The sequence below is a fragment of the Pantoea sp. BRR-3P genome, assembly GCF_039621635.1.
In the GTDB taxonomy this organism is placed as follows: Bacteria; Pseudomonadota; Gammaproteobacteria; order Enterobacterales; family Enterobacteriaceae; genus Pantoea; species Pantoea floridensis.
Genome location: NZ_CP155066.1, coordinates 3,566,201 through 3,796,886 on the forward strand (window position 1 = coordinate 3,566,201; position 230,686 = coordinate 3,796,886).

Here is a 230,686-nt window from a genome sequence, read left to right on the forward strand (position 1 = left end):
GCAGCGTAGCATGCAGTATGAGCTGGAAAAATCGAAGGCTGAGCTGGCGGATTACCGCGAGGAGCTCACCAACCACTTTGCACGCAGCGCTGAGCTGCTGGACAACATGGCGCATGATTACCGCCAGCTGTATCAGCACATGGCGAAGGGATCTAACGATCTGCTGCCAAATCTGCCGGGCGAGAAAAATCCGTTTGCCTACCAGCTAACGGAAGCCGAAGCGGATAACGATCAGGCGCCGGTACAAATGCCGCGCGATTACTCTGAAGGTGCTTCCGGCCTGTTACGGGGTAGCGATCGCACACCGCGTAAATAATCCTTTTGGGGCACAGCTTGGCTGTGCCCTTTTTGTTTGTCGAACCCTTGCCCCAAACAACTGTCACACTTTTTCATCCCCTTTTCTTTTCGCAGCGAGAGCGTTGTAGCAATGAAAAAACAAGCACGACTGTTGAGCGCATTAGCCTTGAGCATTGGAATGGGTCTGGCCGCCGCCCCTGGCGCGTTGGCAACCCTGCCGGCCCAGATTCAAGGACAAGCATTGCCAAGCCTGGCACCGATGCTGGAGAAAGTTCTGCCTGCGGTAGTCAGCGTGCATGTAGAAGGCACAGATTCCGGCCAGCAGGCGCAGGATATTCCGGAGCCGCTGAAACGCTTCTTCGGCCAGGCACCCGGACAATCTCAGCCTCAGCCTTTTGAAGGGTTGGGCTCTGGCGTGATCATCGATGCCGCGAAAGGCTACGTCCTGACCAACAATCACGTGGTGAACGGTGCAGATAAAATCAGCGTGCAGTTGAGTGATGGCAACGAATACGACGCTAAGCTTATTGGTCACGATGAGCAAACCGACATCGCGTTGATTCAAATTGAGGGCGCGAAAAACCTGACCCAGGTAAAAATTGCCGATTCCGATTCGCTAAAAGTGGGTGATTTCGCCGTTGCTATCGGTAATCCCTTCGGCCTCGGCCAAACGGCCACTTCCGGCATCATCTCTGCGCTGGGACGTAGCGGCCTGAACCTGGAAGGGCTGGAAAACTTTATACAGACCGATGCGGCGATTAACCGCGGCAACTCCGGCGGTGCGCTGGTCAACCTGAATGGTGAGCTGATCGGTATCAACACGGCGATTCTGGCATCCAGCGGCGGCAATATCGGTATCGGCTTCGCGATCCCCGCCAATATGGCGATGAATCTCGCGCAGCAGTTGATTCAGTTTGGTGAAGTGAAGCGCGGTCAGTTGGGCATTAAAGGCACTGAGATGACCGCCGATATTGCTAAAGCTTTTAATGTCGATGCGCAGCGTGGAGCCTTTGTCTCTGAAGTTCTGCCGAAATCGGCCGCCGAGAAAGCGGGCATCAAAGCCGGCGATATCATCACCTCCATCAATGACAAAGCCATTACCAGCTTTGCCGAACTGCGCGTGAAAGTGGGTACCACACCGCCGGGACAGAGTGTGAAAATCGGCCTGTTACGTGAAGGCAAACCGATTACCGTTAACGTCACGCTGGAGCAGAGCGCGCAAACCACCGCCAGCGCACAGCTCATGTCGCCTGCGCTGCAGGGCGCCACACTGAGCGACGGTGCGACCAAAGCCGGTGATAAGGGCGTGAAAGTCGATGCGATTGAAAAAGGAACGCCGGCCGAGCAGGTTGGTTTGCAGAAGGACGATGTGATTGTCGGCGTAAACCGCAATCACGTCACCTCGCTGGCCGAAATGCGCAAAGTGCTGGAAGGGAAACCGCCGGTGCTGGCACTGAACATAGTGCGCGGCGACGAGAGTATTTACCTGCTTCTGCGATAATCCTCGCATCAGGCGGACAAGCAGGTGTTTGTCCGCCTTTCTCATGCTATTCTGCCCTGCGATTAACCCTTGCCTGAAATAACACCATGTTTCTTAAACTTTTGCGTTCTGTGGTGATGGGCCTGATCGTGGCTGGCTTACTGCTTGTCGCGATCCCTGCGCTACGTATCGGCAGCGATATCACCTTTGATCATGACAATAGCAATGATGAAGCACCCGTCAGTTTCAATCAGGGTGTGCGCCGTGCCGTGCCCGCGGTCGTGAATGTCTATAACCGCAGTGCTCACGGCAACAACAATCGCGGCATCACCACGCTCGGTTCCGGCGTCATCATGAACGGCAAAGGTTACATTCTTACTAACAAACACGTTATCAATAATGCCGACCAAATCATCGTGGCGCTGCAGGATGGACGCTTCTTCGAAGCTAACCTGGTGGGTTCCGATGCGATGACCGATTTGGCGGTACTGAAAATCAGCGCCGCGAACCTGCCCGTCATTCCCATCAATGCCAGACGCATAGCGCACATTGGCGACGTAGTGATGGCCATCGGTAATCCCTACAACCTGGGCCAAACCGTTACGCAGGGCATTATAAGCGCCACCGGGCGCGTTGGCCTGAGCTCTTCCGGACGGCAAAACTTCCTGCAAACCGATGCTTCGATCAACCAGGGCAATTCAGGCGGCGCGCTGATTAACTCCCTCGGCGAGTTGATGGGCATCAACACCCTAACCTTTGATAAAAGCAGCGATGGCGAAACGCCGGAAGGGATTGGTTTCGCCATTCCAACTGCGCTGGCGAGCAAAATCATGGATAAGCTGATTCGTGATGGCCGGGTGATTCGCGGGTATATCGGCATTACCGGGCGTGAATTGCCGCCGCTGCACGGCCAGGGCAGTAACCTTGACCGCGTACAAGGCATTATTGTCAGTAACGTCACGCCTGGCGGGCCGGCCGATAGCGCCGGTATTCAGGCTAATGATGTATTGCTTCAGGTGAATGGCAAAACCGCGATTTCAGCGCAGGAAACGATGGATCAGGTGGCTGAAATTCGCCCGGGTTCAGTCATTGACGTGCAGATCTTACGCAATGAAAAGAAGATGACGCTGCCGGTTACCATTCAGGAATTCCCGGAAGTCACCGCCCCAGTCACCACCCAATAAGGGCGCTTTCGCGCCCCCATGGATTAGCTGCGGTCAACCGGGAAGGCGATCACTTCGCTCAATGCGCTGGCTTTCAGCGCCAGCATAATCAAACGATCAACACCTAGCGCCACGCCAGAGCAGGCAGGCATGCCATGTGCCAACGCGTCCAGCAGGTTGGTATCGATAGGATGCTGCGGCAGGCCACGCGCGGCACGGCGACGATTGTCCTGCTCAAAGCGTTGACGCTGTTCACGGCTATCGGTCAGCTCACGGAAACCATTCGCCAGCTCAATACCTTTGTAATAGACCTCAAAGCGTTCGGCGACGCGATGATCTTCGGTGCTGATTTCCGCTAATGCCGCCTGCGTTGCCGGAAAGTGATAAACAAAGCAAGGCTTATCATTACCAATCTTCGGCTCAACGCCCAGCATAAACAGCAGCTGCAGCAGCGTATCGCGGTCTTCTTCACGGTTCGCTAACTCGCCCTCGCCCAGCTTCTGCGCCACTTCACGCAGCTGCGCTTTATCGGCTGACAGCGGGTCGATCTCCAGATGACGAATAAACGCCTGCTGATATGACAATGACTCGGCGCTATCGCACTCCAGCACCTGCTGCATCAGATCGTCCACCTCATTCATCAGGCGGTACATATCGTAGTGCGGGCGATACCACTCCAGCATGGTAAATTCAGGATTATGGTGACGTCCCGCTTCCTCGTTACGGAAGCTGCGGCCCATTTGATAAATCGGTCCGCTACCCGCTGCCAGCAGGCGCTTCATATGATATTCCGGACTGGTCATCAGCCACAGATCGCGCCCTTCAGCGGCGCCCGGCCCAACAAAACGCGTCTGGAACGGGACCAAATGAATGTCCGTGATAGTCGCCTGGCTCATCGCCGGAGTATCCACCTCCAGCACGCCGCGATCGGCAAAGAAACGACGAATTTCCGCCATAATGGCGGCGCGTTTCAACAAATTGGCAATGGGTGCGCTTGGCTGCCAGCTTGCCGTTTCGCTCATGTTGATGACTCCTCATACAAATAAGGGGTGGAAGTCTACCCGCATTGGCGATGGCAAACAACGACGCCGCAGCGCCAGCGGATGCCAGCAGCAATTTAGTAACGGGCAGCTATACTTAACTCATTAAAATTGTGAAGGAATCCCCTAATGTCTCCATGGAAAACTCTCGTCGCCAGCCTCAGCGCGTTCCTCTCAGTTGCATGCTCAACCACGCCGCCAAAAGGCGTTACGGTGGTCGAGGGATTCGACAGTCAGCGCTATCTCGGCCAATGGTATGAAATCGCTCGTCTTAATCACCGCTTTGAACGTGGTTTACAGCAGGTCACGGCCAATTATAGCCCGCGCGATGATGGTGGCCTGAAAGTGGTTAATCGTGGTTTCAACCAGCAGAAGCAACGCTGGCAAGAGAGCGTTGGCAAAGCCTATTTCACCGGCGATAAACAGCGCGCTGCGCTGAAAGTCTCGTTCTTTGGTCCGTTCTATGGTGGCTACAACGTGATAGCGCTGGATCCGGACTATCGCTATGCGCTGGTATGCGGCCCGAATCGTAGCTACTTATGGATTCTCTCACGCACGCCACAATTAGATGAAGGTGTTAAAAAGCGCCTGGTCGAACAGGCCAGAAGTGCCGGATTCCCGGTAGATGAGCTGATTTGGGTTGAACAGAAATAGAGATCCGGTGTGAAAGCAGCTTTCACACCGGGGTATCTTACTGTGCGCTGCGCTGAATTGCCTTACCGCCCGCCGAAACATCTTCGCCGACACCACGCGTGGTGTTACAGGCGGTCAGAACGGAAGAGAGCACCAGCACGGAAAAAATCGCGACAATACTTTTCTTTAACATAGCCATATCCTTTTTGGTTGCAGTAAAAGTACAGCTCTTAAAGCATAGTCTTGATTTGGAAAAATGCGGATTCAACGGCAGGAAAAGAGTGAAGCAGAGGCACAGCGAAGAAAAAAGGCGCATCACCGATGCGCCTGATTTGACGATTATTTTACGCGAGAAACGTATTCGCCAGAGCGGGTATCAACTTTTACCACTTCGCCAATCTGCACGAACAGTGGCACTTTGATCACTGCGCCCGTTGAAAGGGTTGCTGGCTTGCCGCCGGTACCTGCGGTATCACCTTTCAAGCCTGGATCGGTTTCGATCACTTCCGCTTCGATGAAGTTCGGTGGCTGAACAGCGATCGCTTTATCGTTCCACAGGGTAACGATACAATCCGCATTGTCCTGCAACCACTTGGTCACGTCATCCAGCACTTTAGATTCGATCTGATACTGCTCGAAAGATTCCGGGTGCATGAAGTAGTAGAAGTCGCCGTCGTTGTAAGAATATTGCAGCGTCATATCACGAACATCTGCGCCTTCGGCAGAGTCAGTGGATTTGAAGGTCTTCTCAACGCGAGAACCGGTCAGCAGACGACGCATTTTAACGCGTGCGAATGCCTGGCCTTTACCCGGCTTAACAAACTCACTGGCTTCGATGGCATATGGCTCGCCTTCGAACATGATTTTAAGACCGGGACGGAAATCGTTGCTAAGATAAGTCGCCATAAAGGCCCTCTGTAAATATTGAACTGGTAAATAGCCAAAAAAATGGCACACATTGTAACCCTAAATCCCCCTGTCAGAGAAGATTGGTTACAGCAACTCGCTGATGTTGTCACCGAACCTGCTGAATTACTGCAACTTTTATCTCTGGATCAGCATGCAAATCTGGCCGCAGGCGCTGATGCGCGCAAGCTTTTCGCCTTACGCGTACCTCGGGCCTTCATCGCACGCATGAAACCAGGCGATGCCACCGACCCGCTGCTGCTGCAAGTATTGACCAGCCGTCAGGAATTTATTGATGCGCCGGGTTATAGCACCGATCCACTGGACGAACAAAGCAGTGTTGTGCCCGGTTTACTGCATAAATACCGAAATCGTGCGCTACTGCTGGTAAAAGGCGGTTGTGCGGTCAATTGTCGCTACTGTTTCCGCCGTCATTTCCCCTATCAGGATAACCAGGGCAACAAGCGCAACTGGCAAGCGGCCATTGATTACATCGCCGCGCATCCCGAGTTGGACGAGATCATTTTTTCGGGCGGCGATCCGCTGATGGCCAAAGATCACGAGCTGGCATGGCTGGTTACGGCGCTGGAAAAAATTCCCCACCTGAAGCGCCTGCGCATTCACAGCCGCCTGCCGGTGGTGATCCCCGCACGTATTACCGAAGGTTTGTGTCAGATTCTGGCGGAAACGCGTCTGCAAGTATTGATGGTAAGCCATATCAATCATGCGCAGGAGATTGACGATGAGCTACGTCACGGCATGCAGATGCTGAAGCGGGCGGGCGTTATGCTGCTCAATCAGAGCGTGCTACTGCGCGGAGTGAATGACAACGCCCAGATTCTGGCAAATCTCAGCAACGCACTGTTTGACGCCGGCATTCTGCCCTACTACCTGCACGTGCTGGATAAGGTACAGGGCGCGGCACATTTCTTTGTTTCTGATGAGGAAGCACGCACCCTGGTTCGTCAGCTGCTGGCGAAAGTCTCTGGCTATATGGTACCGAAACTGGCACGAGAAATTGGTGGCGAGCCAAGCAAAACGCCGCTGGATTTACAGCTGCGCCAGGAATAAAAAAAGCCGCATTCGCGGCTTTTTTTACGACGGCACATTACGGACACTTATACACCTGGCCGGACATTTTGCTGTCGAGGGGAGCGAAAGCTGACAGCAGATTTTGCGTCGGGCTGGTGGCGCCATAAATCACGTTGCCGCCCATTTCCGCCGCGCGATTGCGCAGGTCGTTTGCCGCGCCGCGCAGTGAACTGCCTTCCCCGCCAGAACCGCTCAGCCAGTTGCTCTGTGAGCCGGTGAGCGTTCCCAGCAGCTGACATTGGCTGGCTGGCTGTTGGTCGACGAAGGTCACGCGTTCGCCGCCGGCACTCAGTTGATTGGAGCTGCTGCAACCCGCCAGCAGTAAAGTTCCCACTGCCAGTCCGAGCAAGAGGTTAATCCGCATTGTAATCCCCATTTATTATCATCAGTGTCGGGCGGCAGCGTAGCAGAAAAGCGCACTTTTTTTCTGAACATTCATTGCCCTAAACCCGTAAAGCCGAAGTATTGCGCCCTTACTTATACCTTGTTCGCCCGCAAAAGAAAAACCCCCGACCGTTTCCGATCGAGGGTTTTTCAGATGGCTTAAGCCGTCAGGGGCAATTACATCATGCCGCCCATTCCGCCCATGCCACCCATACCGCCAGCGCCACCTAAATCAGGTGCGTCGCTTTTCGGCAGATCAGTCACCATCGCTTCGGTGGTGATCATCAGGCCCGCAACCGATGAAGCGTACTGCAGCGCAGAACGGGTCACTTTAGTTGGATCCAGGATACCGAAGTCGATCATGTTGCCGTACTCTTCAGTCTGCGCGTTGTAACCGTAGTTACCGTCGCCTGCTTTCACGTTGTTAGCCACAACTGAAGGCTCTTCACCGGCGTTAGAGACGATCTGACGCAGAGGTGCTTCCATTGCGCGCAGCGCAACTTTAATACCTACGTTCTGATCTTCGTTATCACCTTTCAGGCCAGATGCGGCGATTTTCGCAGCAACGCGAACCAGCGCCACACCACCACCCGCAACCACACCTTCTTCAACCGCAGCACGGGTCGCGTGCAGGGCATCTTCAACGCGCGCTTTCTTCTCTTTCATTTCAACTTCAGTCGCTGCGCCCACTTTCAGCACGGCAACGCCGCCTGCCAGTTTCGCTACGCGCTCCTGCAGTTTTTCTTTGTCGTAATCAGAAGTCGCTTCTTCGATCTGCTGACGAATCTGCGTTACGCGGCCAGAGATCGCGCCTTGATCGCCCACGCCATCGATGATGGTGGTGGTGTCTTTGTTGATGACAACACGTTTTGCCTGACCCAGATCTTCCAGGGTCGCTTTCTCCAGCTCCATACCGATCTCTTCAGAGATAACGGTACCGCCGGTCAGGATAGCGATATCCTGCAGCATCGCTTTACGACGGTCGCCGAAGCCAGGTGCTTTAACCGCAGCCACTTTAACGATACCGCGCATGGTGTTAACCACCAGCGTTGCCAGTGCTTCACCTTCCACGTCTTCTGCAATGATCAGCAGTGGCTTACCGGCTTTCGCAACGGCTTCCAGCACTGGCAGCATTTCGCGGATGTTAGAGATTTTCTTATCAGCCAGCAGGATGAACGGGCTTTCCAGCTCAACGGCACCCGTTTCTGGCTTGTTGATGAAGTACGGCGACAGGTAGCCACGGTCAAACTGCATACCTTCAACCACGTCCAGCTCGTCTTGCAGGCCGGTACCTTCTTCAACGGTGATAACGCCTTCTTTGCCCACTTTATCCATTGCGTCAGCAATCAGCGTGCCCACGGTTTCATCGGAGTTAGCAGAGATGGTACCTACCTGAGCAATGGCGCGTGAATCCTGGCAAGGCACAGACAGGGTTTTCAGTTCTTCAACCGCAGCGATAACCGCTTTATCGATACCGCGCTTCAGATCCATCGGGTTCATGCCCGCAGCCACGGCTTTCAGGCCTTCAGTGATGATCGCCTGAGCCAATACGGTTGCGGTGGTGGTGCCGTCGCCTGCTGCGTCGTTCGCTTTAGAGGCCACTTCTTTCACCATCTGCGCGCCCATGTTCTCGAACTTGTCTTCCAGCTCGATTTCACGCGCCACAGAAACACCATCTTTAGTGATGGTCGGTGCACCAAAAGATTTATCCAGAACCACGTTACGGCCTTTCGGGCCCAGGGTAACTTTTACTGCATCTGCCAGTACGTTTACGCCACGCAGCATTTTTACGCGTGCGTCATTACCGAATTTTACGTCTTTAGCTGCCATTTCAAATATCCCTTAAATTCGTTTCGTTCAGTGAATTACGCGTAAATTACGCTTCAACAACCGCAAGGATGTCGCTTTCGGAGATGATCAGAACTTCTTCGTTGTCGATTTTCTCGGTCTTAGCACCGTAGCCTTCGCTGAAAATCACCAGATCACCCACTTTCACGTCCAAAGGCTTAACTTCACCGTTTTCCAGGATGCGGCCTTTGCCAACAGCCAGGACTTCACCGCGGGTAGATTTACCGGCAGCTGAACCGGTCAGCACGATGCCGCCCGCTGATTTAGCTTCAACTTCTTTACGCTTGACGATGACGCGATCGTGCAATGGACGAATTTTCATTTGATAGCTCTCCTTTGAGAAGTCCAATCATTCATTTTTTGGGTTAGAACCGGACTGCTTGGCTTCCGGCCTCGTGCTGGAAGAGATAGGGGCAATAAGTGGGCTTTCAAGGGCAAAAAATATAAATATTTTCGTTTCTGCAACAGATGGCGAAAAATGCAGCAAAAAGGCGGCTTGCGCCGCCTTCTTTCGCTTATTGGTCTTTATCGTGACCAATCCGATCTTGATCCTTACGCTCGTATTCACCGTCCACAGTGAATCCCGCATCGGGACCGGCGCCCGGGCCGCGCCATACGCGCAGATGCGGCATCAGCTTCAGCGTCAGATGCTTCTGCACCGGTGGTAGCAGCAGCAATAATCCGAGGAAGTCGGTGAAGAAACCAGGCAACAGCAGCAGGAAGCCGGAGATGATTAACGAAACGCTCTTGGTCATCTCTGCCGCCGGGCTTTCATTGCGCGCCAGCTTCTCCTGCATCAGCCGGAAGTTCTTCATGCCCTGATTCTTCACCAGCGAAACGCCAATCGCCGAGGTAAAAATCACCAGCAGCATGGTGAGCAGCACGCCCAGCGCATGCGCGACCTGAATGAAGATTGAGATTTCAATCCAGGCTAATACGAAAAAAATCAATAACGGTAACCAGCGCACCGAATTCTCCTGTGAGTTGGAGCTGCCCCGCAAATCGCCAGGCAGCAGAAAGGGTTGGTCTGCAAGACCGTATGGATAGAGATGGGCATCTGAACGGGCAATTTCAACCGAACCTGCCATTTTTTTCCCACTGACTTAAAATTGCGAAGTACATCACATATCGTTATTACCGCTGGGCCTGCAAATGCCCGTAAAGTGATCTGTGCACAAACAATTCTGTAACATCAGAATATGATCGTGCCCGTCAGCGCGAAGATGGATAATATGTCGGCGCTGACATTCCACGACAATATAATCGCTTCACCTGCACGTTATTTGCCGCCCGTCCAACCGGACGCCCGGTAGTAACAAGGCAGCAATAATAAGAAGGTAATCATGGCGAACAACATTCGTATCGAAGAAGACCTGTTAGGCATGCGCGAAGTTCCAGCAGATGCTTACTACGGTGTTCATACTCTGCGTGCGATTGAAAACTTCTATATTAGTAATAATAAAATCAGTGACATACCGGAATTTGTTCGCGGTATGGTCATGGTGAAGAAAGCAGCCGCGCTCGCCAACAAAGAGCTGCAAACCATTCCCCGCAACATCGCAAACACCATTATCCAGGCGTGTGATGAGGTGCTGAATAACGGCAAATGCATGGATCAGTTCCCGGTTGACGTCTATCAGGGCGGCGCGGGCACCTCGGTTAACATGAACACCAATGAAGTGCTGGCCAACATCGGTCTGGAGCTGATGGGCCACCAGAAGGGTGAATATCAGTATCTTAATCCCAACGATCACGTGAATAAGTGTCAATCGACCAATGATGCTTATCCAACCGGTTTCCGCATCGCGGTTTATGCTTCGATCCTAAAACTGCTCGATGGCATCAACCAGCTGAGCGAAGGCTTCCAGCGTAAGGCCGTCGAATTCGAAAACATCCTGAAAATGGGCCGCACCCAGTTGCAGGATGCGGTGCCGATGACGCTGGGCCAGGAGTTCCACGCGTTTAACGTGCTGCTGAATGAAGAGACGCGCAGTATTCTGCGTACCGCCGAACTGTTGCTGGAAGTGAACCTTGGCGCAACGGCAATCGGTACTCGCCTGAACACACCGGATGGCTATCAGCAGCTGGCGGTACAGCGTCTGGCGGAAGTGAGCAATCTGCCGGTGGTGCCGGCAGAAGATCTGATTGAAGCCACCTCCGACTGCGGTGCCTATGTGATGGTCCACTCTGCGCTGAAACGTCTGGCGGTGAAACTGTCGAAAATCTGTAACGACCTGCGCCTGCTCTCCTCCGGTCCACGCGCTGGCCTGAATGAAATCAACCTGCCCGAACTGCAGGCCGGTTCTTCCATCATGCCCGCCAAAGTGAACCCGGTCGTACCAGAAGTAGTGAATCAGGTGTGCTTTAAAGTGATTGGTAACGACATCACCGTCACCATGGCATCTGAAGCCGGTCAGCTGCAGCTGAACGTGATGGAGCCGGTCATTGGCCAGGCCTTGTTCGAATCGATCAGCATTCTGACCAACGCCTGCTTCAACCTGCTGGAAAAATGCGTTAACGGCATCACCGCGAACAAAGCGGTATGTGAAGCCTACGTGTTTAACTCAATCGGTATTGTTACTTACCTCAACCCGTATATTGGCCACCATAACGGCGATATCGTGGGTAAGATTTGTGCCGAAACCGGTAAAAGCGTGCGGGAAGTGGTGCTGGAGCGCGGCCTGCTGACCGAAGCGGAGCTGGACGATATTTTCTCTATCCAGAACCTGATGTATCCGGTTTATAAAGCGAAACGTTACACCGACGAAAACGAACAGTAATCCGCTCCAGATCACGTTGCCAAAAGCACGCCCGTATACAATGCGGCGTGCTTTTTTCATTTTGGCGGCAACAATATTAAGAGCTTCGGTGTGTCCGCGGCTCAGGGAGCGGAACGAATGGTAATAGTAGAGTTGATGATTGTGCTGCTGGCGATCTGGCTCGGTGCGCGACTGGGCGGCATCGGCATTGGTTTCGCGGGCGGCTTGGGTGTGCTGGCGCTGACGCTGTTTTGCGGCCTTAAACCCGGTGCCATCCCGTTTGATGTGATCGAAATAATCATGGCAGTCATTGCGGCGATCGCGGCGATGCAGATCGCCGGCGGCCTGGATTATCTGGTGGGATTAGCAGAACGCCTGCTGCGTCGCCATCCCCGCTACGTTACCTTCCTTGCGCCGCTGGTGACCTATGTCATGACGCTGCTGGCTGGCACCGGCCACACCGCTTTCTCCACCTTGCCGGTGATTGCCGAAGTAGCAAAAGAGCAAGGCGTGCGCCCTTCTCGTCCGCTGTCGATTGCCGTCGTTGCTTCGCAAATCGCCATCACCGCCTCGCCGCTTTCGGCTGCGGTGGTGTTTTTCGCTTCCGTCCTCGAGCCACACGGCGTGAGTTATCTGGCGCTGCTCGGCGTAGCGCTGCCGTCAACCATGGCGGCAATCTTCTGTGCTGCCGTCATCACCAGCTTCCTTGGCAAAGAGCTCAAAGAGGATGAGGTGTATCAGGCGCGTTTAGCAAAGGGCGAGGTGAAGCTACGCGGTGAGCAGGTTTACCACCTCAAACCCGGGGCGAAACGCGCAGTGCTATTGTTCCTGATCGGTATCGCCGCGGTGGTACTGTATGCCACGGCGATCAGCGACAGCGTTGGGCTGATCAGCAATCCCGTGCTGCCGCGCAACGAAGCTATCGTGGTATTTATGCTCACCGTTGCCACGCTGATTTGCCTGACCTGCAAAGTCGATACCGGTGAAATTCTCAGCGCCAGCACCTTTAAATCCGGCATGAGCGCCTGTATCTGCGTGATGGGTGTGGCCTGGCTGGGCGATACCTTTGTTAAAGCGCATTTGGCCGATATCCAAACCCTGGCCGGCGATATGTTGCAAAGTTATCCGTGGATGCTGGCGCTGGTGCTGTTCTTTGCCGCCACGCTGCTCTATTCGCAAGCCGCGACCACCAAAGCCTTAATGCCCGCCGCGCTGATGCTTGGTGTGTCGCCGCTGGCGGCGGTGGCTTCGTTTGCTGCGGTATCCGCGCTGTTCGTGCTGCCAACCTACCCGACGCTGCTGGCGGCGGTGGAAATGGATGACACGGGCTCAACCCGTATCGGCAAGTTTGTGTTCAATCACTCCTTTATTATCCCCGGCGTGTTGGCGATTGCCTTCTCGGTGGCGTTTGGCTTCCTGTTCGGCAGCCTGATCCTGTAGCGCCGTTACATCCTGAAAACCTCGTGGCGAGGCGGCCGTGCTATCATCGCGGCTTATTCGCCACCGGAGCTGATTCATTCGTTATGGCTGCACGACTCTTTCGCCTTGCCGGCTTTTGCCTGGCGCTGGTCTTCTGCCTTCCGGCACAAGCCTCACTCTTCCCATCCAACAACAACAGCCGCTTTGTACCGGTCGATCAGGCCTTTGCCTTTGATTTCAGCCAGCAGGGAAATCAGTTGACGCTAAGCTGGAAGGTGAAGGATGGCTACTATCTTTATCGCCAGCAAATCCACGTCACGCCGCACAAGGCGCAGATTTCTCCCCTTAGCTTGCCGCCGGGCCAGCCGCACGAAGATGAGTTCTACGGCAAAAGTGAAATCTATCCGCAGGATCTGCAGCTGCCGATCACCCTGCGCCAGGCCGATGCAGGTGCGACCGTCACCGTGACGTATCAAGGCTGCGCTGCCGCTGGATTTTGTTATCCCCCCGAAACCCGCAGTGTGCCGCTAAGTGCAGTGGCCGCCAATCAGGATGCGCCCGCAGCCAGCGCGCAGCCAACGAATCACAGCACGCCGCTGCCGTTCTCCCCGCTGTGGGCGCTGTTGATTGGTGTTGGCGTGGCCTTCACGCCGTGCGTGCTGCCGATGTATCCGCTGATCTCCAGCATCATTTTGGGTGGCCCGCGCCGTTATTCCATGGGACGGCTGTTTGCGCTGGCGATGGTCTACGTGCAGGGCATGGCGCTGACGTACACCGTGCTCGGCATGGTGGTCGCGGCAGCGGGGTTACGCTTCCAGGCGGCGCTACAGCATCCTTACGTCTTGATTGGCTTATCGGCGCTGTTCATCGTGCTGGCGCTGTCGATGTTTGGCTTGTTCTCGCTGCAGTTGCCTTCCAGCCTGCAAACCCGCCTCACCCTGTGGAGCAATCGTCAGCAAGGCGGGTCGCTGCCGGGCGTGTTTATGATGGGGGCTTTGGCAGGTTTGATCTGTTCGCCCTGCACCACCGCGCCGCTTAGCGCCATTCTGCTGTATATCGCACAGAGCGGAAATCTGTGGGCCGGTGCCGGCACGCTGTGGCTTTACGCCTTCGGCATGGGCCTGCCGCTGATTGCCGTGACGATGTTTGGCAACAAGCTGCTGCCGAAAAGTGGGCCGTGGATGCAAACGGTGAAAGAGGGCTTTGGCTTTGTGATTCTGGCGCTGCCGGTTTTTCTGCTGGAACGAGTCATTGGCGATATGTGGGGCTTACGTCTGTGGAGCCTGCTCGGCGTGGCGTTTTTCGCCTGGGCATTCAGCCTCAGCCTGCGGGCGACCGGCAAATGGCGGGTGCTGCAGATCATCATGCTGGCCGCTGCGCTCGTCAGCGCTCGCCCCTTACAGGATTGGGCATTTGGCAGCGGCAGTAGCGCGCAAGCCGTGGCGCATCTGCCGTTCCACACCATCAGCAGCAGCGATCAGCTCGAGAGCGCGCTACAGCAGGCGCAGGGCCGCATCACCATGGTCGATTTGTATGCCGACTGGTGCGTCGCCTGCAAGGAGTTCGAGAAATACACCTTTAGCGACGATGGCGTGCGTAGCGCGCTGAGCCAGGTGCAGCTGCTGCAGGCCAATGTCACCGCCAACAACGCGCAGGACAATGCGCTGCTTCAGCATCTGCAGGTGTTAGGCTTGCCGACCATTCTGTTCTTCGATGCGCAAGGCAACGAGATTCCCGATTCGCGTGTTACCGGCTTCCTTAACGCCGCCGATTTCCGTGCGCATTTGCACAATGTGTCGCGTTAAACGACACTGTCTGCAGGACACTGCCCGTTCGTCCTCGAGCGGGCCCGCATTCCAGAGGAGAGTCACTTGCAACGTGAACAAATACTCGAGCATGCGCTGAATGTGCTCGAACAGAGCGGCCTGGCCGCCACCACGTCCTTAGCGCAGCTGGCGGGCGAAAGCGGCCTTGAAGCGGAGCAGCTCACGCGCTTCTGGCCCGATAGTGACGCCCTGCTCTACGACGCATTGCGCTATCACGGCCAGCAAATTGATAGCTGGCGCCGCCAGGTTCAACTCAATGACCATCTCAGCGCCGAACAAAAGCTGTTGGCGCGCTACGAAGTGCTAAGCGAATACGTTAGCAAAGGCCGCTTTCCGGGCTGTTTGTTTATCGCCGCCTGTAGTTTCTACCCGCAGCCCGATCAGCCCGTCCATCAGTTAGCCGAACAGCAAAAACGCAGCTCCTGGCAGTTTACCCATGAAATTCTGGTCGATTTAGCGCTGGATAATCCCACCATGGTGGCCGATCAGATGGAGTTGATTCTGGAAGGTTGCCTGAGCAAACTGCTGGTGAAACGCAACGTACAGGATGTGGAAACGGCGCGCCGCTTAGCGGAAGATGTGCTCGGCATTGCGCTGTGTCGTCAGAATGGCGCACTGGCGTAGCCTTTTTATCCATCTTGTCTGAAAAGCCAGCAATCAATCACGATTGCTACGTTTTTTTGACGAAAGCCGTTGACGGCTGTGAGCCATTAGGGTTTAATGCGCCCCGTTGCCCGGATAGCTCAGTCGGTAGAGCAGGGGATTGAAAATCCCCGTGTCCGTGGTTCGATTCCGCGTCCGGGCACCAACATTTAGAAAACCCAGCTTATGGCTGGGTTTTTGCTTTTCTGCGCCTGCCAGTTTTTCTCGACAACTCTTCCCCTCTCTCTTAAAACATTCCATCATTCGGCATTAATTATTTCTATATTTTCACTCTGCCAATATTTTTAATCTATCTGACCATAATAAAATCCAATAAAATTAATTATCAGCAGGTTAAATAACACTAAAATATTAATTCGTGATCCTGATTTTGTTAGCCGTAACATGCGATAGCCATCTCTCACCCAATCACATAAGCTTTTCATTAACCCGCTGATTCAGCGTGTTAGCGCCCGACATGTCCTCTAAAAAATAAAATAATAAGCAATTTTATTTTCCATTTAAATTACCCGTTAAATATCGCCAAACACGTTTCTAACAGGAGAATAAATATGAGCGCAGGAAACCGAATCTATTTACGTCGTCCCACCGATGCCGAACCGCTGCTGGAAGCATTCCGTTGTTTACCGGCTGCGGTGGTAGCCGATTGCATGAGCCGCTTACCCGCACTCTCGGCCGAGATCAGTCTGAAAACCGCGCCGCGCCAGCCAGTGATGTGCGGCCTGGCCGTTACGGTCAAAGCCCGCTCTGGCGACAACCTGATGCTGCACAAAGCGTTAGACATGGCGGGCCGTAACGATGTGATCATCCTGTCGAATGAAGGCGATCGCAGCCAGTCATTGATGGGTGAAGTAATGGCGACCTACGCCAAACAACGCGGCATGGAAGGCATTGTCTTGGATGGTCCGGTACGCGATATCGAAGGGTTATCCCGCATGGATTTCCCGATCTACGCCGCAGGCCACACGCCGGGCGGTCCGTTCAAGGATGGCCCGGGGGAAATCAACGTGCCAATTGCCTGCGGCAAAATCCACGTCTCCCCAGGCGATATTGTGCTGGGCGACGCAGATGGCGTGATTGTCATTCCACGCCAGGATGCGGCGCGCATTCTCGAAGCCGCGCAGGCTTATCTCATTGTTGATGAACAGAACTTTGAACTGGCGAAAACCGGCGCGCTGGAGCGCAGCTGGCTGGCGGAAACGCTGCGCAGCAAGCAGGTTGAAATCATTGATGATGTGTTTCGTTAACGCAATGCCAATGTTTCCCCCTTGTAGGGTGCGCATTCCTGCGCACCCTGCCGCAATACGCACCTTGCTAAGGCGTACTGCTCACCATCGCCAATTTACGCTGGCGATTCTCACGCCACACCGCGAAAATGCCGGCCAGCGCCACCACTGACGCCCCCAACAAGGTCGTGCTGCCCGGTAAACTATGCAGAAAAAGATAGCCAATCAGCATCGACCACACCAGCGTGGTGTAATCGAACGGCGCCAGCAGCGAGGCATCAGCGTAGCGCAGGCTCAGCGTGACCAGGATCTGCGCCAGGCCACCAAACAAGCCGCAGCCCACCAGCAATAACAGCTGCAACGCATTGGGTGTGGTCCAGCCGAACAGCGCCGTTGCCAGGCCGATAAGGGTGGTCATCAGCGAGAAATAGAACACAATCGCACCGGGCTTCTCAATGCCGTTGAGAAAACGGATCTGCACGTTAGAGGTGGCCGAACAGAGGGCCGCAAGCAATGCAAACGCCACGCCGAGGCTGGCTGTTGCGTCGCGGGTGCCGCCAGAGAAGAGTGCCCCGCTGGCACTCAAACTTGATGAGAGCATGATCACAATGCCTGATAACCCCACCACCACCGCTACCCAGCGCGACATCCGCACCCGCTCTTTAAGCAGCATCGCCGCCAAAATGACCGTAAACAGCGGTGCTGCGTAGCTCAGCGCCGTCGCATCGGCCAGCGAGATATACACCAGCGCCAGATAGTTAAAATACATGCCGCCGGTGCCGGAGAAACCGCGAATAAAGTGGCCAAACAGGTTACGCGTTTTGAGATTTTCCAGCACCTTACCCTGCGCTTTTAGCCATATCAACAGCGGAAACAGGGCGATAAAACTGCGGAAAAAAATCACTTCACCGGTAGGGATCGCGCCGTTCAATCCTTTTACACACGCCAGCATCAATGTGGCGCACAGCGCAGCCAAAATCTTCAGTAACACGCCTAATCGGGCATTCATGCTTCTCTATTCTCTCTACCACGTGCAATCGGCGGGACTGCCGAGAGGACATGCGTGCAGCGTGGCGAGAAAAGTGTGCGCTGGATAACACTTTTTCGCTCTGCCTGAATAGAAAGAACTTATGTCCCCGTGGTCATATTTTTTCGCTATCGCATAACAGGGTTTCCCTCTTTTTCGTCTGAAAACAAAGCCGATATAGTCCAGAACAGCGAGAACGCAGGCGCTCCGTCCCGGTGACGCCGTGGTATTCATCATTGAGGAAGTTCACATGACCATGAAAAGACCTACCACCATCGGGCTGGCACTGCTGCCGCTGCTGGCTATTTCGGCTGCGCATGCAGACATGATGGCGAACATCAAATCCAGCGGCGAGCTGAAGTGCGCCGTCTATTCAGACGTCCCGCCCTTCTCTTCTCCGGACCCGAAAACGCGTCAGCTGGCGGGGATGGATATCGATCTGTGTAACGCGCTGGCGAAGCAGATGAACGTCAAGCTGACGCTGGTGCCCACCTCAGTTGAAGCGCGCATTGCGGTAATCGCCACTGGCCGCGCCGATGTGCTGATCGCCAACCTTGCCTACACCAAAACGCGCGGCAACCAGATTCAGTTCAGCGATCCCTATTACGTCGCCAAAGAGATGCTGCTGGTCAAAGCGCCTTTGGCCGATAAGCCGCTGAGCTACTTCCAGGGCAAACGTATCAGCGCCACCAAAGGCACCACCTCTGAGCAGTCGATCCATATCAAAGGCGGCAAAGCCGTCACCTTCCAGGATTCGGCGTCTGCCTTCCTCGCGCTCGAGCAGAATAAATCAGTGGGCTTCGTCACCAACACCATGACCGGTATCAAAACCATTGCGCAGGCGAAAAAGGACGGTATCAATCTGGCGATGATCAAGGAACCGATGGCGCTGGAGCCGATTGGTATCGGCATGAAGCGTGACGAACCGGCGTTGCTGGCCAGCGTCAACAGCAGCCTGAAGGCGATGGACGATGATGGCACCATCGACAAGATTTGGGACACCTGGATCGGTCCGAATACGGAGTACAAAATGGTGCGCGAAGAGCGCGTGCAGCCGCTCGCCAGTCTGAAATTTGAACCGCTGGAATAACCATGCCCGTGATGTCGCACTCTGCGGTCCCGTCCGCCAGCGCCCCTGCGTTGGCTTGCTCCTCTGACATTAAGCTCTCGACCATTGGCGCACGCGCCTGGCTGGTGGAAGCGCCGGGTGGATTCGATCTTCCGGCACAGCGCCGCATCTGGTCACTGGCGCGTCTGCTGCACGCCGATGAAGCGATTGAAGCGCTGATCCCCGGCGTCACCAATCTGCTGGTGCTGTTCCGCCATATTCCCCTTGATGAAAACGCTGTGCGCAAGCAATTGCATGCTGCCTGGGATCAGGCGCAGGCCATTAGCCCGCAGGGAAAACTGATTGAAATTCCGGTGCATTACGGCGGTGAACACGCCACCGATCTTGCTGCCGTGTGTCATCACACCGGATTATCCCCCCGTGAGGTTGTGCGCCTGCATCACCAGAGCGAATATACGGTGTTTGCACTGGGCAGCGCACCGGGCTTTGGCTATCTGCATGGCTTAGATCCGCAACTGGCGACGCCGCGCAAGAAAGTACCGTCGCTGAGCATGTTGAAAGGCACCGTCACCATCGGCGGCGCGCAGGCGGGCGTCTCGGCGTTGACCGGCCCAAACGGCTGGAACGCCATTGGGTTTGCCGAGTTAACGGTATTTGATCCACTGGCGGATTCCCCTGCGCTGATGGCGCCGGGCGATCGTATCCGTTTTCTGCCGCAGAGGATTGAGCTGTGATTGAGATCGAACAGAGCGGTGCGCTGAATACAGTCCAGGATCTTGGACGCTTCAACTTCCGCCACATGGGCGTATCGGTGAGCGGCGCCATGGATGCGCTGGCGCTGCGCGCTGGCAATCTGTTACTGGGCAACGATGAGAACGCAGCGGCGCTTGAAGTGCAGCTGTTCCCCTTTCGCATGCGTTTTCTGCAGGACAGCAGCATCACGGTGACCGGTGCCGATTGCCGCGCCACGCTGGATGGTACGCCGCTGCCGCCATGGTGGGGCTGCGGCGTGCGCGCCGGACAGGTACTGGAGCTGCGCTATCCACGCAGCGGCGCGCGTGGCTATGTGTGTGTCGCCGGCGGGATTGATGTGCCGCTGGTGCTCGGCTCGCGCAGTACCGCGCTGCGCGGCGGTTTCGGGGGTGTTGATGGACGCCCGCTGCAGCGTGGCGATCGGCTGGCGCTGGGCGAAAGCCGCGTCCCGCCGCTGCCGGTAAGCGGCATCGGAATTGAGCCGCCGGACAGCGCGCTGCATGCGCATTTTCCGCGTAACAGCGCCGGTGACATTCAGCTGCGCGCCATTCCGTCCGGCGAATATGCGCTGTTCGCCGCCGATGCCGCACGTTTCTGGCAGCAGTCGTGGCAAGTCTCCAATCAAAGCAATCGCACCGGCTATCGGCTGGCGGGCGCGCCCATTTTCCCCTCTGAAACCATTGAGATGCGATCCTATGGGCTGATCCCCGGCATTGTGCAGGTGCCGCCGGGGGGAGAACCGATTATCCAGCTGAGCGATGCCAACACCGCTGGCGGTTATCCGAAGATCGCCGGAGTGATCGAGCAGGATCTGTGGCGACTGGGCCAGGTGCTGCCGGGTCAATCGATCCAGCTGATCCAGAGCGATGCGCGCGAAGCGATCGCCATCGAACAGGAAGTGGCACGCTGGCTGAATCGGCTGCGCCTCAGCTGCCAGCCACTGCGTAGAGCGCTAACCGTTTAATCCGCACAAGGAACCCTAAGCATGAAGATTGATGTCAATTCCGATATGGGTGAAGGCTTCGGCGTTTATCAGCTGTGCGATGACGCCGCGCTGATGCAAGTGGTGTCATCGGCCAATATTGCCTGCGGCTTCCACGCAGGCGATCCGGCGATCATGACCAACATGGTGCGGCTGGCGAAAGAGCATGGCGTCGGCATTGGCGCACATCCAGGGCTGCCCGATCGTCAGGGTTTTGGCCGCCGCGAGCTGCCATTTAGCAGCGAAGAGATTTGCCAGCAGGTGGCGTATCAGCTCGGTGCACTTACGGCGATTGCCCGCGCGGAAGGCACGCACGTGTCGCACCTAAGCTTCCACGCCGCGATGGGCAACCTCGTCAACCGCGACGCCGCGCTGGCGCAACAGGTGATGGAATTAGTGGCGCGCATCAATAGCGATCTGATCGTCTTTGCTCAACCTGATACGCTCATCGAAGCCGCCGCGCAGGCCGCAGGCCTGAAAACGCTCACGCTATTTCTGGCGGACCGCGCTTATGACGCGCAAGGTCTTCTGGTGCCACGCGGCATTGCCGGTGCGGTGATCAAAGAGGAAGCCGCGCTGCGCGCCCGCGTGCGTCAGTTTTTGCAGCACGGCACGGTCACGACGATAGAAGGCGAGGAGGTTGCCATACGCGCGCGTTCGATTCTGGTTCACAGCGACACGCCCGGTTCACTGACGCTCGCCACCATTGTGCGCAGCGAAATTGAAGCCAGCGGCCATCAGGTCGCCCCGGCCGCACAAGTGTTAGCGCAATAACCCGAAATTTGTACATGGTATTTCGTAGGGTGCGCATTTATGCGCACCTGGTCGCCATGAATGGCGACCCTACGAGGTGATAGGTAGTGTCGTCATGCATGACGACCAGGACATTAAACGCAGCCTTCGCAAAACGCCGCTATGCGATCGCATCCCGTCTCTAATCGTTCCATGCTCGTTGCATACGACAACCGAATAAACGGGCTCATACCGTACGCCGCGCCCTGCACTGTCACCACGTGCTGCTCCTCAATTAACGCCAGCACAAAATCCGCGTCATTCGCGATCAGCCGACCACCGGCGCTGGTTTTGCCAAGGTATCCGGCGATATTGACGAACAGATAAAACGCCCCCTGCGGCCTGTGGCAGCGCAGACCATCAATCGAGGTCAGACGCTCCAGCACGTAGTCACGGCGCTCACGATAGATATGTGCACGCTCCTGCAACAGATCCTGTGGACCTGCCAGCACCGCCACCGCTGCCGCCTGCGTTAAGGTACAGACGCCGCCGCTGTTCTGTGTATTAACGTTGCTCATCGCGTTAATCAACGGCGCCGGACCGCCACAGAAGCCCAGGCGCCAGCCGGTCATCGAATAGGCTTTCGACACACCATTCACCGTCAGCACGCGGTCAAACAGGCGCGGCTCAACCTGCGCCAGCGTGTAGAAGCGCACCTCGTCATAAATCAGGTGCTCATAGATATCGTCGGTCATGATCCACACCTGCGGATGGCGCAGCAGCACCTCGCCCAGCGCTTGCAGCTCCGCTTTGGTCGCCACCGAACCGGTTGGGTTACTCGGATAGTTGAGCAGCAGCCATTTGGTCTTGTCGGTGATGGCGGCATCGAGATCGGCAGGCAGCGGTTTAAAGCCGTTCTCCTGCGCACACGGCAGCGCCACCGGAATGCCACCAGCGAATTTGACGATATCGGCATAGCTGATCCATGACGGCGTGGGGATCACCACTTCGTCGCCCGGATTGATGGTCGCCATGATGGCGTTAAAGATGATCTGCTTGGCGCCACCGGCGGTGAGGATCTGGCTGACGTCATAATCCAGCTGATTATCGCGTTTGAATTTCAGCTGGATCGCCTTGCGCAGCGCAGGGGTGCCATCCGTGGGCGGATAGCGCGTATCGCCGCCGCGCGCAGCGGCGTAAGCCGCGTCAATCGCATGCGGCGGCGTGGGGAAATCGGGTTCGCCAGTGGAAAGCGCCACCACATCAATCCCCTGCGCGGCGAGATCGCGCGCTTTTTGGGTCATGGCAACGGAGGCAGAAACGGTGACATTCTTTAATCTATCGGCTATCTCGGGCATGAGTTAATCCTGGCTCAGTGTCAGCATGAACGGTCCGCAGCAAGCCGCAGACACGACGTTTAACAGAGAATAGGTTTTTGCCCGAAGCGGCGGTTAATAGTGCTTTGTTGTGGTGATATAACACAAAGCGATGACTGAACCGACCGCACACTTTTGCCATAAAGGTCGCGCGCCTGATAGGAAAATGGGCGGCAGGTCACGCGCCAGCGCCTGACGCAATGTTAATAGAGTGTTACTTTTAGGGGCTGATTACCGTGCGCACCGGCAGGTTGATACCGCCCATCATCGACAAATCTAATGGGTAACTCGCACCATACCAGTGCACAGGTGGCTGTTCAGCACGCGCCGTCACGGCGACTCGTCAACTCAGCACCAGCCTTAGGAGGCACTGTGGCTCTACCCTCCTGTCTGAGTTCTATCGCGAAAGCTTATTTTGGCATCAACTTTGCTTAATAACCGATATGCGTTCTGTTGGAGGAAGTGTCCATGAATCTTCGTCGCCTCAAGTACTTTGTTAAAATTGTTGATGTAGGCAGCCTGACTCAGGCCGCCGATATTTTGCATATTGCCCAACCTGCGCTCAGCCAGCAGCTGGCTACGCTGGAAGGGGAAGTGAATCAGCAACTGCTCATTCGTACCAAGCGCGGCGTGACGCCGACCGAAGCGGGTAAAACGCTCTATTCCCACGCGCAGGCCATTTTGCGCCAGTGCGAGCAGGCACAAAGCGCCATTGAGCTGGTGGGCGCGTCGCTGAGCGGCAGCGTTTCGGTCGGCTTAGCGCCGGGCACCGCTGCGCAAAATCTTGCCCTGCCGCTGATGATGGAAGTGCAGCAGCAGCATCCCGGCATTGTGCTCTATTTCAATGAGAACTTCGGCACCACGCTGAGCGAGCTGATCATGAACGGCCGCATGGACATGGCGGTGATTTATGATCATCGCACCATCCACGGGCTGCGCTTTATGCCGCTGATGAAAGAGGATCTCTACTTCGTCTGTCCGTTCAGCCTCGCGCAGCCGGTAAAAGAGATCCCGCTGGCGCAGGTAGCGCAGTACGATCTGTTCCTGCCGCGCGTCTACAACATCATGCGCAAAGTGCTCGACGATGCCTTTGTGCATAACAATCTGCAGTATCGCGTGAAATGCGAGATCGAATCACAAACGACGCTGAATGCCGCGCTCAGCGCCGGTCTCGGTACCACCATCATGCCGGAATCCGCCGCCCGGGCGATGCTGAAAAGCGGCGATGCGTGGATGGCGAAGATCGTCGATCCGGATGTGCAGGTTTCGCTGTCGTTCTGCATGTCGGATCACCTGCCGCTGTCGCAGCCGGCTGAAGCGGTGAAATCAATCCTGCTGTCGCTGATGTCACGCCGCAACGTCGAGAATTATCCGCTGACGCTGGTGGGATAAGACCCGCTTATTGCCGTAAAGCGAAACCCTCTTACTGCCCGTTGAACGAACGCGCTAGATTACGATTTTGCCCGCAGCGGCGGGCATGTTCGCTTTGACGGGACGTTTATGGATAAAACCGCAATACCGCTTCCAACGCTGCGCGCCCTGGCGCGCAAGATGCAAACCGCCGGGTTGAGCAGCCTGGCGCTCGATGGTAAGCACTGCTCGGTGCGGTTAACCTTTGCCGCCACGCCGTCCGCGCCGTTGCCCGTACCCGCGATGGTTCCCTCCCCGGAAACTTCCCTCATAACACAACGTATCGGCGCACCGATGCCCGGCACGCTGCTGCGCCGTCATCCGCAGAGCCAGCAGGATTTTGTGGCGGTCGACCAATGGGTGCAGGCCGGTGACATCGTGGCGCTGGTACAGGTTGGGCCGCTGTATGTGCCGGTACGCAGCCCCGCCAACGGCACGATCCGGTCGCTCACGGCTGAACATCTTTCTGCGGTGGAATATGACGAGGGAATTCTGACGCTTGAGCCGCATCGGTCGCCATGAATGGCAACCCTACGACGTAGGGTGCGCATTCATGCGCACCTGGGCCAGCAGCACAGCGTTATAAGGGGCGCTTATCGCCTCAAAATTTTTATGTCTTATGCCCTTGCGGCATAACTGCATACAGTCAAAAGACGACAATACGAGGAGAAGCTGATGCCATTTTCAGATTACAAAACCGCACTGGTGACCGGTGCATCTGCCGGAATGGGCGAAGCGATTGTTGAGCGTTTGTGCCAGGAGGGTATTACCGTGCACGCGGTGGCGCGCCGTAAAGAGCAGCTGGCGGCCCTGGCCGATCGTACCGGTTGCATCCCACACGCCATCGACGTCAGCGACGTCAGCGCGCTCACCGCACTCTGCAACGATCTCGAAATCGACATTTTGGTCAACAACGCGGGCTTATCGCACCCGGGTTCCATCCTCGAGGCGGACGAAAACGTGATTGAAACCCAGGTCGACGTCAATTTGCGCGCGGTACTGCATCTGTGCCGTCTGCTGGTGCCGGGCATGGTAGCGCGCGATCGTGGCCACGTCTTCAACATCACCTCGATTGCCGCCATCTACAACTTCAACGGCAACTCGGTCTATCACGCCACCAAAGCCGGTGTGCACGCCCTTTCGCGCCAGCTGCGCGTGGATTGCTACGGCAAACGCGTGCGCATCACCGAAATCTGTCCGGGCCGCGTCGCCACTGATATTTTCGGCAATGTATCCGGCGATCATGAAGAGGCGCGTCGCCGCTTTATTGATGGCTTTGAGCTGCCGCAGGCAAAAGATATCGCCGATTGCGTCGCTTTCGCGCTCGCCGCACCGCTGGCGGTGAATATCGGCAATATCGAAATCACCCCCACGCTGCAGGTGCCGGGCGGCCTTTCCACTATGCGACCGGGCGACCACAGCGCCTAGCCTGCGATGAGGAGGTAACAGTATGGCTCTCGATTTCAGCAGTGTGATAACCGGCCAATACGGCCAGATGATCGTTGACGGAACGGTGATCACCCTTGAACTGGCGTTGGGTGCCTGGCTACTGGCAATGGTACTGGCGCTGCTGCTGGTGGTGATCCGCCTGACTGAAAACCGTATCGCCGTCGGCCTGGTAAAAGCTTACGTCTCTTACCACCGAAACGTACCGACGCTGATTCAACTAATGATGTGGTACTTCGCGATCCCCACCTTGCTGCCAGAGACGTTGCAGATGTGGATCAATAACTTCAACGCCGAGTTTCTGTTTTCCCTCACTGCGCTTGGCCTGTGCCAGGCCGCCTACTTCTCTGAAGATATCCGCAGCGGCCTGCGCGCCATTCCCGATGGGCAAAATGAAGCGGCGCGCGCGCTGGGGATGAGTTATGTGCGCGCCATGCAGGCGGTGATTCTGCCGCAGGGCGTTCGCAATGCGCTGCCGGCGATGATCAACCACACGGTGCTGCTGTTTAAAAATACCAGTCTGGCGATGGTGATCGGCGTGGCGGATCTCACCTATGTCACGCGTGATATTGAGAACCAGACATTCCGCACCTTCGAATCCTACATCGTGGCGACCGTGGGCTATCTGTTCTTCTCCCTGCTGCTGATGGGTCTTGGCGCGCTGCTGGCCCGCCGCTTCCACCGCGTCTATGCGAGGTAATGGCGATGTTTGAGATTTTCACCATTTTGCATGACAACGGCATGCTGCTGTTAATGGGGCAATATCCCAACGGGCCGATTGGCGGCGTGCTCTGTACGCTGCTGATCTCGGTGCTGGCCGTGCTGCTGGCGTTTCCGATTGGTGTGCTGCTGGGCCTGGCGCGTCTGTCGCCGTGGCGCTGGCTGAGCTGGCCCGCTACCGGCTGGGTTTACCTGCTGCGCGGCATTCCGCTGATGATGGTGGTGTTCTGGACTTACTTCTGTGTGCCATTGCTGATTGGCCACAACATCAGCGGATTCGCCACCATGCTGTGTACGCTGGTGATTTATGAGAGCGCCTATATCGCCGAGATCGTACGCGGCGGCATTCAGGCGCTGCCGCACGGACAGTATGAAGCGTCACGCGCGCTGGGCATGAGCCATCTCAAAACCCTGCGCCTGGTGATTCTGCCGCAAGCGCTGTTCAACACGCTGCCCAGCCTGGTGAGCCAGCTGGTGTCGATCATCAAGGACAGCACGCTGGGCTACGTGATTAACGTACCGGAACTGACGTTTGCCGCCAATCAGGTGAGCAATCAGCTGCTGACCAAACCGTTTCAGGTGTTCGCGATTGTGGCGCTGAGCTACTACCTCATCTGCTTCAGCCTCACCTGGCTCGCCAATAAACTTGAAGCGCACATTGCGCAGAAACGCCGTCAGGCTCCACCGCAGCCCGCCAGCGTAGCGCCGGCGGTGATGCTGACTAAACCCTCTTCGCAATAAGGAAACACCATGGGACCGATGATCATGTTTAATCAGGTCAACAAATGGTACGGCGCCTATCAGGCGCTCACCAACCTGAGCGCCGAGATCAATACCGGCGAAGTCGTGGTAGTGTGCGGCCCTTCTGGCTCCGGCAAATCCACGCTGATTCGTACCGTTAATCGCCTTGAGCCAATCGATGACGGCCAGATCGTGTTTGACGGCATCGATATTCACGGCAGCAGCACGCGCCTCAATCAACTGCGCACGCGCATCGGCTTTGTGTTTCAGAGCTTCAACCTGTTCCCGCATGTTTCCGTGGCCGAGAACATCATGATGTCGCCGATGAAAGTACTCGGCGTGAAGCGCACGGAGGCGCGGCGCCAGGCGGGCGAATTGCTGGAGCGCGTAGGATTATCGCATAAAGCCGATGCCTATCCGGCGCAGCTTTCCGGCGGTCAGCAGCAGCGCGTAGCCATTGCGCGGGCGCTGGCGATGAAACCACCGGTGATGCTGTTTGATGAACCCACCTCAGCGCTCGATCCGGAAATGGTCGGCGAAGTGTTGTCGGTGATGCGCGGTCTGGCGCAGGAAGGGATGACGATGATGTGCGTCACCCACGAGATGAATTTTGCACGTGACGTGGCAGACACCATCTGGTTTATGGATCAGGGGCAGATTCTGGAGAAATCGCAACCGGAGCAGTTTTTCACCCAGCCGCAGCATCCGCGCGCGCAGCGGTTCTTAAGTGATTTGCGATCGCATTGAGTTGCTGGTCGGCATTCATGCCGACCTGGTCCATCACTGCACTGGATTCAACAATCCACCCACACCGCGCCCGCATCGGCGGATTTCACGCACTGCTCCACCCAGCGCACGCCCATCAAGCCAGCATGCGCGCCGGGATACCAGAAGTCCTGCAGGAAAGCCGCATCGCCGCGATCGCTGGCATCCATCGCCAGCGCGAAGCGGCGATAGAGATTTGACCAGGCCTCAAACAAGCCTTCCGGATGTCCCGCACCGATACGGTCGTCAGCCAGCGCGCTTTGATGCAGATAACCCATGCCGCGCTCCAGAATCTGCACCGGCTCGCCCTGCACTTCATAACGCAGCTGATTCGGCTGTTCGTCCCACCATTCGATACTGGCTTTCTCACCAATCACGCGGACTTTCTGGCCGTGCATCGAACCGCTATTCACCGCCGACGCCCACATGGTGCCGACCGAGCCGTTATCATACTCCATCATCACGAAGGCATTATCTTCCAGCGGCGCACGGGTTTTGACAAAGCTCTGGCGACTGCACAGCAGGCGCTTCACCTGCAAATGCGGCACCATCGTTTCAGCAATAAATAGCGGATGCGTTGCCAAATCGCCCAGCACGTAGCTTGGCCCGACGAAGCGCGGATCGACGCGCCATTTGGTGCTTTCATTCTGCAGCTCCACCGCTTCGTTATGGAAACCGTGCGCGAACTGCATATTGATGATGCGAATCTCACCGAGCAAACCTGCGGCGATCATCTCGCGCGCCTGATGAATTAGCTGATGCCCGGCGTAACCGTAAGTCACACCGATAATTTTCTTCTTCTCGATGCACAGCTTTTCCAGTTCATCGGCTTCGGCGGCGGTAAAACACAACGGCTTCTCACACACCACATGCAAACCCGCATTTAGCGCCGCACGGCAGATGCTGAAATGCGTGTTGTTCGGCGTGGCGATCGATACCGCTTCGATGCCGTCCGCGCGCGCCGCCTCAGCCACAAACATCGTTTCATAATCCGCGTAGCAGCGCATGGCGTCGATGCCCAGCGAGGTGCCAAAGGCGCGGCCGCGTTCGGCGTTGATATCGAAGGCCCCCGCCAGCAGCGTAAAGTTGTTGTCGCGCGTCGCCGCCGAACGGTGGATGTAACCAATCTGGCTGGTACCGCCGCCGCCCACCATGCCCCAGCGTAGCGAGCGATTCAGAACGTTAATACCGTTGATCATGCTGATCTCCTCAGAATCCAATCGATTGCAAATAGTGCAGGCTGGCGGTGACGTCGCGCAGGCTGGTCTCGGCATCTCGCGGATCGCGCTCCTGTTCAATGGTGATCCAGCCCTGATAATGGCGCGCTGCGAGGAAAGCGCGCACCGCTGGATAATCAATTGCCCCTTTGCCGATCGGGCACATGACGCCTTCCGCGCAGGCGGCAAAGAAATCCACGCCGCGCGCAATCACGTCGCGCCATACCGCGTCGTTGACGTCTTTAAAGTGCAGGTAATCAATGCGATGCCAGTAGCGGCTGAGGTAGGGAATGGGATCCATGCCGGAGTAGTACAAATGACCGGTGTCGAGGCACAAACCGGCCACGTCGTGCGGGATGTCCTCCACCAGCTGCTGCAGCTCGTCGGCAAACTCAATGCAACCACCGGCATGCGGGTGGATGACCGCGCGCACACCATATTCGTTCCAGGCGATCTGGCTCAGCGAAGTGATGTGCTGCATCATGCGCTGCCAGTCAGCGTTTGACAGGCGCGGCGCTTTATCAGACTGACCGGCGTATTTAGCGCGTTCTGGATTGCCGAAGTCGATAATCACCAGATAAGGCGCAGGTATGTTGTCGGCGTGAATTTTGCTGGCGGTGGGCACCAGCGACAGGTTACGGCAAATGTTGTGCGTCAGTTCAACCATCGCCGGGAAATTGGCTTCACTCACCAAATCATCAAAAAGGGTGCCCGCCACCAGCGACAGATCGTGCGCTTCCAGCTGCTGACGCAGCTCGGCAGGATCCACCGGCAGATAGCTCCACGGTCCCAGCTCAATGCTTTTATAACCGGCCTGCGACGCTTCACTCAGCACTTTCTGCCACGGCGGCAGGAAAGGGTTGTTCGGATCATCAACGCCCCAGCTACAGGGCGCGTTAGCAATATGAATAGACATGATCGTTCCTTGCGGTAGTGGATGGCGCAAGTATCAAATAAATATTTCATCACCAACAACCGTGAAACATTCATTTTTTGATAGCGATCATACTATTTCGCATCATTAAAATGATAGAAAAAATATCAAAGTCAGCAATGGCGCGGTTTACAGGTTTTCACGCGTGATAATATCGAACGGCAGGGTGATTTGTGTGAAATGCTCGCCAGGTGCAGCATGATGCTGCTGCACCATTTGCGTCAGGCGCGCCACCATCTCATCGATACGATTGCGGATCATTACCGTGATGGTCCCGTCAATCAGCGCCAGCTCGCCCTCCTGCACCGGACCATGGCAGATCAACGCCACCTTGCGCTGTGGCTGCTGACGCAGCGCGTGAATGACGCCTTCAATGCCACCACAGGGTGCAAAAATCAGCGCTAAATCAGGGTTGTCATCGAGTAACTGACGCGTTGCCTGGTAGCCACCATCAATGGTTTCATTGGTTTTCAGCGGCTCCAGCACGCGTCGGGTGCTGTCCTGCTCACGCAGATAGGATCGGAAGCCGATTTCATTGGTTTCCTGGCAGATAAAGCGATGGTCGCCCACCAGCACGCCCACCGAGCCAGGCTGGTGCAACAGATGCGATGCCACCCAGCCGGCAGTGCGGCCAGCTTTCTGATTATCCAAGCCGATATAACCGGCGTGGCCGCACGGCGAGAAGTTGGAAAACAGCGCATAAACGCGCACTCCCTGGCGCGACACGGTTTCAATCGCGTGGCGAATCAGCGGGTGGTCCAGCGCCACGACACCAATGGCATCCACCTGCTCAGCCAGCGCGTACAGCGACGCCACGACAGCCTCAACATCATGAATATCATGCCAGGCAAACAGCGGTTCGCTGCCGGCCGGATGGAAGGGTTGTGTCTGCCGCCGCAGCGCATCGGTGAGCGAATGATAGAACGAGTAGGATTTTGCTAGCAGGATGAACCCCATGCGCAGCGTCACGCTGGATGTGGGCAGTGCCCCCTGCAGCAGCGGCGCGTGGCCGATGCGGTAACCAAGGCGACTGGCCGCTTCCAGTACTTTCTGCTCGGTGGCAGCACGCACCGGCGCGCGCCGGTTTAATACGCGATCAACCGTTGCCACCCCCACGCCTGCGGCGGCGGCGATGACGTTCAGAGTGATTTTACTCATTCAGCGATTCCCATAGAAAAATGATAATAAACTATCAAAAATAATGCCCTTATTTCTCGAAAATCACCAATACCTTGCTCATCTCATCAGTGAAAAATTTCATTACTTGATAATTTTTCTCTCATTATTTTGATCGTTCTCGCAAATATAAAACTGATAATTTCATTTCAATATAATTAAGAATGAATTTTTGGTATCAGTTTTCTTAAGAACCACCACCCAGCGTATGCGGTGCGCTTTTAACGCTCAGGAGAAGAGAATGAAAATCGCTTTTGATGTGGATGTAATCCGAGATCTTGGCATCACGCGCATGGTGCATCAGGTGGCTGAATGGGGCTACAAGTACATCGAGCAGTCGCCGCATCCACAGATCAATCCGTTCTATAAACATCCGAAAGCCAGCCGTGAAATCATGCGCGAATACAAAAATGCGCTAAACGCCACCGGGCTGGAAATCTCCTCGTTCATTACCGTTTATCGCTGGTCTGGTCCGGATGAACTGCGGCGTCAGGCTGCGGTGAAGAACTGGAAACGCATGATCGAGATTGCCGTGGAAATGAACGTGCAGGTCATCAACACCGAGCTTTCCGGTAATCCGAACGAGCCCGAAATATGTGAAGAGATGTTTTATCGCTCGATGGAAGAACTATTACCGATCTTCGAACGTGAGGGTATCCGCGTCGAAATTCAGGCACATCCGTGGGATTTCTGCGAGCAAAGTAACGAAACCGCCGACATCGTGAAGTCGTTCCGCAGCGAGAACGTGAAGTATATCTACAGCGCACCGCACACCTTCTATTACGACAAAGGCGTCGGCGATGTGAAAAATATGCTGCATTACGCCGGAGACGATCTGTCGCATATGCTGATTGCCGATACCATGAACCACACCAAACACTGCCGCTACATTGTTAACCCGCCGGGCGTAGATGCCACTATCCACCAGCACGTGGCAGTTGGGGAAGGTGAAGTGAATTTCGATGCGCTGTTTGAAGCACTGCGCGAGATGAATTTTGCCCATCGCACGTTCAAGGTTGGCGGCGAATCGATTATCTCTGCGGCGCTGTTCGGTTATCCGGAAAAGATGAAGTATCAGGCAGTTGAAACGCGCGAGCTGATCGAGCGTGAGCTGCTGGGAAATGAAGGAGCTTAAGGTCGGCAATGTCGAGCTTATGCTGTTTATGCAAGAGAACTTTACATAATCCGACTTTGCGTCTTACCGCCAGCGCGGTTAAATCGCCTGTATTACTGGCTGCTACACTCAGTAGCAGCAAAAATACAAACACAACAAGGCGAAACCATTATGTCGGAACATCAGTATCAGCCCGCGAAAGTCTGGACCTGGGACCCGGAAGCCAAAGGTAACGGCGCGAAAACCAACCGTCCAACCGCCGGGCCGACGCATGAGAAAACCCTGCCAGTTGGCAAACATCCGCTGCAGCTTTACTCGCTCGGCACGCCAAACGGCCAGAAAATTACCATCCTGCTGGAAGAGCTGCTGGCGGTTGGGGCGAAAGACGCGGAGTACGATGCCTGGCTGATCCGTATCGGCGATGGCGATCAGTTCTCCAGCGGTTTTGTTGATGTGAACCCGAACTCAAAAATTCCGGCGCTCAGCGATCACTCGGTTACCCCGCCGCAACGCGTGTTTGAATCGGGCAACATTCTGCTCTATCTGGCAGAGAAATTTGGCCACTTCCTGCCGACCTCGCTGGCAGGACGCACGGAAACGCTCAACTGGCTGTTCTGGCTGCAAGGTTCTGCCCCTTACCTTGGCGGCGGCTTCGGTCACTTCTATCACTACGCGCCGGAAAAAATCGAATACGCCATTAACCGCTTCACGCTGGAAGCCAAGCGTCAGCTTGACGTACTGGATCGCCAGCTGGCGGATAATCGCTTCCTCGCCGGTGACGAATACACCATCGCCGACATCGCCACCTGGCCGTGGTACGGCAATCTGGTACTGAATAATCAGTATGGCGGCAGCGAATTCCTGGATGCGCAGTCGTATAAAAACGTGGTGCGTTGGGCGAAAGAGATTGCCGAGCGTCCGGCGGTGATTCGGGGTCGTAAAGTAAATCGTGCGTTTGGTGCCGAGCCGCAGGATCAGCTGCTGGAACGTCACGATGCCGCTGATTTTGATAACAACACGGAAGACAAACGTCAGGCGAGAGGTGAGAAATAATGGCGGCTTATGTGGTGTTTATTAAGGATGAAACCTTAGACAAAGACGAGCTGGCAACTTACGCAGAAAAAGCAGGCCAGGCGCGTGGCGACCACCCCATTACCCCACTGGCTTTTTACGGTGCGCTGGAAACGCTGGAAGGGCCACAAGCCGAAGGCGTGGTCGTGCTGCAGTTCCCGGACGCTGAGGCGGCGAAGGGCTGGTATTACAGCCCGGCGTATCAGGAAGCCAAAGCGCATCGTCTCAAAGGCGCGAAGTACCGCGTATTGCTGGTTAACGGCGTGGAATAACGCGCAATGGTGCGGTGATTGGCCTGGTCGGCATGAATGCCGACCCTACAAGCCCGTAAGGTCGCCATTCATGGCGACCTCGCTTCTAACTTATCCCAACCTGAACAACGCAATCGCCTGCTTAAGCGCATTCGCCTGCTGCTGTTGCTGCTGCGCCACCTGCAGTGTTTCAGCCACGTGCTGCACGTTATGATGCACACTGTGATCGATACTATTAATGCTCTGCTGAATCTGCTCAATACTCAGATTCTGCTGCTCACTCATCTCCGACAGCTCCGTCACCAGCTGCGATAATCCGCTAATACTGCTATGAATCTCGCGCATGGTTTGCGCCGCGTGTTCCACCTGCACGCTGCCATGCTCGGTGCTGATAGCACTGGCATCCATCAGCTGACGAATTTCCCGCGCCGCACTCTCGCTGCGCATCGCCAGATTGCGCACTTCACTGGCGACCACGGCAAAACCGCGCCCCTGATTACCGGCACGCGCCGCTTCCACCGAGGCATTTAGCGACAGGATATTGGTTTGAAATGCGATACCGTCGATCAGCTCCAGAATGATTTTCACTCGCCTCGACTCTTCGCTAATTTTTTCCATCGAGCGCATCGCCGACTGAATATTCTCCTCGCCGCGCGTGGCAACGGCGCGGGTCTCACCTGCCAGTTGGCGTGCGCTCTGCGCTTTGTCACGGGTTAAGCTGGCGGCGATGCTGATTTCGATCATCGCGCTGGCTGCCACCTCCAGCGCCTGCGCCTGTTCATCCGTACGCGTAGAGAGCGCGGCGTTACGCGCAAGAATGCTATCGGACTCGGTTAGCAGCAGAGCAACGCCATCGCTAACCTGATGTAACGTGCCGTGCATGGTGCCGAGTGTGGTGCTGAAGGTGCGGGCAAAGGGCGTCGCGCTCTGCTGAGTATCGGCGCGCAATGTAAGATAACCGGCTTGCTGATTGATCTGTGCCGCCAGCTCAGCCACTTCGCTGGCAGAGCGCGCATCGGCCGCCATCTGGCGCGCAATCACCAGCAGCATGGCCGTTTGCGCCACCACAAACAGCGCGTGGAATAGCACCATATCCCAGCCAGGATGATGGAACACCACCACGCCAAACAGGTCATTTTCTTGCAGATAATTGAACAAGATGTGATGCGTCGCCGCCGCGGCCGCGCCCATCAGTATCGGACGAATATCGCGCCATGCTAACAGCGCCGACATCAGCACAAACACCGAAAAATGGTATTCAGTCTCGCCAGCGCCGAGTTGAATCAGCAAACCCGCCCAGCCAATTAACAGCGTGGACAAAACCAAACGCGAAAACAGCGTGCCGCGCAGTGCGGTACCAATAAAGGTTGCCAACAGCGCCAGCACCACACCGCCAATCAGCGCCACCAGAAGGTTGTCATTGAGCCAGCCAACGCCGATCGCCATTGGCCACAGTGCCCAGCTGAGGATTACCGCCAGACGATCAGCCCGCTGTGCGATACGCTTGAGCGAAACCATTTCTACCGGCACGGCGTCCGGGCCTGACAAGGGCGTTGCGATCATGGCAATTTTCCACACCAGAAGTTGATCAAAGAGCCCCAAACGCACGGGGCAAAGCGCACGGATTCAGTGAAAAATTATCGGCGTGGGAAAATGAAAGTTTAGCTTTTGTAATAGCTTATATGTGGCGATGTGATGATTATCACAGTGGCCGAGGGAAACGAATTCATTCGCAGCGCGGAAGAAAGCTAGTGTACTATTTGTAATGGATGCACCTCGATATGGTAACGGAAAGAGACTTATTATGGATTCACCTTACACGCTTAGCGTTCTGGTTACGGCGCATAACTGCGAAAAATTTATTACCGAGACGTTAAACAGTTTAAAAAATGCCTGTACTGGCGTTGAAGAGCAGATTGAAATTGTTTTGGTGAATGACTCTTCTTCGGATAATACCAGCGAGATGCTGCATGCATTTGCCGCTTCATGTAGCCATGTAAAAATCGTTGACGTGATATTCCGTAATATTGGCAAAGTCAGGAATTTCGCTGTCAGCCAAGCCAGCGGTCAATATATCACCATGCTCGATGGTGACGACCAGCTATTGCAAAATTCGTTTTCTGATATTGTGCATTTTTTGCAGGCAGAGCAACCGGATATTCTTCTCACTCCCCTTAATGAGGTATATGCGGGTAAATCAACACCTCAACAGTGGCAGGGGTTGAAAACCACCGCGCTGACGCAACATCAGGTGATTGAAAAATTCCTCATCCACCGAGAAATTCAAGCCCACTTTATTGGGCAATACATAAAAAAATCGCTGTTTGCGGACCATCATTTCCCCGATTTCACCTGCTATGAGGATGCGTATTTATTCCCATCCATCCTCAAAGCCAGCCATAAAATATTTTTTGCTGCACAAGGCCCCTACCTTTACTTTAAAAGAGGACAGAGCCTGTCCAGCGCGCTTGATGCGCATAAAATATCCATGCTCATTAAAGCGACTCAGCAAATGGATGCTGTACTGGGGGAGCGCTATCGCAATCTGCTCTCATGCCACTGGATTAATCTGGCACATAAGTTTTATCCATTGATTAGCGATGAACATGAGCAAGGCGTGGTGAAAAAGGCGATAGACCAAATACCTGTCGTTTCATTTATGGCTGATGTAAAAGTGAGATTTAGCCTCAAGAAAAAGTTTCTTAAAATGAAGCTCAGGGGTTTTCAATAGATGCGTCATAAAAAAGGCTCCTCATCGGAGCCTTTTTTTCATGGTTCACTTCTCTTTTCAATCAGAGACAAGAGAACCACCAGAATGCTGAATATTGCAATAAACTCAATTGATGTTAGTACAACATCAGTCATGCCATACAGCAGCGTTGCAATACCGGCTGCAGCAAGCGGCGTTAATCTTCGCGCCGCCCTAAACTCGGCAATGATAAAGATATAGAAGAAATAGAGCAGAACCACTATACCGAGCACCCCAAACAAAGAAGCATACTGAATAAATTCATTATGCAGATGAACATTAATGTAAATTAACGCCCATGAGTCCTTCTGATTGTGCGCATCAAGATAGGTGGTTATAAAATTGTTGCGCTCGACTTGCGTCTGCCCGAAAGGAGCCTTCTCAAAGGACAATATTCCGGTTTTCCACATGGTAAAACGCGATCCCAGCGACGTTCTGTCGTTGCCATGCTCATAATCACGATACTCTTGCACTGTCGTATCGAAACGCGTTTCAATAACTTTATAACTGAGCCCGGCTGCCACCAACATTAACACCGCGACAAAGCTGATAAACTTAACATTGCGCGTCACGGCAAACAGGCGAAATGTCATATAAGCTAAAAACAATGTATGTATTACCATTGCAGAACGAGTTTGCGTCAGCATAATCACATATAGTGAGATAATAGAAACCGCTAAGAAATATAACTTCTTAAACTTATTTTCTTTCGAGTAAAGAATAAAGGCGATTAATGCTAACGTCACGGCGGAGTAAGCATAGGCAGTGAGCGTAGCGCGATTTATACCCAATACCACGCGATCCGCAGAGGTGAACGTCTGTAAGAAAGCGAACGAACTTGCTGTAACAAAAGCTAAGGCGAGTGACAGTATGCAATATCTTATCACTAAAGATTGATTAATATACTTCTCACGATAGACATGAAAAATATAGGTCATAATCAAGAAGGCAAGAAGGCACCTTTTACCTGCCGTAAAGTAAAGCTCACCTTGCTCGCCATGCATATATTTTGCATATAATGACCAACCAATAAAGACTAAGCCAAGCATTAACATGGCAAGTGATTTTCTTTCGGTGAAGTGAATGGCTCTTTTTTTAAACACTTCCAAAGCCAAGCCCGTCAATGAAAAGTAGGCGCAATAATAGAAGAGATAACGCCCGCCTTTTTCATAAAGAAAGGCGATAGGAAGGATTGCGATCAGCGAGGCAAATGCCAACCAAGGCAGCAACATGCTGATATTTTTCATTTTAGAAACTGACATTAATATCCTTTAGTCCCGTTTGATTTCAAAAAATGGTCGCATGAAGATTCGCCACATCGAATTTTTAACTTTGATCAGCAAAGGTCTTTTTTTCCTGATCTTATTCACTGTTACTTTTCGTAATTCCCTTATAACTTTTTTACGCTCTAATTCTGCTTCACAATGCCAGATTGTCGATTCATAGCTTAATTCTGATAAATGACCGACTGCAGGCACTACCGCTTTAATATCGACAACGCCACATTCAATCAGGTAAGTCCAGCGATCGGCTTCGAGCCACACTGGATTCATAAAATCATATAATTTTTTTGCTGCAGAAAGATTAATGATATAAGCATGAGCAAGGGCAGCCTGACTGACCGTCACTAATTTGTGTTCACTGTCAGAGATTTTTTTACCACCACGTAAATATTTTCTCACGTCACTTAAAAGATACAGTGTTGGATGGTTAGGTATGTTTGCTACTAGATAACTAATAATATCACATGAGTTATCATCAAACTGAACGTCATCTTCTAACACTAATGCGACATCGATATTCTCGCTTAGCATTTTTTGGTATACACCTTGATGACTTAATGCACATCCGATCTCACTTTCCGTTAATCCAGCAGATAATTCTGGATGTGTCTGATCCTTAATATCCTGAAGAGAGAGTAAGCGGCCATCAATTGCATTGAATACTTCTGCCTGCAGACCGATATTCTGGCACTGATTCAAAGCATGGTTCTTTCTTGCTGCATATTTTTCTAAATTGATGATAAAAACTTTCATCTAATCCTCAGAAACATGATGATAAATTACAAGTACATACATTGATTTATTTTTTTAAGAAGGGAATTTTACACGAAACACAACGATTTTCAGCTCATTTTGCTAAAACCATTCGCTAAATGATGTAAGAAAAAAGCGAATTTTCGTAGAAGTTTACGGAGGCGGGTTGGCTTTTTAGCGAAAGCCAGACATGTGGCCCCTCTCCCTGACGAGAGAGGGGTAAAGAGAAGGATTATTTCGTCGCGAACTGCGCGTAGTTATCAGGCGTAATGGTTTGATAGGGCACCCAATTAAACGTCTGCACCTTTTGCTTCTCCAGCAGCGCCTTGGTCACCTGCACCGCGCCCGTTGCCTGTCCTTTGGCATCCTGGAAAATGGTCAGCGCCATTTTGCCGCTCTTCACAAACTGCTGTCCATCTGGCGTGCCATCGATGCCGGCGACCAATATCTTCTCATTCTTCGCCTGATTGAGGGCCATGATCGCGCCAATCGCCATCTCATCGTTATTCGCCGCGATGGCGTCAATCGGCCGCTGGTTCAGTAGCCAACTCGACACCACATCCACCGCTTCGTTGCGCTGCCATTTGGCGCTCTGCTTCTCAATCACTTTCATATCTTTGTATTTGGCGATCACCGCTTCCACCGCGCGGGTACGCTCACGCGCTTCTTCATTTGACAGCGCGCCCATTAGAATCGCCACGTTGCCTTTGTAATTCATCTTCTTCGCCAGCGCTTCCATCTGCATTTCACCGCCCAGCGCCGAGTCAGAACCCACATACGCCATATCAGCCGGCAGCTTCACTTCCGGCTTACGGTTGACAAATATCAGCGGGATACCGGCATTTTTCGCGGCGGTGATCATCGGCAGCACGCCCTGCGTATCCACCGGATTGAGAATAATGGCGTCGACGCCCTGGTTAATAAAATCATCCACTTGCTGCACTTGTAGCGCCACATCGCCTTTGGCATCCACAAATTGGCTATTAAGCTGGTTAACTTTCAGTTCCGCCTCCATCTGGGTACGCAGAATCGAGACAAAGTTGAGATCGAAGTTGGCCAGCGCCACGCCAACGGTAAAGGTTTTGGCGCTAACGCTCATACTGAGCAACAGCGAGCACACACAAAGAATCACATTTCTGATGTTCATGGGATAGTCCTGTAGGGTTGAGATATTATTTTTGCTTTCAACGGCTTGCTTCACGCCGGGTAACAGGCAAATACCCGGCGCTGGAACACTTAAAGGGAAAAATGGTCGCGGAACTGCTGTAGCGCGGCGGTGCTGTCGCCGCTCGCCCACCCTTCCAGCGCCACGGTGCCTTCATAGCCTTCAGCGCGCAGCGCTTGGGCGATGGCGCGGTAGTTAATCTCACCGGTGCCCGGCTGCTGGCGTCCTGGCACATCCGCCACCTGAATCTCGCCAATCGCCGCGCCACAACGGCGAATCAACGCAATCAAATTCCCCTCGCCGATCTGCGCGTGATACAGGTCGAGATTCATCTTCAGCGCCGGACTGTTAACGGCCTCCACCAGCGCCAGCGTATCGGCTGCCAGCGCGAACGGCGTGCCGGGATGATCAAGCGCTAAATTGAGGTTCTCCAGCGTGAAAACGCGTCCGGCACGTTCGCCCAATTGCGCCACCTGGCGCAGCGTATCCGCCGCTTTCAGCCACATGGCGCCGGTGACCACGTCGACCGGTTTAACCGGCAATCCTTTATCATCCAGCCCGGTACCGTGCAGGTTCAGCACCGGACAATTCAGACGCTCGGCCACCGCCAGCGATGCTTCAGCGCTTTGCAGCAGCTGCTGGATTTCATCGTCATCGGTCAGGTTGCCGCTGAGATAGCCGGTCATTGAGGTGAAACGTGCGCCAGTCGCCGCCAGCGCATCAATGTCTTTATTGGCCCAGCCCCAGATTTCAACGCCAAAGCCCAGTTCATGAATACGCTGCACGCGCGCAATGAACGGCAGATCGAGAAACACCATTTCGGCACACACCGACAATTGATAACCTGCCATTAGCGACCTCCCAGCATGATCGGCTGCTGCTGTTGCACTGACTCGATACAGGCCAGCGCAATAATCAGCGCGTTACGCGCATCTTCACCGGTGGCACGTGGTGTTTCACCATGGCGAATGCAGCGGGCAAACTCCGTCATCTCTGCAACATAGGCTTCGCGCAACAGGTCTGAATCCATGCGAGACGTTTCGATGGCGATGCCATCCTGGTGATAACGTACACAGTGATTGGCGTTGATATGCCCAGCCTGCAACATGCCTTTGCTGCCAAACACTTCGCCGCGCACGTCGTAGCCGTACACCGCCTGGAAGTTGGCTTCGGCGGTGGCAATTGCGCCGTTATCGAAGCGGATGGTGACCACCGAAGTATCCAGCAAGCCTTTCTCTTTAAAATCCGGACGCACCAACGCATCGGCCAGCGCATACACTTCCACCGGTTTCGCCCCCGGATTAAAGTGCAGCAGCGTGTCAAAATCATGGATCAACGTTTCAAGGAAGATCGTCCACTGCGGGATGCGAGAAGGATCGTGCAGACCCGGATCGCGCGTTAGCGATCGGCTCAGCTGCGTGGTGCCATTCTCACCCGCTTTCACGGCCGCGATCGCTGCGGCAAAGCCCGAATCAAAGCGACGGTTGAAACCGACTTGCAGCACCACGCCAGCACTTTTCGCGGCAGCAATGGCGCGGTCGGCCTCATCCAGCGTTACCGCCATCGGCTTCTCACAAAAGACATGCTTGCCCGCTTCAGCTGCCGCGATCACCCATTCAGCGTGGGTGCGCGCCGGGGCAGCAATAGCGACCGCATCAATCTCCGGGTCCTGTAATAGCGCATGGAGATCGCTATACGCTTTCGCTACGCCGAGTTTGTGAGTCAGGGCTTCAGCCGCGCCAGGTTGCGGATCGCCTACCGCTGCCAGAATCGCCCCCGGCACGCGCCAGGCAAGGTTTTCTGCGTGGAAGCTGCCCATGCGTCCGGCGCCAATCAGGCCTACGCGCACGGGTTTAAGATGAAATGTCATAACCTATTCCTTTTTATTTTGGAGGAGCTCATTCGAGCGCAGGGATGTGCGTTATGTACTGCAAAGGCAATGCCAACTGGAACAGGGCTGATTATGTGAGACGTAACACAGATAGAGCTCACAAACTGGCAACAAAATTTACATGTCAACTTCACATGTCAATAAAATGGACATTCCGAAATAGAGGAGGATGCCGCATGCGTGCTAGTGAGCGTTTACCTTTCAAAGATGAAAGCGACCCGATCTTCAGCTTGCCGGACAGCGCGGAGGTTGGGGAGTGGGATACCTTGCTATGGCAGGGCTGGCACAGCTTTGAGCGCGGTGAACAGCCGGGTTGGATGCGGCATAGTATTTTGCAGTCGTGGCAACGATCGCGTCAGCGCGCCATCGATCCTGCCACGTTTAGCTACACCTCTCCGCCTGCTGACGAGCTGGCGGCAATCCTTGAGCAGAACGCCGAGTTGATCCTCGCAGCACGCAGCATTATGGAGAACCTGCTGGCATATAACCCAGACGGGCACATTAACCTAACCGATGCGCAAGGCGTGACGCTGCATTTTTGCGGCGCAGATCTTACGCCGGTCGGCAGCATCCTGCGCGAAGAGGTGCTCGGCACCAACTGTACCGCGCGCTGCCTGATCGAACAGCGTCTGGTGTATGTACTGGGCGGTGAAAACTGGAAGCTCGACCTGCGCAAACGTCATCGCCAATGTGCTGCCGCACCGGTGCGCGATGCCAGCGGCCAGCTGCTGGGCGTATTAACGCTCACCGCCACGCCCGACAATTTCAACGCGCACACGCTGGGTACCGTGCAGGCCGCAGCGGAGGCGGTAGGTCAGCAATTGATACTGCGGCGCTTGCTGGCTGAACAGCAGTCGATCCTCGAAACGCTGAATGAAGGCGTGATCGTCTGCGATCGTCATGGCCGCATTAAAACCCTCAATCGCTATGCGCGGCAGATCTTCAGCGGCCTCGATCCGCAAGCGGGCACCATCGATGCGCTTTTACAGCCGCAGGGGGGATCGCTGCTTACCATGCCCTTCTGCAATGACCGCGAGCTACAATTTATCCCGGACGGCGCAAACCCGATTTCCTGCCTGATTTCGCTGATGCCGGCCCCCGATGGCGGCCGCGTGCTGTCGCTGCGCGAAAATCAACGTATTCGCGCCATTACGCGCCGCGTGATGGGCGTGAGCGCCAGCTACACATTTGAAATGATTCGCGGCCATGCGCCGCGCGTGCAGCAAGCGATTCACAAAGCGCGCGCCAGCAGCCGCACCGACAGCACCGTGCTGCTAACCGGCGAAAGCGGCACCGGCAAAGAGCTGTTTGCCCAGGCGATCCATAACGCCAGCCCGCGCCAGCAGGAACCGTTTATCGCGCTGAACTGCGGCGCACTGCCGCGAGATTTGGTGCAGAGTGAACTGTTCGGCTATGTCGATGGGGCGTTTACCGGCTCGCGACGCGGGGGATCCGCAGGCAAGTTTGAGCTGGCGGATGGCGGCACTTTGTTCCTCGATGAGATTGGCGAGATGCCGCTGGAGGCGCAAACCAGCCTGCTGCGCGTATTGCAGGAGGGTGAAGTGGTGCGCATCGGTGCGGCGCACCCGCTCAAAGTCAACGTGCGCATAATCGCCGCCACCCACTGCAATCTGCTGGATGCGGTGGAGAAAGGCGCCTTTCGCCGCGATCTCTACTATCGCCTGAACGTGATCTCTCTGGAGATCCCGCCGCTGCGTGAGCGTCAGGAGGACATTCCCGGGCTGGTGAATACCTTTATTCAGGCGCTTTGTACCCGCATGAAACGTATTGCGCCGCAGCTTTCTACGGAAGCCATGGCCTGCTTACAGGCATGGCATTGGCCCGGCAACGTGCGCGAGCTGGAGAATCTGGTGGAACGCATGGTGAACTTGTGCGAGGGCCTGGAGATTGATCGCCGCGATCTGCCGGAAGAGATGATGCAGCACGGCGTGCCTCCGATAAGTGAATTGAGCTCGCTACAGGAGAATGAGCGCCAGCATGTGTTGCAGGTGGTGCGCGAGCAGAAGGGCAACCTGCGCCAGTCGGCCCAGCTGCTGGGGATTTCGCGTACCGCGCTGTATAACAAACTGCATCACTGGCAGGTAGATGTCGCTGGGTTGCGGCGCGGGTAAGGCGCTGAGGTGAGGGAAAAGCAATAACTGTTACAGCGGCGACCAACGTTTTTCCGGGGCGCATCAATGCGCCCCTGACAAAAACCGATCCGTTTTGCGTAGGGTGCACATTACTGCGCACCCTTTGACAGGCCGCACACATCCCATTAAATCGCAGTTTCGTTTTCCAGCTTCTGCCGTTTGCGCAGGTGCGGGAAAATCGTCATCCATACGCCCACCACCACCAGCGTGCCGATGCCGCCAATCGCGGCAGCAGGCACCGCGCCAAAAAAGGCCGCCAGCAAACCCGATTCAAACTCGCCGAGTTGGTTTGAGGTATTAATGAAAATGGCATTGACCGCGTTAACGCGACCGCGCATCTCATCTGGCGTATCCAGCTGCACCAGCGCACCGCGAATCACCATGCTCACCATATCGAAGCCGCCCAGCGCCGCCAGTGCGATCACTGATAGCCACAGCTGCGTCGAGAGCGCAAATACCAGCGTGGCTACGCCAAAACCGGCCACCGAGCCGAACATAATCATGCCGACATGCTTTTCCAGCTTGTGACGACTGAGCCATATGCCCACCAGCAGCGCGCCGACTGACGGCGCACCGCGCAGGATGCCCAATCCCCACGGCCCGGTGTGCAGAATGTCCTGCGCGAAAATCGGCAACAGCGCGGTGGCACCGCCCAGCAACACAGCAAACAGATCGAGTGAAATCACGCCGAGCACATCTTTGCGATCGCGGATAAAGCGCACGCCGGCAAACAGATTTGGCAGGTTCATCGGTAAACGCGCCTGAGGTGGACGTTCATAGCGCAGTCGGCTCACCAGCACAATCGAGAAGAGATAGAACAGCGCCGAGACGCCATAGACCACTTCCGGTCCAGCTACATAAAGGAAGCCTCCGAGCGTTGGGCCGATAATCACCGCGGCCTGGCCACCCACCGAACTGGCGGCCATTGCGCGCGCCAGGATCGGCGGCGGCACCAGCGCGGGCAGCATTGAGGTGATGGCCGGCCACTCCAGTGCCTTCGCCACTGAGATCAGGAACACCAATCCCCAAATCTCAAACTTCCCTGCCCAGTTAATGAGGGTTAACGCAACAAGCCCAAGCAGGGCCAGCCACTCAATGAATTGTCCGAGCAACACAATTCGGCGGCGATCGTGCTGATCGGCCAGATGACCCGCGGGCAACGCCAGTAGCACAGAGGGAAGAAACTGCATCAGGCCGATCATCCCCAGCGCCATTGCACTGTGGGTTAAGGCATAGATTTGCCAGCTGACCGCCACCGAGAACATTTGAAAACCGAAAGATGAACAGGTGCGTGCCAGCCAAAAGGCGACAAAAGACCTGTGCCGCAGCAACGAATCCTCTGCTGAACTCATAGATATTATCCCATCCTAAATAATGACGTCGGTTAGCGTCGTTGCACCAACCTGGTGAAAAGCCACAGAATGGCTTCCGCTTTATTTTTCAGGGCACAGAGTGCGGCATCTTCCTCAGCCAGGCAATGGCTAGCCGTGCTGTTTAAAAACAGAAGGTTACCGCTAAATTAACTAAGTATAGAGGCCACAATATTAGCACACTGATGGTTTTCAATTGAAAATATCCAAAAAATTCCAGATATTCCAATAACGCTATTATTAGCGCTATCACGACCTATATATCTCTCTATCAGTGACAGTTAAAAAAGCTGAACTTTATAAACTAAACGGTTTATATTGTCAGCGCTATGATTTCTACCGACTCCCGTCCTTATAATAGATAAGACGTTCCAGCTAATTAATTTATTCACAGAGATAAATGGAAAACAGTTCTTATAATCCTTATGTTACTGAGCGTATCCGTCGTTTTGACGGCGCGCTGACTGGCGTGTGTTATTCAGCACCCTTTATGCATTGCGAACAGGAAAGCACAGCATCACTTAACGGACATAACATAATTTCGCTGCATAATCAGTTGCCGGATACACCCGAATTAATAATTATCCCGCTAACCGGAAATAACCTGCAGAGTTTTTTACAATCGCCACAAAATGATTCCAGCCTGCACGCTAAAAATGTACGACTGGCAATCAATTACGCTGATTTAGTTCAAAGAGATAGTGAACTGCGGCAAGTAAGTGAACGTTTCTCTTTCTGGCTTTATGATTTGGCGCTACCCGGCACCTGCTGGAAGAATATCGCCGCCTTTCCTTTTAGCGGCGTTGTACTCACTGAGGAATTTTTTAACGATAATTATCTCAAGTTCAGCTTCCCATTCCTGCTGGAATCGTTTCGTGAAAGAGAAGCAGAAGTGATATTACGCGCGCCGCAACTCATGCTGCCTGCGGTGCGCTATAGAGAGCTGAATGTGAGCGGCTGGCAGGAACAACGTACCAGCAGCACACTGTTTGAAGGGTAAACGTTTACACAAAATTTTGCCCTGAGGCGTTATGGCCCTACTTCCCCGGACATAGCGTCTCAATTCCCTCATAAAATGTCGTACTACTTGCCCTCTACGAGTGCAAAGCACTAAAAATATCAAACCCATTAACGTTTTTAAGATAAAATTTAACGCAAAGGGATCATATCGCCGCACGGAAAGCGCCGATCGAACAGGTTTCGTTATTTCGTACTCTATGTCGGGAAGCAGCCCAACGCGTTGTTTCCTTTTTAGTTTTTTATGGCAAAGAAAGAGGTCAATATTATGGGGAAAGCTTCCTCATCTTTTGGCGTAATCCGTTTTCTCACAGTGCTTTTTGCACTGCTGACAGGCGCGTTTATGCTGGTTGGTGGCGTTTGGTTAGCCGCCATTGGAGGTTCCTGGTACTACGTTATTGGCGGTGTGATCATGTTGATCACCGCTGTTCTGCTGTGGCGCCGTAGCGGCTCAGCACTTCTGCTGTACGCATTGCTGCTGTTGGCAACGCTGGTGTGGGGCGTATGGGAAGTCGGCTTCGACTTCTGGGCGCTGGCGCCGCGTACCGATGTGCTGGTGATCTTCGGCATCTGGCTGATTCTGCCGTTTGTTTATCGCGGTTTGAACCAGCCGAGCAAAGGTGCATTGGGTCTGATGGCCGTCGCACTGATTGCCAGCGCACTGGTGCTGGCGTGGGCGGTATTCCACGATCCGCAAGAGCTGAATGGTGAAATCCCAGCAGCGGCAGCCAATGCCCCGCAGGCGCAGCCGTTAAGCAACATCGATGATGCTGACTGGCCTGCTTATGCACGCGATCAGCAAGGCACGCGTTTCTCACCGCTGAAGCAGATTAATAGCGGCAACGTGAAAGAACTGCAGGTTGCCTGGCAGTTCCAGACCGGCGATATGAAAACCCCGAACGACCCGGGTGAGATTACCGACGAAGTCACGCCAATTAAAATCCGCGACACGCTTTACCTGTGCTCGCCACACCAGATTCTGTTTGCGCTGGATGCGAAAAGCGGTAAGCAGAAGTGGAAATTTGATCCGGGCCTGAAGCCAAACCCAACCTTCCAGCACGTTACCTGCCGTGGCGTTTCTTACCACGAAGTGCCTGCTGCGGCCGATGCGTCTAACACCCAACCTGCGCTGTGCTCACGCCGCATTTACCTGCCGGTAAACGACGGTCGTATGTTTGCGCTGGATGCGGAAACCGGTGAACGTTGTGCCGCCTTTGGCAACAACGGTGAACTGGATCTGCAGCACAAGCAGCCGGTATTGACCCCAGGTCAATATGAGCCGACCTCTCCGCCAGTGATTACCGATACCACCATCGTGGTGGCCGGTGCGGTGACCGATAACTACTCAACCCGTGAGCCGTCTGGCGCCATTCGTGGTTTTGACGTTAACACCGGTAAACTGCTGTGGGTATTCGATCCGGGCGCGAAAGATCCTAACGCGATTCCAGGTGATGAACACACCTTCACCATGAACTCACCGAACTCGTGGGCGCCGGCGGTATACGATCCGAAACTGGATATCGTTTACCTGCCAATGGGTGTGTCAACGCCAGATATCTGGGGCGGCAACCGTACTCCAGAGCAGGAGCGTTATGCGAGCAGCGTGCTGGCACTGAATGCTACTACCGGTAAGCTGGTGTGGTCGTATCAGACCGTGCATCACGATCTGTGGGATATGGACCTGCCGTCTCAACCGACGCTGGCCGATATCACCGATAAAGATGGCAAAACCGTCCCGGTCATTTATGCGCCGGCGAAAACCGGTAACATCTTTGTGCTGGATCGCCGTACCGGTGAGCCGGTTGTCCCTGCACCGGAAACCCCGGTTCCACAGGGCGCCGCTAAAGGCGACCACGTAGCGCCTACGCAGCCGTACTCCGAACTGACCTTCCGTCCGAAAAATAATCTGACGGACAAGGACATGTGGGGCGCGACGATGTATGACCAGCTGGTGTGCCGCGTGATCTTCAAGCGTCTGCGCTATGAAGGTCCGTTCACTCCGCCGTCTGAGCAGGGTACGCTGGTGTTCCCGGGTAACCTGGGCATGTTCGAATGGGGCGGTATCGCGGTTGATCCACATCGTCAGATTGCGATTGCTAACCCAATGGCGCTGCCGTTTGTCTCTAAGCTGGTTCCGCGCGGTCCGGGCAACCCGATCGAGCCGCCGGCTGACGACAAAGGCGGTTCAGGTACTGAAACCGGTATCCAGCCACAGTACGGCGTTCCGTACGGCGTGGAGCTGAATCCGTTCCTGTCACCGTTTGGCCTGCCGTGTAAGCAACCGGCGTGGGGCTATGTCTCAGCGGTTGACCTGAAAACTAACGAAACCGTGTGGAAAAAACGCATTGGTACGGTACGCGATAGCGCGCCAGTGCCAGTACCGTTCAAAATGGGTATGCCAATGCTGGGCGGCCCAATCACCACAGCCGGTAACGTGTTCTTCATTGGTGCTACCGCAGATAACTACCTGCGTGCGTTCGATACCAACACCGGTGAAATGCTGTGGCAGGCGCGTCTGCCAGCGGGCGGCCAGGCAACGCCGATGACCTATGAAGTAGATGGCAAGCAGTACGTTGTTATCGCTGCCGGCGGTCACGGTTCGTTTGGCACCAAGCTGGGTGATTATGTGATTGCCTATGCACTGCCAGATGCGAAGTAAGTTTTCGCATTGAAGTAATGAGAAAGGCGGACTGTGAAGTCCGCCTTTTTTGTAGGGTCGCCATGAATGGCGACCGTACGGTTAACGTTTACGCAGCACCCGTGCGTTTAACAGCGCACACAGCGCCATGATTACGCAGGTCGCCAGGAACACCGGGCGCATGCCAAATGCACCACCGATAAAACCGCCGAACAGCGGACCTGAAACCTGGCCGACATACTGCGCCGAGGTGGCATAGCCCAGCATCTTCCCTACCTGCGACTGCGGTACGCTGTGACGAATCAACGCCGTGACGCACGGCATCAAGCCACCCAGCGCCATGCCCATCAGAAAACGCAGCACCACCAGTTGCCAGGCTTCACTGATAAATGCCTGCGGGATCAGCAACAGCGCGCACGCTATTAATCCATACACCAGCACGCGACCATGTCCAACCCGGTCGGCCAGCTTTCCTAAACGTGGCGCGGAAAGAATGCTGCCGAGCGCCGCTGCCGCCATCACCAATCCGGCAGTGACCGTTACCGCGTGATCGCCGCTGACAAACTGGCCGATGTACAGCGTGATAATCGGTTCAATCGACATATTGGCGAAAATCAGCAACATACCCGACAGCCACATCAAGCGCACTACGGGCAGATTCAGCGACTTTTCATCGTCGGCTGCGCTCTGCTGTGTTTTTTTGCCAGCAGCACGTGGCACCTCTTTCAGCAAAAAGGTGGTCGCCAGGAAGGCGAGGAAAATCACCGCGCCCGTCAACCAGAAAGTATGGCGAATGCCAATCAGCGGCGGCAATAACCCGCCCAGCAGCGGCCCCACCACGTTACCGGCCATAATGCCGGACGATAAAATACCGAGCGCCCAGCCGGTTTGCTCTTTCGGCGTTTGCGCCGCCACCAGAATGGTCGATCCTGAGGCGTAGCCGCCAAGTAACCCCGCCAGCAAACGCAGCGCCACCAGCTGCCACGGCGCGGTGGCCATGCCAATCAGCGACATGGCAATCGCCATGCCAAGGCTGGCGCGGATTAACATCAGTTTGCGACCATAGCGATCGGCCAGCTTGCCCCACAGCGGCGCGGTCAACGCGGCGCTGAGGAAGGTGGCGCCATAGGCCGCTCCTGACCAGCGCGCAATCGCCGCCGGCTCCTGCACGCCGAGCTGTTGCACGTAGAGCGGCAGAAACGGCAACAGCAGCGTCATCGCCACGATGGTGCTGAATGAACCCAGCACGCAGACCACTAAATTTCGCTTCCAGTGTTGCTGTTCGGGCGCTAACGCGATTGGAGGTTGTTGCATGGTGATATCCCTGTTTTTTGCTTTTTTAGCAGGCTAACAGTGACTTCTGGCAGAGAACAGCGTTGCAGTGATAATTGCCAGGCAGCGCAATATTGTTGCCAGCAAACAACAATCAGCGACTGCCGAGGGCATTAATTAGCGCCTCGCATAATAACGTTACCGGTGAGGAGGGCTGCGGCTGCTCTTTCAGCAGTAGATAACTGTGCAGGCGATCCATCTGCCACTCCGGCAGCACCTGCTGAATTTCACCGCGCGCCAATGCTTCCTGCGTCATATAGGCCGGTAGATAAGCGATGCCCGTGCCCGCCAGCGCGGCATTCAGCAGCGCCATGCTGTTATTGGCGCGGAAGCGACTGCGCACATCCAGCGCTAACCGCTGCTTATCACGCCGAAACGGCAGCGCTGCGGTATGCGCCGGTCCGTGAAACAGCAACAGATCGTGGCGCATCAGACGTTCGGGATGGTCGATAGCTGCGTGCGCCGCCAGATAATCCGGCGTGGCGTACAAGCCCCAATCGATGCTGCTGAGTTCTCGAAAATTGGCCGCATCAGGCGCGCGCGCGCGAATCACGATCGCCACATCGGCACTGGGTTGCGGATCATCAAGGGTGGTGAGGTCAAGATCGACATTGATATGAATATGACGACGAATAAAGTCATTGAGCGTCGGCACCACGCATTGGCAGCCATAGGTGATCGGTGCTTGCAAGCGCACGTTGCCCGCCGGTAATTGATGCACCTGCTGCACAAACGCATCGGCGCGATGCATTTCTGCCAGCATACGCGTACAAAACGGATAGTAAGCCTGGCCGAGCTCCGTCAGCACCACTTTACGCGTGGTGCGCTGCAGCAGCTTGATACCGAGCCGCACTTCCAGCCGGGCCACTTCACGGCTGACGTGAGATTTGGAGACGCCTAAAGTACGAGCGGCTTCACTAAAGCTTTGCCGTTCCACTACGCGTGCAAACAGCATCATGGCGGTGAGATTGTCGCTGTTATCCATGTTCTCTGGTGGGCTAGATAAGTGAGAACCGTAGATTAAAAGCTAAACCAATAATAAGTCCATCGCCGCACATTTCGTAGCGGCGCGATTTATCGCACGTATCAATGGCGCCTGATTGCCCATCCAGATATTGCGCAATGAATTGCGCCGCTACGAAGCGTGCTCTGAGAAATATCGGAATAAGTATTTCAACTCGCCATCGCCAGTGGGAACAGCAGCCGATCCGGCTCAACGCGGCGCTGACGGCGCAGCTGGCCTGGCGTCACAAGGAAATAATTTTTAAATGTACGGGTATAAGCCTGCTGCGTATCAAAACCGTAGCTCATCGCCACCTGCAAAATTGCTTCGTCACTGTTGATAAGCGTGAGTGCTGACTCAGTCAGCCGGCGCTGGCGAATGTACTCTGCCAGAGAAAACCCGGTGTGCTGACGAAACAGACGTTGCAGATGCCAGCGGGAGTATCCCGAGCGGCGTGCTACTTCATCCAGATGCAAATCGTGTCCTAAATTATTTTCTATCCAGTCCAGCAAACTACGGATAAATTCGCGCTGATTCATGGGATTCTCCTGCTTTGACGATATGTCCAGTGCAGCTACTGTAGCGCGTTAAATTTATCCCTTAATTAGCGGAAAATTAGCGCAGAATTAGCAAGGCAAAAAACAGGGTAATTCTGCGCTAAGAAAACAACGGTAAACTGCGCTCAGTTAAGTTGGAGAACATCATGCGTGTGCTGCTGGTAGAAGATGACGAAATGATTGGCGCCAACCTGCAGCAAGCGCTGGAAGCGGCAGGTTGGTCGGTGGATTGGGTGCGTGATGGCGTGTTTGCCAGCAATGCCTGGGCCGAAGGCGGCTATACCTGCGTGTTATTGGATTTGGGCTTGCCGCGTGAAGATGGCCTGCAGGTGCTGCGCCGTGCGCGCACGCGCGGTGACATGACGCCCGTGCTGGTGCTTACCGCACGCGATACCGTGCAGCAACGTATTCAGGGGCTGGATAGCGGTGCGGATGACTATTTGCTGAAACCCTTTGATCTGCAAGAAGTGCTGGCGCGCATGCGCGCCATTACCCGACGTCGCCACGGTGCGGCGGATTCCCTGCTGGGCAGCGGCGACGTGCAGATTGATATCATGACGCGTGAAGTCCTCTACAAAGGCCAGCGCGAGCAGCTTACCGCGCGCGAATATGCCCTGCTCTACGCGCTTCTGGAGCGCCCGGGCGCCATCCTGTCGCGCGAGCAGTTAGAGAACCGTATTTATGGCTGGGGCGAAGAAGTGAGCAGCAACGCCGTTGATGTATTAATTCACGGCATGCGCCGTAAGCTGGATAACGAAGTGATCCGCAACGTGCGCGGACTCGGCTGGCGAGTACCGGCAATATGAAACCTTTCACCTTTATGCGCTCACTGCGTAACAAACTGCTCGCCACGCTGGTGATTCTGCACCTGGCGATGATCGGCGGCGTCACCTGGTATTTCTATCACTGCTACGGCGACATGATGGGCACCATGAAGGACGATCAGCTTGCTAAGATCGCCGATGCCTGGTCCAGCAGCCAGCGTATGCCCGCCTTGATGCCGATGGTGATGAATACCGAAAAGCTGAAAAGCACCTACATTGTCCAGCTGTGGGACACCAATAACCGGCTGCGTGCCAGCTCGTGGCCCGATCTGCATGCCCCCTTGCAAAGCAAAAATGGCTGGCACGACCTGAAAGTGGGTGATTGTGGCGATGACTGCGAATGGCGCGTCTATACGCGTCCCGGCGAATTGGGCAGCGAAATTGGCAATATCCAGGTGCTGCACAACATCGGCTACATGAAAAGCATCATGCTGAAGCGGGCGCTCTCCGCCATCATTCCGTTGGTATTAATGATGCCGCTTTCGCTGCTCGTCATCTGGCTGGTGGTACGCGCCATCACGCGTGATTTACGCGTTGCATCGCGTCAAATCGCCGCCCAGGAAACGCTGCATCCGCATACGCTATCTCCTGATGGCTTGCCGGATGAAGTGCTGCCGCTGGTGGCGGCTTACAACTCGTTGCTGGATAAGCTGCGCACGGCATGGTCGTCTCAGCGCCAGTTCCTTGAGGATGCCGCCCACGAGCTGCGCACGCCGGTGACCGCCGTGACCTTGCAGCTGGAAAATCTGCGACAACACATTCAGCCGGGAGAAGCCAGTCGCCAGTTCGATCAGCTGGAAGCGGGCGTCACCCGGACGCGTCATTTGGTCACGCAGCTGCTGAACATTTCGCGCCAGGAAGATCAATCGGTGGTTGCCACGGTGGAAGCCATCGAGTTGGACAGTCTGCTGAAAGAGAGCATTGAGCAGCTGATGGTGGTGGCCGACAAACGCGGTATTGATATCGGCTTCAACGGCACAGCGCACTATCGCCTGCACGCCAGTCGCTCTGATTTACGTAGCCTGTTCGATAACCTGATCGGTAACGCGATGCTGCATACGCCGGAAGGCAGTTTGGTGGATGTGCTGCTGCATCGGGTGGGGAATCATACCGTGGTGGATATTGTGGACAACGGGCCAGGTATGGCGGAATCCTTTATCGAACGCGCTTTTGACCGCTTTACCCGTTCGCCTGATGCGCAGGCGCAAGGCAGCGGGCTGGGCCTGTCGATCGTGCGCAGCGTGGCGCAGAAACATCAGATGCAGGTTGCGCTGTCGAATCGACGTGATGCGCAGGGCCAGATTGCCGGGCTGCAGGTGCGCGTTACCCTCCCCTGATTCCCCTGGTGCGCATGAATGCGCACCCTACAAAATCCATTTCTCAGACGAACGCGACAACGTAAACGGTTGCGGGGTTCCGTTCGCCGCACGGCTTATTTGTGATAATGATCACATTTTCAGTGAATCGAAATGCAACACTTTTTGACAAACGTGATCAAAATCTATTTTCTATGCCTCTGTTACAGGCACATTACGCGGGCTTGAAAATCTGGCGCTTGAGACCGGATCCAACAACACACTGCCCATCCCTGGGATCGACTTCACCCGATCGCGGCACAAGACCGGCGATCACAAGCATGTGGTTAAAATAATGAAATATAACTCGTTGATAGCAGGCGCCTTATTGGCCACTAGCTTGACTGGCGCAGCACAAGCGGCAGAAAGCGATCCGCAGTATCTTTCCGATTGGTGGCATCAAAGCGTTAACGTGGTGGGCAGCACGCATACCCGTTTTGGACCCCAGTTTAATAATGACGTGTACCTCGAATACGAAGCCTTCACCAAAAAGGATTGGTTCGATTTCTACGGTTACCTCGATCTGACCAACTTCTTCGGCGTGGGCAATAGCAACGCCAATGGCGTGTTTGACCACGGTTCACCGATGTTCATGGAAATTGAGCCCCGTTTTTCGATTGATAAACTGACCGGCACCGATCTCTCATTTGGTCCGTTCAAAGAGTGGTATTTCGCCAACAACTATATCTATGACATGGGTCGCAATAGCGATAACCGCCAGAACACCTGGTACATGGGTCTTGGCACCGACATCGATACGCACAGCGATATCGGCCTGTCGCTCAACGTCTACGCCAAATACCAGTGGGAAAACTACGGTGCGGCAAACGAGAACAGCTGGGATGGTTATCGCTTCAAGGTGAAATACTTTGTGCCGATTACCGATCTGTGGGGCGGCAAGCTGAGCTACATCGGCTTTACCAACTTTGACTGGGGTTCCGATCTGCGTGATGAGTCCGATCGTTCACGCACCAGCAACTCCATCGCTTCCAGCCACATTCTGTCGCTGAACTACGATCACTGGCACGTTTCTACCGTGGCGCGTTACTTCCACAACGGCGGCCAGTGGGCTGACGGCCAGGAGCTGAACTTCGGCAACGGCCCGTTTGAAGTGAAATCAACCGGCTGGGGTTACTACCTGGTGGTGGGTTACAACTTCTAAGGTGTTGAGGGTTTCCCCTCACCCCAGCCCTCTCCCGCTCGCGGGAGAGGGAGTAATTAGGCTCGATCGGTTCCCTCGCCCACTTGTGGGAGAGGGTTAGGGTGAGGGCCAGCGCGCACCATCCCACTCAAACCTGTGGCTTATACGCATTCACCATCCACGGCACGCCGAATTTATCGGTAAACATCCCAAAACCGTTGGCCCAGAACGTTGGAGCCCAGCTTTTGGTGACGTTACCGCCCGCCGACAGCGCATCAAACCAACGCTTCCCTTGCGCTTCATCCGGCGTGGATAAACTCACCGAGAAACCGGCATATTCCGCCTGCGGTGCGCCATCACTCATCATTATTTCGCCCTGCCCGATACGCACATGCGCATGCATAATCTGCTCGGGTGAAAAGCTCACGCCTGAAGTGCAACCTTCATCCTCCACCGGCGTTTCATCTGGCATATCGCCATAGGTCATCTTAAACAGCAGCTCGCCGTCGGTAGCCGCAAGGTAGAAGGCAATCGCCTCTTCGCAGCGGCCGTTGTAGAACACATACGGGGTAACTTGCATGGTCTGTACTCCATTAAGGGAACGCCAGATGCAAGTGTAGTGCGCATTATTTATACCGTTGCGAGCCAGGACGCACTCTTACCTTTGCTGACAATGGCGGCGGAACAGCTGCGCCATATAGGCACTCATCGGCGTCAGGGCAGCATCTTTGCGCTGGATCAGATAGAACGTGGCTTTCGGCAAGGGATCGTCGAGCTCCAGCGAAATCAGCTGACCGCCGTGCGTCGGATCTTCAATCACATCGCGCGAGATAATACTGACGAAGTCGCTCTGCGCCACCAGACTGGTGCAAGCCATAAAGGTTTCGCAGGTCACTACAATTTGCGGTGCCATGCCGCGCTCGCCAAACAGATCGTGCAGCAGCCGATAGTAGCTGCCCTGTGGCGTTGGCATGGTCCAGTCGCAGTGTTGTAACTCGGCCAGCGAGCGCGCGTGCGCCATCGGATGGCCTTTACGCATCACTACCTGATAGTCGCGCTCCATCAAGCGTTCAAAAATTAATTCCTGATCGAGATGATTTTTTTCGTAGGTATTGATGGTGAAATCCAGCTCGCCCTGGCGCAGTTCCTGCACCATCGATACCAGTTGGCCTTCAACAATGCGTACCTTTACCAGCGGATACTCGCGATGAAACTGCGTGATGACATGCGGCATGATGGTGCGCGCAATACTGCCGCCCACGCCAATATTCACGCGCCCGCCCGCCAATCCCAGCCGCTGCTGAATATCCTCCTGCGCCACCCGCAACTCTTCCAGCACCAGGCTGGCATGCTGGAAAAAGTTATCACCGATGTCGGTCAACGTGACGCCCTGCTGGCGCCGTTCAAACAGCCGTGCACCCAGCGTGAGCTCCAGTTCCTGAATCGCTTTGGTGAGCGCGGGCTGCGAGAGCCCGGATAAACGGCTGGCGGCACGAATACTGCCCTGCCGCGCCACGTCAACAAAGGCGCGCAGCTGATGAAGTTTGAGGTTCGCAGACATGTTTGAAGTGATAACCGTTGTTTATCAGTAGCAAGATATTCGCATCTTATGCGCTCCAAAACCATTGTGTAGATTCGAGTGAATGCATAAAAAATCAACACAAAGGAAATGCCGATGAAAACCCTGTCCGAACGTGTCAACGCCCGCGTGCCGCAGATGCAGGCCTGGCGGCGCGATCTGCACCATTTTGCCGAATCAGGCTGGCTGGAGTTTCGCACCGCCACCTTAGTGGCGGAGGAGCTGCATCGTCTTGGTTATCAACTCAAGCTCGGCCGCGAGGTGATCGATGCCGACGCGCGCATGGGATTGCCCTCCGATGAGGTGCTGGCGCAACAGGAAGCGCGCGCGCTGGAGCAAGGTGCGCTGCCGCAGTGGATCACACACTTCTCCGGCGGATTTTGTGGCGTGGTGGCGACGCTGGAAACCGGTCGTCCGGGCCCGGTAATGGGTTTTCGCGTGGATATGGATGCACTCGATCAAAACGAAAGCCGCGCAAGCGATCATCTGCCGACGCGCGAAGGTTTTGCCTCCTGCAATCCCGGCATGATGCACGCGTGCGGTCACGATGGCCACACCACCATCGGCCTGGCGCTGGCGGGCGTATTAATGGAGATGAAAGATCAGCTGAGCGGCACGCTTAAAATCATCTTTCAGCCAGCTGAAGAAGGCGTGCGCGGCGCCAAAGCGATGGTCGCCGCGGGCGTGGTGGATGATGTCGATTTGTTTACCGCCATTCACCTCGGCACCGGCGTGCCTGCCGGTGAAATCGTGTGTGGTAGCGACAGCTTCCTCGCTACCACCAAACTCGATGTCACGTTCACCGGCGTGGGCGCGCATGCCGGCGGCAAACCGGAAGAAGGCCGCAACGCCTTGCTGGCGGCGGCGCAGGCCACACTGGCGCTGCACAATTTGCCGCAGCACAGCGGCGGCGTGGCGCGCGTTAACGTCGGCGTATTACAGGCAGGCTCCGGACGCAACGTGGTGCCCGACTACGCGCTCATGAAGGTGGAGACGCGCGGCGCGAGCAACGAGGTCAACGACGATATCTATCAGCAGGCGCTGCGCGTGATCGCCGGTGCGGCCGCAATGTACGGCGTTGAATACGATGTGAAGCTGATGGGCGGCGCACGTAGCTGCACGCCAAGTCAGCCGTGGGTGGCATTCATCCACCAGCAGGCCGAGGCGCTGGGCATTTTCACTTCGGTGGTCGATACCAAACAGCAGGCGGCCGGATCCGAAGATGCCACCTACATGCTGGAGCGCGTGCAGCAGCGCGGCGGCCAATCCTCCTATGTGATTTTCGGCTGCGCACTGGCGGCGGGTCATCACAACGCCAGATTCGATTTCGACGAAGCAATCATGGCTACCGCAGTACAGACGCTAGCAACGCTGGCACTTAATCAAGCCCAGTTTGGAGGTCAACGATGAGCCACAGCGAATTTATTGATCACTATATCAACCACCATCAGCCGCGTTTTACTGCCCTGAGCGATGCCATTTGGGACGTGCCGGAAACCCGCTTTGAAGAGACGCAATCCGCCGCGCTGCTGGCCGATGCGCTGGAACAGGAGGGCTTTGCCGTGGAGCGTGGCGTCGGCAACATCGACACCGCGTTTGTTGCCAGCATCGGCAGCGGTAAACCGGTGATCGCCATTCTCGGCGAGTTTGATGCGCTAGCCGGTTTGAGCCAGCAATCGGGCTGCGCCACGCCGCAGCCGCTGGTGGAGAACGGTAACGGTCACGGCTGCGGCCACAATCTGCTCGGCACCGCCGGTTTAGCCGCCGCCTTCGCCATCAAAGCCTGGTGGGCAGAACACGGCCAGCGCGGCACGCTGCGCTTTTACGGCTGTCCGGGCGAAGAAGGCGGTTCCGGCAAAACCTTTATGGTGCGGGAAGGCTTGTTTGACGATGTGGACGCGGCAGTCACCTGGCATCCCGAAGGCTTCAGCGGCATGTTTAACCTCAGCACGCTGGCCAATATTCAGGCGGCTTTCCGCTTTAAAGGCGTGGCGGCGCATGCGGCTAACTCGCCGCATTTAGGGCGCAGCGCGCTGGATGCGGTGACGCTGATGAACACCGGCGCTAACTTCCTGCGCGAGCACATTGTTCAAGAAGCGCGGCTGCACTATGCGGTGACCAACACCGGCGGTGTCTCCCCCAATGTGGTGCAAGCCGATGCCGAAGTGCTGTACCTGATTCGCGCGCCGCAGCTCGATCAGGCGCAGGATATCTATCAGCGCGTGATTAACATCGCTAAAGGCGCGGCGCTGATGACCGACACGCAGATGACGGTGCGCTTTGATAAAGCCTGTTCCAATTACGTGCCGAATCGCGCGCTGGAAAGCGTGATGGAGCGCTATTTGCATCAGTTTGGTTTGCCTGACTACAGCGAAGCGGAGCAGGCGTTCGCCGCTGAGATTCGTGCCACGCTGAGCAAAGACGATCTGCGCAACGCGCGTCTCAATGCGGCACGCACCGGCGGTGAAGCGGGCGTCGCCTGGACCGACGCGCTGGGCGATAAGATTCTGATGGATGAGGTGGCGCCTTATGCGGTCACGCGTGAGCTGCTTTACGGCTCAACCGACGTTGGCGATGTGAGTTGGGTGACGCCCACCGCGCAGTGCTTTGCGCCCTGCTTTGCTTTCGGCACGCCGCTGCACACCTGGCAGCTGGTCGCGCAGGGCCGTACGTCTATTGCGCACAAAGGCATGTGCCTGGCGGCCAAAGTGATGGCCGCCACCGCGTTAACCTTGTTGCAGGATGACGAGGCGCTGGCGCGCTGCCGCGAAGAGTTCCTACGCGTGCGCCGCGAGCAGCCTTACGTCTGCCCGATTCCAGCAGATGTCACACCGTCGAAGTTGAAGTAACAATGCGATATCCCGGTGCGCATATATGCGTCATCAAAGTTCGTGCGATTCGTAACACGGTGCGCATAAATGCGCACCCTACGAATCCCGTAGGGTCGCCATTAATGGCGACCTGAGCACTACCAAAAAAATACAAAAAATATAGCCCCCAAGCGGGCATGCAAACATAACAAGACGACTGACGAGGATTGATCTATGGAAGCCACCACGGAGAACCGCAGCCCCGGAAAACTGTTTAGCTGGATTGAACGCGTTGGTAATAAAGTGCCGAACCCGTTCTTACTGTTTGTCTATTTGATTGTAGTGCTGATGGTTGCCACCGCCATTCTCAGCAGCCTTGATGTGGCGGTGAAGAATCCCACTAATGGCGAGCTGGTGCGGGTCAACAACCTACTGAGCGTCGCCGGAATTCAGTGGATCCTGCCCAACATCATCAAAAACTTCAGCGGCTTTACGCCGTTGGGATCGATTCTGGCGCTGGTGATTGGCGCTGGATTAGCGGAAAAAGTCGGCCTGCTGCAGTCGCTGATGGTGAAAATGGCCTCACGCGTCAGCCGCCGCTACGCCAGCTACATGGTGCTGTTTATCGCCTTCTTCAGCCACATCTCATCCGATGCGGCGCTGGTGGTGATGCCACCGCTCGGCGCGCTGATTTTCCTCGCGGTGGGACGCCATCCGGTGGCGGGCCTGCTGGCGGCGATTGCCGGGGTAGCGTCCGGCTTTACCGCCAACTTGTTGATTGTGACCACCGATGTCCTGCTCTCCGGCATCAGCACCGAAGCCGCCAAAGCGGTGAGCGATACCGTGCACGTCAGCGTTATCGACAACTGGTTCTTTATGGCCAGTTCGGTGATTGTGCTGACCATCGCCGGCGCGCTGTTGACGGATAAATTCGTCGAACCGCGTCTGCCAGCGTGGAACGGCGGCAATAATCATCGCCTGCCACCGCTTACCGCGCTGGAGAATCGCGGCCTGAAAGCCGCTGGTATCGCCGCGCTGGTGTTTATTGCCCTAATGGCGCTGCTGGTGGTGCCGGAACACGCGCCGCTGCGCAACCCGAAAACCGGCGGCATCATCCCCTCGCCATTTATTCAGGGCATTGTACCGATCATCATCCTGTTCTTCTTCGTGGTGGCCATTGCCTACGGTGCGGTGACGAAGCAGATCCGCCGTCCGGATGATATTCCGCAGCTGCTGGTCGATCCGATGAAGAGCATGGCGGGCTTTATTGTGATGGTGTTTCCGCTGTCGCAGTTTGTTGCCTTCTTTAACTGGAGCAACATGGGCAAGTTTATGGCGATAGGCCTGACCGATGTGCTGGAGAGCGCCGGCATCAGCGGTGCACCGGCGTTTATGGGATTGATGTTCCTGTCGGCGTTCCTGTGCATGTTTATCGCCAGCGGATCGGCGATCTGGTCAATCCTCGCGCCGGTATTTGTACCGATGTTTATGCTGCTGGGCTTCCATCCGGCATTTGCCCAGATGATTTTCCGCATCGCCGATTCTGCCGTGCTGCCGCTGGCGCCGATGTCACCGTTCCTGCCGCTGTTCCTCGGCTTCCTGCAGCGCTATCAAAAAGATGCACAGCTAGGCACCTATTACGTGCTGATCTTCCCTTATCCGCTGGTGTTCTTTACCACCTGGATCGTGCTGCTGCTGGCGTGGTACGCGTTAGGTTTACCGATTGGACCAGGCGTTTATCCCAGCCTGCACTAAGCCTGCGCCATGGATGGCGATCACACTTCTGTGAACTGCAACGCATGTTGCCAAAATGTCACCGTAGCGCCTCTCGGCAACCTGTCACGAATTTATTATTCTGCTATTCCTTCGCTTGCTAACGGTTAATTATTTTAAAACCTCTCTCAGCCGTCAGCGGGTTCTGCAAACACCGAGGTCTATAGAACAATGACAACCATCACATCGACAGGGATGGCGAACGATCGCATGAGCGCGGATCGCCGCACCTTAGCCGGGCGCATTGATGCGCTGCCCTCTTCCGCGGGTTTGTGGCGCTTTATCACGCTACTGGCGCTCGGCGGCTTTTTTGAACTCTACGATCTGTTTGAAACCGGCTATATCAGCTCGGGCCTGATTGCCGCCGGCGTGTTTCATACCGGCTCTGCAGGCGTGTTCGGCATCGCCGATCAGGCGGCGTTTGCCTCCGCCACCTTCCTTGGCCTGTTTGTCGGTGCCAGCCTGCTCGCGCCCTATGCCGATCGCTTCGGCCGCCGCCTCACCTTTATGTGCGCGCTGGCGTGGTACGGCGCGTTTTCTCTGCTGATGGCGTTCCAGCAGAGCGCGGAGATGATTATCCTGTTCCGCTTTTTGGTCGGCATTGGTCTCGGCGTGGAGCTGGTGACCATTGATACCTATCTCTCCGAATGGGTGCCGGCGCATCTGCGCAGCCGCGCGTTCGCCTTCTCGTTCTTTATCCAGTTTCTGTCGGTACCGGCGGTGGCGCTGATGTCGTGGTGGCTGGTGCCGCAAACCATCCTTAGCCTGGAGGGCTGGCGCTGGGTGGTGATTGCTGGCGCAGTGTGTTCGCTGGTGATCTGGCTGATCCGTAAAAACCTGCCCGAATCCGCGCGCTGGCTGGCGCAACAAGGGCGCCATCAGGAAGCGCATCAGGTGCTGAGCGCGATGGAAAAACGCTGTGGCATCTCGCCAGGCGAAGACTTTTCCCACAGCGATGCCGCGGCACAGCTGCCGAAAAAAGGTCGCTTCAGTGAGATTTGGGCACCGGCCTATCGCAAGCGTACGCTGATGCTGGTGGTGATGAACTTCTTTCAGGCGATTGGTTTCTTTGGCTTCGGTAACTGGTTGCCCGCGCTGCTGTCGGGCAAAGGCGCCACCGTCACGCACAGCCTGCTGTATGCCTTTTTCATTACGCTGGCCTACCCGCTCGGTTCGCTGATTTGCAGCCGCTACGCCGATAAGATTGAGAACAAATGGCAGATCGTTCTGTCATCGCTGATGACGGTGGTATTCGGCACGCTGTTCGCCTTTATGACGAATCCGGTGCTGATGATCATCTGCGGTTTCCTGATCACCTACAGCAACGCCTGGCTGACCTTCAGCTATCACGCTTATCAAACCGAGATTTTCCCGACGCACATTCGCGCCCGCGCGGTGGGTTTCTGCTATTCGTTTAGCCGATTGTCGACGGTGTTCAGCAGCATTTTGATTGGCATTATTTTGCAGTATGCCGGCAGCCAGGGCGTGATCGCCTTTATCGTGCTGAGCATGTTGATGGTGATGCTATCGGTAGGAATTTACGGGCCGAAAACCCGTGGCATGGATTTGGAGAATATTTGAGTTGATGCCCTCACCCTAGCCCTCTCCCACAAGTGGGAGAGGGAATAATTAGGGGAGAAATATGCTCGATCGGTTCCCTCTCCCGCCTGCGGGAGAGGGTTAGGGTGAGGGAAAGCTACTGCCCTTCCAGCACCTTAATATCCGCGCTGCCCTGCTTCGGCTGCACGGTTTCGTCTTTACGTAGCGCCGCCACATCCTTCGCCGCTACGCTCGACTTCACGCCATTGCCCCAGCTGCCACGGATAAAGTTCACCACATCCGCCACCTGCTGGTCGTTCATGCGCCAGCCGAACGCCGGCATGGTGATCGCCGTTGGTGCACCCTGCACGCCAGGCAAAGTACCGCCCACCAGCACAATGTGAATCAGCGAGGTTGGATCGTCAGCCATCACCACCGGATTACCGCGCAGCGCCGGATAGAAGCGCTGATAGCCGCTGCCGTCGGTTTTGTGGCACGCCGCACAACTATCGACGTAGGTTGCTGCGCCTGGCTGGCTGTCGTCACCTTTCCACAACGCTTTGGCGACGGCGTCATCCTGCTTAAACACCGCCTGATTCGGATCTTTTGCGCCGAGTGATTTCAGATATTTTGCAATCGCGCTGATATCGTCATCGCTCAGATATTGCAGGCTGTGCTGCACCACGTCGGTCATACCACCAAACACCGCGGTGTGATCGTTGCGGCCAAAGCGCAGGAACTGCTTGAGATCCTCTTCGCTCCAGCGGCCTAAACCATCGCGGTTGTCGCCACGCAGGTTGCTGGCGGTCCAGCCGTCAATCGGCGCGCTGCTGCCGGCGAGATAGTTGTTGCCTTCGTCGTTATTAAGCGCTTTTTCCTGCATGGTGATGCTGCGCGGCGTGTGGCAAGCGCCACAGTGACCGAGACCTTCCACCAGATAGCGACCGCGAGCAAGCACAGGATCTTCCTGCGCCGCCGGCTGAAACGCCTTCACGTCCGGCGCAAAGATGCCGCGCCAGATCGAGAGTGGCCAGCGCATCGACAGCGGCCACGGAATATCGCTCTCTTTATTGGCCTGCGCCACCGGCTGCACGCCGTGCATGAAGTAGGCATACAGCGCCTTCATGTCGTCATCGCTGACCACCGCGTACGACGGATACGGCATCGCCGGATAGAGCGTATCGCCGTTTTTCGCTACGCCGTGACGCACCGCTTTCTGGAAATCATCGTAGCTGTAGTCACCAATACCGGTGGCTTTATCCGGCGTGATGTTGGTGGAATAAATGGTGCCGATTGGCGTCGCCATGGGCAGTCCACCGGCAAACGGCTGACCGCCCTGCGCGCTGTGACACGCCACGCAATCCCCCGCGCGCGCCAGATACTCGCCGCGTTTCACCAACGCGTCCGCAGCGCTATCGTCCGCCACTGCGGCGAACGTCATCGTGCCCAGAAACAGGGCTAAAATGCTTTTGATCATCGCCGTGTTCCTTATGCCTGTACCAGCGGGCCGGGGTTTTTCAGATATTGTTCACGAATGGCTTTGGCTGACCAGTAGGTCAACGCCGCTACCATGCCGGTTGGGTTGTAGCCGAGTCCTTGCGGGAACGCTGAGGCGCCTGGCACAAACACGTTTGGCACATCCCAGCTCTGCAGATAACGGTTAACCGCGCTGGTTTTCGGATCTTCACCCATAATCGCCCCACCGCTCATGTGCGTGGTTTGATACACGGTGGTATCGAAGTGGCTGCCCGGCCCTTTCGCGCCGCCGATGATCATTTTCGGGTTCATCGCTTCGGTGATTTTGCGCATCTTCTCAATCATGAACTGCGCCATCTTGATGTCGTTGTCCTGCCAGTCAAAGGTCATACGCAGCAGCGGCTGGCCGTAGGCATCTTTGTAGTTGGGATCGAGATCGAGATAGTTGGCGCGATACGACTGGTGCGCGCCGTGCGCATCCATCGAGATGTGATGGTTGTAAGTATCCGCTACCGCCGCTTTCCACTGGCTGCCCCAGTTCGGCGTGCCTTTTGGCGTCGGCAAACCGGAGATCGGCTTGGTGCCGGCCTGGTTGACCCAGAACGGCGAACCGCCGACGAAGCCGTGCGGCCCGTGATCGAAGTTGTCGGCGTTGAAATCATCCACCGCCACACCCGCGCCACCGGCACCGATAAACGGGTTGGTGGTGGTGTTTTTGTCGAACAGCGCTTTCAGCGTCGAGATGTTCTGATAGGCAAAGTTACGGCCCACCACCCCTTCGTTGGAGATCGGGTTATAGGGTTTGCCGATGCCGGAAAGCAGCATCAAATGCACGTTGTGGAACTGAAACGCTGACAGGATCACCAGATCCGCCGGCTGCACCACTTCGCGGCCCTGGCCATCGAGATAGGTCACGCCGGTGGCGCGCTTTTTATCGTCAGTCAGATTCACGCGCAGCACGTAGGCGTTATTGCGCAGCTCAAACTTCGGCTCCTGGCGCAGTGCCGGCAGGATGTTCACATTTGGCGACGCTTTGGAATACATGTAGCAGGCGTAACCGCTGCAGAAACCGCAGAAGTTGCACGGGCCCATCTGTGCGCCGTAGGTGTTGGTGTACGGGCCAGAGGTGTTGGCCGACGGCATATCATACGGATGATAACCGACGGATTCTGCCGCCTGCGCGAACAGCTGTGCCGAGTAGGTGCGCTTCTGCGCCGGCAGCGGGAAGTCGCTGGAACGATCGGGCGCATACGGGTTGCCGCCTTTCTCTTTGCCCAGCAGCTTGCCTTTGATCGACCAGGCGCTGCCCGAGGTGCCGAACACTTTTTCAGCCTGATCGAAGAACGGTTCCAGCTCGTCGTAATTGACGCCGAAATCCTGAATCGTCATGCCTTCCGGGATGAAATTTTTACCGTAGCGCTGCTCGTAGTGGCTGCGCAGGTTGAGCTCGACCGGATCGACGCGGAAATGGACGCCCGACCAGTGCAGACCTGCACCGCCGGTGCCGGTGCCCGGCAAAAACGCCGCCAGCTGGCGATACGGCACCGCCGTTTGTGACGCATCGTGACGGATGGTCACGGTACTTTTCGACAGATCCTGGAACAGTTTTTTACGGATGTTATAGGTCAGTTCATCGATCGACTGTGGATAGGAGCCATCCGGGTAGGTATCGCGATGCGGACCGCGCTCCAGCGCCACCACATTCAGGCCCGCTTCGGTCAGCTCTTTCGCCATAATCGCGCCCGCCCAGCCGAAACCGACCACCACCGCATCCACTTTTTTCAATTCATTTGCCACGCTTACGTCCTCTCCCCGCGAATATCCACCGACGGGAACGGATACCGTTCGCCGCGTTCCACCCAATCCATAAAGTCAGCGCGTGCGCCTGGGAAGCCAATCAGCTTCCAGCCCACCATGCCTTGATTGCCGCCGTGGATCGGATCGCTGAAGTAACCCTCGCGGGTGTTTTGCAGCAGGAAGGAGAAGAAGATTTTGGCCGGCAGCTGCGGAAACGCCGCGTTGCCGCTTTCAAACGCGGTTAGCAGTGCATCTTGCTGTTCAGCAGTTAACTCAGCGAACACTTTGCCGTGCTGCTTTTTGCTCCAGCCATCGGCATCGGCGAGACCGAGACGATAGATTTGTTGCGGCACCAGCGGCAGCTGATAGCCCAACTCTTTAGGCAGGTCCGGATTGAACGGGCCTTGCATGTACCAGTTGTTACCGATGGCGTACGGCGTGTTCATTTGACGATCGATAAACTCCGGTACGCCGGCTTCGAGTGCGCCAGGACCGCGTTCATCGCTGGGGATCAGGCGCGCCACGGCCGCGGTAATGAAGGCAAACTCTTCGGCGGTGAACCAGGTTGGCTGGTAGCTCCGCGCCTGTTGTGATGACGATTGTTGCTCTGCTGCCCCGGCGGCCATCGGCGCCACCAGCGCGCCCATCGCCGTACTGCCCACCGCCATTGCCGGCGCCAGGGTGATGGTTCTCAGCAGAAAATCCCTGCGACTGTGACCATTTTTTTGTTCTGACATGACATTGCCTCAGTACCACATATAATGCGATACGAAAGTTAAGTAGTTGCGTAGTATTGTTTTTTTATTGATAGCTTAAGGGATACAGCGTCACTGTTACCGGTAACAGCGCACAAAGTGTAACACCATTGCTGTTAATAATTTAGTTCGTAGAAACAAATCCGCACAAATTACTTAACATTTGCCGCTGTCGCTTTACATCGCAGCGGCGAAGCTGTCATCGTCAGATACAACCCACAACAGACAGATAACCGTATAAAGCGGTATAAAAGCGTACACACAACAGCGGAGTGCCTATGTTTAAGTCCTTTTTTCCGCGGCCATCGCTGTTTTTCAGCTCAGCTGCGATTTGGAGTTTGATAGCAATTTTTGCCTGGTTTGGCTTTTTCAATGACTTTCCCGCGCGCTGGCCGGCATTACAGGCGGCGATGCAACAGCCATTACCCACCAATGCCAGCCGATTTATTCACGTCAGCCAGCTGTGGTTTTATGCTTATTACTGGATTGTGGCTGGGATCTTTGGCCTTGCATGGCGCGTGATTGATAACCATCCGTGGCAGCGCTGGTCGGTGTGGGGGTCAATGCTGATCATCTTCGTCACCTGGTTTGGCGTGCAGGTTGGCGTGGGCGTGAATGCCTGGTACGGCCCGTTCTATGACATGATCCAGCAGGCGTTAACCAAAGCCGGTTCCGTCGCTATCCATCAATTCTATGTGCAAGTATTGGCGTTTCTCGGCATCGCGCTGATTGCGGTGGTGATTGGCGTGATGAACTCGTTCTTCGTCAGTCACTGGGTGTTCCGCTGGCGTACCGCGATGAACAATTACTACATGCACAACTGGCAGCGTCTGCGTCTGGTTGAGGGTGCAGCGCAGCGTGTGCAGGAAGACACCATGCGTTTCGCCGGTACGCTGCAGGACTGGGGCATTAACTTTATTCAGGCGATTATGACGCTGGTGGCGTTCTTGCCGGTGCTGGTGACGCTGTCGCACCATGTGAAAGAGGTGCCGATTCTCGGCAGCATTCCGTATGCATTAGTGATTGCCGCGCTGCTGTGGTCGCTGTTTGGTACTGCGCTGCTGGCGATGGTGGGGATAAAACTGCCGGGGCTGGAGTTCCGCAATCAGCGTGTGGAAGCGGCCTATCGTAAAGAGCTGGTGTACGGCGAAGACGATCCGGAGCGCGCCGCCCCGCCAACGGTGCATGAGTTATTTACTCGCGTGCGTCAGAACTACTTCCGCCTCTACTTCCACTATTTGTACTTTAACATCACGCGCATTATGTATTTGCAGGTGGATAACGTGTTCGGGCTGTTTGTGCTGTTCCCGTCGATTGTGGCGGGCACCATCACCTTGGGTCTGCTGAACCAGATCACCAACGTGTTTGATCAGGTGCGATCGTCGTTCCAGTATTTGATCACCTCGTGGTCAACGCTGATTACGCTGATGTCGATCTACAAACGTCTGCGCAGTTTCGAACAGATTCTGGATGATATTCCACACGATGAGATGATGCGCGAAGCGGCGGAGTAAGGTGCAGGCTGTGAAACGGTGCGCATGAATGCGCACCCTACGTTGTAAGGTCGCCATTAATGGCGACCTGGCTACGCTAGCGCGCCAACACCGCAAACACCCGCTCAATCGCGTACGCGCCCGGGTCTTTCACCCCATCCAGACTTTGTTGATTCAGATAAGCGGAGCGTCCGGCTTTGGCGCTCTGCATCTGCGCGGTCGCATCTGCGCCTTGCTGTGCGGCCTTAGCGGCCGCCGCCAGCGACTCGCCTGCGACTAACGCTTCCAGCGCCGGTTGCAGCGCATCCACCAACGTACGATGACCCGGCTGCGCACCACCGTAATGCTTCATGCGTTCCAGGCCGTGCATCAACGCCTGCGGCAGCGCGCTGCCCTCTTCCAGCTGCTGGCCGGCACTGGTGAACAGAATCGACATCAATACGCCGCTCGATCCACCCATCACCGTTGCCAGCTGCTCACCAATCAGCGCCAGCAACGTTGGCAGCTCATCCAGCGGCAGCTGCTTTTCATTGAGGCCGCGCTGAATCTTCTTCGCTCCGGCGGCAAAGGTCGAACCGGTATCACCGTCGCCAACTTTGGCATCCAGCGCGTTCAGTTCACTTTCCAAATCGATCAACGTCTGCGTGACGCCTGCAACAATCTTCGCTACTTCGGCATTCTCAGATGCATCAAAATCCAGCACGCTGCCGATTTTCTCTGCACGTTGCAGGCTGATCGGTGCAAAGTCATACATTGGCACCCAGCCCAGCACCTGAACCGGCGCGCTTAATGCTGCCAGAAACGCCTCTTCCAGCGCCAGCAGCGACAGTGAGAAGCCTTTCATATCCAGCGCACTCACCAACGTCGCCGGGCCAATCAGATGGGTAATGCGCGCCGCCAGCGGCGACTGCAGCACTTCACGCGTCAGCAACGCCAGCTCCAGCTGTGAAAAGCCACCGAGGTTGTTAATCAGCAGCAGCGCCTGCTTGCCATCGGGCAGCGCCTGCGCCAGTTTATCTGACATGATGCTGCTGATTTTACGGCTGTTTTGCGTGTCGAGCGTCACCACGCCCGGCTCGCCGTGAATGCCCATGCCGAGCTCGCTGTGGCCTGGCTCAACGCGTTCATCGCGCTTTTCGCCTGGCACATGGCAGGTGGCAAAGGCCAGACCAATCGACGAGGTGGCATCAATCGCGCGCTGCGCCAGCGCTTTGACCTCATCCAGCGATTGCCCCTGCTCTGCGGCAAAACCGGCGATTTTGTGCACCAGCACCGTGCCGGCAATGCCGCGCGGCTGCGGGTTTTCCGGCAGCGCGATATCATCCTGCACCATCACCAGCTCAACCTTGTAGCCGAGGTTTTTCGCTTTCTCGGCCGCCAGACCAAAGTTGAGACGGTCGCCGGTATAGTTCTTCACAATCAGCAGACAACCGGCGTCGCCGGTGACGTTCACGATGGCGTTTAGCACCGCATCGACGCTCGGCGAGGCAAAAATGTCGCCACACACCGCCGCCGTCAGCATGCCTTTACCGACGAATCCGGCATGCGCCGGTTCATGACCGGAACCGCCACCCGAAATCAGCGCCACTTTGCTCTTATCCCAGTCCGAACGCACCACCACGCGGATCTCATCGCCAAGATCGAGGCGACTGAGGTTATGCCACGGCGTACTGAGTAAAACTCCTTCGATGGCTTCGTTGACCAGATCGTTTTTCTCATGCATAAAAAACTGGCTCATAGCGTCCTCTCTTATGGTGTTGTCGTCCTACAAGGTAGCGTATCTGTGGCGATAAAAACGCAGCGAATGACAGAAATGCAAAGGGCGGCACAAGCCGCCCAGTAAAACCAGATATCCCCTAAATAATTCAAGTTGCAGGAAGGCGGCAAGGGTGTGAGTCCCCGGGAGCTTACTAAAGTAAGTGACCGGGGCGAGCACACGCAGCCAACGCACCTGCGGCTTGAAGTATGACGGGGATTAAAGGGCGATGCGTAACACGCTGTCCGGATCCTTCGGTGGCTCTTTGCGTGAACCCGGCTGTTTGATGCTGACGAACAGGGTTTTGCCATCGGCAGACAGCGCCAGGCTGTTTGGCAGGCCCGGTGCTTTCACCGTGCGTTTCACCTTGTAGCTGCTGGCGTCGATGATGCTGATTTCACCCGCTTTACGGTGGGTGACGTACAGCTCATCACGATCGGCATTGAACAACACCGCCAGCGATTCTGGCACAGCGATCTTGTGAATCACTTCCTGCGTACGCGTGTCCAGCACCAGCACCTGCGGCTGCTTTGAATCGCTGAGGAAGGCGCGATGGCCTTGAGTGTCCAGCGAGATGTTGAGGAAGAAGTGATCTTTGTCGCCCTCAATTTTCTGACGTTTTTCAATCGCGTTCAGACGCGTATTGATGGTGACCAGCTCGTTATCCGCATTGGTCACATACAGCTTCTGCGCCGCAGAATCGATCGCCAAACCGGTGCCCATTTTGCCGGTGTTCGGCACGGTGCTAATCAGTTTCAGGGTTTTGCCATCCACCACCCACACCACGCTCTGCTCACCCAGGCCGGTGATGTAAACGCGATCGGTAGCCGCATCGACCGCCAGCTGACGCGGCTGCAGCGGACGCACGGTTTCGCTGCGCTTACGCCCATCCAGCACCAGCGTATTGATCACTTTGCCGCTGGTGGCATCCACTGCGGTCAGTGCAGCATCGCGCGTGTTACCCAAATAGAGAATATTGGTTTTCTGATTGAGCGCCGCGCCAAAGGTCGGCAGATCGGTGTTGATGGTTTGCTTCACCGCCAGATCCTGCGGATCAAGACGATAAACGGTGCCGCCTTTTTTGTCGGTTGTGCTTTGCGCGGTCGCCAGGAACAGCGCGTTATCGCTATTGCTAAACGCCAGCTCATAAGCGCCTTTTGCAATCACCTGATTCAACGGCTGAGTTTCCGCCGCAATCGCCGCAGAGGTAGAGAACAGCGCCGTTGCCAGCAACAGAGGACGCAGCGCCCACGATTTTTTATTCGCCTTCATAACTTCTCCATAGCAAAAACACCGCCTGATGGCAGTGAAGTGAAAGCTCGACATTACAACCAATGTAAAAAAGACAGCCCGAGGCGAGCTGACAAAAGAGGTTATTATTTGAGAATAGTAATCATTTCGGAGGGAAAGTGACAGGATTTTATCAGGTTAGCAACGCCGCTAGGGCGCCCGGAGGCACCCTGTCAGCACAGAACGTTAACGCAACTTATTTGGTCAGTTCGGCCGTCATGTGCACGCCGTTGTTGAAGTTTGCTTCGGTCACTTTATAGGAAGCACCAGCTTCGTGCGCCTGAGCAGCGATTTGCGCTTCTGCGCCATCCAGCGTTGAAGCGGTTGCAGTGATACTTTGTGCAAAGCTTGCGAATGGCAGAACGGTAAGAGCAATAACAGCAGCAAAAGTTTTGATAGATTTCATGGTCAATTCCTTAATGTACGTTTGATTGAGTAAGGCGTTATCGCCTTGTTGAGAGACATAATAGGCGCAGAATTGATCAGTAAAAAGCGGAGAGATTTGCCGTAGTTGTTCGATTATTTTGAACATATAAAGCACGTTTAGATTAACCTTGCTGCAAACGGTTAAAAATCTGACATTTAGTTAAAAGGCAGGATAAATGGCTGTGATAGGTATTTGTAAGAATCCATGCGGTTATCAACCAGGTCGCCATAAATGGCGCCCCTACGCTGTTGTAGGGTCGCCATTTATGGCGACCTGGTAGTGATTAACCGTGATGACGAACGCGGGTGAAAATGGTGATAGCGGCTAACAGCATGAGCACGCCGCTGGCGAGAAACACGCCGCCTGCGCCCTGCAGATCAAACATCCAGCCACCCGCTGCCGCACCGGCGGTGATCGCCAGTTGAATGGTTGCCACCAGCAAACCACCGCCCGATTCGGCATCATCCGGCACCGCACGTGAAAGCCACGTTGACCAGCCGGTTGGCATTGAACCAAACGCCAACCCCCACAGCGCCACGCCCGCGCCCACCAGCCACGACACATTGCCAAAACTCACCAACACCAGCGCCGTCACGCTCATGACCAGCGCCATTCCCGTTAGCGTCAGCGAAACGCTGCGCGTCACCAGATAACCGGCCAGCGAGGTACCAAAGAAGTTGGCCACGCCAAACGCCAGCAGCACCAGCGACAGCTGATTCACATTAAGCTGCGCGCTACCTTCGAGGAACGGACGCAGGTAGGTAAAGAAGGCAAAGTGGCCAGTGAACATCATGATTACTGCCAGCATGCCCCAGCGCATCACACTTTTACGCAGCAGATCCAGTACGCCACCGCTGCGCGCTTTGTTAACGGGCGGCATCGCAGGCAAGGTGAAAAACTGCCATAACAGCGCCAGCACGCCCAGCGCCGCGGTCAGCATGAAGATATTACGCCAGCCGATAATCGCCCCCAGATAGCTGCCGAGCGGCGCGGCAATGATGGTTGCCAGTGAAATACCGCTGAACACGATTGAGAGCGCACGCGGCACCTGATCGCTCGGCACCAGTCGCATGGTAATGGCGGTAGACAGCGTCCAGAAACCGCCAATCGCCACGCCCAGCAGCACGCGGGCCAGCAGAATCATCGGCAGATTCTCAGCAAAGGCCACCAGCAGCGCGGAAGCGATCAGCAGTAGCGTAAAGCCCAGCATCACCAGACGGCGATCGATCTGACTCGTTACGTTACCGATCACCAGACTGGTGAGCAGTGCCACCAGCGCGGTGACGGTCACCGTTTGTCCCGCCTGTCCTTCGCTGATATGCAGCGTGTCGGCGATCGGCGTTAGCAAGCTCACCGGTAAAAATTCCGCGGTAATCAGGCCGAACACGCCAAACGCCATGGCAAACACCGCGCCCCACTCCGGTTTCGTCACCTCTAAAGGTGATTCGACTATTTCAGTTTCCAGGCTCATCTGTGATCCCCATCACAAAATATTAGGCTTTAAGCATAGAGACTCCCAGCAAGACGATCTATGATGCAGAAACTTTGTTTTTTGATTATTCGTCTGGATTCGTATGAGCCGCTATGAAGATCTGACCAGTGAACTGTTGATGGGCATGCGCCTGTACGGCGTCAAATATCAGCGTATCGCGCTGCATACGCCGTTCGGTTTGCAATATGACGACGCGCCAGGCCGCGCGCAGCTGCATTTTGTTGGGCGCGGATCCTTGCTGATCCGCTCCGCGTCGGGCGTGATCTATCCGCTGCAAGCCGGCGATGCGCTGCTGATTCCCCACGGCAAACCGCACGCGTTAATCTCCTCTGAAGACGCTATCTGCGAACCCATTTCCACGTTTAACAGCCGACCGATTTGCGCCAGCGTTTGCGCCATCGACGACAGCAGCGAGCTATGCCCGGATAACAGCGATGTGATTCTGTTCAGCGCCTGCATGGCGTTCGAACTCGGCGGCATGCAGCCGCTGGTGCACACCATGCCGGATGTGATGCTGGTGAGTACGCTGCTGGCGCAATATCCCGAGATCCAGCCGATTCTCGATGCAATGGAGCGTGAAACCCGCCAGCGCAAAGCGGGTTTTGCCGGGATCCTGTCGCGGCTGGCGGACGTCGTGGCGGCGCAGATTGTGCGCGGCTGGGTGGAAAACGGCTGTGGCAAAGGCAGCGGACTGGTGCAGGCGCTACGCGATCCGCGTCTCAGCCAGGCAATGGCGGCGATGCACCGCGCGCCCGGAGAGAACTGGACGGTGGAACGACTGGCGCGTGAATCCGGCAGTTCTCGTTCGGTGTTTGCCGCGCGCTTTCAGACGGCAACCGGCATGACGCCGCTGCGCTATCTCACCGAGCTGCGCATGCGGCTGGCGGTAGAACGCATTGTGAATGAGGGGGAAGCGGTGGAAAGCGTCGCCTTCCACCTCGGATATGGTTCGCTGGCGGCGTTTAGCCGCGCGTTTAAACGCATTGTCGGCACCCCACCCGGTGCGCTGCGTGCCGGACGGGAGCTCATCTGAAGATCAACGGAACACGCTGATCGCTTCCACCAGACGGTTGGCCTGATGCTTCATGCGGCCCGACGCCTCTGCGCTTTCGGCTACCCGCGCGGCGTTTTGGTGGGTGATATCGTCGAGATCTTCCACCGCCGTGCTGACCTGCGTTAAGGCAGCGGCCTGCTCGGCGGTGGCACCGCTGATTTGTGCAATCAGCGCGGTGACGTTCTGCACCTGGCCGACAATATCCTGCATGGTCTGTCCTGCCGCATCAGCGTGATCGCTACCCGACTGCACCCGGCTGGCGCTGGTTTCCACCAGATGTTTAATTTCGCTGGCCGCCTTGGCGCTACGCTGTGCGAGGTTACGGACCTCACCGGCCACCACCGCAAATCCTTTGCCCTGTTCACCGGCGCGTGCCGCCTCAACCGCCGCGTTCAATGCCAGAATGTTGGTCTGGAAGGCGATGCCGTCAATCACGCTGGTGATACTGGCAATACGCTGCGAGCTGTCGGCGATCTCCGCCATCATGCCAACCATCTCCTGCATGACTTCGCCGCCCTTGATTGCCGCAGAACTGGTGGATTCTGACAGGCCATTCACTTCACTGGCGGTTTCGGTGTTGCTCTTCACCGTCGCCGTCATTTCATTCATGGTTGCCGCCGTTTGTTGGACGTTGGCGGCCGCCTGTTCCGTGCGACGGCTCAGTTCGTCGTTGCTCCGCGCAATGGCATCGCTGGCGCTCAACACATTGATCGCCTGGCCGCTGACATCATCCACCAACCAGCGAAACATCAGGCCAAGCTGACCGATGGCGCGCAGCGTTACCCCAATCTCGTCAACGCGATCAATCTGTTCAACTTTGTGGCTGGCACCGGTCGCCACACTTAACGCCTGCCGACACATACGCTCCATCGGACGCGAAATTTGCTGCTCCAGCCACAGGCTCGCCAGCAGCAACATCGCCGCCATGCCGCCAGCGAAGCCGCCAATTGCTAAAGGAGCCATGCCCAGCAACCAAACGCCCAGCACTGAAAGTGGCAGCAGCGTGAGTAAGGTCGAGCGAATACGCCAGCGCAGCGGCAGCGTTTTCAGCAGCGAGCCGAGGCGGCGCCAGCCGGTACCCACGATCAATCCTTTATAGAAGCGGCGCCCGCCAGCCCGACCTTCACGGAATGCGCGATACAGCGTTTCGGCTTGACGAACCTCCTCTTTCGATGGCTTGGTCCGCACCGACATAAAGCCCTGCACTTTGCCTGCGCGTACTACCGGCACCGCGTTGGCGCGTACCCAATAGTGATCGCCGTTCTTACGACGGTTTTTCACCAGCGCGGTCCACGGCTCTCCCTTTTTCAGGGTCGACCACATATCTGCAAACGCTTCTGGTGGCATATCGGGATGGCGCACCAGATTATGCGGCTGTCCATTCACCTCTTCAGGGGAGAATCCGCTGACGTTGATGAACGCATCGTTGGCGTAGGTGATGTGGCTATTAAGATCGGTGGTCGACATCAAAGTCGCGTCATCGTCAAACGCAAATTCGCGCTGAGTGACGGGCTGATTGTTGCGCATGTGTGTGTCCTTGCAAAACGCAGGCTAAAAGAAAAAAATCTATTACTCTTTTTTACCTTTTCGGCACAAGAACGGTCTGGCTTTAGCATCAGTTCAAAATTAGCGGCAACAAAAAAGCCGCTTTGCAGCGGCTTTCACAGTTTTGTCACTGACCTCATCGATTAACCGGGTTTTACAGTAAACCAGATCAATGTTTTGCTTTTAGCACCCAGATCAGAACTGCCACCTCACGCCAACGTTATACCGCCACCCTTTGGCGCCATTGCCATCAATCTCTTTGCGATAATCCGCCTCGGCGTAAAGTGAAACGTCTTTCTGCACGGTTGCGGTACCACCGGCACCCACTTCCCACATCTGGCCGAAGTGACCGCTGCTGAAGGTGGCGCCCAGTGCTGGATTATCCACTGACGAAACCGATGTATCCGCCGTGCCGCCCCAGCCTTTGTAGTAGTTGGCGCGCAGATAAGGCGTGTACTGGCGGTTACTGTCGTCAGTCCAGGTGCGATCAAGGCGCGCGCCGAGGCGGCCAATGGTTTGGTTGTAGTCACCGTAACGCACTTTGTTGCCGTCTTCATCGGTGAAGTCATTCATGTTCAGCTGCATGTACATCAGCTGCGCCTGCGGCTCCAGCTTGTAACCCTCGCCTAACTCAAACGGATATCCGCTCTCCAGCGACGCTGTCCAACCGTGGCCTTTCAGCTTTGCCACTTCCTGGGTACGGGCAATATCGGTTTCACCACGATGCCAGTCGAAGGACAATACGCCATCCAGATAGAAGCCGCTCTGGCGCTGCCAGGTACCATAAAACGCCAGGCTGTCGCTGTCGAAGGTGGTGCTGCTGTAGCCATCTGCCGCATCAGGACGGATCCGTGTGTTGCCACGCGTATAGGCGATACCGCCGCGCAGACTATCTTTGTCGCCGTCGAGGCGCAGCAGGTTACCGCCGACCTGCACCGCGCTGTAATCCAGGTCGAAGTCATAGCCGTAGTCACGGAAGCTTTGATCGCTTTTGTACTTCATGTTCGAGCCGATATAGCGCAGGAACATCTCGCCGCCATCGCCTTCTGGTCGCGTCTGCTCGTGGCGCAGTTCGCCCAGACGCTTATGCAGGTCGTCAATAATCGCCGCCGTGTAATAGGCCAGGCCCACCGGCGCAGAAACATAGGATGGAACCTGCGGTACCACCGCCGGACGAGAATCGTAGCTGTGTGGGGTACCAAACCCATCAGTGACAAAGGTAGGCTGGCAGCTCGCGCTGTCCTCACAGACGTAGTAATTGGCCAGACGATAATCCCAGTAATTGTTACCACTGCCGCCAACCAGCCGTTGGTTAGCATCGCTGCTGCCCGGCGCGAAGGTGTAGAGCCGATATTGCCACGGCCCTGCGGCCAGATAGCCCCCTTTCAACGCAAAGCTGTCAGGACTGGCATTACCGCCCACCTGCGCCAGCGAAATACCTTCGTTGCCTTCCACACCGCCATTACGATTGAGATCGGTCAACGCGCCGGTACTGGCATCCGTCAGTTTCACATTGATAAGCGTGGTGCCCGTGGCATTGCCGGTCACGTTCAGATGGTCGGTGTACTGGTTGCTTAACGCCCCGCCCTCATTGATAGTGGTGATGAGATTAAGCTGCCCGCCACTCGAGGCCAGCGAACCGGCGATATCGAGCGTGTTGCCCGGCGAACCCGCACCGTTAGTGAGATCCAACGTACCGGCATTATTCACCACCAGCGAATCGGCAGTGCCGCCAGCCAGCGTAGGATGCACGTTATCGCCCGCGTACAGGGTTGAATCCGCATCCACATTGATGATGCTGTGCGCTAACTTGAGGTTGTCGGTTAACGTCCAGCGGGTGTTGGCAAAGTTGATGGTGCTCCAGCCGCTGCCAAGGTTAACCCCTTTGCTGAGATCGTCGGCGCTGAAGCTGCCGCCGCGCGCGTCGATCTGGCTGAAAGTTAACGTATTGCCGGTGCCAGTGCCGCTGGTGAGATGGTAGGTCGTGCCGAGATCGACATTGCTCACCTCAGCGCTGTTGTTATTGTCATTGCCCATCGTCAGGCTGCCGTTAAGCGTGCCGCCCGTCCAGCGGAACACGTCTGAGCCTCCGCCAGGGTTGATATCACCGCGGACATCCCCTTCCGTGAGCAGAATGACGTCATCGGCGTTACTGCCCGCCACCGCCACGGTTTGTGGATTAGCGGTGATGATGTTGCCGAGGTTCTCAAACACCGTTTTCCCCCCACGCAGATCCACCACCGGTGCCGTCAGGCTATTCGAACTGAGATTACCGGTATTAACGATGGTGCCTGCGGTACTGGAAACCAGCGCCGAGCCACCTGCGGCATTATCGATATTGACGTTTGCCGCAGTAGTGATATTGCCGGTGGTATTGGCCAGGATGCCCGTGCCGCCAGCACCGGTAACATTGAACTGATAGCCGGAACCGAGGATTAAATCACCGCTGCTGGTTGAGCCATCGGCATTAGAGATTTTCAGGCCGTTGCCGCTGCCGGACACATTGGTGGTCACCGTGGAGGCGGGATCAAACCCTACGGCGGTACGAATACCGTTACCGTTGCCAACGTTGATGGTGAGATTGCTCAGGCCGACATTGCTCAGTTCAGCACGGTTCTCAATACCGTTGCCGCTCCCTAACACATTCACCGTGGCGTCGCTGGCGCTAAGCGCTGTTGCGCCGCTATCCAGTAAAATACCGTGTGCATTACCGCGCGTGGTGATCACCGTATCGCTGCCGGTTAACGCCAGCTGGGCGCCGTCGCTGATGCGCACACCTGCGGTGCCATTATCGACGTTGATGGTGCCACCCTTCGCCAGCGTGGTGCCGTTACCGGAGACATCCAACCCGGTGCCATTTGCCACGTTAACCACGCCATTGTTGGTGATCGTGCTGCCCGCACGAGAGCGGATGCCGATGTTGTTGCTGCCGGTGAAATTCACGTTGCCGTTGTTGAGCAATTCAGCGCCGTTCGTCACATCAATGCCCACCGCATTAGTGCCAGCGCCGCTCACGGCACCGTTATTGGTGACTAACGTGGGCGCTGCGCTGCCGTTTAATGCGTTGCTGAGATCGGTACGCAGGTTATTGACCAGCACGCCAACGCTATTGGTGCCGCTGGCATTTATCGTGCTACCGGCTGCCAGCGTTGCCTGCGCGCCACCCTCGGCACGTACGCCCGTACTGCCATCGCCGCTGGCAATAAATTGGCCGTTACCGCTGTTTAGCGTACTGCCGCTTCCTGAGACAATCACACCGGTGCTGTTTGCCGCGCTGCTGGTAATAGCGCTGCCGTTGCTCAGTGCCAGCGTGGCGCCGTCATCAATGCGGTAACCGGTTGAACCGGTGGTGTTGGCATTGAGTGCATTCGCCGCGCTGTTAATGAGCGATCCTGCCCCCGCCGCGTGATAGGCAATCTGGTCACTATTATTGAACACTGGCGTGGACGCCGCAGAGACGTTAACCCGAGCACCGCTCAAGGCTTCAGCGCCAATGGCACCCACGCCGTTAAGATTCAGTGCGCCGCTGTTAAGATTGGCCACCGCGCCACTGCCGCTGGCACTGACGCCACGCGTCCGCGCCCCCGTGCTGCCGCCGTTAACGTTGATGATGCCGCTGTTATTCGCCGTGGTGGTGGTACCGCTGCTGTTAACAGAAATACCGGTGCCGCCATCGTTAATGTTGATATTGCCACTGTTGGTGCCGGTGGCACCGCTTTCCACCCGAATGCCGGTCGCGTTGGCGCCCGTAAAGTTAATATCCCCGGTGTTGGTTAACTGCGCACGATTACGCGCCAGGTAGCCGGTTAATCCACTCGCATTAGAATTGAGTGTCGCAGCAGAATTGAGACTGGTGCTGGCAACCGGAGAACCGCTGTTTTTACCAAAAATATCGTGCTTCTGGCCGTCGACAATTGCCCCAATGGCATTGCTTCCGGTGAGGTTCATGGTGGTGGTGTTAGCAATGACGCCGGTTGCTCCTCCTTCAACGGTGATGCCATTTGCACCGGTGCCACTGACGTTAATTTGCGCCGCATCCGTGTTCACATTAGTGCCGGGGCCGCTGCCAACAACGGCGGTGGAACCCGCACCTGAAGCCGTCAGCAGCAAATTATTACCTTCGAAAAGTGCCCCCTGTTCGACCCGGAACAGCGTTGAGTTCTGTGTCGTTACGTCAAAAGGATTACTGCCCAGCACGTTAATCAGCGCTTTCGGGCCGTATGCGAAGAAGGCAATCTGATTAGTACCGCTGGAGAAGGTTGGCACAGCGGCAGGATCGACGGTAACCGTTGCATCACCGCGCGCGTGTACGCCAATCGCCCCGTTCCCGCTAAGGTTGATGGGACCGCCTATCGTCGCCTGCGCGCTACCGGTCGCTCCCTGGCCCTCAACCCACACACCGTAGTTGCGCGTACCGCTGGCGGGATCGGCACCGCCCGCGACGTTGATGACGCCGGTTGAGGTGGCGCTAGCCGTATTACCATTGGTTGCAAGCACCTTCAGCCCGGTGCCATTCACGCCGTTGAGATTAATCACGCCGGTGTTACTGTTAGTGATCGTGCCTGAACTGTTAGTCACCAACATACCGACATTTTCACGCGGTATGGCCGCTGCGGCACCGTTTACGTTGATGATGCCATTGTTGACCATCGTGACATTATTGGCACCGGTTGCCGACATCCCCGCCGCATTTTGCGTTTTGCTACCAATGGTGATGGTGCCGTCATTGGTGGCGCTACCGTTAGCCACCAGCGCAATACCGCTGGTCAATCCGCTCTGGTTCATCGCCGTATCGGCAGCCGCATCACCCGGGCTATTTTGTGGTCCACGACCAATATAAATAGTGCCGCTGCTGGTATTGGTAAACGTGGAGGTGGCATCGGTGAGCAATACGCCCGAGGTGATGCCACGTGCGCTGGAGCCATTGACACCAACGTTAATGTTACCGCTGTTTGTGGCGGTGGAGGTGGCCCCCAGGTTGATACCGGCCACGCCATACGTGGAGTTACTGCCGGTAGTGGCGAGGTTGAGAATACCGTTATTATCGAAAGTACTACCGTTTTGTACATTCACACCGTTGGCACCGTAACCGGTCGATCCTATACCGGTGCCATCCTGACGATTAAGAAAACCGCCGTTAATGACGCCGTTATTGGTGCCCTTACCGTTATCGGTTAATACCAGCGCGGTGCCGTTATTGGTATTGCTTCCACGACTCGCCAGCTTGCCATTAATCACGGCTTCAGCGCCGTTCGAGACTTTTATCGCTCCGCCCGCAGAAGCGCCAATAACTTCAAGCGTTTTGCCCGCCGCCAGATTAACTTTCGTTCCGGCACCCTCGGCATTAATCACAATGCGATCGCCGATCGGTTGCGTGACTTCGTCCGGCGGCGTAGCGCTGACGTCATACACGATATTGGCATTGGTGAAGGTAACGGCTTTATTGAATTCAGTCAGGTAGCGGGTTTTATCGAGATTGCCGGCCTGAAGCTGGCTGATTAACCAGTTGTTATAGCTCTGCAGCTGCCCAGCATTGGTGACGGTGAAATTGGTGCTCTTGCCATCCAGCGTCTGTACGCTGAATGCCCCGCCATAGGTGGCAAGATTTTGTACCTGATAGCTGCTGGTGGCCGATCCCGATCCATCCGGTGTCGCGGTCGAACCGAAAAAATTAATGCGGTTATTGCTGTTCCAGTTGACGGTACTGCCCGCATCGACGTTAAACAATTGCGTCTGCTTTGCCGCCATTGTCCAGCTATTGGTGGCTGCGCTGCTGGCCGCATTGGCCTGGCCGATATTGACATCCAGCGTGCCGCCGCCCGTGACATCCGCAATCCGCGCATTAATGTATTGCCCGTTATTTACGTTTTGGATATCAGGTACGCTGGTGGCGCTGGTGACGGGCGCCAGTGCCACCAGGCTGGCAGGGTTATACACCTGGAAGGTGGTGTTAGTGCCGGTAGTCGGATCGGGGGTGGTGATAGCAAAGTTTTGCGGGCCAGGATCGAGGCGATCCTGATTAAGATATTGCGAACCGGAGGTGATCGCCACTTGCCCGAGGGTGGTGGTTACCGCCCCGTCCGTGCCTGGAGTAAACGCCTGGTTACCCGTCAGGGTTTCGCTATTACCATCGACGACAACTTTACCCACCTGGTTATCATTAGCTTGCGGCGTATACGCGCCTAATGTAACAGCCTGACTCTGAATCGCTGGATAGAACAGCAGCTGCGCCGCCATCATCCCTATCGCGATCGGATTTAATTTAAACCTCATACTTCCTCCAGTGGGCGTGCAGCGTCCACGCTGTTATTGCAACAGCGTTAAATTCATCTTGATGGGGATAAAACGGCAGGTTAATACCAATCCCGTGTCGTCATTTAATTCGAGAACAACTGTGTGAAGAAAGTAAGGCGTAGCGCTAAAAGGATGGATCGGTTGTTATAGATTTATTGGCTGTAGGTATAGACTTTTTTATTAACTGATGCAAAAGGGAATTTTGACTAACTTATTGTCATATGGGAGAAATAATTGCGAGCAGGGTTATAAATTGCAAATAATTTAAGACCAATATTAATTGAGAGACTAGCTTTCCAACTCATTAATAATTCTTTTATTTTTTCATAACACTTTACTTACACTCGGTCCGATAACGGCAAAAATAACCTAAACGAGTAAGCGATACGAGAAAATGCAAAAATGTGACTCAAATCACTATTTTTTCGGTCGCCATAAATGGCGACCCTACGCCGTAGGGTGCGCATTGATGCGCACCGAACCAACATCCGCACTGCATTTAGCTCAAATCCACATTTCGCATTCCGCCCCACCACGTAAATGCGAAGCCTCCAATCCACGCCACTATTAGCCCGGCTAAATACACCGCCATACCGGCAAAAATTCCCTGGGATGAGGTCATTAACGGTAGCGTCACCAGCCCCGATGGACCAAACACCGTGTTCATCCCGACGGGCAGGCCCAGCCACGCCACCAGTCCAATAAAGAAGCCGCCCAGCGCACCGCCCAGACAGGCAGTAATAAAGGGTTTGAGGCGCGGCAGCGTCACGCCATAAATCAGCGGCTCGCCCACACCCAATAAGCCCGGCACAATCGCGCCCTTAATTTGCTTACGCAGCAGCGAATGCTTATCGGCTTTGCACCACAGCGCTAGCGAAGCACCCACCTGCCCGGCTCCGGCCATCGCCAGTATCGGAAAAAGTGAATTAAACCCCTGGGTTTCCATTAGAGCAAAATAGACCGGAATAAAGCCTTGATGGATACCGAACATCACCGCAATTAAAAACAGCCCGGCGAGGAGAGCACAGCCAAACGGATTACTGTTTAAATTGATGAAAAGCCATGACATCCCTTTAAATAATTCACCGCCAATCGGCATAATGACCATGAAGGTGACGGCGCCAGTAATAAGTAATGTCAGCAGTGACGTCAAAATCATATCGAGATTATCGGGAACCACTTTTCGCAGCTGTTTCTCAACCCAGGCACCAAATATAGCCGCCAGCAGCACGCCAATAATGTTGCCGCGCGGATCGATCGCCATACCAAAGAAATCTTCCATGCCGCTGTAATAGCCGACCGTGGCTTTGGGCACATAGCCGAGGATAAACAGCGAAGCGACGATCGCGCCGTTCACGCCGGTGCCACCAAAGGCTTTCTGCGCGTTATAACCAATCAAAATACTCAGGAACGTGAACAACCCTTTGCCGAACACCTTCATGTACGCCACGGTCGCAAGCAGCCAGCGCGCGTGTTCGCCGGGCTGATTAAGGTGGAATACCTGCTCAATCAGCGTGGCAAAGCCCAGGAGCAAACCGGCACCGATGAAACCAGGGATCAGCGGCGTAAAAATGGTGGCAAAGCGGGAGAGGAAACGGTGCAATGCGCTGGTTTGCTTCGCCTTCATCTGCTGCTTTTGCGCGGAGGCAATACCTTGCAGCTCCTGTGATGCAGCGGCTTCACTGCCATCATTGAGTAACGCCTGCATCTTCTCTGCCGCGGTTTGCGCCTTACCGGGGCCAAGCACGATTTGTAACTGCGCATCGCTCTCAATGACACCCAATACGCCCGGGAGCGTTTTAAGCTTTGCGCTATCAACACCTGCAGCATCTGCCAGCGTCAGGCGCAGGCGTGTCATACAGTTGCCGCACTGCACCACATTGGTTGCGCCACCCACCGCCTGCAAAATGTCGCGCACTACACCTTCGATAGCGGCCATTAATTAGCTCCTGCGCCACGCAAAGCGTTACGGATAAAGCCCTGATTCTGGCTCAGCAGGGCTTGCGCCTCTTCAGCATTGAGTTCGGCCAGCACCATCACAATCGCGGTTTTACAGTGTCCGTGACAGGCTGCCAGCGCCTGCTGCGCGGTGGCATCGTCACACTCGGTGGCTTGCTTAACAATATTCACCTGGCGCTGTACCAGCTTCTGATTGGTGGCTTCAACATCGACCATAAGATTGCCATACACCTTGCCGCTGCGAATCATCGCCCCGGTAGTGAGCATATTCAGCACCAGCTTCTGCGCGGTGCCGGCTTTCATGCGCGAAGAACCGGTCACCACTTCGGGGCCAACCACCGGCGTCAGCGCCACATCAGCGACCTGTGACATCGGGCTGTTAGGGTTACAGGTCAACGCGGCGGTAAAAGCCCCTTGCTGGCGGGCATACGCCAGAGCGCCAAGCACATAAGGTGTCCGGCCGCTGGCAGCAATGCCCACCAGCACATCGTTGGCGCTAAAAGCAATATCACGCAGATCCTGTGCACCCTGCTCAACGTTGTCTTCGGCGTTTTCTACCGCCTGCAGAATTGCAGCGTGGCCACCCGCAATCAATCCCACCACCTGGCTGCGCGGCGTGCCAAAAGTAGGCGGACATTCACTGGCATCAAGGATGCCCAAACGCCCCGACGTGCCCGCGCCACAGTAGATGAGACGGCCGCCTTTACTGAAAGCCGCAGTAATAGCATCCACCACCTGCGCAATCTGCGGCACGATGGCTTCTACCGCCAGCGCCACTTTTTTGTCTTCATCATTAATCACGCGCAGCATGGCTTCAGTCTCCAGCTCATCAATGTTTTGGCTGGCGGGATTACGGCCTTCGGTAATCATCTGGCTGAGATCGATCTGCATGACAGGCTCCTGTGAGAGAATAATTTATTCAACAAACTATATATCACAAAGAATTGTTAATTCGTCAGGTATATGTCATTTTTGCTCGCTACTGGGGATGGCAGACGTCCACAAAAAAGCCTGCATAAGCAGGCTATTACCCATGATTAAACGTCTTACGGGAATTTCTTATGTTTTAGCCAACTCTCTGCGGGCTAACTCCGCTAAGAATCCACTTCTTGACCCATATTCACGATGTTCCTCGACGTAACGATCAATGCGCGCTAACAAGTTTTGTGCAATCGTGATGTTTAACTTGATTGCCTTTCCATCATACTTGCTTACATCGACATCGACATAAGCCCAGGTGCCGCCCTGGCAGTCTTCATTATCAAGATGCGCATCAAAAGTTTTAGCTTCTGGAATTGCACCGCCTTCATCAACCGTAAACTCTACGTGCGCGTCTATCGCTTCCGCTGCATCTTTGATTGTGTTCTCGAAGGTATCGCCTGCGAAATAGCATCCGGTTACATCTGGTACAAACCCTGAGTAAGTGCCAGTTTCTGTCTTATGGATGTAAATTGGATATCTCATTTGCAACCCCCTACCCGCTCAAGCTGGATTTCTATTACGTACAAGGCACTTAAAATTATTACCGAAATTTGGGCGCGCTGTGTGCGCCTGTTTTCATATCTGTTTAAGTATTTTGTTTAGCGTCCCCGTTGAAATATCTTTTGTGGGATGAGGGACGGCAATGGCATAACTCACGCCATCCTTTTTGAAGATGTGGTGACTTCCTTTCACCCTTTTCTGTACCCAGCCATTTTGCTCTAAAAGCTTTATGAGTTCGCCACTGGTCAATCCAGCCTCCTTGAGTCCCTGGCACACAGTCATTATACCCACTATAACTACGCTATGCAGCACTTGTGGTTATAGTGGGTATGGATTTAAGCAAGGTTTGAGACAAAGGGTTATAAGACTTGTCTGCAGCGGGCATAAAAAAACCCGCCGAAGCGGGTTTCTGTGGATACCGATCGTCATGAATGGCGACCCTATGACGTAGGGTGCGCATTCATGCGCACCGGCAAATTAACTGGCGCTTTGCGTACGCAGCTGCTGCTCGTAGGCAGCGGCCTGTTTGGCGTCGAACTGGTCTTCCCAGCGTGCAATTACCAGTACCGCCAACGCGTTACCGATGACGTTCAGCGCAGTTCGTGCCATATCCATGATGCGATCAACACCGGCGATAAACGCCAATCCTTCCAGCGGAATACCCACGCTGCCCAGCGTCGCCAGCAGCACCACAAAGGAGACACCCGGCACACCAGCAATCCCTTTTGAGGTCACCATCAGCGTCAGCACCAGAATGATCTCGTCGGTGAGCGACAGATCAATGCCATACAGCTGGGCGATAAAGATCGCCGCAATGCTTTGGTACAGTGTTGAACCATCGAGATTAAACGAGTAACCGGTTGGCACCACGAAGCTGGTGATGGCTTTCGGCGCACCATAGGCTTCCATCTTCTGCATAATGCGCGGCAGAACGGTTTCGGAACTTGAGGTGGAATAGGCAAGAATCAGCTCGTCTTTCAGAATGCGCATCAGCGTAGTAATGCGCAGCTTACACAAGCGTGCCACGGTGCCGAGCACCACGAAAGCAAAGAACAGAATTGCCACGTACACCAGCAGCACCAGCTTGGCGAGTGGATAAAGCGAAGCAAATCCAAAGTTGGCGATAGTGACCGCAATCAGCGCAAATACACCCACCGGCGCATAACGCATGATCATGTGCGTCACTTTAAACATGGTTTCGGAAATAGAACGGAATACCGTAACCAGCGGATCGCGATGCTCCGATGGCAGCGCCGACAGGCCCATACCAAACAGTACCGAGAAGAAGATAATCGGCAGCATGTCACCCTTCACCAGCGAGGCGAAGATGTTCTGCGGGATCAGCGAAAGGATGGTGGTCACCAGGCCGTGCGGTGCGTCCTGCACGGCGGCCGTTGTCGCTTCGTATTTAGAGATGTCCACCGTTACCAGCGTTGACATATCAATGCCGCTACCGGGTTGGAATACGTTGGCCAGCGTAATGCCGACCACAATGGCAATGGTGGTAATCACTTCAAAATAGATGATAGTTTTGACACCAATACGTCCGAGCTTTTTCGCATCTCCAACGCCGGCAATGCCGACAATCAGCGAGGAAATAACAATCGGCACCACGATCATTTTGATCAGATGGATAAAGATATCACCGGCTGGCGTCAGAATGTTGGTGATTAACCATTCACGTTCGCCGGGCTGATTATGCAGCACGGTTCCTACAATCACGCCCAAAATCAGCGCAACTAAAATCTGCCATGCAAGGGTGAATTTAAAACCTTTCATAACGCTTTATTTCCTCAAGTCAAAAACCCCTTTGCTCTGCTGCGAAGGTGCAGGAGAAATGTCACACAGGGAAGTGAGCAAAAGCCCGATAAAAATAGAAGGTTATTGTGGACTGCGCCGTTTACCGCTTTGCAGGCATTTTGCGCCTGCGAAATGATGCAGCCTGAGTAGATACCTGCTGAACAGGGCCGAGATAAGTACCATTTTCACTACGGTAAATGCAACCCCCGGCGCGATAGCGCAAATCTTACTCAGGTTAGTAGCATAAAATGCTGAGGCTTGTTAATGACCATAACTCGCTGTTATGAAAAGTGTTAATTCGATAAGTTTCCGCATAGCTATGCATAACTGGGCAAAAAGCACGCCGGTGCGTTTGCTGATTATTTGCACAACAGTGGCAGAGATCTCGTAGGCTTAGAGCAGCACAAGCTGCAATTTACGCAGCGTTTTAAACAAGTGATTCAAGGGCATTTTGCCGGGTGGAAAGGTCGTGATCCAGACTACAAAACAGAAACAAAGCCCTATTGCGCTCTTCCCTTAACCTTTGATTGACATATGATTAACATCTTCAAGGAGGTCAGCCATGAGCCAAATACACAAGCATCCCGTACCTGCTGCCATTGCAGCGAATGCCCTGATAAATGCCGATCAGTATGCGGCGCTGTACCAACAATCGGTTGACGATCCCGACGCTTTTTGGGGCGAACAAGGTAAAATCCTCGACTGGATTAAGCCCTACAGCAAAGTGAAAAACACCTCCTTTGCCCCCGGCAATATTTCGATTCGCTGGTATGAAGACGGCGCGCTGAACCTCGCCGCCAACTGCCTCGATCGCCATCTGCAAACGCGTGGCGATCATCCCGCGATTATTTGGGAAGGCGATGACGCCAGCGAAAGCAAAACCCTGACCTTCCGCGAACTGCATGGCGACGTCTGCCGCTTTGCCAATGTGCTCGTGAGCCTTGGTGTGAAAAAAGGCGACGTGGTGGCGATTTACATGCCGATGGTGCCAGAAGCCGCCGTCGCGATGCTGGCTTGCGCCCGCATTGGCGCGGTGCACTCGGTAATTTTTGGCGGCTTCTCACCGGAAGCGGTTGCCGGACGCGTGGTTGATTCCAATGCCAAACTGATTATTACCGCCGACGAAGGCGTTCGCGCCGGCCGCAGCATTCCGCTGAAGCGAAACGTTGATGACGCGCTGAACAATCCAAATGTCACCACGGTGAAAAATGTGGTGGTGTTCAAGCGCACCGGTAAAGAGACCGGCTGGCGCGAAGGCCGCGATCTGTGGTGGCACGATTTAGTGGCAAAGGCCAGCGATCGGCATGAACCGGTTGCCGTGGATGCCGAACATCCGCTGTTTATCCTCTATACCTCCGGCTCCACCGGCAAGCCGAAAGGCGTGCTGCATACCACCGGCGGTTATCTGGTGTATGCCGCCAGCACTTTCAAGTATGTGTTTGATTATCATCCTGATGATGTCTACTGGTGTACCGCTGATGTCGGCTGGATCACCGGTCACAGCTACCTGATTTACGGCCCGCTGGCGTGCGGGGCGACCACGCTGATGTTTGAAGGCGTGCCGAACTGGCCAAAGCCGAGCCGCATGGCTGAAGTGGTGGATAAACACAAGGTTACCTTGCTGTATACCGCGCCGACCGCGATCCGCGCCCTGATGGCCGAAGGCGATAAGGCGATTGAAGGCACCGATCGTAGCAGCTTGCGCATTATGGGTTCTGTGGGTGAACCGATCAATCCAGAAGCCTGGGAGTGGTATTACAAGAAGATTGGCGACAGCCGTTGCCCGATCGTCGATACTTGGTGGCAGACCGAAACCGGCGGTTTTATGATCACGCCGCTGCCGGGCGCCACCGAATTGAAAGCCGGTTCCGCCACCAAACCTTTCTTTGGCGTGCAGCCGGCGCTGGTCGATAACGATGGCAATCAGCTGGATGGCGCCACCGAAGGTAACCTGGTGATCGTCGACTCCTGGCCAGGCCAGGCGCGTACGCTGTATGGCGATCACGATCGTTTCGAGCAGACCTACTTCTCCACCTTCAAAAATCGCTACTTCAGCGGTGACGGCGCGCGCCGTGATGAAGATGGCTATTACTGGATCACCGGCCGCGTGGATGATGTGCTCAACGTCTCCGGTCACCGCTTAGGTACCGCCGAGATCGAATCAGCGCTGGTGTCGCATCCAAAAATTGCCGAAGCCGCGGTGGTGGGTATTCCGCACAGCATTAAGGGCCAGGCGATCTACGCTTACATCACGCTAAACCACGGTGAAGAGCCTTCGCCAGAGCTGTATACCGAAGTGCGTAACTGGGTACGAAAAGAGATTGGCCCGATTGCCACGCCGGATGTGCTGCACTGGACCGACTCGCTGCCAAAAACCCGCTCCGGCAAGATTATGCGTCGCATTCTACGCAAAATCGCTGCCGGTGATACCAGCAATCTCGGCGATACCTCTACGCTGGCCGATCCGGGCGTGGTAGAGAAATTGCTGGAGGAGAAACAGTCCATCACTATGCCGTAATCGGCATCGTCCCGACGGAGAGTGTCAGCCTGTCCACGGCAGGTTACTCTCCGTCACCTTTACCTTACGCCGTATGCCTTTCAACATCGCACAACCCATACCCAAAATAATTCGAGCTGCAGGAAGGCGGCAAGGATGAGAATTCCAGGAGCTTACTGAAGTCAGTGACTGGGATGAGCATACGCAGCCAACGCACCTGTAGCTTGAAGTATGAAGGGTATATATAACTAGAATATTCAGCCAGTTAAATCACTTTATTGTGAGATTTCTGTCTGCCTTGCCTCTGGAGAAAATGTGATGAACGAAACCCTGGAACAACAGGAAGCAATCTGGCTACAAATCGAAAATAACCCGCGCTATCACGAACTGGTGCACAAACGTCAGGCCTTCGCGTTGCTACTTAGCATTATCATGCTGGTGCTGTACGTCGGCTTTATTCTGCTCATTGCCTTTGCGCCCGGCTGGCTGGGCACGCCATTGCATGCAGGTACCAACGTGACGCGGGGTATTCCCATTGGCGTCGGCCTCATCGTGATGTCTTTCGTGCTGACCGGCGTCTACGTATGGCGTGCCAACGGCGAGTTTGACCGTCTGACTAAACAGATCCTGAGCGAGGTGAAATCATGAAGCGCTTGCTCTCGATGTTTTTGGCTATTGTGCCCGCCAGCGTGTTTGCCGCCGATGCGATAACCGGCGCCGTACAGCGTCAGGCCACCAACTATGAAGCCATTATTATGTTCGTGGTGTTTGTGGCAGCGACGCTCGGCATTACTTATTGGGCATCCAAGCGCACCCGTTCGCGCAGCGATTACTACACCGCCGGTGGTAATATCACCGGTTTCCAGAACGGGCTGGCCATTGCCGGTGACTTTATGTCCGCCGCCTCGTTCCTCGGTATTTCCGCCCTGGTTTATTCCTCGGGTTACGACGGGCTGATCTACTCGCTCGGCTTCCTTGTCGGCTGGCCGATGATCCTGTTTTTGATTGCCGAACGCCTGCGCAATCTCGGTCGTTACACCTTTGCTGATGTTGCCTCCTATCGCCTCGCACAGAAACCCATCCGTACATTGTCGGCCTGCGGCTCGCTGGTCGTGGTGGCGCTGTATCTGATTGCGCAGATGGTCGGTGCCGGTAAGCTTATCCAGCTGCTGTTTGGTTTGGATTACCACATCGCGGTGGTGATGGTGGGTATTTTGATGGTGCTGTACGTGCTGTTCGGCGGCATGCTGGCCACCACCTGGGTGCAGATCATCAAAGCGGTGCTGCTGCTGTTTGGCGCCAGCTTTATGGCGATTATGGTGATGAAAGCCACCGGCTTCAGCTTCAATACGTTGTTCACCGAAGCCATGGCGGTGCATCCGAAAGGTGCAGCGATTATGCAGCCAGGCGGGCTGGTGAAAGATCCGATATCGGCGCTGTCACTCGGGCTGGGCTTGATGTTCGGTACCGCCGGTTTGCCGCATATTCTGATGCGCTTCTTTACCGTGGCCGATGCGCGTGAAGCGCGTAAAAGTGTGTTCTGGGCCACCGGCTTTATGGGCTACTTCTACTTCCTGACCTTTATTATCGGCTTCGGCGCGATATTACTGGTGGGATCGAATCCGGCCTTCAAAGATGCCAGCGGCGCCCTGCTCGGCGGCACCAACATGGCGGCGGTCCATCTGGCGAATGCGGTTGGCGGCAGCTTGTTCCTCGGCTTTATCTCGGCCGTGGCTTTCGCCACCATTCTGGCGGTCGTTGCGGGTCTGACATTGGCGGGCGCTTCTGCGGTGTCACACGATCTCTATGCCAGCGTAATCCGCGAAGGTAAAGCGACAGAACGCGATGAGTTGCGCATCTCGAAGATCACCGTGTTGGTATTAGGCGTGGTGGCGATTGCGCTGGGGATTCTGTTTGAAAAACAGAACATTGCCTTTATGGTCGGTCTGGCGTTCTCGATTGCTGCCAGCTGTAACTTCCCCATTATTTTGCTTTCGATGTACTGGTCAAAACTGACCACGCGCGGCGCGATGATTGGCGGCTGGCTGGGATTGATTACGGCAGTGCTATTGATGATCCTTGGCCCAACCATTTGGGTGCAGGTGCTGGGGCATGAGAAGCCGATTTATCCGTATGAGTATCCAGCGCTGTTCTCGATGCTGGCGGCGTTTATCGGCATTTGGCTGTTTTCTATCACCGACCACTCGGCGCGCGGTGCCGAGGAACGTGCTCGCTTCCGCGGACAGTTTATTCGTTCGCAGACGGGAATAGGAATTTCGCAGGGTAAATCCCACTAGGAGCGGTAATTGACCAGGTCGCCATAAATGGCGACCCTACGGCGTAGGGTGCGCATTAATGCGCACCTGGTTATATCATCATTAGAAACGCAGTGACGCGCCAATGTACGGCCCATCAACCAGCACGTTATCTTTACGGCTGCCCTTATTGTTCAGCTCAATATACTGATAACCCACACGCAGGTTCAGCAGCGAAATTGGCGTGAAGCTCAGGCCACCAGACGCTTCCTGATAGCTATCCAGACGATCGGAGAACGCTTCCGGTGCATAGTAATATTCGCCATACAGTCCCCACATGCTGTTGAAGCTGTACTGCGCGCCGCCGCCCACTGCTACGGTAAAGCCATCACGACCATCTTCCGGATGGGTGAATAGCGCTTTCGCCGTTGGCGCAATGCGGAAATCGCCCACGTCGATGTTATAGCCCAGGCCGGCACCATAGGTGCTGCCATCGTGATCGCTGCGCAGCCAGTTGCCTTTCAGGAACAGGCCTGGCGAGGTAGTACCGAGACCAAGGTTCAGGTTGGTGCTGTGCTCACCCACGTCAACACTGCCCTCAATCGCCTGTGCGCCGCTGCTCAGCAGTGCCAGACCCAATACGCTTCCAGTAACAAGTTGCTTTAACATGTGATTCCACTCCATGAAGGACCAATAATTCGGCGGCAAGGGTAACAGCCTGGCAGCGGGAGACAACATTATTTGGAAAGCTTTACGTAAAAATGGGTTACGACGGGCAAAAGAGCCGCTTCTTAAGCGGCCCAAAGCAGATGACTGAGCAGGGGCGCGAGAATGACCGTCACCACGCCGGAGAGCATCATTACCAGGCTCGAGACCACCCCTTCTTGCTGACCCAGTTGATAAGCGCGCGCGGTCCCTGCACCGTGCGATGCCGCACCGAAGCCCGCGCCTTTCGCCACGCCCTGCTTAATGGCAATACGCAGGAACAGAACATCGCCCACCGCCATACCGAACACGCCGGTGATCACCACAAACAGCGCCACCAGATCCGGCTGACCGCCAATCGGCTGTGCTGCCGCCAGCGCAAACGGTGTGGTAATCGAACGTACTGCCAGGCTGCGCTGGATGGATTCCGGCAGCGCCAGTAAACGCGCCAGCCATACCGAGCTGCACACCGCCACCAGCGTAGCGGTGACGACGCCCACGCTCAGCGATAGCCAGTGGCGCTTGATGATCTCGAGGTTCTCATACACCGGTACGGCAAATGCCAGCGTTGCCGGGCCGAGCAGCCAAATCAGCCAGTGACTTTCTGCGATATAGTTTTTCCAGCTCACGTGGGTAAGCAGCAGCAGCGCGACCAGCACCAGCGGCGTGAGTACCAGCGGCATGAGCAGCAGCGTACGCCAGCGACGATACAGGACTTTGTTGATGTAATAGACCAGCAGCGTGAATCCCAGACACAGCAGGCTAATCAGTAGATCATTCATGATGGGCCTGCTTGCGTGCAGCGCGCGCCAGTTCAAAACGGTATAAATGGTCGACCACCAGTGAGGTCGACGCCAGCACCAGCAAGGTGCTCACGCCAATCACCACGCAGATACGCCAGCCTTCACTGCGCAATAAATCGCTGTAATTCACCACCGCCACCACCGCCGGGATAAAGAACAGCAGCATTTCGGCCAGCAGCCAGTTGGCGCCGGCTTTCACCCAGCGCAGCGGCACAATGTGCGTCATGATAAGTCCCAGCAGCAACACCATACCAACCACATTGGCAGGCAGCGGTAGATGCAGCCAGCTCACCAGCTCGCCGCTAAACATAAACAATCCGACATACAGCACCAGCTGCAGCGGTACGAAAGCGCGTTGCAGGAGATCCGTTCTGCGCGGACTTAATGCCATCATTTCCTTTCACCCCGATGAATAATTCAGGGCTTTAGTATAAATCCGCCGCAAACTGTGAAAGAAATGAATTAAAATCATTCAAACTATGCCAAAAAGGAATGTGTATGGACGTGCGAGCCTTGCGCTACTTCACTGAAGTGGTCCGTCAGCAGAGCTTCACCCGCGCCGCTGAGAAGCTGTACGTGACGCAACCCACCATCAGCAAAATGCTGCGACAGCTGGAGGAGGAGCTGGGCTGCACCTTGCTGCTGCGTGAAGGGCGCAAGCTGCATCTGACCGACAGTGGCCAGGCGGTTTATCAGCGCGGGCTGGCGATTTTGCAGGAGTTTCATCAGCTGGAGGCGGAGTTAGGCGATATCAACCAGCTAAAAACCGGTGAGCTGCGGCTGGGCATTCCGCCAATGGTCGGCATGCAGATTGCGGGTTCTATCTCCGCCTTTCGTCGCCGTTATCCTGGCGTGCAGCTAAAAATTTCTGAGTTTGGCGGGCTGACCGCGCAACAAGCGGTGCTGAGCGGCGCGCTGGATATCGCCCTCACCGCGCTGCCGCTTGATGCAGCGCTGCCGCTCAATACGCTGGCGTTGATGCACCATCCGATGTGCGTATTGCTGCCGCGCAGTGAAAGCTGGCTACAGCATCGCAAAGTAGGTTTGGCTGAATTAGCCCGGCATCCGCTGCTGATCCTCAATGAAGAGTTCGCACTTAATCGCCAAATCATGAAAGCGTTTCAACGTCTGGGCGTAACACCGAACATTGCGCTACGCAGCGCGCAGTGGGATTTTCTGGCATCAATGGTGCAAGCGGGGATGGGATTGGCGATTTTGCCGGAACCGATCTGTCAGCGGCTGGATAAGCAGTCGCTGCTGTGGCTGCCGCTGGATTCGGAGCTGCAGTGGAGCCTGGGCTTGATTTGGCGAGAAGGCAGTTACTTATCACGCAGTGCGCAGGCATGGATTGAGTGCTGCCGTGAACACTGGCCGGATAAGGCACCGCGGCTTTCGGTGTGAAAACAACAGCAGCACAGTAACGTTCTGAACCGGTCGCCATGAATGGCGACCCTACGTTTATCTGACTGGGTTTACGTAGGGTGCGCATTCATGCGCACCGGGATTGCGCCGCTACAGGTGAAAAACAGGCTTGCCGCTATTCCTCTTTCTCTATCAGCAGCGCTTCGAGCAGATCAAGATCGTGCAGCAGTTTCTGCATCGTCTCGTTAGAGATTTCCTGCGTCGCGCGCAGGTGATACACCTCTGCACGTTCGGCTCGCAGCGCATTGAGGCGGAAACGACGCTCAAGGTTTTCGGCAAACTGCGCCTGCTCAATATCATTTTTGCCTTCCGCCCGGCGACGTAGATTACCAATTACCCGCAAACTGACTTCTTTCAGCAGTTCGGGATCGATGTTCTCTTCCGCGTCACTCTCGAGGCGTTGCTCCATTTTGTGCAGGCTCTCTATCGCCACACCCGCCATGGCGGCACGCGCGAACTGAATCTCACGACGATGACCGACCTTATCGATACTTTCCACATCGCGCAGCAGAATCGGCAGCAGTACAACGCCGACCAGCAGCGAAACCAGAATCACACCGGTGGCGATAAACACCAATTCATAGCGCGCCGGGAAGGGATCGCCATTGCTGAGGAACAGCGGAATCGACAGCACACCGGCCAGCGTGATGGCACCGCGCACCCCGGCAAAAGAGGCAATCAGCAATTCGCGCAGCGAATAGTTGGTAAACTCCAGCGGCTTTTTCTTCAGCAGGCGCTGACTGGTGCGCTTCATGATCCACAGCCAGCCGAATCGCACCACCATCAGGGCGGCGTACACCAACAAGACGTCAGTGAGCAACATCCACAGTTCCACATTGGGATCGGCTTGTGCCTGGGCAATCGACGTGGAAAGGATGTCTGGCAACTGCAGGCCGAGCATCAGGAACACCATGCCGTTAAAGACAAACTCCAGCATCTGCCACACGCTGTTCGCACGCAGACGCATGGCGAGCGGTGCCTGACGGATAATGCCGGAACGCGTGATGGTCATCCCTGCGGCCACGGCGGCCAGGATGCCGGACACGCCAAGGTGTTCGGCAATCAGATAAGAGGCGAACGGTAACAGCAGCAGCAGCACGGTTTGGGTGGCCGGATCATCTCCGCTCCAGCGGCTCAGCAGGCGCAGCGAGCGACCATACAGCCAGCATATTGCGACGCCGGCAACCAAACCGCCCACGGCCACTTTAAGAAACTCAACGCTGGCACCGCCCCACGTAAACACCATGGTGCCCATGGCGACCGCCACCGCAAACTTGAGTGATACCAGGCCCGATGCGTCGTTCATCAGGGCCTCGCCCTGCACAATCGACATGATCTTTTTCGGGATACGCCCTTCACCGACAATGCCGGACAGCGCCACGGCATCGGTGGGCGACAGCACCGCCGCCAGCGCAAAGGCGGGAATCAACGGAATGCCCGGCACCAGCCAGTAAATCAGGTAACCAATCCCGACCACGGTGATCAGCACCAGAACCAGCGCCAGCCCCATGATTTCACGACCGTGATGGAGAAATTCGTTAATCGGCGTTTTCCAACCATCTGCGAACAGCAGCGGCGGAATGAACAGCACGAGGAACAGTTCCGGGTCAAAATCGACATGCAGGCCGAAGACGGGAAAAGCGAGTAGCGCACCGGCGGCAATCTGCACCAGCGGAAGAGGAATTTGAAACGGCAGAATACGTGCCGCCACGCTGGAGAGTGAAACCACCAGCGTCATGATGAGAATAGTAAAGAAGATTTCCATGCTTTCCTTAGGCGAATCAATTTCATTAAAGCGATGTTGTTGCGTGGGAAAGTGTAAAACAAAACGCCGCACAGCGGGCAACCCGATGTGCGGCGAGGAGCAGAAAGAGAAAAATCTTGGTTTTTTAGATAGCCCAACCACCGGCGTAGAACACCACCAGCGCGACAGCAATCACCACTGTGCCAACGTTCAGCTTGCGCCATTCACCCGCGAACAGGCGACCAATCACCAGCGAAGCGAAGCCGAGCATGATGCCGGTTACGATGTTGCACGTCAGCACGATGAAGACTGCGGTCAGCAACCCAGACATCGCATCCACGAAATCATTGAAGTCGATTTTTGCCACGTTGCTGAGCATCAGCAGGCCAACATACATCAGCGCGGGGGCGGTGGCGTAAGCGGGAACCAGATACGCCAGCGGCGACATAAATAGAATCACCAGGAACAACAAACCGACCACGATCGCCGTCAGACCGGTTTTGCCCCCTGCCGCCGTACCTGCGGCCGATTCAATATAAACCGCAGCGGGTGATGCGCCCACCAGACCGGCGAACAGGCTGCTGACAGAATCCGTGGTCAGCGCGCGGCCACCGTTCATGATCTGGCCCTCTTTATCCAGTAGATTCGCCTGCCCCGCTACCGCGCGAATGGTGCCGGTGGCATCGAATACCGCAGTCATTACCAGCGCCAGCACGCTTGGCAGCACGACCGGTTGCAGCGCACCCATGATATCCAGGCTAAACATCGCCGATTGACCGTTGGCATCCTTCAGGCTCGGCATGGCGAACAGACCTTGGTAGGTCACCGCCGGATCGAAAATCAAACCGATAATGGAGATCGCAATAATGGTCAGCAGGATGCCGCCCGGTACGCGACGTTTCTCCAGACCGAAAATGGCCGCCAGTCCCACCAGCGCCATGATCACCGGAAACGAAGCAAAATGGCCGAGCGCCACCGGCAAGCCCGCCGCCGGGTTCTTCACCACCAAACCAATGCCGTCTGCGGCAATCAACATCAGGAACAGGCCGATACCCACGCCGGTGCCGTGCGCCACCCCCATCGGTAAGTTACGCAGAATCCACGTGCGAATACCGGTCACTGAAATCAGCGTGAACAGTAAGCCCATCAGGAACACCGCGCCGAGCGCCACCGGTACGCTAATGTGCTGGCCGAGCACCAGGCTAAAGGCAGTGAAAGCGGTCAGTGAGATAGCACAGCCAATCGCCATGGGCAGATTTGCCCACAAGCCCATGATGATTGAGCCAAAGCTTGCGACCAGACAGGTAGCAACGAACACCGCCGTCGGCGAGAAGCCCGCTTTGCCCAACATGCTGGGGACCACGATAACCGAGTAGACCATCGCCAGAAACGTCGTCAGACCCGCTAATATTTCCTGACGCACGCTGCTGCCGCGTGCAGAGATGTTGAACCAGGCGTCCAGTTTTCCACTGGCCGGGCGCGATTCACCAGACATAATCATTCCTCAATATTTTTTGTGATGTGAGTTGCCGCACGGCGCGCGTTTGCTGCTCCCTGATGCGAGATTTTCATGGTGAAAATCCAGGCAAACGTTTACGTCGCCGCGTATTCCTGTTGGTAAAAAGAGACAGGGAAAAAAGGCAAACGATTATCTGGCGTTTGGCATGGTGTTTTCAACTACTAATCGCGGGGATTGCAGGATAAATCCAGCCGATGGGGTTCCCAGGTCGTCATGAATGGCGACCCTACGATCATGGGCTTTGTAGGGGCGTCATTCGTGACGACCTGGCCTCAATCAACTCTGCAGTTGAATCGGGCCGCCCTGCTCAATGGCGCGTTGCCAGGCGGCGCGCTGCTGCATGGTTTCCAGCCAGCGTGCGGTGGCGGGCATCTCACGCAGTGAACCGCGCATCTGCAGCGCCAGCAGCGGGAAGCTCATCTGCACATCGGCGATACTAAAACGTGAACCGGCAAAATAAGCGTGCTGGCTAAGATGCTGTTCGATGACGCTGCCGTGCAACGCCAGCTGTTTGTTCAGCCAGGCCTTTTGAATGCCCTTACTCAGCGCGATGCCCGCTGGACGCAGCAGCCACGGCACCGGCTTCTTGCCCAGCTGAGCAAACACCAGTTTCATCACTAACAGCGGCATGAGCGATCCTTCGGCGTAATGGAGCCAATAACGCGACTGAATCTGTTCATCCTCATCACTCAAGGCCAGCTGATGTTCACTGTCATAGCGCATTTGCAGATATTCGAGAATAGCGCCCGATTCGGCAATAACCCGATTGCCATCGGTGATCACCGGGGATTTACCCAGCGGATGGACTTTCTTTAAGGAATCAGGCGCCAGCAGGCTGTTTTCACGCTGATAACGTTTAATTTGGTAAGGCACCGAGAGCTCTTCCAGCAGCCATAACACGCGGTGCGAGCGGGAATTTTCCAGATGGTGAACGGTGATCATACGGTTTTCCTTGCCGGTAAAAGTGTCCCGGCAAGTATAGTCGATTACCGTTTCTGCTCGTCTTGTTCAGGATCGAGCAGTACCGCACCCGAACCTTGTTCGCCCAGGCGGTCACCGGGATTGCGTAGCGGGCAGTCACGCATCGATAAACAGCCGCAGCCGATGCAGCCATCAAGATCGTTACGTAAACGCGTAAGGGTTTCGATGCGCTTATCCAGTTCTTCACGCCAGTGCTGCGTTAGCGCATCCCACTCCTGCGTCGACATACGCTTATTGGCCGGCACGTGCGTCAGGCTATCGCTCACCGTTGCCAGCGGAATGCCAATGCGCTGCGCAATTTTAATGATCGCCACGCGGCGCAACACATCTCGGCTGTAGCGGCGCTGATTACCGCCGTTGCGTGAGCTAAAAATCAATCCCTTGGTTTCATAGAAGTGCAGCGCCGAGACCGCCACACCGCTGCGTTTCGCCACTTCACCCGGCGTCAGCACCGGCTTCGGGTAATTGCGTTCTTTTTTCATTTTGGGCCTTTACCTCAAGTTAACTTGAGGAATTATACTCGCACCCCAGCAAAACTACGAATTTCTAACCAGGTATTAACCATCAGAAGGATGAGGCTATGATGCAACAGGAAATCATTCATTCGCTGACCCACTGGATCGATCAGAATCTGGATAAAGCGCTGTCAATTGATGAAGTCGCAGCAAAATCAGGTTACTCAAAATGGCATCTGCAGCGTATGTTCCGTGCCGTCACGAAACAGACGCTGGGTGGCTATATTCGCGAACGTCGTCTGACGCTGGCCGCAGAAGCGCTGCGTCAAACCCAGCGCCCGGTATTCGATATCGCCATGCAGTACGGCTACGATTCGCAGCAGACGTTCTCACGCGTGTTCCGCCGTCAGTTCTCGCAAACGCCGACCGCTTATCGTCATACCATGCGTCGTCAGGCGATGATGCAGCGTCCACGTTTGCTCAGTTTTGACTGCGTCGAGAGCAGCATGAACAGTTTTGCCCAACGTACAACCGGCGAGTGCTGCCCGGTTAGCTAACCTTTTCTGCGCGCCCCAAGCGGGCGCACCTCTCTTTTTGCCCACCAATTCCTCCCTCTTCGATGAAAAAATTTCTACCATACAAGGTATAAATTTTGTTCAAAATTTAAAATCGAGTGATATAATGTGAGCCAAGTCACACTTTCTTGTTTGCAGTAAGACGGCCAGAAGGGCTCCCCTGACCTTCCTTCTTTGCCGCCAGTGATGTCCATTGAATGTCGGGGATATCACTGATTCTAAGAGGTTTTTTGCAGATGGCCACGTTAACCACCAGTTTGATTGTTATGCGCTGGGAACTCCTGAGTGCAATAATGATGTTCTTCGCCAGCACCATGAAAATTCGACTGCGTCAAAACAGTCATCACGTGATGGCGCTGCTGTGTGGAGGTATTGGTGTGGGCATGTCCTGCTGGTTCGTTACCGGCCTGCTTGGCATTACGTTAAGCATGGAGAATCTGCATAACTTTATGGAAATCTCTAAAAACGCCTTTATCCAGGTGATGAGCCAGGCGCCAGCAGACTGGCCGATGCCTTAATCGTCGCCAATAAAAAACCCCGCCAAGGCGGGGTTTTTTATTTTGCTGTGTGATTCTTAAATTTTCTTCAATACGGCCGGGATGGCGACATCCGCAACCGTGACGCCCGGTATCTTCGTACCGCGACGATCCTGAATCCACATATCACCCATCATTTGATTAAGCCCGCGATCCAGACCGGTCACTAAGCCAGCTCCCGGCGTAAAGGTCAATTCGCCAAAGTAGATCTGGTCGTTATCGATGTACCAATCCACGCGCACGTAATCGAAATCACTGGCCAGCGTTTTGCTCAACGCCAGGGCGTGCTGTAACGACGCCATCTGCGGTGTCACGTCCAGGCCGGTATCACGAATCTTGTGATAGGCCTCTTTCAGATTGTTAACATAAAAGTTCATCGACAACAGCGGATTACAGCGGTTGTAAATCACCTGCAGCACATATTCAAAATTGCCATCGCGCTTATTGAACATGTGGAATTTGTAATCAATCGGTGCCGTTTTACCATCACCGATGTACTGCTCCACCAGAATACGTGGCTTGATGTAGCGATAGTGAATCTCACGCGCCTCATTGGCGAAGTCGGTTTTCAACCAGCGATGACAGTCGTTAATAATCTGCTGCTTCTTCAGCGCGTCCGGCTCTTCCAGCAGGATTTCCACCATGTTGGAGGCATGATTCGGTTTGATCACCGTATTTTTCCAGCTCGGCAAGGTGTGCAGCGAGCTGGGATCGCTGGTTTCATACACCAGCGGGATCAGGTATTCGCTACCCACTTTCTCGGCGATATATTCACGCACTGAATATTTGTCCGACAGGCGTCCGTAGATCTGATAGTCGCCGTGGACGAATTTGCGGTACAGCACCTTCTCATTGAAGACCTTCGGCTCACGCAGGTTGGGTAATCTACGAAACTTATGAAAGTAGTAGATACGATCCTGGGTTGCCCAGGGCATCTTCTTAATGAAGTACTGCACGCTTCTTCTGAGTTCTTCTTTCAACTTGAGCATATCTGACCTCATTTGTAGGTTTTGTAGTTGAGTGAGGAAACCTGGATTTTTTGGATGACGCCATTTTTGAAGAAGTAATTCATTACGGTAAGAGACAGCAATTCTGAGATGAAAACGCTCCAGGCAGCACCCATGATGCCGTAGCCCTGTATCAGCCACCACGACAGCGGCAAGCTGATAACCATCAGGCAAACAATTTTCTTCAACAGATAATTAAACCCGCCTTCTTTGACCATGTAGCGATACGCTACGGTCCCCATCGCCGAAAAGCAGGTTGCTAACGACAACAACGTAATGAGACTTCCTGACTGTGTGTATTCGTGACCATACAAAGCGATGATGATTTTTTCGCCGTACATCGCGATCACCGCTAACAACAACAATGAAACACCCATGACATAACCATTGAGCCGTGCTGTCAGCTTCATGGCGGCTTCTCCACGCTCACGGAAGATTTCCGAGAAGCAGGAAGTGATGATGGCAACCGGAATAAAAATCCATGAAGCCGAAATAGTATTTGCCGCGGCAAACAGGCCGAGGTCGCGCGCTGAGGCGATGCCCGCCAGGAACATCTGGGCCGCTTTCACCTGCACTGAGATGAAAATACTGGAAATGGCCAGCGGCAATCCGGCATAGAGCAGGTAGCGCAAATAGGTGTTGCGCTTCTCCTGTGGCGGTGCCACATCCTCATTTACGCGGTAAAAATTAATGCGCTTAATGGCATACGGCACCAGCGTCACCGCCACAATGGAGACGGTGAGCCACAGCGGATTGAGGTGTAGCCAGGCAATGAGGAAACTCAGCGTGAATCCCAGCAGCAATCCCACTGAGTTAGCGATGGTGTTCAGCCGTGACGCTAAGCGCGCATTGTTATAGACGCTGAAAGTGTCCTGCGTCACAAACACCGAGGAAATAAACGAGGCCAGCGCAAAGGCGAGGAAATTTTCCTGCATGTTGTACCAGACCCAAATCAACACCGGCAGCGATGTGAGCAAAAGCAAAACCAGGCGCATATTGCGCGCTACGGTCATCAGGCGCAGCCCTTTCGGTGCGCTTTTGCTAATCCGCTTAAACAGAATGGTTTCCGTACCGAAAATCGCCACGGTTTGCACCATGGAAAACAGTGAGGTCGAAAACGCCATTTGGCCGAAGATGGTTGGGCCAAAGGATTTTGCCACGTAGGAGGTCACAAATATGACGCCGAACACGGAGACAATCTTTTCAGACATCATCCAGGCGGCATTCGACATTACGCTCAATTTCATTGACTGATCCTTAGTATTACGAACTACAACAACTTTCGGTACAACATCCTTGAAATGAATTAACAAGCGCTCAGTGGGCCTGACTTAATTAATGAACTTCAAACCAAACTGGTCCGAAAAATGAGACTCGCGTCAGGAATTAAGAACTATATTCAGGAAAATTCCGATTATATCCGGTGCGAAACTCCGTGGATGTAAACGATTTCAGCTTAAATTCCGCACAAACGTTTACTGGCACACCCGAGCATTTCAGCGTCTGGGTTATGCCGTTTTTCCAATGAATGTAGTATTTTTTCTGCATTTGGGATGGAGTGAATTTATATCAAAAACCTAACGCCCGGAAGGCGTTCAATGCCATTCAGAATAAAATAAGATTTATCCCATGATGATATTTCTTCTAAATATCTTAATTTAACCCTCGCAATTCAAATCGCGCACTTTAATACTGCATTAATAGTGTTTTTGCAGTGCCAGATATTAATACAGTAATTCTCATCCACTAATTGATAAGAAAGGTAATAGCATTTATGAGAAAGTCACGATATAGCGAAGAGCAAATCACAAATGCCATTAAAGCTTCTGAAACGGGAGTGAAAGTCAGGGAGATTTGTGAGGAGCTAGGCATTTCCGAGGCCACTTTCTATAGCTGGAAGAAGAAATTCTCAGGGTTATCCTCCGAAGAAGGTCGTAAAATCAAGGAGCTGGAAGATCAGCTACTTAACCTTACGCGCGAGCTGCAATCACTGAGTTCGGACAAAGAGATGCTGCAAAGCGTGCTAAAAAACTTCTTCACCACAAATGAAAAGCGCCAGGCCGTTAACTTCCTGCAAACCACGTTCGACATAGGTACACGTCGTAGCTGCCGCTTGCTGGATATTAGCCGTAGCGTTTATCACTATCCATCAGGAACAGATAATCGCTAGCATTATTAAGGCCGATGTTATTTGACTTAATGCTGAGATTTGTTCTTACCAGAAGATATGAAGATCATTTAATTCGGCGTTCACAACATAACAATTCGAACCAATTTTTCCTGATGAATACCATCGCGGAATTGCTTCCTTTTTTGCGGTAAAATAGATTCACATCAGCAAAAGTCTCTCTATTCAAGCCATTTAGACGAAGTCCAATCTCATTAAGGTGAGATTGGCGCTTCGGCTATTACTTTACCAACATTAATCATCAGCCCTGAATGCAGACAATTCTGTTAAGCGTTAATGAACAACGCCGTGTAACCGCTAACACATTGCCTCTGTTTTCAATTGGATCTATTGCCTGACTTTACGATTACCTGTTTCAACGGAACTAGTCTAAATCCGCCAACTTGCTGCCAGGAATTATCCTGATTAGATACGTTATTGCTCCTAAACAATAACGGCTAAAAAGTGGCGGTTAAGGTAAATTCTTTCACCATAATCATCGCCGCGCTTAATGGTTTTTTGTTCACGCCTAATCGAATGTTTCTTAACAACGGCGTATTCCCTTAAGCAAAAAGTGGCTTTTCAACGGCCGACTTCAGTGCCAGGGGGCAATAAAAGGCAGGTAAAATGCACCTTTTTGCGCCTCTTCGCGCCTGTTTTTACCTCGCAGGAACGCACTTTAGCCACGGTGATGTGACTTCAGGGCGCGTTTAGGTGGCCTTAACATCATTGAATTCCCCTTGCTGCTTATCCGGATCGCTTCTTTTATGACAAAAAGGCGCGATAAAAGGGGATGAAATGAGCCGTATTGTTATATCGCGGGCAAAGCGTGCGGTAAAAAGGGCAATACGAAGGGGGGAAAGCGTGGGGGAAATTCTTAAAAACACAGGGAAAAGCGCTCCTGAATAGTTTATCCAGTCGCGCTATCTGAGACCTTAAGCCTTCTGCGGTTTAATACGCATCGCATAGATCACACCCACCAGCAGACAGCCGATACCCATTAGGGTTAATAGCGGCGGCCAGCTTTGTCGCCACAGAAATGCCCACAGCAAACCGGCTAAGGTTTCAAAGACAATCAGCGGCCCCATGATCACCGTTGGCACGCGCTGGCTGGCAGCATTCCAGCACAATGTGCCCAGCCATGAGCAAAACAGTCCCAGTCCCAGCATTAACAGCAGATAGCGCTGCGGCTGTGGCCCAAACGGCAGAGCAAACTCAGGTTGCTGCCAGTGAAGTTGTCCGCAAACTAAGAGAAAGAACACCAGCGCCAGCGGCAGCGTCACTAAACCTTGTGCCGTCGCCCAGCTGCCTGCTTTATGCTGCGGATGAGCACGCAACCATAAACCATTGCGCAGCGGATACCAGGTCCAGCACGCTAAAGCCAGTATCGCAAACAGCAAACCCAGCAGATAACGCGACCAATCAAAATCGGGCCCCTGCGTCTGCATCTCGGCCATATTCACGCAGATCAGCCCAACAGCAATAATGAGTAAAGCCGGCATCAGCTTACGCCACGGCAGGCGTCCCTCCACGTGGCCATAGCAAAGATTAGCCGTCACGGTCATCACCACCGGCAGCGTGCCGATAATCATGGTGGAGATCGGTGCACCGGTTCGTTGAATCGCGCTGGAAAGAAACGTGTAATACAGCAGGTTACCAATCAGTGATAGCTTCAGCGCTTCAACCCAATCTTTGCGCGTTAGCTGACGCAAGCGGCGGCGATCGAACCAGGCCAGCGGCAACACCAATAAACCAAATGCCACATAGCGCCCGGCCGATTGTAAGGTGCCGGGATAATCCGGAATCAGTAGCGGGCCGACGAAGATCAGCCCCCACATTAGCCCCGCGGCCAGCGCAAACAGTACTCCAGCAAACATACATCTCTTCCTTTACAGGTAATTTGCTGCAGTGTGATGGAGCAGATAGTTAAAGGCTTGTAGCAGATTGCGGTTAGCGCGAGTGGAAGACTTGTTTTTGGTAGCGTCCAGGTGTGATGCCGTAGCGATGGGCGAATGCACGCGTGAGATGGGCCTGATCGGTTAGGCCGACAGATGCCGCAACCGTCGCGGCACTTTCACCGCGTGCCAGCTGCTGTTTGGCCGCGAACAAGCGAAATGCCATCAGCATTTGATGCGGGGTGACGTGAAAGTGTTGTTTGAAACTGCGCAGAAAATGCCACGGCGACAGTGACGCCAGCGCTGCGAGATCTTCAAGCCGCACCGGCTCGGCGAGATTTTCGCGCAGATAGTCGCGAACGGCATCAAAGCGATGCGTCGCTTCTGCGGGGCGCGGTTCGCCCTGGCGTGCCAGTGGACGCATCAGTTCCAGCAGTTCGAGCAGCGTGCTTTCACGCTCCAGCGCGGTTTCTGCCTGCCACATCTGTGCCAGCAGTTGAGAAAACGGCTGTGCCAGACGCACATCAGTACGTAGCGCCTCGCTGAACCACCAGTGACGATCGCCGGTTAATCGATCCATTTCCTGCGGATCGATGTAGATCATACGATAACGCCAACCGTCATCGCAGGCTGATTCACCGGTGTGCAGCTCATCGGGATTCATCATTATCAGCGAATGTTGGGGCGCGGTGTAGTTGGCACCACGATAGCGGAAACGCTGGGCTCCAGACTCTATGGTGCCGATGCCAAAGGCTTCATGGGTATGCGGCTCAAAAGCGTAGCGGGAGATGTGCGCCTGATAAAGCTCAATGCCTGGCAGCTCAGCGAAATGCTGAAACTGCGCCCGATCTTGCTCACAAGGAAAAACGTCAGGAACCACCTTCACAACCCACCTCCAGATTAAAAGCGACTATAAGCATGCGCGGGGATGCCGATAAATGCAAAACGGATTTGCTTTACCTCTTCACGTATTCACCTGACACTCAAAGGACTGAAAAGGAGATAACGATGGCTAATCGAGTAGTTATGGTCGTGGACATGCAAAATGGCGTGCTGGCAATGCCGCGCTTTGATCGTTCTGGACGGTGCGAACGCATTAATCAGTTAACTGCCGCCGCCGATCGGGTGATTTTCATCCAGCATGTGGGCCCAGGCTTAGAGGTAGATTCAGAGGGCTGGGCGATTGTCCCCGAACTGCAGCAGCCGGCTAATGCCCTCTTCGTCAACAAAACGGCGTGCGACAGCTTTTGGCAAACCGACCTCGCCGCTCAGCTCGACCAATTTGGTATTAACAGCTTCGTCATTTGCGGCTGCGCGACCGATTACTGTGTCGATACCACCATCAAAGTCGGCGCCAGTCTCGGCTATCACATCACTGTCGCCGCCGATGCGCACACCACCGCCGACCGCACTTATGTTTCCGCGCAACAGCAGATCAATCAGCACAACGAAGTGTGGGCCGATTTGATTATGCCGGGTAATCCGGTGCGGGTGCGTGAGACGGAAGCGTTATTACGGGAATGGCGGCCGCATTAACGGTTCTGCTATTGAAAACTTCTGACAAGTGTCAATAATAGAGTATGACATTTGTCAGATTTGGAGAAATCTATGCGAGCCTACATTCCTGATGGTAAATCACATGACAACGCGCTTTGGCGCTTTGCTGGCTTACCCCCACGGGGACTGGAGCTAACTCGCATGCTCGAGGCAGGCTTACCGGTCGCGGTGATCGACGACATTCGTCATTGGTCGGCGATGAGCAGAGCCGAGATCATGAAGGTCACTGGCATCAATGAGCGTAATATTGCCCGCCGTAAAAGCGCAGGTAAAAGCTTGTCACCCGATGAGAGCGAACGTATCGCCCGCTTTGTCCGTGTCATAGATGCTGCCGTTCAATTGTTTGGTGGCAATAAAGAAGACGCTACCCAATGGTTAAGCCGGCCGGTGAAAGGATTAGGTAACGTTGCACCGATTACCTTGCTGGCAACGGAAAGCGGCGCATTAGATGTGCTTGATTTGATTGGACGACTGGAGCATGGCGTCTTCTCATGATTTTCTTCCGGCTAATCAAAACGCAATATGCTTCTGAAGCCTGGACCGGCAATGGTGCGAAACAGTATGGTGGCCGCTGGAATCATAAAGGCCACCCAACCCTTTATGTCGCGACCTCGGTTTCACTTGCCGCGCTTGAAGTGCTGGTGCATGTCTCGAATGAGTCGATTTTGGATGAGTACACCTTATTCAGCATTGAGATCCCTGACGACGAAGTCTCCTACATTACTGAAGATTTTTTGCCTGCCGATTGGCGCCAGGATCCGGCTCCGGTTTCGACCATGGATTTAGGTACAGGTTGGCTTCAATCGGGGGAAGGTGCAGCGCTGATTATTCCCTCAAGCATTATTCCGATGGAAAACAATGCGGTGTTGAATCCTCAGCATCCGGCATTTAAGGGCTTTCTACCGAGTGTACAAAAGCTCCCCTTTGCATTCGATCATCGACTGATCAAGTAAATCAAAAGCTGACTCTCAAGACAACAAAAAGCCCCGTATGACGGGGCTTTCAAAGCAACGAAACCGATAACGCTCAGCAGAGCGTTTAGAACGGAATGTCGTCGTCAAAATCCATCGGCGGTTCATTGTTCGCCGGTGCGCTCTGCTGCTGTGGACGCTGCTGAGCACCGCCGCTGAACTGGTTGCCGCCTTGCGGCTGCTGTTGTGGCTGCTGTGGCTGGCCCCAACCGTTGTTATTGCCGCCCTGGCCGCCCGCGGGTGCGCCACCGGCGTTCGCGCCCTGCTGACGTCCACCGAGCATCTGCATGGTGCCGCCAACATTTACCACCACTTCAGTGGTGTATTTTTCCTGGCCGCTCTGGTCAGTCCATTTACGGGTACGCAGCTGCCCTTCGATGTAAACCTGAGAACCTTTACGCAGGTATTCTCCGGCTACTTCCGCCAGCTTGCCAAACAGCACCACGCGGTGCCATTCAGTGATCTCTTTGTTTTCACCGGTGGTCTTATCGCGCCAGCTTTCTGACGTGGCCAGCGTAATGTTGGCTACCGCGCCACCATTTGGCATGTAGCGCACTTCCGGATCCTGACCCAGATTCCCGACTAGAATCACTTTGTTTACGCCACGACTGGCCATGTTGCTGTCTCCCGATGAGTTGATGCTAAAAGTCTAAGCGAAAAATTGTATCACGTCACATTGCTGTGTGCCCACTTTAGAGCGGGATTCCAAATTTTCCCTATCCCCAAGATTAGCAAAAACACTGGATATTTATTCAGTTTATTTTTTGTGCCATAATGATGCGTTTCTGCTGGTCATGCTGGCAAGGCATGGCGAGTGTTGTTCAATCCGGGAAAGGTGAATGGATAAGATCGAAGTCCGCGGTGCTCGCACCCATAATTTGAAGAACATCAACCTGATCATTCCTCGCGATAAGCTTATTGTGGTCACCGGTCTATCGGGTTCCGGTAAGTCTTCGCTGGCGTTTGATACGCTGTATGCCGAAGGCCAGCGTCGCTATGTCGAATCGCTGTCGGCCTATGCGCGCCAGTTTCTTTCATTAATGGAGAAACCGGACGTTGACCATATTGAAGGTCTTTCGCCCGCCATTTCCATTGAGCAAAAATCAACGTCACACAACCCGCGTTCTACCGTCGGCACGATTACGGAAATCCACGACTATTTGCGTCTGCTGTTTGCGCGTGTCGGTGAGCCGCGCTGCCCCGATCATGACGTTCCCCTGGCGGCACAAACCGTCAGTCAGATGGTCGATCAGGTGTTGTCGCAGGAAGAAGGTCGCCGCCTGATGCTGCTGGCGCCAGTGGTGAAAGATCGCAAAGGCGAGCACACCAAAACGCTGGAAAACCTTGCTGCACAGGGTTATATCCGCGCACGTATTGATGGTGAAGTGTGCGATCTCTCCGATCCACCCAAGCTTGAGCTGCAAAAGAAACACACCATTGAAGTGGTGATTGACCGCTTCCGCGTGCGCGACGATCTGGCAACGCGTCTGGCTGAATCGTTTGAAACCACGCTGGAATTGAGCGGTGGTACGGCGATCGTTGCGGATATGGACGATACCGATGCTGAAGAGATGTTGTTCTCAGCTAACTTTGCCTGCCCAATCTGTGGCTACAGCATGCGCGAGCTTGAACCGCGTCTGTTCTCGTTCAACAACCCAGCCGGTGCCTGTCCAACCTGTGATGGTTTGGGCGTACAGCAATATTTCGATCCCGATCGCGTGGTGCAAAATCCGGAGCTGTCGTTGGCCGGTGGCGCTATCCGCGGCTGGGATCGCCGTAACTTCTATTACTTCCAGATGCTGCGCTCGCTGGCAGAGCATCTGCAGTTCGATGTCGAAGCCCCGTTCAACAGCCTGAGCGACAACGCGCGCAAGGTGATCCTTTACGGGTCAGGCAAAGAAAATATCGAATTTAAATACATTAACGATCGGGGCGATACCTCGGTACGTCGCCATCCGTTTGAAGGTGTGCTGCACAACATGGAGCGCCGTTATAAAGAGACGGAATCCAATGCGGTGCGTGAAGAACTGGCGAAATTTATCAGCAACCGCGCCTGTGCCAGCTGTGAAGGCACGCGTCTGCGTCGTGAAGCGCGCCATGTATTTGTCGAAGACACCAACCTGCCGACCATATCTGAGATGAGCATTGGTCATGCGATGGATTTCTTCGCGAATATGAAGCTGAGCGGCCAGCGCGCGCAGATCGCGGAAAAAATCCTTAAGGAGATTGGCGATCGCCTGAGCTTCCTGGTAAACGTCGGGTTGAATTACCTGTCGATGTCGCGCTCAGCGGAAACGCTGTCCGGCGGTGAAGCGCAGCGTATTCGTCTGGCGAGCCAGATTGGTGCGGGATTGGTGGGCGTGATGTATGTGCTTGATGAACCCTCTATCGGTTTGCATCAGCGCGACAACGAGCGGCTGCTCGGCACGCTGATTCACCTGCGCGATCTGGGCAATACGGTGATTGTGGTTGAGCACGATGAAGATGCGATTCGCGCGGCTGACCATGTTATTGATATTGGACCAGGCGCAGGCGTGCATGGTGGTCAGGTGGTGGCGGAAGGCGATGTCCATGCGATTATGGCCAATGAACAATCGCTTACCGGTCAGTTCTTGAGCGGCAAACGCGAAATCGCCATTCCTAAAGAGCGCGTAAAAGGCGATCCCACTAAAGTGCTGAAACTCACCGGTGCGCGCGGCAATAACCTTAAAGATGTCACGCTGACGATCCCGGTAGGATTATTCACCTGCATCACTGGCGTATCCGGCTCCGGCAAATCAACGCTGATTAACGATACTTTGTTCCCGATTGCACAGCGCCAGCTTAACGGTGCAACCACCATCGAAGCGGCGCCTTATCGTGAGATCGCCGGTCTGGAACATTTCGATAAAGTGATCGATATCGATCAGAGCCCGATTGGCCGTACGCCGCGTTCGAATCCCGCGACCTATACCGGCATTTTTACACCAGTGCGCGAGCTGTTCGCTGGTGTACCGGAAGCGCGTTCACGCGGTTATAATCCGGGCCGCTTCAGCTTCAACGTACGCGGCGGACGCTGTGAAGCCTGCCAGGGCGACGGCGTGATCAAGGTAGAAATGCACTTCTTGCCTGATATCTACGTACCGTGCGACCAGTGCAAAGGCAAACGCTATAACCGCGAAACGCTGGAGATTAAATACAAAGGCAAGAGCATCCACGAAGTGCTGGACATGACCATTGAAGAAGCACGTGAGTTCTTCGATGCAGTGCCGGCGCTGGCGCGTAAGCTGCAAACGCTGATTGATGTTGGCCTGTCGTATATCCGTCTCGGTCAGTCAGCGACCACGCTCTCTGGCGGTGAAGCCCAGCGCGTTAAGCTGGCGCGTGAGCTGTCAAAACGCGGCACTGGCCAGACGTTGTACATCCTTGATGAGCCAACCACCGGTCTGCACTTTGCCGATATCCAGCAGCTGTTGGAAGTGCTGCATCAGCTGCGCGATCAGGGCAACACCATCGTGGTGATTGAACACAATCTCGACGTGGTCAAAACCGCGGACTGGATTGTCGATCTCGGCCCGGAAGGCGGCAGCGGCGGCGGTGAAATCCTGATTGCGGGCACGCCAGAAACGGTAGCGGAGTGTGAACGCTCGCATACCGCCCGCTTCCTTAAACCTATGTTGAAGAAGTAAATTTCTCTCAGGCCCGCCAGCGCGGGCCTTATTTTTAGTGTCGATTTCCACCGCGAAATGCAGGAACAGGCAAGAATCAGACAACTTCAGGCATATACGCTTTTCATCCTGCTGACTATCCTTACAACGTTCCTTTTGGCGTCCTTACGCCCTTTTATCCCTTCCATGTACTGAACGGGATCCCGCAAAAATATCACGACACATCCTACTGGAGACACCATGAATATTACGCATGCCTATGCCGCACAGGACGCGAAAGCAAAACTCGCTCCGTTCGACTTTAAGCCACGCGAACTGCGCGATCATGATGTGCAGATTGAAGTGTTGTACTGTGGCGTCTGCCACTCTGATCTACATACCGCCCGCAACGAATGGCGCAACACCGTTTTCCCGGTAGTGCCAGGCCATGAAATCGTGGGTCGCGTAACGGCCGTTGGTGCGCACACGCACAACTACAAAGTGGGTGATTTGGTCGGCGTTGGCTGTATGGTCGATTCCTGCCGCAGCTGTCCAAGCTGTCAGGAAGGGCTGGAGCAGTATTGCGAAAACGGCTTCGTTGGCACCTATAACGGTGAAGATCGCCAAACTGGTGCGATTACCTACGGCGGTTACTCCACCAACATGGTGGTAGATGAAAGCTTCGTGCTGCGCGTACCTGAAAATCTCGACCTGGCGGGCGTTGCGCCGCTGCTGTGTGCTGGTATCACCACTTACTCGCCGCTGCGTCACTGGAACGTCGGCCCGGGTAAAAAAGTGGGCATCGTCGGCCTGGGCGGTCTTGGTCACATGGGCGTGAAACTGGCGCACGCGATGGGCGCACACGTGGTGCTGTTCACTACCTCACCGTCTAAAATTGAAGATGGTAAGCGCCTGGGCGCTGATGAAGTAGTGATTTCGAAAGATGCCGATCAGATGGCACAGCACACCAATAGCTTTGACTTCATTCTGAATACCGTGGCGGCACAGCACGACCTTAATCCGTTCATCACCCTGCTGAAGCGTGATGGCAACATGACGCTGGTCGGCGCGCCGGAGCACGATCACCCGGCACCGCAGGTATTTAACCTGATCTTCAAACGTCGCAGCGTCGCCGGCTCACTGATTGGTGGCATCGCTGAAACCCAGGAGATGCTGGATTTCTGCGGCAAGCACGGTATCACTTCCGATATCGAATTGATTGCGATGAACCAAATCAACGAAGCCTACGAACGTATGCTGAAAAGCGACGTGAAATATCGCTTCGTGATTGATATCAACACCCTGCGTGAGGAATCTGCGGCGTAATTCGCCTCAGTTTTCGTCATGGTTGACGCCCGCTTCGCGCGTGGCGTCAGCCTGTTGCCAGGACGCATCCACCAGATAGTAAATTTGCGAATCTTTCAGCGAACCATCCAGCCACAACGTGCTCCAGTGCGACTTGTTCAAATGCTCGCTAGGAAACACATCGCTATGTTCCTCGCGTAATAACTCCGCCAGCGCCGGAGAAGCCTTCAGCGATAACGCTGGGCGCCCCTTCACCTCGTACAGCATGGCGAAAAGCACGCCCTCGCTTTTGATTTGCGTCGCCTGCCACTGCTCTTTGTAGCTCTGCTCTGCGCCCGGCTTGGCCATGCAGTAAGTCAGTAGATCCGAAGTATTCATGTTTTATTCCCCTTGTAAGGTCGCCACGATGCGCCGCGCACCGCCGTGTACGCGATGTTCGCCGAGCCAAATCCCCTGCCACGTTCCCAGCAGCAGGCGACCACGATTAATCGGGATCAGCAGTGAAACACCCAGCAGCGAAGATTTGATATGCGCGGGCATGTCGTCAGCCCCTTCGTAGTCGTGCTGATAAGGCGCGTTTTCTGGAACCTGGCGTAAGAAATGCTGCTCCATATCGCTGCGCACCGTGGGATCGCAATTCTCATTCAGCGTCAAAGAGGCCGATGTATGTTGCAGCAAGAGATGCAATTGGCCGACGCGCACATCGGATAAGACATTAAGCTGGTCGATAATCTCATCAGTGACCAGATGAAAACCACGCGTTTTGGCGTCAAGCGTAAGCGTTTGTTGATACCACATGCCAGAATCCCTAAATGAAATACACCGTTTAAGTGTGCAGCATGTCGGCGAAAGGTAAACCCTGCAGGAAGGAAAAAGCGGCAGAGCGTGATGTCTGCCGCCTGAAGATTAGTCGTTCAGCTTGTCTGCCAGCGCTTTGATGCTGCCAACGTCATCTTTGGTGATCGCCGCCAGGCGCGTGCCGTACTCTTTATCGGCTTTATAGAAAAACGACAGCATAATGGCGCGGCTTTGCACATCAACAGCTTTCAGCGCGCCGCCAAGCGAGTTAACCAGATCGGTTTTCTCTTTATCACTAAACGAACGATACAGCTCGCCAGCCTGCTTGAAGTTCTGGGTTTTCGCGATGATCGCCTGCTGCGTGCTTCCGCTCAGTGGAGTGTGGCTGTAACGTGCGCTTTGCAGCTCTTCGCGAGGATAAATGCGGCTTGGCTGATAGTTAACACCATGATCATCGGCTTGAACGCTGTTCATCGCGCCATCCTGATTGCCGTTGCTGACCGGCACGCGCGGCGCGTTAACCGGCAGGCTCAGGCCATTAGCACCCACACGATACATCTGCGTATCGGCGTAGGAGAACAGACGTCCCTGCAGCAAGCGGTCTTCAGACGCTTCAATGCCCGGAACCAGGTTTGACGGCGCCATCGCCACCTGCTCGGTCTCCTGGAAGAAGTTATCAACGTTGCGATTCAGCTCCATCTGGCCGATCTTCACTTCGGCAATGCCCGGCCAGATTTTAGTCGCGTCCAGCGGGTTGAAATCGTATTTATCGAGATCGCTGGCTTTGATGGTTTGAATGTAGAGATCCCACTTCGGGAAGGCTTTGTTGTTAATCGCCGTGACCAGATCTTCAGTCATATGGCTGTAAGAGGTACTCTGAATGGCGGCAACTTCACCTGGATCGAGGTTTTTCTCGCCCTGCAGCGTCTTCCAGTGGAACTTCACATAATGCACTTCGCCTTTCGCGTTGACGAACTTATAGGCATGGACGCTGTTGCCGTCCATTTGACGATAGTTAGCCGGCGTGCCCATGTTGGAGAACAGCATGGTTAAGGCGTGCGTGGCTTCCGGGACGTGGGAAAAGAAATCAAAGGTGCGCGCATCGTTATCAAGGTTGCTACGCGGATCGGGCTTGAAAGCATGGACCATATCCGGGAATTTAATCGCATCGCGGATGAAGAACACCGGCAGGTTATTGCCAACCAAATCCCAGTTGCCCTGGCTGGTATAAAACTTCGTGGCGAAACCACGCGGATCGCGCAGTGTTTCCGGCGAATGTTTGCTGTGAACCACGGATGAGAAGCGCACAAAGACTGGCGTCACGCTGCCTGGCTTGAACACTTCAGCCATCGTCAAATCGCTGATGTCTTTGCTGGCACGGAACTCACCATGAGCACCCGTGCCGCGTGCGTGGACGACACGCTCGGGAATACGTTCACGGTCAAAGCGCTGCAGCTTCTGGATCAACTGCCCATCCTGAAGCAGCACAGGGCCTTGATCGCCTGCGGTTTGTGAGTTCTGGTTATCACCTACTGGAGCGCCATTGTCGCGCGTTAATTCGGTACTGAAAGCTGGAAGTGAGAAGGCTAAGGCAAGAGCACAAGCCAATGGATTGAGTAAATAAGAACGGGCTGTCCGGGTCATAAGCATGCTTCCTTGTATGTATGCGTTCGCAACAGGTTGTCGCGTACGGCCGCTGTCGGCGCGAGCATCTTTACATTCAAGAAATTAAGATCTAACGAGACCGGTCCCGTTTGTACATAACAAAAAAGTTATAAAAAAACCGCCAACCTCAGGCTGGCGGTTTTTCAACAGCAGAAAAGGCGTTACATCACCGCAGCAAAGGCTTCGGCCACCTGATTGACGTTACGGCTGTTAAGACCCGCAACGCACATGCGGCCGCTGGCAATCAGATACACACCAAACTCATCGCGCAGGCGATCAACCTGCTGGGCGCTCAAGCCGGTATAGCTGAACATACCGCGCTGCTTCAGCAGGTAATCAAAGTTTTGCCCCGGCAGCTTAGCGCGTAATACTTCCACCAGCGCCTGACGCATTTCGATAATGCGCAGACGCATCGCTTCCACTTCAGCCAGCCAGTTGGTCAACAGCGCTTCGTCGTTCAGTACGCATGAAACCACCTGCGCGCCAAAGTTGGGTGGGCTGGAGTAGTTACGGCGTACGGTGGCTTTCAGCTGGCCGAGTACGCGCACAGACTCTTCGGCGCTGTCGCAGACGATAGAAAGTCCGCCAACGCGCTCGCCGTAAAGTGAGAAGATTTTAGAGAACGAGTTGCTGACCAGCGCAGGCAGACCGGCTGCAGCAATCGCGCGAATCGCATAGGCATCCGCTTCCATTCCCGCACCAAAACCCTGGTACGCGATATCGAGGAACGGAATCAACTCCTGCGCTTTAAGTACGTCGGTGGTTTCATCCCACTGCGCGTTAGTCAGATCGGCGCCGGTTGGGTTGTGGCAGCATGGATGCAGCAGCACGATGGACTGCTTCGGCAACGTTTTCAGTTTGGCAATGAACGCCTCAAACTGTACGCCGTTGGTTTCCGCGTCATACCACGGGTAAGTATTCACCTCGAAACCGGCACCGTTAAAGATCGCGATGTGGTTTTCCCACGTTGGATCGCTCACCCACACGTTTGAATGGGGGAAGTAACGTTTCAGGAAATCGGCACCGACTTTCAGCGCGCCTGAACCACCCAGCGTCTGGATTGAGGCAATCCGCCCCGCTTTCAGCACTGGATGTTCTTTGCCAAACAGCAGCGGCGCAATGGCATTACGGTACGCGTTCAAACCTTCCATCGGCAGATACAGCGATGCCTGATGTGGCTGTGCCTGCAAGCGCTCTTCCGCTGCGGCAACCGCCTGCAGCTGAGGAATGATGCCCGCTTCGTTGTAATAAAGACCAATGCTCAGATTGACTTTGTTATCGCGCGGATCTTGTTTGAAGGTTTCCATCAGCGACAGAATCGGATCGCCGGCATAGGCATCAACGTTTTGAAACACGGTGCAGATCTCCATGATTGTTCTTAAGTATGAGGTAATGATGCGTCATCAAACCATGTAACGGCCGGGACGATGATTCATTGCGATGATGAGATTAAGGATCACCGCGCCCGCAATTGAGGCCAACAGCATCGGCATTGATACCACAAACAGCGAGGCCAGCACCACGCAGGTATCCACCGCCATTTGCAATTTCCCGGCTCGCAGCCCGATACGGTCCTGCAACCAGAGCGCCAAAATATTGATGCCGCCAAGGCTGGCTTTGTGACGGAACAACACTATAAACCCAATGCCCATCACCACGTTACCGAACAGTGTCGCATAAAACGGATTTAGCGCAGAAAAATGCACAAAGAGAGGATGCAGATGCGTAAACAGCGACACAAGGCCCACAGCACAGAAAGTTTTTAGCGTGAATTCCCAGCCCATGCGGCGCACGGCCAGCCAGTAAAAAGGCAGATTGATGAGGAAGAACGCGCTGCCGAAGGAGAGCGGTGTCAGGTAGCTAATCAAGAAGGCAATGCCTGCCGAGCTACCGGTCAGCGCGCCCGCCTGTTTCAGCATAATCACGCCAAACGACACCATCAGCGTGCCAAGGACAATAGCCAGCGCATCTTCAATCAGCGAATGGGGAACTTTGGTCGGTTGTACAACGTTATCCATGGGTTAATCTCATTGCAAATGATGCCCGTCAAATGCAAAAAACGCACCACATCGGCGACGTTTTGTCACCACCGATGGGTGCCAGTGATTATCCAATTGATAACTAAGGCGCTTTATTGCAGGTTTTTGTGCATCAATTAAGGATAAACCATCAAATTATGCACAAATCTATTTTCTGATGCGCGTTTTTTGCATTAACTCGGCAATTATTGCACCAGATTAGCACATCATGCACTTTTTTGGCGCGTTTTGTGCTGGGGGATGATCATCAAACCGTTCTCTTTTAAGCGGCTTAAAACCACGGATGTTTTAACGTGCGCGACGCTTTGATGCCCCGCCACTAGCTGGCTAATCAGCGCGCTTAACGACGCTAAATCGGCCACCGCCACTTTCAGTAAATAATCTGCATCGCCGGTGGTTTTGAAAGCATCAACAATAGCGGCTTCTTCTTCCACCATGCGATGGAAACTCTCTTCATAATCCGGCGTATGATTTTTCAGACGAACTTCAATTAATCCCACCATACCAAGGCCAACTGCATCGGGCGAAAGGCGGGCGTGATAGCCGAGAATGAGATTCGCCTGTTCAAGATTGATGCGGCGGCGTGAACATTGCGACGCCGAAAGCCCGACTAAATCACTGAGTTCCTGGTTGGTAAGGCGGCCATTAGATTGTAGTAATGTCAGTATCTTAAGGTCGTGATCGTCTACCTGAGTCATTCTGTTTCCACAGCGTTATAGGGTGCGCTTTGCTACAGATAACCCGATTGAAGGCGGGGTTGTCCAACACTATTTTCTGATGACGTGAAATGCATGCACAAATCGTGCATGCAGGCGCAGAGAAAGGATTATTCGTCGTCGTATTGCGGGCCAGCGTAGTTATCAAAGCGTGACCACTGGCCGTTAAAGGTCAGGCGTACCGTACCGATCGGGCCGTTACGCTGCTTACCAAGGATGATCTCAGCGATGCCTTTCAGATCGCTGTTTTCGTGATAGACCTCATCGCGATAGATAAACATGATCAAGTCGGCGTCCTGCTCGATCGAGCCCGATTCGCGCAGATCCGAGTTCACCGGGCGTTTATCGGCGCGCTGCTCCAGCGAGCGGTTAAGCTGTGAAAGGGCAACGACCGGCACATTTAGCTCTTTCGCCAGCGCTTTTAACGAGCGCGAGATCTCGGCGATCTCCAGCGTACGGTTATCCGACAGCGACGGCACACGCATCAGCTGCAGGTAGTCGATCATGATCAGGCTCAACCCGCCGTTTTCACGGAAGATACGACGCGCGCGCGAACGCACTTCGGTGGGCGTCAGGCCAGAAGAATCATCAATAAACATGTTCTTCTTCTCGAGCAAAATCCCCATCGTCGCGGAGATGCGCGCCCAATCTTCATCTTCCAGCTGACCGGTACGAATGCGTGTCTGATCCACACGCGAGAGCGACGCCAGCATACGCATCATCAACTGCTCGCTGGGCATTTCCAGACTGAAAATCAGCACCGGCTTGTCTTGCAACATCGCGGCGTTTTCGCACAGGTTCATGGCGAAGGTGGTTTTACCCATCGAAGGGCGCGCCGCCACGATAATCAGGTCTGAGCCCTGCAATCCGGCGGTTTTTTTGTTCAAATCCTGATAACCGGTATCAACACCGGTCACGCCGTCATGCGGCGTTGAGACCAGTGATTCAATACGCGATACCGTCGCTTCCAGAATCTGCTCAATGTTCTGCGGGCCCTGATCTTTATTGGCGCGCTGCTCAGCAATTTTGAAGACGTTAGATTCAGCGAAATCGAGCAGATCTTCGCTGCTGCGACCCTGCGGATCGTAACCGGCATCAGCGATCTGGTTCGCCACCGCGATCATTTCTCGTACTACCGCTCGTTCACGCACGATATCGGCATAAGCACCGATGTTGGCAGCACTTGGTGTATTTTTTGCCAGCTCGGCCAGATAGGCGAAGCCGCCCGCCATCTCAAGCTCACCGAGTGTTTCCAGTGATTCTGAGAGCGTAATCAGGTCAATCGGCTGGCCCGCTTCGAGTAAACGCTGCATTTCCGTAAAGATTAAACGGTGCGAGCGGTTAAAGAAGTCGCTGGCGACGACACGTTCTGAGACGTTATCCCAGCGCTGGTTATCCAGCATCAACCCACCGAGCACCGACTGCTCCGCTTCTATGGAATGCGGTGGCATTTTCACGCCTTCCAGCTGCCGATCGCGGGGTTCGTTCGATTTGTTGGTGGGTTTATTTCCTGCCATAGTGAATGCATTACCGATCGTGAAAGGGACGCGCAAGTATACCGTCCCAGGATGAACAATCACAGGAGTCAGAATGGCAAAGCGTATTCAGTTCAACCAACACGGCGGCCCAGAAGTGCTGCAATGGGCCGATTTCGAGTTAGCCGATCCCGCCGAGCATGAAGTGCAGGTGGAAAATAAGGCGATTGGCATTAACTACATTGATACCTACGTACGTAGCGGCCTGTATCCGGTAGCGGAGTTGCCATCGGGCCTGGGCACCGAGGCCGCGGGTGTGGTGAAGCGAGTGGGATCAAAAGTGACGCGATTCAAAGCAGGCGACCGCGTGGTGTATTGCCAGGCGACGTTGGGTGCCTACAGTGAAGCGCACAATGTGGCAGAAGACCGCCTGGTGATCCTGCCAGACAGCATCAGCTTTGAACAAGGCGCGGCCTCTTTCCTCAAAGGTTTAACCGTGCAGTATCTGCTGCGCCAAACCTACAAAGTGAAAGCCGACGAAATCTTCCTGTTCCACGCCGCGGCCGGTGGCGTCGGTTTGATTGCCTGTCAGTGGGCGAAAGCGCTGGGCGCACACCTGATAGGTACCGTGGGTTCGGCCGAGAAAGCGCAGATTGCAAAAGATGCGGGTGCGTGGGCCACCATTAACTATCGTGAAGAGGATATTGCGAAACGCGTAAGCGAATTAACCAAGGGCGAGAAGGTCGCGGTGGTGTATGACTCAGTAGGGAAAGATACCTGGGAACCTTCGCTGGATAGTCTGCGCCGCCACGGATTGATGGTGAGCTTTGGTAATGCCTCGGGTCCGGTGACCGGTATCGATCTCGGCATACTGAATAAGAAAGGCTCGCTATTCGTTACCCGACCTTCCCTGTTTGGCTATATCACCAACCGGGAAGAGCTCGACGCCGCCAGTAATGAGTTGTTCTCACTGATCGCCAGCCGGGCAATTCAGCTTAACGTACCTGAGCAGCAGAAATTTGCCTTAAGCGATGCGGTACGTGCGCATCAGGTGCTGGAAAGCCGTGCAACACAGGGTTCAAGTCTGCTAATTCCCTGATCGCTAAAAGCAAACGGGGCTTCCCGTAGGAAGCCCCTTTTTCTTTCTTTTTTATAGTTCGCGCTGGTGTAGGGACAGCGGCGATGAATTCGTGTTGAAACAACGCCAATCATCCTGGCAGAAAACATAAGTAAAAAATATGTTTAATTGCGAAATTGGTCTAAGCAATGTCTGAGTCTGTGATCTTTCCCGCAATTAGCGCCAACCATTTCTCTCTAACTTACTGATTTTTCTTTTCAGCCTGTTTAATTTCGCCTCACCCGAGGGCGTGTTAAATGCGCGATAGAGCCATACGGTGATAACCGCCAGCACCAGCCATGGTAACAATTTAATAACAACTGCCAGCAGGCCGCCGAGGAACATAAAGACGGTGGCAACAATCAATGCGGCGATAACACCAAGCAATGAAACGCCGGTGAGTAACAGCATTAGAAAAAAGCCGAGAACAAAGAGAATTTCCACGAAGGTGCTCCTGTGTGAGTAACTTCAGGAGTATTACAAGATGCGTGCCAACTCGTAAATGCGCTAACGCTTTGAAAGTATTGAAGTGAAGATCCATGGGCGAATGAGCACGTGCTGAAAATAGCCAACTTGTGGTGTGGAAAAAACCATATCTCAAGAATTGTCGTGCTATTTGTCTGGTGCGCATTAATGCGCACCCTACGAAAACCCAGCTATATCCACGCAGGGGTACCCTTCATGGTGTAATCCCGATCCCGTACCAAATCACCGCACCTTCCGTAGCGGCGCGATTTATCGCGCAATGAATTGCGCCGCTACAAGGTGTGCTCTCGGTGATTAGGTTTTTTCATGTCTTAACTGACAATCATTACACCCTTCATGGTGACCTTACCCAACAAGGGTTACAGCGCTTCCTGCGGGATTTTATCCGCAACTAAGGCTAGCGCCGCTTCCAGCACCCGCACATCGGCACCGGTTTTGTGGGCGTTTTCACTCAGATAGCGACGCCACTGGCGAGCGCCTGGGATGCCCTGGAACAGGCCGAGCATATGGCGCGTGACGTGTCCCAAGTACGTACCTTTCGACAATTCCGCTTCAATATAGGGGTACATCGAACGCACCACCGCTACCGGATCGACCTGCGGTACATCACGACCAAACAGCTCGCGGTCGACCTGCGCCAGAATGCCCGGATTCTGATAGGCTTCGCGGCCCATCATCACGCCATCCATGTGCTGCAGATGAAGTTTGGCTTCTTCCAGCGTTTTTATGCCGCCGTTGATTGCCATGGTTAGCGTTGGAAAATCACGTTTCAGCTGATAGACGCGTGGATAATCCAGCGGCGGAATTTCGCGATTCTCTTTTGGGCTCAAACCCGACAGCCAGGCTTTGCGGGCGTGGATAATAAAGGTATCGCAGCCGCCCTGCTGCGCCACGGTGCCAATAAAATCACACAGGAATTCATAACTATCCTGCTCGTCAATGCCGATTCGGGTTTTTACCGTTACCGGGATGCTCACGACATCACGCATCGCTTTAATACAATCGGCGACCAACGCAGCATCCGCCATCAGGCAGGCACCAAAACGCCCGTTCTGAACGCGGTCCGAGGGACAACCGACGTTCAGGTTGATCTCATCGTAGCCACGCGCTTCTGCTAGTCTGGCGCACTGTGCCAGTGCGGCGGGATCGCTGCCCCCAAGTTGCAGCGCCAAAGGATGTTCATCCTCACTGTAGGCCAAATAGTCGCCTTTACCGTGAATGATGGCGCCCGTGGTCACCATTTCGGTATACAGCAGGGTATCGCCGCTCAGCTTGCGATGAAAATACCGACAGTGGCGATCGGTCCAGTCAAGCATCGGGGCAATTGAAAAACGTTGCGAGGAGAAAGTATCGGTCATGAAACGCAGTAAATCCGCAGTAGTTAAGTGATGAGAAACTGCGCAATCATATCACAGCAGAACGGGCGGCACAGCCGCCCGTTATCAGGAGTAACCGTTGAGTGAGGATTAGAAGTTAAATCCAAGCTGCAACATTGCACCCACGGTATTGTCTTTGCCCACTGAACCGGCCAGATCCAGATGAACCGTATTGTTGAACGGCGATATGCCCAAACCTGCGGTAACTACGTCGGTATCATTCGATTTCAGATCGGCACGATAACCGGCGCGCAGCGCCAGCCAATCCAGCACGCGATACTCTGCACCTACGCCGGCATACTGGCTGGACTCTTCTGATTTGAAGCGCTTGGTTTCTGTCAGGTCAACATCACCCGCCAGGGTAAACGGCCCGTTATTCCACGCGAGGCCAGTCGTGACCAGCGGACGAATTTGATAGGTATCGCGATAACCGTTTACTTCTTTAGTATCGATATCACGCGAGATTAAGTTCTGCCCCGTCACACCGAAAGTCCAGTTATCAGCAAAATCAGTGGCAACACCGGCATCCACGTTAAACCCGGTATCGCTGCTGCGATAACGGCTGCTGTTGATGTCGCTCTTGTCGTAGTTATAGATACTGGCGGTGTAGTTATACAGCCAGGTTTTCTGCAGTTTTGGCGTGATACCAACAGAAACCGGATGGCCGGCAATAGAGAACTCATGCGCCACTGATACACCATAATCGGTGATTAACGCCGCCAGGCCGTTAGCGCTGGAACGCAATTTGTCCTCATCGCCCGGCACAGGAATAACGGTACCGTTAGCAACACCACGCAGATAGGCGATGTCGCTATCCGCGATGTTGGCACGTACGTGCGCAGTTCCATAGGCCTTAGTGATAAACGCAAAAGGCAAGGTTTCATTGGGAACGGTGACGGCCAGCGCCACACCCGCAGTTCCATTGGCTTTATTGCCGCGAAGATCGCTAAGCTGGTTAGCCACATCACCTGCAGCCGCTTTCAGCTGTGGATAACCATTGAGGTAATCCGCAAAAGTGAGGTTATCAATCACGTCCTGATAACGATCGACGCTATCCGTGATGTCATCAACGCGGTCGATCAATTTGTCTTTGTCAGTAACCTGTGCGCCAGCTGAAGGGAAAATGATGCTGACGTTATCTTCCGGCTGAGCTTTCGTCATCAATGCTGGGTTAGCCAGCACCGCAGAACTCCAGGTGGAAGAAGCTACGCCTGTTCCTCCCATGGCATCATTGCGTGCGTCATACCATGTGCCTGCTGCTAAAGCTGAAGAAGAAATAAATACCGCATTCAAACCAACAAGATAAGCAACTTTTTTGTGCCTGAATAGTGTCTTCACCATGAGCCTGCCATCACCTTTGAAATGTCGCTGAGCCACTCACCGACGGAACAGTTTAGTTAGCCGCTATTCTGAACCATGGCTAACGCTTCATTGCTGTGAATTGAAAGGAAATAGCACTGCTATTCGCAGAATTGGATGCTTTCACACCATTCCGCTGTGTTTTTATGCAGAAAAATTAACAGTGTTTAAATTGATACCAGAAATTACTTAAGACCTTTTGAACCATAGACGCTAACCTGGTGAGTTGCAAAGCAAAATCCCAGCGGCCGTTGCCTTGGCTACATAGAGGTTTACATCGGGAAAATGGGCAAAAACTGAAGGTCAATACAAAGTGGAACGGTAACAAATTGATTAACCGGTTTTTTTAGCAGAAAACACGCCTAAAAAAGCAATAACAGCAGTAGAAAAAATTGTGTGATAAAATAACATAACCTGCAACCCGGAGAATGCTCATGTCTAACCTCACGCCCGAACAGCTGCTTACCCAGGCTGAATCACTCTGCCTTGACCGCGGCGTGCGCCTTACTACTCAGCGCGCTGAAGTATTGCGTCTGATGGCTGAGCAAAATGGATCAATTAGCGCTTACGACCTGCTGGATCAGCTGCGCGTCAGTGAACCTCAAGCCAAACCGCCCACGATTTATCGTGCACTGGATTTTCTGCTGGAGCAGGGATTCATTCACCGCGTGGAATCGAATAATAGCTATGTGGTTTGCCACCATTTCGACGAACCAGCGCACACTTCTGTGATGCTGGTGTGTGATGGCTGCGCGGCGGTAAGTGAAAAGCATGCACATGGAGTGGAAAAAACCATTGCGACACTGGCAGATCAGGCGGGGTTTTCACTGCGTCATACGGTGATTGAAGCACATGGCTTATGCGAGAATTGCACGGAAGTTGCGGCTTGTACGCGGCATGATAGTTGCGAACACGACCATCAGAGTGAGAGTAAAAAGCGGGTGAGAAAGGCTTAATTGGCACTTCCTTGTGCCGACCCGATCATAATGATCGGTGGGTAGGAGCATCGTCCTTAATAAGACGTCGATTACCAGCGGTAATCTTTGTTGTGGCTTTCCCAGTCTTTCACTTCGGTCTCTGCCTGATCTTTCGCATAACCGTAGCGTTCCTGGATTTTACCGACAAGCTGATCGCGTTTACCTTCGATCACGGTCATATCATCATCCGTAAGCTTGCCCCACTTCTCCTTCACTTTCCCTTTGAACTGCTTCCAGTTTCCACCAGCTTCGTCTTTATTCATAATAATCCTCCACTTCATCCTGAGTGAGACGGATACATTCTCTGTATATCAAAGAACATACCCACACGATGCGCTATTCATCTGCGCCGTATGAGTTAATTATAGTTGCCGCTTCGAAGTTTGCAGGAAATTACAGATTAATCTGTAGGTTACGCTTCGCTTATTCAGGCATTAAACCAGCTGTGGCGCTGCCAATGACCGCGCCACATCAGCCACAGCGTCACCCCTCGTAGCGCCAGGAATACCGTTATCGCCAGCCATAAACCGTGGTTACCAAGCCAGGGCAATGTTAGCAGCGTCAGGCCATAACCCATGGCGGCTATCATCATGCTATTACGCATCTCACGACCACGCGTCGCACCAATAAACATGCCATCCAGCAGATAACACCAGACGCCTATCAACGGCAATATCACCTGCCAGATGAGATATCTGTCGGCCATTTCACGCAACGCTTCCAGTGATGTCAGCATGGCCACAATCTGCGGCCCCGTGAACGCATAAATCAGGGCAAATAATGCGGCGACAAAACAGGCCTGACGGCAGGCCGCGTGCCAGATAAGTATTAATCGACTGCGATCTTTCGCGCCTACCGCTTCACCCGAGCAGGCTTCAACCGCATAAGCAAAGCCATCTAGCGCGTAGGCGGTAAAAGTGAGGAACATCAGCAATACGGCATTAACCGCCACCACATCAGGACCAATGCGCGCCCCCAGAATGGTCAGGGATGCAAAGCAGATTTGAAGCATTAATGAGCGCAGCATGATGTCGCGATTAAGACGGAACAACCGCGCGGCATCGCCACGCCAGCTGCTTTTTAGTAGAGCGAAATGAATACCGCGCAGTTTGAGTACGCGCGCCACCATCCACAAACCTACTCCCAGCGTGACATATTCAGCCAGCGCCGTTGCCGCCGCTGCACCGGCCACTCCCCAATGCAGCTGAAGGACAAATAAAAGGTCGAGCAGGATATTCACCAGATTCCCGACGATAAGCAATACCATCGGCGCACGCGCATACTGCACGCCTAACAGCCAACCAAGAATAACCAGATTAGCCAAGGTGGCGGGCGCGCTAAGCCAGCGAATCTCAATGAAAATTTTGGCCTGCTGCTGCACTTCTGGGCTGCCGCCCATTAATGCGGCTGCCAAACTGCTTACCGGCGTTCGCAGCACCATAAATAGCAAACCAAAAACCAAAGCAATCAACAGCGGTTGGGTCAGGGCGCGTGCCAGCGCCGTTTTGTCATTGGCACCAAACGCCTGCGCGGTAAGGCCAGTGGTACTCATGCGCAGAAACAGCAAGAGCATAAAGAGAAAACTGGTTGCCGTGGTACCCACGGCGACGCCCCCAAGATAAATCGGGCTATCGAGATGACCAATAACGGCAGTATCCACCACGCCCAACAATGGAACGGTGATGTTAGAGAGGATCATCGGCAGCGCCAGCCGCCAAAGCGCTTTATCTGAAGGGGAAAACAGCTGCATCAGCCCATTCCGTTATTTGCGGTAACCAGCGTGATTGCGCCCGACAGTGCCGCAGAAAATGTCAAAAAGAAGAAACTAGCAGACTGCGGCCAGCGCAGCATACGCCGCCGCAGTAGGAGGGAATCAGGAACGAATCAGAGCCATTCGCCGTTACGCACGATCCCAACGGCCAGGCCTTCAACGGTCAGTGATTGCTCGCGGGTATCTACCACAATCGGTTGGAAATCGTTATTTTCCGGCAGAAGATGGACAATCGCGCCCTGCTTTTTCCAGCGTTTGACCGTGACTTCGTCATCAATGCGCGCTACGACCACCTGTCCGTTACGCACTTCCTGCGTTTTATGCACCGCCAGCAAGTCACCATCCATAATACCGATGTCTTTCATCGACATACCGCTCACACGCAGCAGGAAATCCGCGCTGGGTTTGAACAGGTTTGCATCCACCTGATAGTGCGCTTCAATATGCTCCTGTGCCAGCAGCGGCTCGCCCGCAGCGACACGGCCAATTAATGGCAAGCCTTCGCTCGGCTCTTCTTCCATTAATAAGCGAATCCCGCGCGATGCGCCGGAAACAATTTCAATTACGCCTTTACGCGCCAGCGCTTTCAGATGCTCTTCAGCAGCATTGGGCGAGCGAAATCCCAGTTGCGCAGCAATTTCCGCACGCGTTGGCGGCATGCCCGTCTGGTTAATATGGTCGCGAATCAGGTCATAGACCTGTTGCTGCCGTGCAGTTAACGCTTTCATCCCGCCCCCTGGTTGTTTATACAGTCGCTGTGAGTATATACAGGTATTGGCGAAATGAAAACCGTAACAGAGGGAAAAATCAGCGGTTTGATGAATCTGGAATGGCTATCTCAAATGCGTCCAGAGCAGCACGATCCAAACAAAAAGAGCCAGTAAGATAGTCAGCAATACCGCAGCCGAGCCCATATCTTTGGCGCGCCCTGATAAGGGATGTTGCTCCTGGCCAATGCGGTCAACGACGGATTCAATGGCACTATTAAGGATTTCGACAATGACAATCAGTACCACGGAGCCAATCATCAGCACGCGGGAAATGGCGTCTACATCCAGCCAACAGGCCACGATAATCGCCACCAGCGCGGCTATCGCTTCCTGGCGGAATGCCGCCTCGTGCTGCCATGCGGCACGCAGCCCCTGCCAGGAATAACCGGCTGCTTTCACTATTCTTACAATACCGGTGACGTTATTTGCCATGTTTATGGAACCCTTGATCTATTTTGACGTCAATGTGTGGGCAGTATGAGGTGGCAGAGCCACAGATCTTCGCTGCACTTTCTGGTATGCTTGCCGCGCTTTGCTAACAAGAGGCTTTAAGTTGTCTATGTCAGGTTGGCGTAAACTCTATTACAAATTATTGAATTTACCACTCTCTATTTTGGTAAAAAGTAAGGTCATTCCGACCGATCCTATCTCTGAACACGGAATCGATCCGACACGTCCAGTGATGTATGTTTTGCCTTATGATTCAAAGGCTGACTTGCTCACACTTCGTGCACAATGTCTGAAACACGATTTGCCCGATCCGCTGGCTCCGCTAGAGATCGATGGCACCTTGCTGCCGCGCCACGTGTTTATTCACGATGGCCCACGCGTTATTCCCTATTTCGTGGCCAATCCCGAATCGGTAAAGCTGTTCCACGATTATCTGGATTTACACCGCAGCAACCCGCAGCTCGATGTACAAATGTTGCCGGTCGCGGTGATGTTTGGCCGCGCGCCGGGACGTGAAACATCAGGTGAATCCACACCCCATCTGCGCGTTCTGAATGGCGTACAGAAATTCTTCGCCATTTTGTGGCACGGTCGCGATAGCTTTGTCCGCTTCTCGCAAACCGTTTCGTTACGTCAGATGGCGACCGAACACGGCACTGATAAGTCGATTGCACAGAAGCTGGCGCGTGTCGCGCGCATTCATTTTGCTCGCCAGCGTCTGGCCGCGGTGGGTCCACGTCTGCCTGCACGCCAGGATCTCTTCAACAAGCTATTGCAATCCAAGGCGATTGAAAAAGCGGTAGAAGATGAGGCGCGCAGCAAAAAGATCTCACATGAGAAAGCCCAGCAGAACGCCGTCGAAATGATGGAAGAAGTGGCGGCAAACTTCTCCTACGAAGCGATTAAAGTGACTGACCGCGTGATGGGCTGGCTGTGGAGCCGGCTGTATCAAGGCATCAACGTTCACGGTGGCGAGCGCGTACGTCAGCTGGCGCAGGATGGACATGAGATTGTTTATGTGCCCTGCCACCGCAGCCATATGGACTATTTGTTGCTTTCCTACGTGCTATATCATCAAGGCCTGGTGCCGCCGCACATTGCTGCAGGTATCAACCTGAACTTTTGGCCTGCGGGCCCGATTTTCCGTCGTCTTGGCGCGTTCTTTATTCGTCGTACCTTCAAGGGCAATAAACTTTATTCCACCGTGTTCCGTGAATATCTCGGCGAGCTGTTTAGCCGTGGTTACTCGGTGGAATATTTTGTGGAAGGCGGGCGCTCGCGTACCGGTAGATTGTTGGATCCGAAAACCGGCACGCTATCAATGACGCTGCAAGCCATGCTGCGCGGCGGCAGCCGTCCCATCACTTTCGTGCCAATTTATATTGGTTATGAGCACGTGATGGAAGTGGGCACTTACGCGAAAGAACTGCGTGGCGCGGCCAAAGAGAAAGAGAGTTTCCTGCAGATGGTGCGCGGCTTACGTAAGCTGCGCAATCTTGGTCAGGGCTACGTCAACTTTGGCGAACCGCTGCCCTTGATGAACTATCTGAACAAAAACGTGCCGGAATGGCGTGATGCGATCGATCCTATCGAACCCCAACGTCCAGCCTGGATGACGCCAGCCGTAAATGACATTGCGGCGAAGCTGATGGTGCGCATCAACGAAGCCGGTGCCGCGAATGCCATGAACCTGTGCGTCACCGCGCTACTGGCCTCACGTCAGCGTTCACTCACTCGCGAACAGTTGATTGAGCAGCTGGAGTGCTACACCCAACTGCTGCGTAACGTGCCCTATTCGCCGGAAGCAACCGTGCCGGATATGAGCGCCGAAGCACTGCTTGATCACGCCATGGGCATGAACAAGTTCGAGACTGAGCAAGACAACATTGGCGACATCATCATTCTGCCGCGCGAGCAGGCGGTGCTGATGACTTACTACCGTAACAATATCCATCATATGCTGGTGATGCCATCGTTGATCGCCGCCATCGTGCAGCAGCATCGTGAAATCAGCGAAGCAGAGTTGCTGCGCCAGGTTAGCCTGGTGTATCCAATGCTGAAGAGCGAGTTGTTCCTGCGTTGGGATAATGCTGAGCTGCCCGCCCTGCTGAATGCACTGTGCGTAGAAATGGCGCGTCAGGGGCTGATTACACTGCAGGATGGCCAGCTCAAAATGAGCCCGGCACGTCATCGTTCATTGCAGCTGCTGGCAGCGGGTATTCGTGAAACGTTGCAGCGCTTTGCAATTACCTTCGCCATTCTCAGCGCGAAACCGGCGATCAACCGTGGCACGCTGGAGAAAGAGAGCCGCACGCTGGCTCAACGTCTCTCAGTGCTGCACGGTATCAACGCGCCGGAGTTCTTCGATAAAGCGGTGTTTACCGCATTGGTACTGACGCTGCGCGATGAAGGCTATATCAGTGACAAAGGTGATGCAGATGCAGAACGTAGTCATATGATGTGGCAGATGCTGGCGGAGTTAGTGACAAGCGATGTGCGTCTGACAATTGAGAGCGCGGTCGCGCACGATTAATTTGGCGACCCGCGATAAAAAGGCGCACTTCGGTGCGCCTTTTTTGTTTACAGCAAATCGGCGAACGGCACGGTGCTGAGCAAGATGCCGATAAATAACACCATGCCCACATAGTTGTTATTCAGAAACGCCTGGAAGCAGGCATCGCGCTCGCGCTGAGCAATCAGCTTCTGCTGATGCACAAACAGTCCCGCGGCGAGTAACAGCGACCAATAAAACGCGCCGTTCAAATGGAGCATCATTCCGACCAACGCCATCAGGGCGAGCGTCGCCAGCTGCAGCAGACCGATAATCAGCTTGTCGTAACGACCAAACAAAATGGCCGTCGACTTCACGCCAATCTTCACATCGTCATCGCGGTCAACCATCGCATATTGCGTGTCATAGGCCACCGTCCAGCAGATATTCGCCAGGAATACTAACCAGCAAACCAAAGGTAAGGACTCACTAACTGCGGCCCATCCCATCGGAATCGCCCAGCCAAACGCCGCGCCCAGCACCACCTGCGGCAGATGCGTGTAGCGCTTCATAAACGGATACACCCATGCCAGCGCCAGGCCGCCAAAGGAGAGCAAAATGGTCATGGTGTTCATGGTCAACACCAGCATAAATGCCAGAATTCCCAGGCCGGCAAACAGCAGTTTGGCCTCCTTCTCAGTCACCGCACCGCTGGCCAGTGGACGTGAAGCGGTACGCTTAACATGACCATCGATTTTGCGGTCAGCGTAATCGTTGATCACGCAGCCCGCTGCACGCATCACAATAACGCCGAGGACAAATACCAGCAGCACCGGCAGCGGCGGAATCGCCATGCCGGAAAGCCACAGCGCCCACATCGTCGGCCACAACAGTAAAACGGTGCCGATCGGTTTATCGATACGCATCAGCCGGCGGTAAGCCTGCCATTTGGTCATGGGAAGAGTGTTTTGCACGGTCATTTATCCTTGGTCCAGCGCGCGATACAGCGGCGACGCAGGTAAAAACAGTTCAGTAAGCAGCAGCGGTTTGCCTGATAAACGCAGGCGGGAACGCCGTCCCCACAGATCACCCACCTGGCCTGCATCGATAAAATCGCGGCTCAAGGTAGAAGAAGAAAACAGGTAGCGGCCAAGAGGACGCGTACCCAGCTGTTGCAGCATCAGCTCCGGACCGTTCAGGGTGCTTTCCGGTACCACGGTTCGGCCTATCAACCAGGGTTCGCCATCGCCGCACAGCACGATTTCGCGTAGCCAGAACCGTTGGTCTGCCGGCAAAAACGCGGCTTCATCCGTCACTTCATCTATGCCAATAAAGTCTTCGCGGATGAGTTCAACGGTCACCTGGCGGCAATGCTGTTCGAAGCGACGAGTCATGGAATCCTCTTCCATCAACCAGTCAATTAGCGGGGCAGAAAGCAGCGGGGAAGAGGCTGGTAGCCAGTGCAGTGCGCGTAACTGGCGCAGCGCTTCATGCGACATCAGGGCATCTCCAGAAAAAAAGTTGCCCTAGTTTAGCGCAGAGCAGAATGCGTGGCACGGCTCGTTGTGCCACGTCATTGAAAGAATATTAATTACTCACGCTTCAGCCGGTTACTGTTCGCCAGCCACAGCGTTACCACCAGGATCAGGATCGCAGCTGAGTAATATAGCGTATCGAAGGGGTTTTTATGGTCGACGATGATCAGGCGAATAATCGCCGTAATACCAATGTAGATGAAATAGCGCAGCGGGAAGTGATATCCCGACTGAAAGTATTTCACAATCAACGCGATAAATTCAAAATAGAGGAAATAGATAACGATGCCTTCAATCAGCAGATAGGAAGACGTCTGCTCACCGGTGCTAAAGAGCACATTGGCCAGATGAATGGTTTCTTTGCCGAGAAACACCACGAGGATTATGGCAAGGATGATCAGTCCAATATTGAGCACCCACTGCAGCAGCAATGAAATATATTGCCCCACGCCTGATTTTGTTGTCATTTTTGCGCCTTAGTCTCCGCTGAACTGGTTGGCGCTATCATGCTGTAGTGTGATCAAAATCACAATATTTATACTTCGACATCCACGCAGAGCGCGTCGTAGCGCCAGAACTCGCAGTCACAATCAATGACGCGCTTGTGTTGATCGCGGTTGATGCGAGTGATCAGCAAGCCCGGCGTGCCGCTGGCCACATTCAGGGCAGGAGCGGCACGTGCCGGAAGCGGCCCAGGCAAAATGGTAAAACGCGCGCCGCCATAGCGAATGCCGTAACGCTGATCGTAGAGATCGGTAAGCGATCGCGTGAGGTCCTCTGCCATTAACCCCGGGAAAAAGGCTGGGTTGAGGTAATGCTCAACATACAATACTGCGCGTCCGTCGATACGCCGTAAGCGCCGAACGCGATAAACCTTATCGCCTTCCAGCAACTGTAAATGACGCGCAATCGCTAGCTGTGCGGGCACTTCACTGGCTTCAAGCACTTCGGTACTGGCCACGCGCCCTTGCTCAGCAGCCATGGCATGAAAGTGGCTGTGATGCGATGGATTGTAAACCAGACGCGGTGGTGCGATGAACCAGCCGCGACGCAGTTCACGAAAGATAATACCCTGCGCTTCCAGCAAACCGAGCGCCTCACGCAGCGTGATGCGGGTGGTGGAATAGTGTTCACTTAGGGCGCGTTCCGCAGGCAAACGACCGCTGGCAAATTCACCGTTTTCAATACGTTCCCGCAGCCCTGCCGCAATCACATCTGCCGTTTTAGACAACATTTTTTAGCCTCATTTTGGGGCAAATCTGCACTATGACAGTTCGATGACTACAATGTGACAAGGAACAACCCACGCTTTAGCGCGCTGTAACCGCATGTGGATCGTCGCGCCACACCACATTTCACCACCATGGTCATAAAACCTTCATCTACTCGGGCTACATTGGCTCGGTTCTTGCTGGACTAGACCAAGAAGTCCCACAACATATACCGGGAGCAATCGAGATGAAAGCGTTAATCGCCTCTGTAGTAGCCAGTGCCGTACTGCTTGCGCTGCCTGCCGCGCACGCCGCAGATAATGACCTCGCCGCGCTGGAAAAAGCGGCGCGCGCGGAAGGCCAGGTCAACAGCGTCGGCATGCCAGACAGCTGGGCAAACTGGAAAGATACCTGGAGTGATCTCAACAGCAAATACGGCCTGAAGCACAGTGACACGGACATGTCCTCTGCACAGGAGCTGGCAAAATTTGCGGCAGAGAAAGAGAACGCCAGCGCCGATATCGGTGATGTGGGTGCCGCATTCGGTCCAATTGCCGTGACGAAAGGCGTAGCACAGCCATACAAGCCAACGCATTGGGATCAAATCCCGAGCTGGGCAAAAGATCAGGATGGCAACTGGATGCTGGCGTATACCGGCACCATCGCGTTCCTGGTGGATAAGCAGCAGGTGAAGGACGTGCCGCACAGCTGGGCCGATCTGAAGAAAGGTAAGTATGTGGTCACTATCGGCGATGTCGGCACTGCGGCTCAGGCAGCTAACGGCGTACTGGCCGCCAGCTATGCCCTGGGCGGTGACGAGAAGAACGTGAAACCGGCGCTGAGCTTCTTCGGCGACCTGGCGAAAGAGGGTCGCCTTGGCGTGACCGATCCGGTGATTGCCAACATCGAGAAAGGTGAAATCCAGGTGGCTGTAGTGTGGGACTTTAACGGCCTGAACTACCGCGATCAGATCGATAAAAATCGCTACGAAGTGGTGATTCCATCCGATGGTTCCGTCACCTCTGGATACACCACCATCATCAACAAATACGCTAAGCATCCAAACGCCGCCAAGCTGGCGCGCGAATATATCTTGTCTGATGAAGGTCAGATCAACCTGGCGAAAGGCTATGCGCGTCCGATTCGTGCCGAGCATTTAACCCTGCCAGCTGACGTGCAGGCCAAACTGCTGCCGCAGTCTGAGTATAAAAATGCCCGTCCGATCAAAGATCAGGCCGCATGGGATAAGACGTCGAAAATGCTGCCGCGCCTGTGGCAAGAGAACGTCATCATTAATATGAAGCAATAACGTTCTCAGGTGTGGTCGCCATAAATGGCGACCCTACGGGTTTTGTAGGGTGCGCATTTATGCGCTCCTGGGGAGAAGTCGCCATAAATGGCGACCCTACGCGTTTTGTAGGGTGCGCATTTATGCGCACCTGGATTAACGATTGTCATAAAGGAGAAAGGATGAAAACAATCCTGGTGGTGTTGGATGGCCTGAGTAATCAGGTGGCGCAGCACGCGATGGGCTATCTGTTTGCGGAATGCGCGCAGGGCAACGGCCAGTATTATACGCTGACCTGCGAACTGCCTTCGCTGTCACGCCCGCTGTACGAATGCATTCTTACCGGCATTCCGCCAGTGCGCAGCGGCATTATTCATAACGGCGTCAGCCGTCTGAGTAATCAACGCAGCATCTTCCATTACGCACGAGCTGCTGGCCTTACTACCGCAGCGGCGGCGTATCACTGGGTGAGTGAGCTCTATAATCAATCTCCATTCAACGCAGCGCGCGACCGACACACGGTTGCGCCCGATCTGCCGATTCAGTATGGGCACTTTTACTGGGACGACGGTTACCCGGATTCTCACCTATTTGAAGATGCAGAAAGTCTGCGCCTGCGCCACGATCCGGACTTCCTGCTCATCCACCCCATGAACATTGACGATGCCGGGCACAAGCACAGCCTGTCATCATCGCAGTACCGCAACCGCGCGCGCATGGCTGATGGTTATCTTTCGCAGTGGATGCCCGGCTGGCTGGCGGCGGGTTATCAGGTGATTGTCACCGCCGATCACGGCATGAACGATGACCGCTCGCACGGTGGCATTTTACCGGAAGAGACGCAGGTACCGCTGTTTGTGTTTGGGACCGGTTTTTCATTAAAACCCGATCTTCAGCCTCAGCAAACCGAGCTGTGCGGCATCGTCTGCAGCTTACTTAACGTCGAACACGACAAGCCGATCTGCCATGGTTTACTGGCGGAGCCGCAGTAATGAAAGGAAAAACGCTCGCGTCTCTGCTGCTGTTGCCCTTTGCACTGTTTTGGGTGGCGTTTCAGCTCGCCCCGCTGCTATGGATTGCCATTAATAGCTTCTGGAGCGACATCAACGAGCGTTGGGGCATCGATAATTACAGCGACATTCTCACCTCGCCATTCTATTTACAGGCGTTTCGTCTCTCGCTGGATATCTCCATCTGGTCAAGCATTTATGGTCTGCTGATCTCGCTGATTGCTGGATATTCGCTGCATCAACTCGGCAGTGGGCGATTTCAGCGCTTTTTAATGTCATTTACCAACATGACCAGCAACTTCGCCGGGGTTCCTCTGGCATTTGCCTTTGTCATTCTGCTGGGGCTGAACGGTTGCCTGACGCTGCTGCTGCGCCATTACGGCGTGCTGGAGGGCTTTAAGCTGTTCTCGCGTGACGGCATGGTGCTGGTTTACACCTGGTTCCAGATCCCGCTCGGCATTCTGCTGCTCTATCCGGCTTTTGATGGCCTGCGCCGTGACTGGCAAGAGTCCGCCGCGCTGTTGGGAGCGGGCCGTTGGCGCTATTGGTGGCACATTGGTTTACCCATTCTGTTCCCGGCGCTGCTCGGCACCTTCGTGATTTTGCTGGCTAACGCGCTCGGCGCTTACGCCACCATTTACGCACTGACCACCGGTAACTTTAACGTGGTGCCGGTGCGCATTGCCGCGCTGGTATCCGGTGATATCTCGCTTGATCCCAATACCGGTGGCGCGCTGGCAATGCTGCTGGTGCTGATCATGGCGCTGATCACCGTGGTGCAGCAGTATCTGGTGCGCCGCAGCTATCTCAACGCCAAAGCGTCTTAAGGAGCCACACGTGTCTCGCGCAGAAAAATTTTACCATCGCCTGATTGTCTGGCTGCTGCTGTGCATCTTAGCCGCGCCGCTGCTGGCGACGCTGCTGTATGGCATTTCAACCAGCTGGAGCGACACCATTCTGCCGCAGGGCTTCACGCTTAAATGGCTGACTGCGCTATGGAGCGATCCGCGTTTTCTAACGGCGCTGGGTCATTCGCTGCTGGTTTGCTTCGGCGCACTGCTGTTCTCGCTGGTGCTGGTGCTGCCTGCCATGTTTGTAATTGCTTACTATTATCCAAAGCTGGATGCGCTAATGAACGTGCTGATTCTGATGCCGTTCGCCGTGCCGCCGGTGGTTTCATCCGTTGGTCTGCTGCAGCTCTATTCCTCGTCGCCATTGATGCTCACCGGCACGCCGTGGATTCTGATTGGCTGCTACTTCACCATCGCGCTGCCGTTTATCTATCGCGCCATCTCTAACAATATGCAGGCGATCAACCTGAAAGAGCTGATTGATGCCGCGCAACTACTCGGCGCCAGCACCTGGCAAGCCGCGCTATTTGTGGTGCTGCCAAACCTGCGCAAAGGGGTGTTTATTGCGGTGCTGCTCTCCTTCTCTTTCCTGATCGGTGAATTTGTCTTCGCTAACATGCTGGTCGGTACCCGCTATGAAACCCTGCAGGTTTATCTTTTCAATATGCGCAACGGCAGCGGCCACTTCACCAGCGCGCTGGTGATTTCCTATTTTGCCGTCGTCCTGCTGGTCACCTGGCTGGCGAATGCCCTCAATCCTGAACGAGGCTAACCATGAGTTACCTGAACGTCACCCAGTTGAACAAAAGCTACGGCCCAACCTCTATTTTTGAAAATATCGATTTCAGCGCCGAAGAGGGCGAGTTTGTCACCCTGCTCGGCCCCAGCGGCTGCGGCAAATCCACCCTGCTGCGCTGCATCGCGGGATTAACCGACGTTGATAGCGGCAAAGTGCTGCTGCAGGGTCAGGATCTGGTGCCGCTGCCGCCGCAGAAGCGCACCATCGGCATGGTCTTTCAGAGCTACGCGCTATTTCCGAATATGACGGTGGAGAAGAACGTGGCGTTTGGCCTGAAGATGCAGAAGCTTCCCAGCAGCGATATTCAAAAACGTGTGATGGAGGTGCTGGCGCTGGTTGAGCTCACCGACTTCGCCCGCCGCTATCCGCATCAGCTCTCCGGTGGGCAGTGTCAGCGCGTGGCGCTGGCGCGTTCACTGGTGACGCGTCCGCGCTTACTGCTGCTGGATGAGCCGCTGTCGGCGCTGGATGCGCGCATCCGTCGCCATCTGCGCGAGCAGATCCGCAATATTCAGCGCGAGCTGAAACTCACCACCATTTTTGTAACCCACGATCAGGAAGAAGCGCTGACGCTTTCGGACCGCATCGTATTAATGAACCGCGGAAAAATCGTGCAGAACGGCAACGCTGAAATGCTGTATACCCAACCGGCCGATCTGTTCGCCGCAGGGTTTATGGGCAACTTCAATTTGTTAAGCGCTGAAGAGGCGACGCAGCTGACGGGTCAGGCTTTTAGCGGCCAGGTGGCAATTCGTCCCGAGTCGATCCAACTGTGCGCACCGCAGGCAGGTATTCCCGCCACTATCCTCAGCCACAGCCTGCTCGGCAATGTGATTCGCTATCGCGTGCGCGCGCAAAATATTGAGCTTTCCATCGATGTGCTGAACCGCAGCGTGGCAGATTTGCATCCCGCTGGCATGCAGATTGGGCTACAGTTAGAGATGTCGACGTTGCGCCAGGTCGCTTAATTTAAACGAAAAAATGGGCAACGCAACGCGGCGAAGGATTTACCGGTTGTGCTCACCGTCAGGCTGGCAATCGGTACTGTTTAAGCCTGACGGATGAGGAGCCTCTATACGTGTTAACTCTGCTTAATCTTCTCTCTGCCGTTGCGCTGCTGGTATGGGGTACGCACATTGTGCGCACCGGCATCATGCGCGTGTACGGTGCCGATCTGCGCCGCGTGCTCAGCCGCAGCGTCGAAAAAAAACCGATGGCGTTTCTTGCCGGGATTGGCGTCACCGCATTAGTTCAAAGCAGCAACGCCACGACACTACTCGTCACATCGTTTGTTGCACAGAATCTGGTGGGCCTGACGCCGGCGCTGGTGGTGGTACTGGGCGCGGATGTCGGTACCGCCATCATGGCGCGCATCCTGACCTTCGATCTGACGTGGCTTTCGCCGCTGTTTATCTTCTTTGGCGTGGTGTTTTTCCTCAGTCGTAAGCAAACGCGCGGAGGCCAACTTGGCCGCGCCAGTATTGGCCTGGGCCTGATTTTGCTGGCGCTACAGCTGATTGTCGCCGCCGCCAAACCCATTACGCAGGCGGCAGGCGTGCAGGTGCTGTTCTCCACGCTGACCGGCGATGTGATGCTCGATGCGCTGATTGGCGCGGTGTTTGCCATTATCAGTTACTCCAGCCTGGCGGCGGTACTGATTACCGCTACGCTGACGGCCACCGGCGTCATCTCGTTTAAAGTTGCGCTGTGTCTGGTGATTGGCGCCAATCTCGGTAGCGGCTTACTGGCCATGATTAATGCCAGCGGCTCCAATGCGGCAGGCAAGCGTGTTGCGCTCGGCAGCCTGCTGTTTAAGCTGATTGGCAGCATCGCCATTTTGCCGTTCGTCAATTTTGTCGCCGACGTGCTGGATAAATTGCCGGTCAATGATGAAGAGCTGGTGATCTTCTTCCACGTGTTCTACAACCTGATTCGCTGCTTAGTCATGGTGCCGTTCGCCGAACCGATGGCGCGCCTCTGCCGCCGTATGATTGACGATGATGCGGAAAATGAGCTTCACCTTAAGCCCAAACACCTTGATAGCAGCGCGCTGGATACGCCTGCGTTAGCGCTCGCTAACGCCTCGCGCGAAACGTTGCGCATCGGCGATGTGGTTGAGCAAATGATTGAGTCGTTTAATAAAGTGGTACACGGCGACCTGCGCGAAGAACGCGCGGTGCGGCGGCTGGATGATGATGTGGATGTGCTGTACACCGCCATCAAACTTTATCTGGCGCGCATGCCGAAAGAGGATTTGCCTGAGGATGATTCACGTCGCTGGGCGGAGATTATTGAGATGGCGCTCAACCTTGAACAAGCGGGCGATATTATTGAGCGTATGTGCGCCGACGTAGCGGACAAATCATTGACCGCGCGCCGGGCATTTTCAGCGGAAGGACTGGAGGAGCTGCAAACCTTGCAGGAGCAGGTACTCTACAATTTGCGCCTGAGTTTGTCGGTGTTCCTTTCACACGACGTCACCAGCGCCAAACGCCTGCGCCGCTCTAAGCATCGCTTCCGGATTCTGATCCGCCGCTTCTCCCACGCGCACGTTGAGCGTTTGCATATGCAGAACGTGCAAAGTATCGAGACCAGCTCGCTGCATCTTGGGCTGTTAGGCGATATGAAACGTTTGAATTCGCTGTTCTGCGCCGTGGCGTACACGGTGTTAGATCAGCCGGATGACGAGCGGGATGAGGATTGATACGTTCAAAGACGCGCGATGAATCGCGCCGCTACAAATATCTGCATTGTTCCGTAGCGGCGCAATTTATTGCGCGGGTTTTACATCACGACAGCAAACTAAACGCAATCATGCCGACAATCGCGCCGGTGGTACCGAGAATGGTTTCCATCAGCGTCCAGGTCTTCAGCGTTTCGGCTTCGGTCGCGCCGGTAAAGCGGCCAAACAGCCAGAAACCGGCATCGTTAACGTGGCTGATGATGATCGAACCACCACCGATGCAAATCGACAGCGCTGCCAGCTGAGCGCCGCTGTAGTGCAGCGGCTCAATCACCGGCATTACCAAACCCACGGTGGTTAAACACGCCACGGTAGCCGAGCCCTGAATCACGCGGATCGCGCCAGAAAGAATGAAGCACGCCAGCGCAATCGGCATACCTGCGCCGGTCAACGCGTGTCCCAGCACCGGGCCCACACCCGAATCCACCAGCACCTGCTTAAACACGCCGCCCGCACCGATCACCAGCAGAATAATCCCCGCCGGTTGCAGCGCGCTGCCGCATACCTGCATCACCTTCTCTTTATCCATGCCCTGACGGTACGCCAGACCATAAATCGCCACCAGACAAGCCAGCAGGATTGCGGTGAACGGATGGCCGATAAACTCCAGCCACTCATACAAATGCGTGCCCGGCGTGGTAAAGCGGGCGCCGATGGTTTTCAGCCCCACCAGCAGCAGCGGGAAGAGGATTAACGACAGGCTAAAGCCAAACGACGGCAGCTTGCCCTCTTCCACTTCCGGCTGATGGTCTTCCGGCGGAGCGCTAAAGCTGACGTGACGCGCGATGAAATTACCAAACAGCGGACCAGCAATCAGCATGCCGGGAATCGCCGCGCACAGGCCGAGCAGAATCATCCAGCCAAAATCGGCGTGCATCTGCGAAGCCAGCAGCATTGGCGCCGGTCCCGGCAGCAGGAACGCCGCCGCAGCCGCTACACCGGCAAACAGCGGAATCACCAGTTTCACCAGATTGCCTTTGGTGCGCCGCGCCACCGCGAATGCAATGCTGATCAGCAACACTACCGCCACTTCAAAGAACAGCGGCAGCGCGCAGATTAACCCGGCAACGCCCATCGCATAGTGCGCGCGGCTTTCACCAAAGGTTTTCAGCATACGGATAGCAATTTGATCGACCGCGCCGGTTTCATGCAGGATTTTGCCGAACATCGCACCCAACGCCACCACAATGGCGAGAAAGCCGAGCGTTCCGCCCATGCCTTTTTCCATGGTTTCGGCGATTTTATCGAGTGGCATGCCGGAAAACAGACCAGCACCAATAGAGACTAACATCAGGGCAACAAAGGCGTGCATACGCGCTTTCATTACCAAAAACAGCAGCAGCAGGACAGAGCCTGCTGCGGTTAACACTAGCGTTGCGGTACTCATGACTAACCCTTGTTGATTGCACCCTCAATGGTCGCAACCGTGGCCGCAACTACCTCATCCAGTGAATGATTGATATCAACCACCAGTACATCGGGCTCATCAGCGCCGGGTTCCTGCAGCGTGGCGAACTGCGTCACCAGCATCTGCGGTTTGAAGAAGTGACCTTTACGTGCCTTCAAACGTGATTCGATGGTTTCGAAGTCGCCCTGCAGGTAGATAAACTTCAGGTTCTCGTTGCCCTGACGCAGGATGTCGCGATAGGACTTTTTCAGCGCCGAGCAGACAATAATGGAGATTTCCTGCGTGCGCTGCATGGCGAACGCCGCATCATTCAGTGCCTGCAGCCACGGCTGGCGATCGTTATCGTCCAGCGGATGGCCTTCGGCCATTTTCATGATGTTGCTACGCGGATGGAGGAAATCTCCATCAAGAAACGCAGTGTTTAATTGGTGAGAAACCTGATTGGCGACGGCAGATTTTCCGCTGCCGGAAACGCCCATCAGGATAAAGACGTGGTGCGATGGAGATGGCGTTGTCATTTTTTTTGCGCTCCGGCAGGAAACCCGCCTAATGTTACCGATAACAATTTCAGTCATCATTGTCGGAGGCCGCTGAAAGACTGGCAACCCTTGTCAGGCGGAAAAGCACGAAAGTGTGAACTGACTCAAAAAATCGCCAAAATCAGATGCTGTCACCTTCGGCAATTTCAAACCCCACATCCAGCGGTTGCATGACCGTCCGATCGCCGCCAATCCGCGCCAGCAGCATCGCCGCCGATTCTCGCCCCATACGCTCACGTGGCGTCAGCACCGTGGCGAGCCGTGGATTTACCACTTGCGTAATATCGTGGCCGTGGAACCCGGCAATCGCCATCTGTTGCGGCACGTGCAAACCCTGCCGCTGGCACTCAAACATTGCGCCAACCGCGAGGTCATCGTTGGTACAGAACAGGCTATCGGTTTCGGGATAACGCTTTTGTGCTTCACACAGCAGTTGCGCACCGGCGCTGAATGACGAGGCATCTTCCATCATCACGCTATGCGGCGTGAGTCCCGCTTCACGCATCGCTTTTTCGTAGCCCTGCTGCTTCTGCAAAGTACGTTCATCAAGGCGCGCACCGAGATACACGGTGTGACGATGGCCTTTTTTCAGAATAGCATGCGTCATCTGACGCGCCGCCTCGACATTATCGAAGCCCACCGCCATATCGAGGCATGGCGTCACCGAGTCCATCATCTCAATCACCGGAATGCCAGCCACTTCCAGCATGCGCAGCGTGCCTGGCGTGTGAGTGCGTTCGGTAAGGATCACGCCGTCGATGTTCCAACCGAGCAGCGAACGCAGCTGTAACTCCTCTTTTTGCGCGTTGTAACCAAAGTGCGCCACCAGCGTTTGGTAACCCGCTTCGTCGGTGACGGCTTCAATACCGCGCAGCACATCGGCAAAAACCTGGTTGGTCAGGGAAGGCAGCAGCACGCCAATAGCGCGGCTGGTGGCGTTCGAGAGCATATCGGGGGCGCGATTGGGGATATAGCCGAGCTCGTCCAGCGCCACGGCGATTTTGTCACGTAGCGCCGCAGAGACCTGATTGGGATTGCGCAGGTAGCGGCTGACGGTCATTTTTGTGATGCCGACGCGATCGGCTACGTCCTGTAATACCGGTCTTTTCTTCTTCATCTTATGCGCCTGAAATCAGAGATAGATGAAGTTTATCATTAATTTTTCATTTTCCACGCCTCGTACCGCGCCGATCAGGCGCGTACGAATCCGCACCCCATCAAATGTATCGATCGCCAAGAATGGCGACCAATACATTTATTACGCGGTTTTATACCGGCGGCAAATCGAACAGCAGAATTTCAGCATCGCTGTCGGCTTTGATGCTCAGCGCATGTTCATCCCAGATCGCGAGCGCATCGCTGGTGCCTACCTGCTCGCCATTCACGCTGATTTTCCCTTTCACCACCTGAATCCACACGCGGCGGCCCGCTTCAATCGCCACGTCATCGCTTTCGCCTGTGGAAAATACCCAGCGCGACAGCGTCATGTCCTGAAACACCTTGAGCGATCCATCACGCTCGTCTGGCGTCAGCACAAACTGGCGGCCTTTCACATCAGCGAAACGGCGCTGCGCATAGCGCGGTTCAATGCCTTTGCGCTCTGGAATAATCCAGATCTGATACAGATGCAGCGGATCGGTGGCGCTGGCGTTGTATTCCGAGTGACGCACGCCCGTGCCAGCACTCATGATCTGGAACTCACCCGCCGGGATCTGCTCTTTGTTGCCCATGCTGTCCTGATGCTCGACGGTGCCAGAAAGCACATACGTCAGAATCTCCATATCTTTGTGCGGATGCGTACCAAAACCCTGACCGCCATCGATCACGTCCTCGTTAATCACACGCAGGGCGGAGAAGCCCATAAAGTTGGCATCATAGTAATCGGCAAAGGAAAAAGTGTGCCAGCTATCGAGCCAACCGTGGTTAGCATGACCGCGTTCTTCAGCTTTACGTACGTAAATCATGTTCAATTCTCCTCAATGTTTTTTACAGTCTGGACTTGAGATGAGTCGATTGATAGCTGAAAAACTTCACGCCTCTGTTCAAAAATCATGAATAACATCTGGCGAGATGGACTGGGTAGATGAAGAAGGGAAATCGCAGGCAAAAAAAAGCCAGCACCCGAGCTGGCTAAATAATACTTGGAAGCAATGTGAGCAATGTCGTGCTTACCCAGATGTCAGGAGACGTTTCCGAGCTCGCATGGCAATAATAATCATTATCATTCGCGTCTGTAAACCCCTTTCGCGAATTATTTTGCATTGACGTTAATTGAGAATTCCTTGATGTTAAAGGGGATTTTAACCATTTTGCACAAGGAGCCGCTCGATGAGTCAGATCGTCATTCGCCATGCTATTCCCGAAGATGCCGCCGCATTATCGCGCATGTACAGCCAACCAGAACCGCGCCGCTACAACTGCGTGCACATACCGTAGCGGCGCAATTTATTGCGCATTGTTAAGTAATAACCTGCCTCTACTTCATCCTCTCTGCCAAATTTTCAAGACATGTCTTTACAAGAGCCCTTGTTCATCGCTCTTAAACTCTCGCCTGGAAATTCCCTTCACTTCTTATTTTTTGGATACCAGGTTCTCATCATGGATACGATTAGAAAAAAAGCCACGAAAGGCTGGCTTAAACCTCTGGCTTATTTACAAATCGCCGTGCAAATCGGCATGTCGATTTCTCCCCTCTGGATTAATAGCGCAAGAGCTGAAAAACCCTTATCTGCAGATGATTCACCACTGAATGCCGCAGCGGGACAGCTGAATACCCTCGGTCAGGCTGCGCAATCCGGCAACTTTAATGGATTGGCCACGCAACAGGCATCCAGCCTGATGACGCAGCAGCTGCAACAGTGGTTGCAGAATTTTGGCACCGCACGCATTGAATTAAACGCCAATCAGCATTTTACGCCTCGCAGTGGGGCCGTGGACCTCTTGCTGCCGCTGGATAAAAGCAACGAACACCTGTTCTTCACCCAAGGAGGTTTTCGCCAGGTTGACGGTGAGTTAACCGGCAATATAGGACTAGGCATGCGTCATTTTGTGGATGAATGGATGTTCGGCTATAACGCTTTCTACGATCAGAATATCAGCCGTGGCCATAAACGATTGGGCACCGGCGTGGAAGCGTGGCGCGATTACGTCAAACTCTCGGGTAACGGTTATTGGCGTCTTTCTGACTGGCGTAATTCCGGCGATGTTACCGATTATGATGCGCGCCCGGCTAACGGTTTTGATCTGCGTGCTGAAGCCTGGCTCCCTGCCTATCCCGCGCTTGGCGGGCGTATGATGTATGAGAAGTATTATGGCGATGAAGTCGCACTGTTCGGTAAAGATAAGCGTCAGCGTAACCCGGATGCTGTTACCGCAGGATTGAGCTGGACGCCGATTCCCCTCATCTCTTTCACTGCCGATCATAAAAAAGGCGGTCAAAATAGTGAGACGGCATTCGGATTGCAATTATCCTGGCAGCTTGGCCAATCTCTGGCTTCACAGATTGATCCCACTCGGGTGGGTGATAAACGCACGCTGGCTGGCAGTGCAATGGATCTTGTTGAGCGTAATAACAACATTGTGCTTGAGTATCGCAAACAACAGCTAATTGATTTATTCATGGCGGCTGAAATTACCGGTGAAAGCAGCAAGGTTATTCCACTCGTTTATAAAACACAGGGAAAATATGGTTTTTCCACCGTTGTATGGAATGACGCCGCGCTCGTAGCGGCAGGCGGCAAAGTCATCGATCAAGGTAACGGCAGTTATCAGCTGGCCTTACCGAAATATCTTGCCGGTAGTGCCAACAGCTATGCGTTTAGCGGTATTGCTCACGATACACGCGGTAATGTTTCTAAAGCCGCCTATACCACGATTAAAGTCACTCCGCCTGCCTTGAGTATGAAAAACAGTAGCGTGGGCAGCGCTGCGAATTCCATTATCGCCAATGGCAGCGCCACTACGCAGCTGGTGATTAAACTCATTGATGATAGTTCGCAACCTATTCGGGGAATGGCGGCAGATATTAAAGTCGCGCTCAAAGAAGATATTTCCACTGCGAAAACCAGCCGTATTAAAACACAGGCTGTACAGGTTCCTGCAGTACCTGCCTCAATTGGAGAAATCAGTGAACAAACTGATGGCAGCTATATTGCGTTGATAACCGCAGGAACGCGCGTGGCAACCTTAAATATTGCTACCACGGTGAACGCCCAGGCATTACCTGCTCTTTCCATACAGCAAATCAGTGATGCCGATTCAGCGGTCGTTCAGGACGGCGATCTCAAGTTAGAGCAGGACGCAACTATCGCGAACGGCAAAAGCGAGAATCGAGTACGTGCGCGCGTAACGGATGCCAGCGGAAACCCAGTAGCGGGAATCAACGTCACCTTTAGCCTGAGCGGCTCCGCACAGGTTGTGAACAGCGCAAGTCTAAACGTTATCAGTGATAATCAAGGTTATGCCAACCTGGTGTTTACTAATACCGTCGCTGAAACGGTAACGGTCATGGCCAAAACCGCCAATGGCGGGAGTACCCAGGTCGAAAGTCGCTTCATTGCAGACAATTCTTCTGCCGTCATCGATCAGGGCGATCTCACTCACGATCGTAACGATGCGCCCGCAAATGGTGCTAGCCCGATTATCTATACCGCGCTGGTGAAAGATGCCAATGGCAACCCAATTCCCGCAGCTAACGTCAAATGGACGACGGATTTAGGCAAACTAAGTAGTGCTGACAGCAGTACTGATGCCAATGGTAAAGCCACTGTAAATCTGACCAGCACCCAGGCAGGGTTGGCTACGCTCGCCGCTTCGGTTAATGGCGCAGCCGAAGTCAAAGCAACCTCGGTTATTTTTGTCGCCGACAGTTCAAGTGCCCAACTGGGGAAAGATGACCTTAAAGCCAGTAAAACCAGTGCCCTGGCGAATGGCATCGATACCGTTACTTATACTGCACAAGTCAAAGATGCACATGGCAACCCGGTCGCAGGCGCCACTATCAGCTGGGCGAACGATCGCGGCAATCTGGATAAAAACAGCACGGTAACGGATCAGGATGGCAGCACCAGCGTGACGCTGAGCAGCACACGAGCTGGAACGGCCACCATCAGCGCATCGGTAAATAATGGTGCCGTCACAAACGCACCTATCGTTACCTTTATCGCCGACAGCAGCAGCGCTAGCATCGGTAACAACGACCTGACAGCAGACAAAACGAACGCAGTGGCCAATGGCAGCGATGCCATCACGTACAGTGCGCTCGTTAAAGATGCTCAAGGTAATCCTGTCGTCGGTATGGCGGTTAGCTGGAGTAGCGATCGCGGTAACCTCAGTGTGTCCAGCAGCACGACGGATAATGCAGGTAAAGCCGAAGTCCATCTGAGCAGTACCGCCGCCGGTGATGCCATCGTTAGCGCAACGGTTAACAATAAAGCGGCGATAAATGCGCAAGCCGTGAGCTTCTCCGCCGATCAGGCTAGTGCCACAATTGGTAGCGGCAACCTTCAGGCCGATAAGAGCAGTGCTGTTGCTAATGGCAATGAAGCCGTTACCTATACGGCGCAGGTCAAAGATGCACACGGCAACCCAGTTCAGGGCATCGCCGTTAGCTGGACCAGCGATCATGGCGATCTGAAAAGCAATAGCAGTAATACCGATCAGGCAGGCAAGGCAACCATCCAGCTTTCGAGTACCTTAGCAGGCACGGCCGTGGTAAGCGCCGCCGTTAACAAGGGTGCCGCCACTCCTGCAACTGCGGTGACCTTTATTGCCGATAACAGTACGGCCGCTCTGGATAGCGAGGTGAAAGCTGACAAAACGACCGTGATTGCGAATGGTACTGAAGCGGTTACCTACACCGCACAGGTTAAAGATGCTCACGGCAATCCGCTGCCAAACATTAAGGTAAACTGGACGACCAATCGTGGCGATCTGAGTGCAACCAGCAGCAGCACAAACGGAGCAGGCGAAGCCACTATTCAACTGAGTAGTAAAGTATCAGGTGATGCCATCCTGAATGCTGCTCTGAGTGGTGGAAACAATGTGAATGCGGCGAACGTGGCTTTCACCGCTGATGTGACGACGGCCCAGATCAAAACCCTCACCAGTAATAAAGTGAAAATTACCGGCAACAGCCACGATACCGCCATCCTGACGGCAATCGTTGAAGATGCAAACGGTAATAAAGTCGCCAATTATCCTGTGCAATGGACAACCACGCTTTCTACATTGAGCGCGCCAGTTTCTAATACGGATGATTCAGGTAAAGCCGAAATAACGCTGAATGGGATGGACTATATGGAGCAGAGCAATATCACAGCGACGATAAGCGCCAGCACAAGCGTGAATAATCAAACTCGTGACGTTATTATTCGCACCGTATTTAAACTGAATGGCGTTTATTACTGGTCAATGGTTAGCGATCACAATACCGATAATTTAAGTACTGCACAGAACTACTGTAATATTTATGGTCAAGGACATGTACTTAGTTCAAAAGAAGGATTAGCCTTCCTCCAAAATGGTGGCGACTTCCGCGATAAAAAAGTATCAAGTGAATATACGAATGCCTGGCTGAGGGTCTCAGATTATTGGAACAGTAAAGCAATTGATTTATACCGTAACAATGGAGAAAAAGGTGATCTCACCAACTTCGCGGGTGTAGAGTATGTTTGCGTAAAATAATACACCTGCGTCTACTTTAATTAGACCCGCTAATTTACCATTCTGCCAGTCAGCAAAACTGACTGGCATTTTTATGGTTTATTAAACGGCTGATTGGCTTTTACCAACCGTTTTTAATAACCCGCGCTCAAATCATCCACTGAACGCGGATCCGAGGCGCCATAGCGCGTGCCATCCGGCCCAATCATAATGCTCTGCGTGCTGCCCATGGCTGGCATCATCTTCACATGCTGACCTTTGCTTTCCAGCAGGCGCAGCGTATCGGGACTAAAACCTTTTTCTACGCGCAGCTGATCCGGCAACCACTGATGATGGAAACGCGGTGCATTGGTGGCTTCTGCCACGTTCATACCAAAATCAATGCTGTTCACCACCATTTGCAGCACGGTGGTGATAATACGGCTACCGCCCGGGCTACCGGTGACTAACCAGGTTTTGCCGTCTTTCGCCACGATGGTGGGCGACATTGATGACAGCGGACGTTTAGCCGGTTGTACCGCATTCGCCTCGCCACCTACTAAACCATACACGTTTGGCGTGCCCGGTTTCGCCGAGAAGTCATCCATTTCATTGTTCATCAGGATGCCGCTCTCTCCGGCCACGATGCCGCTGCCGAAATAGGTATTCAGCGTATAGGTGACCGCTACCGCGTTGCCGTCTTTATCCACCACGGAGAAGTGCGTGGTTTGATTGCTTTCATAGGGTGCCAGCTTGCCCGGTTTGATCTCGCTGGAGGGGCGCGCTTTATTCACGTCAATTTGCTGCGCCAGCGTTTTGGCATAGGCTTTGCTGGTTAGCGCCTGCTGCGGCACTTTAACGAAATCAGGATCGCCAAGATATTCTGAACGGTCGGCATAGGCATATTTTTCCGCTTCCGCCATCACCTGCATCGCATCGGCGCTACCAAAGCCCCATTTCGCCAGATCGAAGTTTTCCAGAATATTAAGGATTTGTACGATGTGAATCCCGCCGGACGACGGCGGCGGCATGGAGAAGACTTCATAGCCGCGATAGGTGCCGCTGACCGGCTTGCGCTCCACGGCACGGTAGGCCGCCAGATCCGGCTTGCCAATCAATCCACCGTGCTGCGCCATTTCACCGGCAATTTCATCGGCAATTTTACCTTTATAGAACGCATCCGGCCCTTGCTGGGCAATCAGCTGCAGGCTACGCGCGAGATTCTTCTGCACCAGCCGTTCGCCTTTCTGATACGGCTGGCCGTCCGCCTTGTAGAAAATCGCCCGGCTGTTGTCGTGGTTAATCAGCGTCTCTTTGCCGTAGGTGGCGAGATCGTCAGCCAGCGCATCATTAACCACGATGCCGTCACGTGCCAGTTTGATCGCCGGGGCCAGCAAAGTGCTCAGCGGCAAGGTGCCATATTTCTGCGCGGCCAGCGCAAACCCGGCAACGGTGCCCGGCGTGCCAGACGCTAAATGAGAAGTGAGTGATAACTTACTATCCGCATTGCCCTGCTTATCAAGGAACATATCGCGCGAAGCTCGCGCCGGCGCCATTTCGCGGAAATCGATTGCGGTGGTGCGGCCGGACGCGGTACGCAGCAGCATAAAGCCGCCACCGCCAAGGTTACCGGCCTGCGGATGCGTCACCGCCAGCGCAAAGCCTACCGCGACTGCCGCATCTACCGCGTTACCGCCCTGCCTGAGAATATCAACACCCACTTCGGTCGCCATCGCATCAACCGATGCGACCATGCCATGTTTGGCTTTCACCGGATGAAAGGTATCGCTATCAACGCCGTAAGAGACCGGCGGCGCATTGGCTGGCGCGGCTTGTCCCCCCTGCACGACGGTAAAACTCATCAGCAACGCCCAACTGAGCTGACGTAGGTTGCTCTTAATTCTCATCCTGCTACCACCCTTTTTAAGTTATTTACATTTGTTATCAATTGATGCAAGTGTTTGCAAACACAGTAAAAAGAGTAGCAGTAAAGTTAAATTAGGCGCACTCCTGGAAGAGGTGTTTGAGATATAGCATAAACTTATACAAGTAGCCGTTGTTGCCAGTCAGGCAATAACACCACACAGCAGCAGGCTGCATTGATGGAGGAAGACCATGAACAAAAACAAATGGCTAATTATGATCGCAGCATTGCTGCCGTTAAGCAGCATGGCGAATACCTTGAACAGCACTAACGACCCGAATCAGCCCGGCTACAACCCGAGCCAGCAGCGTATGCAGTCGCAAATGCAGAATCAGCAGCAACAGCAGAAGCGCAAGCTGCAGCAGGATCAACAGCAGCAGAGCCAGGACGTGCAGCGCAAAGTGCAGGAACAGCGGAACAGTGCCCAGCAGCAGGTGATTCAATCGCAGCCGGGCCAAAAACAGCAGCAAAACTAGCGGAAATCAGGACCAATAATGTCGATGCTATCGGTGCAGATGGCGTCGACGCCCCAGCTCAGCAGCTCGCGCGCCCGTGCGGGCTGATTCACGGTATACACCAGAATATGCAAACCGGCCGCTTTCAGCTGCGCGGTGCGTTCGGCATCGAGTAATTTGTGATTAAGGTGGATCGACACGCAATCCAGTGCCGCAGTGAGCGCCTGCCAGTTGTCAGGCCACGTATCCAGCAGCAAACCACGCGGCAGCTCTGGTGCCGCCTGCATTGCCGCTTCCAGCGCCGCGTAAGAGAACGAGGATAGCAACGGCGCCGTTTGTCCTTGCCACAGTTCACGCGCGGCCAGCGCCACGTTGCGGCCGGTTTCAACGTCTTTACCGGTGGTCGGTTTGATCTCGATGTTCGCCATCATCTGATGCTGGCGGCAACGTTCTGCCACTTCGCTCAGCAGCGCCAGCGGCTCGCCTTCATAATCACGGCTAAACCAAGCGCCGGCATCCAGCTGTGACAACTTGTGCCACGACAGATCGCCGGCCACGCCCCAGCCATTGCTGGTGCGATCGAGCGTGTCATCATGCAGCAGGAAAATTTGCTTATCTTCCGATAGCTTGGCATCAAACTCGATCATGGTATGACCGTGCTGCGCGCCGACATCAATCGCCGCGAGGGTATTTTCCGGGGCCAGTTTACCGCCCCCGCGATGCGCAACAATGTGCGGATAAGGCCAGTTGTGTTGACTCATTCCAGACGCTTTCCATAGGTTGAATCGAAGAAGTGTAACGCATCTGACGGCAGATGCAGCCATAAGGTGCTGCCCGCCTGCGGACGTTCGCTGTGCGGCAAACGCACCACCATGCGCGCGTTGCCAATGCGGCCATGCGCCAGATTATCGGCACCGAGCATCTCCAGCGTCTCGACCACCAGCGGAATACCGCCGGCATCGCGACTGCTGAGCTGAATATGTTCCGGGCGAATGCCGAGCGTTAGCGGGCGGTTGGCCCATTTGGCTTTACTCTCACCCAGCAACAAACTGTTAAGTGCATCCAGCGTAAAGCGCGTGCCATCGCTGTTGATTTGACCCGGCAGCAGGTTCATGGCCGGCGCGCCGATAAAGGAGGCAACAAACTGGCTGGCCGGACGTTCGTAAACTTCCACCGGCGTACCCACCTGCTCCACCACCCCTTTGTTCATCACCATCACGCGCTGCGCCAGCGTCATCGCCTCAACCTGATCGTGCGTCACATAGATGCTGGTGGTTTTCAAGCGGCGATGCAGCTGTTGCAGCTCCAGACGCATCTGCACGCGCAGGCGCGCATCCAGATTCGATAAAGGCTCATCAAACAGGAACACCGCCGGTTCACGTACGATGGCGCGGCCCATCGCCACGCGTTGACGTTGTCCGCCCGACAGCTCGCGCGGACGGCGATGCAGCAGATGATCCAACTCCAGGCTGCGCGCCGCGTCCATCACCCGCTGCGCGATCTGCACTTTGCCCATGCCGCGAATTTTCAGGCCATAGGCCATGTTTTCGCCCACCGTCATATGCGGATAGAGCGCGTAGTTCTGGAACACCATGGCGATGCCGCGATCTTTCGGCTCCATGTTGGTGACGCGTTTGTCGTCGATATAGATATCGCCAGACGTAACGCGTTCAAGCCCCGCCACCATGCGTAGCAGCGTCGATTTGCCGCAGCCGGAAGGCCCCACCATCACCATAAATTCGCCATCGTTGATGGTGATATTCAGTGGCTGAATGATCTGATTTTTGCCGTCATACGATTTGGTAACGGTCTGAAGGGTTACGCCTGCCATTTATTTATCACTCTCCACCAGGCCACGCACAAAGGCACGTTGCATCACAAGTACCACCACCACCGGTGGAATCAGGGTTAATAACATTGCCGCCATCACTTCATTCCATTGCGTTGGGCCACCGCTGGTGTTGATCATGCTTTTCACTCCCGCTACCGCGGTGCTGAGGCTGGCGTCGTTGATGATCAGCAGCGGCCACAGATACTGGTTCCAACCATAAATAAAGGTGATCACAAACAGCGCGGCGAGATTGGTTTTGGATAGCGGCAACACGATGTCCCAGAAGAAGCGCATCGGGCTGGCGCCGTCAATACGCGCCGCCTCTATCAGCTCGTCCGGCAGCGACATAAAGAACTGGCGGAACAGGAAGGTGGCGGTAGCGGACGCCATCAGCGGCAGCGTCAAACCGCTGTAGCTGTCGAGCATATTCAGCGTCGAAATCACTTCCACCGTCGGGAAAATACGCACTTCAACCGGCAGCATCAGCGTGATGAAAATCAGCCAGAAAAACAACGAGCGCAGCGGGAAACGGAACCACACCAGCGCGAAGGCGGAGAGCATTGAGACGGTGATTTTGCCGACGGTAATGCCGAGCGCCATCAGCAGGCTGTTAAGCATCATCATGCCAAATGCCGGACCATTGCCGTTGACGCCGTGCGTCCAGATGCGCGAGATGTTCTCCCACAGATGCGATCCCGGTACCAGCGTCATTGGCACCTGATACACCGCCTCGTTATCCAGCGTCGCCGCCACAAAGGCGATATAAAGCGGGAACAGAATGGTCAGCACGCCCAGCACCAGCAAGGTATGGCTGAAGATATCCAGCCCGCGTCGATTCTCAATCATTGGTATTGCACCTTACGCTCGACAAAGCGGAATTGCAGGATAGTCAGGCCAATCACCAGCAGCATCAGCACCACCGACTGCGCAGCGGAGGAGGAGAGATCCAGCCCGGTGAAGCCTTCGCGGTAGATTTTGTAGATAAGCGTAGTGGTCGCCTGTACCGGGCCGCCGCCGGTTGCGGCATCGATCACCGGGAAGGTATCGAAGAAGGCGTAAACCAAATTCACCACCAGCAGGAAAAAACTTACCGGCGTAATCAGCGGCAGCGACAAATTGAAGAAGCGGCGCACCGGACCGGCACCGTCAATCGCAGCGGCTTCCACCAGCGATTTGGGAATTGACTGTAACGCCGCGAAGAAAAACAGGAAGTTGTAGCTCATTTGCTGCCAGATCGACGCCAGTACAATCAGGAACATCGCCTGGCCGCTGTTTTGCGCATAGTTCCAGTTGTAGCCCATTTGGTTCAGCAGATGGCTGAATAACCCTAGCCCTGGATTGAACAGGAACATCCACAGCACTGCCGCAACCACCGGCGCGACCGCGTACGGCAGCAGCAGCAACGTTTGATACAGCTTACGCAGGCGAATGACGTAATCCACCAGCGCCGCCAGCAGCAGGGAAAAAGTCATGCCGCAAATCGTCACCAGCGCACTGAACTCAATGGTGGTCCAGAACGATGCCAGATAGTATTCGTCATTGAACAGACGCTTAAAGTTCGCCAAACCCACGAAGGTGCTGGAGATGCCAAAAGGATCAATGCTTTGCAGCGAATACCACAGAGCTTCACCGGCGGGCCACAGGAAGAAAATGGCCGTAATCACCAGCTGCGGTAGCACCAGCAAATAGGGCAGAAAACGGGAGCGAAATACGGGGCGCGATGAGGACATAGCAGGCTCAATCAAAGAGAGAAATCGGGGCGAACGCCAAACGTCGGCCCCGAGATAACAGCGTTACTTCACTTGCTGCTCAAAACGGCGCAGCAATTCGTTACCGCGTTTCACCGCGTTATCCAGCGCGGCTTGTGGTGTCTGTTTGCCGGTCCACACGCCTTCCAGCTCTTCATCCACGATGGTACGAATCTGTGGCATATTGCCCAGACGCATGCCTTTGGTGAACGGCAGCGGATCTTTGTTCAGCATTTGACGCGTGGCGATGTCTGCGCCTGGGTTCTTGTCGTAGAAGCCCTGCTGTTTAGTCAGCTCATAGGCGGCGGTGGTGATCGGCAGATAACCGGTTTTCTGGTGCCATTCAGCGGCGATTTCCGGCTGTGCGAGGAACTTCATAAACTCCGCCGCGCCTTTGTAGGTGTTGGCATCTTTGCCTTTCATCACCCACAGGCTCGCGCCACCAATGATGGCGTTCTGCGGGGCGTTCGGTACGGTTTCATCGTACGGCATCATGCCCACGCCGAAGTTAAATTTGGCGTAGTGTTTGATGTCGGCCAGCGAACCGGAAGAGGCGGTGGTGATGCCGCAATCGCCGTTGTAAAACTTGGCGGTGGATTCATCCTTACGACCGAAGTAGGTGAAATCGCCCTTCTTGTTCATCGCTTCCAGCATTTCGATGTGGCGCACCTGCACGGGCTTATTGAATTCCAGTACCGCATCGGTGCCGTCAAAGCCGTTATTTTTACTGGCCACCGGCAGCGCATGCCAGGCGCTGAAGTTTTCAATCTGAATCCAACCCTGCCAGCCGCTGGCGTAACCACAGGTCAGGCCCGCTTTACGCAGCGCTTCGGCATCTTTTGCCAGCTCCTGCCAGGTTTTCGGTGGCTGATCCGGATTCAGGCCAGCTTTTTTGAACGCGTCTTTGTTGTAATAGAGCACCGGCGTGGAGCTGTTGAACGGCTGAGAAATCAGCTGGCCTTTGCTGTCGCTGTAGTAACCCGCAACGGCTGGTACGAACTGCTGCGGATCCATCTGCACGCCAGCGTTTTTAAACACTTCATTGACCGGCACAATCGCTTTCGATGCCATCATGGTCGCGGTACCGACTTCATACACCTGCAGCAGTGCGGGCGCTTTACCCGAGCGCACCGCGGCGATGCCCGCTGCCAGGCTTTGCTCGTAGTTACCTTTGTAAGTCGGGACGATTTTATATTCTGGATGAGCCTGGTTAAAACGTTGTGCCAGAGAATCAACTTCTTTGCCTAACTCGCCTTCCATTGAGTGCCAGAAAGGGATCTCAGTTGCAGCCAGCGTATTACCGCTGAGCGCCAGACCGAGCACGACACTCATCAGGCGGGGACGAAGCGTAAAAGCGGACATAAGGTTTTTCCTGTGCTGTTAGCTACGCGCGAATTCGCGCATTTTTTTGTTCGCGACGTAACATGACACGGGGAAATGACGGATTAATAACAGGTTTATGACGGGGATGTGACAGCGGGATTTGGTTAGGACTGCTGCGTGCTGGTGCCCTCATCCCGGCCCTCTCCCATGGGAGAGGGAGATGTTGCCATATGCAAGCTCGATCGGTTCCCTCTCCTACCTGCGGGAGAGGGAGATGTTGCCATATGCAAGCTCGATCGGTTCCCTCTCCCGCCTGCGGGAGAGGGTTAGGGTGAGGGCAACCGCGGTTACGCGCCTAAATAAGCGCTGCGTACCGCTTCATTGGATAGCAGCGCTTCGCCGCTGTCTTCAAGCACCACGTGGCCATTCTCCAGCACATAACCGCGATCCGCCAGCTTCAGCGCCTGATTGGCGTTTTGCTCGACGAGGAAGATGGTCATGCCCTCTTTGCGCAGTTGCTCAATGGTGTCAAAGATCTGCTGAATGATAATCGGGGCGAGTCCCAGCGACGGTTCATCCAGCAGCAGCAAACGCGGCTGGCTCATCAGCGCACGGCCAATGGCCAGCATCTGCTGCTCACCGCCGGACATGGTGCCCGCGCGCTGTGCTTTACGTTCTGCCAGGCGTGAAAACAGCTGATAGACGCGATCGATACGTTCCTGATACTGCTGCCGCGTAGCGAAGAAGCCGCCCATCGCCAGGTTCTCTTCTACCGTCATACGCGAAAACACCCGGCGCCCTTCCGGCACGATGGCGATCGCTTCACGCATGATTTTCGCCGTTTGCCAGTCGGTAATCTCTTTGCCATCGAAGGTGATGTTGCCGCTGGTGGCGCGCGGTTCACCGCACAAGGTGCCGAGTAGCGTGGTTTTACCCGCGCCGTTGGCACCGATCAGGGTAACGATTTCGCCCTGATTGATGTGCAGATTAATGTTGTGCAGCGCCTGGATCGGGCCGTAATGGGCGCTGACATTCTGCAAGGTTAAAATCGGGTTTGCCATGTTACGCCTCACCTAAATAAGCACGGATCACATCCGGATTGTTACGCACTTCTTCCGGCGTACCGTTGGCCAGCGGCGTTCCCTGATTCACTACGTAAATGCGGTCAGAAATGCCCATCACCAGCTTCATATCGTGTTCAATTAGCAGTACGGAAACCTTGTGCTCACCGCGCAGCTCGGCGATCAGCTCATCCAACTCGTGGGTTTCACGCGGGTTAAGCCCGGCAGCCGGTTCATCCAGCATCAGAATTTCCGGACGCGTTACCATGCAGCGCGCAATTTCCAGACGACGCTGCTGGCCATAAGCGAGGTTGCCCGCCTGGCGGTTGGCGAGATCCAGCAAGCCGATGCGATCCAGCCAAGTGGCCGCGCGATCCAGCGCGTCGCTCTCACCGCGACGGAAAGCCGGGGTTTTGAATAAACCGGAGAACACGCCGCTTTTGAGGTGCTGATGCTGTGCCACCAGCAGGTTTTCAATCACCGTCATTTCGCGGAACAGGCGCACGTGCTGGAAGGTGCGCACAATGCCCATACGCGCAATCTTCTGGCCCGGCAAACCCTGCAGCTGCTGATCGCGCAGTTTGATGGTGCCGCCGGTTGGTTTATAGAAACCGGTCAGGCAGTTGAACACCGTGGTTTTACCGGCGCCGTTCGGGCCAATCAACGAAACGATTTCCTGTGGATGCAGCTCAAGCGCCACATTGTTGACGGCTAACAGGCCGCCGAAGCGCATCATCAGGCCTTCAACGGCTAATAAAGGCTGACTCATGCCTGCTCTCCTTGTTTACTGCTTTTCATCTTCAGATGCGGACGCTTCATTGGCAGCAGACCTTGTGGACGCCAGATCATCATCAGCACCATCAAACCACCGAGCACCAGCATGCTGTATTCGTTCAAATCACGCATCAGCTCGCGCGAAACCACCAGCAGAATGGCTGCGAGGATCACCGCCAGCTGCGAGCCCATGCCGCCTAGCACCACAATCGCCAGCACAAAAGCCGATTCGACGAAGGTGAAGGATTCCGGGCTGACGAACCCCTGACGTGCGGCGAACAGCGTACCCGCAAAGCCCGCAAACACGGCGCTGATGGTGAAGGCTGTCAGTTTGATGCGCGTTGGGCTCAGACCAAGCGAACGGCAGGCGATCTCATCTTCACGCAGCGCTTCCCACGCGCGGCCCAGCGGCATACGCAGTAAGCGGTTGATAACGAACAGCGTCAGCACCACCAGCAGCAGCGCCACCAGATAGAGGAAAATTACACGGTCGCTGGGATCGTATTTCAGGCCAAAGAACTCATGGAAGGTGCTCCAGCCGCCTTCGCTGACCCGGCGGCCAAACTCCAGACCAAACAGGCTGGGCTTGGGAATCTGCGCGATACCGTTCGGGCCGCCGGTGATCGCCGTGTTATTCAGCAGCAGAATGCGTACGATTTCGCCGAAGCCGAGCGTCACAATCGCCAGATAGTCACCGCGCAGGCGCAGCACCGGGAAGCCGAGCAGCAAACCAAAGGCGCCCGCCACCAAACCGGCCAGCGGCAGGCTTTCCCAGAAACCAAAGCCGTAATAGTGGTTGAGCAAGGCAAAGGTGTAAGCGCCGATGGCGTAGAAACCGCCGTAGCCCAGCACCAGCAATCCTGATAATCCCACCACCACGTTCAGACCGAGGCCGAGCATCACGTAGATCAGCGTCAGCGTGGCGATATCCACACTGCCGCGCGACACCAGAAACGGCCAAATCACCGCCGCCGCGATCACCAGCGCCATCAGCAATTTTTGCTTCGGCGTTGAGCCATCAAAACCTGGCAGGACAAACCCTTTGCCGCTGCGTTTGAATTTGCCCTGCGCCAGCGGACGCAGCAGCTGGAAGACAAACACTACCGCACAGCCAATGAAGATCCAGTTCCAGCGTACCGCGCCCGCATTGGCGACCACCAGTTTGGTGCCATCCAAATCGAGGCGTACGCCCATGAAAAAGGTGGCGAGCACCAACAACATCACCGTGGAGATCACGGCGTTGACCAAACCGAGGCGTTTCATACCTTCTCTACCTCCGGACGGCCAAGAATCCCGGTTGGCATCACCAGCAGCACCACAATCAGCAGCGCGAAGGAGACCACGTCTTTGTATTCGGTCGACAGATAGGCCGAGGTCAGCGCTTCGGCAATGCCCAGCACCAGGCCACCAATCATCGCGCCAGGAATGCTGCCGATGCCGCCTAATACCGCGGCAGTGAAGGCTTTCATCCCAGCCATAAAGCCAATGAACGGGTTGATGGAGCCGTAGAATTGACCGAGCAACACGCCCGCCACCGCCGCCATCGCCGCACCAATCACAAAGGTGAGTGAAATAACGCGGTCGGTGTTGATGCCCAGCAGGCTAGCCATTTTCAGGTCTTCTGCACAGGCGCGACAGGCGCGTCCCATGCGCGAATAGCGGATGAACAGCGTCAGCGCCAGCATCGACAGGAAGGTGACAATCCAAATCACCAGCTGCATGGTGGAGAGCGTGGCGGCAAAGCCGTTGCTCTCACCCAGCGTCCATTGGCCGGTGATCAGGCTTGGCAGCGCGAGATCGCGCGAACCCTGCGTCAGGCTGACGTAGTTCTGCAGGAAGATCGACATACCGATGGCGGAGATTAGCGCGATCAGGCGCTTCGACGATCGCACTGGCTTATACGCCACGCGCTCGATGCTCCAGCCGTAGGCGCTGGAGATGATCACCGCCATCACGAAACCGGCGGCAATCATCAGCCACGAAGTATCAATGCCCATCATCATCAGGGCGGCAATCACGATAAAGGAGACATAGCTACCGATCATGTACACCTCGCCATGGGCGAAGTTGATCATGCCGATAATGCCGTAAACCATGGTGTAACCAATGGCGATCAGCGCGTAGGTGCTCCCGAGGGTAACCCCGTTGAACATCTGCTGAATGAAATAGAGAAACTGCTCGGACATAGTGAAGACCTGCTCTGGAGCTGAATAATTCCCTCCCCCGCGTGCGGGAGAGGGAATTTTGGGGGATTACTTAACTGCAGTAGAAGAGCCGTCTTTGTGCCATTTGAAGACACCAAATTCGAAGCCCTTCAGATCGCCTTTCTCATCCCAATTCAGGTTGCCCATCACGGTTGGAACGGCGGCGCCCTCTTTCAGGTTCTTGGCAATCGCATCAGGCTCATCGCTCTTGCTGCGTTCAATCCCCGCCACCAGCGACTGAATTGCGGCGTAGGTGGTCCAGACAAACGGACCGGTGGGATCTTTGCGGTTAGACGCGGTGTTGGCTTTAATCGCATCCACAATTGCCTTGTTCTCTGGCAGCTGGTCATAGCGCTTCGGCAGGGTAACAAACAGGCCTTCCGATGCATCACCCGCGATGTTAGACAGTGAAGCGTTGCCCACGCCTTCTGGGCCCATGAAGCCGGCATTCAGGCCAGCCGATTTTGCCTGACGCAGAATCTGGCCCAGCTCTGGGTAGTAGCCGCCGTAGTAAACGAAATCCACGTTCTCTTTCTTCAGGCGCGCAATCAGCGTGGAGAAGTCTTTATCCCCGGCGGTGATACCTTCGAACAGCACCACATTGCCGCCTTTGGCTTTCAGGGTTTTCTGTACGGATTCCGCCAGGCCCTGACCATACTGCTGCTTGTCATGCACCACAGCGATACGCTTTGGTTTGATGTGATCGAGAATGTAGGTTGCCGCCGTTGGGCCCTGATCGGAGTCCAGGCCGGTGGTGCGCAGCACGTCAGCATAGCCACGCGCAGTCAGCTCGGGTGCGGTAGCGGCTGGGGTAATCATCAGCACGCCTTCGTCGTTATAGATGTCTGAAGCAGGCTGAGTAGAAGAAGAGCACAGATGGCCGATAACGTATTTAATGCCGTCGTTAACCACTTTGTTGGCAACCGCAACCGCTTGTTTTGGGTCACAGGCGTCGTCATATTCCACGCCAACCAGTTTGTCACCGTTTACGCCGCCTTTGGCGTTGATGTCCTTAATGGCTTGCGCTGCACCGGTAAACTGCATGTCACCGTACTGCGCGACCGGACCGGTTGATGCGCCGACGATGGCAATTTTGATGTCTTTCGCCAGTGCCGCGTGGCTCATCGCCAGGGCGACGCAGCCCGCCAATAATGCGCGTCCTTTACTCATTTTCATGCGAACTTCCCCATCAGTTGTGTCGTGTGTGTTGTGATTGGTTTATTTTCTGCCAGTCAAAGAGGAAAACTCATTCTGCAATAATGGGTTAGCGCGCTTTTCTGGCATTTATTGGTAATAAGGCTTTATTTTTCAGGTTATTAAACAGGAACTTTATTCTGTAAATCAACTGACATATTCAGAATTGACTGAGTGGAGCAGCAGAATCGTCTGGTCGTTATGGCCGATTTTTCAGCAGGATACCAGCGCATTATGCTGGCTTTTTCAACGATCATTGATGGCTTACTCCACAATCCTGGCAAAGTGGCTGGCATTCGACCTATTTTCATTGCAAAAAAGTGACAGCGCTCTGACTGTCTAAATTCGCTACACTATCGCCTTTGCACTAGTACAGGTATTAGGTATGAAGCTGACAATCCAGCGCTTAGCATCGTTAACCGCACAGGATCGCATCGATTTAGCTAAAGTCTGGCCAGAAATGGATATTGTGCAACTGGAAGCACAACTCAGCGAAACACAGCGGCTGTATGCCGCGCGTTTCAACGATCGGCTGCTGGCCGCATTACAACTCAGTATTAGCGGCACGCAGGGAAAAATTTTTAATCTCAACGTACGCGAAGTGACACGCCGCCGTGGCGTAGGTCAATATCTGCTGGTAGAGACAATTGCGCAGAATGGTGCGCTGACGGATTGGTGGATTGCCGATGATGGCGACGCCGATCGGGGCGTGCGGGCAGCCTTTATGCAGGCATGTGGTTTTCGCGCGCAGGCTGATGGCTGGGTGCGTTGAAGGGTTTCGTGCGGTGGGTGAAACGGTGCGCATAAATGCGCACCCTACGAAACCGCGCCATTTGTAGGGTCGTCATTCATGGCGACCGATTCGCGCGCAATAAAAAGGGCGACTTTAAAAGTCGCCCCGTTTTTCCGCCTGAAAGTTATCAGGCTTCAATCGCCACACGCAGTTTCTTCATGGCGTTCTTTTCCAGCTGACGCACGCGTTCCGCAGAAACACCGTATTTATCGGCCAGCTCCTGCAGCGTGGTCTTGTTATCATCATCCAGCCAACGGGCGCGGATGATATCCTGGCTGCGTTCGTCGAGGCTCAGCATTGCATCGCTCAGCTTGTCCGCAGCGTGTGCATCCCAGTTATCCTCTTCAATGCCATCGGCAAAGTCAGAGGTTTTATCCTGCAGATACAGCACTGGCGCCATCGCTTTGCCTTCGCCCGCTTCGTCATCAGACGACATGTCGAAGGTCATATCCTGCGCGGCCATGCGCGATTCCATTTCCAGCACATCTTTGCTGCTCACGCCCAGCTCGCGCGCAACCATTTCCACTTCGTCCTGGTTAAACCAACCGAGACGCTGTTTGCTTTTACGCAGGTTAAAGAACAGCTTACGCTGAGCTTTGGTGGTCGCGACTTTCACGATACGCCAGTTACGCAGCACGTATTCGTGAATCTCTGCTTTAATCCAGTGCACGGCAAACGACACCAGACGTACACCGACTTCAGGATTGAAGCGACGCACCGCCTTCATCAGGCCGATGTTACCTTCCTGAATCAAGTCCGCCTGTGGCAAGCCGTAACCGGAGTAGTTACGAGCAATATGAACAACAAAGCGCAGGTGAGACAGGATCAGCGTTTTAGCCGCATCCAGATCGCCCTGGTAATGCAGCCGCTCAGCCAATGCTTTTTCCTCTTCTGCCGTCAGCACCGGCCAGTTGTTGGCAGCCCGGACGTAAGATTCCAGGTTACCCAGAGGAGCAATCGCTAAAGTTTGCATTTCTTTGGTCATTCAAACCCTCACAAATTCAATGGACTTGCTGCACGTTTCCTTGCGCAGACGCTACATTATGTCAACGTTGCGAGAAAACCAGAAGCAATCTGTGCTACTTGGACGACAAAGTTATCCACAAGTTCAATTATAGCAGTGAATATTTTACACACAGATGACGGCGGGGGAAACAGGAGAATTCCTCTGCTCCCAGGTCGTCGGCAGCAGAGGAAGAGTATACCAAAAAACGTTGCTTTTGGTTACTGTGGCGTAAATCGGCGTAAATGTTGTACCGTCGCCAGCCATGCCGCAATCCAGCCAATGATGCCGGCAATCAGCAATAACAGCAGTCCTTCATCCCAGGAAAAACCTTCCAGCACAAAGGTGGTACCAAATACCGTTGCCACTTGCGCCACCACCGATTGCAGGCGCAGCACCAGCACTTCCGAAAGAATCAGCGATAGCACCGCACCGCCGAAACCTAATAGCGCACCGCCATACAGGAACGGACGCAGAATAAACCCATCGGTCGCGCCAATCAGCTTCTGTACGTTGATCGTATCGCGACGCGCAAAGATGCTCAGACGAACGCTGTTGCCGATCACCAGGAACACCGCCACCACCATCAGCAGACCAATCATTGAGGCGATCTGGCCAACCAGCCCCGTGAGCGCTGCCAGACGTGAGAACCAGCTGTCATCCATGCGCACTTCATCAACGCCCTGCACTTTCGCTACGCGATCGCGCAGATTCGCCATGGTATCCGAATTCTGGAAGTTGAGTTTTGGCGTGATGATGGCCACCGCCGGCAGCGGATTCTGCTCCAGCATGTCCATGGAGCCGCCAAAGCCCGACCAGTTGCGGAACTCATTTAGCGCTTCTTCACGCGTCAGGTAATTCACATTATCCACGCCATCCAGCTGCTTAAGCTGCGCGGTGACATTCTCTGCTGCGGTGTCATCCAGCGCTTTATCCAGATACACCGTCAGCTGCGGGGCGGGATACCACTGGGTCGCGGCCTGGCTTACGTTTTTCCACACCATGTAGCACACGCTCGGCAGCGTCAGTGAGATAGCAATCACCATCACCGTTAGCAGCGTCGCCAGCGGCTGACGCCACATATCGGATAGCGTGCCGCGCAGCGCGTAGCGCCATTGCTCCTGCCAGCCACCCTTCAGCGCTTTACTTTTAGAAGGTTGCTTCGCTTTCGGCGCAGGTGCGCGCTTGTTGCGTTTATTGACCATCGTGGCCTCCGTGCAGACGTCCCTGATTGAGCGTCATCACGCGATAATTTCGGCGCGCAATCAACCCGACATCGTGCGTTGCCATCAGTACCGTGACGCCAACGCGGTTGAACTCTTCAAACAGGCGCAGAATGTCTTCCGACAGCGCATTATCGAGGTTACCGGTCGGTTCGTCCGCCAGCAGCACCGCCGGTTTGTTCACCACCGCGCGGGCAATGCCCACACGCTGTTGTTCACCGCCTGAGAGCTGAATCGGATAGCTTTTCGCTTTGTCGAGCAGGCCCACTTTATCCAGCGCGGCCGATACGCGGCGACGAATGTCTTCGCCGCTGGCACCGGAGATAATCAGCGGAATCGCCACGTTGTCATAGACCGAACGATCCATCAGTAAATGGTGATCCTGGAAAATCATGCCGATCTGACGTCGCAGGAAAGGGACTTCACTGTGACGCAAACGCGAAATATCGTGGCCGCTAAACCAGATCTGCCCCGCACTCGGGCGCTCAATGCCACAAATCAGCTTCAGTAAGGTACTCTTCCCCGCGCCAGAGTGGCCGGTCAGGAACGACATTTCACCAGGACGCAGATGAAAATCCACCCCCTGCAGCGCCTGACGTCCACCCAGGTAAGCTTTACTGACCTCTTCAAAGCGAATCATCCCAATCATTCCTCTCGGGCAAACAGTGCCTCAATAAAGTCTGCGGCCTTAAACGGCCGTAAATCCTCGATGCCTTCCCCAACACCGATATAACGAATCGGAATGCCGAACTGATCGGCAACCGAGAAGATCACGCCGCCTTTGGCGGTGCCGTCCAGTTTGGTCAGGGCGATGCCCGTCAGGCCCACCGCTTCATGGAACAGTTTGGCCTGGCTGATAGCGTTTTGCCCGGTGCTGGCGTCAAGCGTCAACATCACCTCATGCGGCGCCTCTTCATCCAGCTTCTTCATCACACGGGTAATTTTTTTCAGCTCTTCCATCAGGTGCGATTTGTTTTGCAAGCGACCGGCGGTATCGGCAATCAGGACATCGACATTCCGCGACTTAGCGGCCTGAATGGCATCAAAAATCACGGAGGCGGAATCCGCGCCGGTATGCTGCGCGACGACCGGAATATTGTTGCGCTGGCCCCACACCTGCAGCTGTTCAACGGCCGCAGCACGGAAGGTATCGCCTGCCGCCAGCATGACGGATTTGCCCTGCGCCTGATACTGGCGCGCCAGCTTACCGATGGTGGTGGTTTTACCCACGCCGTTGACGCCAACCATCAGGATGACGAATGGCGTTTTGCCGCCCACTTCCAGCGGCTGGTCCACTTTTTCCAGAATGCCGGCCATTTCGGCTTTCAGCAGCCCATACAGCGCCTCAGCATCACGCAGCTGCTTGCGGTTGGCCTGCTGGGTCAGATTGGTGATGATGCGGCGCGTCGTTTCAACGCCAACGTCCGCAATCAGCAGCTGCTCTTCCAGCTCCTCAAACAGGTCGTCATCAATCTTTTTACCGCGGAACAGGCTGATAAAACCGGAACCGAGGTTTTCACGCGTTTTAACCAGGCTGCGCTTCAGACGGGCGAAAAAGCCCTCTTTGGTAGGACGCTCCTGCTCCTGGGTGATAATGGGCGCAGCAGCCAGCGGCAGATCGCTAACGGTATCCTGAGGTTCCTCAGCCAGCTCAGCATCTTCTGCATAGGTTTCTGCCAGCGCCAGCGCTTCCAGCTCTTCGTCGCTTAAGGGGGCTTCTTCATCAACGTCTGGCGCATCAAGCGCCAGCTCTTCCAGCTGAGGCTCTTCTTCGATAGGTGCGACAACCGGCTGGACGATCTCTTCCGGCAGCACTTCTTCTTCGATGGCGGTAACCGGCTCGGCTTGCTGCGGTGCGCTAACCGGCTCGGCAATAACCTCTGGTTCAACCTGCTGATGTTCCGCGACCTGCTCGGTAACCGCGACGGTTTCTTCAGCCTGCGCTTCGGCGCGATCTAACGCACTCTCTTCAACGGCGGGCTCAGGTGCCACCTCGGCAGTTTGCTGCTGCTCTTCAACAGGCTGTTGCGTCTCTTCTTCTTTGCCAAAGCCTAGCCAGGAAAAAAAGCCGCGTTTTTTCTCTTTTGCCATTGTGTGACCCTACTCCTCGATGGCTTATTCCCGGTAGCACGCTGTTCCCAGGGGATAAAATATGCATTTTTTTGCGGGGAGCCGCGTAAAAATCAGGTAATTACGCGCGCTCTACCAACTCAGTAGTCTAACACTTTCCTGCCAGCGCACCACAGCACCCTTTTTTAACGTTTCTTCTGCCCGCTACGCCCGTTAAACTACGCAACAAATTATGACGAGTTGTGAGCAAAATGAGCAAATCCCCCCGCAGCAACGGCGCTGGCCAGATCCGCATCATTGGCGGCCAGTGGCGCGGCCGTAAATTACCGGTACCGGATAGCGCTGGCCTGCGCCCGACCACCGATCGCGTGCGTGAAACCCTGTTCAACTGGCTAGCGCCAGACATTCAGGACGCGCGTTGCCTCGACTGCTTTGCCGGCAGCGGCGCACTCGGCCTTGAAGCACTCTCTCGTTATGCCGCATCAGCCACGCTGCTGGAGCTGGAACGTACTGTAGCGCAGCAGCTTTCGCAGAACCTGCAAACGCTGCGCGCCACGCAGGCGAAAGTGGTGCAAACCAACACGTTGCAATGGCTGAGCCAGCCGGGCGAACCGTTTGACGTGGTGTTTGTCGATCCGCCGTTCCGTAAAGGCCTGTTACAGGAAACGTTGACCTTACTGGAGCAAAATGGCTGGCTGGCCGATGAAGCGCTGATCTATGTGGAAAGCGAAGTGGAAAACGGCACGCCCGTGGCACCGGCCAATTGGGATTTGTACCGCGAGAAAATCGCCGGCCAGGTGGCTTATCGCTTATATCAACGCCAACAGGAGAAGTAGAATGTGGCTTAATTTGGGTCGCTTGCTGATGATTTGCGTATGGGCATTTTTGCTGCTCAATCTGGTGCAGCCCTTCCCCACGCCGCTGCGCTATTTTGTGCATGTGGCGCTGTTCTTTATGGTGATTATGCACGGCCTGCAATTGGTGCTGCTGCGCGCCACTCAGGCAAAAGACGCGCCCAAACTGAGCGGCGTAACCCAGGCGAAGATCTTCTTCTTTGGCGTGTTTGAGCTGCTGGCGTGGCAGAAAAAGCATTATCCGAAGATGTAATGAGTGCGTTTGGTGGCCAGGTCGCCGTGAATGGCGGCCTTACGGCGTTGGCGTAAAACTGACAAAGCGTGTCCCTTGCATTTTCAGCTCCCCTTTCACGCCCTTATCCATCTGATGATAATCACTGGCGTTGACCGTCACTTTGATATCGCTCGCGCCATTCAGTGGATGAAACCAGGCTTCATACTTCATCTCTTCTCCGGCAATGACTTCGCGCTGGCGTGAACGGCGATTAGGAGAGGGAAATTCGCGCTTAGTTTTCACTTCTACGCTCAAAGAGCGCACTGGAGAGGCATCGTTCACTGCGGTTTCGCGGCGCTGCTTGATAAACTGACGCGTCGCCAGAACGGCAATAATGGCCAGTACGATGAAAAAGATTAGCGGTGGTTTGCTCATGATTTATCTCGTGCTTTGCGTTAAGTCGGAACGGGTAAAGACGACAAAGCATACAACCAGAGTCGGCTGATTGTCACATTTGGCGGCGGTAACTTACACTGAGTAAGTGATTTTGGGAAAATTCATCAAACTGGCGGACATTTCGTTCAGAAAAGGGAGAAAACATGCTTTGGTCTTTCCTTGCCGTACTTTTTTCCGGCTGGCTCTACGTCGATGCTTCATACCGCGGCCCGCAATGGCAGCGCTGGCTATTTAAACCTGTCACCTTGCTGTTGCTCGTTGCCTGGGCGTGGCAAGCGCCAACGCTTAACACCACCGATTATCTGATCCTGGCCGGTCTTATTGCCACGCTGGTGGGTGATGCGCTGATGCTGCTGCCGCGTCAGCAGATGCTCTATGCATTGGGCGCATTTTTCCTGTCGCATCTGCTGTACACCATCAGCTTTGCCGCGCACATGACCATGAGTTTCTTCTGGCCGATTCCCCTCACCTTCCTGGTGATTGGCGTCATTGTTATCGGCGTTCTCTGGACCAGGCTGGAAGATCTACGCTGGCCAATCTGCACCTTGATCGGCATGACATTGGTGATGAACTGGATGGCAGCGGAGAACTACTTCTTCCGCCCAACCGATTACAGTTTCTCGCTGCTTGTCGGCGCCGCGTTATTGCTATTAGCCAACATTGTCTGGTTTTTCTCGCACTATCGTCGCCGCTTCAGCGCCGATAGCGCCATTGTCGCCGCCTGTTACTTCGCCGGTCATTTTATGATTGTGCGCTCCCTGTGGCTTTATTGAAGAAAAACTCACCTTCAGCTTGACTCTGGAGTTGACTCCAGAGTGTAGCATTAGGGAGCGGGTGCTATCCCGCCCCCTAATTCCGGAGGTTATATGCATCAACACGCCCATCCTTGCCGCTGTGGAAAGTCTCATCGCCAACCGCAGCCACTGTGCTCGATTCGCAGCGTAAAGCCCTCAGCACTGAAAATCTCAGCCGCGCAGCCAGTTACGCCAGAAGGTGATTGTGGCTGCTGCGACAGCGATAGCGGCTCGCCCGGCGGCGAAAGCGACGCCGAAAGTGACAGGCCCGCACTCACTTCCCACCAATTTCGCTGGCAGATTGCCGGCATGGATTGTCCCAGCTGCGCACGAAAAATCGAATCTGCCGTGCAACGCGTGCCGCAGGTGCAGCAAGCGCGGGTGATTTTCGCCAGCGAAAAACTGGTGGTGGATGCCGAAAACGATATCCGCAGCGCTATCGAACAAGCCGTAAAACATGCTGGCTTCACGCTGACCTCCAGCGATCCTCAATCGCCCCCACCACCGGAAAGCCGCTGGCAGGAAAATGCCGGTTTACTGCTGCTTGGCGTACTGATGCTCGCCAGCTGGCTGCTGAGCCAGGTTTCACCGCTTTGGGGCGATCGCCTGTTTATTGCTACCACGCTGATTGGTTTGGCCCCCATCGCGCGCAACGCCTGGCAACTGCTGCGCAGCGGATCGCCATTTAGTATTGAGATGCTGATGACCATCGCTGCCGCCGGTGCGTTGGTGATTGGTGCCCACGCTGAAGCCGCCATGGTGCTGCTGCTGTTCCAGCTGGGCGAACGCCTGGAAGCCTACGCCGCCGCGCGCGCGCGTCGCGGCGTGACCGCGCTAATGGCGCTGCGTCCTGACACCGCCACGCGCATTGTCGGCACACAACGGGAAAATGTCCGCTTAGACGTGCTGCAGCCTGGTGATGTAATTGAAGTCGCGGCCGGTGGCCGTTTACCGGCGGACGGCGAGTTATTGCATGCCAGTGCCAGTTTTGATGAAAGCGCGCTGACCGGCGAATCGCTGCCGGTGGCGCGTGAGCCGGGTGAACAGATCATGGCCGGTGCCACCAGCCTCGATCGTCTGGTTACCTTGAAAGTGGTTTCCCAGCCGGGGCAAAGTGCTATCGACCGCATCCTGCAGCTGATTGAAGAAGCCGAAAGCCATCGTGCGCCGGTTGAACGCTTTATCGATCGCTTCAGCCGCATTTATACGCCGGCGATTATGCTGTTGGCGCTGCTGGTGATGGTGCTGCCACCGCTGCTCGGCGTTGGAGCATGGCTGCCGTGGATTTATAAAGGGCTAACGCTGCTGCTGATTGGTTGCCCGTGTGCGCTGGTGATCTCCACACCCGCGGCCATTACCTCTGGATTGGCCGCTGCCGCCCGTCAGGGCGCGCTGATAAAAGGCGGCGCGGCACTGGAGCGGCTCAGTCGCGTTAGCATGATGGCGTTCGACAAAACCGGCACACTGACCGCGGGCAAGCCACAGATCACCCATATTCAGTCGTTCGGTGGAACAGCGGAAAACAGCCTGCTCAGCATTGCCGCTGCCGTTGAACAGGGCTCCACGCATCCACTGGCGCGAGCCATTGTCACTGCAGCCGAGCGGCGTCAGCTTGCGATCCCTTCCGCTTCTCAGCAGCAAACCCTGGCGGGCAGCGGTATTCGTGCCGACATTGATGGCGTGACCTATCAGTTACTCACGCCACGTGAAGCCAGGCAGCTTAACGCAACTCAGCAGCAGCTGATTGCCGAGCTGGAAGCCCAGGGTCAAACCGTGGTGCTGCTGTTGCAGGATCAGCAGGTACTCGGCGCATTGGCGTTGCGGGATCAGTTGCGTGAAGAGGCGATAAGCGCACTCTCTCAACTGCAAAAACTGGGTGTAAATAGCGTGATGTTGACCGGTGATAACCCGCGAGCAGCCGCTGCCATTGCCGCCGAATTGCAGATTGATTATCGCGCCGGTCTCTTACCCGCCGATAAAGTGGAAGCCGTGCGGCAATTAGGCGCGCAACAATCGCTGGCGATGGTGGGCGACGGCATCAACGATGCGCCTGCGATGAAAGCAGCGACGATCGGTATCGCGATGGGCAGCGGCACCGACGTCGCGCTGGAAGCCGCCGATGTAGCATTAACGCAAAATCAGCTGGCGATTCTGCCGCGCACGATCTTGCTGGCACGGCGCACGCGCGCCATCATTCGGCAGAACGTGGCGCTGGCGCTGGGCCTGAAGGCGATTTTCCTCGTCACCACGCTGCTCGGCTTTACCGGTTTGTGGCTGGCGGTGCTGGCAGATTCCGGTGCCACCGCGCTGGTTACCGCGAATGCGCTGCGCTTGCTGCGTCAGCGTTAAGCGCCTTTTTTGATGAGAAACTGGTACGGCAGGCTTTCGGTCTGCTGTGCCAGCAGCTGATGTTCCATAAAACGGCAGAAACCGGGAATATCGCGCGTGGTGGCGGGATCATCGGCGATGATCAGCAAGGTTTCACCGGCCTGCATGCTGCGCACGGTTTTACGCACCATCATTACTGGCTCTGGGCAGCGCAGGCCAAGGGCATCAAGCTGATGGTCAGGCGCAGAAAAGGGATCGCTCATGATTCTCTGTCTATGGTGGATGATGGGCGCACATTTTAGCGTGTGAATTAGCCAACGCAAGGCGATAACGATTGCGTTAAAATTAACCATTGCATAAATTACGCAACGCGTTAAGATGCCGCCGATTTTTAAATTGCTACCATATTTTGCCCTAAATAATTCGAGCTGTAGCAAGGCGGCAAGTGCGAGCAGCCCCAGGAGCTTACTGAAGTAAGTGACTGGGGTGGACGCACGCAGCCAACGCAGCTACGGCTTGAAGTATGACGGGCAATGGGTTCCCTCACCCCACTATTAAAAAGGTCCTACATGATTGCTTTTTCTGCACGTCAGCGCATGCATGCGCTGTTTTGGCTATCGCTTTTCCATCTGCTGGTAATCACCTCCAGTAACTACCTGGTACAGCTGCCGGTTTCCATCTTCGGCTTCCACACCACCTGGGGCGCGTTTAGCTTTCCGTTTATTTTCCTCGCAACCGATCTCACCGTGCGCATCTTTGGCGCGCCGCTGGCTCGTCGCATCATTCTGGCGGTGATGATTCCAGCGCTGGTGATCTCCTACATCGTCTCGTGCGTCTTTTATCAAGGCGAATGGCAGGGTTGGGCATCGCTGGAAGAGGTTAATCTGTTTGTCGCGCGTATCGCCTGCGCCAGCTTTATGGCTTATGCGCTGGGCCAGATCCTTGACGTCCACGTTTTTAACCGTTTGCGCCAATTACCCCAGTGGTGGATTGCCCCTGCGGCCGCGATGTTCCTTGGCAATATCAGCGATACGCTGGCCTTCTTTTTCATCGCCTTTTACAAGAGTCCAGACCCGTTTATGGCTACGCATTGGGTCGAGATCGCCCTGGTGGATTACAGCTTCAAAGTGCTGATCTGCATGATCTTCTTCCTGCCGGCTTACGGCGTGCTGCTGAATGCCATGCTGAAGCGATTAGCCGAGCGTTCCGCACAGCGACAGGTGAATTTCGGCTGATTCCACATAGACGTAACGCCATGGCACGCTAAAATTTCCTGACACTCCGGCGGTTGCTTTTGCCCGCCGATTCCGTTTTGATAACGCCTGACTGGAATCATGTAAAAGGGAAAAGAATGCGTAACGTAGTGAAATATGTGGGTATTGGCCTGCTGGTGATAGGCCTGGCGGCATGTGACCAGAAGAAAGATGATGCAGCAGCAAACAGCAACGGTGCCAGCGCCAGCCAGTCTGCTCAGACGGTCAATCTGATGGACGGCAAGCTGAGCTTCTCACTGCCGGCGGGCATGTCTGATAAGAGCGGCAAACTCGGTTCTGAATCCACCAACATGCACGTCTATGCCGACGAAACCGGCCAGCGCGCGATTATCGTGATTGCGGGCGATCCCACTAACGAAGCGCTAGATGCGTTGGCGCAGCGCCTGGAACAGCAGCAGCGCAGCCGCGATCCACAGCTGCAAGTGGTGTCGAATAAAGCGGTGACGCTGAAGGATCAGCCGGCTCAGCAGCTGGATACGGTGATTTCTGCCAATAACCAGACGTCATGGTCTTCGGTGATTCTGGCAAAAGTGGACGGCAAACTGCTGACGCTGCAAATTACCTTGCCAGCGGATAACCAGCAGCAGGCACAAAGTGATGCTGACGGGATTGTCAAAAGCATCACTTTAAAATAATCCTTAAAATCTGAACGTTTATCGGTCGCCATGAATGGCGACCCTACATTTGTTCAGTGCGGTTTGGTAGGGTCGCCATTTATGGCGACCTGGATTTTGAAATTCCCGCCTTACAACCTCACTGGCGAGATGTGCCAGATCTCATCCGCATACTCCTGAATGGTTCGATCTGACGAGAAGTAGCCCATATTGGCGATATTCAGCGCCGCGCTGCGTTGCCACTTATCCGGCTGACGATAGAGCTTGTCTACTTTGTCCTGCGTATCCACATAGCTACGATAATCCGCTAGCAGCTGATAGTGGTCGCCGAAGTTCACCAGCGCATCAAACAGATTGCGATAGCGACCCGGTTCCTGCGGACTGAACACGCCGCTGGCGATTTGCGTCAGCGCCTGATGCAGCTCAGGATCTTCCTCGTAATACTTACGCGGGTTGTAGCCGTCGGTGCGCAGCTTCTCGACCTGCGGCGTGGTGTTGCCGAAGATAAAGATATTCTCCTTGCCGACATGCTCCAGCATCTCCACATTAGCGCCATCCAGCGTACCGATGGTTAACGCGCCGTTCAGCGCAAATTTCATGTTACTGGTGCCCGATGCTTCGGTGCCAGCAGTGGAGATCTGCTCGGAGAGATCCGCCGCAGGGATAATGATCTGCGCCAGACTCACGCCATAGTTCGGGATGAACACCACCTTCAACTTGTTCTTCACCTGCGGATCGTTGTTGATCACGTTGGCGACATCGTTGATCAAGTGGATGATGTGCTTCGCTACGTAATACGCCGACGCCGCTTTACCGGCGAAGATATTCACGCGCGGCACCCATTCAGCGTTGGGATCGGCCTTGATGCGGTTATAGCGCGTAATAACGTGCAGCACGTTCAGTAGCTGACGTTTGTATTCATGGATGCGTTTAATCTGCACATCGAAGAGCGCATGCGGGTCCAGCACAATATCCATATTTTTCGCCACCCAATCCGCCAGGCGCTTTTTGTTGGCGAATTTGGCGTCGGCGATCTGCTCGATAAACGCCGGGTAATCGATTTGTGCCGTTAGCTCGTTGAGCTGGCCGAGATCGGTGCGCCAGTTGCGACCAATCGCTTCATCTAATACATCGGACAGCGGCGGGTTGGCCAGCGCCAGCCAGCGACGCGGCGTCACCCCATTGGTTTTATTGCAGAAACGGCCAGGGAATAAACGCGCGAAATCAGCGAACAGCGATTGCACCATCAAATTGGAGTGCAGTTCCGACACGCCGTTGACCTTGTGGCTTACCACCACCGCCAGCCACGCCATGCGAATGCGCCGACCGTCGTTTTCGTCAATGATCGAGATGCGCGCCATCAGCTCCCAATCATCCGGATAGTATTCCTGGATGGTTTTCAGGAAATAGTCATTAATTTCAAAAATGATGCTGAGATGACGCGGCAGAATTTTGCCGATCATATCCACCGGCCAGGTTTCCAGCGCTTCCGTCATCAAGGTGTGGTTGGTGTAGGAGAACACCTGACAGGTCACTTCAAACGCATCGTCCCAGCTGAATTTTTGCTCGTCGATCAGCAGTCGCATCAATTCAGGGATCGCCAACACCGGATGAGTATCATTAAGGTGAATGGCAATTTTATCCGGCAGATTGTCCCAGGTTTCATGCATCTGCCAGTGACGATTGAGAATATCCTGCACCGTTGAAGAGACGAGGAAATACTCCTGGCGCAGACGCAGCTCGCGGCCGGAATAGGTTGAATCATCGGGATAGAGCACGCGCGAGACGTTTTCCGAATGGTTCTTATCTTCCACCGCAGCGAAGTAATCACCCTGGTTGAACTTACCGAGATTGATCTCGTTGCTGGCCTGCGCGCCCCACAAACGCAGCGTGTTGGTGGCATCGGTGTCAAAACCGGGGATGATCTGATCGTAAGCCATCGCGACGATCTCTTCGGTTTCGATCCAGCGCACCCGCGCCCCTTCGTGCTGTAAACGGCCGCCGAAACGCACCTTGTAGCGCGTATTAAAGCGCTGGAATTCCCACGGATTACCATATTCCAGCCAGTAATCCGGTGATTCGCGCTGCTGCCCGTCAACGATATTCTGCTTGAACATGCCGTAATCGTAACGAATACCGTAGCCACGTCCCGGCAAACCCAGCGTGGCGAGCGAGTCAAGGAAGCAGGCGGCCAAACGCCCAAGGCCGCCGTTGCCGAGGCCGGGATCGTTCTCCTCTTCCATCAGTTCGCTGAGATCCAACCCCATCTCGTCCAGCGCCTGATTGAGATCGTCGTAGATGCCCATCGCCAGCAGCGCGTTACCGAGCGTGCGTCCCATCAGGAACTCCATCGACAGATAATAAACCTGCCGCACATCCTGTGAGAGCTGCGCGCGACTGGAGCGCAGCCAGCGTTCCACCATGCGATCACGCACCGCCAGCAGCGCGGCGTTGAGCCACTCATGCTTATTCGCGATCGAGGGATCTTTACCAATAGTAAACATCAGCTTATAGGCGATTGAGTGCTTCAGCGCGTCAACCGTCAGCGTGGGTGAGGCATAGGTGAAAGGTGCATTCATATCAAGTATCCCAATCTCTCATTACAGCAAACGTTGATAAAGATCGCGGTAGGCTTGTGCTGCCACCTGCCAACTAAAATCCATCCCCATCGCCTGCCGCTGAACGTAACGCCAGAGTGCAGGTCGAGACCACAGAACAAATGCGCGCCGAATCGCCCGCAGCAGCGACCAGGCATTACTGTCTTCAAAGGTGAATCCGCTGGCGACACCGTCCGCCAGATTCTCCAGTGAGCTGTCTTGCACCGTATCCGCCAGACCACCGGTGCGACGCACCAGCGGCAGCGTGCCGTATTTCAATCCATACAGCTGGGTTAAGCCGCACGGCTCAAAGCGGCTCGGCACCATAATCACATCCGCGCCGCCAACAATGCGGTGCGAGAAGGCTTCGTGATAACCAATCTGCACGCCAACGCGACCCGGATGCTCCGCAGCCGCCGCGAGGAAACCTTGCTGTAACTCGGCATCTCCCTGACCGAGCAGCACCAGCTGGCCGCCCTGCGCCAGTAGGCCCGGCAGCGCTTCCAGCACCAAATCCAGCCCTTTCTGTTTCGTCAGGCGGCTGATCACGCAGAACACCGGCGCTTTGTCATCCACCTTCAGGCCCATGGCAATCTGCAGCTGGCGTTTGTTCTCGGCTTTGCTCTCCAGCGTTTCGCTGTCGTAGCGCGCGGTGAGCAGCAAATCATGCGCCGGATCCCAAATGCCAGGATCGACACCGTTGAGAATCCCGCTCAGTCTTCCCTCGCGCAGGCGCTGCTCGAGTAACGCTTCCATACCGTAACCAAATTCGGGTCGGGTAATCTCCAGCGCATAAGTCGGGCTGACCGCCGTAATATGATCGGCATAGAACAGTCCCGCCTTGAGGTAGGAGATCTGTCCAAAGAACTCCAGGCCATGCATATCGAAGAAGGCGCGCGGTATCTGAATTTCATCCAAATGACGCGCGGAAAACAGCCCCTGATACGCCAGATTGTGCACGGTGAACACCGTTTTCGCCGGGTGACCGCGCGCAGCAATGTAGGCGCAGGTTAAGCCGGCATGCCAGTCATGTGCGTGCACGATATCGGGCTGCCAGTACATATCTAATCCGCTGGCAATCTCTGCGCCCATCCAGCCCAACAGGGCAAAGCGCAGGTAGTTATCCACATAGGCAAACTGCGACGTATCGTGATACGGGCTGCCGGGACGCTCATACAGTCCCGGCGCATCAATTAAATAAATGCCAACGCCGTTAAATTGTCCAAAAAGTAAGCGCACCGGTCCAGCAAAAGTTTGCAGCTCCGCCAGGATTTCAGTATCAGGAATCCCTTTACGCAGATCCGGATAGGCGGGAATCAACACCCGCGCATCCGTACCATCGGCTATTTGCGCCTGTGGTAATGCACCGACGACATCAGCCAGTCCGCCGGTTTTCAACAGCGGGAAAAGCTCTGAACAGACATGTAAAACCTGCATCCTGAACCCCTATTGTTATCGCACGCGTTCCACGCGGCAATTTTCTCTATAATCTTTCGTCATCTACTGACCCGCTCTGGCTAATTTGGCCAGCATGGCGCGCGTCACCAGTACGATGCCCTCTTCTGAACGGTAAAAACGACGGCTGTCTTCATCGGGGTTTTCGCCAATGACCATGCCTTCTGGCAGCTCGCAGGCGCGATCAATCACGCAGCGGCGCAGACGACACGATCGGCCAACCACCACATCGGGCAGCAGCACTGCGGAATCAATATTGCAAAACGAGTTCACGCGAATGCGTGGGAACAGCACGGAATTCACCACCACCGAGCCAGAAATGATGCAGCCGCCCGAAACCAGCGAGTTCATCGTCATGCCGTGGCTGCCGGAACGATCCTGCACAAATTTCGCCGGTGGTAGCGGCTCCATATGGGTGCGAATCGGCCAACTATGGTCGTACATATCCAGCTCAGGCGTCACCGAGGCTAAATCGAGGTTGGCGCGCCAGTAGGCTTCCAGCGTGCCGACGTCGCGCCAGTATGGCTCGGCCTTTTCGTCAATCTGCACGCAAGAAAGCGTAAAGGAGTGCGCGTAAGCTTCGCCGCTGGCGACAATTTTTGGCAGCAGATCTTTACCAAAGTCGTGACTGGAATCGGCTACCTGCAGGTCTTCTTCCAGCAGCTGATAAAGGTAATCGGCGTTGAATACGTAAATGCCCATGCTCGCCAGCGCTCGGGTGTCATCCCCCGGCATTGACGGCGGTTTTGGCGGCTTTTCAACAAAATCGATCACGTTGTTTTCGGCATCTACCGCCATCACACCAAACGCCGTGGCTTCGGCCAACGGCACCGGTAAGCACGCGATAGTGCATTTGGCACCGCGATCGACGTGGTCGAGCAGCATGCGCGAGTAGTCCATCTTGTAGATGTGATCCCCGGCGAGAATCACGATGTATTGCGCGTTATAGCGACGAATGATGTCGAGATTTTGCGTCACCGCATCGGCGGTACCGCGATACCAGTGTTCGGTAGCGGCACGCTGCTGGGCGGGCAGCAGATCGACAAATTCGTTCATCTCTTCGTTGAACAGGGACCAGCCACGTTGGATATGCTGCACCAAAGTATGTGACTGATATTGGGTGATCACGCCGATGCGCCGAATGCCCGAGTTGATGCAGTTGGACAGCGCAAAGTCGATGATGCGGAACTTGCCACCGAAGTGCACGGCAGGTTTGGCGCGTTTCGCGGTGAGATCTTTCAGGCGCGTACCGCGCCCGCCAGCAAGGATCAAGGCAACCGTTTGTGTAGGGAGCTGGCGCGCCAGCATCAGATGATCTGTTCTATCTAATTTCACCATGTCTGACTCCTTATGATTGCTTTTGGAACACGCACACACCGTGTGCGGGACCGTGCCAGACAGTTGTCAGGATGGGGTTATCTTCCCCGGCGAAAGGAGGAATGGCACGCCACTCTCCGTCTGGTAAGGCGATATCATTCACCGATTCCGTGGCGTTTATTGTTATTAACCAGCGGCCGGAGAGCAGGATCTGCATTCTGTGCGTCCCCTGTTCCCACTGCTCTGTTTCCAGTGGTTTGCCGCTGGCGTTGAACCACTGCACGTTGCCATCGCCCTCCTGCCACCAGCCATCCTCGGTCAGCGCAGGAATGCGCTGGCGCAGATGGATTAATGCAGCAGTGAAGTCGACCAGTCCAAAATCATCCTGTTGCCAGTTGAGCCAGGTCAGCGGATTGTCCTGACAATAGGCATTGTTGTTGCCATGCTGGCTGTGACCGCGTTCATCGCCCGCCAGCAACATCGGCGTGCCCTGTGCCAGTAGCAGCGTCGTCAGCAAGCCATGCACGCTGCGCCGCCGCCGCTCGACAATATCGAAACTGACCTGCAGCCCCTCTTTGCCGTGGTTATGGCTGAAGTTATTGCTGCTGCCGTCGCGATTATCTTCGCCGTTGGCCTGATTGTGTTTGTTGTTGAAGCTCACCACGTCGCGCAGCGTGAAGCCGTCGTGGGCGGTAATAAGATTGATGCTGGCGTGCGGCAGGCGCGCCTCACGCTGGAAAACGTCGCTGGATGCGGCAAAACGGCGGGCAAAATCTCCGTTATTCAGCTCACCTTGCAGCCAGTAACGACGCGCCGCGTCGCGAAAATGATCATTCCATTCGGCAAAGTCTGGTGGGAAATTACCCACCTGGTAACCGCCAGGGCCAATATCCCACGGCTCGGCAATCAGCTTCACCTGCGAGAGCAGCGGACACGCTTTGATGGCGGCGAACAGCGGTGCATCCTGACGAAATTCCGGCGTACGGCCTAATACGCTGGCGAGATCAAAACGGAAACCATCGATATGGCAGTTGCGCACCCAATAGCGTAACGCTTCAAGCACCCATGCCATTACCTGCGGATGGCTGAGATTCAGCGTGTTGCCGCAGCCGGTCCAGTTTTGATACTCATCGTTGCCATCAAGCCAGTAATAGCTGGCGTTATCCACGCCGCGCTGGGAAATCGTCGGTCCGATCTCTTCCAGTTCGGCGGTGTGGTTGAACACCACATCCAGAATCACTTCGATGCCCGCGGCATGCAGCGCTTTTACCGCCTGCTGAAACTCCTGCAGCGGTGATAAGCCGTTTTCACCCGACGCGTAGCGCGCATCTACCGCCCATAAAGCGAAGGGGTTGTAGCCCCAATAGTTGCTCAAACCCAAACGGCGCAGGCGCGGCTCGCTGGTGAACTGGGCAATCGGCAGCAGTTCCAGCGCGGTAACACCAAGATGGCGCAGGTAGTTCACCATAGCAGGATGACCTAGCGCCGCATAAGTCCCACGCAGCCTTTCCGGAATTTCCGGATGCTGCTGCGTCAAGCCACGCACGTGCGCTTCATAAATCACCGTATTACCCCACGGCGTGCGCGGTGGCTGGTCACTCTCCCAATTAAAATCCTCGGCGATCACTAATGATTTAGGGGCAACGGCGGCGTTATCCAGCAGATCCGGCTCACGTTCACCGCCATAAACACAAGCCTCGTCCGCCACATCTCCTACTACCGCTTTGGCGCAGGGATCAACCAGCAGCTTGGCAGGATTGAAGCGATGTCCCTGCTGCGGTGCCCACGGACCGTGAACCCGATAACCATAACGCTGGCCGGGCTTGAGCGCGGGAAAATAGCCGTGCCAGATATCACCGCTGCGCGCGGGCAGCGGAAAACGACGCTCAGCGCCGTGTGCGTCAAACAGGCACAGCTCGACGCGCTCAGCGTGCTGGGAAAACAGCGTGAAATTGACGCCGTGCCCATCGTAATGTGCACCTAACGGTTTCGGCTGCCCCTGCTCCAGCATCAGTCGCTCTCCCGCACCAGCCAGAGGGTTGCCAGCGGCGGCACGGTCAGGCTCAACGACTGCGGTCGACCGTGGCTGTCAATCTCCTCGGTATGCACCACGCCGTGGTTACGCGTGTCGCTGCCGTGATAATCGTGCTGGTCGGTATTCATCACTTCACGCCAGCCGCCACGCTGATTGACGCCAAAACGGTAGTGATGACGCACCACGGGGGTGAAGTTACTGATGACGATGATCTCATTGCCGTCGCGATCGCGACGCGCAAAGGCAAAGACCGAATTCTCGTGATCGTCTACCACCAGCCACTCAAACCCTTGTCCATCAAAATCAAGCTGATGCAGCGGCGCATAGTGACGATAGGTATGGTTGAGGTCGCGCACCAGCCGCTGTACGCCGTTGTGCCAGTTGTCTTCCCCCTCCAGCAGATGCCAGTCAAGGCTGGTGTCGTGGTTCCATTCACGGCCTTGCGCAAACTCGTTGCCCATAAATTGCAGCTTCTTGCCGGGGAAACCCCACATCCAACCGTAATAAGCGCGCAGATTAGCGAACTTTTGCCAGGCGTCGCCCGGCATGCGATCGAGGATAGAGCGTTTACCGTGCACCACTTCGTCATGCGATAGCGGCAGCACAAAGTTTTCGGTGTAGTTGTAAAGCATGCCGAAGGTCATCAGGTGGTGATGGTAGCGGCGATGCACCGGATCGAGCTTCATGTAGTCCAGGGTGTCGTGCATCCAGCCAAGGTTCCATTTGAACCAGAAGCCAAGCCCGCCGTCTTCCGAGGGACGCGTGACGCCGGGATAATCGGTGGACTCTTCCGCTACCGTCACGCTGCCTGGTGCGGCGCGGCCTAGCGTGCGATTGGTGTGGCGCAGGAAAGAGATCGCTTCGAGGTTTTCCCGTCCACCAAACTGGTTCGGTACCCACTCACCTTCGGCGCGACTGTAGTCGCGGTAAATCATCGAGGCCACCGCATCCACGCGCAGTCCGTCAATGCCGAAGCGTTCCATCCAGTACAAGGCGTTGCCAGATAAATAGTTGCTGACTTCGCGTCGCCCAAAGTTGTAGATCAGCGTATTCCAGTCCTGATGAAAGCCTTCGCGCGGATCGCTGTGCTCGTAGAGTTCAGTGCCATCGAATTTTGCTAAACCAAAATCATCACTCGGGAAGTGGCCCGGCACCCAATCGAGCAGGACATTAATCCCTGCATCGTGTGCAGCGGCAATGAAGTGGCGGAACTCATCACGCGTACCGAAGCGGCGCGTTGGCGCGTACATTCCCAGCGGCTGATAGCCCCAGCTGCCGTCGAACGGATGTTCGTTAATCGGCATCAGTTCAATATGAGTGAAACCCATCTCTTTGACGTAGGGAATCAGCTGTTCAGCCAGCTCTTTGTAACTTAACCAGAAGTTATCGTCGGTATGACGCCGCCACGAGCCCAGATGGACTTCATAAATCGAAATCGGCTGATCAAAGGCATTCGCCGCTTTGCGCTGCGGTTGCATCTCGGTTTTCGGCGGCAGGCCACAGATCATCGAAGCCGTTTGTGGGCGCATCTGTGCTTCGAAGGCAAAAGGGTCGGCTTTGATACGCAGCTGGCCTGAATTATCAATAATCTCAAACTTATACAGCTGGCCGTTTACCGCGCCCGGGACGAACAGCTCCCACACGCCCAGTTCCCGGCGGAAGCGCATCGGGTGACGACGGCCGTCCCAGAAGTTGAACTCACCCACGACTGATACCCGACGTGCGTTAGGTGCCCAGACGGCGAAGCGCGTACCGTGCACGCCATCGATAGTGGTGCCGTGCGCGCCCAGGGTTTCGTAAGGGCGCAGGTGCGTACCTTCGCCCAGCAGCCACGCATCCATCTCCTGCAGCAGCGGACCAAAGCGATAAGCATCATCAATCAGGTTTTGCTGACCGTGCCAATTCACCGCCAGCTGGTAGCCAAACAGATTTTTACGGCGCGGGATCACGCCACAGAAGAAGCCACGTGAGTCGAGACATTTAAGTTGGGCGCACTTACGTCCGGTGTTGGTTTCAATCACCCACACATCGGAGGCATCAGGCAGCAGCGCACGCACTTCAAGGCCTTCGGTAGTTTGGTGCATCCCCAGTAACGAGAAGGGATCGGCGTAATTCCCGGCAAAAAGGGCATTGATCGCCTGGCGATCGGGAAGCTCTGACATGACTTTCTTCCTATGATTTTGCGCAGGCGACCCGAGTCGGCAGAATTATCGACTGGGGTGCGCTGCTTTTCATTGAGCCATAGGTACACTGCGAGGACACAACCGTCCGTGGGAAAGATCATCACCGTGTACAACAAACCATTCAGTTCAAAAAACGAAAACAGTTAACAACCGGCACATCTCTGTTAAATCATAGCTTGGGGCTGGCAGAAGCCAGGGAGGAATGCGAAAAATTGTTGTCGGGCGAGCAAAAAGGGGAAGCGGATCACTTGTCTGGCGCAATTTGCATGAATTTTTGCAGCCTGAAGGTCAAAAAAAAGCCGGGAAACCCCGGCCTGTCTGGTTTGCCGCTGCGCTTAGTCAATCAGCAGACGCAGCATGCGACGCAGCGGTTCAGCCGCGCCCCACAGTAACTGATCGCCCACGGTGAAGGCAGAAAGGTATTCAGGCCCCATATTCAGTTTACGCAGGCGGCCAACCGGCGTGGTCAACGTGCCGGTAACGGCGGCAGGCGTCAGTTCGCGCATGGTGATTTCGCGATCGTTTGGCACCACTTTGACCCACTCGTTATGCGAAGCCAGCAGCTGTTCTATTTCACTCAGCGGCAGGTCTTTTTTCAGCTTCAGGGTAAATGCCTGGCTGTGGCAGCGCAGCGCACCAACGCGCACGCACAGGCCATCAACCGGAATCACACTGCTGGTGCGCAGGATTTTGTTGGTTTCCGCCTGGCCTTTCCACTCTTCGCGACTCTGGCCGTTGTCCAGCTGTTTGTCGATCCATGGAATCAGGCTGCCCGCCAGCGGTACGCCAAAGTTGTCGGTTGGCAAGGTACCAGAACGCGTGAAATCAGTAACGCTACGCTCAATATCCAGAATCGCGGAGGCCGGATCCTGCAGTGATTTCGCCACGTGATCATGCAGCATGCCCATTTGGGTCAGCAGTTCACGCATATGACGCGCACCGCCACCGGACGCCGCCTGATAAGTAGCAACCGATGCCCACTCCACCAGATCGTTGGCAAACAGTCCGCCGAGTGACATCAGCATCAGACTCACGGTGCAGTTGCCGCCGACGAAGGTTTTAATGCCGTTATCAAGGCCTTGACGAATCACATTGTGGTTCACCGGATCGAGAATGATGATGGCGTCATCCTTCATGCGCAGCGTGGAAGCCGCATCAATCCAGTAGCCCTGCCAGCCGCTTTCACGCAGCTTCGGGTAGACTTCACTGGTGTAATCGCCGCCCTGGCAGGTGATAATGATATCCAGCGCCTTCAGCGCCTCGATATCGAAAGCATCCTGCAGCGCACCGGTCGACTTAGCGCCGAACGCCGGTGCCGCCTGACCAAGCTGTGACGTGGAGAAGAAGACCGGATTGATGACGTCAAAATCGCGTTCTTCGCTCATGCGTGACATCAGCACTGAGCCGACCATGCCACGCCAACCAATAAAACCTACATTCTTCATTTTCTGTCCGTCTCGGGCGCTTCTGGAGAGGCCCTATGTGGTGCGAGGAAAAGACCGGCCGAACGATCGCGCCCGTCTGCGTAATAATCAGGTTTACCTATGACCGTCAACTCTACAAAATGCAGCACTTCTGGCAAGTGAATTAATTCGATTGCGCTAACTTTTTCAGCAGTACAACTAATAATGGCCCCCGGCCAAATCGATAGGATGGTTTACCTGACATGACTGAAATGATATCCGCGACCATATTGCTGCTGTTGATTATGGACCCGCTGGGCAACCTGCCGATCTTTATGTCGGTATTAAAGCACCTCGAACCCAAGCGCCGCCGGGTGGTGCTGATGCGCGAAATGCTGATCGCGCTGATTCTGATGCTGCTGTTTCTGTTCGCCGGTGAGCGCATTCTGGCGTTTCTCAATCTGCGCACCGAAACCGTGTCGATTTCCGGCGGCATCATCCTGTTCCTGATCGCCATCCGCATGATTTTCCCTTCCGGCGAAAGCAGCACCAGCGGCTTGCCTGCCGGTGAAGAGCCGTTCCTGGTGCCGTTGGCGATTCCGCTGGTGGCCGGCCCGTCGCTGCTGGCCACACTGATGTTGTTATCGCATCAGTATCCCCATCAGATGACGCATCTGGTCGGCGCGCTGCTGATTGCATGGGGCGTGACGGTGGTGATTTTGCTGATGTCGGGGCTATTTTTACGCCTGCTCGGCGATAAAGGGGTTAACGCGCTGGAACGTCTGATGGGATTAATATTGATTATGCTGGCAACGCAGATGTTTCTTGATGGGATTCGTACTTACCTGAAGTTGTAATTATCTTCAGGAGAAGCACGATATGAATATCACCATGCCGCTCAGTTAGGCGCCGCATTGAATCACTGCACATTCTGTAGCGGCGCGATTTATCGCGCCGCTACAATGTGTGCGCTGGGTTATTGGGGTGCTCTTAACTGACAAGCATCACGATATGAATATCAGCGTTTAATTTCGAATATTGGCTTAAGAATTGTAGGATGTAACTATAAGCAGTTACTTAAAGTTGTACTCTCTCATCAAGGCATCACACTTCTTTCAAAAAAATGGGTATATTTTCTGAACACCAGGAGGATGCCATGTTAAATAATATCGATCCTTACAAAGCGACAGGAATATTTATCATCATTGAAAGGATTTATAATCGTGACGTGCCAAACTGGCATGGAATTGGTTCTGAACTGGTTCAGATATATAAAGTTGTTTACCAACTCTACCGCAAGCAAGACCTTTTTCTTGACGGAGAAAGAATCACACCTGCAAATGCTTCATTATGGGATCATTTGAAAATTTTCGCAGGTTCAGAGCTTGAGCAACAAAACTCTAAAGACAACGAAACCCGCTTTGCTTTGGATTATGCAGGTTCGGAATTTAGAACAACGCCTCTCGTCTACCCGGGTTTGAATATTAAAAGCGTTTCTACTTTTTTGACCAGCGATCACCCCATCCCAACGCAAAGAATTCTGGCTTTTGGTCAAGACCCCATCCCTGACATCAAACTTTATGGCCGTTCGGATGCGCAATTTGTTATGGCTAACGGCGGAAAGGATGATCCGATGGCTGCAGCTAGATATGATTCAAATAGTGGTCAGCTGAAATTACTAGACCCCATTCATCAACTTTCCGCCGTGATGCGTGATATTACTTCATAGAGGTAAAGATGAGAGCTTTCTGCTTACCATTAGTATTTGCTGCACTTGCTTTGCTTTATGGTTTCTATTCTTGTCATCAAATTCTGGATTTTTACCTTATCGGATTCGATGGCATAACATCTGACATTAGCGTTATCTTCACTGCACCACTCTATGCTGCATTATTCTGTTTGTTTTATCAAAGCGCAGCATTTCGTTTATTCAATAGAGTAGTTAAATTCAGCACTTATAAAGAATGTATATTTCAGATTGCGTTTCAGATAACAAACACATTCACTTTATTAATTACAGGATGGCTGATTGCATGGAAAAAATCTGCTGAGCTAGTCACCCAATCTAAATTAGTAAGCATTGAAAGCATGGATATCATGTTAATTTACATCATATCCAGCGCCTTATCTTTTGCTTTATTTATCACAATCCGAAAAAGAATGGCTGATTAAATGGTAAAGCACAGGGGTGCGGCTATGGCACCCCATAAAATTTAATCACGGCTTTTTCTTATCTACCGGCTTACCTGACCAGTAACCGGCCAGCAGCGAACCGGAAAGGTTGTGCCACACCGAGAACAGCGCGCCCGGCAGTGCTGCCAGCGGTGAGAAGTAGAGTTTGCCCAGCGTCGCCGCCAGACCGGAGTTTTGCATACCCACTTCCAGCGCCAGCGTGCGGCAGGTCGATTCATCGAAGCCGAACAGTTTGCCGCCCCAGTAACCGCCTAGCAGACCAATCGCGTTGTGCAGAATCACCGCCGCAATCACCATTAAGCCGACCGAACCGATAAAGCTTTGGCTGCCTGCCACTACCGCACTGATAATAAGCAGAATACACACCATGGAAAATGCCGGCAGATAAGGCTCTACGCGGCGCACCACGCTATTCATCGAGTGGTGGATAATCAAGCCAAGGCTGATAGGGATCACCACGATTTTCACAATGCTAAGCAGCATGCCGACGACATCCACCTGAATGTGCGTATCGACATAGAGGCGCGTCAGCAGCGGCGTAGCGAATACGCCAACCAGCGCCGACACCGACGAGATGGTCACCGACAGTGCCACATCCCCCTTGGCCAGATAGATCATCACGTTGGATGCGGTGCCGCTCGCCACGCTACCGACCAGAATCATGCCTGCCGCCAGATCGGGTGGCATCTGGAACAGTTTCGCCAGTCCCCACGCGGCCAGCGGCATCACCAGGTAGTGCAGGAAAGTCCCGGCAATCACCGGCGCCGGGCGTACCAGCACGCGTTTGAAATCATCAATATTGAGCGTTACGCCCATGCCGAACATAATCAGCATCAGTAGATAGGTGACCCACGGACCAATGCCAAGAAAGGTGGATGGTGAATAATAAGCCGCAACCGAGAGCAGCACGGCCCAGAGCGGGAACAGGCGAGTAAGTTTGCCGAGCATAACCAGACTTCCTTAGGAATTATTTTATTATTGCCACAGATGAAATGTCGCGCAGGGAACGACCACAGCGACGGAGGCAGGATCATAACATTTCATTATCATGACGTAAGGCGGGAAGACGCCTGTGGGGACAAATGCGGATCGGCTGCTGCCGATCCGTGGAATACGGCGAAATTACTCTGCTTTTTCCAGCAAAAAGCGGTAGATCACACCACCAATCGCGGCACCAATAATCGGTAACACCCAGAACATCCACAGCTGCTCCAATGCCCAACTCCCCTGGAAGATGGCAACACCGGTACTGCGCGCCGGATTGACGGAAGTGTTGGTGACAGGGATGCTCACCAGATGGATCAGCGTTAACGCCAGACCGATAGCAATTGGCGCAAAACCTGCCGGAGCATATTTATCGGTCGCCCCCATGATCACAACCAGGAACACTGCCGTCAGAACCAACTCGCTGATCATGCCCGCCTGCAGGCTAAAGCCACCCGGTGAGTGTTCACCGTAACCGTTGGACGCGAAGCCGCTAGCAGCCGCATCGAAACCCGCTTTACCACTGGCGATCAGATACAACACGCCTGCCGCCGCAATCGCGCCGACCAATTGTGCAATAATATAAGGCACTACCTGAGCCGCTGGAAAACGTCCGCCAGCGGTTAAACCAATCGTCACCGCCGGGTTAAAATGGCCGCCTGAGATATGGCCGACGGCAAACGCCATCACCAAAACCGTTAAACCAAACGCCAACGCGACACCCGCAAAACCAATGCCCAATTCTGGAAACGCTGCAGCCAACACCGCGCTACCACAACCACCCAAAACCAACACAAATGTGCCGAGACTTTCTGCCACGAGCCTTTTCATATCTATTCCCTCAAATAATTTAATGTTTTCGCGGCGGGATTATCGTTTCAGGCGATTAAAGCACAACTGCTGAATGAGAGATTAGTGTGATTTTTAGGCAATTCCAGTGAAAACAAGAAGGGTCTCAGGCGCTTATCCGGGATTTTTCAGAAATGTCTGGCTCGAAAGCGACGCTACCGCTAGGCTTAAATTATTGTTTAAAAAAATTTACCAATAAAAAAGCCGGACCATGTCCGGCTTGATTTTTACTGCTAAAAATTTGCCTTAGGAACCAAAAAGATTCTTATGCAGTGCGCGTACCACCTCTTCTGCATCTGGCGTTGGCACCAGGAAGCACAGGTTGTAGCTGCTGGCACCGTAGCAAATCATGCGTAAATTAAACGGCTCCAGAGCGCCAAAGACCTCTTTGCCCACGCCACAGGCTTTCGACAGGTTATTGCCGATGATCGCCACCAGCGCCAGATTCTCTTCGACTTCCACACGACACAGCGAAGAGAGTTCAGTCAGCAGCGCCTGCGTCAGCAAGCTGTCACCGGTGGTGGTGGAGCCGGTGCTATCCAGCGTTAGCGCCACGCTCACTTCGGAGGTAGTAACCAGATCGACAGAGATGCTGTGGCGCGCCAGGATGTTGAACACTTCGGCGAGGAAGCCGTGGGCATGCAGCATATTCAGGCTATGCAGCGTCACCAGCGTTTGCTTACGACGCAGCGCCAGTGCCCGGAACAGCGGTGGATTTTTGGTTTCGTTGCACACGCGCGTACCGCCGGCGGCCGGATCTTTGCTCGAACCGACAAACACCGGGATATCGCTGCGCACGGCTGGCAGCAGCGTGGCAGGATGCAGCACTTTGGCGCCAAAAATCGCCATTTCAGCGGCTTCTTCGAAGGTAATTTCTTCGATACGTTTTGCCGTTGGCACCACGCGAGGATCGGTGGTGTAGATGCCCGCAACGTCAGTCCAGATATCGATACGCGCCGCCTGTAGCGCTTCGCCTAACAGCGCGGCGGTGTAGTCGCTACCGCCACGGCCCAGCGTGGTGGTACGGCCTTTAATTTCGCTGCCGATAAAGCCTTGTGTCACCACCAGCGCTTCAGCAATACGTGGCTGCAGCTGCGCCGCCGCCAGCTCTTTCACCGTAGCCACTTCCGGTTCCGCGCGGCCAAAACGGTCGCTGGTGCGCATCACTTTACGCACGTCGAACCATTCGCTGTTTACCTGACGCTCGCGCAGGATCTCCACGAACAGCAGCGTCGACATCAGCTCACCGTGGCTGACCAGCTCATCGGTCAGCGCGTGCGAAGTCGCCAGCGACGTGGCCTCAGATAGCATGGTGATATTTTCCAGCATGCGATCGATTTCGTCGCGAATCACATCCGGTGACTGCAGGCGATCGATGATGGCGTACTGAATACGGCGGATTTCATCCAGCAGGTACGCGCGCTGCGCTTGTTCCTGGCCTTCAGCAAGAGAAACCAGCAGGTTGGTGACGCCAGCGGAAGCAGAGAGCACCACTAAGCGAGTATTGGCATTTGACAGCACGACATCCGCGCTGCGGTTCATAGCATCAAAATCGGCAACGCTGGTGCCGCCAAATTTAGCCACGATCAGATGTTGAGACATGTAACGAACCCCGTGTCAGGTTATCTTTCTTCCGTTTTTGGGGCGGAAGACATAGTAGCAGCCTAGGCACAAGAGAAGAGCAGAATTGGGCAGACAAGATCAGAAGACAAGTCACCCAGAAGCGCTTCACCTTGCGAAGCGTCCGACTGTGGACGATTCTGGTGACAACCCAGAGGATTCAGCCCCTGCAGCCGACAGTGCAACACCCCGCGTGTTGCCCCACCTCGGCGTCACACCCCCTGATGTGTTATCTGCGGATACGGATCCTCAAACACACTGCCTGGGCGACGCGCCTCTTCTGGCTTACACCCGGAGGTGTAAGTAGCGCGCATAAAGTACTGATTAATTGTTCTGCTGTCCATACCCTTCATACGTCAAGTTTCAGGTGCGTTGGCTGCGTCTCTTCATCTCAGTCACTTACTTCAGTAAGCTCTTGAGATGAATACACTTGCCGCCTTCGTGAAACTCGAATTATTTTGGCTAGGCTTATTTCAGGTTGAAGATTTGCTCACCTTTACACTTCGGTAAACGCATCGTTGAACAAACGTGATGACCGACACCGACCTAAAGTAGAGTCCGAATGCAACAAACGCGGCTTTTTGCTGATGCGGCACAGGGAAATTTCCTGGCGTTCCGCTGACAATCGCCGCCGGATTTACCTGAAACACTGCGGCCACGGTCACAAATTTTTTCCCTTCGGTGGTAACTGTGGTCATACTCAACCCCGTGCAAGAATGCTAAGGATGCCGGGCCAGCAGGATGCCCCGGATGGAATGACGGTTCTTATTTCAACTAGAGTGTTGCCATGAAAAATATCAATCCGACACAAACCGCAGCCTGGAAAGCGCTGCAGCAGCATTTTGAACAGATGAAATCGGTGCAAATTGCCGACCTGTTTGCGCAAGATGCCGATCGTTTTGCGAAATTCTCTGCCACTTTCGATGACCAGATGCTGGTGGATTTCTCAAAAAACCGCATCACCGAGGAAACCCTCGAAAAATTACAGGCGCTGGCTAAAGAGACCGATCTGGCAGGCGCCATTAAATCGATGTTCTCTGGCGAGAAGATCAACCGCACCGAAGAGCGCGCGGTACTGCACGTAGCGCTGCGTAACCGCAGCAACACGCCGATTGTGGTCGATGGCAAAGACGTGATGCCGGAAGTCAACGCGGTGCTGGCGAAGATGAAAGGCTTCTCGGAGCGCATCATCAGCGGCGAATGGAAAGGCTATACCGGTAAAGCGATCACCGACGTGGTTAACATTGGTATAGGTGGTTCCGACCTCGGTCCCTTCATGGTGACCGAAGCGCTGCGTCCGTACAAAAATCACCTCAACATGCACTTTGTTTCCAACGTCGATGGCACACACATCGCCGAAACGTTGAAAGATCTCAGCCCGGAAACCACGCTGTTCCTCGTCGCCTCCAAAACCTTCACCACCCAGGAAACCATGACCAACGCCCACAGCGCGCGTGACTGGTTCCTGAAAACCGCAGGCGACCAACAGCACGTGGCGAAGCACTTTGCCGCGCTGTCGACCAATGGCAAAGCGGTCGGTGAGTTCGGTATTGATACCGACAACATGTTCGAATTCTGGGATTGGGTAGGTGGCCGCTATTCACTGTGGTCAGCCATCGGTCTGTCGATCATTCTGTCTATTGGCTTCGAGAACTTCGAGCAGCTGCTGAGCGGCGCGCATGCCATGGACAAACACTTCGCCAACACGCCTGCCGAGCAGAACCTGCCGGTGCTGCTGGCGCTGATTGGTATCTGGTACAACAACTTCTTCGGTGCAGAAACCGAAGCCATTCTGCCGTACGACCAATACATGCACCGCTTTGCTGCCTACTTCCAGCAGGGCAACATGGAGTCCAACGGTAAATACGTCGATCGTGAAGGCAATCCAGTGGATTACCAGACGGGTCCAATCATCTGGGGCGAGCCGGGCACCAACGGTCAGCATGCGTTTTACCAGCTGATTCATCAGGGCACCAAACTGATTCCGTGCGACTTCATTGCCCCGGCGCTGAGCCACAACGTGTTGGCCGATCATCATCCAAAACTGCTATCGAACTTCTTCGCGCAGACCGAAGCGCTGGCGTTTGGTAAGTCGCGTGATGTGGTAGAGAAAGAGTACACCGATGCCGGTAAATCGGCCGAATCCGTGGCGCACATCGTGCCGTTCAAGGTGTTCCAGGGCAACCGTCCAACCAACTCCATCCTGCTGCGTGAAATTACGCCGTTTAGCCTCGGAGCGCTGATCGCGCTATACGAGCACAAGATCTTCACCCAGGGCGCGATTCTCAACATCTTCACCTTTGACCAATGGGGCGTTGAGTTGGGTAAACAGCTGGCAAACCGCATTCTGCCAGAGCTGGAGAATGACGCGAAAATCAGTAGCCACGACAGCTCGACCAATGGCCTGATCAACCGTTACAAATCCTGGCGTTGAGTTCATCGGGGCAACCCCATCGCCAGTAACAAGCCGTCATCGCAGGATGACGGCTTTTTTATTTGCTGAATTAGAACTTTACCGACGCCTGCACGAAGTATGTACGCGGTTCACCCACATACTTGCCGTAGTTGTTATCGGTGGATCGGGTGAAGTAGCGCTGGTCAAACAGGTTTTTCACCCCGGCCCCCAGCGTCAGATTTGACCACGCTGGACCGAAGTCATACTCGCCGCGCGCGTTCCACACCATCCAGCCCGGAATATCACCATACTGACCATCAGGCGTCTCTTCGGTAATGTATCCATTGCCGGCGTCCGCAGAACCCGGCGAACGCTGGCCAGACTGGGCGAAACCGTCTAAGTTCCATACCCAATTTCCGGTCTGATAACGGGAACCCACGGTAAATACCTGGCGCGAGTAAAACGGCAGATCTTTACCGGCAAACTCCCCTTTCTGCGCCGTGGCTTTGGTGTACGTGTAGGTGGTGTAGAGGCTCATCCCTTCCAGCGCGGGTGCCCACTCGCTCAAATCGTAGTTCAGCGCCAGCTCAATCCCTTCATGCCGCGTGGCACCCAGCGTGGTCCAGCCAATGGTATTGTTGATGTACTGCAGCTGGTTGTTGAAATCGATGTAGAACGCCGTCAGCTCAGCTTTCACCACGGTATCGTCGTAACGCGTTCCCACTTCATAGGTATAGGCTTTTTCCGGCTCAAGACCGGGTGCAGGCTGGCCGCCACTGCCACCGCGCGTCAGCTGGAAGTATTGCAGGCTACCAAAGGAGGTATTGGCGTTGGCGAACAGTTTCCATGAATCACTCAGGTGATACATCACATTCAGCGACGGCAGAGGTTCGCTGTATGACTTGTTGCGGTCAATATTGGCAAAACCATCTGAGACGTGAGTTTTGATATTTTCGTAACGCACACCCGGCGTGATTGTCCAGTTGCCGACGTTTACCGCGTCATCGATATATACCGCATGAGCTTCAGAACCGCCTGACGAATGCTGGTAATAATTTTCTTTAGCATCCGGCGCAGAAAAGGTGGTGTCCGGATCGTACCACCCTGAGCGATAGCCCTTTTCATCAGAGGTTTCATTCAGATAGCGGTAACCTACCGTGACTTCATGCGCCATATCCCAGATGCGGAACATCCGGGAATAACTCGGCTCTACCGCCCAGGTCGTATAATGGCGCGGTGCGGCAGCCAGACGACTTTTACCCAGATTCACACCGGTGCCAATGCCGCTTTGAATATCACTGGTACGGAAACTTTTGGTGAAGTAAGTCAGCACTTCAAGCTGGCTATCCTCTTCCTGATGGCGATATTTGAATGACATATCCTGACGGCGGCCTTCAAATTGATCGTAGCGACGCACCGACTGGAACGGATTGGCCTTGTACTGCGCTGCCGTTAAACCACCCGGCATCCCCGCTGACGCGTTGTAGTAGTGGAAGTTGGCAGTTAGCTGATCTTTATCCGTGAAGTCATAGCGAGTCTTCAGCATGAAATCATCGATATCGGTATTGTCATTGTTGGCGCGATAGCCCTGGCCGTGCAGTCCGGAGTAGAGCAACTCCGCGCCGAAACCGTTATCGGCGGTACCGCCGATGGAAGCACTGGTAAGCGTTTTCAATCCGCCATGTTCTGCGCCTTCGGTCTGCGTGCTGACGCCGCCGCCGAAGGTTTTCGGGATCTCTTTGGAGACGAAGTTAATCACCCCGCCCACGTTTTGCGGCCCGTAGCGTACCGCGGTGCCACCGCGAATCACGTCAATCGACTGAATATTGCCCATCGACAGAGGCGCCATCGACAGCTGCGGTTGGCCGTACGGTGCAACGGCCAGAGGCACGCCATCCATCATAATGGTGGAGCGCGGAGAGAGGCGTGAGGTCAAACCACGTACGCCGACGTTCAGCGACACGTCACTGCCGCCCGTACCGTTGTTTTCCTGGACCTGCACGCCGGGAATGCCGCGCAGAGCTTCGGAAACCGTTTCAGCCCCTTTCTCTTTCACCTGCTGACTGGAAACAATGGTTCGCGCGCCGGGATGGTCAAGCACCACGCTGTCTGGATCAGCATTGTCGAGCCAGTTGCCCACCACGGTTAAGTTGTCGGTACGATCGGCGGTTGTAGAAGTTGATGTTTCTGCAGCATGGGTGGGTAATGCGAAGGCGATAGCGCTCGCAAGCAGCGAATAGTGATAACCCTTTAACATTTATTAAATCAATCCCCAATAAGACAACTGTTTTTGTTTTAAAAAAGAAACAAGAATATGAATAATAACCATTATCAATTATAAAGTAAGGCAAGTTGATGCGTAAACGCTCTTTTGTTTATGCGGCACGCTTTTTATGGCTGTAACCTTGATATGAAAGGGTTAACAGCCCAGTTTCCGTTCCACTTTTTACAGGTTGATTGACCATGCGATTCCCCCTCATTCGCGCGCTGCTGGCGAGCCTGCTGCTTACTGCTGCAGCATGCGTCGCGGCCGATCCCATTACTGTCACAGACATTGCCGGCCGCCAGGTGACGCTAGCGCATCCGGCGCAGCGCGTGATATTGGCTGATGCCCGGGCGCTACAGGCGCTGCAAATCGTGCATCCTGACGATCCCTTCAAAAATTTGATTGCCTGGGATAACACGCTTAAAACCAAAGCGCCGGATCTCTATGCGCTCTACCTGCAACGCTTTCCGCAGCTGAGCAAGCTGCCGATGCTGGAGAATGCTTACCTGAGTGATTTCAGCGTTGAACGCACGGTGCAGATGCGTCCTGATCTGATCATTTTTGATTTCGGGGTGCTGGAGAAGCTGAAGCAGAGTCGTGTATTGGATCAGCTGGAGAAGATTGGCGTTCCGGTGGTGTTCATCGATTTTCGCCTGCGCCCATTAAGCAGCAGCGTGCCGAGCATTCGCCTGCTGGGCAAAGTGCTGGGCGATGAACAGCATGCGGAAGCCTGGAGTCAGTTTTACCAACAGCGTCTGAGCCTGATCCGCGATCGCACAGCATCCCTCACCGCCCAACAGCGTCCGCTGGTGTTTATTGAGCGTCATGCGGGCATGACCGGCGACGAGTGTTGTTTCACCTATGGCAAAGGCAGCTTTGGCGAATTTATTGAAACGGCGGGCGGGAAGAATGTGGGCAGCGATCTGTTCTCGGGCAAAAATGGCACCATCGGCCTTGAGCAGCTGATTACCAGCCAACCGGGCAAATACCTGATGACCGGCGCAGACTGGAGCGATAACTATAAACAGAGTATCGGCGTGCCGCTCGGTTATACCGCTGACCTTAAGCTCGCTCAGCAACGCCTTGATCATTTGCTGAATCGCAACGGTCTCAACGTGCTGAAGGCGGTGAAACAGCGCGATGTGATGGTAATTTATCATCAGTTCTATGACAGTCCGCTCAATATCCTGGCAGTAGAAGCCATGGCGAAATTCCTGCATCCGCAGCTATTCACCGACCTCAACCCTCAGGCAGATCTGGAGACGGTTCATCACGACTTCCTTAAAATGCCTTATTCCGGGTTATTTTGGCTAACGGCGACGCCTTGATATTTCCTGCCACATCAGATCCACAGATAGATTAATTCATCCCTGCTTGTTGGGATGAATTTCACCGCAGCAAAGCCATGACCCCGGCAATATTCCCTTCACTATGACGTTTAACTCCCTAATACCGCTGACAACGCCGTTATTTACCCATCACGTCACAGTTAGATTATTCTTAAAGTGACCTAAGGATAATCGGATCTTTTCAAGATAATTCCGAATGGCGCTCACTAAAAAATGGATCTATTTACCGAGAATTTAAATCTATCCGTATGATTGATTTATGATTTTTATTTATCCTGCTTCAGGAAAATCTGATTATTCCTATTCCGTACCAATAGTTAATGCAAAAGTGAAAAATCCTGCCTCACTTCGCACAACCCATTAATTATTCCACGCCTGCAAAAAAGTGCATTTAAAAAAAGCATCTAACGCCAATTCGCCGTATTTATCACCAGAAACATCACTGTTTGTTACCCTCTTTTACTCAGACTGAACTCTGGTAATTTGTTGCCCTATACTGAACGCGCCCGAAATCTGGGTACATCCTACATTCATTCATTTATATAAATGCAGGAAACGTTGTTATGAAAAAACTGATGGTTGCCGGTGCAGCCTTACTTTACGTTGCCGTCTCTTCCTCTGCGATTGCCGCACCGGAAGAAGCTGGTGCTGCAGCGGGCGCGCAGGCGGGAGCAATCTCTGCCGGTGCGTCTACCGCTGTGGGTATCGGCGCGCTCGGTGCGTTAGTGGGCCTCGGCATTGCTGCTTCTGGCGGCGGTGACGGCGCAAATACCGGTACAACAACAACCACCACAACGAGCACCACTCGTTGATGTAGCACCTTTAAACATAACCACACAGTCGTGTGGTTATTTTTTGTTTGGCTTATTTAGACAGGGATACACAGTGCGCCGACTCTCTTTGCTACTACTTTGCCTGTTATTGCAGGCCTGCACGCAAACGCAAAAAGGCCTCGAACAAACCGTAATGCTGGCCGTAAAGGGGCCGGATGATGTCACGGTCACTGACGAACAGGTCAATAACCTGCCCTACGCCAGCCTTTATGCCCGCATTAATGATGGCCCACGTATCTTCGTGGTGCTGGGTTACAACGAAAACGGTCAGCAGAAATGGGTGACTCAGGATAAAGCCATGCTGGTGATGCAGCACGGTCGTTTGGTGAAAACCCTGGGATTACCGAGCAACCTTACGGATGTCAGTAATCTGGCGCAGGATCCGCTTGCCGATGCGCTGCACCTGCAAAACGGTGCTGGCTGGACGCGCGTGGTGCAGTGGCGCGAACAGGAAAAAGTCCGTGCCGCAACGGCCACCTCCACCTTCCAGCGCGGTGACGATACCGTTCTGGACATAGCCGGTGAGCGCGTGCCCTGCCGCGTCTGGCATGAAACCGTGCGCATGGAAAGCGTGGGCGCGGAGTGGCAGAACACCTTCTGGATCGATAACCGCGATGGCACGGTGCTGCAGGCCAATCAGATGCTGGCCGCCGACGCCTTCCCTGTTGAAACCACTATTCTGAAGCCGGCGAAATCATGAAAAAAATAACTCCAATGCTGGCAGCGTTGATGCTGCTAACGGCTGGCCATGCGCTGGCCGCGGCTCACGTCACCGTGCACGATGTGCAGGGTAAAAACGCACTGCAAATCGATGATGCGCAAGACCTCTCTCAATTACTGACAAATCCTGCACTGCGCAGTTGGTGGCCGGGTACGGTGATTGCCGAACGCGGCGCAACCGCCGTGGCTCAACAACAGCAGCAACAGCTGCTGGCCGATTTGCGCGCCTGGCAAGCCGACAGCGGCGAGTCGCTGGCCGCCACCATTGGCGCAGTCATCCGCCAGCTCAATGACGTAAAAGTCACTGGCCGCCAGTTCACTTCGCTCGATCCCGATGAAGTGCGCCTGCGCCCGCAGGCTAACCGCACGCTGCAGGGCAGCTATGACCTTTACACGCTGGCGCAGCCCACGCAGGTGCTGGTGCTCGGTGCGCTGAGCAATCCCGGTAAAGAGAGCTGGCAGCCCGGCCGTGAGGTGCGTGATTATCTCGACGGTCACGAACGCCTGTCCGGCGCGGAGCGCAGTTTTGCCACGGTGATTGCGCCGTCCGGCAGTACGCAGCAAGTGCCTATCGCTTACTGGAATCATCGCCACGTTGAAGTGGAGCCCGGCACTATTATCTGGCTCGGTTTCACCTCATGGAGCCTGCCCTGGGGCCAAAGCGATTTGAATACGCGCATGCTTTCCGTTCTGACTCACCGGATACCAGACTGATGAAAAAACAATTACTTCTCAGCCTGTTGGCTGCTTCCGTTGCCGCTGCCTGCCAGGTGCATGCGGAAACCTGGCCTGAACCGGTCGGTCCTTCGCAATCGGATTTCGGCGGCGTGGGCCTGATGCAAACGCCAACGGCGCGTATGGCGAAAGAGGGTGAATTTAGCGTTAACTTCCGCGATAACGATCAATATCGTTACTATTCGGCCTCACTGCAGCTGTTCCCGTGGCTGGAAACCACCGTGCGTTATACCGACGTGCGGACGCGCCGCTACAGTGCGGTAGAGGGTTTCAGCGGTAACCAAAGCTATAAAGACAAAGCCTTCGATGTGAAGCTCCGGCTGTGGCAGGAGAGCTACTGGCTGCCCGAAGTGGCGGTTGGCTCGCGCGATTTAGGCGGCACCGGCCTGTTCGACAGTGAATATCTGGTCGCCAGCAAAGCGTGGGGCCCGTTTGATTTCACCTTAGGCCTGGGCTGGGGCTATCTCGGCAACAGCGGCACCATCAAAAATCCGTTCTGTTCCTACAGCGACAGTTTCTGTAGCCGCACCGGCGGTGGCGAAGCGGGTTCGATTAACGGTTCGCAGATGTTCCATGGCCCGTCGGCGCTGTTCGGCGGCGTGGAGTATCAGACGCCGTGGCAGCCGCTGCGCCTCAAAGTGGAATACGAAGGCAACAACTATCAGGATGATTTTGCTGGCCGTCTGGATCAGCGCAGCAAGGTTAACGTCGGCGCGATTTATCGCATCACCGATTGGGCCGACATCAACGCCAGCTACGAGCGCGGCAACACCTTTATGTTCGGCTTTACCCTGCGCACCAACTTCAACGATCTGCATCAGTCGCACATTGATAGCGAGAAACCGGCCTACAGCCCGCAGCCGCAGGGCGACCTGCTGCAACCCACGGTGGTGGCGAATCAGCTGACGGATCTGAAGTACAACGCCGGACTGAACGGCCCGCATATTCAGACCAAAGGCAGCACGCTGTACGTTTCCGGCGAACAAACCAAATATCGCGACACGCGCGAAGGCGTCGATCGCGCCAATCGCATCATCATGAACAACCTGCCAGCCGGTATCGATACCATCGATGTCACCGAGTCGCGCTTCAATATGCCGCAGGTCAGCACGCGCACCAACGTCGCCAGCCTGCACAACGAGCTGGCCGGTTATCCGCTGGGACACGAGCAGCCGCTGCAGCAGACGCGTGATAATCCGGTCGATCCCGGCACCACTGAACAAGGCTTCTTTATCCGCAAAGAGCGCCTGAACTACAGTTTGTCGCCGGTGCTGAATCAGTCGGTGGGCGGACCGGAAAGCTTCTATATGTATCAGGTTGGCGTGATGGCCAACGCCGATTACTGGCTCACCGATCACCTGCTGGTGGGCGGCAGCCTGTTCGGCAACGTCGCGAATAACTACAACAAATTTAACTACAACGGCGCACCTGCGGATTCCACGCTGCCGCGCGTGCGCACCCACATTCGCGATTATGTTGAAAACAACGTTTACGTCAACGATCTGCAAGCCAACTACATGCATTCGCTCGGCAATGGTTTCTATGGTCAGGTTTACGGCGGTTATCTGGAAACCATGTACGGCGGCGTCGGTGGCGAAGTGTTGTATCGTCCGATTGATAGCAACTGGGCATTCGGGGTTGATGCCAACTACGTGAAGCAGCGTGATTGGGACAACATGATGCAGTTCACCGATTACAAAGCGCCAACCGGACACTTCACCACCTACTGGCGTCCGTGGTTTATGCAGGATGTCTTGGTGAAAGCCAGCGTCGGGCAATATCTGGCAAAAGATAAAGGTGTGACGCTGGATGTGTCGAAGCGCTTCGACAGCGGCGTGATGGTTGGCTTCTACGCCACCAAAACCAACGTGTCGGCAGAAGCGTATGGTGAAGGCGACTTTACCAAAGGCTTCTACATTTCGGTGCCGATGGATCTGTTTACCGTGACGCCAACCCGTGGCCGTGCACAGGTGAATTGGGTGCCGCTGACGCGCGATGGCGGCCAGATGCTGGGCCGTAAGTACCAGCTGTACGATCTGACGTCAGATCGCGATGCGCGGTTTAACTGATTGATTATTTTCATTAATTGTAGGGTCGGCATTTATGCCGACCTTTTTTTATTATGCGCCCCGTTCACGGTCGCCATCAATGGCGACCCTACGAAGGGCCGCCATTGATGGCGATCTCCTAAATGAATTAATCCGCGTCATAACCCAGATTCGGCGCCAGCCAGCGCTCAACCTCGCTCACGCTCATCCCTTTACGCGCCGCGTAATCTTCCACCTGGTCGCGTTGAATCTGCGCCACGGCGAAATATTTACTGTCAGGATGGCTGAAGTACCAGCCGGAAACCGCCGCACCGGGCCACATGGCGAAGGATTCGGTGAGTTTCATGCCGGTATTGGCTTCCACCTCCAGCAGCTGCCAAATGGGCGCTTTTTCGGTATGTTCCGGACAAGCGGGATAACCCGGCGCGGGACGAATGCCCTGATAATTCTCGCGAATCAGCTCTTCGTTGCTGAGATTCTCATGGGCGGCAAAGCCCCAAATCACCTTACGCACCCGCTCGTGCAGATACTCGGCAAAGGCTTCTGCCAGACGATCCGACACCGCTTTCACCATGATTTTGTTGTAATCATCGTGCTGCTTGTCATACGCCTCGGCCAGCGCATCCTCTTCTATGCCTGCGGTAACGGCAAACGCGCCGAGATAATCGGCTTTACCGCTGGATTTCGGCGCCACGAAGTCGGCCAGACAATAGTTAGCAAAGTCGGTTTTCTCCGTCTGCTGACGCAGATGGTGGCTCACGCACAGCACCTCATCACGGTTCTCATTGCGATAGATCTCAATATCATCGCCGACGCGGTTAGCCGGGAAGATGCCGACCACGCCGCGTGGATTGAGCGTGCCGCTGGCGCTCAGCATATCGAGCATGGCATTCGCATCGGCAAACAGCCGTTTGGCCTCTTCACCCACCACCTCATCTTCCAGAATGCGCGGATATTTCCCTGCCAGCGACCAGGTCATAAAGAACGGCGTCCAGTCGATGTAATTACGCAGCGTTTCGATGCTGGCTTGCACCGTGCTCACACCGAGGCGATGCGGCACCGGCGGCGTGTAGCTTTCCCAATCGATGGAATAATCATTATCGCGCGCGGTTTGCAGACTCACCGGCGGCGTGCGCGGCTTTTTACGTCCGTGCTGAATGCGCACCGTGTCGTACTCTTTGCGCGTGCGCGCCACGAAATCCTCTTTCAGCGTGTCGGAGAGCAGCGATGACACCACGCCCACGGTGCGCGAGGCGTTTTGCACATACACCGTCGGGCCGCTGTAGTTCTGCTCAATCTTCACCGCGGTATGCGCTTTCGAGGTGGTTGCGCCGCCAATCAGTAGCGGGATGGTGAATCCCTGGCGCTCCATCTCTTTCGCCACGTTGACCATTTCATCCAGCGACGGCGTAATCAGGCCGGAAAGCCCGATAATATCGGCGTTCTCAGCAAGCGCGGTTTTGAGGATTTTGTCACTCGGCACCATTACGCCAAGGTCGATAATTTCGTAGTTATTACACTGCAGTACGACGCCGACGATGTTTTTGCCGATGTCGTGCACGTCGCCCTTCACCGTCGCCAGTACGATCTTGCCGTTGCTGCGTCCGGCCTCTTTGCTGGCCTGAATATAGGGTTCGAGATAGGCCACTGCTTGCTTCATTACGCGCGCCGATTTCACCACCTGCGGCAGAAACATTTTGCCCTCGCCGAATAGGTCGCCGACCACGTTCATGCCGGACATCAGCGGTCCTTCAATCACCTGAATCGGGCGTTCGGATGCCTGACGCGCCTCCTCGGTATCCAGCTCGATAAACTCGGTGATGCCTTTCACCAGCGAGTATTCCAGACGTTTTACCACGTCCCAGCTGCGCCATTCGGCCTGCTGTTTCTCCTGCTCACCGTCGCCTTTATTGCCGCGATACTTCTCCGCCAGCTCCAGCAGGCGCTCGGTACCCTCATCTCGGCGGTTGAGGATCACGTCTTCCACCGCATCGCGTAGTTCGGCTGGCAGATCGTCATAAATCGCCAGCTGCCCGGCGTTGACGATGCCCATGTCCATGCCGTTGCGGATGGCGTAATAGAGGAACACCGCGTGGATCGCTTCACGCACCGGTTCGTTACCGCGGAACGAGAACGATACGTTGGATACGCCGCCGGAGATCATCGCGTGTGGCAGCTCGCGCTTAATATCTTCACAGGCGCCAATAAAGTCCATCGCGTAGTTGTTGTGCTCTTCAATACCGGTGGCAACGGCAAAAATATTCGGATCGAAAATGATGTCTTCTGGCGGGAAACCGACCTCTTCGGTGAGGATCTTGTAGGCACGTCGACAGATTTCGATTTTGCGCGCGCGCGTATCCGCCTGGCCGATTTCATCAAACGCCATCACCACCATCGCCGCGCCGTAGCGACGCACTTTGCGTGCGTGCTCAATGAAAGGTTCAACGCCCTCTTTCATCGAGATGGAGTTAACGATGCCTTTGCCCTGAATGCACTGCAGGCCTTTCTCGATCACCTCCCATTTTGAGGAGTCGATCATGATCGGCACGCGCGCGATATCCGGCTCACCGGCGATCAGGTTGAGGAAGCGCACCATGGCCGCTTCCGCATCCAGCATGCCTTCATCCATGTTGATATCAATGATTTGCGCACCGTTCTCCACCTGCTGGCGCGCCACATCCAGTGCTTCGTTATATTTCTCTTCTTTGATCAGCCGCTTGAACTTAGCCGAGCCGGTGACGTTGGTACGTTCGCCAACGTTGACGAACAGTGAATCGGCGTGAATGTTGAGCGGTTCCAGCCCGGCTAAGCGGCAAGCCACCGGAATCTCCGGCAGCCGGCGCGGCGCAACGCCTTCTACTGCTGCCGCCATCGCCGCGATGTGCTCCGGCGTGGTGCCACAGCAGCCGCCGATAATGTTGAGGAATCCGGCGCGTGCCCACTCACCAATCTGCTCAGCCATGATGGCGGCATCAAGATCGTATTCACCAAAGGCATTGGGCAAACCGGCATTCGGGTGCGCGGTGACGTAACCTTCGGCTATGCGCGACAACTCTGCGACATATTGACGCAGTTCGTCCGGGCCGAGTGCACAGTTAAGGCCAAATGACAGCGGCTCGGCGTGGCGCAGCGAGTTATAGAAACCTTCGGTAGTTTGGCCGGAGAGCGTACGACCGGAGGCATCGGTGATGGTGCCGGAGATCATCAGCGGCAGCTTCACGCCCATCGCTTCCATTTCGGCCTGCACCGCATAGATGGCCGCTTTGGCATTCAGCGTATCGAACACCGTTTCGATCATGATGAGATCGGAACCGCCGGCAATTAGCGCATGAGTCGATTCACGATAGGCATCCACCAGCTGATTAAAGGTGACGTTACGATAGGCGGGATCGTTAACATCCGGCGAGATAGAACAGGTGCGGTTGGTCGGGCCCAATACGCCCGCCACGTAGCGCGGGCGATGCGGCGTTTTCGCCGTCCATGCATCCGCGCAGGCTCGCGCCAGTTTAGCGGCTTCAAAGTTGATCTCCGCCGACAGCGCTTCCATCGCATAGTCCGCCATCGCAATGGTGGTGGAGTTAAAGGTGTTGGTTTCCAGAATATCCGCGCCCGCAGCGAGGTACGCATCATGAATTTCGCGGATCACCTGCGGTTTGGTGAGCACCAACAGATCGTTGTTGCCCTTCAAATCGGATGGCCAGTCGGCAAAGCGGCTGCCACGAAAATCCTGCTCGCTCAGTTTATAACTCTGGATCATGGTGCCCATGCCACCGTCCAGAATCATGATGCGTTGCGCCAGCTGCTGCTGCAGCATGTCTGTTTTATTGCTCACTCTTGCCCCGTCCACGTCATTGCGTTGGCAACAATGCCAGCCAGACATACTGGCATATCTTTAAGGTGAGCAAAAGTCAGGTCAGATGAGACATTTTCAGCCATGATGCCTAACAGATCCGACCAGAAAGCGAACGTTTGCATTCGTACCATTAAAAACGAAAATGGTTTCCATAATTGATGCGATTGTGGAGAAGTCATGGCAACCCCTACGCCCGTGAAACGCGGCAAGAAACCTCGTGCTACAACCACCACCACCACCAGCGCGCCTGTTGGCGGGCAGGTTCAATCGCTGACGCGCGGCCTGCGCCTGCTGGAGCTGATTGCCGAATCCCACGGCAGCGTAGCGCTCACGGAGCTGGCCCAGCAGGCTGGCTTACCGAATTCGACCACGCATCGCCTGCTCACCACCATGCAGCAACAGGGTTTTGTCCATCAGGTAGGCGACTTAGGGTTATGGACCATCGCTTCACATGCCTTTGTGGTCGGCAGCAGCTTTCTACAGAGCCGCAATCTGCTGGCGATTGTGCATCCAGTATTACGCAAGCTGATGGAAGATGCCGGTGAGACGGTGAATCTGGCGGTGCTGGATCTCAGTGATTATCAGGCGGTGATTATCGATCAGGTGCAGTGCACGCAGCTAATGCGTATGTCGGCGCCGATCGGCGGCAAGCTGCCGATGCATGCATCCGGTGCCGGTAAAGCCTTTTTGGCGCATCTGAGTGATGAGCAAGTCACGTCGCTGCTGCACCAAAAAGGATTGCATCACTACACGCCGAAGACGCTGATGTCGCCGCACAGCCTGAAAGAAAATCTGGCGCTGATTCGCAAAATGGGCTTTTCGCATGATGATGAGGAGCACGCGCTGGGTCTGCGCTGTGTCGCCGCGCCGATTTATGACGAGCACGGCGAACCGTTCGCCGCGATTTCCATTTCCGGCCCGATTGCGCGTATGACCGACGACCGCATTACCGAACTGGGTGCGCTGGTGATTCGCGCCGCCAAACAGGTGACGCAAACCTATTCTGGCCGCTAAGCGGCCACCGAAGCATAGCGCGCGCTGAAACGCTGGCTGGCGCGCCAGGCAATCACCTCTTCAATATGCCCTGCGCGGATGCGCGCTTGCAGCGCACGCCACCAGTTGGGATCAAACAGCTGGGGATGCAGCGCCAGCAGCAATTTACCGGTCGCCGGTTCGCTGCACAGCGCATAGCGGAAGGTTTCCGGGAACACATCATCCGGGCCAACGCTATACCAGGGCTCGGCCTGTAGCTCATCCTCTTCATAACGTGCCTGCGGCACATCGCGGAATACCAGTTCGCTCATCGGACGGATTTCGTCGTAGTCGTAAAACACCACGCGACCATGGCGCGTCATACCAAAGTTTTTGAACAGCATGTCGCCGGGGAAAATATTCGCCGCCGCCAGCTGGCGAATCGCATCGCCGTACTCGCCAATCGCGTGCTGCCGCTGCTCCGGCGTGGCCTGCGCCAGCCACAAATTGAGCGGCTCCATGCGCCGTTCCAGCCATAAATGGCGGATGATTACCACGTCGTCGCGCACTTCCAGCTTTTCAGGAATATCGCGTTCAAACTCCGCCATCAGCTCGGCGGGAATACGCGCGCGCGGTAACGCAAAGTGTTCGAACTCCTGCGTATCCGCCATGCGTCCGACGCGATCGTGCTCTTTAACCATGCGGTAGCAGTCGCGCACCTGCGCATCGGTAACCTCTTTTTGTGGCGCGAAGCGGTCTTTGATCACTTTGAACACCCGATCAAAACCGGGAAGCGTGAACACCATCATCACCATGCCGCGAATGCCGGGCGCGATGGTGAAATCCTCTTGGCTGTGTGCCAGATAGTGCAGATATTCACGATAACATTCGGTTTTCCCGTGCTTCTGACAGCCAATCGCCATGTAGCGCTCAGCGACGGTTTTGCCTGGCAGAATCGGCTGTAGCCACGCCACCAGCGCTGCCGGCACCGGCGCGTACACCATGAAGTAAGCGCGCGCGAAGCCAAACACGATGCTGGCATCATCGCTATCCGTGAGACAGGTATCGATCCACAAGCGTCCAGCATCATCACGCTGGATCGGCAGCAAGCAGGGCACCATGCCATCACTCAGCTGCAGCCGCGCCACAATCCACGCGGTTTTGTTGCGGTAAAACAGCTCGCAGGCGACATCCAGCGTTGCCGTTGCCAACTGCGCGGCGCCAAACTGTTCATGCAGATGACGGACAATCCAGCCGATATCACGCGTCTGATCCTGCCACGTCAGGCGCAGCGGCATGTCATTTAACACCTGACGCAGCGTCTCCTGCCAATTTTGCTGCGGGCGATAGAGGCGCGACAGCGGGCGCTGCGCAACCGGAGCCGGCGCGTAAGGCTGCGACGGGAAGATAAATAGGCGTTCGGGCGAGAGGTGTCTGTGTCCCTGCAATCGACAATAGACCGAGTTAAAAAAGCTTTCGGCAATTTCATGGCGCGGATAGCCAGGCAACAGGGTTTCGTAATGGCTTTTAACGCGCAGCCAAAAGGCTTCATCCCATTCCGAGGTGTCATTGAGAATGCGCAGCTGATGGGTAACCAGGCCAACGTGGTGATCGTAGAGATGGATACGCGCTTTCATTGCCTGCTGCACCGCGAGCCAGTCGGCCTGCTCGAAGCGCTGCTGTGCGCCGGCAGTGATATCCAGAAAGCGACCATACTGCGCATCAAAACCTTGCAGGATGGTGTGGGCGATCAGCGATTCTCTCGGTGTCATCGGCAACGCTCCAGGAAAACGGTCGCCATTAATGGCGACCCTACAATGGCAGTATCGGTGTGGGTTTAGAACTGCGAGGCTTCAGTGGAACCGGTTAGTGCGGTTACCGAGGATTGCCCGCCCTGAATCACATTGGTGATGCGATCGAAATAGCCGGTGCCGACTTCCTGCTGATGTGACGAGAAGGTATAGCCTTTATCGCGTGCCGCAAACTCCGGCTGCTGCACTTTTTCCACGTAATGCCGCATACCTTCGCCCTGCGCATAGGCGTGGGCGAGGTCGAACATGTTGAACCACATGCTGTGAATGCCAGCCAGCGTGATGAACTGGAAGCGATAGCCCATGTCGCTCAACGCCTGCTGGAAACGCGCGATGGTGCGATCGTCGAGATTTTTCTTCCAGTTAAACGACGGCGAGCAGTTATAGGCCAGCAGTTTGCCGGGATACTGCGCGTGAATCGCATCGGCAAAGCGCTGTGCCAGCTCAAGATCGGGCGTTGAGGTTTCGCACCACAGCACATCGGCATACGGCGCATAGGAGAGCCCGCGACTGATCGCCTGTTCAATGCCGGCGTGCGTGCGGAAAAAGCCTTCGGCGGTGCGCTCGCCGGTGATGAACGCCGCATCGCGCGGGTCGCAGTCGGAGGTAATCAGATCGGCCGCATCGGCATCGGTGCGCGCGATCAATACTGTCGGCACGTTCATTACATCCGCCGCCAGACGCGCCGCCACCAGCTTTTGGATGGCTTCCTGCGTCGGCACTAACACTTTACCGCCCATGTGCCCGCACTTCTTCACCGCCGCCAGCTGATCTTCAAAATGTACCGCACCTGCACCGGCCTGAATCATCGATTTCATCAACTCGAACGCGTTGAGTACGCCGCCAAATCCCGCTTCTGCATCGGCCACAATCGGCAGGAAGTAATCAATAAAATCGCTATCTTCTGGCGACACGCCGCTGGCCCACTGAATCTGATCGGCACGCTGGAAACTTTGATTGATGCGCTCCACCACATTGGGCACCGAATTCACCGGATACAGCGACTGATCGGGATACATCTGTCCAGCAAGGTTGGCATCGGCTGCCACCTGCCAGCCGGAGAGGTAAATCGCTTCAATACCGGCTTTCGCCTGCTGTACCGCCTGGCCACCGGTCAACGCGCCGAGGCTGTTGATATAACCTTTGCTGGATTCGCCGTTGAGCAGCGACCACAGTTTGGTCGCGCCGCGCTCTGCCAGCGTGCAGGCCGGATTGACCGAACCGCGCAGGTTGATGACATCTTCCGCACTGTATGGTCGTGTGATCCCTTCCCAGCGCGCCTCGTTCCAGCTCGATTCCAGTTGTTTGATCTGTTGCGTACGATTCATAGCCATATCTCCAGGTTCAGGGCAGCAGGCGATAGCCCGGCAGAGTGAGGAAAGAAACCAGTTCATCATCGGTAGTGATTTTTGCCATCAACGCAGCAGCATCCTCGAAACGTCCGTTGCTAAAACGTTCGGTGCCAAGGGTGTGCTGCAGCGCGGCTAACTCTTCATCCAGCAGCCGTTCGAACAGCGCGACTGTTACCGGCTGGCCATCGCTGAGAATTTGTTTGTGATGAATCCATTGCCAGATAGAGGTGCGCGCAATTTCTGCAGTGGCGGCATCTTCCATCAAGCCATCAATCGGTACGCAGCCGTTGCCGCTGATCCAGGCTTCAAGATATTGCAGCGCTACGCGGATGTTAGCGCGCATGCCCGCTTCCGTACGTTTACCGCGACACGGCGCCAGCAGACGTTCGGCGGTGATCGGCGCATCTTGTTCACGCGTGATATGCAGTTGATTAGGTTGGTGGCCCAACCGCCGATCAAACGCCTCCATCGCGATATCAGCCAGGCCGGGATGGGCGACCCATGTACCATCGTGGCCGTTGCCCGCTTCGCGCGTTTTATCCTCCTGCACTTTTTGCGTCACCCATAAATTGCGCTCCACATCTTTGCTCGGAATCAGCGCCGACATGCCGCCCATTGCCAGCGCGCCGCGGCGATGGCAGGTTTTGATCAGCAGGCGGGAATAGGCATCAAGGAACGGCTGGTCCATGCTGATTTGCTGACGATCCGGCAGGATACGATCGGGATGTTGGCCCAATGTTTTGATGTAGCTGAAGATATAATCCCAGCGACCGCAGTTCAGGCCGACCGCGTGATCGCGCAGTTCCCATAGGATCTCATCCATCTGGAATACCGCGGGCAACGTTTCGATCAACACCGTGGCTTTGATCGTTCCGCGCGGCAGATCGTAGCGATCTTCACTAAAGCGGAAGATCTCACGCCACCAGGCTACTTCAGCCGCATGCTCGGTTTTCGGCAAATAAAACCACGGTGCGTGGCCCTTCTCCAGCAACGCTTCAACGTTGTGGAAAAAGTAGAGCGCAAAGTCGAACAATCCGCCCGGAATGGCCCGATCGCGCCACTCTACATGCTTTTCATCCAGATGCAGGCCACGCACGCGGCACATCAGCAGTGCCGGGTTGGCACGCAGTTGATAGATCTTACCGGCCTCGCTGGTGAAGCTCAGCGAGCCATTAACCGCATCGCGCAGCGTGAGCTGTCCTTCCACCAATTTTTGCCACGTCGGTGCCAGTGAATCTTCAAAGTCAGCCATGAAGACTTTGACGTTCGCATTGAGCGCGTTGATCACCATTTTGCGATCCGGCGGACCGGTGATCTCTACGCGGCGATCCTGCAGCAGCTGGGGAATGGGACGAACTTGCCACTCATTTTCACGAATGGAAGCGGTTTCCGCATCGAATCCAGGTAACTCACCTTGATCATAGCGCTGCTGACGTTGCCGGCGTGCTTTCAGCAGTCGTTCGCGTTCCGGTGCAAAACGCACCACCAGTGAATGAATGAAGTCGATGGCTTCCGGGGTAAGCAGCTGCTTTTCCGCGTGGGTAAAGGGCTGGCTAAAGGTTAGCGTATTGCTGATAACCGAGTCTGTCATGCGGGCTGCCTCCTGAGTTGATCTATCGTCTGGCGATCGGATCCGGATGTAGGGTGTTTTTTAACCTGCAAGATCAGAGCATAATGGTTTTAATTTTATTTTCAAAAACTATTTCCATTATTATTACAAATTACATACATCAATATGATATTTATGTAATTTAATCTCTCGAATTAAAGGCAATGATTTCCACTAAAGAATGAAAGCAAAAAAAAGCCGCAACAGTTTGCGGCTGTCACGGCAGGATCAAACGAGGGGGAGACTTATTCGAGTGTTGGATTCATATGTCGCAGATCGAACGGTGTAATCTGATAAACGTAGTAGTTGAGCCAATTCGAGAACAGCAGATTGCCATGGCTACGCCAGGTCGCTCGCGGCGGCAATTCTGGATTGTTTTGTGGGAAGTAGTTAAACGGCACCTCCGGCTGCAGACCCGCATCGTAATCGCGATGATATTCGCCTGATAGCGTCAAAGCGTCGTACTCAGGATGGCCGGTGACAAAGGCTAAACGCTTATCTTTACTCGCCATCAAATACGCGCCCGTTGCCTCCGACTCGGCAAACAGTTCGAGATCGGTGTAATCACGAATTAGCTGGCTAGGGAAATCGGCATAGCGTGAATGTGGCGCGAGGAAGTTATCGTCAAAGCCACGGGTTAGCAGCGCGTGTGGATGCAGGATTTGGTGCTCGTAGACGCCTGACAATTTGTTTTGCCGCGTCTGCTTAGGAATGCCATACAAAATGTTCAGCGCTGCCTGTACCGCCCAACAGACAAACAGTGTGGATGTGACGTGCTCGTTGGCCCAGTGCAGCACGCGCTGAATCTGCGGCCAGTAGGCCACATCATTAAAATCAACCAATCCCAGCGGCGCACCCGTGACAATCAACCCATCAAAGTTATCGTTTTGAATATCTTCAAAGTTGCAGTAAAAGTTGTTCAGATGCTCGGTTGGTGTGTTGCGCGACTCACGGCTATCAATGCGCAGCAGCTGTACGTCAATCTGTAGCGGCGAGTTTGAGAGCAGGCGCAGGAACTGATTTTCCGTTTCGATCTTCTTAGGCATTAGGTTGAGGATCAGCACTTTTAGCGGACGGATCTCCTGAACACTGGCGCGCGACGACGTCATGACAAAGACGTTTTCATCACGCAAAAAATTCACTGCCGGTAATTCGTCGGGAATCCTGATTGGCATAGCCTGCTCACCTCTTACTTACAACCGTATAAACGTTTAGACATCCAGATGCCCGACATTAGCCTGATATGTCGTAAATGTCGAGTCTTCATGCGGTTTATGAAAATGTTTCAGCTTTAGGTGGAATTTGAAATCAGGCGTGGGAGATCGACGAATTTGTCATAGGTTATTGATGATGTTGAAGCAGTTGATAACTGATATAGGCACTTTATTGCATAAAATAAAAGCACAGCGCTACATTTCTTAAGACGTAAAAAAGCCCCGAACTTCCGTTCGGGGCTTCTTCACTTATTTAATGCCTGGCAGTTCCCTACTCTCGCATGGGGAGACCCCACACTACCATCGGCGCTACGGCGTTTCACTTCTGAGTTCGGCATGGGGTCAGGTGGGACCACCGCGCTAAAGCCGCCAGGCAAATTCTGTTTCGTTCACGAAGCCCTGTCAGGCACCGCAAACCAATCCATAAACAAGCTGAAAATCTCTGGTCTCTCTCACCAAAACGCCTCTGGCGTTGTAAGGTTAAGCCTCACGGGTCATTAGTACCGGTTAGCTCAACGCATCGCTGCGCTTACACACCCGGCCTATCAACGTCGTAGTCTTCAACGTCCCTTCAGGACTCTCAAGGAGTCAGGGAGAACTCATCTCGGGGCAAGTTTCGTGCTTAGATGCTTTCAGCACTTATCTTTTCCGCACTTAGCTACCGGGCAGTGCCATTGGCATGACAACCCGAACACCAGTGGTGCGTTCACTCCGGTCCTCTCGTACTAGGAGCAACCCCCCTCAATTCTCCAGCGCCCACGGCAGATAGGGACCGAACTGTCTCACGACGTTCTAAACCCAGCTCGCGTACCACTTTAAACGGCGAACAGCCGTACCCTTGGGACCTACTTCAGCCCCAGGATGTGATGAGCCGACATCGAGGTGCCAAACACCGCCGTCGATATGAACTCTTGGGCGGTATCAGCCTGTTATCCCCGGAGTACCTTTTATCCGTTGAGCGATGGCCCTTCCATTCAGAACCACCGGATCACTATGACCTGCTTTCGCACCTGCTCGAGCCGTCACTCTCGCAGTCAAGCTGGCTTATGCCATTGCACTAACCTCCTGATGTCCGACCAGGATTAGCCAACCTTCGTGCTCCTCCGTTACTCTTTGGGAGGAGACCGCCCCAGTCAAACTACCCACCAGACACTGTCCGCAGCCCGGATTACGGGCCTACGTTAGAACATCAAACATTAAAGGGTGGTATTTCAAGGTTGGCTCCACGCAGACTGGCGTCCACGCTTCAAAGCCTCCCACCTATCCTACACATCAAGGCTCAATGTTCAGTGTCAAGCTATAGTAAAGGTTCACGGGGTCTTTCCGTCTTGCCGCGGGTACACTGCATCTTCACAGCGATTTCAATTTCACTGAGTCTCGGGTGGAGACAGCCTGGCCATCATTACGCCATTCGTGCAGGTCGGAACTTACCCGACAAGGAATTTCGCTACCTTAGGACCGTTATAGTTACGGCCGCCGTTTACCGGGGCTTCGATCAAGAGCTTCTCCTTGCGGATAACCCCATCAATTAACCTTCCGGCACCGGGCAGGCGTCACACCGTATACGTCCACTTTCGTGTTTGCACAGTGCTGTGTTTTTAATAAACAGTTGCAGCCAGCTGGTATCTTCGACTGGTTTCAGCTCCGGGAGCAAGTCCCTTCACCTACGCGCCAGCGTGCCTTCTCCCGAAGTTACGGCACCATTTTGCCTAGTTCCTTCACCCGAGTTCTCTCAAGCGCCTTGGTATTCTCTACCTGACCACCTGTGTCGGTTTGGGGTACGATTTCGTGTTACCTGGAGCTTAGAGGCTTTTCCTGGAAGCAGGGCATCAGTTACTTCACCACCGTGGTGGCTCGTCGTCACGCCTCAGCCTTAAGACACCCCGGATTTACCAAAGATGTCAGCCTACACGCTTAAACCGGGACAACCGTCGCCCGGATAACCTAGCCTTCTCCGTCCCCCCTTCGCAGTAACACCAAGTGCAGGAATATTAACCTGCTTCCCATCGACTACGCTTTTCAGCCTCGCCTTAGGGGTCGACTCACCCTGCTCCGATTAACGTTGAACAGGAACCCTTGGTCTTCCGGCGAGCGGGCTTTTCACCCGCTTTATCGTTACTTATGTCAGCATTCGCACTTCTGATACCTCCAGCAACCCTCACAGGCCACCTTCAACGGCTTACAGAACGCTCCCCTACCCAACAACACATAGTGTCGCTGCCGCAGCTTCGGTGCATGGTTTAGCCCCGTTACATCTTCCGCGCAGGCCGACTCGACCAGTGAGCTATTACGCTTTCTTTAAATGATGGCTGCTTCTAAGCCAACATCCTGGCTGTCTGTGCCTTCCCACATCGTTTCCCACTTAACCATGACTTTGGGACCTTAGCTGGCGGTCTGGGTTGTTTCCCTCTTCACGACGGACGTTAGCACCCGCCGTGTGTCTCCCGTGATAACATTCTCCGGTATTCGCAGTTTGCATCGGGTTGGTAAGCCGGGATGGCCCCCTAGCCGAAACAGTGCTCTACCCCCGGAGATGAGTTCACGAGGCGCTACCTAAATAGCTTTCGGGGAGAACCAGCTATCTCCCGGTTTGATTGGCCTTTCACCCCCAGCCACAAGTCATCCGCTAATTTTTCAACATTAGTCGGTTCGGTCCTCCAGTTAGTGTTACCCAACCTTCAACCTGCCCATGGCTAGATCACCGGGTTTCGGGTCTATACCCTGCAACTTAACGCCCAGTTAAGACTCGGTTTCCCTGCGGCTCCCCTATACGGTTAACCTTGCTACAGAATATAAGTCGCTGACCCATTATACAAAAGGTACGCAGTCACCCCATAAAGAGGCTCCCACTGCTTGTACGTACACGGTTTCAGGTTCTGTTTCACTCCCCTCGCCGGGGTTCTTTTCGCCTTTCCCTCACGGTACTGGTTCACTATCGGTCAGTCAGGAGTATTTAGCCTTGGAGGATGGTCCCCCCATATTCAGACAGGATACCACGTGTCCCGCCCTACTCTTCGAACTCACAGAATGTGCACTTTCGTGTACGGGACTATCACCCGGTGTCGTGCGACTTTCCAGACGCTTCCACTAATGCACAAACTGATTCAGGTTCTGGGCTGCTCCCCGTTCGCTCGCCGCTACTGGGGGAATCTCGGTTGATTTCTTTTCCTCCGGGTACTTAGATGTTTCAGTTCCCCGGGTTCGCCTCGCAACACTATGTATTCATGTTGCGATGATGCACTGAGTGCACCGGGTTTCCCCATTCGGACATCGTCGGCTGTAGCGGTTCATATCACCTTACCGACGCTTTACGCAGATTAGCACGTCCTTCATCGCCTCTGACTGCCAGGGCATCCACCGTGTACGCTTAGTCGCTTAACCTCACAACCCACAGGCGTTTTGCAACGCTGCAGACTGTAAGCATTTGAGAGACTCGAACATGTTGTTATTCATTTCTTATTACGGAGAAATGAACCAACACGTCGTTTCAATTTTCAGCTTGTTCCGGATTGTTAAAGAGCAGTATCTCAAACATGACGGTTACGTCAGTTTTGAGATACATCGTGGAGACACCTTTCACCTGTCACCAAGCAAGTGGCGTCCCCTAGGGGATTCGAACCCCTGTTGCCGCCGTGAAAGGGCGGAGTCCTAACCGCTAGACGAAGGGGACACGATAGTGTCACGACTTCGCAGCCGTCTTGCTCATTACTTTTCTATCAGACAATCTGTGTGAGCACTTCGCGGGAAGGTATCTTCAGGTAAGGAGGTGATCCAACCGCAGGTTCCCCTACGGTTACCTTGTTACGACTTCACCCCAGTCATGAATCACAAAGTGGTAAGCGCCCTCCCGAAGGTTAAGCTACCTACTTCTTTTGCAACCCACTCCCATGGTGTGACGGGCGGTGTGTACAAGGCCCGGGAACGTATTCACCGTAGCATTCTGATCTACGATTACTAGCGATTCCGACTTCACGGAGTCGAGTTGCAGACTCCGATCCGGACTACGACGCACTTTATGAGGTCCGCTTGCTCTCGCGAGGTCGCTTCTCTTTGTATGCGCCATTGTAGCACGTGTGTAGCCCTACTCGTAAGGGCCATGATGACTTGACGTCATCCCCACCTTCCTCCAGTTTATCACTGGCAGTCTCCTTTGAGTTCCCGGCATTACCCGCTGGCAACAAAGGATAAGGGTTGCGCTCGTTGCGGGACTTAACCCAACATTTCACAACACGAGCTGACGACAGCCATGCAGCACCTGTCTCACGGTTCCCGAAGGCACCAAGGCATCTCTGCCAAGTTCCGTGGATGTCAAGAGTAGGTAAGGTTCTTCGCGTTGCATCGAATTAAACCACATGCTCCACCGCTTGTGCGGGCCCCCGTCAATTCATTTGAGTTTTAACCTTGCGGCCGTACTCCCCAGGCGGTCGACTTAACGCGTTAGCTCCGGAAGCCACTCCTCAAGGGAACAACCTCCAAGTCGACATCGTTTACGGCGTGGACTACCAGGGTATCTAATCCTGTTTGCTCCCCACGCTTTCGCACCTGAGCGTCAGTCTTTGTCCAGGGGGCCGCCTTCGCCACCGGTATTCCTCCAGATCTCTACGCATTTCACCGCTACACCTGGAATTCTACCCCCCTCTACAAGACTCTAGCCTGCCAGTTTCGAATGCAGTTCCCAGGTTAAGCCCGGGGATTTCACATCCGACTTGACAGACCGCCTGCGTGCGCTTTACGCCCAGTAATTCCGATTAACGCTTGCACCCTCCGTATTACCGCGGCTGCTGGCACGGAGTTAGCCGGTGCTTCTTCTGCGGGTAACGTCAATCGGTGAGGTTATTAACCTCACCGCCTTCCTCCCCGCTGAAAGTACTTTACAACCCGAAGGCCTTCTTCATACACGCGGCATGGCTGCATCAGGCTTGCGCCCATTGTGCAATATTCCCCACTGCTGCCTCCCGTAGGAGTCTGGACCGTGTCTCAGTTCCAGTGTGGCTGGTCATCCTCTCAGACCAGCTAGGGATCGTCGCCTAGGTGAGCCATTACCCCACCTACTAGCTAATCCCATCTGGGCACATCCGATGGTGTGAGGCCCGAAGGTCCCCCACTTTGGTCTTGCGACGTTATGCGGTATTAGCTACCGTTTCCAGTAGTTATCCCCCTCCATCGGGCAGTTTCCCAGACATTACTCACCCGTCCGCCACTCGTCACCCGAGAGCAAGCTCTCTGTGCTACCGTCCGACTTGCATGTGTTAGGCCTGCCGCCAGCGTTCAATCTGAGCCATGATCAAACTCTTCAATTTAAGTTTGATTTGCTGCAACACGTGCAGCGATGCTCATCTGTAAAACGTCATAATGAATTTCATTATGTGTTCACTCGTGAGGCTTTGATATTTTGTTGCGTCCGGAGACGCTGATATCAATCCTGCGAGTGCCCACACAGATTGTCTGATAAATTGTTAAAGAGCGTTGCGAGCAGCGGGTTAACCGCCTGTCGCGAGGTGGCGTATATTACGCTTTCCCTCTTCAGAGTCAAACACTTTTTTCAGCGTTTTCATCCGGCGGAAGTTCTTATCGAATCTTCCTCACCAACACCACATTTCGTAAACCGTTGTGCCGTGTTGATGGATGCGCATTATAGGGAGTTGTTCTCAGTGCGCAACCGCTAAATTCAACAAAAACAACCGTTCGCTGCATTCCACAGCAAAACCCCGCCTTATACGCAGTTACACACACAGTTATCCACACTCCGTCGTGCAAATGAATTTAAGCGAGCATCACGCAAACGTTTTCGCTACAATGCCGGGCGACGTCAAGGATGCCCCTTTTGGGGCGTTACATGAGGCAAGTGTTGCCTTCTATATAGAAGAAAGACACTAAGCTTGATGTAACGCTCTTTTTTACGCGAAACAAAGCCAAGGGATAAAACCACCATGCAACAACGTCGTCCTGTACGCCGCGCTCTGCTCAGTGTCTCTGATAAAGCCGGTATCCTCGAATTTGCTCAGGCACTCTCCAGTCGTGGTGTTGAGCTGCTCTCCACAGGCGGCACTGCACGTCTGCTGGCAGATGCGGGCCTGCCCGTCACCGAAGTTTCTGACTACACCGGTTTTCCGGAAATGATGGATGGACGCGTCAAAACGCTGCACCCAAAAGTGCACGGCGGCATTTTGGGTCGTCGCGGTCAGGATGATGCGATCATGGCCGAGCACGCCATTAACCCGATCGACATGGTGGTGGTAAACCTTTATCCCTTCGCACAAACCGTTGCCAAACCTGATTGCTCACTGGCTGACGCGGTTGAGAACATCGATATCGGTGGCCCAACCATGGTTCGATCCGCAGCCAAGAACCACAAAGACGTGGCGATTGTGGTGAAGAGCGGCGATTACGAGGCGATTATTGCCGAGCTGGATGCCAACGAAAACTCACTCACGCTGGAAACGCGCTTCGATCTGGCCATTAAAGCCTTCGAACACACTGCCGCCTACGACAGCATGATTGCCAACTACTTCGGCAGCCTGGTGCCGGCTTATCACAGCAACAGCAAAGAACCGGCCGGCCGTTTCCCGCGCACGCTGAACCTCAACTTCATTAAGAAACAGGATATGCGTTACGGCGAGAACAGCCATCAGGATGCTGCCTTCTATATAGAAGAGAATGTGGCTGAAGCATCTGTTGCCACCGCGCAGCAGGTTCAGGGCAAAGCGCTCTCTTACAACAATATCGCCGATACCGATGCCGCACTTGAATGCGTGAAAGAGTTCGAGGAAGCCGCTTGTGTCATCGTCAAGCACGCTAACCCATGCGGTGTCGCGGTGGGCGGGTCGATTCTTGAAGCTTACGAGCGTGCCTACAAAACTGACCCGACTTCCGCTTTCGGCGGCATCATCGCCTTTAACCGCGAGCTGGACGAAGCCACCGCGCAGGCCATCATCAGCCGTCAGTTTGTGGAAGTGATCATCGCCCCCTCCGCCAGCGAGGCCGCATTGAAAGTCACCGCCGCCAAACAGAACGTGCGCGTTCTGGTATGTGGTCAGTGGCAAGGCCGCGTTGCGGCGCTGGATTTCAAACGCGTTAATGGCGGCGTGCTGGTGCAGGATCGCGATCTGGGCATGGTTGATGCCAGCCAGCTGCGCGTGGTCAGCAAGCGCCAGCCAACTGAGCAGGAACTGCGTGATGCGCTGTTCTGCTGGAAAGTGGCGAAGTTCGTAAAATCCAACGCCATCGTCTATGCGCGCGACAATATGACTATCGGCATTGGCGCCGGTCAGATGAGCCGTGTTTACTCCGCTAAAATCGCCGGTATTAAAGCGGGTGACGAAGGCCTGGAAGTGAAAGGTTCGGCGATGGCGTCTGACGCTTTCTTCCCGTTCCGCGACGGTATCGACGCCGCAGCGGCTGTCGGCATTAGCTGCGTGATTCAGCCGGGTGGTTCAATCCGTGATGATGAAGTGATTGCCGCCGCTGATGAGCACGGCATCGCGATGATCTTCACCGATATGCGTCATTTCCGCCATTAATTGTTGGGAGCAGTACAGATGAAAATTTTAGTGATTGGTAATGGCGGACGTGAACACGCATTGGCGTGGAAAGCAGCGCAGTCGCCGCTGGCGGAAACCGTGTTTGTCGCACCAGGCAATGCTGGCACCGCACTTGAACCCGCTCTGCAAAACGTGGCCATCAGCGCCACCGATGTTCCCGCACTGCTGGCCTTTGCACAGCAGGAAAAGATCGACCTCACTATCGTTGGCCCAGAAGCGCCGCTGGTGATTGGCGTAGTTGATGCGTTCCGTGCTGCAGGCCTGAAGATCTTTGGCCCAACGCAGGCCGCTGCGCAGCTGGAAGGCTCAAAAGCCTTCACTAAAGATTTCCTGGCACGTCAGCAGATTCCAACCGCTGAATACCAAAACTTCACCGACGTGGAACCTGCGCTGGCCTATCTGCGTGAGAAAGGCGCACCGATCGTGATCAAAGCTGACGGATTGGCCGCCGGTAAAGGCGTTATCGTCGCGATGGAGTTGGCTGAAGCAGAAGCGGCTGTGCAAGATATGCTGGCCGGCAATGCGTTCGGCGATGCCGGTCACCGCATCGTAATTGAAGAGTTCCTGGATGGCGAAGAAGCCAGCTTTATCGTGATGGTTGACGGCAACAATGTGCTGCCGATGGCTACCAGTCAGGATCACAAGCGCGTCGGCGATGGTGATACCGGCCCTAACACCGGTGGCATGGGAGCTTATTCCCCGGCACCTGTGGTGACCGATGAGATCCACCAGCGCGTGATGGATCAGATCATCTGGCCAACCGTTAACGGCATGAAAGCCGAAGGTAACATCTATACCGGCTTTCTGTATGCCGGTTTGATGATCGATAAAGCCGGTCAGCCCAAAGTGATCGAGTTCAACTGCCGCTTCGGCGATCCAGAAACCCAACCGATCATGCTGCGCCTGCAGTCGGATCTGGTTGCGCTGTGCCTGGCGGCTACCGACGGCAAACTGGATCAGCAAACCTCGAAGTGGGATCCGCGTCCTGCGCTGGGCGTGGTATTAGCGGCGGGCGGTTATCCGGGAGATTATACGACTGGCGATCAGATTCACGGTTTGCCGCTGGAAGAAGTACCGGATGGCAAAGTCTTCCATGCAGGAACCACGATGAAAGACGATCTGGTAGTCACCAACGGCGGTCGCGTCTTATGCGTCACCGCGCTGGGTGAAGATGTTGCTGCCGCGCAGAAGAACGCTTATGCGCTAGCGCAGCACATCTCATGGGATGGCAGCTTCTGCCGCCGCGATATCGGCTACCGCGCGATTAACCGTAAGTAAGCATTCATAGGGGCGCTGCTTGTGCCCCTTCTCTGTGCGACTCGTCAGAAGTCACTCTCTTTCGGCTGCCAGCTGCATTCGTCGTCCGACGTTACGCGCAGCAGCTGCACGCCTTCCGGCGCTTCCAGCCATGACACCATCAATGGCGCAGACTGGCTCTGCTGCTGGCGACCTAGCGTATACAGCGTGTCGCGATCAAAGGGCGCATTCACCAGCTTGTCATCGCACTCACGCACCTGATTGCCACCCAGCCAATGGCCCTGATGCAGTAATACGCGGCCTTCAAGTAACGCATTGCTCTGATCCAACATGCGCTGCGCATCAAAGCGATACAACTCTACGCTATCGGCGCTAACCGCTTCACGTCGTCCCGCCAGCTGGCGCTGCATAAAATTGAGGTTACCCTGATGATCGAAGCGTAAAGTGACATCATCCGGCTGCGCGCCAGCAAGATGCCTTTCCACGCTAACCAGCTGTTGCTGCTGCCAGCTGTAATCGGTTGTCTCCATCGCGTCGCCATTAAATGGCGTGAAGACGGTGCGAAGATGAACGGCTTGATGGTCGCTATTCTTGCGCCAGATGCGTACGGTGCCGCGGTCGGCCAGATAGCCGCTCGCCGTAAAGGCAGGAAGATCGGGGGTGGAGCTACAACCCGTAAGAAGCGCACCCCATAACAGGGCGCAAACGCGCTGACTAATCTGATTCAGCATGGCCGCTCCCGGCAACAAAAAGGGGCGATAACGCCCCCTCTTTTAAAGCTAAACCGCAATGCGGAAACTTACTTAACAGCGTCTTTCAGAGCTTTGCCTGAAACGAATGCTGGCACGTTAGCTGCAGCGATTTTGATCTCTTTGCCAGTCTGCGGGTTGCGACCAGTACGCTCATTGCGGTGGTTCACTTTAAAAGTACCAAAACCAACCAGTTGTACAGCATCACCTTCTTTCAGAGACTCAGTGATCGCAGCCAGGGTAGATTCCAGCGCAGTTTTAGCCTGGGTTTTAGACAGGTCAGCTTTCTCTGCGATCACATCAATCAGTTGAGTCTTGTTCATAAGTTATCCTTAAAGTGTATTTATCGCTTGCTAAGCAACGAGTGCGAGGGAAAAGCCATTCTCAGGCCTTGTTCAGCCAGCACGCACCGATAGCCACAATTTTCAGCCCCCCAAATGTAGACCAGACAGGGGGCCCATGTGAAGCCTCCAGGCGCGGTAATTCGGGCCTGAAGTCACGTTTTCTTGCCTTATTGCTGAAAAAGTATACCGATGTTACTGATTCCCGCTTCACGCAGGTCTGCACGCAGTCCTTTAATCAATTCCAGGTCGCGCTCCTCGCACTCTGACAGCAGGCGGAAAATCTCCCACTGCAGATCCCATTCATCGATGACGGCCTGATTTTCACGCAGCTCTTCGTCGGTCATTTCACGACCGGCCTGGGTCATTTCCAGAATCGCCACGGTGGTAATCGAGGTGCGGCTCACTTCCACCGCGTGCTCCAGCGTTTCACCGCTGAGCTGGGCATGCAGCAGTTCACTTAATGCCACACAGGCATCGATCGCCGGATGCACGCCGTAAACCTCGAAATCGTCACCGTCAGGGATGGCAGCCTCAAATTTCTCCAGCTGGCCATCGAAATTGATTTTGGCATCTTTCACCGTCAGGCTTTCCCAGATCAGATCGAGGATACGGCGATAGAGTTGCGGATCGGCGAATTCAGTCTGCTGACAGAAAGCCCAATAGTTGGGGAACATACGCTCGCAGAGGCAGGCCATGAAGGTCATATGCTGCCAGCTTTCCAGCTTCGCCAGACGCAAATGGACGGGGTTTTGTAACATCAAACTTACTCTCAATAGGTTAGCTGGCGGCAGTGTACCGCAAAAGCCGGGCGCAAACAGCGTTAACGCGAATTTTGCCAGCGCAGAAAAGCCGGGCGGCCTGAAGCGACAGCATCTGCCCAGCGCGTGGGTTCAGGCAGGCGGTAACCCGCCGTACAGGCTTCTACCCAATGCAATGCGCTATCGAGGCTGACGCGATGACCCGTGGAGATAAATAGCGGATTACAGCGCGCTTTACTGCGCCATACCCAGCCAATTTGTTCACCCTTATCGATCAACGGCTGGCGACTGCCCGGCTCGGCAGCCAGATCAGCAAAACGTCCGCACAGACGCTTCTTCGCCACACCAATGGTCGGTACATCCACCAGCGAACCGAAATGCGCCGCCACGCCAAGCCGACGTGGATGAGAAATACCATGGCCATCCACAAACAGCAGATCGGGCTGCTGAGAAAGCTGCTGCCAGGCTTCCAGCAGCGCGGGCATTTCGCGGAAAGATAAGAAACCCGGGATGTAGGGCATGGTGGTCGCCACGCGCGCAATGCGATGTTCCACCAGCGTTAAAGAAGGATACTCGAGAATCACCAGGGCAGCGCGCGTGACCTCGCCGCCCTGCTCAAAACCGACGTCGGCGCCACCAATGAAGCGCGGCGGCAGCACGTCGAAATCATCCTGCCGCACCACATCAGCAGCGCGTTGTAACTGTTCCTGGCGTAGTGCGGCTAAATCCATGATTAACCTTGATGGTACGGACGAGACAAGCGATGCACTGCTTCCACAAATGCACCGGCATGCTCTGGCGGCACGTCGGGATGGATGCCGTGCCCCAGGTTAAACACATGGCCTTCACCCGTGCCAAATCCTTCAAGGATCCCTGCCACTTCCTGCTCGATACGCGCTGGCGGTGCATACAGCATGGAAGGATCCATGTTGCCCTGCAGCGCCACTTTGTCACCAACACGACGACGCGCATCAGCGATATCGGTAGTCCAGTCGAGTCCCAGCGCATCACAACCGGTCGCGGCAATCGCCTCCAGCCACTGGCCGCCACCTTTGGTAAATAGCGTAATCGGTACGCGACGACCTTCGTTCTCGTGCAGCACGCTATCGACGATTTTGTGCATGTAGTACAGCGAGAATTCGCGATAGTCGCGACCAGTCAGTACGCCGCCCCAGGTATCGAACACCATGATTGACTGCGCGCCGGCTTTGATCTGCGCATTCAGATAAAGAATGACGCTGTCCGCCAGCTTATCCAGCAGCTTGTGCAGCGTTTGTGGATCGGCATACATCATCTTTTTGATTTTCGTGAAGGCTTTGCTGCTGCCGCCTTCCACCATATAGGTTGCCAGCGTCCATGGGCTACCTGAGAAGCCAATCAGCGGCACTTCGCCTTTCAGATTGTGACGAATCGTACGCACCGCGTTCATCACATAGCCGAGCTCTTGCTCAGGATCCGGTACCGGCAGCTTGTCGACATCGGCGCGACAGGTGATCGGATGGGAGAAACGGGGGCCTTCGCCAGTTTCAAAGTAAAGCCCAAGTCCCATCGCATCGGGAATGGTGAGGATATCGCTGAAGAGGATCGCCGCGTCCAGCGCATAGCGACGCAGCGGCTGCAGCGTAACTTCACATGCCAGCTCAGCGTTCTTACACAGTGACATAAAATCACCGGCTTCAGCGCGCGTGGCTTTGTACTCCGGTAAATAACGCCCGGCTTGTCGCATCATCCATACCGGCGTGACATCTACCGGTTGACGTAACAGGGCGCGCAGATAACGATCGTTCTTCAGTTCACTCATAATAGGCTCTCTCATGCTAAGGCCGGCAGTGTAGCATTTTCACGCCGCGCTGGCGCGACACAGGGCAACAGTATCTTCGATCAGGCGACGCGCAACCGTGCCTGGCGGCGGCAACAGTGGCAAATCGTCATAGCGATACCAACCGGCATCGAGCAACTCTTTGCCGTCGTGCTGCAAGTCACCGCCATCGTATTCGGCCATATACGCCATCATCAGTGAATGCGGGAACGGCCACGGCTGCGAAGTAACGTAGCGCACGTTTTTCACCCGCACGTTGCTCTCTTCCATCACTTCACGCGCCACCGCTTGTTCTAAGGTTTCGCCCACTTCGACGAAGCCCGCCAGCACGGTGTAAATGTTGTTGCGATGACGGGCATGATTGGCAAGCAGAATCTCATCGCCACGGCGAATGGCCACAATAATGCACGGCGCAATTTGCGGGTAATAGCGCTCGCGGCAGTGATGACACAGACAAGCGAACTCGCGCTTGCTGATATGCATCTCATGGCCGCAATAGCCGCACCAGCGATGCGATCGATAGAACTCCGCCAGCTGCACGCCGCGCCCGGCGATCTGGAACAGACCGACATCTTGATCAATCAGTTGGCGGACCGAGCCCATGCTGTCTGGACGCGCTTCCCGCACGAGCCAGACGTTTTCGCCCTGCCATTCGCCAATCAAAATGCCGTGGCTGCCACTGAGTCCAAACTCGGTGGATAAGCCATGCGGCAGTTCGCCCTGCGGTAACCAAAGTTTTTGCTCATGGCTGACAATCCACCATCCAGCGTCTAAGCTTGAGATCTCACGTTGCATCTTAATCGTTGTCCTTAGCGTTAAACCGCACGCTGAAACTCTAATATTAAGTGTGTAATAAACAACTATAACCTACCTGGAGCCCCATATGCTTAACCAGTTAGATGACCTGACAAAGCGTGTCGGCGGCGGAAATGAATTGGTTGATTCATGGTTGCGCGCCCGTCGACAGCTGCTTGTCACGTACTACGAGCTTATTGGTCTGAAGCCACAAAAAGATGCGTTAACCGCGCTGGATGAACAAGCGCTGGATGCATTTTGCCACAATCTGGTGGATTACCTTTCTACCGGTCATTTTAGCGTGTATGAACACATTATTAGTGAGATGCAGGGTGATAATCCCTTAATGGCTGCCGCGCAAATTTATCCGGCACTTGAGGCGAACACTGACCGCATCATGCAGCTCTACGACAGTCATTTGCAGCAAGCGATTAACGACGATAACTGTGTCGATTTTCAGCAGGCGCTGTCCGAAGTCGGCGAAGTGCTGGAATCGCGCTTCACGCTGGAAGATAAGCTGGTACAACTCGCCTGGGATAACCAGCTGGCGCATCTACCGGTTGCCAATGACAGCGTCATCGCCCGCCCGGCCTGAATGCCCGCAGTTGTAAAAAACTTGTTATTCGAGAAAAGCCCTCTTATGCTAAATGGGCTTTTTTTATGAGCCTCTTCCAGAAAAATGAAGAGTCAGGTTTTGCGATATAAGCGTAGCGTGCGCAGCCAGTTTGCATTCGGATAGCGCGCAGGGACCGGAGCGTACACGAAGTATGTGACGGTCACGAGCACTGCCCAGGTGCAAAATGGCAAGCAAAGTAGCTTATATCGTAAAACCCAACACCTTGTCGGAGTGCCCTTAGGGGCTGAGACCGTTAATTCGGGATCCGCGGAACCTGATCAGGTTAGTACCTGCGAAGGGAACAAGAGTAGATATCATCAGCACGATGTCGGCTTATGCCGTTATCGTATCTGTTACTCCTTCCGAACTCTGGACAAGCAACTTCCAACTTTTATAGGAAATTTGCTATGTCTGCTAAAACCTCTCGTCGTGAACAACGTGCTCAGGCGCAAGAATTTATCGATTCCCTCCAGGGAGCCGCTTTTCCGAACTCAAAACGCATCTGGATCACCGGCAGCCGCGCGGATATTCGCGTGCCCATGCGTGAGATTCAACTGAGCCCAACGCACACCGGCGGCAGTAAAGACGATCCGCAGTATGAGCCGAATGAACCGGTGCCGGTATACGACACGGCCGGTGCTTATGGCGATCCTGAAGCCACGATCAATGTGCATCAGGGGCTCACCAGGCTGCGCACCAACTGGATCGAAGCGCGCGGCGACAGCGAAACCATTCACCAGCTGAGTTCCAGTTACACCCAACAGCGTCTGGCAGATGAAGGCCTGGATCATTTGCGTTTTGAGCATCTGCCACAGCCGCGCCGCGCCAAAGTGGGTCGCTGCGTTACCCAACTGCACTATGCACGTCAGGGTATCATCACGCCGGAGATGGAGTTTATTGCGCTGCGTGAAAACATGGGCCGCGAGCGTATTCGTGGTGAAGTGCTGCTACAGCAGCATCCCGGTCACAGCTTTGGCGCCAACCTGCCGGAAAATATCACCGCAGAGTTTGTCCGTCAGGAAGTGGCCAGCGGCCGCGCCATCATCCCTGCTAACATCAACCATCCCGAATCCGAACCGATGATCATTGGTCGCAACTTTCTGGTGAAGGTGAATGCCAATATCGGCAACTCGGCGGTCAGTTCTTCGATTGAAGAAGAAGTGGAGAAACTGGTGTGGTCAACGCGCTGGGGGGCAGATACCGTGATGGATCTCTCTACCGGACGTTATATCCATGAAACGCGCGAATGGATTCTGCGTAACAGCCCGGTGCCGATTGGTACGGTGCCGATTTATCAGGCGCTGGAAAAGGTGAACGGTATTGCCGAAGACCTCAACTGGGAAATATTCCGCGACACGCTACTGGAACAGGCGGAGCAAGGCGTCGATTACTTCACTATCCACGCTGGCGTGCTGTTGCGCTATGTACCCATGACGGCTAAACGGCTCACCGGCATTGTGTCACGCGGCGGATCAATCATGGCGAAATGGTGCCTGTCGCACCATACCGAAAGCTTCCTGTATCTGCACTTCCGCGAGATTTGTGAGATCTGTGCTGCCTACGATGTGGCATTATCTTTGGGCGACGGCCTGCGTCCGGGCTCAATTCAGGATGCCAACGACGAGGCGCAATTTGCCGAGCTGCATACGCTGGGCGAACTGACGAAAATTGCCTGGGAATATGATGTGCAGGTGATGATTGAAGGTCCGGGCCATGTGCCGATGCAGATGATTCGCCGCAATATGACCGAGCAGCTGGAGCACTGCCACGAAGCCCCTTTTTATACGCTCGGTCCACTCACTACCGATATCGCACCGGGCTACGATCACTTCACTTCCGGCATCGGCGCGGCAATGATTGGCTGGTTTGGCTGCGCCATGCTGTGTTACGTGACGCCTAAAGAGCACCTCGGTTTACCGCATAAAGAGGATGTGAAGCAGGGGCTGATCACCTACAAGATCGCCGCGCACGCTGCGGATCTGGCGAAAGGCCATCCGGGCGCGCAGATTCGCGATAATGCGATGTCCAAAGCACGTTTTGAATTCCGCTGGGAAGATCAGTTCAACCTGGCACTTGATCCGCATACCGCTCGCGCCTACCACGACGAAACCTTGCCGCAAGAATCGGGAAAAGTGGCGCACTTCTGCTCGATGTGCGGCCCCAAATTCTGCTCGATGAAAATTACCCAGGAAGTCCGCGAATTTGCCGCCCGTCAACAGGTTGAAGCTCAGACCATAGAGGTGGGCATGGCGCAAATGTCGGATGCCTTCCGCAATCGTGGCGGCGAGTTGTATCACGCTGCCGATACCCTAAAAGAGGAAAAAGTATGACCGACGCCTTTCCTGCCACCGCCCCAAAACTGGGGCTGTATCCAGTAGTTGATAGCGTGGAGTGGATCGCGCGCCTGCTGGAAGCCGGTGTGCGCACTATCCAGCTACGCATTAAAGATTGCGAGGATCATGAAGTTGAAGATGCAGTGCGCGAGGCGATTGCACTTGGCAAGCAGTATCGCGCACGCCTGTTCATCAATGATTACTGGCGCTTAGCCATCAAATATCATGCTTATGGCGTACATCTTGGTCAGGAAGACCTCGATGTTGCCGATCTAGCGGCCATTCGTCAGGCTGGATTGCGCTTAGGTTTATCGACGCATGATGATAACGAGCTGGATCGCGCACTCGCGCTGCGCCCTTCTTACATTGCGCTCGGACATATCTATCCCACGCAAACCAAAGACATGCCATCAGCCCCGCAGGGCGTGGTGGAATTGAAACGCCATCTGGCACGTTTGCAGGACGTGCCAACCGTTGCAATCGGCGGTATTTCACTGGCGCGCGTACCTGAAGTGCTGGCAACGGGCGTCGGAAGTATTGCCGTAGTGAGCGCAATTACCCAAGCGCCAGACTGGCGTGCGGCAACGCAGGAACTGCTGGCATTGGTGGAATCTGGAATCCAGCCCGCAGAAGAGATGTAAGGTGTTGTGAGTAAGAGTAATAAGCTGGAATGCATTATGCATTCGCTGGATGTCGCATCTGGTGCCATTTCGCAACCACGTTAAAGTGTGCCTGCCCGCTGTCGCTTGCAGCGGGCCAGGGCTGGTCCTAACCTCTCCCAGCCCTGCCTTTCTTTTAAACAGTCAGGGAGGAGGTATGCACAGTTTCTATATTACAGGCCAACATGGCACGCTCCACTGCTGCACCGAGCTGGGCTATCGCCTGCTCTGTATGCTCATTCATTGGCAATCCGTAATTCAGGCGCAAGCAATTGCGATATTTTCCCGAGGCCGAAAACAGCGATCCTACCGCAACCTGGATATTCAGCTCCCGCAATTCGGTATTCAACCTGACCGCGTCAAACGCTTCTGGCAGCTCGATCCACATCAGGAAACTGCCCTGTGGCCGCGACACACAAATACCGCACGGGAAATAGTGGCGTACCCAGCAGTTAAAGGTTTCGTAGTTGCGCTGATAAACCTGGCGCATACGACGCAGATGCGGCAGATAATGGCCAAGGCGAATAAACTCTGCCACCGCATGCTGCGGCTGCGTCGCCGTGGAACCCGTACTGATGTATTTCATATGCAGTACGCGATCGCGATAGCGTCCCGGAGCGACCCAGCCGACGCGCAGTCCCGGAGCCAGTGTTTTAGAGAAAGAACTGCACAGCAACACCCGCCCATCACTATCCAGCGATTTAATCGTAACCGGGCGCGGATATTCCCATGCCAGCTCACCATAGACATCGTCTTCAATAATCGCCGCATCGAAACGCTGCGCCAGCGTCAGCAGCGCGCGCTTGCGGGGCTCAGGCATAATAAATCCCAGTGGATTATTGCAGTTCGGCACAACAACCACCGCTTTAATTGGCCACTGCTCAAAGGCGAGTTCCAGTGCTTCCAGGCTAATGCCCGTCACCGAATCCGTGGGGATCTCAATGGCGCGAATGCCAAAGCCGCGCAGCGTCTGCATGGTGCCGTGAAAAGTGGGCGATTCGACGGCAATGATGTCGCCCGGCTGACATATCGCGCGAATGGAAATCGACAGTGCTTCGTGGCAGCCAGTGGTGATAACAATATCGTCCGCCGTGAGCTGACAACCACTGTCGATCGTCAGCCGTGCGACCTGTTCGCGCAATGCCGCCACGCCCAGCAAGCTGTCGTAGTTGAGTTGATCAACATCCTGCTTTTGCGCCATGCGGCTCTGTATTTTCCACAGCGGTTTCAACGTTGGCTGGGTCAAATCGGGCATGCCGCTGCCGAGCTGCAATACATCGCTGTTAGTGCGGCTACTTAGCAACTCCAGCACCGATTCCCACTGAGTGATTTCAACCGGTCGCTGTGCTGGTCGGGTGAGTGCAGGTACGGGCGGCGTGGCTTTGCGCGTTGCGACGAAATATCCGGAACGTGGCTGCGGCACAATCAGCTGCTTCTCTTCAAGCAAATGATAAGCCTGCTGCACGGTACTGATACTTACGCCGTGCTCCAGACTAAGCGTGCGTACCGATGGTAATCTCTCGCCGCTGCGGAACAGCCCTTGTTCAATCCTATCCGACAGCAAACATGCTAAATGTTGGTAGCGCGTCATCGTATGCCTCATCCCGCCGTTAATTACAGCAAACCGGTACAGATACCCTGTATTATTACCATTCAGATCGTCACAATTGCAATCTGTATGTTAAAGATAAGTGATTTTTGCATCTGTATCATTTTGTGCAGGAATTGGACAATGCATCTCAGGCAACCTACTGAGGGCAATGACTATGGAATTCGACCAAAATCGCGCAGCTAAACCTTTTAATGTGACGCTATTGGATATCTTTCGCGGTGCAGTGCGCATGGTGAAAAACTGGAAAGCTCGGCGTGAAACGCATCGCATCCTTTCACAGCTGAGTGACAACCAGCTTCGCGACATCGGGCTGACACGCGACGAAGTCTGCCGCAAGTTTTAACTGCATTGAGACGAAAAAAAACCCTGCCGAGGCAGGGTTTTTTATTGGTCAGCTTAAGCAGACGACTTACTCGTCGTCGCTTCCGCCCAGACCGGCGTTCAGCAATTCCGCCAGGCTAGCAGAGGCTTCATCCGCAGTAACCTGCGGTGCAACCGGAGCTTCACCCGCAGAGCGGCGACGCATACGATCCTGATGATAAGCATAACCGGTACCGGCTGGGATCAGACGACCCACGATCACGTTCTCTTTCAGGCCGCGCAGTTCGTCGCGCTTGCCTGCTACTGCGGCTTCGGTCAGGACACGTGTGGTCTCCTGGAACGATGCTGCAGAGATGAACGATTCAGTTGCCAGTGACGCTTTGGTGATACCCAGCAGATCGCGCATGAACGTCGCGCCGATTTTGCCATTCGCTTCAAGTTCACGGTTAGAGATCTTGATGCGAGAGTATTCAGCCTGCTCACCTTCCAGGAAGTCGGTGCTTCCCACGCTCGAGATGGTTGCTTTACGCAGCATCTGACGAACGATGACTTCGATGTGTTTATCGTTAATCTTAACGCCTTGCAGACGGTAAACTTCCTGCACTTCGTTCGTGATGTAACGGGTCACAGCATGGACGCCACGCAGACGCAGGATGTCGTGCGGAGACTCTGGGCCGTCAGATACGACGTCACCACGTTCTACGCGCTCACCTTCGAATACGTTAAGCTGACGCCATTTTGGAATCATCTCTTCGTACGGATCGCTACCATCAACCGGCGTAATTACCAGACGACGCTTACCTTTGGTCTCTTTACCGAAGGAGATGATACCGCTGATCTCCGCCAGGATGGCAGGCTCTTTCGGACGACGCGCTTCGAACAAGTCAGCAACGCGTGGCAGACCACCGGTAATATCCTTGGTACCGCCAGATTCCTGCGGAACACGCGACAGCGTGTCACCGGCACTGATCTTAACGCCATCTTCCAGCTGAACAATTGCTTTGCCCGGCAGGAAGTACTGAGCTGGCATATCGGTACCTGGAATCAGCACATCATTTCCGTTGGCATCAATAATTTTCAGCGCAGGACGCAGATCTTTACCACCCGCAGTACGTTCTGCAGAGTCCAGAACCACCAGCGATGACAGACCGGTTAAGTCGTCAGTCTGACGGGTAATGGTCTGACCGTCGATCATGTCAGTGAAGCGAATGAAACCGCCCACTTCGGTGATGACCGGCATGGTATGTGGATCCCAGTTTGCTACGGTCTCGCCCGCGGCAACCTGCTCACCGTCACCTTTCGCCATGACCGCACCGTAAGGCACTTTATAGCTCTCTTTGGTAC

197 protein-coding genes, 2 tRNA genes, 3 rRNA genes and 2 riboswitches (2 of these 204 cut by a window edge) are annotated in these 230,686 nt (G+C 54.8%); of the genes, 84 read left to right on the forward strand and 118 right to left on the reverse strand.

The window, feature by feature from the left end; translation table 11 throughout:
- From zapG to degS, 3 genes are all read left to right on the forward strand, one after another.
- A protein-coding gene (zapG, locus tag AAGR08_RS16550) for a Z-ring associated protein ZapG (protein WP_097095124.1) crosses the window boundary here: on the forward strand, positions 1-316 show its 3' portion. Its footprint begins 89 nt before the window's first position; only the last 316 of its 405 coding nucleotides appear in the window; the start codon falls outside the window, past its left edge; the stop codon is at positions 314-316.
- A gap of 111 nt (positions 317-427) precedes the next feature.
- Positions 428-1,798, forward strand: a complete 1,371-nt coding sequence (gene degQ / locus AAGR08_RS16555) for a serine endoprotease DegQ (protein ID WP_097095125.1) — start codon at positions 428-430, stop codon at positions 1,796-1,798.
- Between the two features lie 86 nt (positions 1,799-1,884).
- A complete protein-coding gene (degS, locus tag AAGR08_RS16560) occupies positions 1,885-2,961 on the forward strand; it encodes an outer membrane-stress sensor serine endopeptidase DegS (RefSeq protein ID WP_345827379.1) in 1,077 nt (358 codons plus the stop codon).
- A gap of 23 nt (positions 2,962-2,984) precedes the next feature.
- On the opposite strand, the gene epmA is transcribed toward degS, so the two are convergent.
- Entirely contained in the window at positions 2,985-3,962 is a 978-nt protein-coding gene (gene epmA, locus AAGR08_RS16565) for an elongation factor P--(R)-beta-lysine ligase (protein WP_097095127.1), read from the reverse strand.
- Positions 3,963-4,109: 147 nt separating this feature from the next.
- Between epmA and AAGR08_RS16570 the strand changes: the two genes are divergently transcribed.
- Entirely contained in the window at positions 4,110-4,634 is a 525-nt protein-coding gene (locus tag AAGR08_RS16570; protein WP_097095128.1) for a lipocalin family protein, read from the forward strand.
- Positions 4,635-4,671: 37 nt separating this feature from the next.
- Here AAGR08_RS16570 and AAGR08_RS16575 read toward each other — a convergent pair whose 3' ends face one another.
- Together AAGR08_RS16575 and efp are read right to left on the reverse strand one after the other, a co-directional pair.
- Entirely contained in the window at positions 4,672-4,806 is a 135-nt protein-coding gene (locus tag AAGR08_RS16575) for an entericidin A/B family lipoprotein (protein WP_007886592.1), read from the reverse strand.
- A 146-nt stretch (positions 4,807-4,952) separates the two neighbouring features.
- Positions 4,953-5,519 (reverse strand): elongation factor P, encoded by a 567-nt coding sequence (efp, locus tag AAGR08_RS16580; RefSeq protein WP_034826669.1) that lies wholly within the window; start codon positions 5,517-5,519, stop codon positions 4,953-4,955.
- Between the two features lie 42 nt (positions 5,520-5,561).
- Between efp and epmB the strand changes: the two genes are divergently transcribed.
- Complete coding sequence (gene epmB / locus AAGR08_RS16585) at positions 5,562-6,590, forward strand: EF-P beta-lysylation protein EpmB (RefSeq protein WP_097095129.1); 1,029 nt, start codon at positions 5,562-5,564, stop codon at positions 6,588-6,590.
- A 37-nt stretch (positions 6,591-6,627) separates the two neighbouring features.
- On the opposite strand, the gene AAGR08_RS16590 is transcribed toward epmB, so the two are convergent.
- From AAGR08_RS16590 to AAGR08_RS16605, 4 genes are all read right to left on the reverse strand, one after another.
- A complete protein-coding gene (locus AAGR08_RS16590) occupies positions 6,628-6,975 on the reverse strand; it encodes a DUF4156 domain-containing protein (RefSeq protein ID WP_097095130.1) in 348 nt (115 codons plus the stop codon).
- Between the two features lie 197 nt (positions 6,976-7,172).
- Complete coding sequence (groL, locus tag AAGR08_RS16595; RefSeq protein ID WP_097095131.1) at positions 7,173-8,825, reverse strand: chaperonin GroEL; 1,653 nt, start codon at positions 8,823-8,825, stop codon at positions 7,173-7,175.
- 46 nt (positions 8,826-8,871) lie between these two features.
- Complete coding sequence (locus AAGR08_RS16600; RefSeq protein ID WP_008104420.1) at positions 8,872-9,165, reverse strand: co-chaperone GroES; 294 nt, start codon at positions 9,163-9,165, stop codon at positions 8,872-8,874.
- A gap of 193 nt (positions 9,166-9,358) precedes the next feature.
- On the reverse strand, positions 9,359-9,811 hold the full coding sequence (locus AAGR08_RS16605; protein ID WP_176519199.1) for an FxsA family protein: 453 nt from the start codon (positions 9,809-9,811) through the stop codon (positions 9,359-9,361).
- 375 nt (positions 9,812-10,186) lie between these two features.
- On the opposite strand from AAGR08_RS16605, the gene aspA reads away from it, so the two are divergent.
- The 6 genes from aspA (at position 10,187) to AAGR08_RS16635 (ending at position 16,757) form a co-directional block, all read left to right on the forward strand.
- Positions 10,187-11,623, forward strand: coding sequence for an aspartate ammonia-lyase (gene aspA, locus AAGR08_RS16610; protein WP_097095133.1), 1,437 nt, complete (start codon positions 10,187-10,189; stop codon positions 11,621-11,623).
- Between the two features lie 117 nt (positions 11,624-11,740).
- Positions 11,741-13,042, forward strand: a complete 1,302-nt coding sequence (locus AAGR08_RS16615) for an anaerobic C4-dicarboxylate transporter (RefSeq protein ID WP_345827380.1) — start codon at positions 11,741-11,743, stop codon at positions 13,040-13,042.
- An 83-nt stretch (positions 13,043-13,125) separates the two neighbouring features.
- Positions 13,126-14,826, forward strand: coding sequence for a protein-disulfide reductase DsbD (locus tag AAGR08_RS16620; RefSeq protein ID WP_345827381.1), 1,701 nt, complete (start codon positions 13,126-13,128; stop codon positions 14,824-14,826).
- A 66-nt stretch (positions 14,827-14,892) separates the two neighbouring features.
- Entirely contained in the window at positions 14,893-15,471 is a 579-nt protein-coding gene (locus AAGR08_RS16625) for a transcriptional regulator (RefSeq protein ID WP_345827382.1), read from the forward strand.
- A gap of 108 nt (positions 15,472-15,579) precedes the next feature.
- Positions 15,580-15,655 (forward strand) — tRNA-Phe (locus tag AAGR08_RS16630).
- A 406-nt stretch (positions 15,656-16,061) separates the two neighbouring features.
- Positions 16,062-16,757 (forward strand): RraA family protein, encoded by a 696-nt coding sequence (locus tag AAGR08_RS16635; RefSeq protein ID WP_345827383.1) that lies wholly within the window; start codon positions 16,062-16,064, stop codon positions 16,755-16,757.
- Positions 16,758-16,824: 67 nt separating this feature from the next.
- Here the strand turns inward: AAGR08_RS16635 and AAGR08_RS16640 are convergent, their stop codons facing one another.
- Positions 16,825-17,745, reverse strand: coding sequence for a DMT family transporter (locus AAGR08_RS16640; RefSeq protein ID WP_345827384.1), 921 nt, complete (start codon positions 17,743-17,745; stop codon positions 16,825-16,827).
- Positions 17,746-18,013: 268 nt separating this feature from the next.
- On the opposite strand from AAGR08_RS16640, the gene AAGR08_RS16645 reads away from it, so the two are divergent.
- Genes AAGR08_RS16645 through AAGR08_RS16660 form a run of 4 tightly spaced genes read left to right on the forward strand, consistent with a single transcriptional unit; the run spans position 18,014 to position 21,341 of the window.
- Positions 18,014-18,853, forward strand: coding sequence for a transporter substrate-binding domain-containing protein (locus AAGR08_RS16645; protein WP_097095141.1), 840 nt, complete (start codon positions 18,014-18,016; stop codon positions 18,851-18,853).
- Positions 18,854-18,855: 2 nt separating this feature from the next.
- A complete protein-coding gene (gene pxpB, locus AAGR08_RS16650) occupies positions 18,856-19,566 on the forward strand; it encodes a 5-oxoprolinase subunit PxpB (protein ID WP_097095142.1) in 711 nt (236 codons plus the stop codon).
- The gene (locus AAGR08_RS16655) at positions 19,563-20,549 is read left to right on the forward strand and encodes a biotin-dependent carboxyltransferase family protein (protein WP_345827385.1); all 987 of its coding nucleotides are present in this window, start codon (positions 19,563-19,565) and stop codon (positions 20,547-20,549) included. The genes pxpB and AAGR08_RS16655 overlap by 4 nt, the downstream gene beginning before the upstream one ends.
- A gap of 21 nt (positions 20,550-20,570) precedes the next feature.
- The gene (locus AAGR08_RS16660; protein ID WP_345827386.1) at positions 20,571-21,341 is read left to right on the forward strand and encodes a 5-oxoprolinase subunit PxpA; all 771 of its coding nucleotides are present in this window, start codon (positions 20,571-20,573) and stop codon (positions 21,339-21,341) included.
- A gap of 113 nt (positions 21,342-21,454) precedes the next feature.
- Here the strand turns inward: AAGR08_RS16660 and AAGR08_RS16665 are convergent, their stop codons facing one another.
- The gene (locus AAGR08_RS16665; protein ID WP_345827387.1) at positions 21,455-22,657 is read right to left on the reverse strand and encodes a pyridoxal phosphate-dependent aminotransferase; all 1,203 of its coding nucleotides are present in this window, start codon (positions 22,655-22,657) and stop codon (positions 21,455-21,457) included.
- 486 nt (positions 22,658-23,143) lie between these two features.
- On the opposite strand from AAGR08_RS16665, the gene nac reads away from it, so the two are divergent.
- From nac to AAGR08_RS16695, 6 genes are all read left to right on the forward strand, one after another.
- Positions 23,144-24,067: a nitrogen assimilation transcriptional regulator NAC gene (gene nac, locus AAGR08_RS16670; protein WP_097095146.1), complete on the forward strand. Its 924-nt coding sequence runs from the start codon at positions 23,144-23,146 to the stop codon at positions 24,065-24,067.
- Positions 24,068-24,175: 108 nt separating this feature from the next.
- Complete coding sequence (locus AAGR08_RS16675) at positions 24,176-24,607, forward strand: biotin/lipoyl-containing protein (protein ID WP_345827388.1); 432 nt, start codon at positions 24,176-24,178, stop codon at positions 24,605-24,607.
- A gap of 153 nt (positions 24,608-24,760) precedes the next feature.
- A complete protein-coding gene (locus AAGR08_RS16680) occupies positions 24,761-25,513 on the forward strand; it encodes an SDR family oxidoreductase (RefSeq protein ID WP_097095148.1) in 753 nt (250 codons plus the stop codon).
- Positions 25,514-25,535: 22 nt separating this feature from the next.
- Positions 25,536-26,231 carry an amino acid ABC transporter permease gene (locus AAGR08_RS16685; RefSeq protein ID WP_345827389.1) on the forward strand — a complete coding sequence of 232 codons (696 nt, stop codon included), beginning with the start codon at positions 25,536-25,538 and terminating at the stop codon, positions 26,229-26,231.
- A gap of 5 nt (positions 26,232-26,236) precedes the next feature.
- Positions 26,237-26,992: an amino acid ABC transporter permease gene (locus tag AAGR08_RS16690; protein ID WP_097095150.1), complete on the forward strand. Its 756-nt coding sequence runs from the start codon at positions 26,237-26,239 to the stop codon at positions 26,990-26,992.
- 9 nt (positions 26,993-27,001) lie between these two features.
- A complete protein-coding gene (locus AAGR08_RS16695) occupies positions 27,002-27,739 on the forward strand; it encodes an amino acid ABC transporter ATP-binding protein (RefSeq protein ID WP_345827390.1) in 738 nt (245 codons plus the stop codon).
- 47 nt (positions 27,740-27,786) lie between these two features.
- On the opposite strand, the gene AAGR08_RS16700 is transcribed toward AAGR08_RS16695, so the two are convergent.
- The 3 genes from AAGR08_RS16700 to AAGR08_RS16710 form a co-directional block, all read right to left on the reverse strand.
- Positions 27,787-28,956, reverse strand: a complete 1,170-nt coding sequence (locus AAGR08_RS16700) for a Gfo/Idh/MocA family oxidoreductase (RefSeq protein ID WP_345827391.1) — start codon at positions 28,954-28,956, stop codon at positions 27,787-27,789.
- 10 nt (positions 28,957-28,966) lie between these two features.
- Positions 28,967-29,890, reverse strand: a complete 924-nt coding sequence (locus AAGR08_RS16705) for a TIM barrel protein (protein WP_097095153.1) — start codon at positions 29,888-29,890, stop codon at positions 28,967-28,969.
- A 147-nt stretch (positions 29,891-30,037) separates the two neighbouring features.
- Positions 30,038-31,066, reverse strand: coding sequence for a LacI family DNA-binding transcriptional regulator (locus AAGR08_RS16710; RefSeq protein WP_345827392.1), 1,029 nt, complete (start codon positions 31,064-31,066; stop codon positions 30,038-30,040).
- Positions 31,067-31,325: 259 nt separating this feature from the next.
- Between AAGR08_RS16710 and AAGR08_RS16715 the strand changes: the two genes are divergently transcribed.
- The 3 genes from AAGR08_RS16715 to AAGR08_RS16725 all read left to right on the forward strand — a co-directional run bounded on the left by AAGR08_RS16715 (position 31,326) and on the right by AAGR08_RS16725 (position 33,541).
- Positions 31,326-32,219 carry a sugar phosphate isomerase/epimerase gene (locus AAGR08_RS16715; protein WP_345827393.1) on the forward strand — a complete coding sequence of 298 codons (894 nt, stop codon included), beginning with the start codon at positions 31,326-31,328 and terminating at the stop codon, positions 32,217-32,219.
- A 150-nt stretch (positions 32,220-32,369) separates the two neighbouring features.
- Positions 32,370-33,251, forward strand: a complete 882-nt coding sequence (gene yghU / locus AAGR08_RS16720; RefSeq protein WP_312664360.1) for a glutathione-dependent disulfide-bond oxidoreductase — start codon at positions 32,370-32,372, stop codon at positions 33,249-33,251.
- The gene (locus tag AAGR08_RS16725; RefSeq protein ID WP_097095157.1) at positions 33,251-33,541 is read left to right on the forward strand and encodes a DUF1330 domain-containing protein; all 291 of its coding nucleotides are present in this window, start codon (positions 33,251-33,253) and stop codon (positions 33,539-33,541) included. Before yghU ends, AAGR08_RS16725 begins: the two co-directional genes overlap by 1 nt.
- A gap of 90 nt (positions 33,542-33,631) precedes the next feature.
- Here the strand turns inward: AAGR08_RS16725 and AAGR08_RS16730 are convergent, their stop codons facing one another.
- Positions 33,632-35,083: a methyl-accepting chemotaxis protein gene (locus tag AAGR08_RS16730; protein ID WP_345827394.1), complete on the reverse strand. Its 1,452-nt coding sequence runs from the start codon at positions 35,081-35,083 to the stop codon at positions 33,632-33,634.
- Between the two features lie 241 nt (positions 35,084-35,324).
- On the opposite strand from AAGR08_RS16730, the gene AAGR08_RS16735 reads away from it, so the two are divergent.
- The gene (locus AAGR08_RS16735; RefSeq protein ID WP_345827395.1) at positions 35,325-36,251 is read left to right on the forward strand and encodes a glycosyltransferase family 2 protein; all 927 of its coding nucleotides are present in this window, start codon (positions 35,325-35,327) and stop codon (positions 36,249-36,251) included.
- Between the two features lie 38 nt (positions 36,252-36,289).
- Here the strand turns inward: AAGR08_RS16735 and AAGR08_RS16740 are convergent, their stop codons facing one another.
- From AAGR08_RS16740 to AAGR08_RS16760, 5 genes are all read right to left on the reverse strand, one after another.
- The gene (locus tag AAGR08_RS16740; protein ID WP_345827396.1) at positions 36,290-37,531 is read right to left on the reverse strand and encodes an O-antigen ligase family protein; all 1,242 of its coding nucleotides are present in this window, start codon (positions 37,529-37,531) and stop codon (positions 36,290-36,292) included.
- Positions 37,532-37,540: 9 nt separating this feature from the next.
- Complete coding sequence (locus tag AAGR08_RS16745) at positions 37,541-38,305, reverse strand: glycosyltransferase family 25 protein (RefSeq protein WP_345827397.1); 765 nt, start codon at positions 38,303-38,305, stop codon at positions 37,541-37,543.
- Between the two features lie 232 nt (positions 38,306-38,537).
- Positions 38,538-39,452 carry a substrate-binding domain-containing protein gene (locus AAGR08_RS16750; RefSeq protein ID WP_345827398.1) on the reverse strand — a complete coding sequence of 305 codons (915 nt, stop codon included), beginning with the start codon at positions 39,450-39,452 and terminating at the stop codon, positions 38,538-38,540.
- Positions 39,453-39,541: 89 nt separating this feature from the next.
- On the reverse strand, positions 39,542-40,321 hold the full coding sequence (locus AAGR08_RS16755) for a TIM barrel protein (protein ID WP_345827399.1): 780 nt from the start codon (positions 40,319-40,321) through the stop codon (positions 39,542-39,544).
- A complete protein-coding gene (locus AAGR08_RS16760) occupies positions 40,321-41,340 on the reverse strand; it encodes a Gfo/Idh/MocA family oxidoreductase (RefSeq protein WP_097095164.1) in 1,020 nt (339 codons plus the stop codon). The genes AAGR08_RS16755 and AAGR08_RS16760 overlap by 1 nt, the downstream gene beginning before the upstream one ends.
- 197 nt (positions 41,341-41,537) lie before the next feature.
- Here AAGR08_RS16760 and AAGR08_RS16765 point away from each other — a divergent pair, with 197 nt between their 5' ends.
- Positions 41,538-43,493, forward strand: coding sequence for a sigma 54-interacting transcriptional regulator (locus AAGR08_RS16765; RefSeq protein ID WP_345827400.1), 1,956 nt, complete (start codon positions 41,538-41,540; stop codon positions 43,491-43,493).
- Between the two features lie 146 nt (positions 43,494-43,639).
- Here the strand turns inward: AAGR08_RS16765 and AAGR08_RS16770 are convergent, their stop codons facing one another.
- Entirely contained in the window at positions 43,640-44,866 is a 1,227-nt protein-coding gene (locus tag AAGR08_RS16770) for an MFS transporter (RefSeq protein ID WP_345827401.1), read from the reverse strand.
- 418 nt (positions 44,867-45,284) lie between these two features.
- Here AAGR08_RS16770 and AAGR08_RS16775 point away from each other — a divergent pair, with 418 nt between their 5' ends.
- Complete coding sequence (locus AAGR08_RS16775) at positions 45,285-45,884, forward strand: hypothetical protein (RefSeq protein WP_345827402.1); 600 nt, start codon at positions 45,285-45,287, stop codon at positions 45,882-45,884.
- 285 nt (positions 45,885-46,169) lie between these two features.
- Complete coding sequence (locus AAGR08_RS16780) at positions 46,170-48,560, forward strand: glucose/quinate/shikimate family membrane-bound PQQ-dependent dehydrogenase (protein ID WP_345827403.1); 2,391 nt, start codon at positions 46,170-46,172, stop codon at positions 48,558-48,560.
- 81 nt (positions 48,561-48,641) lie between these two features.
- Here the strand turns inward: AAGR08_RS16780 and AAGR08_RS16785 are convergent, their stop codons facing one another.
- The 3 genes from AAGR08_RS16785 to AAGR08_RS16795 form a co-directional block, all read right to left on the reverse strand.
- Complete coding sequence (locus AAGR08_RS16785) at positions 48,642-49,853, reverse strand: MFS transporter (RefSeq protein ID WP_345827404.1); 1,212 nt, start codon at positions 49,851-49,853, stop codon at positions 48,642-48,644.
- Between the two features lie 112 nt (positions 49,854-49,965).
- The gene (locus AAGR08_RS16790; RefSeq protein ID WP_097095169.1) at positions 49,966-50,856 is read right to left on the reverse strand and encodes a LysR family transcriptional regulator; all 891 of its coding nucleotides are present in this window, start codon (positions 50,854-50,856) and stop codon (positions 49,966-49,968) included.
- 188 nt (positions 50,857-51,044) lie between these two features.
- Positions 51,045-51,413, reverse strand: a complete 369-nt coding sequence (locus AAGR08_RS16795) for a helix-turn-helix domain-containing protein (RefSeq protein WP_007888509.1) — start codon at positions 51,411-51,413, stop codon at positions 51,045-51,047.
- Between the two features lie 164 nt (positions 51,414-51,577).
- On the opposite strand from AAGR08_RS16795, the gene AAGR08_RS16800 reads away from it, so the two are divergent.
- The 3 genes from AAGR08_RS16800 to AAGR08_RS16810 all read left to right on the forward strand — a co-directional run bounded on the left by AAGR08_RS16800 (position 51,578) and on the right by AAGR08_RS16810 (position 54,772).
- Entirely contained in the window at positions 51,578-52,237 is a 660-nt protein-coding gene (locus AAGR08_RS16800; RefSeq protein ID WP_007888511.1) for a response regulator transcription factor, read from the forward strand.
- Positions 52,234-53,592: an ATP-binding protein gene (locus tag AAGR08_RS16805; RefSeq protein ID WP_345827405.1), complete on the forward strand. Its 1,359-nt coding sequence runs from the start codon at positions 52,234-52,236 to the stop codon at positions 53,590-53,592. Before AAGR08_RS16800 ends, AAGR08_RS16805 begins: the two co-directional genes overlap by 4 nt.
- A 313-nt stretch (positions 53,593-53,905) precedes the next feature.
- Positions 53,906-54,772, forward strand: a complete 867-nt coding sequence (locus AAGR08_RS16810) for a nucleoside-specific channel-forming protein Tsx (protein ID WP_097095171.1) — start codon at positions 53,906-53,908, stop codon at positions 54,770-54,772.
- A gap of 127 nt (positions 54,773-54,899) precedes the next feature.
- Here the strand turns inward: AAGR08_RS16810 and yjdN are convergent, their stop codons facing one another.
- Together yjdN and AAGR08_RS16820 are read right to left on the reverse strand one after the other, a co-directional pair.
- Positions 54,900-55,331, reverse strand: coding sequence for a VOC family metalloprotein YjdN (gene yjdN, locus AAGR08_RS16815; protein ID WP_345827406.1), 432 nt, complete (start codon positions 55,329-55,331; stop codon positions 54,900-54,902).
- A gap of 78 nt (positions 55,332-55,409) precedes the next feature.
- Positions 55,410-56,312 (reverse strand): LysR family transcriptional regulator, encoded by a 903-nt coding sequence (locus AAGR08_RS16820; protein WP_097095173.1) that lies wholly within the window; start codon positions 56,310-56,312, stop codon positions 55,410-55,412.
- Between the two features lie 114 nt (positions 56,313-56,426).
- Here AAGR08_RS16820 and AAGR08_RS16825 point away from each other — a divergent pair, with 114 nt between their 5' ends.
- From AAGR08_RS16825 to AAGR08_RS16840, 4 genes are all read left to right on the forward strand, one after another.
- Complete coding sequence (locus AAGR08_RS16825) at positions 56,427-57,740, forward strand: amidohydrolase (protein WP_345827407.1); 1,314 nt, start codon at positions 56,427-56,429, stop codon at positions 57,738-57,740.
- The gene (locus AAGR08_RS16830; RefSeq protein WP_345827408.1) at positions 57,737-59,179 is read left to right on the forward strand and encodes a M20 family metallopeptidase; all 1,443 of its coding nucleotides are present in this window, start codon (positions 57,737-57,739) and stop codon (positions 59,177-59,179) included. Before AAGR08_RS16825 ends, AAGR08_RS16830 begins: the two co-directional genes overlap by 4 nt.
- A 195-nt stretch (positions 59,180-59,374) precedes the next feature.
- Positions 59,375-60,895: a p-aminobenzoyl-glutamate transporter gene (gene abgT / locus AAGR08_RS16835; protein WP_345827409.1), complete on the forward strand. Its 1,521-nt coding sequence runs from the start codon at positions 59,375-59,377 to the stop codon at positions 60,893-60,895.
- Between the two features lie 189 nt (positions 60,896-61,084).
- On the forward strand, positions 61,085-62,494 hold the full coding sequence (locus AAGR08_RS16840; RefSeq protein ID WP_097095177.1) for an MFS transporter: 1,410 nt from the start codon (positions 61,085-61,087) through the stop codon (positions 62,492-62,494).
- A gap of 115 nt (positions 62,495-62,609) precedes the next feature.
- On the opposite strand, the gene AAGR08_RS16845 is transcribed toward AAGR08_RS16840, so the two are convergent.
- From AAGR08_RS16845 to AAGR08_RS16855, 3 genes are read right to left on the reverse strand one after another with little or no spacing between them, the layout of a single operon-like run.
- Positions 62,610-63,929 carry a cytochrome c gene (locus AAGR08_RS16845; RefSeq protein WP_345827410.1) on the reverse strand — a complete coding sequence of 440 codons (1,320 nt, stop codon included), beginning with the start codon at positions 63,927-63,929 and terminating at the stop codon, positions 62,610-62,612.
- 11 nt (positions 63,930-63,940) lie between these two features.
- Entirely contained in the window at positions 63,941-65,725 is a 1,785-nt protein-coding gene (locus AAGR08_RS16850; protein WP_097095179.1) for a GMC family oxidoreductase, read from the reverse strand.
- 2 nt (positions 65,726-65,727) lie between these two features.
- Positions 65,728-66,462 carry a gluconate 2-dehydrogenase subunit 3 family protein gene (locus AAGR08_RS16855; RefSeq protein WP_097095180.1) on the reverse strand — a complete coding sequence of 245 codons (735 nt, stop codon included), beginning with the start codon at positions 66,460-66,462 and terminating at the stop codon, positions 65,728-65,730.
- A gap of 296 nt (positions 66,463-66,758) precedes the next feature.
- Between AAGR08_RS16855 and sbmA the strand changes: the two genes are divergently transcribed.
- Positions 66,759-67,994, forward strand: coding sequence for a peptide antibiotic transporter SbmA (gene sbmA, locus AAGR08_RS16860; protein WP_345827411.1), 1,236 nt, complete (start codon positions 66,759-66,761; stop codon positions 67,992-67,994).
- 76 nt (positions 67,995-68,070) lie between these two features.
- Here sbmA and AAGR08_RS16865 read toward each other — a convergent pair whose 3' ends face one another.
- The 4 genes from AAGR08_RS16865 to AAGR08_RS16880 all read right to left on the reverse strand — a co-directional run bounded on the left by AAGR08_RS16865 (position 68,071) and on the right by AAGR08_RS16880 (position 72,917).
- Positions 68,071-69,711 (reverse strand): dihydroxyacetone kinase subunit DhaK, encoded by a 1,641-nt coding sequence (locus AAGR08_RS16865; protein WP_345827412.1) that lies wholly within the window; start codon positions 69,709-69,711, stop codon positions 68,071-68,073.
- Between the two features lie 237 nt (positions 69,712-69,948).
- A complete protein-coding gene (locus AAGR08_RS16870) occupies positions 69,949-71,001 on the reverse strand; it encodes a YncE family protein (protein ID WP_345827413.1) in 1,053 nt (350 codons plus the stop codon).
- A gap of 214 nt (positions 71,002-71,215) precedes the next feature.
- A complete protein-coding gene (locus tag AAGR08_RS16875) occupies positions 71,216-71,425 on the reverse strand; it encodes a DUF1471 domain-containing protein (protein WP_008105630.1) in 210 nt (69 codons plus the stop codon).
- A 304-nt stretch (positions 71,426-71,729) separates the two neighbouring features.
- Entirely contained in the window at positions 71,730-72,917 is a 1,188-nt protein-coding gene (locus tag AAGR08_RS16880; RefSeq protein ID WP_345827414.1) for an MFS transporter, read from the reverse strand.
- A gap of 103 nt (positions 72,918-73,020) precedes the next feature.
- Here AAGR08_RS16880 and AAGR08_RS16885 point away from each other — a divergent pair, with 103 nt between their 5' ends.
- The gene (locus tag AAGR08_RS16885; protein WP_097095185.1) at positions 73,021-73,971 is read left to right on the forward strand and encodes an AraC family transcriptional regulator; all 951 of its coding nucleotides are present in this window, start codon (positions 73,021-73,023) and stop codon (positions 73,969-73,971) included.
- A 3-nt stretch (positions 73,972-73,974) separates the two neighbouring features.
- Here the strand turns inward: AAGR08_RS16885 and AAGR08_RS16890 are convergent, their stop codons facing one another.
- The 7 genes from AAGR08_RS16890 to gltP form a co-directional block, all read right to left on the reverse strand.
- Positions 73,975-75,519 (reverse strand): PAS domain-containing methyl-accepting chemotaxis protein, encoded by a 1,545-nt coding sequence (locus AAGR08_RS16890; protein ID WP_097095186.1) that lies wholly within the window; start codon positions 75,517-75,519, stop codon positions 73,975-73,977.
- 213 nt (positions 75,520-75,732) lie between these two features.
- Positions 75,733-81,810: an autotransporter outer membrane beta-barrel domain-containing protein gene (locus AAGR08_RS16895; protein WP_345827415.1), complete on the reverse strand. Its 6,078-nt coding sequence runs from the start codon at positions 81,808-81,810 to the stop codon at positions 75,733-75,735.
- A gap of 520 nt (positions 81,811-82,330) precedes the next feature.
- Entirely contained in the window at positions 82,331-83,770 is a 1,440-nt protein-coding gene (murP, locus tag AAGR08_RS16900) for a PTS N-acetylmuramic acid transporter subunit IIBC (protein ID WP_345827416.1), read from the reverse strand.
- Positions 83,770-84,681 (reverse strand): N-acetylmuramic acid 6-phosphate etherase, encoded by a 912-nt coding sequence (gene murQ, locus AAGR08_RS16905; RefSeq protein ID WP_345827417.1) that lies wholly within the window; start codon positions 84,679-84,681, stop codon positions 83,770-83,772. Before murQ ends, murP begins: the two co-directional genes overlap by 1 nt.
- A 168-nt stretch (positions 84,682-84,849) precedes the next feature.
- A complete protein-coding gene (locus AAGR08_RS16910) occupies positions 84,850-85,254 on the reverse strand; it encodes a type II toxin-antitoxin system HicB family antitoxin (protein WP_097095190.1) in 405 nt (134 codons plus the stop codon).
- Positions 85,255-85,347: 93 nt separating this feature from the next.
- The gene (locus AAGR08_RS16915; protein ID WP_097095191.1) at positions 85,348-85,521 is read right to left on the reverse strand and encodes a type II toxin-antitoxin system HicA family toxin; all 174 of its coding nucleotides are present in this window, start codon (positions 85,519-85,521) and stop codon (positions 85,348-85,350) included.
- Between the two features lie 228 nt (positions 85,522-85,749).
- A complete protein-coding gene (gltP, locus tag AAGR08_RS16920; protein ID WP_097095192.1) occupies positions 85,750-87,051 on the reverse strand; it encodes a glutamate/aspartate:proton symporter GltP in 1,302 nt (433 codons plus the stop codon).
- A 583-nt stretch (positions 87,052-87,634) separates the two neighbouring features.
- Here gltP and acs point away from each other — a divergent pair.
- From acs to actP, 3 genes are all read left to right on the forward strand, one after another.
- Entirely contained in the window at positions 87,635-89,590 is a 1,956-nt protein-coding gene (gene acs, locus AAGR08_RS16925; protein ID WP_097095193.1) for an acetate--CoA ligase, read from the forward strand.
- Positions 89,591-89,887: 297 nt separating this feature from the next.
- The gene (locus AAGR08_RS16930) at positions 89,888-90,217 is read left to right on the forward strand and encodes a DUF485 domain-containing protein (protein WP_097095194.1); all 330 of its coding nucleotides are present in this window, start codon (positions 89,888-89,890) and stop codon (positions 90,215-90,217) included.
- A complete protein-coding gene (actP, locus tag AAGR08_RS16935) occupies positions 90,214-91,866 on the forward strand; it encodes a cation/acetate symporter ActP (protein WP_345827418.1) in 1,653 nt (550 codons plus the stop codon). The genes AAGR08_RS16930 and actP overlap by 4 nt, the downstream gene beginning before the upstream one ends.
- 81 nt (positions 91,867-91,947) lie before the next feature.
- Here actP and AAGR08_RS16940 read toward each other — a convergent pair whose 3' ends face one another.
- From AAGR08_RS16940 to AAGR08_RS16950, 3 genes are all read right to left on the reverse strand, one after another.
- On the reverse strand, positions 91,948-92,493 hold the full coding sequence (locus AAGR08_RS16940; RefSeq protein WP_345827419.1) for a YfaZ family outer membrane protein: 546 nt from the start codon (positions 92,491-92,493) through the stop codon (positions 91,948-91,950).
- A 122-nt stretch (positions 92,494-92,615) separates the two neighbouring features.
- Entirely contained in the window at positions 92,616-93,311 is a 696-nt protein-coding gene (locus tag AAGR08_RS16945) for an LrgB family protein (protein WP_097095197.1), read from the reverse strand.
- Positions 93,304-93,726: a CidA/LrgA family protein gene (locus tag AAGR08_RS16950; protein WP_097095198.1), complete on the reverse strand. Its 423-nt coding sequence runs from the start codon at positions 93,724-93,726 to the stop codon at positions 93,304-93,306. Before AAGR08_RS16950 ends, AAGR08_RS16945 begins: the two co-directional genes overlap by 8 nt.
- A 104-nt stretch (positions 93,727-93,830) precedes the next feature.
- Here AAGR08_RS16950 and AAGR08_RS16955 point away from each other — a divergent pair, with 104 nt between their 5' ends.
- A complete protein-coding gene (locus AAGR08_RS16955) occupies positions 93,831-94,733 on the forward strand; it encodes a LysR family transcriptional regulator (RefSeq protein ID WP_097095199.1) in 903 nt (300 codons plus the stop codon).
- A 136-nt stretch (positions 94,734-94,869) separates the two neighbouring features.
- Here the strand turns inward: AAGR08_RS16955 and AAGR08_RS16960 are convergent, their stop codons facing one another.
- From AAGR08_RS16960 to soxR, 4 genes are all read right to left on the reverse strand, one after another.
- Entirely contained in the window at positions 94,870-96,519 is a 1,650-nt protein-coding gene (locus AAGR08_RS16960) for a Na+/H+ antiporter (RefSeq protein WP_097095200.1), read from the reverse strand.
- Between the two features lie 124 nt (positions 96,520-96,643).
- The gene (locus tag AAGR08_RS16965) at positions 96,644-97,993 is read right to left on the reverse strand and encodes an NCS2 family permease (RefSeq protein ID WP_097095201.1); all 1,350 of its coding nucleotides are present in this window, start codon (positions 97,991-97,993) and stop codon (positions 96,644-96,646) included.
- Positions 97,994-98,293: 300 nt separating this feature from the next.
- On the reverse strand, positions 98,294-98,959 hold the full coding sequence (locus AAGR08_RS16970; protein WP_097095202.1) for a glutathione S-transferase: 666 nt from the start codon (positions 98,957-98,959) through the stop codon (positions 98,294-98,296).
- Positions 98,960-99,003: 44 nt separating this feature from the next.
- Positions 99,004-99,480, reverse strand: coding sequence for a redox-sensitive transcriptional activator SoxR (gene soxR / locus AAGR08_RS16975; RefSeq protein WP_008109977.1), 477 nt, complete (start codon positions 99,478-99,480; stop codon positions 99,004-99,006).
- A 98-nt stretch (positions 99,481-99,578) separates the two neighbouring features.
- On the opposite strand from soxR, the gene soxS reads away from it, so the two are divergent.
- Together soxS and AAGR08_RS16985 are read left to right on the forward strand one after the other, a co-directional pair.
- Complete coding sequence (soxS, locus tag AAGR08_RS16980) at positions 99,579-100,010, forward strand: superoxide response transcriptional regulator SoxS (protein WP_097095203.1); 432 nt, start codon at positions 99,579-99,581, stop codon at positions 100,008-100,010.
- A 254-nt stretch (positions 100,011-100,264) separates the two neighbouring features.
- The gene (locus AAGR08_RS16985; RefSeq protein WP_345827420.1) at positions 100,265-100,546 is read left to right on the forward strand and encodes a YjcB family protein; all 282 of its coding nucleotides are present in this window, start codon (positions 100,265-100,267) and stop codon (positions 100,544-100,546) included.
- Positions 100,547-100,602: 56 nt separating this feature from the next.
- Here the strand turns inward: AAGR08_RS16985 and AAGR08_RS16990 are convergent, their stop codons facing one another.
- Positions 100,603-101,553 carry an ATP-grasp fold amidoligase family protein gene (locus tag AAGR08_RS16990; protein WP_097095205.1) on the reverse strand — a complete coding sequence of 317 codons (951 nt, stop codon included), beginning with the start codon at positions 101,551-101,553 and terminating at the stop codon, positions 100,603-100,605.
- 8 nt (positions 101,554-101,561) lie between these two features.
- Positions 101,562-102,818 carry a polysaccharide biosynthesis C-terminal domain-containing protein gene (locus tag AAGR08_RS16995; RefSeq protein ID WP_345827421.1) on the reverse strand — a complete coding sequence of 419 codons (1,257 nt, stop codon included), beginning with the start codon at positions 102,816-102,818 and terminating at the stop codon, positions 101,562-101,564.
- Positions 102,819-103,345: 527 nt separating this feature from the next.
- On the opposite strand from AAGR08_RS16995, the gene AAGR08_RS17000 reads away from it, so the two are divergent.
- Entirely contained in the window at positions 103,346-103,741 is a 396-nt protein-coding gene (locus AAGR08_RS17000) for a transposase (RefSeq protein WP_097095207.1), read from the forward strand.
- A gap of 932 nt (positions 103,742-104,673) precedes the next feature.
- On the opposite strand, the gene AAGR08_RS17005 is transcribed toward AAGR08_RS17000, so the two are convergent.
- Both AAGR08_RS17005 and AAGR08_RS17010 read right to left on the reverse strand, forming a co-directional pair.
- Positions 104,674-105,615, reverse strand: coding sequence for a DMT family transporter (locus AAGR08_RS17005; RefSeq protein ID WP_345827422.1), 942 nt, complete (start codon positions 105,613-105,615; stop codon positions 104,674-104,676).
- Between the two features lie 73 nt (positions 105,616-105,688).
- Entirely contained in the window at positions 105,689-106,519 is an 831-nt protein-coding gene (locus AAGR08_RS17010; protein ID WP_097095209.1) for an AraC family transcriptional regulator, read from the reverse strand.
- Between the two features lie 122 nt (positions 106,520-106,641).
- Between AAGR08_RS17010 and AAGR08_RS17015 the strand changes: the two genes are divergently transcribed.
- From AAGR08_RS17015 to AAGR08_RS17025, 3 genes are all read left to right on the forward strand, one after another.
- Positions 106,642-107,169, forward strand: coding sequence for an isochorismatase family protein (locus AAGR08_RS17015; RefSeq protein WP_097095210.1), 528 nt, complete (start codon positions 106,642-106,644; stop codon positions 107,167-107,169).
- 72 nt (positions 107,170-107,241) lie between these two features.
- Complete coding sequence (locus AAGR08_RS17020; RefSeq protein ID WP_345827423.1) at positions 107,242-107,685, forward strand: antitoxin Xre-like helix-turn-helix domain-containing protein; 444 nt, start codon at positions 107,242-107,244, stop codon at positions 107,683-107,685.
- Positions 107,682-108,143 carry an RES family NAD+ phosphorylase gene (locus tag AAGR08_RS17025; RefSeq protein ID WP_345827424.1) on the forward strand — a complete coding sequence of 154 codons (462 nt, stop codon included), beginning with the start codon at positions 107,682-107,684 and terminating at the stop codon, positions 108,141-108,143. Before AAGR08_RS17020 ends, AAGR08_RS17025 begins: the two co-directional genes overlap by 4 nt.
- An 85-nt stretch (positions 108,144-108,228) precedes the next feature.
- Here AAGR08_RS17025 and ssb1 read toward each other — a convergent pair whose 3' ends face one another.
- Entirely contained in the window at positions 108,229-108,777 is a 549-nt protein-coding gene (gene ssb1, locus AAGR08_RS17030; protein ID WP_097095213.1) for a single-stranded DNA-binding protein SSB1, read from the reverse strand.
- Between the two features lie 223 nt (positions 108,778-109,000).
- On the opposite strand from ssb1, the gene uvrA reads away from it, so the two are divergent.
- Together uvrA and AAGR08_RS17040 are read left to right on the forward strand one after the other, a co-directional pair.
- Positions 109,001-111,829 (forward strand): excinuclease ABC subunit UvrA, encoded by a 2,829-nt coding sequence (gene uvrA / locus AAGR08_RS17035; RefSeq protein ID WP_097095214.1) that lies wholly within the window; start codon positions 109,001-109,003, stop codon positions 111,827-111,829.
- 219 nt (positions 111,830-112,048) lie between these two features.
- A complete protein-coding gene (locus tag AAGR08_RS17040; protein WP_097095215.1) occupies positions 112,049-113,113 on the forward strand; it encodes an NAD(P)-dependent alcohol dehydrogenase in 1,065 nt (354 codons plus the stop codon).
- A 6-nt stretch (positions 113,114-113,119) separates the two neighbouring features.
- Here the strand turns inward: AAGR08_RS17040 and AAGR08_RS17045 are convergent, their stop codons facing one another.
- The 7 genes from AAGR08_RS17045 to dnaB form a co-directional block, all read right to left on the reverse strand.
- The gene (locus tag AAGR08_RS17045) at positions 113,120-113,470 is read right to left on the reverse strand and encodes an MmcQ/YjbR family DNA-binding protein (RefSeq protein ID WP_097095216.1); all 351 of its coding nucleotides are present in this window, start codon (positions 113,468-113,470) and stop codon (positions 113,120-113,122) included.
- A gap of 3 nt (positions 113,471-113,473) precedes the next feature.
- Positions 113,474-113,890, reverse strand: a complete 417-nt coding sequence (locus AAGR08_RS17050) for a secondary thiamine-phosphate synthase enzyme YjbQ (protein ID WP_097095217.1) — start codon at positions 113,888-113,890, stop codon at positions 113,474-113,476.
- Positions 113,891-113,998: 108 nt separating this feature from the next.
- Entirely contained in the window at positions 113,999-115,534 is a 1,536-nt protein-coding gene (locus AAGR08_RS17055; RefSeq protein ID WP_345827425.1) for a catalase, read from the reverse strand.
- Positions 115,535-115,716: 182 nt separating this feature from the next.
- Positions 115,717-116,910, reverse strand: coding sequence for an amino acid aminotransferase (locus AAGR08_RS17060; RefSeq protein ID WP_097097605.1), 1,194 nt, complete (start codon positions 116,908-116,910; stop codon positions 115,717-115,719).
- A gap of 48 nt (positions 116,911-116,958) precedes the next feature.
- Entirely contained in the window at positions 116,959-117,573 is a 615-nt protein-coding gene (locus tag AAGR08_RS17065) for a YitT family protein (RefSeq protein WP_097095219.1), read from the reverse strand.
- Positions 117,574-117,800: 227 nt separating this feature from the next.
- On the reverse strand, positions 117,801-118,292 hold the full coding sequence (locus AAGR08_RS17070) for an Lrp/AsnC family transcriptional regulator (protein WP_097095220.1): 492 nt from the start codon (positions 118,290-118,292) through the stop codon (positions 117,801-117,803).
- Between the two features lie 128 nt (positions 118,293-118,420).
- Complete coding sequence (gene dnaB / locus AAGR08_RS17075; RefSeq protein WP_097095221.1) at positions 118,421-119,827, reverse strand: replicative DNA helicase; 1,407 nt, start codon at positions 119,825-119,827, stop codon at positions 118,421-118,423.
- Between the two features lie 73 nt (positions 119,828-119,900).
- Between dnaB and AAGR08_RS17080 the strand changes: the two genes are divergently transcribed.
- Positions 119,901-120,884 carry a quinone oxidoreductase gene (locus AAGR08_RS17080; RefSeq protein WP_345827426.1) on the forward strand — a complete coding sequence of 328 codons (984 nt, stop codon included), beginning with the start codon at positions 119,901-119,903 and terminating at the stop codon, positions 120,882-120,884.
- A gap of 195 nt (positions 120,885-121,079) precedes the next feature.
- Here the strand turns inward: AAGR08_RS17080 and pspG are convergent, their stop codons facing one another.
- The 3 genes from pspG to AAGR08_RS17095 all read right to left on the reverse strand — a co-directional run bounded on the left by pspG (position 121,080) and on the right by AAGR08_RS17095 (position 124,105).
- A complete protein-coding gene (gene pspG / locus AAGR08_RS17085; RefSeq protein WP_097095223.1) occupies positions 121,080-121,346 on the reverse strand; it encodes an envelope stress response protein PspG in 267 nt (88 codons plus the stop codon).
- A 401-nt stretch (positions 121,347-121,747) separates the two neighbouring features.
- Complete coding sequence (dusA, locus tag AAGR08_RS17090; protein WP_097095224.1) at positions 121,748-122,746, reverse strand: tRNA dihydrouridine(20/20a) synthase DusA; 999 nt, start codon at positions 122,744-122,746, stop codon at positions 121,748-121,750.
- Positions 122,747-122,854: 108 nt separating this feature from the next.
- Positions 122,855-124,105, reverse strand: a complete 1,251-nt coding sequence (locus tag AAGR08_RS17095; RefSeq protein ID WP_097095225.1) for a conjugal transfer protein TraF — start codon at positions 124,103-124,105, stop codon at positions 122,855-122,857.
- Positions 124,106-124,557: 452 nt separating this feature from the next.
- Here AAGR08_RS17095 and zur point away from each other — a divergent pair, with 452 nt between their 5' ends.
- On the forward strand, positions 124,558-125,079 hold the full coding sequence (gene zur, locus AAGR08_RS17100; protein ID WP_097095226.1) for a zinc uptake transcriptional repressor Zur: 522 nt from the start codon (positions 124,558-124,560) through the stop codon (positions 125,077-125,079).
- 71 nt (positions 125,080-125,150) lie between these two features.
- On the opposite strand, the gene AAGR08_RS17105 is transcribed toward zur, so the two are convergent.
- From AAGR08_RS17105 to AAGR08_RS17120, 4 genes are all read right to left on the reverse strand, one after another.
- On the reverse strand, positions 125,151-125,363 hold the full coding sequence (locus AAGR08_RS17105; protein WP_097095227.1) for a CsbD family protein: 213 nt from the start codon (positions 125,361-125,363) through the stop codon (positions 125,151-125,153).
- A gap of 164 nt (positions 125,364-125,527) precedes the next feature.
- A complete protein-coding gene (gene dinF / locus AAGR08_RS17110; protein WP_345827427.1) occupies positions 125,528-126,850 on the reverse strand; it encodes an MATE family efflux transporter DinF in 1,323 nt (440 codons plus the stop codon).
- A 134-nt stretch (positions 126,851-126,984) separates the two neighbouring features.
- Complete coding sequence (gene lexA / locus AAGR08_RS17115; RefSeq protein WP_097095229.1) at positions 126,985-127,599, reverse strand: transcriptional repressor LexA; 615 nt, start codon at positions 127,597-127,599, stop codon at positions 126,985-126,987.
- 105 nt (positions 127,600-127,704) lie between these two features.
- On the reverse strand, positions 127,705-128,073 hold the full coding sequence (locus AAGR08_RS17120; protein WP_097095230.1) for a diacylglycerol kinase: 369 nt from the start codon (positions 128,071-128,073) through the stop codon (positions 127,705-127,707).
- Positions 128,074-128,200: 127 nt separating this feature from the next.
- Here AAGR08_RS17120 and plsB point away from each other — a divergent pair, with 127 nt between their 5' ends.
- Positions 128,201-130,624, forward strand: a complete 2,424-nt coding sequence (plsB, locus tag AAGR08_RS17125) for a glycerol-3-phosphate 1-O-acyltransferase PlsB (protein WP_345827428.1) — start codon at positions 128,201-128,203, stop codon at positions 130,622-130,624.
- 47 nt (positions 130,625-130,671) lie between these two features.
- On the opposite strand, the gene ubiA is transcribed toward plsB, so the two are convergent.
- The 4 genes from ubiA to AAGR08_RS17145 form a co-directional block, all read right to left on the reverse strand.
- On the reverse strand, positions 130,672-131,556 hold the full coding sequence (gene ubiA, locus AAGR08_RS17130) for a 4-hydroxybenzoate octaprenyltransferase (RefSeq protein WP_345827429.1): 885 nt from the start codon (positions 131,554-131,556) through the stop codon (positions 130,672-130,674).
- A 6-nt stretch (positions 131,557-131,562) separates the two neighbouring features.
- Positions 131,563-132,081 carry a chorismate lyase gene (gene ubiC, locus AAGR08_RS17135; protein WP_345827430.1) on the reverse strand — a complete coding sequence of 173 codons (519 nt, stop codon included), beginning with the start codon at positions 132,079-132,081 and terminating at the stop codon, positions 131,563-131,565.
- Positions 132,082-132,173: 92 nt separating this feature from the next.
- Complete coding sequence (gene psiE / locus AAGR08_RS17140; protein WP_097095233.1) at positions 132,174-132,584, reverse strand: phosphate-starvation-inducible protein PsiE; 411 nt, start codon at positions 132,582-132,584, stop codon at positions 132,174-132,176.
- 68 nt (positions 132,585-132,652) lie between these two features.
- On the reverse strand, positions 132,653-133,351 hold the full coding sequence (locus AAGR08_RS17145; RefSeq protein WP_345827431.1) for a UTRA domain-containing protein: 699 nt from the start codon (positions 133,349-133,351) through the stop codon (positions 132,653-132,655).
- A gap of 224 nt (positions 133,352-133,575) precedes the next feature.
- Here AAGR08_RS17145 and AAGR08_RS17150 point away from each other — a divergent pair, with 224 nt between their 5' ends.
- From AAGR08_RS17150 to AAGR08_RS17175, 6 genes are all read left to right on the forward strand, one after another.
- On the forward strand, positions 133,576-134,637 hold the full coding sequence (locus tag AAGR08_RS17150; RefSeq protein WP_345827432.1) for an extracellular solute-binding protein: 1,062 nt from the start codon (positions 133,576-133,578) through the stop codon (positions 134,635-134,637).
- A gap of 161 nt (positions 134,638-134,798) precedes the next feature.
- Complete coding sequence (locus AAGR08_RS17155; RefSeq protein WP_097095236.1) at positions 134,799-135,608, forward strand: alkaline phosphatase family protein; 810 nt, start codon at positions 134,799-134,801, stop codon at positions 135,606-135,608.
- Complete coding sequence (locus AAGR08_RS17160; RefSeq protein ID WP_345827433.1) at positions 135,608-136,453, forward strand: ABC transporter permease subunit; 846 nt, start codon at positions 135,608-135,610, stop codon at positions 136,451-136,453. Before AAGR08_RS17155 ends, AAGR08_RS17160 begins: the two co-directional genes overlap by 1 nt.
- 10 nt (positions 136,454-136,463) lie before the next feature.
- Positions 136,464-137,249, forward strand: a complete 786-nt coding sequence (locus AAGR08_RS17165) for an ABC transporter permease (RefSeq protein WP_097095238.1) — start codon at positions 136,464-136,466, stop codon at positions 137,247-137,249.
- Between the two features lie 2 nt (positions 137,250-137,251).
- Positions 137,252-138,244 carry an ABC transporter ATP-binding protein gene (locus AAGR08_RS17170; RefSeq protein WP_097095239.1) on the forward strand — a complete coding sequence of 331 codons (993 nt, stop codon included), beginning with the start codon at positions 137,252-137,254 and terminating at the stop codon, positions 138,242-138,244.
- A gap of 110 nt (positions 138,245-138,354) precedes the next feature.
- Positions 138,355-139,980 (forward strand): Na/Pi cotransporter family protein, encoded by a 1,626-nt coding sequence (locus tag AAGR08_RS17175; protein ID WP_097095240.1) that lies wholly within the window; start codon positions 138,355-138,357, stop codon positions 139,978-139,980.
- A gap of 85 nt (positions 139,981-140,065) precedes the next feature.
- Here AAGR08_RS17175 and gntU read toward each other — a convergent pair whose 3' ends face one another.
- From gntU to AAGR08_RS17195, 4 genes are all read right to left on the reverse strand, one after another.
- The gene (gene gntU, locus AAGR08_RS17180) at positions 140,066-141,406 is read right to left on the reverse strand and encodes a gluconate transporter (RefSeq protein ID WP_097095241.1); all 1,341 of its coding nucleotides are present in this window, start codon (positions 141,404-141,406) and stop codon (positions 140,066-140,068) included.
- Positions 141,407-141,408: 2 nt separating this feature from the next.
- Positions 141,409-141,945, reverse strand: a complete 537-nt coding sequence (gntK, locus tag AAGR08_RS17185) for a gluconokinase (RefSeq protein WP_097095242.1) — start codon at positions 141,943-141,945, stop codon at positions 141,409-141,411.
- Positions 141,946-142,087: 142 nt separating this feature from the next.
- Positions 142,088-143,083: a gluconate operon transcriptional repressor GntR gene (gntR, locus tag AAGR08_RS17190; RefSeq protein WP_097095243.1), complete on the reverse strand. Its 996-nt coding sequence runs from the start codon at positions 143,081-143,083 to the stop codon at positions 142,088-142,090.
- Positions 143,084-143,234: 151 nt separating this feature from the next.
- Positions 143,235-143,930 (reverse strand): pirin family protein, encoded by a 696-nt coding sequence (locus tag AAGR08_RS17195; RefSeq protein WP_097095244.1) that lies wholly within the window; start codon positions 143,928-143,930, stop codon positions 143,235-143,237.
- Positions 143,931-144,564: 634 nt separating this feature from the next.
- Between AAGR08_RS17195 and AAGR08_RS17200 the strand changes: the two genes are divergently transcribed.
- Complete coding sequence (locus tag AAGR08_RS17200; protein WP_345827434.1) at positions 144,565-148,650, forward strand: Ig-like domain-containing protein; 4,086 nt, start codon at positions 144,565-144,567, stop codon at positions 148,648-148,650.
- A 113-nt stretch (positions 148,651-148,763) separates the two neighbouring features.
- Here the strand turns inward: AAGR08_RS17200 and ggt are convergent, their stop codons facing one another.
- On the reverse strand, positions 148,764-150,515 hold the full coding sequence (gene ggt / locus AAGR08_RS17205; RefSeq protein ID WP_345827435.1) for a gamma-glutamyltransferase: 1,752 nt from the start codon (positions 150,513-150,515) through the stop codon (positions 148,764-148,766).
- Between the two features lie 208 nt (positions 150,516-150,723).
- Between ggt and AAGR08_RS17210 the strand changes: the two genes are divergently transcribed.
- Positions 150,724-151,008: a DUF2756 domain-containing protein gene (locus AAGR08_RS17210; protein ID WP_097095247.1), complete on the forward strand. Its 285-nt coding sequence runs from the start codon at positions 150,724-150,726 to the stop codon at positions 151,006-151,008.
- Here the strand turns inward: AAGR08_RS17210 and ugpQ are convergent.
- From ugpQ to AAGR08_RS17260, 10 genes are all read right to left on the reverse strand, one after another.
- Complete coding sequence (gene ugpQ, locus AAGR08_RS17215; protein ID WP_097095248.1) at positions 151,005-151,748, reverse strand: glycerophosphodiester phosphodiesterase; 744 nt, start codon at positions 151,746-151,748, stop codon at positions 151,005-151,007. The genes AAGR08_RS17210 and ugpQ overlap by 4 nt on opposite strands.
- Positions 151,745-152,818, reverse strand: coding sequence for a sn-glycerol-3-phosphate import ATP-binding protein UgpC (locus AAGR08_RS17220; RefSeq protein ID WP_345827436.1), 1,074 nt, complete (start codon positions 152,816-152,818; stop codon positions 151,745-151,747). Before AAGR08_RS17220 ends, ugpQ begins: the two co-directional genes overlap by 4 nt.
- The gene (ugpE, locus tag AAGR08_RS17225) at positions 152,819-153,664 is read right to left on the reverse strand and encodes a sn-glycerol-3-phosphate ABC transporter permease UgpE (RefSeq protein ID WP_097095250.1); all 846 of its coding nucleotides are present in this window, start codon (positions 153,662-153,664) and stop codon (positions 152,819-152,821) included. It abuts the gene before it with no gap.
- Positions 153,661-154,548 (reverse strand): sn-glycerol-3-phosphate ABC transporter permease UgpA, encoded by an 888-nt coding sequence (gene ugpA, locus AAGR08_RS17230; RefSeq protein WP_049851264.1) that lies wholly within the window; start codon positions 154,546-154,548, stop codon positions 153,661-153,663. Before ugpA ends, ugpE begins: the two co-directional genes overlap by 4 nt.
- Positions 154,549-154,611: 63 nt before the next feature.
- Positions 154,612-155,928 carry a sn-glycerol-3-phosphate ABC transporter substrate-binding protein UgpB gene (gene ugpB / locus AAGR08_RS17235; RefSeq protein ID WP_345827437.1) on the reverse strand — a complete coding sequence of 439 codons (1,317 nt, stop codon included), beginning with the start codon at positions 155,926-155,928 and terminating at the stop codon, positions 154,612-154,614.
- A gap of 308 nt (positions 155,929-156,236) precedes the next feature.
- Complete coding sequence (gene livF / locus AAGR08_RS17240; RefSeq protein WP_097095252.1) at positions 156,237-156,950, reverse strand: high-affinity branched-chain amino acid ABC transporter ATP-binding protein LivF; 714 nt, start codon at positions 156,948-156,950, stop codon at positions 156,237-156,239.
- Between the two features lies 1 nt (position 156,951).
- On the reverse strand, positions 156,952-157,719 hold the full coding sequence (gene livG / locus AAGR08_RS17245; RefSeq protein ID WP_097095253.1) for a high-affinity branched-chain amino acid ABC transporter ATP-binding protein LivG: 768 nt from the start codon (positions 157,717-157,719) through the stop codon (positions 156,952-156,954).
- A complete protein-coding gene (locus AAGR08_RS17250) occupies positions 157,716-158,987 on the reverse strand; it encodes a high-affinity branched-chain amino acid ABC transporter permease LivM (protein ID WP_097095254.1) in 1,272 nt (423 codons plus the stop codon). Before AAGR08_RS17250 ends, livG begins: the two co-directional genes overlap by 4 nt.
- Positions 158,984-159,910: a high-affinity branched-chain amino acid ABC transporter permease LivH gene (livH, locus tag AAGR08_RS17255; protein ID WP_097095255.1), complete on the reverse strand. Its 927-nt coding sequence runs from the start codon at positions 159,908-159,910 to the stop codon at positions 158,984-158,986. The genes AAGR08_RS17250 and livH overlap by 4 nt, the downstream gene beginning before the upstream one ends.
- Positions 159,911-159,976: 66 nt before the next feature.
- Positions 159,977-161,104 carry a branched-chain amino acid ABC transporter substrate-binding protein gene (locus AAGR08_RS17260; protein WP_061718403.1) on the reverse strand — a complete coding sequence of 376 codons (1,128 nt, stop codon included), beginning with the start codon at positions 161,102-161,104 and terminating at the stop codon, positions 159,977-159,979.
- A 192-nt stretch (positions 161,105-161,296) separates the two neighbouring features.
- Here AAGR08_RS17260 and AAGR08_RS17265 point away from each other — a divergent pair, with 192 nt between their 5' ends.
- Together AAGR08_RS17265 and panM are read left to right on the forward strand one after the other, a co-directional pair.
- Positions 161,297-161,446: a hypothetical protein gene (locus tag AAGR08_RS17265; protein ID WP_176519137.1), complete on the forward strand. Its 150-nt coding sequence runs from the start codon at positions 161,297-161,299 to the stop codon at positions 161,444-161,446.
- A gap of 61 nt (positions 161,447-161,507) precedes the next feature.
- Positions 161,508-161,894, forward strand: coding sequence for an aspartate 1-decarboxylase autocleavage activator PanM (gene panM / locus AAGR08_RS17270; protein WP_345827438.1), 387 nt, complete (start codon positions 161,508-161,510; stop codon positions 161,892-161,894).
- Between the two features lie 148 nt (positions 161,895-162,042).
- On the opposite strand, the gene rpoH is transcribed toward panM, so the two are convergent.
- The 4 genes from rpoH to ftsY form a co-directional block, all read right to left on the reverse strand.
- Positions 162,043-162,900 (reverse strand): RNA polymerase sigma factor RpoH, encoded by an 858-nt coding sequence (gene rpoH, locus AAGR08_RS17275; protein WP_064737937.1) that lies wholly within the window; start codon positions 162,898-162,900, stop codon positions 162,043-162,045.
- Between the two features lie 239 nt (positions 162,901-163,139).
- Positions 163,140-164,123, reverse strand: coding sequence for a permease-like cell division protein FtsX (gene ftsX / locus AAGR08_RS17280; RefSeq protein WP_097095257.1), 984 nt, complete (start codon positions 164,121-164,123; stop codon positions 163,140-163,142).
- Positions 164,113-164,781, reverse strand: a complete 669-nt coding sequence (ftsE, locus tag AAGR08_RS17285) for a cell division ATP-binding protein FtsE (RefSeq protein WP_097095258.1) — start codon at positions 164,779-164,781, stop codon at positions 164,113-164,115. The genes ftsX and ftsE overlap by 11 nt, the downstream gene beginning before the upstream one ends.
- Before the next feature lie 5 nt (positions 164,782-164,786).
- A complete protein-coding gene (gene ftsY / locus AAGR08_RS17290; protein WP_345827439.1) occupies positions 164,787-166,232 on the reverse strand; it encodes a signal recognition particle-docking protein FtsY in 1,446 nt (481 codons plus the stop codon).
- A gap of 230 nt (positions 166,233-166,462) precedes the next feature.
- On the opposite strand from ftsY, the gene rsmD reads away from it, so the two are divergent.
- Together rsmD and AAGR08_RS17300 are read left to right on the forward strand one after the other, a co-directional pair.
- Positions 166,463-167,047: a 16S rRNA (guanine(966)-N(2))-methyltransferase gene (rsmD, locus tag AAGR08_RS17295; RefSeq protein ID WP_345827440.1), complete on the forward strand. Its 585-nt coding sequence runs from the start codon at positions 166,463-166,465 to the stop codon at positions 167,045-167,047.
- A 1-nt stretch (position 167,048) separates the two neighbouring features.
- A complete protein-coding gene (locus AAGR08_RS17300; RefSeq protein ID WP_097095261.1) occupies positions 167,049-167,318 on the forward strand; it encodes a DUF1145 family protein in 270 nt (89 codons plus the stop codon).
- 39 nt (positions 167,319-167,357) lie between these two features.
- Here AAGR08_RS17300 and AAGR08_RS17305 read toward each other — a convergent pair whose 3' ends face one another.
- A complete protein-coding gene (locus AAGR08_RS17305) occupies positions 167,358-167,714 on the reverse strand; it encodes a DUF2500 domain-containing protein (protein ID WP_345827441.1) in 357 nt (118 codons plus the stop codon).
- Between the two features lie 164 nt (positions 167,715-167,878).
- On the opposite strand from AAGR08_RS17305, the gene AAGR08_RS17310 reads away from it, so the two are divergent.
- Positions 167,879-168,508, forward strand: a complete 630-nt coding sequence (locus AAGR08_RS17310; protein ID WP_345827442.1) for a lysoplasmalogenase — start codon at positions 167,879-167,881, stop codon at positions 168,506-168,508.
- A gap of 93 nt (positions 168,509-168,601) precedes the next feature.
- On the forward strand, positions 168,602-170,878 hold the full coding sequence (locus AAGR08_RS17315) for a zinc/cadmium/mercury/lead-transporting ATPase (protein WP_345827443.1): 2,277 nt from the start codon (positions 168,602-168,604) through the stop codon (positions 170,876-170,878).
- Here the strand turns inward: AAGR08_RS17315 and tusA are convergent.
- Positions 170,875-171,120 (reverse strand): sulfurtransferase TusA, encoded by a 246-nt coding sequence (gene tusA, locus AAGR08_RS17320; protein WP_007891299.1) that lies wholly within the window; start codon positions 171,118-171,120, stop codon positions 170,875-170,877. The genes AAGR08_RS17315 and tusA overlap by 4 nt on opposite strands.
- 306 nt (positions 171,121-171,426) lie before the next feature.
- Between tusA and AAGR08_RS17325 the strand changes: the two genes are divergently transcribed.
- Positions 171,427-172,092, forward strand: a complete 666-nt coding sequence (locus AAGR08_RS17325) for a 7-cyano-7-deazaguanine/7-aminomethyl-7-deazaguanine transporter (RefSeq protein ID WP_097095265.1) — start codon at positions 171,427-171,429, stop codon at positions 172,090-172,092.
- A gap of 116 nt (positions 172,093-172,208) precedes the next feature.
- A complete protein-coding gene (locus tag AAGR08_RS17330; protein ID WP_097095266.1) occupies positions 172,209-172,766 on the forward strand; it encodes a DcrB family lipoprotein in 558 nt (185 codons plus the stop codon).
- Positions 172,767-172,876: 110 nt separating this feature from the next.
- Here AAGR08_RS17330 and glgP read toward each other — a convergent pair whose 3' ends face one another.
- The 6 genes from glgP to asd all read right to left on the reverse strand — a co-directional run bounded on the left by glgP (position 172,877) and on the right by asd (position 183,777).
- Positions 172,877-175,324, reverse strand: a complete 2,448-nt coding sequence (glgP, locus tag AAGR08_RS17335) for a glycogen phosphorylase (protein WP_097095267.1) — start codon at positions 175,322-175,324, stop codon at positions 172,877-172,879.
- 21 nt (positions 175,325-175,345) lie between these two features.
- A complete protein-coding gene (gene glgA / locus AAGR08_RS17340; RefSeq protein WP_097095268.1) occupies positions 175,346-176,779 on the reverse strand; it encodes a glycogen synthase GlgA in 1,434 nt (477 codons plus the stop codon).
- Between the two features lie 63 nt (positions 176,780-176,842).
- Positions 176,843-178,135 (reverse strand): glucose-1-phosphate adenylyltransferase, encoded by a 1,293-nt coding sequence (gene glgC, locus AAGR08_RS17345; RefSeq protein ID WP_097095269.1) that lies wholly within the window; start codon positions 178,133-178,135, stop codon positions 176,843-176,845.
- A 10-nt stretch (positions 178,136-178,145) separates the two neighbouring features.
- Positions 178,146-180,125 carry a glycogen debranching protein GlgX gene (gene glgX, locus AAGR08_RS17350; RefSeq protein WP_345827444.1) on the reverse strand — a complete coding sequence of 660 codons (1,980 nt, stop codon included), beginning with the start codon at positions 180,123-180,125 and terminating at the stop codon, positions 178,146-178,148.
- Positions 180,125-182,311, reverse strand: coding sequence for a 1,4-alpha-glucan branching enzyme (gene glgB / locus AAGR08_RS17355; RefSeq protein ID WP_345827445.1), 2,187 nt, complete (start codon positions 182,309-182,311; stop codon positions 180,125-180,127). The genes glgX and glgB overlap by 1 nt, the downstream gene beginning before the upstream one ends.
- A gap of 356 nt (positions 182,312-182,667) precedes the next feature.
- Positions 182,668-183,777 carry an aspartate-semialdehyde dehydrogenase gene (gene asd, locus AAGR08_RS17360; RefSeq protein ID WP_345827446.1) on the reverse strand — a complete coding sequence of 370 codons (1,110 nt, stop codon included), beginning with the start codon at positions 183,775-183,777 and terminating at the stop codon, positions 182,668-182,670.
- A 221-nt stretch (positions 183,778-183,998) separates the two neighbouring features.
- Here asd and AAGR08_RS17365 point away from each other — a divergent pair, with 221 nt between their 5' ends.
- The 3 genes from AAGR08_RS17365 (at position 183,999) to AAGR08_RS17375 (ending at position 185,907) form a co-directional block, all read left to right on the forward strand.
- Entirely contained in the window at positions 183,999-184,592 is a 594-nt protein-coding gene (locus tag AAGR08_RS17365; protein ID WP_345827447.1) for a YhgN family NAAT transporter, read from the forward strand.
- A gap of 299 nt (positions 184,593-184,891) precedes the next feature.
- Positions 184,892-185,464 carry a hypothetical protein gene (locus tag AAGR08_RS17370; protein ID WP_345827448.1) on the forward strand — a complete coding sequence of 191 codons (573 nt, stop codon included), beginning with the start codon at positions 184,892-184,894 and terminating at the stop codon, positions 185,462-185,464.
- An 8-nt stretch (positions 185,465-185,472) separates the two neighbouring features.
- Complete coding sequence (locus tag AAGR08_RS17375; protein WP_097095275.1) at positions 185,473-185,907, forward strand: hypothetical protein; 435 nt, start codon at positions 185,473-185,475, stop codon at positions 185,905-185,907.
- A 45-nt stretch (positions 185,908-185,952) separates the two neighbouring features.
- On the opposite strand, the gene panS is transcribed toward AAGR08_RS17375, so the two are convergent.
- The 4 genes from panS to AAGR08_RS17395 form a co-directional block, all read right to left on the reverse strand.
- Positions 185,953-186,876: a ketopantoate/pantoate/pantothenate transporter PanS gene (panS, locus tag AAGR08_RS17380; protein ID WP_097095276.1), complete on the reverse strand. Its 924-nt coding sequence runs from the start codon at positions 186,874-186,876 to the stop codon at positions 185,953-185,955.
- Positions 186,877-187,050: 174 nt separating this feature from the next.
- A complete protein-coding gene (aqpZ, locus tag AAGR08_RS17385) occupies positions 187,051-187,743 on the reverse strand; it encodes an aquaporin Z (protein ID WP_345827449.1) in 693 nt (230 codons plus the stop codon).
- Between the two features lie 264 nt (positions 187,744-188,007).
- Entirely contained in the window at positions 188,008-189,363 is a 1,356-nt protein-coding gene (gene lysC, locus AAGR08_RS17390; RefSeq protein ID WP_097095278.1) for a lysine-sensitive aspartokinase 3, read from the reverse strand.
- Positions 189,364-189,474: 111 nt separating this feature from the next.
- Positions 189,475-189,669: riboswitch (Lysine riboswitch) on the reverse strand.
- Positions 189,670-189,854: 185 nt separating this feature from the next.
- Positions 189,855-190,079 (reverse strand): hypothetical protein, encoded by a 225-nt coding sequence (locus tag AAGR08_RS17395; RefSeq protein WP_141400223.1) that lies wholly within the window; start codon positions 190,077-190,079, stop codon positions 189,855-189,857.
- Between the two features lie 89 nt (positions 190,080-190,168).
- On the opposite strand from AAGR08_RS17395, the gene pgi reads away from it, so the two are divergent.
- Positions 190,169-191,815 carry a glucose-6-phosphate isomerase gene (gene pgi / locus AAGR08_RS17400; protein WP_097095279.1) on the forward strand — a complete coding sequence of 549 codons (1,647 nt, stop codon included), beginning with the start codon at positions 190,169-190,171 and terminating at the stop codon, positions 191,813-191,815.
- 70 nt (positions 191,816-191,885) lie between these two features.
- Here the strand turns inward: pgi and AAGR08_RS17405 are convergent, their stop codons facing one another.
- Positions 191,886-194,033 (reverse strand): TonB-dependent siderophore receptor, encoded by a 2,148-nt coding sequence (locus AAGR08_RS17405; protein ID WP_345827450.1) that lies wholly within the window; start codon positions 194,031-194,033, stop codon positions 191,886-191,888.
- A 206-nt stretch (positions 194,034-194,239) separates the two neighbouring features.
- On the opposite strand from AAGR08_RS17405, the gene AAGR08_RS17410 reads away from it, so the two are divergent.
- From AAGR08_RS17410 to AAGR08_RS17430, 5 genes are all read left to right on the forward strand, one after another.
- Positions 194,240-195,370 carry an ABC transporter substrate-binding protein gene (locus AAGR08_RS17410; RefSeq protein WP_345827451.1) on the forward strand — a complete coding sequence of 377 codons (1,131 nt, stop codon included), beginning with the start codon at positions 194,240-194,242 and terminating at the stop codon, positions 195,368-195,370.
- 584 nt (positions 195,371-195,954) lie between these two features.
- A complete protein-coding gene (gene yjbE / locus AAGR08_RS17415) occupies positions 195,955-196,203 on the forward strand; it encodes an exopolysaccharide production protein YjbE (protein WP_097095282.1) in 249 nt (82 codons plus the stop codon).
- Between the two features lie 73 nt (positions 196,204-196,276).
- Positions 196,277-196,924: a YjbF family lipoprotein gene (locus AAGR08_RS17420; protein ID WP_097095283.1), complete on the forward strand. Its 648-nt coding sequence runs from the start codon at positions 196,277-196,279 to the stop codon at positions 196,922-196,924.
- Positions 196,921-197,658 (forward strand): capsule biosynthesis GfcC D2 domain-containing protein, encoded by a 738-nt coding sequence (locus AAGR08_RS17425; protein ID WP_097095284.1) that lies wholly within the window; start codon positions 196,921-196,923, stop codon positions 197,656-197,658. Before AAGR08_RS17420 ends, AAGR08_RS17425 begins: the two co-directional genes overlap by 4 nt.
- Positions 197,658-199,748 (forward strand): YjbH domain-containing protein, encoded by a 2,091-nt coding sequence (locus AAGR08_RS17430; protein WP_345827452.1) that lies wholly within the window; start codon positions 197,658-197,660, stop codon positions 199,746-199,748. Before AAGR08_RS17425 ends, AAGR08_RS17430 begins: the two co-directional genes overlap by 1 nt.
- Before the next feature lie 127 nt (positions 199,749-199,875).
- Here the strand turns inward: AAGR08_RS17430 and metH are convergent, their stop codons facing one another.
- Both metH and AAGR08_RS17440 read right to left on the reverse strand, forming a co-directional pair.
- Complete coding sequence (gene metH / locus AAGR08_RS17435; RefSeq protein ID WP_345827453.1) at positions 199,876-203,559, reverse strand: methionine synthase; 3,684 nt, start codon at positions 203,557-203,559, stop codon at positions 199,876-199,878.
- The gene (locus tag AAGR08_RS17440) at positions 203,556-203,759 is read right to left on the reverse strand and encodes a hypothetical protein (protein ID WP_345827454.1); all 204 of its coding nucleotides are present in this window, start codon (positions 203,757-203,759) and stop codon (positions 203,556-203,558) included. The genes metH and AAGR08_RS17440 overlap by 4 nt, the downstream gene beginning before the upstream one ends.
- Here AAGR08_RS17440 and iclR point away from each other — a divergent pair.
- Positions 203,758-204,594, forward strand: a complete 837-nt coding sequence (gene iclR, locus AAGR08_RS17445) for a glyoxylate bypass operon transcriptional repressor IclR (protein ID WP_345827455.1) — start codon at positions 203,758-203,760, stop codon at positions 204,592-204,594. The two genes, AAGR08_RS17440 and iclR, sit on opposite strands and share 2 nt — an antisense overlap.
- Here the strand turns inward: iclR and aceK are convergent.
- The 8 genes from aceK to AAGR08_RS17485 form a co-directional block, all read right to left on the reverse strand.
- On the reverse strand, positions 204,591-206,324 hold the full coding sequence (gene aceK, locus AAGR08_RS17450) for a bifunctional isocitrate dehydrogenase kinase/phosphatase (RefSeq protein WP_345827456.1): 1,734 nt from the start codon (positions 206,322-206,324) through the stop codon (positions 204,591-204,593). The two genes, iclR and aceK, sit on opposite strands and share 4 nt — an antisense overlap.
- 65 nt (positions 206,325-206,389) lie before the next feature.
- Positions 206,390-207,691 (reverse strand): isocitrate lyase, encoded by a 1,302-nt coding sequence (gene aceA / locus AAGR08_RS17455; RefSeq protein ID WP_097095290.1) that lies wholly within the window; start codon positions 207,689-207,691, stop codon positions 206,390-206,392.
- A 16-nt stretch (positions 207,692-207,707) separates the two neighbouring features.
- Positions 207,708-209,306 (reverse strand): malate synthase A, encoded by a 1,599-nt coding sequence (gene aceB / locus AAGR08_RS17460; RefSeq protein ID WP_345827457.1) that lies wholly within the window; start codon positions 209,304-209,306, stop codon positions 207,708-207,710.
- A gap of 263 nt (positions 209,307-209,569) precedes the next feature.
- Positions 209,570-210,499 (reverse strand): homoserine O-succinyltransferase, encoded by a 930-nt coding sequence (gene metA / locus AAGR08_RS17465; RefSeq protein WP_097095292.1) that lies wholly within the window; start codon positions 210,497-210,499, stop codon positions 209,570-209,572.
- 297 nt (positions 210,500-210,796) lie between these two features.
- Positions 210,797-210,912, reverse strand: a 5S ribosomal RNA gene (gene rrf / locus AAGR08_RS17470).
- 102 nt (positions 210,913-211,014) lie between these two features.
- Positions 211,015-213,919 (reverse strand): 23S ribosomal RNA (locus AAGR08_RS17475).
- 214 nt (positions 213,920-214,133) lie between these two features.
- Positions 214,134-214,208 (reverse strand) — tRNA-Glu (locus AAGR08_RS17480).
- 89 nt (positions 214,209-214,297) lie between these two features.
- A 16S ribosomal RNA gene (locus AAGR08_RS17485) occupies positions 214,298-215,838 on the reverse strand.
- Together the 16S, 23S and 5S rRNA genes with 1 tRNA gene alongside form the textbook arrangement of a ribosomal RNA operon.
- A gap of 630 nt (positions 215,839-216,468) precedes the next feature.
- Here AAGR08_RS17485 and purH point away from each other — a divergent pair.
- Both purH and purD read left to right on the forward strand, forming a co-directional pair.
- Entirely contained in the window at positions 216,469-218,058 is a 1,590-nt protein-coding gene (gene purH, locus AAGR08_RS17490) for a bifunctional phosphoribosylaminoimidazolecarboxamide formyltransferase/IMP cyclohydrolase (RefSeq protein WP_345827458.1), read from the forward strand.
- Between the two features lie 18 nt (positions 218,059-218,076).
- A complete protein-coding gene (gene purD / locus AAGR08_RS17495) occupies positions 218,077-219,357 on the forward strand; it encodes a phosphoribosylamine--glycine ligase (protein WP_345827459.1) in 1,281 nt (426 codons plus the stop codon).
- 44 nt (positions 219,358-219,401) lie between these two features.
- On the opposite strand, the gene AAGR08_RS17500 is transcribed toward purD, so the two are convergent.
- From AAGR08_RS17500 to nudC, 6 genes are all read right to left on the reverse strand, one after another.
- Positions 219,402-220,067: a DUF1481 domain-containing protein gene (locus AAGR08_RS17500; protein ID WP_345827460.1), complete on the reverse strand. Its 666-nt coding sequence runs from the start codon at positions 220,065-220,067 to the stop codon at positions 219,402-219,404.
- 68 nt (positions 220,068-220,135) lie between these two features.
- Positions 220,136-220,408 (reverse strand): nucleoid-associated protein HU-alpha, encoded by a 273-nt coding sequence (gene hupA / locus AAGR08_RS17505; protein WP_097095297.1) that lies wholly within the window; start codon positions 220,406-220,408, stop codon positions 220,136-220,138.
- Positions 220,409-220,596: 188 nt separating this feature from the next.
- Positions 220,597-221,187, reverse strand: a complete 591-nt coding sequence (locus tag AAGR08_RS17510) for a YjaG family protein (protein ID WP_008108422.1) — start codon at positions 221,185-221,187, stop codon at positions 220,597-220,599.
- 62 nt (positions 221,188-221,249) lie between these two features.
- Complete coding sequence (nfi, locus tag AAGR08_RS17515; RefSeq protein WP_097095298.1) at positions 221,250-221,918, reverse strand: deoxyribonuclease V; 669 nt, start codon at positions 221,916-221,918, stop codon at positions 221,250-221,252.
- A gap of 2 nt (positions 221,919-221,920) precedes the next feature.
- Positions 221,921-222,988 carry a uroporphyrinogen decarboxylase gene (gene hemE, locus AAGR08_RS17520; RefSeq protein ID WP_097095299.1) on the reverse strand — a complete coding sequence of 356 codons (1,068 nt, stop codon included), beginning with the start codon at positions 222,986-222,988 and terminating at the stop codon, positions 221,921-221,923.
- Between the two features lie 39 nt (positions 222,989-223,027).
- Positions 223,028-223,801, reverse strand: a complete 774-nt coding sequence (gene nudC, locus AAGR08_RS17525; RefSeq protein ID WP_345827461.1) for an NAD(+) diphosphatase — start codon at positions 223,799-223,801, stop codon at positions 223,028-223,030.
- An 88-nt stretch (positions 223,802-223,889) separates the two neighbouring features.
- Between nudC and rsd the strand changes: the two genes are divergently transcribed.
- The 3 genes from rsd to thiE all read left to right on the forward strand — a co-directional run bounded on the left by rsd (position 223,890) and on the right by thiE (position 227,391).
- Complete coding sequence (gene rsd / locus AAGR08_RS17530) at positions 223,890-224,396, forward strand: sigma D regulator (RefSeq protein WP_097095301.1); 507 nt, start codon at positions 223,890-223,892, stop codon at positions 224,394-224,396.
- A gap of 238 nt (positions 224,397-224,634) precedes the next feature.
- Positions 224,635-224,735: riboswitch (TPP riboswitch) on the forward strand.
- Between the two features lie 89 nt (positions 224,736-224,824).
- Positions 224,825-226,747, forward strand: coding sequence for a phosphomethylpyrimidine synthase ThiC (gene thiC / locus AAGR08_RS17535; protein WP_345827462.1), 1,923 nt, complete (start codon positions 224,825-224,827; stop codon positions 226,745-226,747).
- Positions 226,744-227,391 carry a thiamine phosphate synthase gene (thiE, locus tag AAGR08_RS17540; RefSeq protein WP_345827463.1) on the forward strand — a complete coding sequence of 216 codons (648 nt, stop codon included), beginning with the start codon at positions 226,744-226,746 and terminating at the stop codon, positions 227,389-227,391. The genes thiC and thiE overlap by 4 nt, the downstream gene beginning before the upstream one ends.
- 154 nt (positions 227,392-227,545) lie before the next feature.
- Here the strand turns inward: thiE and AAGR08_RS17545 are convergent, their stop codons facing one another.
- Positions 227,546-229,000, reverse strand: a complete 1,455-nt coding sequence (locus AAGR08_RS17545) for a PLP-dependent aminotransferase family protein (RefSeq protein ID WP_097095304.1) — start codon at positions 228,998-229,000, stop codon at positions 227,546-227,548.
- Positions 229,001-229,175: 175 nt separating this feature from the next.
- Here AAGR08_RS17545 and AAGR08_RS17550 point away from each other — a divergent pair, with 175 nt between their 5' ends.
- Positions 229,176-229,364: a DUF1127 domain-containing protein gene (locus tag AAGR08_RS17550; RefSeq protein ID WP_097095305.1), complete on the forward strand. Its 189-nt coding sequence runs from the start codon at positions 229,176-229,178 to the stop codon at positions 229,362-229,364.
- Positions 229,365-229,430: 66 nt separating this feature from the next.
- Here the strand turns inward: AAGR08_RS17550 and rpoC are convergent, their stop codons facing one another.
- On the reverse strand, positions 229,431-230,686 hold the end of the coding sequence (rpoC, locus tag AAGR08_RS17555) for a DNA-directed RNA polymerase subunit beta' (protein ID WP_007886289.1). 2,968 nt of this gene lie beyond the right edge of the window; the window shows 1,256 of its 4,224 coding nt (coding positions 2,969-4,224); its start codon lies beyond the right edge, outside the window; its stop codon occupies positions 229,431-229,433.

Excerpts from the sequence above, each read along its gene's own strand:
- degQ (WP_097095125.1), top strand. The coding sequence starts at position 428 with ATGAAAAAACAAGCACGACTGTTGAGCGCATTAGCCTTGAGCATTGGA.
- degS (WP_345827379.1), top strand. The coding sequence starts at position 1,885 with ATGTTTCTTAAACTTTTGCGTTCTGTGGTGATGGGCCTGATCGTGGCT.
- epmA (WP_097095127.1), bottom strand. The coding sequence starts at position 3,962 with ATGAGCGAAACGGCAAGCTGGCAGCCAAGCGCACCCATTGCCAATTTG.
- AAGR08_RS16570 (WP_097095128.1), top strand. The coding sequence starts at position 4,110 with ATGTCTCCATGGAAAACTCTCGTCGCCAGCCTCAGCGCGTTCCTCTCA.
- AAGR08_RS16575 (WP_007886592.1), bottom strand. The coding sequence starts at position 4,806 with ATGTTAAAGAAAAGTATTGTCGCGATTTTTTCCGTGCTGGTGCTCTCT.
- efp (WP_034826669.1), bottom strand. The coding sequence starts at position 5,519 with ATGGCGACTTATCTTAGCAACGATTTCCGTCCCGGTCTTAAAATCATG.
- epmB (WP_097095129.1), top strand. The coding sequence starts at position 5,562 with ATGGCACACATTGTAACCCTAAATCCCCCTGTCAGAGAAGATTGGTTA.
- AAGR08_RS16590 (WP_097095130.1), bottom strand. The coding sequence starts at position 6,975 with ATGCGGATTAACCTCTTGCTCGGACTGGCAGTGGGAACTTTACTGCTG.
- groL (WP_097095131.1), bottom strand. The coding sequence starts at position 8,825 with ATGGCAGCTAAAGACGTAAAATTCGGTAATGACGCACGCGTAAAAATG.
- AAGR08_RS16600 (WP_008104420.1), bottom strand. The coding sequence starts at position 9,165 with ATGAAAATTCGTCCATTGCACGATCGCGTCATCGTCAAGCGTAAAGAA.
- aspA (WP_097095133.1), top strand. The coding sequence starts at position 10,187 with ATGGCGAACAACATTCGTATCGAAGAAGACCTGTTAGGCATGCGCGAA.
- AAGR08_RS16615 (WP_345827380.1), top strand. The coding sequence starts at position 11,741 with ATGGTAATAGTAGAGTTGATGATTGTGCTGCTGGCGATCTGGCTCGGT.
- AAGR08_RS16620 (WP_345827381.1), top strand. The coding sequence starts at position 13,126 with ATGGCTGCACGACTCTTTCGCCTTGCCGGCTTTTGCCTGGCGCTGGTC.
- AAGR08_RS16635 (WP_345827383.1), top strand. The coding sequence starts at position 16,062 with ATGAGCGCAGGAAACCGAATCTATTTACGTCGTCCCACCGATGCCGAA.
- AAGR08_RS16640 (WP_345827384.1), bottom strand. The coding sequence starts at position 17,745 with ATGAATGCCCGATTAGGCGTGTTACTGAAGATTTTGGCTGCGCTGTGC.
- AAGR08_RS16645 (WP_097095141.1), top strand. The coding sequence starts at position 18,014 with ATGACCATGAAAAGACCTACCACCATCGGGCTGGCACTGCTGCCGCTG.
- pxpB (WP_097095142.1), top strand. The coding sequence starts at position 18,856 with ATGCCCGTGATGTCGCACTCTGCGGTCCCGTCCGCCAGCGCCCCTGCG.
- AAGR08_RS16660 (WP_345827386.1), top strand. The coding sequence starts at position 20,571 with ATGAAGATTGATGTCAATTCCGATATGGGTGAAGGCTTCGGCGTTTAT.
- AAGR08_RS16665 (WP_345827387.1), bottom strand. The coding sequence starts at position 22,657 with ATGCCCGAGATAGCCGATAGATTAAAGAATGTCACCGTTTCTGCCTCC.
- nac (WP_097095146.1), top strand. The coding sequence starts at position 23,144 with ATGAATCTTCGTCGCCTCAAGTACTTTGTTAAAATTGTTGATGTAGGC.
- AAGR08_RS16675 (WP_345827388.1), top strand. The coding sequence starts at position 24,176 with ATGGATAAAACCGCAATACCGCTTCCAACGCTGCGCGCCCTGGCGCGC.
- AAGR08_RS16680 (WP_097095148.1), top strand. The coding sequence starts at position 24,761 with ATGCCATTTTCAGATTACAAAACCGCACTGGTGACCGGTGCATCTGCC.
- AAGR08_RS16685 (WP_345827389.1), top strand. The coding sequence starts at position 25,536 with ATGGCTCTCGATTTCAGCAGTGTGATAACCGGCCAATACGGCCAGATG.
- AAGR08_RS16690 (WP_097095150.1), top strand. The coding sequence starts at position 26,237 with ATGTTTGAGATTTTCACCATTTTGCATGACAACGGCATGCTGCTGTTA.
- AAGR08_RS16695 (WP_345827390.1), top strand. The coding sequence starts at position 27,002 with ATGGGACCGATGATCATGTTTAATCAGGTCAACAAATGGTACGGCGCC.
- AAGR08_RS16700 (WP_345827391.1), bottom strand. The coding sequence starts at position 28,956 with ATGATCAACGGTATTAACGTTCTGAATCGCTCGCTACGCTGGGGCATG.
- AAGR08_RS16705 (WP_097095153.1), bottom strand. The coding sequence starts at position 29,890 with ATGTCTATTCATATTGCTAACGCGCCCTGTAGCTGGGGCGTTGATGAT.
- AAGR08_RS16710 (WP_345827392.1), bottom strand. The coding sequence starts at position 31,066 with ATGAGTAAAATCACTCTGAACGTCATCGCCGCCGCCGCAGGCGTGGGG.
- AAGR08_RS16715 (WP_345827393.1), top strand. The coding sequence starts at position 31,326 with ATGAAAATCGCTTTTGATGTGGATGTAATCCGAGATCTTGGCATCACG.
- yghU (WP_312664360.1), top strand. The coding sequence starts at position 32,370 with ATGTCGGAACATCAGTATCAGCCCGCGAAAGTCTGGACCTGGGACCCG.
- AAGR08_RS16725 (WP_097095157.1), top strand. The coding sequence starts at position 33,251 with ATGGCGGCTTATGTGGTGTTTATTAAGGATGAAACCTTAGACAAAGAC.
- AAGR08_RS16730 (WP_345827394.1), bottom strand. The coding sequence starts at position 35,083 with ATGATCGCAACGCCCTTGTCAGGCCCGGACGCCGTGCCGGTAGAAATG.
- AAGR08_RS16735 (WP_345827395.1), top strand. The coding sequence starts at position 35,325 with ATGGATTCACCTTACACGCTTAGCGTTCTGGTTACGGCGCATAACTGC.
- AAGR08_RS16740 (WP_345827396.1), bottom strand. The coding sequence starts at position 37,531 with ATGTCAGTTTCTAAAATGAAAAATATCAGCATGTTGCTGCCTTGGTTG.
- AAGR08_RS16745 (WP_345827397.1), bottom strand. The coding sequence starts at position 38,305 with ATGAAAGTTTTTATCATCAATTTAGAAAAATATGCAGCAAGAAAGAAC.
- AAGR08_RS16750 (WP_345827398.1), bottom strand. The coding sequence starts at position 39,452 with ATGAACATCAGAAATGTGATTCTTTGTGTGTGCTCGCTGTTGCTCAGT.
- AAGR08_RS16755 (WP_345827399.1), bottom strand. The coding sequence starts at position 40,321 with ATGGCAGGTTATCAATTGTCGGTGTGTGCCGAAATGGTGTTTCTCGAT.
- AAGR08_RS16760 (WP_097095164.1), bottom strand. The coding sequence starts at position 41,340 with ATGACATTTCATCTTAAACCCGTGCGCGTAGGCCTGATTGGCGCCGGA.
- AAGR08_RS16765 (WP_345827400.1), top strand. The coding sequence starts at position 41,538 with ATGCGTGCTAGTGAGCGTTTACCTTTCAAAGATGAAAGCGACCCGATC.
- AAGR08_RS16770 (WP_345827401.1), bottom strand. The coding sequence starts at position 44,866 with ATGAGTTCAGCAGAGGATTCGTTGCTGCGGCACAGGTCTTTTGTCGCC.
- AAGR08_RS16775 (WP_345827402.1), top strand. The coding sequence starts at position 45,285 with ATGGAAAACAGTTCTTATAATCCTTATGTTACTGAGCGTATCCGTCGT.
- AAGR08_RS16780 (WP_345827403.1), top strand. The coding sequence starts at position 46,170 with ATGGGGAAAGCTTCCTCATCTTTTGGCGTAATCCGTTTTCTCACAGTG.
- AAGR08_RS16785 (WP_345827404.1), bottom strand. The coding sequence starts at position 49,853 with ATGCAACAACCTCCAATCGCGTTAGCGCCCGAACAGCAACACTGGAAG.
- AAGR08_RS16790 (WP_097095169.1), bottom strand. The coding sequence starts at position 50,856 with ATGGATAACAGCGACAATCTCACCGCCATGATGCTGTTTGCACGCGTA.
- AAGR08_RS16795 (WP_007888509.1), bottom strand. The coding sequence starts at position 51,413 with ATGAATCAGCGCGAATTTATCCGTAGTTTGCTGGACTGGATAGAAAAT.
- AAGR08_RS16800 (WP_007888511.1), top strand. The coding sequence starts at position 51,578 with ATGCGTGTGCTGCTGGTAGAAGATGACGAAATGATTGGCGCCAACCTG.
- AAGR08_RS16805 (WP_345827405.1), top strand. The coding sequence starts at position 52,234 with ATGAAACCTTTCACCTTTATGCGCTCACTGCGTAACAAACTGCTCGCC.
- AAGR08_RS16810 (WP_097095171.1), top strand. The coding sequence starts at position 53,906 with ATGAAATATAACTCGTTGATAGCAGGCGCCTTATTGGCCACTAGCTTG.
- yjdN (WP_345827406.1), bottom strand. The coding sequence starts at position 55,331 with ATGCAAGTTACCCCGTATGTGTTCTACAACGGCCGCTGCGAAGAGGCG.
- AAGR08_RS16820 (WP_097095173.1), bottom strand. The coding sequence starts at position 56,312 with ATGTCTGCGAACCTCAAACTTCATCAGCTGCGCGCCTTTGTTGACGTG.
- AAGR08_RS16825 (WP_345827407.1), top strand. The coding sequence starts at position 56,427 with ATGAAAACCCTGTCCGAACGTGTCAACGCCCGCGTGCCGCAGATGCAG.
- AAGR08_RS16830 (WP_345827408.1), top strand. The coding sequence starts at position 57,737 with ATGAGCCACAGCGAATTTATTGATCACTATATCAACCACCATCAGCCG.
- abgT (WP_345827409.1), top strand. The coding sequence starts at position 59,375 with ATGGAAGCCACCACGGAGAACCGCAGCCCCGGAAAACTGTTTAGCTGG.
- AAGR08_RS16840 (WP_097095177.1), top strand. The coding sequence starts at position 61,085 with ATGACAACCATCACATCGACAGGGATGGCGAACGATCGCATGAGCGCG.
- AAGR08_RS16845 (WP_345827410.1), bottom strand. The coding sequence starts at position 63,929 with ATGATCAAAAGCATTTTAGCCCTGTTTCTGGGCACGATGACGTTCGCC.
- AAGR08_RS16855 (WP_097095180.1), bottom strand. The coding sequence starts at position 66,462 with ATGTCAGAACAAAAAAATGGTCACAGTCGCAGGGATTTTCTGCTGAGA.
- sbmA (WP_345827411.1), top strand. The coding sequence starts at position 66,759 with ATGTTTAAGTCCTTTTTTCCGCGGCCATCGCTGTTTTTCAGCTCAGCT.
- AAGR08_RS16865 (WP_345827412.1), bottom strand. The coding sequence starts at position 69,711 with ATGAGCCAGTTTTTTATGCATGAGAAAAACGATCTGGTCAACGAAGCC.
- AAGR08_RS16870 (WP_345827413.1), bottom strand. The coding sequence starts at position 71,001 with ATGAAGGCGAATAAAAAATCGTGGGCGCTGCGTCCTCTGTTGCTGGCA.
- AAGR08_RS16875 (WP_008105630.1), bottom strand. The coding sequence starts at position 71,425 with ATGAAATCTATCAAAACTTTTGCTGCTGTTATTGCTCTTACCGTTCTG.
- AAGR08_RS16880 (WP_345827414.1), bottom strand. The coding sequence starts at position 72,917 with ATGAGCCTGGAAACTGAAATAGTCGAATCACCTTTAGAGGTGACGAAA.
- AAGR08_RS16885 (WP_097095185.1), top strand. The coding sequence starts at position 73,021 with ATGAGCCGCTATGAAGATCTGACCAGTGAACTGTTGATGGGCATGCGC.
- AAGR08_RS16890 (WP_097095186.1), bottom strand. The coding sequence starts at position 75,519 with ATGCGCAACAATCAGCCCGTCACTCAGCGCGAATTTGCGTTTGACGAT.
- AAGR08_RS16895 (WP_345827415.1), bottom strand. The coding sequence starts at position 81,810 with ATGAGGTTTAAATTAAATCCGATCGCGATAGGGATGATGGCGGCGCAG.
- murP (WP_345827416.1), bottom strand. The coding sequence starts at position 83,770 with ATGGCCGCTATCGAAGGTGTAGTGCGCGACATTTTGCAGGCGGTGGGT.
- murQ (WP_345827417.1), bottom strand. The coding sequence starts at position 84,681 with ATGCAGATCGATCTCAGCCAGATGATTACCGAAGGCCGTAATCCCGCC.
- AAGR08_RS16910 (WP_097095190.1), bottom strand. The coding sequence starts at position 85,254 with ATGAGATATCCAATTTACATCCATAAGACAGAAACTGGCACTTACTCA.
- gltP (WP_097095192.1), bottom strand. The coding sequence starts at position 87,051 with ATGAAAGGTTTTAAATTCACCCTTGCATGGCAGATTTTAGTTGCGCTG.
- acs (WP_097095193.1), top strand. The coding sequence starts at position 87,635 with ATGAGCCAAATACACAAGCATCCCGTACCTGCTGCCATTGCAGCGAAT.
- AAGR08_RS16930 (WP_097095194.1), top strand. The coding sequence starts at position 89,888 with ATGAACGAAACCCTGGAACAACAGGAAGCAATCTGGCTACAAATCGAA.
- actP (WP_345827418.1), top strand. The coding sequence starts at position 90,214 with ATGAAGCGCTTGCTCTCGATGTTTTTGGCTATTGTGCCCGCCAGCGTG.
- AAGR08_RS16940 (WP_345827419.1), bottom strand. The coding sequence starts at position 92,493 with ATGTTAAAGCAACTTGTTACTGGAAGCGTATTGGGTCTGGCACTGCTG.
- AAGR08_RS16945 (WP_097095197.1), bottom strand. The coding sequence starts at position 93,311 with ATGAATGATCTACTGATTAGCCTGCTGTGTCTGGGATTCACGCTGCTG.
- AAGR08_RS16950 (WP_097095198.1), bottom strand. The coding sequence starts at position 93,726 with ATGATGGCATTAAGTCCGCGCAGAACGGATCTCCTGCAACGCGCTTTC.
- AAGR08_RS16955 (WP_097095199.1), top strand. The coding sequence starts at position 93,831 with ATGGACGTGCGAGCCTTGCGCTACTTCACTGAAGTGGTCCGTCAGCAG.
- AAGR08_RS16960 (WP_097095200.1), bottom strand. The coding sequence starts at position 96,519 with ATGGAAATCTTCTTTACTATTCTCATCATGACGCTGGTGGTTTCACTC.
- AAGR08_RS16965 (WP_097095201.1), bottom strand. The coding sequence starts at position 97,993 with ATGTCTGGTGAATCGCGCCCGGCCAGTGGAAAACTGGACGCCTGGTTC.
- AAGR08_RS16970 (WP_097095202.1), bottom strand. The coding sequence starts at position 98,959 with ATGATCACCGTTCACCATCTGGAAAATTCCCGCTCGCACCGCGTGTTA.
- soxR (WP_008109977.1), bottom strand. The coding sequence starts at position 99,480 with ATGAAAAAAGAACGCAATTACCCGAAGCCGGTGCTGACGCCGGGTGAA.
- soxS (WP_097095203.1), top strand. The coding sequence starts at position 99,579 with ATGATGCAACAGGAAATCATTCATTCGCTGACCCACTGGATCGATCAG.
- AAGR08_RS16985 (WP_345827420.1), top strand. The coding sequence starts at position 100,265 with ATGGCCACGTTAACCACCAGTTTGATTGTTATGCGCTGGGAACTCCTG.
- AAGR08_RS16990 (WP_097095205.1), bottom strand. The coding sequence starts at position 101,553 with ATGCTCAAGTTGAAAGAAGAACTCAGAAGAAGCGTGCAGTACTTCATT.
- AAGR08_RS16995 (WP_345827421.1), bottom strand. The coding sequence starts at position 102,818 with ATGAAATTGAGCGTAATGTCGAATGCCGCCTGGATGATGTCTGAAAAG.
- AAGR08_RS17000 (WP_097095207.1), top strand. The coding sequence starts at position 103,346 with ATGAGAAAGTCACGATATAGCGAAGAGCAAATCACAAATGCCATTAAA.
- AAGR08_RS17005 (WP_345827422.1), bottom strand. The coding sequence starts at position 105,615 with ATGTTTGCTGGAGTACTGTTTGCGCTGGCCGCGGGGCTAATGTGGGGG.
- AAGR08_RS17015 (WP_097095210.1), top strand. The coding sequence starts at position 106,642 with ATGGCTAATCGAGTAGTTATGGTCGTGGACATGCAAAATGGCGTGCTG.
- AAGR08_RS17020 (WP_345827423.1), top strand. The coding sequence starts at position 107,242 with ATGCGAGCCTACATTCCTGATGGTAAATCACATGACAACGCGCTTTGG.
- AAGR08_RS17025 (WP_345827424.1), top strand. The coding sequence starts at position 107,682 with ATGATTTTCTTCCGGCTAATCAAAACGCAATATGCTTCTGAAGCCTGG.
- ssb1 (WP_097095213.1), bottom strand. The coding sequence starts at position 108,777 with ATGGCCAGTCGTGGCGTAAACAAAGTGATTCTAGTCGGGAATCTGGGT.
- uvrA (WP_097095214.1), top strand. The coding sequence starts at position 109,001 with ATGGATAAGATCGAAGTCCGCGGTGCTCGCACCCATAATTTGAAGAAC.
- AAGR08_RS17040 (WP_097095215.1), top strand. The coding sequence starts at position 112,049 with ATGAATATTACGCATGCCTATGCCGCACAGGACGCGAAAGCAAAACTC.
- AAGR08_RS17045 (WP_097095216.1), bottom strand. The coding sequence starts at position 113,470 with ATGAATACTTCGGATCTACTGACTTACTGCATGGCCAAGCCGGGCGCA.
- AAGR08_RS17050 (WP_097095217.1), bottom strand. The coding sequence starts at position 113,890 with ATGTGGTATCAACAAACGCTTACGCTTGACGCCAAAACGCGTGGTTTT.
- AAGR08_RS17055 (WP_345827425.1), bottom strand. The coding sequence starts at position 115,534 with ATGACCCGGACAGCCCGTTCTTATTTACTCAATCCATTGGCTTGTGCT.
- AAGR08_RS17065 (WP_097095219.1), bottom strand. The coding sequence starts at position 117,573 with ATGGATAACGTTGTACAACCGACCAAAGTTCCCCATTCGCTGATTGAA.
- AAGR08_RS17070 (WP_097095220.1), bottom strand. The coding sequence starts at position 118,292 with ATGACTCAGGTAGACGATCACGACCTTAAGATACTGACATTACTACAA.
- dnaB (WP_097095221.1), bottom strand. The coding sequence starts at position 119,827 with ATGGCAGGAAATAAACCCACCAACAAATCGAACGAACCCCGCGATCGG.
- AAGR08_RS17080 (WP_345827426.1), top strand. The coding sequence starts at position 119,901 with ATGGCAAAGCGTATTCAGTTCAACCAACACGGCGGCCCAGAAGTGCTG.
- dusA (WP_097095224.1), bottom strand. The coding sequence starts at position 122,746 with ATGACCGATACTTTCTCCTCGCAACGTTTTTCAATTGCCCCGATGCTT.
- AAGR08_RS17095 (WP_097095225.1), bottom strand. The coding sequence starts at position 124,105 with ATGGTGAAGACACTATTCAGGCACAAAAAAGTTGCTTATCTTGTTGGT.
- zur (WP_097095226.1), top strand. The coding sequence starts at position 124,558 with ATGTCTAACCTCACGCCCGAACAGCTGCTTACCCAGGCTGAATCACTC.
- AAGR08_RS17105 (WP_097095227.1), bottom strand. The coding sequence starts at position 125,363 with ATGAATAAAGACGAAGCTGGTGGAAACTGGAAGCAGTTCAAAGGGAAA.
- dinF (WP_345827427.1), bottom strand. The coding sequence starts at position 126,850 with ATGCAGCTGTTTTCCCCTTCAGATAAAGCGCTTTGGCGGCTGGCGCTG.
- lexA (WP_097095229.1), bottom strand. The coding sequence starts at position 127,599 with ATGAAAGCGTTAACTGCACGGCAGCAACAGGTCTATGACCTGATTCGC.
- AAGR08_RS17120 (WP_097095230.1), bottom strand. The coding sequence starts at position 128,073 with ATGGCAAATAACGTCACCGGTATTGTAAGAATAGTGAAAGCAGCCGGT.
- plsB (WP_345827428.1), top strand. The coding sequence starts at position 128,201 with ATGTCAGGTTGGCGTAAACTCTATTACAAATTATTGAATTTACCACTC.
- ubiC (WP_345827430.1), bottom strand. The coding sequence starts at position 132,081 with ATGTCGCATGAAGCGCTGCGCCAGTTACGCGCACTGCACTGGCTACCA.
- psiE (WP_097095233.1), bottom strand. The coding sequence starts at position 132,584 with ATGACAACAAAATCAGGCGTGGGGCAATATATTTCATTGCTGCTGCAG.
- AAGR08_RS17145 (WP_345827431.1), bottom strand. The coding sequence starts at position 133,351 with ATGTTGTCTAAAACGGCAGATGTGATTGCGGCAGGGCTGCGGGAACGT.
- AAGR08_RS17150 (WP_345827432.1), top strand. The coding sequence starts at position 133,576 with ATGAAAGCGTTAATCGCCTCTGTAGTAGCCAGTGCCGTACTGCTTGCG.
- AAGR08_RS17155 (WP_097095236.1), top strand. The coding sequence starts at position 134,799 with ATGAAAACAATCCTGGTGGTGTTGGATGGCCTGAGTAATCAGGTGGCG.
- AAGR08_RS17160 (WP_345827433.1), top strand. The coding sequence starts at position 135,608 with ATGAAAGGAAAAACGCTCGCGTCTCTGCTGCTGTTGCCCTTTGCACTG.
- AAGR08_RS17170 (WP_097095239.1), top strand. The coding sequence starts at position 137,252 with ATGAGTTACCTGAACGTCACCCAGTTGAACAAAAGCTACGGCCCAACC.
- gntU (WP_097095241.1), bottom strand. The coding sequence starts at position 141,406 with ATGAGTACCGCAACGCTAGTGTTAACCGCAGCAGGCTCTGTCCTGCTG.
- gntK (WP_097095242.1), bottom strand. The coding sequence starts at position 141,945 with ATGACAACGCCATCTCCATCGCACCACGTCTTTATCCTGATGGGCGTT.
- gntR (WP_097095243.1), bottom strand. The coding sequence starts at position 143,083 with ATGAAGAAGAAAAGACCGGTATTACAGGACGTAGCCGATCGCGTCGGC.
- AAGR08_RS17195 (WP_097095244.1), bottom strand. The coding sequence starts at position 143,930 with ATGATTTACGTACGTAAAGCTGAAGAACGCGGTCATGCTAACCACGGT.
- AAGR08_RS17200 (WP_345827434.1), top strand. The coding sequence starts at position 144,565 with ATGGATACGATTAGAAAAAAAGCCACGAAAGGCTGGCTTAAACCTCTG.
- ggt (WP_345827435.1), bottom strand. The coding sequence starts at position 150,515 with ATGAGAATTAAGAGCAACCTACGTCAGCTCAGTTGGGCGTTGCTGATG.
- AAGR08_RS17210 (WP_097095247.1), top strand. The coding sequence starts at position 150,724 with ATGAACAAAAACAAATGGCTAATTATGATCGCAGCATTGCTGCCGTTA.
- ugpQ (WP_097095248.1), bottom strand. The coding sequence starts at position 151,748 with ATGAGTCAACACAACTGGCCTTATCCGCACATTGTTGCGCATCGCGGG.
- AAGR08_RS17220 (WP_345827436.1), bottom strand. The coding sequence starts at position 152,818 with ATGGCAGGCGTAACCCTTCAGACCGTTACCAAATCGTATGACGGCAAA.
- ugpE (WP_097095250.1), bottom strand. The coding sequence starts at position 153,664 with ATGATTGAGAATCGACGCGGGCTGGATATCTTCAGCCATACCTTGCTG.
- ugpA (WP_049851264.1), bottom strand. The coding sequence starts at position 154,548 with ATGTCCTCATCGCGCCCCGTATTTCGCTCCCGTTTTCTGCCCTATTTG.
- ugpB (WP_345827437.1), bottom strand. The coding sequence starts at position 155,928 with ATGTCCGCTTTTACGCTTCGTCCCCGCCTGATGAGTGTCGTGCTCGGT.
- livF (WP_097095252.1), bottom strand. The coding sequence starts at position 156,950 with ATGGCAAACCCGATTTTAACCTTGCAGAATGTCAGCGCCCATTACGGC.
- livG (WP_097095253.1), bottom strand. The coding sequence starts at position 157,719 with ATGAGTCAGCCTTTATTAGCCGTTGAAGGCCTGATGATGCGCTTCGGC.
- AAGR08_RS17250 (WP_097095254.1), bottom strand. The coding sequence starts at position 158,987 with ATGAAACGCCTCGGTTTGGTCAACGCCGTGATCTCCACGGTGATGTTG.
- livH (WP_097095255.1), bottom strand. The coding sequence starts at position 159,910 with ATGTCCGAGCAGTTTCTCTATTTCATTCAGCAGATGTTCAACGGGGTT.
- AAGR08_RS17260 (WP_061718403.1), bottom strand. The coding sequence starts at position 161,104 with ATGAAAATGAGTAAAGGACGCGCATTATTGGCGGGCTGCGTCGCCCTG.
- panM (WP_345827438.1), top strand. The coding sequence starts at position 161,508 with ATGAAGCTGACAATCCAGCGCTTAGCATCGTTAACCGCACAGGATCGC.
- rpoH (WP_064737937.1), bottom strand. The coding sequence starts at position 162,900 with ATGACCAAAGAAATGCAAACTTTAGCGATTGCTCCTCTGGGTAACCTG.
- ftsX (WP_097095257.1), bottom strand. The coding sequence starts at position 164,123 with ATGGTCAATAAACGCAACAAGCGCGCACCTGCGCCGAAAGCGAAGCAA.
- ftsE (WP_097095258.1), bottom strand. The coding sequence starts at position 164,781 with ATGATTCGCTTTGAAGAGGTCAGTAAAGCTTACCTGGGTGGACGTCAG.
- ftsY (WP_345827439.1), bottom strand. The coding sequence starts at position 166,232 with ATGGCAAAAGAGAAAAAACGCGGCTTTTTTTCCTGGCTAGGCTTTGGC.
- rsmD (WP_345827440.1), top strand. The coding sequence starts at position 166,463 with ATGAGCAAATCCCCCCGCAGCAACGGCGCTGGCCAGATCCGCATCATT.
- AAGR08_RS17300 (WP_097095261.1), top strand. The coding sequence starts at position 167,049 with ATGTGGCTTAATTTGGGTCGCTTGCTGATGATTTGCGTATGGGCATTT.
- AAGR08_RS17305 (WP_345827441.1), bottom strand. The coding sequence starts at position 167,714 with ATGAGCAAACCACCGCTAATCTTTTTCATCGTACTGGCCATTATTGCC.
- AAGR08_RS17310 (WP_345827442.1), top strand. The coding sequence starts at position 167,879 with ATGCTTTGGTCTTTCCTTGCCGTACTTTTTTCCGGCTGGCTCTACGTC.
- AAGR08_RS17315 (WP_345827443.1), top strand. The coding sequence starts at position 168,602 with ATGCATCAACACGCCCATCCTTGCCGCTGTGGAAAGTCTCATCGCCAA.
- tusA (WP_007891299.1), bottom strand. The coding sequence starts at position 171,120 with ATGAGCGATCCCTTTTCTGCGCCTGACCATCAGCTTGATGCCCTTGGC.
- AAGR08_RS17325 (WP_097095265.1), top strand. The coding sequence starts at position 171,427 with ATGATTGCTTTTTCTGCACGTCAGCGCATGCATGCGCTGTTTTGGCTA.
- AAGR08_RS17330 (WP_097095266.1), top strand. The coding sequence starts at position 172,209 with ATGCGTAACGTAGTGAAATATGTGGGTATTGGCCTGCTGGTGATAGGC.
- glgP (WP_097095267.1), bottom strand. The coding sequence starts at position 175,324 with ATGAATGCACCTTTCACCTATGCCTCACCCACGCTGACGGTTGACGCG.
- glgA (WP_097095268.1), bottom strand. The coding sequence starts at position 176,779 with ATGCAGGTTTTACATGTCTGTTCAGAGCTTTTCCCGCTGTTGAAAACC.
- glgC (WP_097095269.1), bottom strand. The coding sequence starts at position 178,135 with ATGGTGAAATTAGATAGAACAGATCATCTGATGCTGGCGCGCCAGCTC.
- glgX (WP_345827444.1), bottom strand. The coding sequence starts at position 180,125 with ATGCTGGAGCAGGGGCAGCCGAAACCGTTAGGTGCACATTACGATGGG.
- glgB (WP_345827445.1), bottom strand. The coding sequence starts at position 182,311 with ATGTCAGAGCTTCCCGATCGCCAGGCGATCAATGCCCTTTTTGCCGGG.
- asd (WP_345827446.1), bottom strand. The coding sequence starts at position 183,777 with ATGAAGAATGTAGGTTTTATTGGTTGGCGTGGCATGGTCGGCTCAGTG.
- AAGR08_RS17365 (WP_345827447.1), top strand. The coding sequence starts at position 183,999 with ATGACTGAAATGATATCCGCGACCATATTGCTGCTGTTGATTATGGAC.
- AAGR08_RS17370 (WP_345827448.1), top strand. The coding sequence starts at position 184,892 with ATGTTAAATAATATCGATCCTTACAAAGCGACAGGAATATTTATCATC.
- AAGR08_RS17375 (WP_097095275.1), top strand. The coding sequence starts at position 185,473 with ATGAGAGCTTTCTGCTTACCATTAGTATTTGCTGCACTTGCTTTGCTT.
- panS (WP_097095276.1), bottom strand. The coding sequence starts at position 186,876 with ATGCTCGGCAAACTTACTCGCCTGTTCCCGCTCTGGGCCGTGCTGCTC.
- aqpZ (WP_345827449.1), bottom strand. The coding sequence starts at position 187,743 with ATGAAAAGGCTCGTGGCAGAAAGTCTCGGCACATTTGTGTTGGTTTTG.
- lysC (WP_097095278.1), bottom strand. The coding sequence starts at position 189,363 with ATGTCTCAACATCTGATCGTGGCTAAATTTGGCGGCACCAGCGTTGCC.
- AAGR08_RS17395 (WP_141400223.1), bottom strand. The coding sequence starts at position 190,079 with ATGACCACAGTTACCACCGAAGGGAAAAAATTTGTGACCGTGGCCGCA.
- pgi (WP_097095279.1), top strand. The coding sequence starts at position 190,169 with ATGAAAAATATCAATCCGACACAAACCGCAGCCTGGAAAGCGCTGCAG.
- AAGR08_RS17405 (WP_345827450.1), bottom strand. The coding sequence starts at position 194,033 with ATGTTAAAGGGTTATCACTATTCGCTGCTTGCGAGCGCTATCGCCTTC.
- AAGR08_RS17410 (WP_345827451.1), top strand. The coding sequence starts at position 194,240 with ATGCGATTCCCCCTCATTCGCGCGCTGCTGGCGAGCCTGCTGCTTACT.
- yjbE (WP_097095282.1), top strand. The coding sequence starts at position 195,955 with ATGAAAAAACTGATGGTTGCCGGTGCAGCCTTACTTTACGTTGCCGTC.
- AAGR08_RS17425 (WP_097095284.1), top strand. The coding sequence starts at position 196,921 with ATGAAAAAAATAACTCCAATGCTGGCAGCGTTGATGCTGCTAACGGCT.
- AAGR08_RS17430 (WP_345827452.1), top strand. The coding sequence starts at position 197,658 with ATGAAAAAACAATTACTTCTCAGCCTGTTGGCTGCTTCCGTTGCCGCT.
- iclR (WP_345827455.1), top strand. The coding sequence starts at position 203,758 with ATGGCAACCCCTACGCCCGTGAAACGCGGCAAGAAACCTCGTGCTACA.
- AAGR08_RS17440 (WP_345827454.1), bottom strand. The coding sequence starts at position 203,759 with ATGACTTCTCCACAATCGCATCAATTATGGAAACCATTTTCGTTTTTA.
- aceK (WP_345827456.1), bottom strand. The coding sequence starts at position 206,324 with ATGACACCGAGAGAATCGCTGATCGCCCACACCATCCTGCAAGGTTTT.
- aceA (WP_097095290.1), bottom strand. The coding sequence starts at position 207,691 with ATGAATCGTACGCAACAGATCAAACAACTGGAATCGAGCTGGAACGAG.
- aceB (WP_345827457.1), bottom strand. The coding sequence starts at position 209,306 with ATGACAGACTCGGTTATCAGCAATACGCTAACCTTTAGCCAGCCCTTT.
- metA (WP_097095292.1), bottom strand. The coding sequence starts at position 210,499 with ATGCCAATCAGGATTCCCGACGAATTACCGGCAGTGAATTTTTTGCGT.
- purH (WP_345827458.1), top strand. The coding sequence starts at position 216,469 with ATGCAACAACGTCGTCCTGTACGCCGCGCTCTGCTCAGTGTCTCTGAT.
- purD (WP_345827459.1), top strand. The coding sequence starts at position 218,077 with ATGAAAATTTTAGTGATTGGTAATGGCGGACGTGAACACGCATTGGCG.
- AAGR08_RS17500 (WP_345827460.1), bottom strand. The coding sequence starts at position 220,067 with ATGCTGAATCAGATTAGTCAGCGCGTTTGCGCCCTGTTATGGGGTGCG.
- hupA (WP_097095297.1), bottom strand. The coding sequence starts at position 220,408 with ATGAACAAGACTCAACTGATTGATGTGATCGCAGAGAAAGCTGACCTG.
- AAGR08_RS17510 (WP_008108422.1), bottom strand. The coding sequence starts at position 221,187 with ATGTTACAAAACCCCGTCCATTTGCGTCTGGCGAAGCTGGAAAGCTGG.
- nfi (WP_097095298.1), bottom strand. The coding sequence starts at position 221,918 with ATGGATTTAGCCGCACTACGCCAGGAACAGTTACAACGCGCTGCTGAT.
- hemE (WP_097095299.1), bottom strand. The coding sequence starts at position 222,988 with ATGAGTGAACTGAAGAACGATCGTTATCTGCGCGCCCTGTTACGTCAA.
- nudC (WP_345827461.1), bottom strand. The coding sequence starts at position 223,801 with ATGCAACGTGAGATCTCAAGCTTAGACGCTGGATGGTGGATTGTCAGC.
- rsd (WP_097095301.1), top strand. The coding sequence starts at position 223,890 with ATGCTTAACCAGTTAGATGACCTGACAAAGCGTGTCGGCGGCGGAAAT.
- thiC (WP_345827462.1), top strand. The coding sequence starts at position 224,825 with ATGTCTGCTAAAACCTCTCGTCGTGAACAACGTGCTCAGGCGCAAGAA.
- thiE (WP_345827463.1), top strand. The coding sequence starts at position 226,744 with ATGACCGACGCCTTTCCTGCCACCGCCCCAAAACTGGGGCTGTATCCA.
- AAGR08_RS17545 (WP_097095304.1), bottom strand. The coding sequence starts at position 229,000 with ATGACGCGCTACCAACATTTAGCATGTTTGCTGTCGGATAGGATTGAA.
- AAGR08_RS17550 (WP_097095305.1), top strand. The coding sequence starts at position 229,176 with ATGGAATTCGACCAAAATCGCGCAGCTAAACCTTTTAATGTGACGCTA.